General features: G+C 62.1%; 152 protein-coding genes and 6 pseudogenes (1 of these 158 only partly in view). 89 read left to right on the forward strand and 69 right to left on the reverse strand.

Annotated features, from left to right (window positions below; translation table 11 throughout):
* From BLU35_RS08905 to BLU35_RS08915, 3 genes are all read left to right on the forward strand, one after another.
* Window positions 1-912: the 3' portion of a hypothetical protein gene (locus tag BLU35_RS08905; protein WP_093232825.1), read on the forward strand. 366 nt of this gene lie to the left of the window's left edge; 912 of the gene's 1278 nt are visible here — the last part of the coding sequence; the start codon falls outside the window, past its left edge; its stop codon occupies window positions 910-912.
* A gap of 71 nt (window positions 913-983) precedes the next feature.
* Window positions 984-2570 (forward strand): Re/Si-specific NAD(P)(+) transhydrogenase subunit alpha, encoded by a 1587-nt coding sequence (locus BLU35_RS08910; protein WP_093232826.1) that lies wholly within the window; start codon window positions 984-986, stop codon window positions 2568-2570.
* Between the two features lie 19 nt (window positions 2571-2589).
* On the forward strand, window positions 2590-4023 hold the full coding sequence (locus BLU35_RS08915; RefSeq protein WP_093232827.1) for an NAD(P)(+) transhydrogenase (Re/Si-specific) subunit beta: 1434 nt from the start codon (window positions 2590-2592) through the stop codon (window positions 4021-4023).
* A gap of 577 nt (window positions 4024-4600) precedes the next feature.
* On the opposite strand, the gene BLU35_RS08920 is transcribed toward BLU35_RS08915, so the two are convergent.
* Window positions 4601-5488, reverse strand: coding sequence for a LysR family transcriptional regulator (locus BLU35_RS08920; protein WP_093232828.1), 888 nt, complete (start codon window positions 5486-5488; stop codon window positions 4601-4603).
* An 87-nt stretch (window positions 5489-5575) separates the two neighbouring features.
* Here BLU35_RS08920 and BLU35_RS08925 point away from each other — a divergent pair, with 87 nt between their 5' ends.
* Window positions 5576-6151 (forward strand): NAD(P)H-dependent oxidoreductase, encoded by a 576-nt coding sequence (locus tag BLU35_RS08925; RefSeq protein ID WP_353615023.1) that lies wholly within the window; start codon window positions 5576-5578, stop codon window positions 6149-6151.
* A 3-nt stretch (window positions 6152-6154) separates the two neighbouring features.
* A complete protein-coding gene (locus tag BLU35_RS08930) occupies window positions 6155-6568 on the forward strand; it encodes a DUF6220 domain-containing protein (protein ID WP_093232830.1) in 414 nt (137 codons plus the stop codon).
* A gap of 300 nt (window positions 6569-6868) precedes the next feature.
* Here the strand turns inward: BLU35_RS08930 and ocd (BLU35_RS08940) are convergent, their stop codons facing one another.
* Both ocd (BLU35_RS08940) and rocF read right to left on the reverse strand, forming a co-directional pair.
* Complete coding sequence (ocd, locus tag BLU35_RS08940) at window positions 6869-7930, reverse strand: ornithine cyclodeaminase (protein ID WP_093232832.1); 1062 nt, start codon at window positions 7928-7930, stop codon at window positions 6869-6871.
* Between the two features lie 28 nt (window positions 7931-7958).
* On the reverse strand, window positions 7959-8879 hold the full coding sequence (gene rocF, locus BLU35_RS08945; RefSeq protein WP_093232833.1) for an arginase: 921 nt from the start codon (window positions 8877-8879) through the stop codon (window positions 7959-7961).
* Between the two features lie 118 nt (window positions 8880-8997).
* Between rocF and BLU35_RS08950 the strand changes: the two genes are divergently transcribed.
* Window positions 8998-9435 (forward strand): Lrp/AsnC family transcriptional regulator, encoded by a 438-nt coding sequence (locus tag BLU35_RS08950; RefSeq protein ID WP_093232834.1) that lies wholly within the window; start codon window positions 8998-9000, stop codon window positions 9433-9435.
* Between the two features lie 16 nt (window positions 9436-9451).
* Here the strand turns inward: BLU35_RS08950 and BLU35_RS08955 are convergent, their stop codons facing one another.
* From BLU35_RS08955 to BLU35_RS08965, 3 genes and pseudogenes are all read right to left on the reverse strand, one after another.
* A complete protein-coding gene (locus tag BLU35_RS08955) occupies window positions 9452-9655 on the reverse strand; it encodes a hypothetical protein (RefSeq protein WP_093232835.1) in 204 nt (67 codons plus the stop codon).
* A gap of 150 nt (window positions 9656-9805) precedes the next feature.
* Window positions 9806-10565: pseudogene (locus tag BLU35_RS08960) on the reverse strand (amino acid ABC transporter ATP-binding protein).
* Window positions 10566-10785: 220 nt separating this feature from the next.
* Window positions 10786-11049 (reverse strand): hypothetical protein, encoded by a 264-nt coding sequence (locus tag BLU35_RS08965; RefSeq protein WP_093232836.1) that lies wholly within the window; start codon window positions 11047-11049, stop codon window positions 10786-10788.
* Window positions 11050-11410: 361 nt separating this feature from the next.
* On the opposite strand from BLU35_RS08965, the gene BLU35_RS08970 reads away from it, so the two are divergent.
* Window positions 11411-12337, forward strand: coding sequence for a LysR family transcriptional regulator (locus BLU35_RS08970; RefSeq protein ID WP_058325989.1), 927 nt, complete (start codon window positions 11411-11413; stop codon window positions 12335-12337).
* 3 nt (window positions 12338-12340) lie between these two features.
* Here the strand turns inward: BLU35_RS08970 and BLU35_RS08975 are convergent, their stop codons facing one another.
* Window positions 12341-13255: a LysR family transcriptional regulator gene (locus BLU35_RS08975; protein WP_057249217.1), complete on the reverse strand. Its 915-nt coding sequence runs from the start codon at window positions 13253-13255 to the stop codon at window positions 12341-12343.
* 147 nt (window positions 13256-13402) lie between these two features.
* Here BLU35_RS08975 and BLU35_RS08980 point away from each other — a divergent pair, with 147 nt between their 5' ends.
* Both BLU35_RS08980 and guaD read left to right on the forward strand, forming a co-directional pair.
* On the forward strand, window positions 13403-14641 hold the full coding sequence (locus BLU35_RS08980; RefSeq protein ID WP_093232837.1) for a urate hydroxylase PuuD: 1239 nt from the start codon (window positions 13403-13405) through the stop codon (window positions 14639-14641).
* Window positions 14638-15990, forward strand: coding sequence for a guanine deaminase (gene guaD, locus BLU35_RS08985; RefSeq protein ID WP_093232838.1), 1353 nt, complete (start codon window positions 14638-14640; stop codon window positions 15988-15990). The genes BLU35_RS08980 and guaD overlap by 4 nt, the downstream gene beginning before the upstream one ends.
* A 114-nt stretch (window positions 15991-16104) precedes the next feature.
* On the opposite strand, the gene BLU35_RS08990 is transcribed toward guaD, so the two are convergent.
* The gene (locus tag BLU35_RS08990; protein ID WP_093232839.1) at window positions 16105-16926 is read right to left on the reverse strand and encodes an IclR family transcriptional regulator; all 822 of its coding nucleotides are present in this window, start codon (window positions 16924-16926) and stop codon (window positions 16105-16107) included.
* 170 nt (window positions 16927-17096) lie between these two features.
* Between BLU35_RS08990 and gcl the strand changes: the two genes are divergently transcribed.
* The 4 genes from gcl to BLU35_RS09010 all read left to right on the forward strand — a co-directional run bounded on the left by gcl (window position 17097) and on the right by BLU35_RS09010 (window position 22153).
* Complete coding sequence (gene gcl / locus BLU35_RS08995) at window positions 17097-18884, forward strand: glyoxylate carboligase (protein WP_093232840.1); 1788 nt, start codon at window positions 17097-17099, stop codon at window positions 18882-18884.
* Window positions 18885-18949: 65 nt separating this feature from the next.
* Window positions 18950-19765, forward strand: coding sequence for a hydroxypyruvate isomerase (gene hyi, locus BLU35_RS09000; RefSeq protein ID WP_058325994.1), 816 nt, complete (start codon window positions 18950-18952; stop codon window positions 19763-19765).
* Between the two features lie 5 nt (window positions 19766-19770).
* Entirely contained in the window at window positions 19771-20655 is an 885-nt protein-coding gene (locus BLU35_RS09005; RefSeq protein WP_093232841.1) for a 2-hydroxy-3-oxopropionate reductase, read from the forward strand.
* A 229-nt stretch (window positions 20656-20884) separates the two neighbouring features.
* Window positions 20885-22153, forward strand: a complete 1269-nt coding sequence (locus tag BLU35_RS09010) for a glycerate kinase type-2 family protein (protein WP_093232842.1) — start codon at window positions 20885-20887, stop codon at window positions 22151-22153.
* A gap of 32 nt (window positions 22154-22185) precedes the next feature.
* Here BLU35_RS09010 and hpaH read toward each other — a convergent pair whose 3' ends face one another.
* The 7 genes from hpaH to BLU35_RS09045 all read right to left on the reverse strand — a co-directional run bounded on the left by hpaH (window position 22186) and on the right by BLU35_RS09045 (window position 34170).
* The gene (hpaH, locus tag BLU35_RS09015; RefSeq protein ID WP_057249209.1) at window positions 22186-22989 is read right to left on the reverse strand and encodes a 2-oxo-hept-4-ene-1,7-dioate hydratase; all 804 of its coding nucleotides are present in this window, start codon (window positions 22987-22989) and stop codon (window positions 22186-22188) included.
* A gap of 75 nt (window positions 22990-23064) precedes the next feature.
* Complete coding sequence (locus BLU35_RS09020; protein ID WP_286161480.1) at window positions 23065-23202, reverse strand: hypothetical protein; 138 nt, start codon at window positions 23200-23202, stop codon at window positions 23065-23067.
* 53 nt (window positions 23203-23255) lie between these two features.
* Window positions 23256-25337, reverse strand: a complete 2082-nt coding sequence (gene pbpC / locus BLU35_RS09025; protein ID WP_093232843.1) for a penicillin-binding protein 1C — start codon at window positions 25335-25337, stop codon at window positions 23256-23258.
* An 8-nt stretch (window positions 25338-25345) separates the two neighbouring features.
* Window positions 25346-30802, reverse strand: coding sequence for an alpha-2-macroglobulin family protein (locus BLU35_RS09030; RefSeq protein ID WP_502688146.1), 5457 nt, complete (start codon window positions 30800-30802; stop codon window positions 25346-25348).
* Window positions 30803-31013: 211 nt separating this feature from the next.
* The gene (locus BLU35_RS09035) at window positions 31014-31679 is read right to left on the reverse strand and encodes a GntR family transcriptional regulator (protein ID WP_093232844.1); all 666 of its coding nucleotides are present in this window, start codon (window positions 31677-31679) and stop codon (window positions 31014-31016) included.
* A gap of 824 nt (window positions 31680-32503) precedes the next feature.
* Window positions 32504-33808, reverse strand: coding sequence for a type II toxin-antitoxin system HipA family toxin (locus BLU35_RS09040; RefSeq protein ID WP_093232845.1), 1305 nt, complete (start codon window positions 33806-33808; stop codon window positions 32504-32506).
* Window positions 33805-34170 (reverse strand): helix-turn-helix domain-containing protein, encoded by a 366-nt coding sequence (locus BLU35_RS09045; protein ID WP_093232846.1) that lies wholly within the window; start codon window positions 34168-34170, stop codon window positions 33805-33807. Before BLU35_RS09045 ends, BLU35_RS09040 begins: the two co-directional genes overlap by 4 nt.
* A 135-nt stretch (window positions 34171-34305) precedes the next feature.
* Here BLU35_RS09045 and BLU35_RS34910 point away from each other — a divergent pair, with 135 nt between their 5' ends.
* Both BLU35_RS34910 and BLU35_RS09065 read left to right on the forward strand, forming a co-directional pair.
* Entirely contained in the window at window positions 34306-34944 is a 639-nt protein-coding gene (locus BLU35_RS34910) for a hypothetical protein (RefSeq protein ID WP_143032910.1), read from the forward strand.
* Between the two features lie 691 nt (window positions 34945-35635).
* Window positions 35636-36667 (forward strand): trans-3-hydroxy-L-proline dehydratase, encoded by a 1032-nt coding sequence (locus BLU35_RS09065; protein WP_093232849.1) that lies wholly within the window; start codon window positions 35636-35638, stop codon window positions 36665-36667.
* Window positions 36668-36723: 56 nt separating this feature from the next.
* On the opposite strand, the gene BLU35_RS09070 is transcribed toward BLU35_RS09065, so the two are convergent.
* Window positions 36724-37344 carry a helix-turn-helix domain-containing protein gene (locus BLU35_RS09070; protein ID WP_093232850.1) on the reverse strand — a complete coding sequence of 207 codons (621 nt, stop codon included), beginning with the start codon at window positions 37342-37344 and terminating at the stop codon, window positions 36724-36726.
* 226 nt (window positions 37345-37570) lie between these two features.
* On the opposite strand from BLU35_RS09070, the gene BLU35_RS09075 reads away from it, so the two are divergent.
* The 15 genes and pseudogenes from BLU35_RS09075 (at window position 37571) to BLU35_RS09145 (ending at window position 55617) form a co-directional block, all read left to right on the forward strand.
* Entirely contained in the window at window positions 37571-39145 is a 1575-nt protein-coding gene (locus BLU35_RS09075) for an ABC transporter substrate-binding protein (RefSeq protein WP_093232851.1), read from the forward strand.
* A gap of 63 nt (window positions 39146-39208) precedes the next feature.
* A complete protein-coding gene (locus tag BLU35_RS09080; RefSeq protein WP_093232852.1) occupies window positions 39209-40150 on the forward strand; it encodes an ABC transporter permease in 942 nt (313 codons plus the stop codon).
* Window positions 40147-41016, forward strand: coding sequence for an ABC transporter permease (locus BLU35_RS09085; protein ID WP_093232853.1), 870 nt, complete (start codon window positions 40147-40149; stop codon window positions 41014-41016). The genes BLU35_RS09080 and BLU35_RS09085 overlap by 4 nt, the downstream gene beginning before the upstream one ends.
* 1 nt (window position 41017) lies before the next feature.
* Window positions 41018-42031 (forward strand): ABC transporter ATP-binding protein, encoded by a 1014-nt coding sequence (locus BLU35_RS09090; RefSeq protein WP_058326373.1) that lies wholly within the window; start codon window positions 41018-41020, stop codon window positions 42029-42031.
* Window positions 42028-43044 carry an ABC transporter ATP-binding protein gene (locus BLU35_RS09095; RefSeq protein ID WP_093232854.1) on the forward strand — a complete coding sequence of 339 codons (1017 nt, stop codon included), beginning with the start codon at window positions 42028-42030 and terminating at the stop codon, window positions 43042-43044. The genes BLU35_RS09090 and BLU35_RS09095 overlap by 4 nt, the downstream gene beginning before the upstream one ends.
* Before the next feature lie 25 nt (window positions 43045-43069).
* Window positions 43070-44872, forward strand: coding sequence for an aminopeptidase P family protein (locus tag BLU35_RS09100; RefSeq protein ID WP_093232855.1), 1803 nt, complete (start codon window positions 43070-43072; stop codon window positions 44870-44872).
* A 233-nt stretch (window positions 44873-45105) separates the two neighbouring features.
* Entirely contained in the window at window positions 45106-45837 is a 732-nt protein-coding gene (locus BLU35_RS09105) for a DeoR family transcriptional regulator (RefSeq protein ID WP_058325026.1), read from the forward strand.
* A 178-nt stretch (window positions 45838-46015) separates the two neighbouring features.
* Complete coding sequence (gene deoC, locus BLU35_RS09110; protein WP_093232856.1) at window positions 46016-47029, forward strand: deoxyribose-phosphate aldolase; 1014 nt, start codon at window positions 46016-46018, stop codon at window positions 47027-47029.
* 5 nt (window positions 47030-47034) lie between these two features.
* A complete protein-coding gene (locus tag BLU35_RS09115; protein ID WP_093232857.1) occupies window positions 47035-49419 on the forward strand; it encodes an aldehyde dehydrogenase family protein in 2385 nt (794 codons plus the stop codon).
* A gap of 133 nt (window positions 49420-49552) precedes the next feature.
* Window positions 49553-50005, forward strand: a complete 453-nt coding sequence (locus BLU35_RS09120; RefSeq protein ID WP_093232858.1) for an RbsD/FucU family protein — start codon at window positions 49553-49555, stop codon at window positions 50003-50005.
* 105 nt (window positions 50006-50110) lie between these two features.
* Window positions 50111-51047 (forward strand): annotated as a pseudogene (gene rbsK / locus BLU35_RS09125) (ribokinase).
* Window positions 51044-51919 (forward strand): carbohydrate ABC transporter permease, encoded by an 876-nt coding sequence (locus BLU35_RS09130; RefSeq protein WP_093232859.1) that lies wholly within the window; start codon window positions 51044-51046, stop codon window positions 51917-51919. Before rbsK ends, BLU35_RS09130 begins: the two are co-directional and overlap by 4 nt.
* On the forward strand, window positions 51916-52944 hold the full coding sequence (locus tag BLU35_RS09135) for a carbohydrate ABC transporter permease (protein WP_093232860.1): 1029 nt from the start codon (window positions 51916-51918) through the stop codon (window positions 52942-52944). Before BLU35_RS09130 ends, BLU35_RS09135 begins: the two co-directional genes overlap by 4 nt.
* Window positions 52945-52985: 41 nt before the next feature.
* The gene (locus tag BLU35_RS09140; protein ID WP_093232861.1) at window positions 52986-54440 is read left to right on the forward strand and encodes an extracellular solute-binding protein; all 1455 of its coding nucleotides are present in this window, start codon (window positions 52986-52988) and stop codon (window positions 54438-54440) included.
* Between the two features lie 85 nt (window positions 54441-54525).
* Entirely contained in the window at window positions 54526-55617 is a 1092-nt protein-coding gene (locus BLU35_RS09145) for an ABC transporter ATP-binding protein (protein ID WP_176907188.1), read from the forward strand.
* Window positions 55618-55661: 44 nt separating this feature from the next.
* Here the strand turns inward: BLU35_RS09145 and BLU35_RS09150 are convergent, their stop codons facing one another.
* The 5 genes from BLU35_RS09150 to BLU35_RS09170 form a co-directional block, all read right to left on the reverse strand.
* Window positions 55662-56168: a GAF domain-containing protein gene (locus tag BLU35_RS09150; RefSeq protein WP_058325017.1), complete on the reverse strand. Its 507-nt coding sequence runs from the start codon at window positions 56166-56168 to the stop codon at window positions 55662-55664.
* 75 nt (window positions 56169-56243) lie between these two features.
* Window positions 56244-56984: an ABC transporter ATP-binding protein gene (locus BLU35_RS09155; RefSeq protein WP_058326410.1), complete on the reverse strand. Its 741-nt coding sequence runs from the start codon at window positions 56982-56984 to the stop codon at window positions 56244-56246.
* Window positions 56981-57814 carry an ABC transporter ATP-binding protein gene (locus tag BLU35_RS09160; protein WP_176907191.1) on the reverse strand — a complete coding sequence of 278 codons (834 nt, stop codon included), beginning with the start codon at window positions 57812-57814 and terminating at the stop codon, window positions 56981-56983. The genes BLU35_RS09155 and BLU35_RS09160 overlap by 4 nt, the downstream gene beginning before the upstream one ends.
* Window positions 57814-58719, reverse strand: a complete 906-nt coding sequence (locus BLU35_RS09165) for an ABC transporter permease (RefSeq protein ID WP_058325015.1) — start codon at window positions 58717-58719, stop codon at window positions 57814-57816. Before BLU35_RS09165 ends, BLU35_RS09160 begins: the two co-directional genes overlap by 1 nt.
* Window positions 58720-58731: 12 nt before the next feature.
* A complete protein-coding gene (locus BLU35_RS09170; protein ID WP_093232863.1) occupies window positions 58732-59724 on the reverse strand; it encodes an ABC transporter permease in 993 nt (330 codons plus the stop codon).
* A gap of 196 nt (window positions 59725-59920) precedes the next feature.
* On the opposite strand from BLU35_RS09170, the gene BLU35_RS09175 reads away from it, so the two are divergent.
* The 3 genes from BLU35_RS09175 to BLU35_RS09185 all read left to right on the forward strand — a co-directional run bounded on the left by BLU35_RS09175 (window position 59921) and on the right by BLU35_RS09185 (window position 62758).
* A complete protein-coding gene (locus tag BLU35_RS09175) occupies window positions 59921-60601 on the forward strand; it encodes a helix-turn-helix domain-containing protein (protein WP_058325013.1) in 681 nt (226 codons plus the stop codon).
* A 10-nt stretch (window positions 60602-60611) separates the two neighbouring features.
* A complete protein-coding gene (locus BLU35_RS09180) occupies window positions 60612-62201 on the forward strand; it encodes an ABC transporter substrate-binding protein (RefSeq protein WP_093232940.1) in 1590 nt (529 codons plus the stop codon).
* A gap of 128 nt (window positions 62202-62329) precedes the next feature.
* A complete protein-coding gene (locus tag BLU35_RS09185; RefSeq protein WP_093232864.1) occupies window positions 62330-62758 on the forward strand; it encodes an OsmC family protein in 429 nt (142 codons plus the stop codon).
* Between the two features lie 75 nt (window positions 62759-62833).
* On the opposite strand, the gene BLU35_RS09190 is transcribed toward BLU35_RS09185, so the two are convergent.
* The 5 genes from BLU35_RS09190 to BLU35_RS09210 all read right to left on the reverse strand — a co-directional run bounded on the left by BLU35_RS09190 (window position 62834) and on the right by BLU35_RS09210 (window position 66288).
* Window positions 62834-64129, reverse strand: a complete 1296-nt coding sequence (locus BLU35_RS09190; protein ID WP_058325011.1) for an MFS transporter — start codon at window positions 64127-64129, stop codon at window positions 62834-62836.
* A 123-nt stretch (window positions 64130-64252) separates the two neighbouring features.
* The gene (locus BLU35_RS09195; protein WP_093232865.1) at window positions 64253-64648 is read right to left on the reverse strand and encodes a MarR family winged helix-turn-helix transcriptional regulator; all 396 of its coding nucleotides are present in this window, start codon (window positions 64646-64648) and stop codon (window positions 64253-64255) included.
* Between the two features lie 59 nt (window positions 64649-64707).
* Window positions 64708-65175 (reverse strand): GNAT family N-acetyltransferase, encoded by a 468-nt coding sequence (locus BLU35_RS09200; RefSeq protein WP_353615027.1) that lies wholly within the window; start codon window positions 65173-65175, stop codon window positions 64708-64710.
* A 111-nt stretch (window positions 65176-65286) separates the two neighbouring features.
* On the reverse strand, window positions 65287-65808 hold the full coding sequence (locus tag BLU35_RS09205) for a carboxymuconolactone decarboxylase family protein (protein WP_093232866.1): 522 nt from the start codon (window positions 65806-65808) through the stop codon (window positions 65287-65289).
* A 54-nt stretch (window positions 65809-65862) separates the two neighbouring features.
* Window positions 65863-66288: an Lrp/AsnC family transcriptional regulator gene (locus BLU35_RS09210; protein ID WP_057249183.1), complete on the reverse strand. Its 426-nt coding sequence runs from the start codon at window positions 66286-66288 to the stop codon at window positions 65863-65865.
* 92 nt (window positions 66289-66380) lie between these two features.
* On the opposite strand from BLU35_RS09210, the gene ocd (BLU35_RS09215) reads away from it, so the two are divergent.
* The 8 genes from ocd (BLU35_RS09215) (at window position 66381) to BLU35_RS09250 (ending at window position 73639) form a co-directional block, all read left to right on the forward strand.
* On the forward strand, window positions 66381-67463 hold the full coding sequence (gene ocd / locus BLU35_RS09215; protein WP_210185125.1) for an ornithine cyclodeaminase: 1083 nt from the start codon (window positions 66381-66383) through the stop codon (window positions 67461-67463).
* A gap of 1 nt (window position 67464) precedes the next feature.
* Complete coding sequence (ctlX, locus tag BLU35_RS09220) at window positions 67465-68436, forward strand: citrulline utilization hydrolase CtlX (RefSeq protein ID WP_093232868.1); 972 nt, start codon at window positions 67465-67467, stop codon at window positions 68434-68436.
* Window positions 68437-68467: 31 nt separating this feature from the next.
* Complete coding sequence (locus tag BLU35_RS09225; RefSeq protein WP_093232869.1) at window positions 68468-69271, forward strand: dimethylarginine dimethylaminohydrolase family protein; 804 nt, start codon at window positions 68468-68470, stop codon at window positions 69269-69271.
* 29 nt (window positions 69272-69300) lie between these two features.
* Window positions 69301-70101, forward strand: a complete 801-nt coding sequence (locus BLU35_RS09230; RefSeq protein WP_093232870.1) for a transporter substrate-binding domain-containing protein — start codon at window positions 69301-69303, stop codon at window positions 70099-70101.
* 159 nt (window positions 70102-70260) lie between these two features.
* Entirely contained in the window at window positions 70261-70974 is a 714-nt protein-coding gene (locus BLU35_RS09235; RefSeq protein WP_093232871.1) for an ABC transporter permease, read from the forward strand.
* Window positions 70974-71675 (forward strand): ABC transporter permease, encoded by a 702-nt coding sequence (locus BLU35_RS09240; RefSeq protein ID WP_093232872.1) that lies wholly within the window; start codon window positions 70974-70976, stop codon window positions 71673-71675. The genes BLU35_RS09235 and BLU35_RS09240 overlap by 1 nt, the downstream gene beginning before the upstream one ends.
* A gap of 37 nt (window positions 71676-71712) precedes the next feature.
* Window positions 71713-72477 carry an ABC transporter ATP-binding protein gene (locus tag BLU35_RS09245; protein ID WP_057249176.1) on the forward strand — a complete coding sequence of 255 codons (765 nt, stop codon included), beginning with the start codon at window positions 71713-71715 and terminating at the stop codon, window positions 72475-72477.
* A 10-nt stretch (window positions 72478-72487) separates the two neighbouring features.
* Entirely contained in the window at window positions 72488-73639 is a 1152-nt protein-coding gene (locus tag BLU35_RS09250; RefSeq protein WP_093232873.1) for a M20 aminoacylase family protein, read from the forward strand.
* A gap of 26 nt (window positions 73640-73665) precedes the next feature.
* Here BLU35_RS09250 and BLU35_RS09255 read toward each other — a convergent pair whose 3' ends face one another.
* Window positions 73666-75042 carry an FAD-containing oxidoreductase gene (locus BLU35_RS09255; protein ID WP_093232874.1) on the reverse strand — a complete coding sequence of 459 codons (1377 nt, stop codon included), beginning with the start codon at window positions 75040-75042 and terminating at the stop codon, window positions 73666-73668.
* Window positions 75039-75506 carry a DUF4126 domain-containing protein gene (locus BLU35_RS09260; RefSeq protein ID WP_093232875.1) on the reverse strand — a complete coding sequence of 156 codons (468 nt, stop codon included), beginning with the start codon at window positions 75504-75506 and terminating at the stop codon, window positions 75039-75041. The genes BLU35_RS09255 and BLU35_RS09260 overlap by 4 nt, the downstream gene beginning before the upstream one ends.
* Before the next feature lie 338 nt (window positions 75507-75844).
* On the opposite strand from BLU35_RS09260, the gene osmF reads away from it, so the two are divergent.
* The 10 genes from osmF (at window position 75845) to BLU35_RS09310 (ending at window position 86233) form a co-directional block, all read left to right on the forward strand.
* Complete coding sequence (gene osmF / locus BLU35_RS09265; RefSeq protein ID WP_058326355.1) at window positions 75845-76756, forward strand: glycine betaine ABC transporter substrate-binding protein OsmF; 912 nt, start codon at window positions 75845-75847, stop codon at window positions 76754-76756.
* Between the two features lie 98 nt (window positions 76757-76854).
* On the forward strand, window positions 76855-78024 hold the full coding sequence (locus BLU35_RS09270) for an ABC transporter permease (protein ID WP_093232876.1): 1170 nt from the start codon (window positions 76855-76857) through the stop codon (window positions 78022-78024).
* On the forward strand, window positions 78021-78959 hold the full coding sequence (locus tag BLU35_RS09275; protein WP_093232877.1) for an ABC transporter ATP-binding protein: 939 nt from the start codon (window positions 78021-78023) through the stop codon (window positions 78957-78959). Before BLU35_RS09270 ends, BLU35_RS09275 begins: the two co-directional genes overlap by 4 nt.
* Window positions 78959-79696, forward strand: a complete 738-nt coding sequence (locus BLU35_RS09280) for an ABC transporter permease (RefSeq protein WP_058324997.1) — start codon at window positions 78959-78961, stop codon at window positions 79694-79696. Before BLU35_RS09275 ends, BLU35_RS09280 begins: the two co-directional genes overlap by 1 nt.
* Before the next feature lie 77 nt (window positions 79697-79773).
* Window positions 79774-80586: a pirin family protein gene (locus tag BLU35_RS09285; protein ID WP_093232878.1), complete on the forward strand. Its 813-nt coding sequence runs from the start codon at window positions 79774-79776 to the stop codon at window positions 80584-80586.
* A gap of 241 nt (window positions 80587-80827) precedes the next feature.
* Window positions 80828-81985, forward strand: a complete 1158-nt coding sequence (locus tag BLU35_RS09290) for a Gfo/Idh/MocA family protein (protein WP_093232879.1) — start codon at window positions 80828-80830, stop codon at window positions 81983-81985.
* A gap of 13 nt (window positions 81986-81998) precedes the next feature.
* On the forward strand, window positions 81999-82883 hold the full coding sequence (locus tag BLU35_RS09295; protein WP_058324994.1) for a carbohydrate ABC transporter permease: 885 nt from the start codon (window positions 81999-82001) through the stop codon (window positions 82881-82883).
* Window positions 82880-83737, forward strand: a complete 858-nt coding sequence (locus tag BLU35_RS09300) for a carbohydrate ABC transporter permease (RefSeq protein ID WP_057249166.1) — start codon at window positions 82880-82882, stop codon at window positions 83735-83737. Before BLU35_RS09295 ends, BLU35_RS09300 begins: the two co-directional genes overlap by 4 nt.
* A 37-nt stretch (window positions 83738-83774) precedes the next feature.
* Window positions 83775-85004: an ABC transporter substrate-binding protein gene (locus BLU35_RS09305; protein WP_093232880.1), complete on the forward strand. Its 1230-nt coding sequence runs from the start codon at window positions 83775-83777 to the stop codon at window positions 85002-85004.
* A gap of 95 nt (window positions 85005-85099) precedes the next feature.
* Entirely contained in the window at window positions 85100-86233 is a 1134-nt protein-coding gene (locus tag BLU35_RS09310) for an ABC transporter ATP-binding protein (RefSeq protein ID WP_058326351.1), read from the forward strand.
* A 108-nt stretch (window positions 86234-86341) separates the two neighbouring features.
* On the opposite strand, the gene BLU35_RS09315 is transcribed toward BLU35_RS09310, so the two are convergent.
* Window positions 86342-87823 carry a M81 family metallopeptidase gene (locus BLU35_RS09315; protein WP_176907195.1) on the reverse strand — a complete coding sequence of 494 codons (1482 nt, stop codon included), beginning with the start codon at window positions 87821-87823 and terminating at the stop codon, window positions 86342-86344.
* Between the two features lie 26 nt (window positions 87824-87849).
* Window positions 87850-88341 (reverse strand): hypothetical protein, encoded by a 492-nt coding sequence (locus BLU35_RS09320; RefSeq protein ID WP_058325078.1) that lies wholly within the window; start codon window positions 88339-88341, stop codon window positions 87850-87852.
* A 113-nt stretch (window positions 88342-88454) separates the two neighbouring features.
* On the opposite strand from BLU35_RS09320, the gene BLU35_RS09325 reads away from it, so the two are divergent.
* The 6 genes from BLU35_RS09325 (at window position 88455) to BLU35_RS09350 (ending at window position 95336) form a co-directional block, all read left to right on the forward strand.
* Complete coding sequence (locus BLU35_RS09325; protein ID WP_058324990.1) at window positions 88455-88844, forward strand: RidA family protein; 390 nt, start codon at window positions 88455-88457, stop codon at window positions 88842-88844.
* A gap of 25 nt (window positions 88845-88869) precedes the next feature.
* Complete coding sequence (locus BLU35_RS09330; protein ID WP_057249162.1) at window positions 88870-89733, forward strand: MurR/RpiR family transcriptional regulator; 864 nt, start codon at window positions 88870-88872, stop codon at window positions 89731-89733.
* A gap of 21 nt (window positions 89734-89754) precedes the next feature.
* Window positions 89755-90531, forward strand: a complete 777-nt coding sequence (locus tag BLU35_RS09335; RefSeq protein ID WP_093232882.1) for an SDR family oxidoreductase — start codon at window positions 89755-89757, stop codon at window positions 90529-90531.
* Between the two features lie 21 nt (window positions 90532-90552).
* The gene (locus BLU35_RS09340) at window positions 90553-92472 is read left to right on the forward strand and encodes a beta-N-acetylhexosaminidase (RefSeq protein WP_093232883.1); all 1920 of its coding nucleotides are present in this window, start codon (window positions 90553-90555) and stop codon (window positions 92470-92472) included.
* A gap of 11 nt (window positions 92473-92483) precedes the next feature.
* Window positions 92484-93926 (forward strand): M81 family metallopeptidase, encoded by a 1443-nt coding sequence (locus tag BLU35_RS09345; RefSeq protein WP_093232884.1) that lies wholly within the window; start codon window positions 92484-92486, stop codon window positions 93924-93926.
* Between the two features lie 183 nt (window positions 93927-94109).
* Window positions 94110-95336, forward strand: coding sequence for an MFS transporter (locus tag BLU35_RS09350; protein ID WP_093232885.1), 1227 nt, complete (start codon window positions 94110-94112; stop codon window positions 95334-95336).
* Here BLU35_RS09350 and BLU35_RS09355 read toward each other — a convergent pair.
* From BLU35_RS09355 to BLU35_RS09415, 13 genes are all read right to left on the reverse strand, one after another.
* Entirely contained in the window at window positions 95333-96013 is a 681-nt protein-coding gene (locus tag BLU35_RS09355; protein ID WP_093232886.1) for a hypothetical protein, read from the reverse strand. The genes BLU35_RS09350 and BLU35_RS09355 overlap by 4 nt on opposite strands.
* A 227-nt stretch (window positions 96014-96240) precedes the next feature.
* Window positions 96241-97914: a urocanate hydratase gene (gene hutU / locus BLU35_RS09360; protein ID WP_058325077.1), complete on the reverse strand. Its 1674-nt coding sequence runs from the start codon at window positions 97912-97914 to the stop codon at window positions 96241-96243.
* A gap of 2 nt (window positions 97915-97916) precedes the next feature.
* Window positions 97917-98735 (reverse strand): N-formylglutamate deformylase, encoded by an 819-nt coding sequence (gene hutG / locus BLU35_RS09365; RefSeq protein ID WP_093232888.1) that lies wholly within the window; start codon window positions 98733-98735, stop codon window positions 97917-97919.
* A gap of 1 nt (window position 98736) precedes the next feature.
* Window positions 98737-100272, reverse strand: coding sequence for a histidine ammonia-lyase (gene hutH, locus BLU35_RS09370; RefSeq protein WP_093232889.1), 1536 nt, complete (start codon window positions 100270-100272; stop codon window positions 98737-98739).
* Entirely contained in the window at window positions 100269-101513 is a 1245-nt protein-coding gene (hutI, locus tag BLU35_RS09375) for an imidazolonepropionase (protein WP_093232890.1), read from the reverse strand. The genes hutH and hutI overlap by 4 nt, the downstream gene beginning before the upstream one ends.
* A 323-nt stretch (window positions 101514-101836) precedes the next feature.
* A complete protein-coding gene (gene phnN / locus BLU35_RS09380; RefSeq protein WP_093232891.1) occupies window positions 101837-102424 on the reverse strand; it encodes a phosphonate metabolism protein/1,5-bisphosphokinase (PRPP-forming) PhnN in 588 nt (195 codons plus the stop codon).
* Entirely contained in the window at window positions 102421-103560 is a 1140-nt protein-coding gene (locus tag BLU35_RS09385) for an alpha-D-ribose 1-methylphosphonate 5-triphosphate diphosphatase (RefSeq protein ID WP_093232892.1), read from the reverse strand. Before BLU35_RS09385 ends, phnN begins: the two co-directional genes overlap by 4 nt.
* A 1-nt stretch (window position 103561) precedes the next feature.
* Window positions 103562-104269 carry a DUF1045 domain-containing protein gene (locus BLU35_RS09390; protein WP_093232893.1) on the reverse strand — a complete coding sequence of 236 codons (708 nt, stop codon included), beginning with the start codon at window positions 104267-104269 and terminating at the stop codon, window positions 103562-103564.
* Window positions 104270-104396: 127 nt separating this feature from the next.
* Entirely contained in the window at window positions 104397-105914 is a 1518-nt protein-coding gene (gene phnE / locus BLU35_RS09395; protein WP_093232894.1) for a phosphonate ABC transporter, permease protein PhnE, read from the reverse strand.
* A gap of 9 nt (window positions 105915-105923) precedes the next feature.
* Window positions 105924-106886 carry a phosphonate ABC transporter, permease protein PhnE gene (phnE, locus tag BLU35_RS09400; protein ID WP_093232895.1) on the reverse strand — a complete coding sequence of 321 codons (963 nt, stop codon included), beginning with the start codon at window positions 106884-106886 and terminating at the stop codon, window positions 105924-105926.
* A gap of 178 nt (window positions 106887-107064) precedes the next feature.
* The gene (gene phnD / locus BLU35_RS09405) at window positions 107065-107970 is read right to left on the reverse strand and encodes a phosphonate ABC transporter substrate-binding protein (RefSeq protein ID WP_093232896.1); all 906 of its coding nucleotides are present in this window, start codon (window positions 107968-107970) and stop codon (window positions 107065-107067) included.
* 86 nt (window positions 107971-108056) lie between these two features.
* Window positions 108057-108899 carry a phosphonate ABC transporter ATP-binding protein gene (gene phnC / locus BLU35_RS09410; protein WP_057249148.1) on the reverse strand — a complete coding sequence of 281 codons (843 nt, stop codon included), beginning with the start codon at window positions 108897-108899 and terminating at the stop codon, window positions 108057-108059.
* Window positions 108900-109161: 262 nt separating this feature from the next.
* The gene (locus BLU35_RS09415; protein ID WP_093232897.1) at window positions 109162-109539 is read right to left on the reverse strand and encodes a YciI family protein; all 378 of its coding nucleotides are present in this window, start codon (window positions 109537-109539) and stop codon (window positions 109162-109164) included.
* Window positions 109540-109959: 420 nt separating this feature from the next.
* Here BLU35_RS09415 and BLU35_RS09420 point away from each other — a divergent pair, with 420 nt between their 5' ends.
* From BLU35_RS09420 to BLU35_RS09430, 3 genes are all read left to right on the forward strand, one after another.
* A complete protein-coding gene (locus BLU35_RS09420) occupies window positions 109960-110787 on the forward strand; it encodes a transporter substrate-binding domain-containing protein (protein WP_093232898.1) in 828 nt (275 codons plus the stop codon).
* Between the two features lie 73 nt (window positions 110788-110860).
* Window positions 110861-112141 carry an NAD(P)/FAD-dependent oxidoreductase gene (locus BLU35_RS09425; protein WP_093232899.1) on the forward strand — a complete coding sequence of 427 codons (1281 nt, stop codon included), beginning with the start codon at window positions 110861-110863 and terminating at the stop codon, window positions 112139-112141.
* 17 nt (window positions 112142-112158) lie between these two features.
* On the forward strand, window positions 112159-113130 hold the full coding sequence (locus BLU35_RS09430; RefSeq protein WP_093232941.1) for an amino acid ABC transporter permease: 972 nt from the start codon (window positions 112159-112161) through the stop codon (window positions 113128-113130).
* A 101-nt stretch (window positions 113131-113231) separates the two neighbouring features.
* Here the strand turns inward: BLU35_RS09430 and BLU35_RS09435 are convergent, their stop codons facing one another.
* On the reverse strand, window positions 113232-114044 hold the full coding sequence (locus tag BLU35_RS09435) for a PfkB family carbohydrate kinase (protein WP_093232900.1): 813 nt from the start codon (window positions 114042-114044) through the stop codon (window positions 113232-113234).
* Window positions 114045-114128: 84 nt separating this feature from the next.
* Window positions 114129-115142: an SIS domain-containing protein gene (locus BLU35_RS09440; RefSeq protein ID WP_093232901.1), complete on the reverse strand. Its 1014-nt coding sequence runs from the start codon at window positions 115140-115142 to the stop codon at window positions 114129-114131.
* A 239-nt stretch (window positions 115143-115381) separates the two neighbouring features.
* Here BLU35_RS09440 and BLU35_RS09445 point away from each other — a divergent pair, with 239 nt between their 5' ends.
* Window positions 115382-116113: a GntR family transcriptional regulator gene (locus BLU35_RS09445; RefSeq protein WP_057249142.1), complete on the forward strand. Its 732-nt coding sequence runs from the start codon at window positions 115382-115384 to the stop codon at window positions 116111-116113.
* 68 nt (window positions 116114-116181) lie between these two features.
* Here BLU35_RS09445 and BLU35_RS09450 read toward each other — a convergent pair whose 3' ends face one another.
* Both BLU35_RS09450 and BLU35_RS09455 read right to left on the reverse strand, forming a co-directional pair.
* Entirely contained in the window at window positions 116182-117309 is a 1128-nt protein-coding gene (locus tag BLU35_RS09450) for an NAD(P)/FAD-dependent oxidoreductase (protein WP_093232942.1), read from the reverse strand.
* A gap of 95 nt (window positions 117310-117404) precedes the next feature.
* On the reverse strand, window positions 117405-118355 hold the full coding sequence (locus tag BLU35_RS09455; RefSeq protein WP_093232902.1) for a LysR family transcriptional regulator: 951 nt from the start codon (window positions 118353-118355) through the stop codon (window positions 117405-117407).
* Between the two features lie 237 nt (window positions 118356-118592).
* Between BLU35_RS09455 and BLU35_RS09460 the strand changes: the two genes are divergently transcribed.
* Window positions 118593-119780 carry an acyl-CoA dehydrogenase gene (locus tag BLU35_RS09460; protein WP_058324966.1) on the forward strand — a complete coding sequence of 396 codons (1188 nt, stop codon included), beginning with the start codon at window positions 118593-118595 and terminating at the stop codon, window positions 119778-119780.
* A gap of 11 nt (window positions 119781-119791) precedes the next feature.
* Window positions 119792-120976, forward strand: coding sequence for a CaiB/BaiF CoA transferase family protein (locus BLU35_RS09465; protein ID WP_093232903.1), 1185 nt, complete (start codon window positions 119792-119794; stop codon window positions 120974-120976).
* Between the two features lie 93 nt (window positions 120977-121069).
* On the opposite strand, the gene htpG is transcribed toward BLU35_RS09465, so the two are convergent.
* Window positions 121070-122959: a molecular chaperone HtpG gene (gene htpG / locus BLU35_RS09470; RefSeq protein ID WP_093232904.1), complete on the reverse strand. Its 1890-nt coding sequence runs from the start codon at window positions 122957-122959 to the stop codon at window positions 121070-121072.
* A 362-nt stretch (window positions 122960-123321) separates the two neighbouring features.
* On the opposite strand from htpG, the gene BLU35_RS09475 reads away from it, so the two are divergent.
* Genes BLU35_RS09475 through fabI form a run of 4 tightly spaced genes read left to right on the forward strand, consistent with a single transcriptional unit; the run spans window position 123322 to window position 128503 of the window.
* The gene (locus BLU35_RS09475) at window positions 123322-125538 is read left to right on the forward strand and encodes a DUF3141 domain-containing protein (RefSeq protein WP_093232905.1); all 2217 of its coding nucleotides are present in this window, start codon (window positions 123322-123324) and stop codon (window positions 125536-125538) included.
* Window positions 125539-125556: 18 nt separating this feature from the next.
* Window positions 125557-126513, forward strand: a complete 957-nt coding sequence (locus tag BLU35_RS09480; RefSeq protein ID WP_093232906.1) for a phosphate acetyltransferase — start codon at window positions 125557-125559, stop codon at window positions 126511-126513.
* 2 nt (window positions 126514-126515) lie between these two features.
* Window positions 126516-127700, forward strand: a complete 1185-nt coding sequence (locus BLU35_RS09485; protein WP_093232907.1) for an acetate/propionate family kinase — start codon at window positions 126516-126518, stop codon at window positions 127698-127700.
* 17 nt (window positions 127701-127717) lie between these two features.
* Entirely contained in the window at window positions 127718-128503 is a 786-nt protein-coding gene (gene fabI, locus BLU35_RS09490; RefSeq protein WP_093232908.1) for an enoyl-ACP reductase FabI, read from the forward strand.
* Window positions 128504-128534: 31 nt separating this feature from the next.
* On the opposite strand, the gene BLU35_RS09495 is transcribed toward fabI, so the two are convergent.
* Together BLU35_RS09495 and BLU35_RS09500 are read right to left on the reverse strand one after the other, a co-directional pair.
* Window positions 128535-130010 (reverse strand): NAD-dependent succinate-semialdehyde dehydrogenase, encoded by a 1476-nt coding sequence (locus tag BLU35_RS09495; RefSeq protein ID WP_093232909.1) that lies wholly within the window; start codon window positions 130008-130010, stop codon window positions 128535-128537.
* 221 nt (window positions 130011-130231) lie between these two features.
* Window positions 130232-131500: a 4-aminobutyrate--2-oxoglutarate transaminase gene (locus BLU35_RS09500; protein ID WP_093232910.1), complete on the reverse strand. Its 1269-nt coding sequence runs from the start codon at window positions 131498-131500 to the stop codon at window positions 130232-130234.
* 227 nt (window positions 131501-131727) lie between these two features.
* Here BLU35_RS09500 and BLU35_RS09505 point away from each other — a divergent pair, with 227 nt between their 5' ends.
* From BLU35_RS09505 to BLU35_RS09525, 5 genes are all read left to right on the forward strand, one after another.
* Window positions 131728-132537, forward strand: coding sequence for a MerR family transcriptional regulator (locus tag BLU35_RS09505; protein WP_057248536.1), 810 nt, complete (start codon window positions 131728-131730; stop codon window positions 132535-132537).
* 327 nt (window positions 132538-132864) lie between these two features.
* Window positions 132865-134061 carry an acyltransferase family protein gene (locus BLU35_RS09510; RefSeq protein ID WP_093232911.1) on the forward strand — a complete coding sequence of 399 codons (1197 nt, stop codon included), beginning with the start codon at window positions 132865-132867 and terminating at the stop codon, window positions 134059-134061.
* Between the two features lie 15 nt (window positions 134062-134076).
* Window positions 134077-135180: a glycosyltransferase family 2 protein gene (locus BLU35_RS09515; protein ID WP_093232912.1), complete on the forward strand. Its 1104-nt coding sequence runs from the start codon at window positions 134077-134079 to the stop codon at window positions 135178-135180.
* A gap of 46 nt (window positions 135181-135226) precedes the next feature.
* The gene (locus BLU35_RS09520) at window positions 135227-136210 is read left to right on the forward strand and encodes a glycosyltransferase family 2 protein (protein WP_093232943.1); all 984 of its coding nucleotides are present in this window, start codon (window positions 135227-135229) and stop codon (window positions 136208-136210) included.
* Window positions 136211-136221: 11 nt separating this feature from the next.
* Window positions 136222-138018, forward strand: a complete 1797-nt coding sequence (locus BLU35_RS09525; RefSeq protein ID WP_093232913.1) for an ABC transporter ATP-binding protein — start codon at window positions 136222-136224, stop codon at window positions 138016-138018.
* A gap of 179 nt (window positions 138019-138197) precedes the next feature.
* Here the strand turns inward: BLU35_RS09525 and fba are convergent, their stop codons facing one another.
* Window positions 138198-139241, reverse strand: coding sequence for a class II fructose-bisphosphate aldolase (gene fba / locus BLU35_RS09530; protein ID WP_057248781.1), 1044 nt, complete (start codon window positions 139239-139241; stop codon window positions 138198-138200).
* A gap of 768 nt (window positions 139242-140009) precedes the next feature.
* Here fba and BLU35_RS09535 point away from each other — a divergent pair.
* Genes BLU35_RS09535 through BLU35_RS09550 form a run of 4 tightly spaced genes read left to right on the forward strand, consistent with a single transcriptional unit; the run spans window position 140010 to window position 145311 of the window.
* Entirely contained in the window at window positions 140010-141608 is a 1599-nt protein-coding gene (locus BLU35_RS09535) for a peptide ABC transporter substrate-binding protein (RefSeq protein ID WP_057248532.1), read from the forward strand.
* Window positions 141609-141661: 53 nt separating this feature from the next.
* Window positions 141662-142585, forward strand: coding sequence for an oligopeptide ABC transporter permease OppB (oppB, locus tag BLU35_RS09540; RefSeq protein ID WP_057248531.1), 924 nt, complete (start codon window positions 141662-141664; stop codon window positions 142583-142585).
* Window positions 142578-143708, forward strand: coding sequence for an ABC transporter permease (locus tag BLU35_RS09545; RefSeq protein ID WP_057248530.1), 1131 nt, complete (start codon window positions 142578-142580; stop codon window positions 143706-143708). Before oppB ends, BLU35_RS09545 begins: the two co-directional genes overlap by 8 nt.
* A gap of 1 nt (window position 143709) precedes the next feature.
* Entirely contained in the window at window positions 143710-145311 is a 1602-nt protein-coding gene (locus BLU35_RS09550; RefSeq protein WP_093232914.1) for an ABC transporter ATP-binding protein, read from the forward strand.
* A gap of 87 nt (window positions 145312-145398) precedes the next feature.
* Here BLU35_RS09550 and BLU35_RS09555 read toward each other — a convergent pair whose 3' ends face one another.
* Together BLU35_RS09555 and BLU35_RS09560 are read right to left on the reverse strand one after the other, a co-directional pair.
* Complete coding sequence (locus tag BLU35_RS09555; protein WP_093232915.1) at window positions 145399-146757, reverse strand: sigma-54-dependent transcriptional regulator; 1359 nt, start codon at window positions 146755-146757, stop codon at window positions 145399-145401.
* Window positions 146754-148580 carry a sensor histidine kinase gene (locus BLU35_RS09560; protein ID WP_093232916.1) on the reverse strand — a complete coding sequence of 609 codons (1827 nt, stop codon included), beginning with the start codon at window positions 148578-148580 and terminating at the stop codon, window positions 146754-146756. Before BLU35_RS09560 ends, BLU35_RS09555 begins: the two co-directional genes overlap by 4 nt.
* 238 nt (window positions 148581-148818) lie before the next feature.
* On the opposite strand from BLU35_RS09560, the gene BLU35_RS09565 reads away from it, so the two are divergent.
* Window positions 148819-149751, forward strand: a complete 933-nt coding sequence (locus tag BLU35_RS09565) for a VOC family protein (RefSeq protein WP_058324951.1) — start codon at window positions 148819-148821, stop codon at window positions 149749-149751.
* Between the two features lie 163 nt (window positions 149752-149914).
* Window positions 149915-150517 (forward strand): alpha/beta hydrolase, encoded by a 603-nt coding sequence (locus BLU35_RS09570; protein WP_093232917.1) that lies wholly within the window; start codon window positions 149915-149917, stop codon window positions 150515-150517.
* A 226-nt stretch (window positions 150518-150743) separates the two neighbouring features.
* Here the strand turns inward: BLU35_RS09570 and BLU35_RS09580 are convergent, their stop codons facing one another.
* A complete protein-coding gene (locus BLU35_RS09580) occupies window positions 150744-152027 on the reverse strand; it encodes an ATP-binding protein (protein WP_093232944.1) in 1284 nt (427 codons plus the stop codon).
* A 385-nt stretch (window positions 152028-152412) separates the two neighbouring features.
* A pseudogene (locus tag BLU35_RS09585) lies at window positions 152413-152598 on the reverse strand (IS110 family transposase); the annotation flags it as partial.
* Here BLU35_RS09585 and BLU35_RS09590 point away from each other — a divergent pair.
* A pseudogene (locus BLU35_RS09590) lies at window positions 152599-153328 on the forward strand (IS110 family RNA-guided transposase); the annotation flags it as partial.
* 430 nt (window positions 153329-153758) lie between these two features.
* Here the strand turns inward: BLU35_RS09590 and BLU35_RS09595 are convergent.
* From BLU35_RS09595 to BLU35_RS09625, 7 genes are all read right to left on the reverse strand, one after another.
* Window positions 153759-154871, reverse strand: a complete 1113-nt coding sequence (locus tag BLU35_RS09595) for an ABC transporter permease (RefSeq protein ID WP_093232918.1) — start codon at window positions 154869-154871, stop codon at window positions 153759-153761.
* A gap of 1 nt (window position 154872) precedes the next feature.
* Window positions 154873-156021, reverse strand: coding sequence for an ABC transporter permease (locus BLU35_RS09600; protein ID WP_093232919.1), 1149 nt, complete (start codon window positions 156019-156021; stop codon window positions 154873-154875).
* Window positions 156018-157748: an ATP-binding cassette domain-containing protein gene (locus tag BLU35_RS09605; RefSeq protein WP_093232920.1), complete on the reverse strand. Its 1731-nt coding sequence runs from the start codon at window positions 157746-157748 to the stop codon at window positions 156018-156020. The genes BLU35_RS09600 and BLU35_RS09605 overlap by 4 nt, the downstream gene beginning before the upstream one ends.
* Window positions 157745-158752: a secretion protein HlyD gene (gene hlyD / locus BLU35_RS09610; protein ID WP_093232921.1), complete on the reverse strand. Its 1008-nt coding sequence runs from the start codon at window positions 158750-158752 to the stop codon at window positions 157745-157747. The genes BLU35_RS09605 and hlyD overlap by 4 nt, the downstream gene beginning before the upstream one ends.
* The gene (locus BLU35_RS09615) at window positions 158749-159453 is read right to left on the reverse strand and encodes a CerR family C-terminal domain-containing protein (protein ID WP_057248520.1); all 705 of its coding nucleotides are present in this window, start codon (window positions 159451-159453) and stop codon (window positions 158749-158751) included. The genes hlyD and BLU35_RS09615 overlap by 4 nt, the downstream gene beginning before the upstream one ends.
* A gap of 242 nt (window positions 159454-159695) precedes the next feature.
* Entirely contained in the window at window positions 159696-161048 is a 1353-nt protein-coding gene (locus tag BLU35_RS09620; RefSeq protein WP_093232922.1) for a sensor histidine kinase, read from the reverse strand.
* Entirely contained in the window at window positions 161045-161719 is a 675-nt protein-coding gene (locus BLU35_RS09625; RefSeq protein WP_057248518.1) for a response regulator transcription factor, read from the reverse strand. The genes BLU35_RS09620 and BLU35_RS09625 overlap by 4 nt, the downstream gene beginning before the upstream one ends.
* Before the next feature lie 271 nt (window positions 161720-161990).
* Between BLU35_RS09625 and BLU35_RS09630 the strand changes: the two genes are divergently transcribed.
* From BLU35_RS09630 to BLU35_RS09645, 4 genes are all read left to right on the forward strand, one after another.
* Window positions 161991-163703: a phosphoethanolamine transferase gene (locus tag BLU35_RS09630; RefSeq protein WP_162765030.1), complete on the forward strand. Its 1713-nt coding sequence runs from the start codon at window positions 161991-161993 to the stop codon at window positions 163701-163703.
* Window positions 163704-163868: 165 nt separating this feature from the next.
* The gene (locus tag BLU35_RS09635) at window positions 163869-164240 is read left to right on the forward strand and encodes a hypothetical protein (protein ID WP_093232924.1); all 372 of its coding nucleotides are present in this window, start codon (window positions 163869-163871) and stop codon (window positions 164238-164240) included.
* Window positions 164241-164504: 264 nt separating this feature from the next.
* On the forward strand, window positions 164505-165173 hold the full coding sequence (locus BLU35_RS09640) for a metallophosphoesterase family protein (RefSeq protein WP_093232925.1): 669 nt from the start codon (window positions 164505-164507) through the stop codon (window positions 165171-165173).
* 80 nt (window positions 165174-165253) lie between these two features.
* The gene (locus tag BLU35_RS09645; protein ID WP_093232926.1) at window positions 165254-165967 is read left to right on the forward strand and encodes an HAD family hydrolase; all 714 of its coding nucleotides are present in this window, start codon (window positions 165254-165256) and stop codon (window positions 165965-165967) included.
* 41 nt (window positions 165968-166008) lie between these two features.
* On the opposite strand, the gene BLU35_RS09650 is transcribed toward BLU35_RS09645, so the two are convergent.
* Both BLU35_RS09650 and BLU35_RS09655 read right to left on the reverse strand, forming a co-directional pair.
* Window positions 166009-167598 (reverse strand): ABC transporter substrate-binding protein, encoded by a 1590-nt coding sequence (locus BLU35_RS09650; RefSeq protein WP_058324941.1) that lies wholly within the window; start codon window positions 167596-167598, stop codon window positions 166009-166011.
* 167 nt (window positions 167599-167765) lie between these two features.
* Window positions 167766-168452 (reverse strand): GntR family transcriptional regulator, encoded by a 687-nt coding sequence (locus BLU35_RS09655; RefSeq protein ID WP_286161481.1) that lies wholly within the window; start codon window positions 168450-168452, stop codon window positions 167766-167768.
* Between the two features lie 240 nt (window positions 168453-168692).
* Between BLU35_RS09655 and BLU35_RS09660 the strand changes: the two genes are divergently transcribed.
* From BLU35_RS09660 to BLU35_RS09675, 4 genes are all read left to right on the forward strand, one after another.
* Entirely contained in the window at window positions 168693-169724 is a 1032-nt protein-coding gene (locus BLU35_RS09660; protein ID WP_093232927.1) for an amino acid ABC transporter substrate-binding protein, read from the forward strand.
* Window positions 169725-169849: 125 nt separating this feature from the next.
* Window positions 169850-170998 carry an amino acid ABC transporter permease gene (locus tag BLU35_RS09665; RefSeq protein WP_093232928.1) on the forward strand — a complete coding sequence of 383 codons (1149 nt, stop codon included), beginning with the start codon at window positions 169850-169852 and terminating at the stop codon, window positions 170996-170998.
* Between the two features lie 3 nt (window positions 170999-171001).
* On the forward strand, window positions 171002-172108 hold the full coding sequence (locus BLU35_RS09670; protein WP_093232929.1) for an amino acid ABC transporter permease: 1107 nt from the start codon (window positions 171002-171004) through the stop codon (window positions 172106-172108).
* Entirely contained in the window at window positions 172101-173555 is a 1455-nt protein-coding gene (locus BLU35_RS09675; RefSeq protein ID WP_093232930.1) for an amidohydrolase family protein, read from the forward strand. The genes BLU35_RS09670 and BLU35_RS09675 overlap by 8 nt, the downstream gene beginning before the upstream one ends.
* Before the next feature lie 45 nt (window positions 173556-173600).
* Here BLU35_RS09675 and BLU35_RS09680 read toward each other — a convergent pair.
* Both BLU35_RS09680 and BLU35_RS09685 read right to left on the reverse strand, forming a co-directional pair.
* A pseudogene (locus tag BLU35_RS09680) lies at window positions 173601-174071 on the reverse strand (YqaA family protein); the annotation flags it as partial.
* A gap of 181 nt (window positions 174072-174252) precedes the next feature.
* A complete protein-coding gene (locus tag BLU35_RS09685; protein WP_093232931.1) occupies window positions 174253-175155 on the reverse strand; it encodes an AraC family transcriptional regulator in 903 nt (300 codons plus the stop codon).
* Between the two features lie 99 nt (window positions 175156-175254).
* Between BLU35_RS09685 and BLU35_RS09690 the strand changes: the two genes are divergently transcribed.
* A complete protein-coding gene (locus BLU35_RS09690; protein ID WP_093232932.1) occupies window positions 175255-175998 on the forward strand; it encodes an SDR family oxidoreductase in 744 nt (247 codons plus the stop codon).
* Between the two features lie 239 nt (window positions 175999-176237).
* Here the strand turns inward: BLU35_RS09690 and BLU35_RS36080 are convergent.
* The 3 genes and pseudogenes from BLU35_RS36080 to BLU35_RS36090 form a co-directional block, all read right to left on the reverse strand.
* A pseudogene (locus tag BLU35_RS36080) lies at window positions 176238-176780 on the reverse strand (methyl-accepting chemotaxis protein); the annotation flags it as partial.
* A 22-nt stretch (window positions 176781-176802) separates the two neighbouring features.
* On the reverse strand, window positions 176803-177351 hold the full coding sequence (locus BLU35_RS36650; RefSeq protein ID WP_353615024.1) for a HAMP domain-containing protein: 549 nt from the start codon (window positions 177349-177351) through the stop codon (window positions 176803-176805).
* Window positions 177294-177974, reverse strand: coding sequence for a cache domain-containing protein (locus tag BLU35_RS36090; RefSeq protein WP_286161482.1), 681 nt, complete (start codon window positions 177972-177974; stop codon window positions 177294-177296). The genes BLU35_RS36650 and BLU35_RS36090 overlap by 58 nt, the downstream gene beginning before the upstream one ends.
* 21 nt (window positions 177975-177995) lie before the next feature.
* On the opposite strand from BLU35_RS36090, the gene BLU35_RS09700 reads away from it, so the two are divergent.
* The coding region (locus BLU35_RS09700) for a MerR family DNA-binding transcriptional regulator (RefSeq protein ID WP_143032911.1) at window positions 177996-178287 on the forward strand (292 nt) is incomplete at its 3' end.

A 178287-nucleotide genomic window follows, 5' to 3' on the forward strand; every position in this document is an offset into this window, starting at 1 on the left:
GCCGGACGTCTGCTCTGGGGCGACGCGGCGACTGCCGAATATGAAACTTACACGAACGAGGAAAGGTCGTTCAATCAGCGGTACACCGAGGCATTGGCACGTCAAACGGCTTATGAAAAGAAGCTTGTCGAAGCCGGCGCGGCTCGCGCCAAAGGGGGCGGCGTCGAGATCATCCCGCCGCCTGCCGCCCTGCCTAAGCCGAGCCTCAAGCTCGTAACGAAGCCGTCTCGCGCCTATCGGCTTTCACTTGCCGCCGGCCGATATGAGATGGCGCTCTATGTGAACGATGTGCTCGTCACAGGAACAGCCCGCGATCTGGACGTGGTCGAGGCCGCCGGCCGAGGCGTTGCGGTCGCCGACGTTGTTCCCGAGGAGCGCTGGACACGCCCGATCCCGAGCAATCAGGAGGACACGCGGATCTTCGTTCGCTCTGGATCGACTTTCTATCTGACGCTCTCCGCCGCCGACCGCTTCAAGGAAGCGGAGTACGTTCCCGTCGTTTCGCCGCAGGTCGATGCCGTGCCCGGCCGAGACATCTGGGTGCGACGCAAACCCGCCTCAGTAGACAGCATCGATATCCGCTTCGGAGAGGTGAAACAGTCGGCCACGTTGGCGCGTCTGAAGGTCGAGCAGGTCGATGGTTCCGGCTTTGGCTACCGCGTCCGTCCCGCCGGCAAGGATGAGAAGGAAGATTTGACCGCCTTCGCGGTCACCGCTCCCTCATCCGGTGCGGCTTTTTCGGGAGAGGTTTCGGCAAAAACAGAAGATGGAGCCGGTTTCACTCGCGAGGTCGTGATAGTGCCGCCGCGACATGGTGGCCTCGCGCTCGCACTCGCCTTTTTGCCCCTCGTCGGCTGGATCGGTATCAGGCTCCGCGCGGTCGGTGCCGCGAAGAACAGGCCGGTCGAGTGACATTATTCCATTCATACCCATTCCAAAGAGTCATGGCCCGGCGAACGCCGCGGTGAGAGAGAGGTTGTAAAATGAAGATCGGAGCGCCTTTGGAGCGCGCGGCAAATGAGGCGCGCGTGGCGCTGACACCTGACAGCGCGGTGCAACTTGCGAAACTTGGCTATAGCAGCATCATCGAAACGGGTGCTGGCGTTGCGGCTGGCTTTTCCGATGATGCCTATCGCGCTGCGGGCGTCGAGGTGGCCCCGTCGGCAGAGGCGCTGTGGGATTCGGCCGATGTGGTCGTCAAGGTACGGCCGCCCGAGCCGAGTGAAGTCGCGCACCTGTCTGCGGACAAGACGCTGATCTCGTTCTTCTATCCCGGCCAGAATGCCGAACTGCTGGAGCTTGCGAAGGCAAAGGGCGCCAACGTCATCGCCATGGACATGGTGCCGCGCATCAGCCGCGCCCAGAAGATGGATGCGCTGTCGTCGATGGCCAATATCGCCGGTTACCGCGCGGTGATCGAGGCCGGCAACAATTTCGGTCGCTTCTTCACCGGCCAGGTGACGGCCGCCGGCAAGGTGCCGCCGGCGAAGGTCCTGGTGATCGGTGCTGGCGTTGCCGGTCTTGCCGCGATCGGTGTCGCCACCTCGCTCGGTGCTCAGACCTATGCCTTCGACGTGCGTCCCGAGGTGGCCGAGCAGATCGAGAGCATGGGGGCCGAGTTCGTCTATCTCGATTTCGCCGATGGTGATGGGGGCGGTCAGCAGGACGGCGCTGCCACCGGCGGCTATGCCGCCCCGTCTTCGCCGGAGTTCCGCGAGAAGCAGCTTACCAAGTTCCGAGAGCTTGCGCCGCAGATCGACATCGTCATCACCACGGCGCTGATCCCCGGCCGCGACGCACCGAAACTCTGGCTTGCCGACATGGTGGCCGCGATGAAGCCGGGATCGGTGGTGGTCGACCTTGCGGCCGAGCGCGGCGGCAACTGCGACCTGACGGTTGCCGATCAGCGGATCGTCTCCGACAACGGTGTCGTCGTCATCGGCTATACCGATTTCCCGAGCCGTATGGCGGCGCAAGCGTCGACACTCTACGCCACCAATATCCGCCATATGCTGACCGACCTGACGCCGGGCAAGGATGGCAAGCTCGTCCACAATATGGAGGACGACGTCATCCGTGGCGCGACCGTCACCTTCGAGGGGGCGATCACCTATCCGCCGCCGCCGCCGAAGATTGCCGCGATCGCGGCGCAGAAGCCGAAGGAGAAAGTGAAGGAGCCGACGCCGGAGGAAAAGCGCGCCATCGAGACCGCAGCCTTCAAGGCCCAGACGAAGAGCCAGCTGGCGCTTCTCGCCGCCGGCACGGCGCTGCTGCTTTTGGTCGGCGCCTTTGCGCCACCGGCCTTCATGAGCCACTTCGTCGTCTTCGTGCTCGCCTGCTTCGTCGGCTTCCAGGTCATCTGGAACGTCTCGCATTCGCTGCACACCCCGCTGATGGCCGTCACCAACGCGGTATCGGGCATCGTCATTCTCGGCGCGCTGCTGCAGATCGGATCGGGCAACTGGCTGGTGGTGTTGCTTGCGGCGCTCTCGGTGCTGATCGCCACGATCAACATCGTCGGCGGCTTCCTCGTCACACGGCGCATGCTCGCCATGTTCCAGAAATCCTGATCGGGCAGGGGTAAACATTATGATGATCGGTATCGTATCGGCCGCCTACATTGCGGCAGCCGTTCTCTTCATCCTCTCGCTCGGCGGGCTTTCGGGCCAGGAAAGCGCCAAGCGCGCCGTCTGGTACGGCATGACCGGCATGGCACTCGCCATTGTCGCCACGGTCTTCGGACCCGATGTCGGCAACTGGTTCATCATCGTCCTGATGATTGCCGGCGGCGCCGTGCTCGGCCACTTCGTCGCCTCGCGCGTCCAGATGACCGAGATGCCCCAGCTTGTTGCCGCCCTCCATTCCTTCGTCGGTCTTGCCGCAGTCTTTATCGGCTTCAACGCCCATATCGAGGCGGCGGATGTCGCCGGCCTCGACGCGGCGGCCCGCTCTGCGCTGACCGGTTTTGCCGCGATCCTTGCTCACAAGGAACCGGTCGAATTGTCGATCATGAAGGTCGAGGTCTTCCTCGGCGTCTTCATCGGCGCCGTCACCTTCACCGGCTCCGTCATTGCCTTCGGCAAACTTGCCGGCAAGGTTGACGGCAAGGCGAAGAAGCTGCCGGGCGGTCATCTGCTCAACGCGGGTGCTGCCCTTCTCTCGCTCGTGCTACTGGTGCTCTACGTCAATGGTGCCGGCACCTGGACGCTGCTTGTCATGACACTTGCCGCCTTCTTCATCGGGTATCACCTGATCATGGGCATCGGCGGCGCCGACATGCCGGTTGTGGTGTCGATGCTGAACAGCTATTCCGGCTGGGCGGCCGCTGCCATCGGCTTCACCCTCGGCAACGATCTTCTGATCGTCACCGGCGCCCTGGTCGGCTCGTCGGGCGCAATCCTCTCCTACATCATGTGCAAGGCGATGAACCGCTCGTTCGTCTCGGTCATCCTCGGCGGTTTCGGGGCAGCCACGGGTCCGGCCATGGAAATCACCGGCGAGCAGATCGCCATTGATGCCGATGGCGTGGCCGCTGCCCTGAACGACGCCGACAGCGTCATCATCGTGCCGGGCTACGGCATGGCGGTGGCGCAGGCGCAGCAGTCGGTCTCCGAGCTCACCCGCAAGCTGCGGGCGGCCGGCAAGAACGTGCGCTTCGCCATCCATCCGGTCGCCGGTCGTCTGCCGGGCCACATGAACGTACTCTTGGCCGAGGCGAAGGTGCCCTACGACATCGTGCTGGAGATGGACGAGATCAACGAGGACTTCCACGAAACGGATGTCGTCATCGTCATCGGCTCCAACGACATCGTCAATCCGGCCGCCCAGGAAGACCCGAACTCGCCGATCGCCGGCATGCCGGTGCTCGAAGTCTGGAAGGCCAAGCAGGTGTTCGTCTCCAAGCGCGGCCAAGGTACCGGTTACTCCGGCATCGAGAACCCGCTGTTCTACAAGGACAACACCCGCATGTTTTACGGCGACGCCAAGAAAAGCATCGACCAGTTGCTGCCGGCGCTGGCGTAACCGTAACTTAAGTCGAGAACCCATCGCCCGCCTTATCCGGGGCGGTGAGTTCTTGCGGGAGGGAAACGCTGTGGCCCACGCCGGTCTTGAGACGACGGCCGTGTCGTTAAGCTACGCTGACGCCCCGGGGGATTGCATACGGCGACTGCAAGAAGCCGCTTTAAAGCGGCGCCGACGGCGATTTTGGATGCACAATAACATCTGAGATAAATATACTCTCCTGGAGCCCTTGTAGCAAAAAGGATGAATGTGTTCGCCACGGAGTGGGTCTGATCTTTGTACAGGTCGGCCGCGGTTTCAGCGGCTCATCATGTGCTGAGGGCTTCGCGGCGAGGGGTCGATCATGAGAAGTGCAACGATTTCGTCGGTGCCGTGTTGTCCCCGAGCGACAAGAGATGAATGGAAGTCTTGCCTAAGCGGACTGTTTCTCAACGCGGACGGGTCAATAAGGGGTTGTCTCCTTACGATATAGTCGTGGCCTCATTACCGAGGTTAACCATGAATTCCTATGCTGTACTGACCACTCGAGGGGTAGGCGAAAGGTCGCGGGCAAGCCTTGCTGGGGCAGGCCTCCTTTTCAACGCAGCAATTCGCAGAGGATGGTCGCGACGTGCTGAAGTGCGGTGTCTTTGGCGCGCCGACGGTGCCAGGCGAGGTGTAAGGGAAAGCCACGTATGGGGAGCGGCGGCTGGAACGAGACGCACCCCGCAAGTTCGGCAAGGACGCGTGAAGGCAAAAGCGCGATCATGTCCGAACCAATGAGCAACTCGGGCACCATCTGGAAATTTGGCACCACCAGGCCGATGCGCCGAGACAGGCCTTGACGCGCTAGTTCGTCGTCGGTGGGCGTCCGTGTATCGCCACGGCCGGACACGAGAATATGCTTATAAGCAATCCAGGACTCCAAACTGAAATTCTCTGCCGCCGGATGTCCGGGGCGCATGGCGACGAGATAGTGCTCGAAGAAGAGTTCCTCACGGTGCAGGTCGTCCTCGGCGGACGGCAGTACGGAGAGAGCGATGTCCGTACTGCCATCCAAGAGTGCGAGACGGGCCATCTCGGCGCCGTGCCAAGGCTGGATGATCAGGTCGATCCCCGGCGCGGAGCGCTGCAATTCCTGCTGTAGTGGGCGCAGTATGAACAGCGCCGGATAGTCGGCGGTCGTAATGCGCACCATTTGACGAATGTGCACCAGCGGCACCTGCAGTGGATCAATCAGATCAGTCACGCTGGCCAGTAGCGAATTAAGCGGTGCTCGCAGGGCCGCGGCCTTCGCTGTCAAGCGCATGGTGCCCCGGCCGCGTTCAAGAAGGTCGTCGCGGAACAGGTACCGGCAGCGTCGCAGCGCTGCCGAAGTGGCGGGCTGCGAAAGGCCCAGCCGTTCGGCCGCCCGGCTGACATGCGCCTCATCCAGAAGGGCGTCAAGGATGACGAGCAAATTGAGATCAAGGGAGCGTAAATTCATAGAACAGATAATAGAGTAGATAAATAAACGATTGGAATAATCTTTGGTGCCACCGCAATCATGGCCTCATTGAAACAGGAGGCAGCCGTGACCAAGACCCTCATCCTTCTCTTCCACCACGACCTGGCGGCTTCAAAGGCCAACATCGCGCTCGCAACGGCAGCTGCCAAATTGCCGGATGTCGAAATAGTGGACATGCAGGCGCTCTATCCAGATGGAGTGAGTATAGACCGGGATGGCGAGCACGAGGCTGCCCGGCTATTGTCTGCCGACCGGATTGTGTTCCAGTTTCCCATTCAATGGTATTCCACGCCGGCGCTCATGAAAGGCTGGCAGGACGCGGTGCTGACACGAATGTTCTACATCGCCTACGAGCAGGAAGGCCGCGCGCTCGAAGGTACGCCGCTGATGATCGCGGCCACTGCCGGCAACGTATCGGACGCCTATCGCACCGGCGGACGCAATATGTTTTCGATGGTTGACCTGTTCGCGCCGCTGCGGGCTACCGCGCATCGCTGTGGTCTTGCCTGGACAGATCCATTTGTTGTCTATGAGGCGGACAAACTCTCCCCGGAAGCTCTCGAAGCCGCCGCCGCTGGTTATGCCGCGATCCTCGAGCGCTGGATCGTGGCAACGACTGCGGCTTGCCAAGAGGCGGCCTGAGACATGGACGAGATCCACGACACGTTGGCTGATCTCGACGCTGGAACGCCTGTATGGTTCACATTCGCGGCGTGCCTCCTACCCGTCGGAATTCTCGGCCAATTTCTGAGCGCTGGCCTGGCGCTTTTCAGCGATATTAGTTTATGGGAGCTGCACGCGATCTTGGGCGGCGGTTTGTCGCTTCCGGTGATCACCCTTCTCATAGGTTCGTTAATCGTTGCGCGATTGCGCGGTTTCGGATGGTGGGCCGGTTTGATGTTCGGTCTGTATGTGGGGCAGGTGATGTTGGCGGCCGGTTCGACGCCACCTTTGCTCTGGCTACATCCATTCAATGGGACGCTCCTCTTCGGAGCAGCTTCGATCTTGCTGTTCAAAGTTGCACGACGTGTTGCGGCTGGAAGAGTCCGAACCCACTAGAGTGTGGAACCTCGAATTGCCGATAGATAAATGCCAGCTGGAGGAGGAATGCGTCACAAGTGCTTTGCGACGCGTTCATTCTTCTTAGAGGCGTTAGATATCCAGAACCACCTTTTTACTTTCTTGAAGCAACTGCTGCACACCACATCGCCGCAGCAGACCTTGGCAACAAACAGCATGGGTGTCTGGAATCTAATCTCGAGTTGGGAAACCACCCGACTGAGCGCTGAAGCCGACGTTCTATACAACGCCGCCCGTTTACCTCTTGGGTAAACGGGCGGTGGATTTTCATTCCCGGCGTCAGGCGGCGTTGAGCTTCTTCTCGCAGCGAAGCAGCATGCCGTAGAGGTCGCGCGGCTCGTCGGGGTCGGCGAGGAGGTCGAGTTCTGTGAACATGCCGTGTTCGGCAATCTGCTCCCGGACATAGCGGAGGGCGGAGAAGTCCTCGACGGCGAACCCGACGCTGTCGAAGAGCGTGATCTGAGCCGGGCTCTTACGGCCTTCCGTCTCACCGGTCATGACTTGCCACAGTTCGATGACGGGATGCTCGGCCGGCAGCTGCTGGATTTCGCCTTCGATGCGCGTCTGCGGTGGGTATTCGACGAAGATGTCCGAGCGCAGCAGAATGTCCCTGCTGAGTTCGGTCTTGCCGGGGCAGTCGCCGCCCACCGCGTTGATGTGGACGCCGGGGCCGACGTGGTTGTCGGAAAGGATTGTTGCGTACTGCTTGTCGGCGGTGACCGTGGTGATGATGTCCGCGCCCTCGACCGCCTCTTCGACCGACGTGCATTCCTCAATGGTGAAGCCGAGGCCTGCAAGGTTGCGCGCGCATTTCCGGGTGGCGGAGGCGTCGAGATCGTAGAGGCGAAGCTTGTCAATGCCGAGCAGCGACTTGAAGGCGCGGGCCTGGAATTCGCTCTGTGCGCCGTTACCAATGATGGCCATAGTGCGGGCGTTCGGCCGAGCCAGATATTTCGCCGCGACCGCCGAGGTCGCGGCGGTGCGTAGCGCGGTGAGGATCGTCATCTCGGTGAGTAGCATCGGATAGCCGTTGCCGACATCCGAGAGCACACCAAAAGCCGTCACGGTCTGGCGGCCGTCGCGCGTGTTCTTCGGATGACCGTTGACATATTTGAAGCCGTAGAGCGTTCCGTCGCTGGTCGGCATCAACTCGATAACGCCTTCCTGCGAATGGGATGCAACGCGCGGGGTCTTGTCGAAGACCGGCCAGCGGCGGAAGTCCTCCTCGATCGTGGCCGCCAGTTCTGTCAGGAACCGGTCGATGCCGACCTTCAGAACCAGTTTCATCATGTGGTCGACGCTTACGAACGGAACCACGTTCAGTTTCGGATCAGTATTCATTTTTCCTCCAACCAAAGAACAATCGAAATCAGCCAGTAACAGTGGGGCGATCCATCACACGCTTGCCCATCAGGCTGGCGACGAGATCGACGAGCAGCCGTGCGGTCTTGCCGCGCTCGTCGAGGAACGGATTGAGCTCGACGATGTCGAGGCTGGTCACCAGGCCGCTGTCATGCAGCATCTCCATGATCAGGTGCGCCTCGCGAAAGGTTGCTCCTCCCGGTACCGTGGTGCCAACGGCCGGCGCGATGTCCGGCTCGAGGAAGTCGACATCGAAGCTGACATGCAGGAGGCCGTTTGCGGCCCGGACTCGCTCGATGAAACTGCGGACGAGGACGGCCACGCCATGCTCATCTATGACGCGCATGTCGTGTACCGTGATGCCGGTCGTGCGAATGGCGGCCTTTTCGGCGGTGTCAACGCTGCGTATACCGATCATGCAGACGTTTTCTGCGGCAACGGGATGGGCCAGCGCAGGGAAAAAGCCATCGAAACCGGTCTGGCCGGTATAGTACGCGACCGGCGTGCCGTGCAGGTTGCCGCTCACCGTCGTTTCGAGAGTATGGAAGTCGGTATGGGCGTCCAGCCAGAGCACGAACAGCGGCCGCCCGAGTTCGGCGGCTCGGCGTGCGAGACCCGGAACAGTGCCCGCGGAGATCGCGTGGTCGCCGCCGAGAAAGATAGGCATGCCTGCCTTGCTGTGTTCGTAGGCAGCAGCCGACAGCGCTTCGACCCAGGCGACCGTTTCGCCGAGGTGATGAACGGCCTTGTTCGGATGCGGCATCTCATCGAACGCACGTGGGCTGAGATTGCCATTGTCCTTGACCGTATGGCCCAGTTCTTCCAGTGCCGTGCGAAGGCCAGCGATGCGCAGGGCGCTCGGCCCCATCTCGCAGCCAAGCTGCCCTGCCCCGATTTGCAGGGGCGCGCCGATGAGCGTGCAGTCCATAGTGTACTCCCGTTTGTTTTTATGACTTTAGAAGCCCTCGATGGCGGATTGAACATTGAATTTTGGCATATCGAGATGCTAGCTTGACCAGATTGATAAGAGCGGATTCCAAATTGGTATGGACACTCTCGACCAGAAGATCGTGATGCTGTTGCGCGGCAATGGGCGTCGAAGCGTCTCGGATCTCGCGCTGGAAACCGGTGCGTCGCGTGCGACCGTGCGCGCGCGCATCGAAAGGATGGAGCAGGACGGTACCATCCTCGGCTACACGGTGATGCTTCGCGCTGATGCCCTTGAAGATGTCGTTCGTGGGGTGATGATGATTGAGATCGAAGGCCATGTGACCGACCGGGTGATCCGCACGCTCGGCGGTTTTCCTGAAATCTCGCAGATTCACACGACGAATGGCCGGTGGGATCTGCTGGTGGAACTTAGCGCATCGAGCCTTGCCAACTTCGATGCCGTGCTGCGCAAGATCCGCCTCGTGCCCGGCATTATGGGTAGCGAAACGAGCCTTCTTTTGTCCACGCCGCGGTCGACGAGGGCGAAGCTCTAACTGAGCTAGCGTCGAGTTAGGAGGCACTCACTTCGACAGGGTGTCGGCGAGGCTGGCGACGGCATGCTTCGAGATCTCTGCTGATCAACGGGCCGCCGATGGCGAGCGGCTTCGGGTCGGGATACGTTTCCTGCTTCCTGAATTCCGTGCCGACGACACGGACCGCATCGCTCGCCGTCAATTCATCGAGTAGCGATTGCATGTTGAGATTGCCGGTCATGATAAAGGCATGGCCGGTCCCTCAAGACAACGCGCCCGTTGGCGCCGGGCCTCGGCCGACAAATGATCGGCCGTGGCAACGATGACATCGCGTGGGATTTCGACATGGGCCGGGCACGGGCCGCGGAAAGACGCGATGGGTGAGTTTCGTTCAGTGCAGGATCTGGCTGAGGAAGAGCTTGGTGCGCTCGTGCTGCGGATTGTCGAAGAATTCGGCCGGCGAGTTCTGCTCTACGATCTGGCCCTGGTCCATGAAGATCACCCGGTTGGCGACCTGGCGGGCGAAGCCCATTTCGTGCGTCACGCAGAGCATGGTCATGCCTTCTTCGGCAAGCGACACCATGGTGTCGAGCACTTCCTTGACCATTTCCGGATCGAGCGCCGAGGTCGGCTCATCGAACAGCAGGATCTTCGGCTTCATGCACAGCGAGCGGGCAATCGCCACGCGCTGCTGCTGGCCGCCGGAAAGCTGGCCCGGATACTTGTTCGCCTGTTCCGGGATCTTAGCGGGCGTGAGGAAGTGCATCGCGACTTCTTCGGCCTGCTTCTTCGGCATCTTGCGCACCCAGGTCGGCGCAAGCGTGCAGTTTTCGAGGATCGTCAGGTGCGGGAACAGGTTGAAGTGCTGGAACACCATGCCGACTTCGCGGCGCACGTCCGATCTTCTTGAGATCGTTGGTGAGCTCGATGCCGTCGACGACGATCTTGCCCTTCTGATGCTCTTCCAGCCGGTTGATGCAGCGGATCATCGTCGACTTGCCGGAGCCCGACGGGCCGGCGATGACGATGCGCTCGCCCTGCTGAACATCAAGATCGATGTCCTTCAAGACATGGAAAGCTCCGTACCACTTGTTCATACCGGCAATTTTGACTGCTGATTTCGACATTGTCTCTCCTCCATAGGTGTGCATTGGCTGCGCCGCGCGGAAAATGCTCTCCGCTTGCGGTTCTCACGAACTGCCGATTTTGGTGCGTTATCGGCCTGGGATGGCGAACCTTGTTTCGAGCCCCTTGAAAGCACGCCCGAAGGCGGCGCCTATCAGTAGAAAGATGACACCCGCCATCAGGAACGTCTCGAATGGTCCAAGCCGTGTGGTTCTGTTCCATCCCGCAACAGCGTTCACTCCGGTTTTAGGAGCTGCTGAATTCTCCTGACATCGCGGCTTGCTTAGCGCCTGCGGACTTGCCGAACGGCAGACCTCCAAGAAGAGAGGCCTCGGCCAGCGGAACGTCGAGGTAGCGCCGGTGGCTTGGAAGATCGACATTGATTACGTTTCCGAGTCCGCCTTGACCTTTTCGAGAGCGCGCGTGGGCAAACGCTTTCCAACTGTTGGCGACGGCTGGGAGCATGCTCATCCGGATGATGCGATTCAGCTCGCCCACCAGCCACGGCATCGACGGCACTCCCCAGGTCGACTGAACCAAGTTTGGCGGCGATGTGTCGACGGCGATAACTGTTAGCTCTGATCACTTAAAGCCCAACTCGGCATGCACGGCGCGGCAGGCGTAGGGCGTCCTTCCGAAGCGGCCAAGTGGCTGGTAATCCACGGCGAGCAATGGCACTGATTTGCTGGAGAATAGGATGGGGCCATTTCTGGCTGCGTTTGTGGCCATACTCCTTGCCGTCGGCCAAACATCGGTGCTTTGGACAACTTTCATCATGGTCGGCAATCCTTCAGTCGTGAACTGAGACTTTAGGTAGACCGCTGTTTGTTCATGCGGTAGATATTCAATATGGATATGATTATGCCGAAAAATGGATAAATCGGATGTGACGCTGGAACGCATGCGGAGCTTCGTACGGGTCGCCGAGCGCGGCAGCCTGTCGGCCGTCGCGCGCGAACTCGGCATCGGCCAGTCGAGCGTTACGCGGCATCTGCGGGAGCTGGAGGAAGCCGTCGGCGTGCCGCTGCTCAGCCGCACCACCCGGCGCGTCACGTTGACCGACGAAGGCAGTCGTTACTATGCCAACAGCATCCAGATCCTACGCCTGGTCGACCAGGCAGGCGACGAGGCGCGCAGCACCCGCGGCGCCTCGGCCGGGATCATCCGGGTGTCCTGCACCGCCGCCTTCGGTGTCCTGCACGCAACCCGCCTGATCTTCGCCTTTCAGGATCGTTATCCTGATATCGAGGTCGATCTCAGCCTGACCGATGAGCGCATCGACCTGGTGCGGGAAGGGGTCGATCTCGCGCTGCGTCTCGGGCCGCTCACTGACAGCTCGATGAAGCTCCGGGTGCTTGGCGAAAGCCGTCGGTTGTTCGTCGCTGCCCCCTCCTACCTGGAGGTGCGTGGGCGCCCAAACACCCCACGCGACCTCACAGCCCATGAGGGAATCCGCATGTCGAACGTCGCAGGCAGTGACTTGATCTCGCTGGAAGGAGCAGACGGCCGCAGCCACGCGGTACCCTTTGGCGGGCGTTTCCTCGTCGACCACGGGCTTGCCGCCCGCGAGGCGCTTGTCGCCGGGCGCGGCATCGCACCGACACACCAATGGCTCGTCGACGATCTTCTGGCGAGTGGTCGGCTCGTGCCGATCCTGCCGGGCTACAGGTTGTCTTCGGTTCCGCTCAGCCTGCTGATCGTGCCCGAGCGCGCAGGCATCGCCCGGGTCCGCCTGCTGGTCGACTTTCTCGTCGAGCAGGTCAGCGGTATTGCCGGTATTGAGAAGACGAGAGGCTAGACGCTACTCCAGCGCCTTGCCGATCAAGCGCTGACAACGCTCGGCCATGTAGTCGATCATCAGCCTGACTTTCGGATCCTGGAAGCGCTTGTGTGGATAGATCGCCGCCAGCTGCACGCTGAGCGGCGGCGTGTCGACCAGAATCGGCACGAGCGCGCCGGAATTGATGTGGCTTTTCACCTCGAAGAGCGGCTTGTTGATGATGCCGCGGCCGTCGAGCGCCCATTGGGTGAGCACGTCGCCGTCGTCCGAATCGTAAGGGCCGGTCACCTCGAGTTTGCGCATGCCTTCCATGGTCTGGAGCGTCCAGAAATACTCCTTCGAACCGGGGTAGCGCAGCAGCAGACAGTCGTGTTTGTCGGCGATCAACGCGTCAGGGGTTTGGGGCACGCCGCGCTTCTCGAAATAGTCGGGCGACCCGCAGACCACGCGCTCGCAGTTCATGATGCCACGCATGCGCAGGTTCGAATCTTCAAGGATGCCGAGCTTGAAGGCGACGTCGACACCTTCGGAGAGGATGTCGACATTGTGGTCCGACAGACGAAGCCGCACCTCGATGTCGGGATACTTGTCATGGAATTCGGGAATGCCCGACGCAATCAGGCGCCGACCTATCCCCAAGGGAGCGGTAATCTTCAGCGCGCCCTTCGGATTTCGCGATAGATCGGCGATCGCATTTTCGGCCTCGTTGACCGCTTCGAGGATCTTCACCGCGCCGTCGTAAAAGACGCGACCGTGCTCCGTCGGGGTCAGCTTGCGCGTCGTCCGATTGAACAGGCGAACGCCCATATGGCGTTCCAACTCTTTGATTCTATTGCTGGCAACTGCCGGCGTCACGCGCTGGTCGCGACCGGCCGCCGACAGGGTTCCAAGCTCTACGACGCGCACGAAGACGCGCACATTGTCCAGATAAGACATGCCTCCGTCCCACTCCTCCGGCTTCTCTCTAGCCTATCCATTGCGTCGCTATTTTATAGATTTTTTTGAAAGTGTTGGTGAAGCAGCGACGTTCCCGCGACCTCCAGCAATGACACATAATGGCCCGAGGAGAAATGGGAGAATTGCATGTACGAGTATGCCATAGCCTGGGATTGGCTCACCTTTGCCATGAGATGGCTGCACGTCATCACGGGTATCGCGTGGATCGGTTCGTCATTTTATTTCGTTGCGCTTGACCTTGGCCTGAAGAAGCGACCGGACCTTCCGGTCGGTGCCTATGGCGAAGAGTGGCAGGTGCACGGTGGCGGCTTTTACCACATTCAGAAGTATCTGGTGGCGCCGGCCAACATGCCGGAGCACCTGATCTGGTTCAAATGGGAATCCTACGTCACCTGGCTTTCCGGTTTCGGCATGCTGTGCATGGTCTACTATGCCGGTGCCGACCTCTACCTGATCGATCCGAATGTGCTCGACGTTTCGAAGCCGGTGGCGATCGCCATCTCGCTGGGCTCGATCGCCTTCGGCTGGCTCGCCTATGACACGATCTGCAAGTCGCCCTTCGGCCGCGACAACACCAGGCTGATGGTGCTTCTGTACTTCATCCTTGTCGGCATGGCCTGGGGTTACACGCAGCTCTTCACCGGCCGCGCCGCCTTCCTGCATCTCGGCGCCTTCACCGCGACGATCATGTCGGCCAACGTGTTCTTCATCATCATTCCGAACCAGAAGGTTGTCGTCGGCGATCTGATCGCCGGTCGCACGCCGGATCCGAAGTACGGCGTGATCGCCAAGCAGCGCTCGACCCACAACAACTACCTGACGCTGCCGGTTCTGTTCCTGATGCTGTCGAACCACTACCCGCTGGCGTTCGGCACCCAGTTCAACTGGATCATCGCCTCGCTGGTCTTCCTGATGGGCGTGACCATTCGGCACTATTTCAACACCCGCCACGCCGACAAGGGCAACCCGACCTGGACCTGGCTCATCACCGCGCTGCTCTTCGTCGCGATCATGTGGCTGTCGACCGTGCCGAAGATCCTTGCCGGCGGCGAGGAGGAAAAGATCTCCGCCGCGCAGCAGCCCTTCGTGACGGCGGAAGCCTTTCCGAAGGTGCGCGACACGGTGCTTGGCCGCTGTTCCATGTGCCATGCCAAGGAGCCGGGCTGGGAAGGCTTGGTCGTGCCGCCGAAGGGCGTGACGCTCGAGACCGACACCGACATCGCCAATCACGCGCGTGAAATCTACCTGCAGGCCGGCCGTTCGCATGCAATGCCGCCCGCCAACGTCACCGGCGTATCGGACGAGGAGCGGCAACTGCTCGTCGCCTGGTACGAATCCGTGGTGAATGGAGGAAAGACCCAATGACCGATTTGCTGATCCGCGGCCGCGTCCTGACCTTTGTCGACCAGCCCAAGGGCATCGACGATACCGCCTCCTATCGCTATTTCGAAGACGGCGCCGTGCTGGTGCGGGGCGGCAAGGTTGCGGATATCGGCGATCATGCCGAAGTCGCCCGCCGCGCCGGCGCCGGCGTCAAGGTCGCGGACCACCGCCCCAATCTGGTGCTGCCAGGCCTAATCGACACGCACCTGCACTTCCCGCAGACGCAGGCGATCGCCTCCTATGGTGCTCAGCTTCTTGAATGGCTGAACACCTACATCTTTGTCGAGGAACAGAAGTTCCGGAAGCCTGAGCATGCCGGCTACATCGCCGGCCGGTTCATGGACGAACTCCTGTCCAACGGCACGACGACGGCCGTCGCCTATTGCTCGGTGCATCCCGAAAGCGTCGACGCCTATTTCAGCGCGGCGGAAGCCCGTGGCATGCTGATGATCGGCGGCAAGGTGATGATGGACCGCAATGCGCCCGACGCGCTGCGCGACACGCCGCAACTGGGTTATGACGAGACCAAGGCGCTGATTGCCAAGTGGCACGGCCGCGGCCGGGTGCATTACGCCATCAGCCCGCGCTTTGCCATCACCTCGACGCCGGAGCAGATGGAGGCGAGCCGCACGCTCGTCGCCGAGCACCCTGAGTGCTACGTCCAGACGCATCTTTCCGAGAACAAGGATGAGATCGCTTTCGCGACCTCGCTCTATCCGGAGGCCAAGGACTACACCGATATCTACGCGCGCTACGACCTTCTGACACGCAAGACCTTGCTCGGCCACTGCATTTATTTGAGCGATCGCGAGATCTCGGTTCTCGCCGAGACAGGCGCGGTCGGCACCTTCTGCCCGACCTCGAACCTGTTCCTCGGCTCCGGTCTCTTTGACAGGGATCGCTTCGACAAGCTCGGCGCGCGCTGGTCGGTCGCGACCGACGTCGGTGCTGGTACCAGCTTCTCGATGCTGGAGACGATGGACGAGGCCTATAAGGTGTTGCACCTGCAGGGCCAGCGGCTGACGCCGTTCAACTCCTTCTACCGCATGACGCTCGGCAACGCCCGGGCGCTGGACCTCGACGACCGCATCGGCTCGCTGCATGTCGGCGCCGATGCCGATATCGTGGTGCTGGACAGTCGCGCAAAGCCGTCGATGGAGCTGCGCATGCGGGTCGCCGGTTCGCTGGCGGAAGAGCTCTTCATCCTGCAGACAATGGGCGACGACCGGTCGGTGGCCGAAACCTATGTCGGCGGCAAGCCGATGAAGGGTGTTGCGACCGCGGCCAAGGATACCGCGAACGCGGTGACTAGAAACTTCGAGACCGCATAGGGGCTTACGCCGACTGCGCCTCATTCGCCGTCGGCCGGACACCGATTGGTGCTCAAAGCAGAATCTCCCAGCGCCGCGCGTCTTGATCGATGCGCGGCGCTTTCGTCTGGGCCGTTACAGGTCTTCCGGTCGCTTGCCACCCATTGCCCTCGTCAGGGCGTCGGCGCGTTCGCGCACGATGGGGCCGAAGGTCGAAAGCTTCTGATCGCTGACGCGGACGGACGGGCCGGAGATCGAAATGCCGGCGATGGTTTCGCCATATTCGTTGAAGATTGGTGCTGCGACACAGCGCATGCCGAGCGTGTGCTCCTCGTCGTCGACGGACCAGCCGCGGTGGCGGATTTCCTGGATGTCCTTCAAGAGCGCCGGCAGCGTGTCGCGGGTCTTGTCGGTGAAATGCGCGAGTTCGCGGCCACCGAGCAGCTGGGCGATCTCCTTGTCCGACCAGGTCGAAAGGATCGCCTTGCCGATGCCGGAGGCATGAACCGGACCGCGGCGGCCGGGGCGGAAGAAGGCGCGCATCGGCGCGTGGCTTTCGACCTGCGAGATGAAGACGACGTCGCCGCCTTCCTCGATGCCGATATTCGCCGTCTCGCCGCTTTCCTCCATGAGGCCCTTGAGGAAGGGGCGGCTGATCGTTCCGAGCTTGCGGAAGCGCAGATAGGCGTTGCCGATCTCGAATGCCTTGAGGCCGACGGTCCAGGCGCCGGTGTCCGGGTCGTTCATCACCATGCCGTGGCCGGCCAGCGTCGTCAGCAGACGATGCACTGTGGATGGCGCCATGCCGGTCTGGTCGGCAAGCTGGGTCAAGGTCGAGCCGTCCTCCTCGGCGACGACCGTCAGAAGAGCAAGGCTGCGATCGAGCACCTGTACGGATGACGGTGCTGCATTCTCGCCCGCCTTGCGTCCGCGTTTTCCCCTGCCGTTGCCGTCCATCGAAGCCTCTCTGCAAATCACGTCTCTCGCCATCATCCTCTATCAGGCCACGGAGGGATTTTCTCCGAATTGTTGAAAATCTTTATTTCCACATGATGGAAATGATTTCCATTTATATGTTGCGTATCGAAAATTATGGATTATGTTTTCAGGAAATAGGAGGAGTTCCCATGGCTAAGATGCGTGCCGTTGACGCGGCTGTTTATGTTCTGGAGAAGGAAGGCATCGACTGTGCCTTCGGCGTACCTGGCGCCGCCATCAACCCGTTCTATTCGGCTCTGAAGGCTCGCGGTTCCGTCCGCCACATTCTCGCCCGCCACGTCGAGGGTGCCTCGCATATGGCCGAAGGTTATACCCGCGCCAAGCACGGCAATATCGGCGTCTGCATCGGCACGTCGGGCCCGGCTGGCACCGACATGATCACCGGCCTCTATTCGGCTTCGGCGGATTCGATCCCGATCCTCTGCATCACCGGCCAGGCGCCGCGCGCCCGTCTCGACAAGGAAGACTTCCAGGCGGTCGATATTGCCAAGATCGCCGCACCAGTCACCAAGTGGGCGGTTACCGTCATGGAGCCGGCGCTGGTTCCCTTCGTCTTCCAGAAGGCTTTCCACATCATGCGCTCCGGCCGTCCCGGCCCGGTGCTGATCGACCTGCCGGTCGACGTCCAGCTCGCCGAGATCGAGTTCGATCCGGACACCTATCAGCCGCTTGAGCCCTATAAGCCGAAGGCGACGCGTGCCCAGGCCGAGAAGGCCCTGGCCATGCTGAACGAGGCGGAGCGTCCGCTGATCGTCGCCGGCGGCGGCATCATCAACGCCGATGCTTCGGACCTCTTGACCGAATTCGCCGAGATCACCGGCATTCCTGTCATCCCGACGCTGATGGGCTGGGGCACCATCCCCGACGACCATCCGCTGATGGCCGGCATGTGCGGCCTGCAGACCTCGCACCGCTACGGCAACGCCAACATGCTCGCTTCCGACTTCGTGCTCGGTGTCGGCAACCGTTGGGCCAATCGCCACACCGGCAACGTTCCGACCTATACGGAAGGCCGCAAGTTCGTTCACGTCGATATCGAGCCGACCCAGATCGGTCGTGTCTTCGCCCCTGATTTCGGTATCGTCTCGGATGCCGGCGCTGCGCTGAAACTCTTCCTCGACGTCGCGACGGAGTGGAAGACGGCCGGCAAGCTGCGCGATTGGTCCGCCTGGGCGGAAGAGTGCCGCGAGCGCAAGCGCACCATGCTGCGCAAGACGCACTTCGACCAGACGCCGCTCAAGCCCCAGCGCGTTTACGAGGAGATGAACAAGGCCTTCGGCCGCGACACCTGCTACGTCTCGACCATCGGTCTCAGCCAGATCGCCGGCGCGCAGTTCCTGCACGTCTACAAGCCGCGCAACTGGATCAACTGCGGCCAGGCTGGCCCGCTCGGCTGGACTTTGCCAGCGGCTCTCGGCGTTCGCGCCGCTGATCCGGACCGGCCGATCGTTGCGCTTTCCGGCGACTACGACTTCCAGTTCCTGATCGAGGAACTGGCCGTCGGCGCCCAGCACAAGCTGCCCTATTTGCATGTCGTCGTGAACAATTCCTACCTCGGCCTCATCCGCCAGGCCCAGCGCGGCTTCAACATGGACTTCGAGGTCAGCCTAGCCTTCGACAACATCAATGCCTCGGGCGATGCGGAGAAGGGGTACGGCGTCGACCACGTCGCGGTTGCCGAGGGCCTCGGCTGCAAGGCGATCCGGGTGCGCAGCCCGAACGAGTTCCAGGAGGCCTTTGATCGGGCACGGGCGCTGATGGACGAGCACCAGGTTCCCGTCGTCATCGAGTTCATCCTCGAGCGCGTCACCAACATTTCCATGGGCGCAGACATCAATGCCGTCGTCGAGTTCGAGGAATTGGCGATCCGCGGCGAAGACGTGCCGACCGCGATCACGGCAGCCCTGCTCGACTGAGCAAAATGCGGGCGGTTTTCCGCCCGCATCCCGCTCCAAAGACAAACACAAGGAGGAGACATCGCATGGCGAAGTTCGCTGCGAACCTGACAATGCTGTTCAACGAGGTGCCGTTCCTCGATCGTTTCGCCCTTGCTGCCAAGGCCGGCTTCGAAGGCGTGGAATATCTGTTTCCCTACGAATTCGAGAAGGTGAGCCTGCGCGCCGAGCTTCAGCGCCACGGCCTGACCCAGGTTCTGCACAACCTGCCGGCTGGCGATTGGGCCCGCGGCGAACGCGGCATCGCCATCCTGCCCGACCGGGTTGACGAATTCCGCAAGGGTGTCGCAAGCGCCATCGACTACGCGACGGCGCTCGACTGCAAGCAGGTCAACTGCCTGGTCGGTATCGCACCGGATGGCGTGTCCGATAGCATCCTGCGCACGACGCTGGTTGCGAACCTGAAGCTCGCCGCGGCTGAACTCGGTAAGCATGGCATTCGCCTGCTGATCGAGCCGATCAACCGCTTCGACATTCCGGGCTTCTACCTGAACACGGTGGGGCAGGCCGCTTCGATCATCGAGGAAGTCGGCAGCGACAACCTCTTCATCCAGTACGACCTCTACCACCAGCAGCGCACAGAGGGTGAACTGGTCGGTACCTACAAGCGCTTTGCCAACCGCATCGCCCACGTTCAGCTTGCCGATAATCCCGGCCGCAACGAGCCGGGCACCGGCGAGATCAACTATCCCTTCGTTTTCGACGCGCTGGAAGAGGCCGGCTACGACGGCTGGATCGGTTGCGAATACAAGCCGCGCACCACCACGGCCGATGGCCTTGGCTGGCTCGGCACCGAGCGCCAGCGCACCCAATCCGCAGACATCATCAAGATCAGGAGCTAAGCATCATGGCAACAATCGGTTTCATTGGACTGGGTATCATGGGCACGCCGATGGCGCGCCACTTGCAGGATGCCGGCCACACCATCGTCACCTCGAAGTTCGTCATTCCGCCGCGCCAGGAACTGCTCGACAACGGCCTCAAGTTCGTCGATACGCCGAAGGCGCTCGCCGAGACTGTCGACACGATCATCCTGATGCTGCCGGACACGCCTGAGGTCAAGGACGTCCTCTTCGGCGAAAACGGCGTTGCTTACGGCCTTTCCAAGGGCAAGCTCGTCATCGACATGAGCTCGATCTCGCCGATCGAGACGAAGGAATTTGCCAAGAAGGTTCGCGAAACCGGCGCCGAATATATCGACGCTCCGGTCTCCGGCGGTGAAGTCGGCGCCAAGAACGCCTCGCTCTCGATCATGGCCGGCGGCGCCCAGGAAAGCTTCGACCGCGCCCTGCCGCTCCTGCAGCTGATGGGCAAGAACATCACTCTCGTTGGTGACTGCGGCGACGGCCAGGTCACCAAGGTTGCCAACCAGATCATCGTCGCGCTGACCATCGAAGCGGTTTCGGAAGCGCTCGTCTTCGCGTCCAAGGCCGGTGCCGACCCGGCACGTGTTCGCGAGGCGCTGATGGGCGGCTTTGCTTCCTCGCGCATTCTCGAGGTACACGGCGAGCGCATGATCAAGCGCACCTTCGACCCGGGCTTCCGCATCTCGCTGCACCAGAAGGACCTGAACCTGGCTCTCCAGGGCGCAAAGTCGCTCGGCATCTCGTTGCCCAACACGGCAGCAACGCAGGAGCTCTTCAACAACTGCGCCGCCAACGGCGACGCCGGTCTTGATCACTCGGGTCTCGTGCGCGCGCTGGAGCGCATGGCGAACCACCAGGTCGCCTAGCGCAATTCCCGGAAAAGTGTGAAGCGGTTTTCCGTTCGGAATTGCGCCGCTTCAAAAGCGCAAGGCGTGAAATGCACATGATCCGTCTGGCGTCCCATTGTGCCGGGCCGGTCATGTGTCCGGGCGGCGGTTGGAGGAACCGCCGCCCGAGACATCATCAAGCAATTCCAGGAAAAGTGTGAAGCGGTTTTCCGCCCGGAAATTGCGTAAGTGCTCTAAGGGGAGACAAATGCCAGCCATCACCGACCCACGCCGCTTCCTGGAAACCTTGTTCACCTCGGCCGTTGCCGCGGCTGACCCGGAAAAGGTGATTGCGGCCAATCTGCCGGAGCGGCCGAAGGGGCGCACGGTGGTCGTCGGCGCCGGCAAGGGCGCGGCGCAGATGGCGGCCGCCTTCGAGCGCCATTGGGATAGCCCGCTTTCTGGCGTGGTCGTCACCCGCTATGGCTACGCTGCCCCTTGCGAGAAGATCGAGGTGCTTGAAGCATCACATCCACTCCCCGATGAGAACGGTTTACTTGCCTCGAAGCGTTTGCTCACCGAAGTCAGCGGGCTGACGGAGGACGACCTCGTCGTGGCGCTCGTCTGCGGCGGTGGCTCGGCGCTTCTGCCTTCGCCTCCGCCCGGCCTGGCGCTGGAAGACGAGATTGCCGTCAACCGGGCACTGCTTGCCTCCGGTGCGCCGATCAGCGCCATGAACGCCGTGCGCAAGCACGTCTCTATGATCAAGGGCGGTAGGCTTGCCGCCGCCGCCTATCCGGCAAAGGTCGTCTCGCTGATCGTCTCCGATATTCCAGGCGACGATCCGGCGCTGGTCGCTTCCGGCCCCACGCTTGCCGATGCGAGCACTCGCGAGGATGCGCTGACGCTGATCGAGCGCTACAGCCTTGATTTGCCCGCCAATGTCATGGCTTGGATAAAAAGCCCGAATAGCGCCGCGCCGTCGCCTGACGATCTGCGCTTTGCCCGAAACGAAGTCCGGCTCATCGCGTCCGCGTCGGTCTCGCTCGAGGCTGCGGCTACCGAGGCGCGTGCCGCGGGCATTGAAGCGATCATTCTTTCCGATGCGATCGAGGGCGAGGCGCGCGATGTTGGCGGCGTGCACGCGGCGATCGCCCGTGAGGTTGCCGGTCGCGGCCGGCCGTTTACCAAGCCTGTCGTCGTTCTCTCGGGTGGAGAGACGACGGTGACGATCCGCGGGAAGGGCAAGGGTGGCCGCAACAGCGAGTTTCTGCTGGCGCTGGCGCTCGGCATCGATGGCGCCAACGGTGTCTCGGCGCTTGCCGCCGATACCGACGGCATTGACGGCTCTGAGGACAATGCCGGCGCCTTTGCCGATGATACGACCATCGCCCGGCTCGTCGCCCAACGGCTCGATGCGGCAGCGCTGCTGCAGAAGAACGACAGCTGGACGGCGTTTAATGCGCTCGGCGATCTCTTCAAGCCGGGGCCGACCGGCACCAATGTGAATGATTTCCGCGCCATCCTGGTGCAGTGAAACGGGCGTGTGCGTAGCCAGCCACGTTCGGGCTACGCGAAGTGGCAGCTCACCGAGCCATAGGCACCGAAATCGGCGACGATCGTGTCGCCGCTCTTGGCCTCGAGCGTGCGGATGAAAGAGCCTGAGAGGACGATCTGACCGGGCTCGATTGCATCGCCGCATTGCGCAAGCCGGTTGGCAAGCCAGGCGATGCCGCGGGCCGGATGGTTGAGGACGCCGGCCGCAAGCCCCGTCTCCTCGATCACCGCATTGCGCGAGACGATAGCGCCCATCCAGCGCATGTCGACCCTATCCGGACGTACGGCGCGACCGCCGAGGATGAGGCCGCCATTGGCGGCATTGTCAGAGATCGCATCGACGAGGGTTCGCGCCTTCTTGCTTTTCGGATCCGTGCGGACGATGCGGCTGTCGAGGATTTCCAGCGCCGGCATCACATAGTCCGTGGCGTTCAGCACCTGGACGATATTGACGCGCGGACCCTTCAGCCCGGCCTTCATCACGAAGGCGATCTCGGCTTCGACCCGTGGTTGAATGAAGCGGTCGGCCGGAATGCTTGCGCCATCATCGAACAGCATGTTGTCGAAGAGTACGCCGGAATCCGGCGTGTCGATGCCGAGTGCCTGCTGCATGGCGTTGGACGTCAGGCCGATTTTCCAGCCGATGATGCGGTGGCCGTCGTCGCGCTTGCGCCTGACCAAGGCCGCCTGGATCGCATAGGCGTCGTCGACAGTCATGTCGGGATGTTTGAGCGACAGAAGCCCGATCTGTTTTCGATCCTGCTCTGCCTGATGCAGGCTTTCGGCAGCCTTGGCGATCTCGGTTGCATTCAGCATGGTCCGGCCCCTCCACTTCAGCGTGTCTCACGATACACCAAGGTAGCCACGCGGGCACCGGTCGTCTTGTGATAGTCAGATCAGCTGGCTCGCCAGCATCAGGCCAAGGCCGATGAGGATCGAGCCGCAAGCGCGGGGCACCAGGTGGCCGGCGCCACCAGCCAGCCGCCCGAGCGTGAAGGAAGCGAGGAACACGGCGGCGACATCGGCCACCGCGGCAGTACTGGCTGCAAATCCCGAGGATGGCGTGCGTGAACGGAGCGCCGCTACTCGATAAAGACGCGCACGCTGGAGGCGCGGCCGACCGCGTCGATGACGGTGAGTGTCGAATAGCCGACCCCATCCGGCTGCCATTGTGTCACGCGGCGGCGGGTCAGCTCAGGGAGAGCCCGGCCATTGGCGAGCCAGCGGAATGGCGCCCGTCCGCCTTGCAGCTTGAGCGTCAGCGGCGAAATTGCCTGATGATCCATCCCAAGTTCGACGCGCGCGCCTTCGGGCGGGAAGACGATCTGCGGCGCCGGTTCGCGCGCTGAAGCGTTGACGAGGCCGCTAGCGGTCAGCGAGAAGCGGCGCTGGCTGATCGGCAGTTCCGCTTGCGAAATGCGGATCGCGCCGGCAGGAGCATCCGGTAGCGGCGTTATGCCGAAGCCTGACTTGGCGAAGCCTTCGAAGAGAATGGGGGCGGCACTGTCATAGCCGGTGAGGCCCGGTACGGCACCGTTGTCGGGACGGCCGACCCAGACACCGAGCACGTGGCGGCCGTCATAGCCGACCGACCAGGCGTCGCGGTAGCCGTAGCTGGTGCCGGTCTTGTAGGCGATGCCGCGCTGGCGGCTGCCCGTCGGCGGCAACACGCCCGAGAGCGCATCGGAGACGTTCCAGACGGCGACCGGCGAAAGCAGCGGCTCTGCCTCGATCAGGCCGGCCTTGCCATCGATGCCGTCGCCAAGCCGAAGGGGGAAGCCGCGATTGGCAAGTGCGGCATAAAGCTGGACGAGATCGCGCAGCGAAAGACCGACGCCGCCAAGGCCAATGGCAAGTCCGGGCGCTTCGCCTGCCGGCAGCCCCGGTTTCACCTCGGCGCGGCGGAAGCGCATCATCAGCTCAGCCGGGCCGACCGCATCGAGAAGGCGGATCGCCGGCACGTTCAAGGAGAGTTGCAGCGCCTCGCGCACGCTGACATCGCCCTGATAGCTCATGTCGAAGTTGCGCGGCCGATAGCCGAAGAAGTCCGCCGGCCGATCCTCGATGATCGTTTCCTGGCTGACGAGCCCCTCTTCGAAGGCGATGCCGTAGATGAACGGCTTGAGGGTGGAACCCGGCGAGCGCGTGATACGGGTCATGTCGATCCAACCGGAGCGGCTCGCATCAAAATAGTCGGCAGATCCGACCGAAGCGACGATCTCGCCGGTTTTGGCATCGGCCATCATCATGGCGACCGAAACCTTCGGCCCCAGCTTGGCAGCGCCCTCCTTTGCCACGGCCTCGAGGTTACGCTGGACGGCGAGGCGCAAGGTCGTCTGATGCCGGGTCGCGTGCGCGTCCTTGCGCAACGCGCGCTCGGCGAGATGGGCGGCATAGGACGGCAGCTGTAGGCGGCGCGAGGGGACAGATGTCGCGATTGCGCGCTCGGCTTCGCCGTCCCCGATGACGTCAGCGACGGCGAGACGGGTCAGCACCCGCTCCCGGGCAGCGACTGCCGCGGCATGATTGCGATCCGGCCGGCGCTTTTCCGGCAATTGCGGCAGGGCGACGAGCAGCGCTGCCTCACCGGCCGTCAGCCGCTTCGGCTCCTTGCCGAGCCAGGCGAGACTTGCGGCGCGCACACCCTCGATGTTTCCGCCATAGGGCGCGTGGGTGAGGTAGAGGTTGAGGATCTGGTCCTTCGATAGGCGCCTTTCGATCTGGATAGCGCGGGCGATCTGCAGGAGCTTGGCGGTGACGGAGCGCTGCGCGCGCGGCTCGATCAGGCGTGCGACTTGCATCGAGAGTGTTGAGGCGCCTGAGACGATCCGGCCGTTGCTGACGAATTGCAGAGCAGCGCGGCCGAGCGCGAGGAAATCGACGCCCGAATGCTCCTGGAAGCGCTGGTCCTCATAGGCGATCAGCATCTTGAGGAACTGCGGATCAACATCGTCGACCGTCGTCTTCAACCGCCAGAGACCTTCCGGTGTTGCGAAGGCGCGCAACAATTGACCGCTGGCGTCGTCCACCTCACGTGAGACGACGGCAGCCTCCGCAAGTGGGGGCGGGAAGGCCTCGTCGGCCTTCTCGATCGCAAAGCCCGTCAGCCCCGTCAGCAGCAGGCAGACGGGCAAGGCGATCAGCAGTTTGCGCCCAATCGACATGGTCGTGCCTATTGTGCCGCCTGAACCTCCATGCGCCCGGTGGCAGTGCGGGCCGAAAGCTGCGGCCGGTACATATCCTCGACGGAGGCAGCCGGATGGTCGTAAACGCCCGGGGTCACGGCACGCACCACATAGGCGAGCGTGACTTCGCGCCCGGCCCCGATGCTGCGGTCCAGCGCCGCGACGAAGCGGTCGTTGCGGAACTCCGTATGCGTCGCAGTGATCTCGCCGAGCCACTCGAAGTTGCCGAGCTGGGCGCTGTCGACGAGGCTCGGATTGTCGATCTGGAAGCCGGCCGGCAACAGGTCGGTGACGAGCACGCGCGACGGCCAGTCGTTGGCTTCCGTCACTTTCAGTACGACGACATAGCGCTCGTTCTGTCGCGCTTCCATGACGTTCGCCTCGGCGCCGTCGAGCGTGTAGTAGGTGCGCTCGATGGTGAAACCGTCGCCGCCGGCCGAAAGCGGTTGGGCGGGTGCGGCAACCGTGGTGACGACGGCCGAGACCGGATCGGCGCCCTGGTTGCGGATCACGATCGGATGGGTCGTAAGCGCGTCGCCGGTCATCTGGGCGGCGTAGCTGCCGGTCTTCGATGCGCCATTGACCTCCAGTGCCATGTCCTCATCGCCGTTCTGGATGGCGCGGGCGGCAAGCAGCATCCAGGCCTGTTCCTGGGTGCTGGTGTAAGTCTTCTGCTCCCATTCGCGCGCGACGATCTTCGACAACTCGGGAACGATCGGCGGAACCGGGCGGCTTTCGGCGGCGAGCGCCAGCACCGCCGCGTTGTCACGCAGCGACGAGCCGTAATCGGAGCGCGACAGGCTGACATTGATGAGGCCGGTCGACATGTTCGCCGCCTTGGCAAAGGTATCCTGCGACCCCTGGGCGTCGCCATAGAGTGCCAGCGCCGCGGCGATATGCGCCTTGGCGAGCGGCGTGGGGAAGTCGTTGATCAGCGTGTTGGCGTAGTAGCGCAGGTCGTTGATCGCCGCCTTGCGATTGCGGGCGAGCACGTAGAGCGCATAGGCGATCTCGTTGCCGCGGTCCTTGGCATTGGTGTCGTAGCTGACGCCGTTCTGCAGGTTTTCGAGCGCCTGGACCATCGCGGCCTCCGGCACGTCGTATTTCTGTTCGCGGGCGCGGGTCAGGAAGTCGGTGACATAAGCATCGAGCCAGAGGTCGCCATAACCCGGCCCCCAGAGGCCGAAGCTGCCCGACGACGATTGATAGGAAAGGACGCGATAGATCGCCTCCTGCACCCGTTTCGTCACGCCTTCGTCGTCGGTGAGACCGGACTGCTTGGCGAGCTCGCTGAGATAGAGCAGCGGCAGTGCGCGGCTCGTCGTCTGCTCGGCGCAGCCATAGGGGTAGCGATCGAGCGTCATCAGCAGCGCCGGCATATCGAAGGCGGCCGAACGCGTGACGCTGAGGTTGACCGAGGCGCCCTGCAGAATGCTGTCGGCGAGCAACTGCCCGTCGACCGTCAGGCTGCTTCCGGGCGCGATCGCAACGACCTGCCGCTGGGTCACCGGCAGGGTTGCCGGACGCACAAGCAGATCGAGCGATTGTTCCAGTGAAAGTCCGTTGGCACCGGTCAGCGCCACCGTAACGACGCCGTTGCCGGGGTATTGCCCGACCACCGGCAAGGTGATGGAGGAACGGCCGCCCTGTTCCAGGGTCACCGTGTTGCCGGTGCCCGGTTGTTCGACAGTGGCAGGACCGCTGGTCGTGACATGGATCTGGTAGTCGCCGGCCGGTGCATCGGTGTTAGCGATGTCGAGCCTCAGTTCCGACCGGTCTCCCGGCGCCAGGAACCGCGGCAGGCTGGCGGTGACGACGACCGGATCGCGGATCACCACGTCGCGCCTGGCGTGGCCCACGCCGGATTTCGTCCAGGCAACGGCCATCAGCCGCGCTGTGCCGTTAAACTGCGGGATGTCGAAGCTGACGGTCGCCTTGCCGTCGCTGTCGAGCTGTACCGGCCCTTCGAAGAAGGCGACCAGCTTTTCCGTGGGCGGGCTGCCCTGAAGAGCGACCTGTCCGCCGTCACCGCCGGTGCGCAACCGCCCGGTGGCGCCAAGCGAGCCGTCGATCAGGCGGCCGTAGAGGTCGCGGATCTCGAGGCCGAGCTGCCGCTGACCGAAGTACCAGGCTTCCGGATCTGGCGCCTCGTAACGCGTGAGATTGAGGATGCCGACGTCGACCGCGGCGATCGTCACATAGGCTTCCTCGTTGGCACCGGCACCGGCAACCTGAAGGCTGATGTCGAGTGCCTTGCGCGGTTCCATCTTTTCCGGTGCATCGAGTGTGACCGCGAGCTTGCGCTCGGCCGGATCGACCGCGAGCCATTTGATGCCGATCGAGCGCATCGGCATGCGGCTTTCCTGCGCATCGCCCGGCCGGTAGAGCGTCGCCGTCACATAGGCGCCGGCGCCCCAGGCTTCGGTAACCGGCAGCTCGACTTCGCCGCCTTCCGCGGCAATCGATGCGGTCTGGGTGGTGATCAGGTTCTCCGTGCCGACAGTGACCAGCAGTTCACCGGCAAAGCGCGGCGAGACCTTGAGCTTGGCCGTGTCTCCGACCGCGTATTTCTCCTTGTCGAGCGCGATCTCCAGGCCGTCGGGCGTTTCGGTCGAGGTGGCAGCGACATACCAGCCGGCGTCGAACTCGACGCTCGACGTCGGACCGTCGATCGAGGCTGTCTCGACCTCCAGGCGATAGCGCCCCCAACCAACCGGCACGGCGATTTCGCCGCCGTCTTCCGTCAGGTCGACGCTGCCGTTTGCCACCTGCTTGGTGGTGACGACAGGCTCGTATTTCCAGGCGCTGCCGTCACGGTACCAGTGATAATTGCGCTCGACGCTTATGAGTTTCCACAAGGCCCCGGGCATGGCGATCTTGCTGCCGCTCGGATCGACGGCGATGACACGGAACTTGCCGACGGAATTTTCGGCGAGTTCGCCTTCGAATTCCGGCTTGACCCCGAGCATCGGGCCCTCGGCGCGCACGGGCAGTTTCAGCGAACGTTCGACGGCGCGGCCGCCGGCCTCGCGCATGCGGACGGTGACGGTCGCGTCGAGCAGTTGCGTGGTCGAGGGGACTTCATCGATGAGGACGTCGAAGCTGGATTTGCCTTCCTCGTCGAGCGGTGAAAGCTCCTCAAGCGGCAGGCGGGTATCTTCGCTCGCCTCCTCGTCGGCGAGGCCGAAGGAATAGCCCTTGAAGGCGGCACTTTCGCGCGTCGGCTTGATCGTCACTTCGCCTTCGAGCTCGAGGCCGGCCGCGGGCGCGCCGTAGAGATAGCGCCCGTCGACAGCGACGCTTGTCGTCTCGCCGACAGCGATTTCCTTGGCGTCGCTCGTTAGGTCGAATTCGGTACGATCGGGCACGAAGTCGTCGACCAGGAATTGCTTTTCGCCGATCGCGGGGGATTTCGGATCGGTGAAGATCTGCATCGTCCAGGTGCCGCGCATGGTGTTGGCCTGGGTGTCGAGATCGAGCGTATGGCCGCCGAGCTTACCGCCGGGGCTGGTCATGCGGCGATACTCGACGCCGTCCGGGCGCAGGAAGACGAAGGTCAGCGGCAGGTTCTCGATCGCCATGCCGTCGACGTCGCGGGCAAGCGCCGCAGCATGCACGGTTTCGCCGGCACGATAGATGCCGCGCTCGGTCCAGGCAAGTATGTCGATGGCGCCGGGCGCGGCGCGGCCGGTGACACCGCGGTCGGAGAGGTCGAAGCCGGCGCGGCTCATGTCGAGGAAGACGTAATCGTCTTCGCCCTTCTTGGCGGTGATGACAGCAGGGGTCAGTCCGGCCGTGCCGCGGATCAGACCGGCCGTGAAGGTAACGCGGCCATCGCCATCGCTGGTCGCCGTGCCCAGAATCTCGTTGTTCTTGGCGACGAGCTGCAGTTCAACGCCTTCGATCGGTTCCGCCGAGTCGAGCGAGCGCACGAAGACGTTCAGCCCGTCGGTGCCGGCATAGGTGGAAACGCCGATATCGGAAACGACGAACCATTGCGTCGCCCGCGCATCCCATTCCTGGCTGACGCCGGTGGTCGGGGCTGCGGTTAGAACGTAGACGCCGGGCTTGCGCTCAGGCAGCGCCTCGTCGACCGGGAAGCTGGTGACAACCTCCTTGTTGACGTCACGCGCGATGTCGATCGTGCCCTGCCATACGAGTTCGCCGCTTTCGTCCTCAATGCGCTGGGCGCTGTAGCCGTCGAGCTGTGTCAGGAACTGCGAGCTCTGCAGCACCTGGGCGATGTTGCGGTCGCCGACGCGGTAGAGCTTGAGTTTGGCGCTGTCGGTATTGACTGATACGAGGGGGATGCCGCGGCGTGCGGTCGAGGGCAGCACGAAGCTGTCGCCGGTGAAGCGCACCATCTGGGCGCGGTCAGCGACATAGATGTCGAGGGTGATGGGCGCTTCCAGCACCTCGTCGACCGTGGATGGCAGGCCGGTCCTGAGCGTCAGTTTGTAACGCTCGCCATGCGAAAGTCCCTCGACACAGATCTGGTCGCCCTTGGCTTCAAGCGCTTTTGGCGCCGCACCGTTGACGGTGACGAAGGAGGCATAGTCGGCGCCGCTCTTCAGAAGCTGTTCGGAGAACTGCACGCAGGCGCGGGGCGTTGCTGCGTCCGAGTCGATCGTATGCTCGACCACGCGGAAGCCCTTGCGCTGCTTGAGATCGAGATAGGCCGCCTCGACGGATTTCGCCTTCACCAGCTCCAGGCTCGCTTTGTAGGCGTCCAGTGCGGCGCGGAAGTTTTCAGCGCCTTCGAGCGATTTCGCCATGACGGCGAGCGCATGGGCGCGGCTCTCGGTCGTGCGCGTGAGTTCGTAACCGTTGATTGCGGCGATCGCCGCTTGCATCGACACGGCCGAATTGTTGGTGATGCGGTTGGCCGTGCGGGCTGTCTCAAGCCAAAGCTCGGCGTCGTCGGGCGTGATAGCCAGCGCACCCTGGAACGCCTTCAGGGCGTTCTCGATATTGCCCATGCCGGCCTGGCCGCGCGCCATGTCGAGGAGCGTATTGACGCCCATCCCCTGCTGGTCGTCGGCAAGGGCGAGGTTGGCCTTGGTGTTGCGGGCGTCCTGCAGGATCTGATCCGACAGGAATTTCAGCCGCGGCGGCGCTCCGATATCGGCTTCGGCGGCCTGCGGCTGCACGACCTTGCCGGCGATCGCGCCCGGGAAGGAATTCAGCTGATTGTAATCGGACTTGAGGAAGCACCACTTCACCTTGGGATTGTAGGTGAAGGCGCGGCAGGACTGATCGGCGATACAGGTCTGCTGGCACTCGTCGAGCGAGACGTTTTGCTCGGTCCTGAGATCGAAACCGAAATAGTCGCCATCCTGCGTTATCTCGACTTGGCGACCGGTCTCCTGCGCAGCGGCGGGACTTCCGATGGTCAAAAGAGACAAAAGTAGGGTGGAAAGGCCGAAAAACGCGCGCACAGACATCAAGTCCTCCCAACGCTGCCGGTCTCGATAGGGGCTTCACTTTTCAGGCTTCCGGGTCGCTTGTCAACCGAGGAGAGATCAACGTGCGTCGCAATTTCAGCGGGAGTCCTGGTGTGAAGAGTCAAGAATCGATCCGGAATGAAACAAGATAAAACGATATGTAAATCAAACTATTATGACGGGTGGTCAAAGCGGCGGGAAAGCCGCGCCGCTAGCCTCTTTGTTCTCTGAGGAAGATGGTCAACGAGCGACCGGCATCAAGGATATGCTCGCGCGTCAACGCACAAGCCCGCTCGGCATCGCGTGCGATACAGGCATCCAGGATCGCCTTGTGCTCGCGACGCGCCCGGGCAACGCCTGACGTGAGCGTCAACTGCGCCCGAAGGTAGCGATCGATACGGTCGAGCGAGGCGCGGACGATCTGGAGGTAATAGGGCCGCCGCGCCGCCTCGTAGAGACTGTAGTGGAAGTTGCGGTTGATCTCGCCCCAGCGATCCGCATTCTCCTCGCGCTCGAACTCTTCGCAATGCTGGCGTGCAAGCTCGAGCGTGCGGCGGTCGAGATTGGGCACGGCCAGACGAATGACTTCGGCCTCGATGAGCGCGCGGAACTCGAAAATCTCTTCGATTTCTTCGATCGAAAGCCCGGCGACGACCGCGCCCTTGTAGCGCTCCGTGGTGATCAGGCCATGCTGCTCAAGACGTGAAAGCGCCTCGCGCACCGGAATGCGGCTGGTGTTGAACATCTGGGCGATGTGGTCCTGGCGCAGGTTCTCGCCCTCGGCGAGGTCACCTTCGATGATCGCCTTGCGCAAGGCTTCATAGACGATATCGGCGGCTGAGGCGGCTTGCCTGACATCGACGGCATCGAGTTTCATTTGTTCAAACCCTGCTGGCCAAGCCTTCCGGCTCGGCGAATTCGGAAGCTTTTTAGCGTTGTCGGCCCATGGTCATAGGTCCAATCCGGATGCCGGGCAACAGAGCCTTTGCTGAAAGCAACTAAGTCTGCCTCACAGCGTTTTTTGGCCATTGATTTCATTGGGAAAATAGGGGCTGAACCTCAAAGCGGCAACGCCAATGCCCAAAATGAACCCTCGATTGGCCCATTTTACGCACACAAAAAAGACCCGGCAAATGCCAGGTCATTTTCGCTTTTCTGAACAGCTTAGATTTGGTCGATCCGGTAGAAATTTGTTCCGACGCTGTCACTCGAAATTGCGGGCTTCAAACCGAGTTTTTTCATTTTCGCCTCGAAATCGTTCCTGAAGGTCTTTGAATGCCGCTAAGAGAAGAAATAGGGGATGTATTGTCCCGAATTTTGGCCGCTTCCATGGCCAGTTTAGAGGATTCGGGCATCTCCAGTTACAGGGCATCGAATACGAGGTCTGCCCAAATTCGGTCTCGAATGGGTCATGTAGATTACCTGACAGCGCTCAGATAGTCGCTCTTCGACGAAGCGGAGCAAGTCCTTCTACGCGCATACCGACCAACGCCGCGCATATCTTCAGTATCCTACGCCGCGAACGACAGCCCCCGACGAGCGCCTCTCTGACGCCGGCCTTGTGACGCCGCTTAGGGGAAGATTCAATCTTGTACGTCGCTTTTGGTGGCGTGGCCTTGAGCTTGCATCAGTATGTGCAGTCACAGACATGATAAAAGCATTGCCAATTATATAACACAATAGATATTTAAGAAAAAATATCTATTGTGTTATATATTTCTGTGTCGATCCCAGCTCTCTGGTCGGCCTTTCAGTGAGGGTAAAATCGCAATTGAACTCTTGTGTAAGAGCTAGTCCGGATACGCGCTCAATCAGATACTGTTGATATTTTTCCGGCATGGGGAGATTGGGAAGTAGGTCGGGCCAGACGTCCGCCGCCTCCTCTACCGTACGCTTAACTTCCTTTTTCACGCGCGCCTCAGCCATTCCCGCATAGCGAGCGGCTTTAGCAAACCGCTCCGACCCGATAATTCGCGAGTTCTTTGTGCCATAAAACGAGAGTGCCATCATGTCCGAACGATCGTAAACTGAGTAGGCAACGATGTCATACGCAGGGCTCAATTGACCAACCGACGGTTCCGGATACCAGAGAGACCAGTTCTTGAGATGTGCGTCGGTGTTACCCATCAACAGGTTCACGACCACACGGCGAACCGCCTGCAAGAACGGCTTCGCAGCATTTCCTCCGAATTTGGCGGCGATCTTGACTACCGAAGCCTCGTTTGCCTTTGAGTACTTCTCTACATCATACCCACCAAGAATCTGGTTGAAGTCTTCAATGTGTATTCGCCTGCCAGGAGCCGGACGATCAAAGCGGTCTACGGCAAGGGCAGTCGGGCCGGCCTTTAGAAGTTCGCCCGGAATTCCATCGATGTCGTCGACAGATACCAGTTGAAAGTTCGGGACCTCAACGCCTACAGACTGCGCGAGCCTCATAGACGTGAACTCGACCTCTGGAAGGTGAGGTATTTTCTGGCTCGGCAGTTTGGCGATAATGTTGCCATTCGTGCCGAAGGCAGGAAGAGTTAAACTCTCGTCCATCTTTAACATGGACAGCTTCATTTGAACCCCGGCGAGCGAAAACCGTATACCCCCAAGTGTCTCAGGGGGGAGATCGAGCACTTGAGCTTGCCGAGCGCCTTGTTCGCGCCGCACGACAACTGCGCCTGGCAGGTCCTCACCCACCCACTCCAAAATATCCAGACCTGTGTGATGCCCGGGGGGCATGCCGGACAAAATCAATTCTCGAAGAGCGCCTTGGGGAAGAAGATTGTCGAAAAACGGCGGAAGCTGTCGGCCGCCGATCAGATCGGGTGAGTTCCGCATCCTCAGGATAGTCTCGTCTTCGCCCGCAAATGCTTGAAATGAGGAGCTGAGAATGGGACGTTGCGGCCCGAGAGCAATGTAGTCTTCGTCGAAAACGAATCTGATCATCCTCTCATTGGACATGAGGAGAGTGCCTACGCGAACAGATGATGCCCCGGTTTCCAGAAACACGCCCATCATGGCTTTGGCCCTCGGTAGGCTTCTTCCCGACGTCGATCTTCCTGGGCGAATTCTTCCCCATCGTCTCCGGCGAATACATCATCGAACGCCGACAGGTGACGCCCGTCTTGGAAACGCTCGGCTGGGTGCTCGAAAGCGCGGATTAACGCCAAGACCTGTGGGGTAAGTGGCTTTGGGATAAACACCACATCCATGCCCAAAGCGTCGGCTAGGGCCTCGATAGTATCAGCTTGCGGATTTGCTGCGCCGCTTTCAATTGTCGACACGGCCGCCTGGGTCGTCCCGACTATTTCGGCGAGTTCGCTTTGTGTCATCTTATTTGCGCGGCGATATTCTCGAACGGACCGTAAGAATTTTTTCATAGTGCGCCTCCGTTGAGAATATACAAGAAATCATATAAAAATGTCAAAATATATGTTCTGCTATATAAAATTGACGATGATCGGCGCTGGCGTTAGCGATGCAGCATCATCGAAAAAGAGTCGATGCGTGTATGATTGAGTACCCACTCTATTTTTGTTTTACCCGACGGTGGTTGGCTTGTTACTCCGCGTGTCTTGGCGAGGACCGCTTCGATCGCCCGGACCGTCATCGCCGTGCCTGACGGCCATCGCGTCGCCGACGTCGAAGAAGTCGCGCCGGAGAATGGTGACGATCTTGATCCGGATCGCCAGGCCATTGCTTCTGAGCGCCTCCAATTTTGGACTGAATTCCTGCAACATCTTAGAATCGACGATCCGGAGCAGCCGATGCCAAACGCAAGCCGAACGGGCTACATCGCCGTTATGATGCCCGCGCCGAATGGGAGTTCGTGGCTAACAGCATATCGTGATAAAGCCAGAAATTCCCTCGGAGTCTTTCTCTCCGCGAGCCGGAATAGTGCAGGTGAGTTTGCTATGCAGACGATCGTAGAGGCTTGGGACGACATCAGAAGCGACCTGGGCGGTACGGCAACCATTATTGACCGAAGCGGGCGGAAGACGATTGCAGACAGCAGGGTCTTCCCGGCTTTAAATACTTCGCAAGGTAAGGGCGAAGCATTCGCTTGGTTGGCCGAACGCGTGAACACCTTTGTAAATGTCGTACGGCCCCGCGTAAGGTCGGCCGCTGTCGACTACGAAGGAAGAGGTCGCTGATCCAGCCGAGCATCAACTCGTCCGATACCGCGTCAGGTCTTGAGGTCAAAGCTGCCGGCTCGGCTTCGGCGTGTCTGGATGGCAACGCGTTACATACACAAACAACCAACAGGTGGTGTTTGATCGTCTGGACTAAGCACGTTTCATTTCAGACTCCACCCACTCAGCGTACTCCTTGAGAAGGGTCAATATCGACTGCGCGTCTGCGAGAGACATCAGGCGTCCACCATACTGAGCAAGATCTTTCTGCCCGAGTATCCGTGAGAGCTTTGATTCTTGTGTTTTTGGAAGGCGGTTGCCCAACGCACCACGTAGCGTTTTGACCGCAGCCGAATGGTCCTGCTGATTGACCTTATTTGCGAATGTAGCAGTCAGGGCGTCGGTATACGCTATTGCGGCATTTACAACAGTCGACGCAACCCAAAAGTGGTGCCATTTTCGGCGATCACCATTTGATCCTCGGCGGCTTTCAAGAAGCTGCGCGCGATGGCCAGGCGATTTGCGCCTTCTTGTGGCCCAGGAGGCGATTTCGAATATTTCAGATTGTATATTGGATCCAATATTTCTATGAGTCTTTTCGCCGGGCTCAGCGCTGTCGCGTATCATCCCGGCAAAATGCGGGAGCACGGCCGATGCGAAGGGCATCGGTCGCCCAGGTGGCGCCCGTCCACCGCTTGGAAGGAGAAGAGGCATGCGCAGCAACAAGGTCGTCCATATCGTATCCTGCCACGCGGAGGGTGAAGTCGGCGACGTCATCGTCGGCGGCGTCTCACCCCCGCCCGGAAACACGCTTTGGGAGCAGCGCCGCTTCATCGCTGAAGACCAGACTCTGCGCAATTTCGTGCTCAACGAGCCCCGCGGCGGCGTCTTCCGCCACATCAACCTTCTCGTGCCGCCGAAGGATCCGCGCGCGACGATGGGCTTCATCATCATGGAGCCCGAGGATACGCCGCCGATGTCCGGCTCCAACTCCATCTGCGTTTCCACCGTGCTGCTCGACAGCGGCATCGTGCCGATGCAGGAGCCGGAAACCCGCATGGTGCTGGAAGCGCCGGGCGGACTGGTGAACGTCGTGGCCCAGTGCCGCAACGGCAAGGCCGAACGCATCACCGTCACCAACGTTCCATCTTTTGCCGACAAGCTCGATGCGAAGCTCGAGGTCGAGGGCCTGGGCACACTGACCGTCGACACCGCCTATGGCGGCGACAGCTTCGTCATCACTGACGCCCGCGCGCTCGGGTTTTCGGTCACGCCGGACGAGGCGCGTGAACTCGCCGAAACCGGCATCAAGATCACCCGCGCGGCCAACGAACAGCTCGGCTTCACCCATCCGGAGAACCCGGAATGGGCACACATCTCCTTCTGCCAGCTCACGCTGCCGGTCGAGGAAAAGGACGGTGTCCTGCACGGCCGAAACACCGTGGTGATCCAGCCGGCCAAGCTCGACCGTTCGCCGACCGGCACCGGTTGTTCGGCGCGCATGGCGGTATTGCATGCCCGCGGCAAAATGAAGGTCGGCCAGCGGTTCAGCGGGCATTCCATTATCGATTCGACGTTCGATTGCCGCATCGCCGGCGAAACCACGGTCGGAGGACGCCCGGCGATCGTGCCGGAAATCTCCGGCCGCGCCTGGATCACCGGCACGCACCAGGTGATGCTCGACCCGGCCGATCCGTGGCCGGCCGGCTATCGGCTTGCCGATACCTGGCCGCGCAAGCAGTAAGCGATATCGGAGCGGGCCGCGTTATGCGGCCCGCCTTTCGGTTTGGCGTTGCCGCCCTAGTCGTCCTTGATGATCCGGGTGGTGCCGACCCAGAGTTCCCGGGCCGGCCCGGCGCCGACATTGCGGGCGCGATGGGGCAACGAGGCTGGGAAGTGCAGTGTGTCGCCGGACTTCAACAGATATTCCTTGCCGTCGATCTCGTAGAGCATCTCGCCCTCGATCAGGTAGAGGAAGTCCTCGCCTTCGTGGCTCGTCAATTCGGAGGCATAGCCCTCAGGCATGTGAGTGATACAGCCATTGAGGGCAGCGCCCGGGAAGCCGCGTTCGATCAGCTCGTAGACGCGCTCCTTGGTCTCGACATTGTAGCCGGGCCGTTCGCCGGCATGCGACACCATGGAATGGCCATGTTGCGGCGGTTGCGACAAGAAGGTGTCGACGCTGGTGCCAAGCGCATTGGCGACATTGTAGAGCGAGATCAGCGACGGGGTGGAGATGCCGCGCTCGATCTGGCTGATAAAGCCCTCCGTCAGACCGGCCTCGCGTGCCACGTCCTTCATGGTCTTGCCGATTTCCTTGCGGCGGGCGCGCAGCATCTGGCCGAGCGACGTGGGCGCCGAGGTTGCGGGGAGGGAGGCGCCACTGGCTGCTTCTGGCGCCTCTTCGATCTTCAGGGGCATGATTTTCTTTCCGCTTGACTCACGTCTATCGATGTACTTTAGTCCAGCTAAAGTTGGTTCGGCAAGCGATCAGATCGCATGCCGGCCTTCTTGAAAAGGGGAACTACAAGAACGTCTTCGCGGCAATCCGTCGGCGTCTAAAAACATTAAGAAAAATTGGATCCAATATCCAATTGAACGTGTTGAGCGCGCGAACGATGCTGGCTGCAGTCAAAGGAGGAGTGAGATGAAACGTATATTGCCTATGCTCGGTGCGACGCTCGGGCTGCTTTCGGCCACCTCGGCATTTGCCATCGAACGCGGTGGCGCGATGACATTCGCACGCTATGACGACTCGACCGTCATCGATCCTGTTTATGCGGACCGCAATCCCGACCTCTGGATGGTGAACGGTCTCTATGAGACGCTGCTGCGCAACGGCGCCAACGGTTCGATCGTGCCGGGGCTTGCCGAAACCCATGAGGTCTCCGCCGACGGCAAGACCATCACACTGGCGCTCCGAACTGGCCTGAAATTCTCCGACGGCTCTGATCTGACCGGCGCCGACGTCGTCTTCTCGCTCGACAGGGCCCGCAATGCCGAATTCGGTCCATGGGCCGGGCTGCTCGGTGCCGTCGACAAGGTCGCAGCTGACGGCAACAAGATCACCGTGTCGCTGAAAAATCCCGACCCGACGATCATTTCGATCCTCGCAACCTTCAACACCGGCATCATGCCGAAGGCGGCCTTCGAGAAGGCGGCCGGTGCAACGGACCAGGAAAAGGCGCGCGCCTTCTTTGCGGCCGGACCGGTGACGTCAGGCCCCTTTGTCATGAAGAGCCACGTGCAGGGCTCGAGCATGAGCTTCGAGCGCAACCCGAACTACTGGCGCCAGGGTGAAGACGGCAAGCCGCTGCCCTATCTCGACCGGGTCGAATTCCTCGTCATTCCCGATGACGCCACCCGCATTCTCAAGCTTCAGGCCGGCGAAGTCGATGCGGCCGAGTTCATTCCCTTCGCCCGCGTCGGCGAACTCGGCGCCGATCCGAACCTGAAGATGGAGCTCTTCCCGTCGACCCGTATCGTCTACGCGCCGATCAACACGCGCGAGGCGAAGAAGGACGGCTCGAAGAACCCGCTTGCCGATATCAAGGTGCGTCAGGCGCTGAACTATGCGACCGACAAGAACGTGCTGATCAAGCTCGTGACTTTCGACACCGGCAAGCCGATGACCTCGCTGATGTCGGCGGCAACGCAGCTTCACTATGGCCCCGAGCCGCTCTACCCGTATGACCCGGAAAAGGCCAAGCAGCTGCTTGCCGATGCCGGCCTCAGTGGCGGTTTCGAAGTGAAGCTCACGACGCTTGCCGGCAGCGCCGACGACGCGACGCTGTTTACCGCCCTTCAGCAGATGTGGGCGCCGCTCGGCGTCAACCTCAAGGTGGAGCAGGTCGACAACCCGACACGCGGCGAGAAGAACCGCTCCGGCGACTTCGACATCCACACTTACGGTTGGGCGAACGACGTCAACGACCCAGCGCAGGTGACCGGCTGGCTCGGCTACTACAAGCAGCGCCAGGCGGTCGGCACGGGCTGGAACAACCAGGAATTCAACACGCTGTTCGAAGCCTCCAACTTCGAAACCGATCCGGCCAAGCGCAAGGATGAATACAAGCGCATGCAGGAGATCTATGCGGCGGAAGCGCCACTGCTCTTCCTGTTCGAAACGCCGTTTGCCGTCGCGGTCTCCAAGTCGATCGAAGGCTACGTGCAGACGCCGCTCGGCGCCAATGACTTCTCCGAAGCCTGGCGCGCCGACTGATTGCGGAACGATCTGCGAAGGCCGGGTGGAAATCCGCCCGGTCTTCCGTTGAAGGTTGGAACCATGCCCTCACTTTCCTATCTCGTGGCGCGGCTGCTGCAGATCATCCCGACGTTTCTGTTGGTGATGATCTTCATTTTCTTGCTCGTGCGCCTCTTGCCGGGCGACCCGGCGATCGCCATGGCCGAAGCCAAGGCGACCGATGCCCAACTTGAGCAGATCCGGCACAATCTCGGTCTCGACCAGCCGCTGCCGGTGCAGTTCCTCGTCTTCGTCAAGAACACGCTGACGGGTGACCTCGGCCGCTCGATCATGCTGAAGGCGCCGGTGATGGAGATCATTCTTAGTCGCCTGCCGACAACGATCTTCCTGGCGCTCTATTCGGTCGTGCTTGCCATCTTCCTCGCCGGTCCGCTCGCCTTCCTTGCGGCGTCGCGGGTCAACAGTTCCGTCGACGTCGCGATCCGCAGCGTCTTTCAGGTCGGCCTTTCCATGCCCGTCTTCTATATCGGGCTTCTGCTTTTGACGGTGCTGGCCGCGCAGTTGCGCTGGTTCCCGGTCGGCGGCTACGGCAAGACCTTTCTCGCCAATCTCTACCACCTGATCCTGCCGGCGCTGAGCGTCGCGCTCTATACGTCGGCGATCATCCTGCGCAATCTCAGGGCCTCGCTGATCGAGGTGCTCGACGCCGATTACGTGCAGTTCGCCCGCGCCAAGGGGCTTTCGCCGCGCATCATCATGACCCGGCACGTGCTCAGAAACGCGCTCGTCTCCACCGTGACGCTGCTGGGCCTGTCTATCGGCAACCTGATGAGCGGCACGCTGGTGACCGAGACGGTCTTTGCCATTCCGGGCGTCGGCCGGCTGATGCTGGAGGCGATCTTTGCCCGCGACTACCCGTTGATCCAGGGCCTGACACTGACCTTCGCCGTGCTTGTCTCCGTCGTCTTCCTTTTGACGGATGTCGTGCAATCCTGGCTCGATCCGAGGCTTCGCCAATCATGACGGCTCTCACGCAATCCCATTCGCGGACGCGGGGACGGCTCGCCGCCTTTCTGGCGCGCGCCTTCGCCCGCCCGTCCTTCGTGATCGGCATCGCCATCCTCGGTCTGTCGCTTGCGCTTGCTCTGTTCCCTCAGATCTTTGCACCCTACGATCCGCTTGCCTTCGATCTCCAGGCGATCCAGCAGGGACCGAGCCTTGCTCATCCTTTCGGCACCGACAATTTCGGCCGCGATGTGCTCTCGCGCGTCATCTGGGCCTATCGTGTCGACATGCAGATGGCTTTCTTTGCGACGATCTTCGCGCTTTTGATCGGCCTCACGGTCGGGGCATTCGTCGGCTACTACGGCGGCATTGCCGACGTGATCTTCGGTCGCTCCGTCGATGCCATCATCACCTTTCCCTTCCTGGTTCTGGTGATCGCGATCGTCGCTGTGCTCGGCCCTGGCCTCGTCAACATGTATGTGGCGATCACCGCGGTGAACTGGGTCTATTACGCCCGGCTGACGCGCGCCGAAATCATGGCGCAGAAGGCCAACGACTATGCTGCCGCCGGTCGGGTGCTCGGCTATTCCGACCGGCGCATCATCTTCCGGCATCTGTTGCCGAATGCGATTTCGCCGATCCTCGTCTACTGGATGACCGACATGGCGCTCGCGATTCTGCTCGGGTCGTCGCTCGGTTATCTCGGCCTCGGCGCCCAGCCGCCGGCTGCCGAATGGGGCGTATTGATCGCCGAGGGGCGCAACTTCCTGATGACGGCCTGGTGGATGAGCCTGATGCCGGGCATTGCCATCGTGTTGACCGGCCTCGGCTTCAGCCTCGTCGGCGACGCACTTGCCGATCTGCTCCGGCCGAAGGGACGCTGAGATGGGAACACAAGAAGGAACGGTGGTGCTCGACGTCAAGCATCTGCGCACCGAGTTCGGCACGCATGAACGGCCGCTGGTCGCTGTCGATGACGTTTCGTTCCAGGTAGGGCAGGGTGAAATCCTCGGCCTCGTCGGCGAATCCGGCTCGGGCAAAAGCATCACGCTGCGTTCGATCCTCGGCATTGTCCGCCCACGCGGACGTGTCGCTGGCGAGATCCTGTGGAACGGTCAGGATCTGGTCGCGCTTGACGAGGCTCGGCTCCGGCGTATCCGCGGCCGCGAGATCGCAATGATCTTTCAGGAGCCGATGTCGTCACTCAACCCGCTGCTGACGGTCGGCCTGCAGATTTCGGAGAACCTCGTCGCCCATACTGACCTCGACGCCAGGCAGAGAAGAGCGCGGGCGATCGAACTCCTCGATCTCGTCGGCATCCCCGCCGCGCGCAATCGTCTCGACGACTTCCCGCACGAGTTCTCCGGTGGCATGCGCCAGCGGGTGATGATCGCCATCGCTCTTGCCTCAAACCCGAAGCTGCTGTTGGCCGACGAGCCGACGACAGCGCTAGATGTCACGATCCAGGACCAGATCCTCAGGCTGATCCAGTCGCTGAGCCGCGACCTCGGCATGGCAGTGATCCTTGTGACCCATGACATGGGCGTCGTTGCCGAAACCTGCGACCGCGTCGCCGTCATGTATGGCGGCAGGCTTTGCGAGATAGGGACGACGACGGACGTGATTGCCGATGCGCGTCATCCCTATTCGCTGGGGCTGTTGCGCTCGATCCCGCGGGATGTGGCGCCGCGATCGCCACTCTATTCCATCCCCGGCGCACCGCCCGCTCTGAACGCGCTGCCGCCAGGCTGCGCCTTCAGCGCCCGCTGTCCGGTCGCCGGTCGCGAATGCCCAGACCTTCGGCCCAAACTCGAAGTGATCGGCGCGTCGCGGCTGGTCGCCTGTCATCACCTTGCAGACGCACAAACGCATTTCGGACCGCGGGAGGCGGCGCAATGACGACCATTCCGACTTCGGTAGGCACGACGCCCTTGCTTTCGCTTCGCGCGCTGTCGATCCAGTTCGAGAAGCGACGCTCGCTTTCCGACACGCTTGCCCGACGTCCGCAACAGGTCGTCTCGGCGGTCAATGGCATCGATCTCGACGTGATGCCGGGTGAGACGCTGGGCATCGTCGGGGAATCCGGTTGTGGCAAGTCCACGCTCGCGCGCCTGATCGCCGGACTGCACCGCCCAACCGCCGGCGATATCCTGTTTGAGGGCGAAAGCGTCGTCGGCCTCAAGGGGGCGCGGCGGCGGGCCTATAACAGGCGCGTCCAGATGATGTTTCAGGATCCTTATACCTCGCTCAATCCGCGCATGACCGTGCGTGATACACTGCGGGAAGCGATATCCGTGCATCGCATGCGTGAAGGGGCTGCGATCGACCAGCGCGTCGACGAGCTGCTGGACCTTGTCCGGCTGCCCGAAGGGGCCGCCGACAAATATCCGCATGAATTCTCGGGCGGCCAGCGCCAGCGCATCGGAATCGCTCGCGCGCTCTCGCTGGAGCCTATCTGCCTTGTGGCCGATGAACTGGTTTCGGCGCTCGACGTTTCGGTGCAGGCGCAGGTCGTCAATCTGTTGATCGAGCTTCAGGACGAGCTGGGCTTGACGGTGCTGTTCGTGGCGCATGATCTCCGGCTCGTGCGCCACGTCTCGCACCGCGTCGCCGTCATCTATCTTGGCGCGATCGTCGAGATCGGCCCGTCGGAGGCGCTGTTTTCGAAGCCGATGCATCCCTATTCCAAGGGGTTGCTTGCTGCCGCGCCTTCGCTCGATCCCGACGCAAGACGTCGCGCCCCCGCGCTATCAGGCGAGTTGCCGAGCCCGCTCGCGATCCCGCCTGGTTGTCCGTTCCACGTGCGCTGTCCGCACGCGACCGAGCTCTGCCGTCGCGAAAAGCCGGTGCTGCGTCCGGTCGGTGCCGGCATGACCGCCTGCCATTTCGCCGAGACGATCGGCGACGCCTGAAACTCAATTCGATAAGGAAGACATCATGGATACGAGAGCAAGGCCGGATATCTCCGGCCGGATCGGCGCCCTGCGGCGCAAGCTTGCGGAAACCGGGCTCGACGGCTACGTCGTGCCGCGCTTTGATGAGCATCAGGGCGAATATTGCGCGCCGCACGACAATCGCCTGGCTTTCGTCACCGGGTTCACCGGTTCCGCCGGCGTGGCGATCGTCATGCGCGACCGCGCCGCCATCTTCGTCGATGGCCGCTACCAGGTGCAGGTGCGCGACGAAGTGGATCTCGACACCTTTGCGATCGAGCACTTTTACGATGCGCCGCTCAAGGAGTGGCTGAGGAACAACCTGCGCAAGGGCGAGCGCGTGGGCTTCAATGCCATGCTGCTGCCGTCGACCTGGGACGTGGATTGCGGCCGGTCGGTGAAGGCTGCGGGCGGCTTTTGGACGCCCGTCGACGAGGATCTTGTCGACGCGATCTGGGCCGATCAGCCGGAAAAGCCGCTCGGCAAGATCATGGCCTTTCCGGTTGCCTATTCCGGCGAAAGCGTCGCCGAGAAGAAGCGCCGCATCGCCGCCATGCTGGCGGAGCAGGGGGCGGACCTGCTGATCGAGGCGCAGCCGGACAATATCGCCTGGTTCCTCAACGTTCGCGGTCGTGACGTTGCCTTCAACCCGATGCCGCAATCCTTCCTGATCTTCGATCGCGCCGGGCAAACCGAATGGCTTGTCGATCATCGCAAGCTGCCGAACGACCTCTCGGATTTCGAGCTTGACGATGTCGCGATTGCCGAACCCGGGAAACTGCTTGAGCGCGTCAAGGCGATGGCGGCCGAGCGCACGGCGTTGATCGACCCGGGTTTTGCCCCGTCTGCGGCGGCGCATGCGACGCGGACCGCTGGCGGAACCGTGCAACTGGTGCGAAGCCCAATCACGCTTGCCAAGATGCACAAGAACGCGACCGAGCTTGCCGGCTTTCGCGATTGCCACCGTCTCGATGGCGCGGCCTGGATCCGCTTTTTCGCCTGGCTTGAACAAAATGCCGCCGATCGGGATGCGAGCGGCCGGCCGGTGAGCGAACTCGAGGCGGAGGAGCGCATCCTCGGTTACCGGCAGATGGAGGAAAGCTTCGTCGAGCCAAGCTTCCGGTCGATCTCGGCGGCCGACGGCCACGCGGCAATGTGCCATTACGCGGCGACGCATGAGACCAGCGCGCCGATCAAGAGGGGCGGGGTCTACCTGCTCGACAGTGGCGGTCAGTATCTGACGGGCACCACCGACGCGACCCGCACGACCGCGATAGGTCCGGTCAGCGACGAGATCAGGCGTGCCTACACCGCCGTGCTCAAGGGGCTGATCTCCATGGTAACGCTGAAGTTTCCCAAGGGAACCTACGGCCACCAGCTCGACGCCTTCGCCCGTCGTCCCCTGTGGGATCTCGGGCTCGACTATGACCACGGGACTGGTCACGGCGTTGGCCACTTCCTTTCGGTCCATGAACAGCCCCAGCGCTTCGATCGCCGCGTCAACGAGATCGAGTTGAAGCCCGGCATGGTGACGACGATAGAGCCCGGCTACTACAAGGCCGGCGCCTACGGCATCCGCATCGAGAACCAGGTGGAGGTGGTGGACGATGGTGACGGTTTCCTGAGCTTCCGCAGCCTGACGCTGGTGCCGATCGACCTGCGGCTCGCCGACATGGATTTGCTGACCGCAGCCGAGCGGACGTGGATCGATGCCTATCATGGCCGGGTCGTACAGGAATTGGACGGGCTGCTCGATCAGGAGACGGTCGGCTGGCTGGCCGAACGGACAGCGCCGGTCGGCGCGTGATCGCTTTTTGGCCGTCTTTCCCTTCGCGGCCTTGCGTGACGGACAGTATTGTGGCGGCGGGCCGATTGGTCCGCCGCTATTCTCTTTCTGATGGGCGGTCGCTCGGCGGTCGTGTGCGGTGCCTTTCATTCAAATGTGACTCCTCTTGCTCGCACGGCACCGTTTGTGATATTTGTCACAAAGATTGTTCGGGCCGCGCAAGGCTGCAGGACTTTTCTGACACGGAAGAAATCATGGTCAGCCGCAAGACAGCCCGCATCATCCAGCTCGCCGACGCGCTTTCGGGGCGGAGAGTTCTGCATCTGCGCGATGCTGCGGCCCTGCTTGGCGTCTCGGAAATGACGATCCGCCGCGACGTTGCCGACAATCCCGGCCAGTTCGCCTTTCTCGGAGGGCATATCGTGCCGGCGGGAGAGATTGAGCCCGATGCGCCCTATGAGCTTGCGCGCGAAGCCGACAGCCATGCGGCCGCCAAGCGCGAGGCCTGTGTCCACGCCGCCCGCCATATCCGGCCGGACGAGACGATCTTCATCGATTGCGGCACCACCTTGGAATACCTCGTCGATCTCATTCCGGAGGATTATTCAATAACGGCAGTGTGTTATTCGCTCAATGTGGCGGAGAAGCTGACGCACAAGCCCAATGTCCGCATCGTCATGCTGGGCGGCGTCTATCACCCGTCATCGGCATCCTTCTCCGGCAATTCCGGGCTGGAAACGCTCGATTCGCTCGGCATCAACGTTGCCTTCCTTTCAGCGGCGGGCGTTGATCCGGGCCGAGGGGCGACCTGCGTGCATTTCCACGAGGTGTCGGTAAAGCAGAAGGTCATTTCGCTTGCCCGCGAGAACCATCTCGTCATCGATCTCAGCAAGATCGGCAAGCTGAAGCCGGCGTTTTTCGCGCCTCTTCACGTCTTTCGATCTGTCATTACCGAAGAGGGCGAAACCCTGGTCCCGGGGCAGTAATCGCGGCTGGATCAAAAATATTACGAATTCGTCAAAATCCGGACGCTTCGCTTGACACCCTCAGTATTTGATGGAATAGTCACAAAAAATCGGTAGAAAAATAACAAAATTGACGATCTCCACGGCTGCGCCCCGGGTGTAGAGTTGTGCCGTGACAGGGAGTTCAAGGAGCCATCGCTTGGAAGACCTAGCTGTGAAGTCAGGCGCGACGAAAGCCGCGCAATCGCCGGCGGCGGGCCATAACTGGCTGCGCAACAACGGCATGGATCTCGACCTCGGCTGGGTGCTGGACCAGCGCGTCAACCTGTCTGCCGCCGAGCGCCGCGTTGCGACGCTGCCCGGCCGTCGGACGGTCAAGAAGGACGCCCAGGCCGCCTGGCTGCTGAAGGCCGTCACCTGCATCGACCTCACGACCCTCAACGGCGACGATACAACCGAGCGCGTCAAGCGTCTCTGCGCCAAGGCGCGGCAGCCCGTGCGCCAGGATCTGCTCGACGCGCTTGGCATGGGCGGTCGCGGTATCACGACCGGTGCTGTCTGCGTCTATCATCGTTTCGTTTCGACCGCCGTCGAGGCGCTAGACGGTTCGGGCATTCCCGTCGCCGCGGTTTCCACCGGCTTTCCGGCCGGTCTTATCCCGCACGATGTGAAGCTGCGCGAGATCGAGGCCTCGGTTGCCGATGGCGCCAGGGAAATCGACATCGTCATTACCCGCGAGCATGTTCTCACTGGCAACTGGCAGGCGCTCTATGACGAGATGCGTGACTTCCGCGCCGCCTGCGGCGACGCCCATGTGAAGGCGATCCTCGCCACCGGCGACCTGAAGACGCTGCGCAACGTCGCGCGCGCTTCGCTCGTCTGCATGATGGCCGGTGCCGATTTCATCAAGACCTCGACCGGCAAGGAAGGTGTCAACGCCACCCTGTTGGTGACGCTTGTCATGCTGCGCATGATCCGTGCCTATCAGGAACAGACCGGCCTCAAGGTCGGCTACAAGCCCGCCGGCGGCATTTCCGCGGCCAAGGACATCCTGAACTACCAGTTCCTGATGAAGGACGAACTCGGCCGTGAATGGCTCGAGCCGGATCTCTTCCGCATCGGCGCATCGAGCCTGCTTGCCGATATTGAGCGTCAGCTCGAGCACCACGTGACCGGCGCCTATTCGGCCCTCAACCGACACCCGATTGGATGATCCCGATGACTGTCGCAAGGTATTTTGACGAAATGTCCTACGGCCCCGCGCTCGAAGCCGACACCGAAGCCCGCCAGTGGCTGGCGCGCCACAAGGGCGAGTTCGGCCACTTCATCAATGGCGCTTTTGTCGCGTCTGCTTCCGGCAAGTCTTTCGACACGAACGAGCCGGCCACGGGAAAGCTCCTGGCGAAAATTGCGCTCGGCGGCTCCAAGGACGTCGACGATGCGGTTGCCGCCGCCCGCAAGGCGCAAGGACCCTGGGCGAAGCTTCCGGGTCATGCCCGGGCGCGGCATCTCTATGCACTCGCCCGCATGATCCAGCGCCATGCGCGTCTGATCGCCGTCGTCGAGGCGATCGACAATGGCAAGCCGATCCGCGAAACCCGCGACATCGATATCCCGCTTGCCGCCCGCCACTTTTATCATCACGCCGGCTGGGCGCAGCTGCAGGAAACCTTGTTCGCCGATCAGGTGCCGGTCGGCGTCGTCGGCCAGGTCATCCCCTGGAACTTCCCGTTCCTGATGCTCGCCTGGAAGGTCGCGCCGGCTCTGGCGCTCGGCAATACCGTCATCCTGAAGCCGGCGGAATTCACGCCGCTAACGGCGTTGCTCTTCGCTGAACTTGCTGCCGCTGCCGGTCTGCCGGCCGGTGTGCTGAACATCGTGACCGGCGAGGGCGAAACCGGCGCGCTGATCGTCGAGCATTCGGATATCGACAAGATCGCCTTTACAGGCTCGACGGAGGTCGGCCGGCTCATTCGCGAACGTACCGCCGGCACCGGCAAGTCGCTGACGCTGGAACTCGGCGGCAAATCGCCTTTCATCGTCTTTGACGATGCCGACATCGACGGCGCCGTTGAGGGTGTGGTGGACGCCATCTGGTTCAACCAGGGCCAGGTTTGCTGCGCCGGTTCGCGCATCCTCGTGCAGGAAGGCGTGGCGCCGCTCTTCTACGAGCGTTTGAAGCGCCGCATGCAGACGCTGCGTATCGGCCACCCGCTCGACAAGGCAATCGACATGGCGGCGATCGTCGCGCCGGTGCAGTTGCAGCGGATCGAAAGCCTGGTTGCCAAGGGCGTCGCCGAAGGGGCCGCTCTGCATCAGCCGTCGATCGAACTGCCGAAGGGCGGCAGCTTCTATCCGCCGACCTTGCTGACCGGCGTGCAGCCAACCTCGATCGTCGCGACCGAAGAGATCTTCGGGCCGGTCGCCGTCTCGATGACCTTCCGCACCCCGGAAGAGGCGATCCAGCTTGCCAACCACACGCGCTACGGCCTTGCCGCCAGCGTCTGGAGCGAGACCATCGGCCTGGCGCTGCACGTCGCGGCAAAGCTCGCCGCCGGCGTCGTCTGGGTCAACGCCACCAATCTCTTCGACGCGTCCGCCGGTTTCGGCGGCAAGCGCGAGTCCGGCTTCGGCCGCGAGGGCGGTCGCGAGGGCTGCTATGAATATCTGAAGCCGAAGGCATGGCTTGGCCGCAAGCTCAGGGCGGCGGTTGCCGAACCGGCGCTGAAACCGGTCGCTGGTGATTTCGCCCTGCCGACCGTCGACCGCACCGCCAAGCTCTATATCGGCGGCAAGCAGGCGCGGCCGGACGGCAATTACAATCGCAACGTTCTATCGCCCAAGGGCAAGGTGCTCGGCGAGGTTGGCGAGGGCAATCGCAAGGATATCCGCAACGCCGTCGTCGCGGCGCAAGCGGCATCCGCCTGGTCCTCCGCAACGACGCACAACCGCGCCCAGATCCTCTACTACATTGCCGAAAACCTCAGCGGCCGTGCCGAGGAATTCGCCGATCGTATTGCCGACATGACCGGTGCTTCGGCCGCCAATGCCAAGGCGGAGGTCGAAGCCTCGATCGCGCGCCTGTTTACCTACGGCGCTTGGGCCGACAAGTACGAAGGTGCGGTGCACCAGCCGCCGCTTCGCGGTGTCGCACTTGCCATGCCCGAGGCGATCGGCGTCGTCGGCGTGATCTGCCCGCCGGAAGCACCGCTTCTCGGTATGATCAGCCTCGTAGCGCCGTTGATCGCCACCGGCAACCGGGTCGTCGTCGTGCCGAGCGAGCCGCATCCGCTGGCGGCGACCGATTTCTACACCGTTCTGGAAACGTCCGACGTTCCGGCCGGCGTCGTCAACATCGTCACCGGGTCGGCGATCGAGCTGGCAAAGACGCTTGCAAGCCACAACGACGTCGACGCCCTCTGGGCTTTCGGCACGCCTGAACTTTCGACGCTGGTCGAGAAACTCTCGTCCGGCAACCTGAAGCGGACCTTCGTGGATTACGGCAAGGTGACGAACTGGCTCGACCGTGACGCCGCGGAAGGCCCGGCCTATCTGCGCCGCGCGACCGACGTCAAGAACATCTGGATCCCCTACGGCGAGTAGGGGGGCGCCACGCGCGGGGCGGAGGGAGCCGGCTCGCGCGATGGAAAAGTGAACAGCTGGGGAGACGCGTTTGTCCTGAACGGGAAACGCATATGGTGCGGCCGCGACGGCATGGCGCCTGGAGGAGGACTGTATGCTCAAGAATATCGACCCGGCCCTTAATGCCGACGTGTTGCACGCGTTGAGATCCATGGGGCACGGCGACACGGTCGTCATTTCCGACACCAATTTCCCGTCCGACGCCATTGCCCGCAAGACGACGCTCGGCACGCTGCTGCGCATCGACAATGTCTCGGCGGCGCGTGCGGTCGAAGCGGTGCTTTCCGTGCTGCCCCTCGACACGCCGCTGCAGCCTTCGGCCGGCCGTATGGAGGTGATGGGAGCGCCAGATGAAGTCCTGCCGGTGCAGCAGGAAGTCCAGTCGGCGATCGATCGCGCTGAAGGCAAGTCGGCGCCGATGTACGGCATCGAACGTTTCGCCTTCTACGAGGAAGCCAAGAAGGCCTATTGCGTCATCAGCACGGGCGAGACGCGGTTCTATGGCTGCTTTCTCTTCACCAAGGGCGTGATCCCGCCCAAGACCTGACGGACCGCCTGCGCGGTCTCCGCGCGGTGCTAGACGACTTATGAAATCGCGAGAGATTGCCTGGGCACACCGTTTTCTGCGGTGCGGCCGCAGGGGGAGGCTTGAATGAAGGTTGGTGTTTCGATCCTTGGTATCTTCGTGGCCGATACGGCCTATCTGGCGCGGCGCATGCCGGTTGTCGGTGAAACGATTACCGGCAGCGGCTTTTCCGTCGGACCAGGCGGCAAGGGTTCGAACCAGGCGGTAGCTGCAGCGCGGGCCGGCAGTCCGGTGTCCTTCATCTCCAAGCTCGGTCGCGACACCTTCGGCGAGATGGCGCTGCGCACCTATGTCGAAGCCGGCGTGACGCCGAAGATCGTGCAGATGGACGATCTGCCGACGGGTGCCGCCTTCATCTACGTCAACGACCAGAACGGCGAGAACGCCATCATCGTCTATCCGGGTGCTGCCAGCCGGCTCGATCAGTATCGATGATGTCGAGGCTTCCCGCGAGACGATCGAGGGATCGCGCGTCTTCGTCACTCAGCTGGAGCAACCGGTTGCCGCAGCGCAACGCGCACTCGAGATCGCCCATGCCGCCGGCGTCACCACTGTCTTCAACCCGGCGCCCGCCGAACCTTTCCCGGATGCGATCTACCCGCTCTGCGACTATTTGGTGCCGAACGAGACCGAGGCCGCGGCCATCGTCGGCTTTGCGCTGTCCACTGAGGATGACATCAGGCGCGCTGGCGACGTGCTGTTGAAGAAAGGCGCCAGAACGGCGCTGATCACCCTCGGCGAACGCGGCGTGCTCTATCACAACCACGACCAGTCGGTGCTCGTACCAGCGGTTGCCGGTGGACCGGTAATCGATACGACCGGGGCAGGGGATGCCTTCGTCGGCGGCTTTTCGGCAGCGCTGGCGCGTGGGCTCGCGCCGGTCGAGGCGGTGCGCTTCGGTTGCGCCACGGCCGGCATTGCCGTCACCCGTCGTGGCACGGCGCCGGCCATGCCGACGCTTGCCGAGATCGAGGCGCTGCTGGCGAGAGGGGCGGCCGCATGACGCGCAACGACCCAATCAAGCATTTCTTCATCTGGCCCGCCCTCATCATCGTCCTGCTGATCTCGATCTTCCCGCTGGTCTATTCGCTGACGACCAGCTTCATGAGCATGCGGCTCGTGCCGCCGACGCCGGCTCGTTTCGTCGGCTTCGGCAACTATCTGGACCTGCTGCAAAACCCACGCTTCTGGCATGTGGCAGGCACGACGACGCTGATCGCCTTCATCTCCGTCGGGCTGCAATATGTGATTGGCCTTTCGGTGGCGCTGGCGCTGAATTCGCGGGTTCCGGGCGAGGGGATCTTCCGCGTGAGTTTCCTGTTGCCAATGCTGGTGGCACCAGTTGCCGTCGCGCTGATTGCCCGCCAGGTGCTCAATCCGACCATGGGCCCGCTCAACGAGCTGATGTCCGCGCTCGGATTTCCCAATCTGCCTTTCCTCACCCAGACGAGCTGGGCGCTCGGATCGATCATCGCCGTCGAGGTGTGGCAATGGACGCCCTTCGTCATCCTCATGCTGCTTGCGGGGCTTCAGACCCTGCCGGATGATGTCTACGAGGCAGCCGCGCTCGAAAACGCCACGCCGTGGCAGCAGTTTCGCGATATCACCTTTCCGATGCTGTTGCCGATCTCGGTCGCCGTCGTCTTCATCCGCCTGATCGAGAGCTACAAGATCATCGATACGGTCTTCGTCATGACCGGCGGCGGGCCGGGGATTTCGACCGAGACGCTGACGCTGTTTGCCTATCAGGAAGGCTTCAAGAAGTTCAATCTTGGCTACACCTCGGCGCTCTCCTTCCTGTTCCTGATCGTCATCACCGTGATCGGCCTCGTCTATCTCGCTATTCTCAAACCCTACCTGGAGAAGCACAAATGAGCGTGCGCACTCTCAAGGGGAAGCGTCGCTGGCTGGCGCTCGGCGGCTGCCTGATTTGGCTCGCCATCACCTTCTTTCCGCTCTACTGGGTGTTGATCACCTCGTTCAAGACGCCGATCGCCGTCGTTGGCGGGCCGACCTATCTGCCCTTCGTCGATTTCGAGCCGAGCCTGACGGCCTGGAGCGAGCTTCTGTCTGGCCAGCGAGGCCAGTTCTTCAACACGTTCCTCGCTTCGACGATCATCGGTCTTTCGGCATCGATCGCGGCGACCTTCATCGGCGCCATGGCGGCCTATGCGCTGGTTCGTTTCACTTTCCGCTTCCGTCTGCTTTCTGCCCTCATCTTTGTGGTGATCGCCTTCGGCGGGTTCCTTCTCGGCCGCCATGTGCTTGGCTACGGCCAGGGCATCTCGCTTATCTATGCCTTTGTCGCGGCGCTTGCGCTGGCGATCATTTCCAGCAGGTTCCGTCTGCCCGGGCCGGAGCTTGGCAACAACGACATCGTCTTCTGGTTCGTCAGCCAGCGCATGTTCCCGCCGATCGTCGCGGCCTTCGCTCTCTACCTGATGTATACGGAGATGGGCAAACTCGGCTTCAAGCTGGTCGACAGCTACATCGGCCTGACCTTCGCCTACATTGCCTTCTCTCTCCCGATCGTCATCTGGTTGATGCGCGACTTCTTCGAGGCGCTGCCGGTCGAGGTCGAGGAAGCCGCGATGGTCGACAACGTGCCGTCCTGGCGGATCTTTTTCGGCATCGTGCTGCCGATGTCGAAGCCGGGGCTGATCGCCACCTTCATGATCACGCTTGCCTTCGTCTGGAACGAGTTTCTGTTTGCGCTGTTCCTGACCAATTCCAAATGGCAGACGCTGCCCATCCTCGTCGCCGGCCAGAACAGCCAGCGCGGCGATGAATGGTGGGCGATTTCCGCTGCCGCTCTCGTTGCCATCATCCCGATGATGGTCATGGCCGGACTTTTGAGCCGGCTCATGCGCTCCGGCCTGCTTCTTGGAGCGATCAAATAAGCAACCGACTTTGGCATGTATTCATTCACAGGGAGGATAGAATGAGGAAATTTCTACTGGCATCTGCATCTCTCGCCGCACTCGCGTTGGGGAACGCGGGAACGGCGCTTGCCTGCGATCCGGATTACACCGGCGTCGAATTGACGGCGACCACACAGACCGGCCCATACATCGCCTCGGCGCTGCAGCTTGCAGCCAAGGGCTGGGAAGAAAAGACCTGCGGCAAGGTGAAGGTCGTCGAGTTTCCGTGGTCGGAACTCTATCCGAAGATCGTGACCTCGCTGACATCGGGCGAAGACGCCTTCGATGTGATCGCCTTCGCGCCTGCCTGGGCACCTGATTTCACCGACTTCCTCTCGGAAATGCCGGCCGACATGCGCAAGGGCGCCGATTGGGAGGATATCGCGCCTGTCTATCGCGAACAGTTGATGGTGTGGAACGGCAAGGTGCTGTCGCAGACCATGGACGGCGACGCCCATACCTATAGCTACCGGATCGATCTCTTCGAGAACGCCGACAACCAGAAGGCCTTCAAGGCGAAGTACGGCTACGACCTGGCGCCGCCGAAGACCTGGAAGCAGTATCTCGACATCGCCGAATACTTCAACCAGCCGACCAACAACCTCTGGGGCACGGCGGAAGCCTTCCGCCGCGGCGGCCAGCAGTTCTGGTTCCTGTTCAGCCACGTTGCCGGCTATACCAGCCACCCGGACAATCCCGGCGCCATGTTTTTCAATCCGGAGACGATGGACGCCCAGGTCAACAATCCCGGCTGGGTTCGTGGCCTCGAGGAGTACATACGCGCCTCGAAACTCGCGCCGCCGAACGCGCTGAACTTCTCCTTCGGTGAAGTGAACGCCGCCTTCGCCGGCGGGCAAGTGGCGGAATCGATCGGCTGGGGCGATACCGGCGTCATCGGCGCCGACCCGAAGCAGTCTAAGGTCGCCGGTAATGTCGGCTCGGCACCGCTGCCGGGATCGGACGAGATCTGGAACTACAAGACCAAGAAGTGGGACAAGTTCGACCATGTCGTCCAGACCTCCTTCATGGCCTTCGGCGGCTGGCAGGCGGCGGTTCCCGCAACCTCGACCAAGCAGGAGGCGGCCTGGAACTATATCCAGTACCTGACGAGCCCGGCCGTTTCCGGCCAGGCGGCAATCACCGGCGGTACAGGTGTCAATCCCTATCGCATCTCCCACACGACGAACCTCGATCTCTGGTCGAAGATCTTCTCCGAGCGCGAAGCGAAGGAGTATCTCGGCGCGCAGAAGGACGCGGTGACCGCCAAGAACATCGCGCTCGACATGCGCCTGCCCGGCTACTTCTCCTACACCGAGGTGCTGGAGATCGAGCTTTCCAAGGCGCTTGCCGGCGAAGTGACGCCGCAACAGGCGCTCGATAGCGTCGCCGAGCAGTGGAACAAGCTGACCGACGAGTTCGGCCGCGACAAGCAGCTCGCCGCCTATCGCGCCTCGATGGGCCTGCCTCAGGAATAACGAGACTGCGCCCGCCCCGAGACGATCGGGGCGGGCCTCAAGCGCCCGGGCAAGACCGGGTATCGACAGCAGCAAAGGTTTCCGCATGTCACAGGTCCGACTGGAGCAGATCACCAAGTCCTTCGGGAACGTCACCGTCATTCCGCCGCTCGATCTTCAGATTGCGGATCGCGAGTTCGTCGTGCTCGTCGGGCCGTCCGGCTGCGGCAAGACAACGACCCTTCGGATGATCGCAGGTCTTGAAACCGCGACCTCGGGTTCGATCCGAATTGGCGAACGCGACGTAACGGATCTGCGCCCTGGCTTGCGCAATTGCTCGATGGTATTTCAGAACTACGCGCTCTATCCACATATGACCGTTGCAGAAAACATCGGCTACGGCATGAAGGTGCGCGGCACGCCCAAGGCCGAGATCGACAAGGCGGTGACGGACGCCGCCCGTATTCTCAACCTCGGCGCCTATCTCAATCGCAAGCCGAGCGCGCTTTCCGGCGGCCAGCGCCAGCGCGTGGCGATCGGTCGGGCGATCGTGCGCCAGCCCGATGTCTTTCTTTTCGACGAGCCGTTGTCCAACCTCGACGCCAAGCTGCGCATCGAAATGCGCACCGAAATCAAACTGTTGCATCGGCGTCTTCAGACGACCGCCGTCTACGTCACCCACGACCAGGTGGAAGCCATGACCATGGCGGACCGCGTCGTCGTCATGAACCAGGGCCGCATCGAACAGGCAGCCGACCCGATCACGCTTTACGAGGCGCCCGCCAATCTCTTCGTCGCCGCCTTCATCGGCGCGCCCAGCATGAATTTCATCGAAGGGCGGCTTGAAGGCGGTGATGGCGGTTTGCAGTTCAAGGGTGATGGTGATGTGGCCATCAAGGTTCCGGAGCACCGCGCCGGAAAGCTCGGCGCTTTTGCGGGCAAGGACGTCGTCCTCGGCATCCGCCCGGAACATACGATTGCCGCGGACGCTGGAGCGCCGACCGTGAAGCTGACGGTGCGCGACGTCGAGCCGCTTGGGCCTCACACGCTGGCGCTCGGCAAGGTGGGCCAAGCCGCCTTCACGGCGCAGGTTCACGCTGCGTCACGCATCGGCCCAGATGACCAGATCGAGGTGCCGATCGAGGCGGCGAAGATACACTTCTTTGTGAAGGAAACTGGCAAAGCGATCGGCCGCTGACCGGAAAGGGGGGCCGAAGGCGGTGACGCCCCCGGCCTGCCGTATTACTTCTGCTCGGCGCGCGCGGCGGCGAGGAAGGCGAGTTTCGCCGGCATTTCCAGATGCTTGGAGAGCGCGACGCGCTCAGGCGTGTAGTGATGCTCGACGTCGAGGCAGTTGACCGTGCCGAGCAGTTCGCCGCCGACAACAACCGGGATGTTCGCAACCGAACCGCAGCCGAGCGACCAGATGGTTTCGTGGTCGCCGAAGACCTTGGAGATGTCGACGATGGTGTTGGCGACGAAGGTCTGGTGTGCCTTGTGCACGATGTCGAACCAGCTGTCGTAGCGGATCGGCTTGGTGCCGGAGGTCGGGTATTCCTCAGGGTGCGAGGTATAGGCGCGGCGGGCGACTTCATTGACCATGTCGACCGTCATGATGGTGAAAAGCTTGGCGCCGATCACCTGGCGGCAAAGCGTCTGCAGCGCGGTCCATACCGCATCGGCATCGGTTGTCTTGGCAATCGCCGCGTCGAATTCCGCCAGCGCGGCAGCGATCTGTTCACTGTTCATGCTATGTCCTTGGGGTTACTCGATATTTTAGAGCGGAATGCGGGCGAAGACCGCCCGCGCTTTCAGTTTCCCGCTCTAGTTGGCATGCGCGGCGCTGATCTGCATCAGCTCACGCGAATAGGGATCCTTGAGGTCGCCGCGCTTGAGATCGGAGACATCGGCCACCTCGACGATACGGCCCTGCCGCATGACGGCGAGCCGATCGCAAAGGAACGAGACGACGGCCAGATTGTGGGTGACCATCAGGAAGGTGAGGTTCTGCTCGCGCCTGAGGCGCTTCAGCAGATTGAGAATTTCGGCCTGGACCGAGACGTCGAGCGCCGAGGTCGGCTCGTCGAGCAGCAGCACCTTCGGCTTCAGCATGAGTGCCCGGGCGATCGCCACGCGCTGGCGCTGGCCGCCCGAGAGCTGGTGCGGGAAGCGGAAGCGGAACTTGCGATCGAGCCCGACGGAGGCCATGACTTCCTCGATCCGCGCATTGCGGTCGCCGATGCCATGGATGGTCAAGGCTTCTCCGAGCGTCGCATCGACGGTCTTGCGCGGGTGCAGCGAGCCATAGGGGTCCTGGAATACCATCTGGCACTGGCGCGAAAAGGCGCGGTCGATGCCATGGCCGCGGGGTGAGCCGAGCACGGTGATTTCGCCCGTCCACTCCGGCGCGAGGCCGGCTATCGCCTTCAATACGGTCGATTTGCCCGAGCCGCTTTCGCCGACGAGGGCAAAGCTCTCGCCGTCGGCGATGTCGAGATTGACGTCGTGGGTGATCTGCACGTCGCCATAGGAGATGTCGAGGTTCTTGAGAGAAAGCGCGGTCATGCCTTGGCCCATGCGCTGCGGTCGAGTACCGGCAGCTCGTCCCGTGTTTCGTCGAGGCGCGGAATGGAGGCGATCAGCCCGCGCGTATAGGGATGTTTCGCCTCCTTCAGTTCGCCGGCCTTGCACTCCTCGACCACCTCGCCGGTGTTCATCACGAGGATGCGGTCGCAATAGCTGGAGACGAGGTTCAGGTCGTGGCTGATAAAGATCAGCCCCATGCCCTTGCGTTTGACTAGTTCGTCGATGATGTCGAGCACCTGCGCCTGCACGGAAACGTCGAGCGCCGAGGTCGGCTCGTCGGCGATCAGCAGGTCCGGCTCGGGGATCAGCATCATCGCGATCATCACGCGTTGCCCCATGCCGCCCGAGACTTCATGCGGATAGAGCCGGGCGACGCGTTCCGGATCGGCGATGCGCACCGATTCCAGCATCGCGAGCATGCGGTTGTTGACCTCACGGCGCGGCAGCTTCTGGTGCGTCAGCAGTGCTTCGGCAATCTGCTCGCCGATGGTCATGACAGGGTTCAGCGAGAACTTCGGGTCCTGCATCACCATGGAGATGCGGGCGCCGCGAATGGCGCGCATCTGCCGTTCGGACTGTTTCAAGAGGTCGATGCCGTCGAAGACGAGCTTGTCGGCGGTGACGCGACCCGGCGCCCGGATCAGCTGCAGGATCGAGCGGCCGGTCATTGATTTTCCCGAGCCGCTTTCGCCGACGATGCCCAAGCGCTCGCGGCTGAGTGTGAAGGAGATGCCGCGTACCACTTCGAGGTCGCCACGGGGCGTCGGAAACGTGACGCGCAGCTTTTCGATTTCGAGAAGATTGCTCATCAGCGCTGCTCCCCGCTCTTCGGGTCCAGCACGTCGCGCAGACCATCGCCCAGGAAGCAGAAGCCGAGGCTGACGAGAATGATGGCAAAGCCCGGCATGGTTGCGACCCACCACTGGTCGAGAATGAACGAACGGCCACGCGAGATCATCGCGCCCCATTCGGGAAGCGGCGGCTGGGCGCCAAGACCGATGAAGCCGAGGCCGGCGGCCGTCAGGATGATGCCGGCCATGTCGAGCGTGACGCGGACAATCATCGACGAGGTGCAGAGCGGCAGCACGTGGCCGAGATTGACGCGCAGGCTCGAAGCGCCGAGTAGCCGCACCGCCGAAATGAACTCGGAGTTCTTGAAGGTCAGCGTCTCTGCACGGGCGACACGGGCGTAGCCCGGCCAGGAGGTGATGGCGATGGCGATGATCGCATTTTCGATGCCGGGGCCAAGAGCGGCGACGAAGGCCAGTGCCAGGATCAGCTTCGGCAGCGACAGGAAGATGTCGGTGATGCCCATGAGGATGCGATCGACCCAGCCGCCGAAATAGCCGGCGGCAACGCCGATCACCAGGCCGGCGGGGGCTGCGAGCACGGCAACGAGCGTGACGATCGCAAGCGTGATGCGCGCGCCGTAGACGACGCGGGACCAGATGTCGCGGCCGAGTTCGTCGGTTCCCATCCAGTGGGCGCCACTCGGCGGCAGCAGGCGTTCGCCGAGCGACTGGCGCAGCGGATCATGGGTGGCGAGCCAAGGCGCGAACAGAGCCGTCAACACCAGGGCCAGGATGATGATAGCGCCGACGACGGCAAGCGGATTGCGCATCAGCGCGCCGAAGATGCGGTAGAAACGTCCGAGGCGCGCCTGCATCGGCGAGGCAGGGCTGTCGTCGATCAGCCAGTCGCGAAGTGTGGTCATGTCAGACTCCTCTTAGCGTGCACGCGGATCGAGCACGCGATAGAGCACGTCCGAAATCTTGTTGATGCCGATGAAGACCGCGCCGATGACGAGGGTCGAGCCGAGCACCGCCGACATGTCGGCGTTGAGCAGGGCGACGGTCAGGTAGTTGCCGATGCCCGGCCAGGAGAAGATCGTCTCGATCATGACGGAGCCTTCGAGCAGGCCGGCATAGGAAAGACCGATGACGGTGATCAGCGGCACGCGAATCGGTCGGAAGGCGTGGCGCCAGATGACGAGGCGCTCCGGCACGCCCTTGACCCGCGCGGTGGTGACATATTCCTGGCTCAACTGGTCGAGCATGAAGGAGCGGGTCATGCGGGCGATATAGGCGAGCGAAAAGAAGCCGAGGCAGGAGGCCGGAAGGATCAGGTGCCAGACGGCGTTGCGGAAGATCTCCCATTCGCCTGCGATGATGCTGTCGACAAGGATGAGCCCGGTGATCGGCGTCACCATGCCGTCATAGAAGATGTCGACCCGCCCCGGGCCGCCGACCCATTTCAGCCGCGCATAAAAGACGGCAAGGCCGACAAGGCCGAGCCAGAAGGCGGGCACCGAATAGCCGAGCAGGCCGATGACGCGGATGCCCTGATCGATCCACGAGCCGCGGCGGGCGGCTGCAAAAACGCCGAGTGGGACGCCGATCAGCACGCCGAGGATGATGCCGAGTGTCGCCATCTCGAGCGTCGCCGGGAAGACGCGGGCAAGGTCTTCGATAACCGGCTTGCCGGTGGAAACCGAGGTGCCAAAATTGCCGGTGGCGACATCGCCGACATAGCTGACGAACTGGGTGATCAGCGGCTGGTCGAGCCCCATTTCCTGGCGGACGCGCTCATAGACCGCAACGGGCGCGCGGTCGCCGACGACAGCGAGAACCGGGTCGATCGGCACGATGCGGCCGATGAAGAAGGTGATCGCGAGCAGGCCAAGGAAGGTTATCGCGAGCGTAACCAGGAAGCCCACCAATGAGCTAAGGCGTTGCCGGCTCCGGCTAGGTCTGGAGGCGCGGCGTACCGGCGTTGCTGCTGTGGTGCTGTCATTTGCCACGTGGCGATTCCATCCCTCTTCGCTTGCGGTCTGTCTTGTCGATAGCGCAAAAATTCGCTTGGAGTATATAAATAAGTTTGCTTAAATCAAAAAAATTTTACTGGGGGAGGAGAGCGTGAGCGTTCCGTCGGATGACGAAGCCACGTCCGGGAAAAGCACCGGGGCAGGGCAGCCGAAGGTAGGCGCGCTGGTGCGCGCGCGTCGGCGGCAGATGCATATGACGCTGCAGGCGCTGAGCGATGCGGCGGGCGTTTCCGTCGGTTATCTCAGCCAGATCGAGCGCGATCTCGCCATGCCCTCGCTTGGCACCTTGGCCCAGATTGCCCAGGGGCTCGGCGCCGAGCTCAACCACTTCATCCTCGCCCCGGCGATCGATACCGGCCTCTCGCGCGCCGAGGGGCGCATGGTGTTTTCGGTCGGCGGCTCGCCGGTTTCCTATGAGCGGATCGGCGCCGATTTTGCCGGCAACCAGCTTTCGAGCTTCGTCATCACCATTCCGCCGGGACACCGTTCCGAGGTCTTCAGTCATGAGGGCGAGGAGCTCGTCTACATGCTCGAAGGGGAGATCCTGTTCGGGCTCGACGGCGACGAGACCACGCTGTCCCCCGGCGACGGCCTGCATTTCCGCGGCATCCAGCCCCACTACTGGTGGAACAAGACGGACACGCCCGTGCGGCTGATCTGGACCGGCACGCTGCCGCTCTTCCGGTTGCGCGCATCCCAATCCAACGAGACCGGTACGCCGAAATCGGCGCTGAAGCCGGCGATGACAAAAACCAAGCCTCATCGAAAATAGGAGAATGATGATGAGAATGTTCAAGGCCGCGGTGTTCGCGGCGTCCCTGATGATGAGCGTAGCGCCGGCCGCACTCGCCGAAACGCCGGCGGAAGTGCTGGTCGTGGCGCAGAACATCGACGACATCGTCAGCATCGACCCGGCCGAAGCCTACGAGTTTTCTTCGGGCGAATACGTCACCCAGACCTATGACCGCCTGGTGCAGTACGATGCGCCCGACGTGAAGAAGTTGGCGCCGGGCCTCGCCTCCGAATGGACGGCCGACGATGCCGCCAAGACGATCACCTTCACGCTGCGCGATGGTGTCACCTTCACCTCCGGCAACCCGCTGCGCGGCGAAGACGTCGTCTATTCCTTCAAGCGCGTCGTCGTTCTCAACAAGGCGCCTGCCTTCATCCTGACGCAGCTTGGCTGGACGCCTGAAAACATCGACAAGATGGTGACCGCCGTCGGCAACAAGGTCACGATCAAGTATGAAGGCGACTTCTCGTCGGCTTTCGTTCTCAACGTTCTCGCCGCCCGTCCGGCATCGGTCGTCGACGCGGAAACCGTCAAGGCGAATGAAGCCGGTGGCGACTTCGGCAATGCGTGGCTCAAGGCCAATTCGGCCGGCACCGGTCCCTTCGTGCTCAAGGCCTTCCGCGCCGGCGAACTGCTGAACCTCCAGAGCAACCCGAACTATTTCGGCGGCGCTCCTGTTATCAAGGGCGTCATCATCCGTCACGTGGCTGAAGCCGCGACCCAGCAGCTGATGCTGCAGACCGGCGACGTCGACATGGCCAAGAACCTGACGCCGGACCAGGTTTCGGGTCTCGAAGGCAAGGACGGCGTGAAGGTCGAATCCTACCCGCAGGCCGCCGTGCACTTCCTGTCGTTCAACCAGAAGAACACGGCACTACAGCCGGAAGCCGTCTGGGAAGCCGCCCGCTACCTCGTGGACTACAAGGGCATGACCGACAGCTTCCTGAAGGGTCAGATGGAAGTTCACCAGGCCTTCTGGCCGAAGGGCTTCCCGGGCTCGCTCGATGAAACGCCCTACAGCTACGACGTCGAAAAGGCGAAGAAGATCCTCGCCGACGCCGGTATCAAGACGCCGATCAAGGTAACCCTCGACGTCATCAACTCGACGCCGTTTACCGACATGGCACAGTCGCTGCAGGCATCGTTCGCGGAAGCCGGCATCAACTTCGAGATCATCCCGGGCACCGGCAGCCAGGTGATCACCAAGTACCGTGCGCGCACCCACGAAGCCATGCTGCTCTATTGGGGCCCGGACTTCATGGACCCGCATTCGAACGCCAAGGCCTTCGCCTATAACGAAGACAATGCCGACGACAAGTATCAGTCGACGACCACGTGGCGTAACGGCTGGGCCGTGCCGGCGGAACTCAACGAAGCGACCAAGGCAGCGCTCAAGGAAGCCGATCCGGCCAAGCGCGACGGGCTCTATGTCGACCTGCAGCGCAAGGTGCAGGAAAAGTCGCCGATCGTGATCATGTTCCAGGCAGCGACGCAGGTTGCGATGAAGGACAAGGTCGAGGGCTACGTCAACGGCGCGACGTCGGACTTCGTGTTCTACCGCCTGGTGAAGAAGAACTGATCGAGCATCGCTCTTGCGCCGTTCTTCAAAGGCGCACATATCAACGCCCTGGGCCTTGCGGCCCGGGGCGACGTGTTTCTGCCGACAACGATAGTGTCGGTTCCGAGAATTCTGGGAAGGTTTGCGAGATGGCGGATGTGAAAGTGAGAACGCGTGAAACCGGTGCGACGGCCGTGGTCGGCAGAACCGGCTTTCCGCATGTGACTTCGGTAACCGGCGGCGAACTCGATATCGTTACCGGCCCGTCGCAGGCGGGTTACGGCCCGCTCGATCTGCTTTACGCCTCGCTCGCAAGCTGCCTGGTCTTGAGCGCCCGCATTGCAGCCAGCCGCTACGGCGTGCTCGACCGACTGACGGAGGTAAGTGCCAAGGTGACCGGCGAGAAGGCCCATGACGAACCCTCCCGCGTTGCCAAGTTCAACATCGTCTTCGACATCAAAGGCGATTTCGACGACACCGTCCGTCATGCGATCGCGGAAGCCGCCGAAAACGAGATCTGCACCGTCAGCAACACCATTCGCGGCAATCCGGAATTCGTGACTGAGTTCAGTCACTGACGGTCCAAGGTCTAAACATCAAGGGCGGGTGCCACCGGCAGCCCGCCCTTTTTGCGCACAACTATGGGGAAGAACTCAGGCCGGCTGCGGCACCAGCGCTTCCGGCTGGCGCCGGCCGATCGTCAGGACTAGCAGGGCGGCGACGATGCAGAGCATTCCGGCGGCGATCAGCGCCGGCGCGTAGGTTTCGAGCGACGTCCGGCTTGCGCCAGCGAGGAAGGTCGCACTGGCGGCGCCGAGCTGATGGCCGGTAAAAACCCAGCCGAAGACGAGACCGGCCCGTTCCGGGCCGAAGCGTTCGGCCGAGAGCTTCACGGTCGGCGGAACCGTCGCGACCCAGTCCAGGCCGTAGAAGATCGCGAAGATCGATAGCGTGTAGATGTTGAAGCCGCTGAACGGCAGGAACATCAGCGAGAGACCACGCAGGCCATAGAACCAGAAGAGCAGCCAGCGGTTGTCGTAGCGATCCGAAAGCCAGCCGGAGCCGACGGTCCCGATGAGATCGAACACGCCGATCAGCGCCAGGAGGCTGGCCGCGGCGACGGCGGCAATACCCACATCACCGCAGATCGAAACCCAATGGGTCTGGATCAGGCCGTTGGTGCTGAAACCGCAGACGAAGAAGGTGGCGAACAACACCCAGAAGGTGTTGGTCTTCGCGGCGTCGGAAAGCGCCCTGATCGGTGCCATCAGCAGAGCCCCGAAGCTCTTTGCCTTCGGCGCCGCCGGCACCATCTGTTTCGAGCCGAAGGGCGCGAGGCCGAGATCACCAGGGCGATCCTGCATCAGCAACAGGACCAGTGTGAGGGCTGCCATGAGGATGACGATGATCAGCGTCAGTGCCGAGCGCCAGCCGATCGTTTCCGTGAGAGACGCGAGTAGCGGCAGGAACACCAGCTGCCCCGTGGCGTTGCTGGCAGTCATCAGTCCCACGACGAGCCCGCGTCGCTTGTCGAACCAGCGTGTCGCGACCGTCGCGCCGAGAACCAGCGCCGTCATGCCGGTGCCGACGCCCAACACCACGCCCCAGATCGCGACCAGGTGCCAGAGCTCCGTCATGTAGAAGGAGGCGGCGATGCCGGCGATGATCAGGACCAGCGCCGCGGAAACGACCGGGCGTACCCCGAAGTGGTTCATGAACGATGCTGCGAACGGTCCGAGCAGACCGAACAGGCAAAGGCGGATCGCCAGCGCCAGCGAGATCTGGGCATTCGACCAGCCGAACTCGGTTTCAAGCGGCTTGATCAGCACGCCGGCCGAGCCCATCGCTCCCGCAGTCGACAGCATGACCAGGAAGGTGACGGCGGCCACAGCCCAGCCGTAATGGATATTGCGTTTGGCTAGATAACGCGCAAGCGCCGGACCGAGCATAGTCGACTTCCTTTCGTCCGTGTTTTCGGGTGTGCGAGAGCGCTGCGCGGGCTTTCGGAGCGCAGGTCGCAGGTTGAATTGTTGTTTGGCAGTTTGCTGACGGTTCCTGGCAGGCCAGGTTGTCTAGAGCGCCAGAAGCAGGTCCTCTAGATGGGCGGCCGCGTCGGTCCCCAGTCGCGCCTCGATCTTGTCCTGTGCGGCCTGCCAGAGCGGTGCGCCGTCAATGAGAATCCGATGGCCGTTTTCCGTAAGTTCGACAACGGCCTCCCTCTGATCTTTCCCGCTTCCGGTTGCCGCCAACCCCATTCCTTCCAGCACCTTGACGTTGCGGCTGACCGTCGAGCGTTCGAGTTCGATCTTGCGGCCAAGTTCGGTCATCGAGATCGGCTCATCGCGCGCGATGTGCCGAAGCAAGCTGAACTGGGCGAGGTTGAGACCGATCGGCTGCAGCGCGTCGTCGTAGACCGACGTCACTCTCCGGGTGGCTTTGCGTAAAAGGGCACAGTAGCAACGAGACATGATGTGTGTATATACACGCAAATGCGCGACGTCAAGTCCGCGATCGCGGAAGCACCGTTTTAAGCGTTGTCAGCGACGGACCGATTTAGGCGAAAATGTAGGATGTTGTTCGGGTAGGCCCGGTCGCCTATCCTAAAGTGGGTCTCCCCGACCTTCTCGAAGCCGCTCGCGATGTAAAAGGCCGTGGCCTTTTCATTTTCGGCGTTCACCGCCAGCCAGGTGCTCGCCCTGCCAATGTCCGAGCAGTATTGAAGCCCCGTTTTCAGAAGCTTCCTGCCGATGCCGCTGCCGTGGTGACGGGGCTGCACATAGAGCGTCGCGATTTCAAGGTCCGAAACGATATCGACCGGCGCCCGTGAATTCGACGACATCCGCAGAAAGCCGTCGATGCCGACGGCATTCTGCGAAACCCAGATGGCCTCATCCTCCTGGGCCAGGATCTCTTCAAAGCGCGAGGCGGTAAATTGGGCCAGCGTATAATCGGCAAAGAACGCGTTGACCCATCGCGGATATAGGTGTTGAGCCAGACCTCCAGGCTAATGGCCGCCAGGCTGGACGCATCCTTGATCGTGGCCGGTCTGATCATCGCCTTTCCTTTTGAAGCGGCAGCAATCTGAAGCATTTGGTTCGTCGACGCCTCAGTCGACGAACGGTTCCAGTTCCTTGTCGAATTCGACCTCGACGACGTTGTTGAAAAGCGCAGTCGCCACCATGATGCCTGAGAAGGCGACGAGATCGACCAGTGCCTTGGCGTCGTAGCGTGCCTTCAGGCCCTCCCAGATCTCGTCCGGGATAGCATTGCTGTCGGCGACGATCGCCCGTCCGAAGGCGATCAGCCGCTGTTCGTCGTCGGTCGGCACGACCGTGTGGAAGTCGATGCCCGAGTTGGCGAAGGCGCGGCGGAAGAAGCCCATGGCGATCGGCGAGCGCATGGCTTCAGAGATCGCGTGCGAGAGAAACCAGATCTCCCGATCGTTTAGCGCCGGGCGCAGTTCTTCGCGTAGCGTGAACCATTCCGCGTAGATGCGATGGGCGACCGGCGAATGCAAAAGCGTGCGCTTCATGTTGGTCATGCGTCCGCGCACGCGCACTTCCTCGTCATGGGCGGCGCGGATTTCGTCGGAAGCGGTGTCGTAGTCGATCTGGGGAATATGGCTCATGGGTCTTACCGGTCTTGAATGGCGCGCGGGCGGTGCGCTTGTGATGGTGGGGGATCAGACGGTGCTGAGCAGAATGCTCGTTTCGCTGTTCGATACGCCATCGACGTCGCGTACTTCGCGCAGGATGCGGTCGAAATCGCTGAGGCTGTTGGCGCGAATTTCTGCGACCAGATCCCAGCCGCCGTTGGTCGTATGCAGCGCATAAAGCTCGGGCAGGCCGCGCAGATATTTGATGACCTTGGTGGTGTTGCGGCCGCTGACCTCGATCATCATGATCGCACGGATGGCGCGATCATCGTAATCCTGCCGCACGCGCAGCGTGAAGCCGAGCACGGCACCGCTTTCGAGCAGCCGGTCGATGCGCGTTTGAACCGTGGCCCGGGAAATGCCGAGCACGGTGGCTATCTTTGAGTAGGGCGCGCGGCCGTCTTCTCGCAATAGCGAGATGAGCTGGTGATCGAGGTCGTCGAAGATATGCATGAAAATTGTATAATACGACTGCGCAAAATGCTCAATAGGGTTTTGCATCTTAGGCAGGTTTAAAATTTCAACTCACTTCTTGCAAGCCTAGGCTGACTTCATCGAATTTCTCCGATGGAGTTTTAAACGTGGTTCAGTATGTCGGTGTCGGCAACGTAATCGAGCTGGTCAAATCGATCGGTATTGAGACGTTCCTTGTGGGTCTTGCGGAATACATCGAGGATGATTTCCGCCGGTGGGACGCATTCGAGAAAACGCCGCGGCTCGCGAGCCACTCGAAGACCGGCGTCATCGAGCTGATGCCGACCTCTGATGGTGAGCATTACGGCTTCAAATATGTCAACGGCCACCCGAAGAACCCCAATGTCGGCCTGCAGACGGTGACAGCCTTCGGTGTTCTCTCCGATGTCAGCACCGGCTATCCCTGCCTCGTCTCCGAAATGACGATCATGACCGGTCTGCGCACGGCGGCCACTTCGGCGCTTGCCGCAAAGTACCTCGCTCGCGCTGACGCCCGTTCGATGGCAATCATCGGCCTCGGCGCGCAGTCTGAATTCCAGGCGCTTGCCTTCCGTGCCCTGCTCGGCGTCAAGCGGCTGCAGGTCTTCGACATCGATCCCGAAGCGGCCGAGAAGTTCTGCAACAACCTCTCGGACATGGATTTCGACATCGTCGTTGCTGCGACGGCGGAAGAGGCCGTTGCCGGTGCCGACATTATTACGACGGTTACGGCCGACAAGCGCAACGCCACGATCCTCTCCGACAACATGGTCGGCGCCGGCGTGCATATCAATGCGGTCGGCGGCGACTGCCCCGGCAAGACGGAACTGCAGGGCGACATCCTGCGCCGCGCCGACGTCTTCGTCGAATATCCGGAGCAGACCCGCATCGAAGGCGAAATCCAGCAGATGGCGCCGGATTTCCCGGTCACCGAACTCTGGCAGGTCATCGCCGGCGAGGCCGAAGGCCGCCGCAGCAACGCGCAGATCACCATCTTCGATTCCGTCGGTTTCGCCACTGAGGACTTCTCGGCACTGCGCTTCCTGCGCGACAAGATCCAGGGCACGGCGTTCTACACCGAACTCGACCTGACGACGCAGCCGGACCACCCGCGCGATCTCTACGGCCTGTTCCGGCAGCAGCCGGCCGCCTTTGCCGAGCGGAGCGTTGCATAACATGAAGAGACTGTCCGTGCAGGCGCCGAAGGGCGTCGTGATGATCCGTCCGCACCATTTCGGCCCGAATCCGATGACCGCTGAGGACAACGCCTTCCAGGCGACCGACGCGGCACGCCAGCCGTCGGCGATCGCCAAGGCCGCTTATGATGAAGTCAGCCGTATGGCTGATGGCCTCACCGACGCCGGTGTCGCGGTGCATCTCTTCGAGGACGAAACGACGACGCGTCCGGACTCGGTCTTCCCGAACAACTGGTTCTCGACCCATTCCGGCGGCCATGTGGCGATCTATCCGATGTATTCGGAAAGCCGCCAGAGCGAACGCCGCTCCGACATCATCGAGATGCTGAAGAACGAGTATCGCGTCCAGGACGTGATCGACTATTCCGGTCTCGAAAAGGACGGCGTCTATCTCGAAGGCACCGGCGCCATGGTGCTCGACCATATTGGTCGCGTCGCCTATGCCGCGCGCTCCAACCGCACCAATGAAGTGGCGCTGGAGCGTTTCTGCACCCACTTCAACTTCGAGCCGATGATCTTTGGCGCCGTCGACCGCCTGGGCAACTCGATCTATCACACCAACGTTTTGATGTGCATCGGCACCGAATTCGCCCTCATTGGTGCGAGCATGATCCCGGATACGGCGCGTCGTCATGAAATCTGCGCACGCCTGGAGGAAACCGGACGCCAGGTGATCGACCTGACGCTTGAGCAGATCGAAAACTTCGCCGGCAACGCCATCGAGCTCGACGGTGCGGACGGTCGCGTGGTCGTCATGTCGGCCCGCGCGCTCGCCTCGCTCCGCCCCGATCAGATCAAGGCGCTCGAAGTCTCCGCCCGCGTGCTCGCCTTCGACGTGCCGACGATCGAGCTTGCCGGCGGTTCCGTGCGCTGCATGCTCGCCGGCGTTCATTTGTCACGAAGAGAACCGGCCGGTACGCAAAAGCTTTACGCCGCCACGTCCGATCGATAGAAGCACCTCATACAAGCCAAAGGTCCCACAAATGTCGCAGTCACGCCCCGTCTACCAGTTCAACAACATCATCGTCCGCACGCCGTCGAAGTCGGTCGTCAACGGCCTGCGCGCCGACGATCGCGGCAACCCCACCTTCGAAGGTGTGAAGGCCGAACACGACGCCTATATCGCGGCGATGAAGGACGCAGGCGTGAAGGTGACGGTGCTGCCGGCGCTCGAAGCCTTCCCGGATTCGATCTTCGTCGAGGACCCGGCAATCGTCTTCACCGAAGGTGCGATCCTCTTGCGTCCGGGTGCGGAGACGCGCGTCAAGGAAACGCCGGAGATCGAGCCGACGCTCCGCGCCATGTTCGAGACCGTGCTTGACCTGCCGGGCAGCGGCTTTGCCGATGGCGGCGACGTGCTGACGACGCGCGAAAGCGTGATGATCGGCCTTTCGGCCCGCACCAACAAGGTCGGCGCCGAAGCGCTGCAGGCCTGCCTTGCCAAGCTCGGCCGCAAGAGCGAGATCGTCGCGACCCCGGAAGGCGTGCTGCACTTCAAGACCGATTGCTCGCTGCTCGACGACGAGACCGTGCTTTCGACCGCGCGTCTTGCCAAATCCGGCGCCTTCGAGCGCTTCAAGCAGGTGATCATTCCCGAAGGCGAAGAGCCGGCGGCCAATGCGCTGCGTGTCAATGACGTCGTGATGGTCGGCTCCGACTTCCCGCGTACGATCGAGATGCTCGACAAGCTCGGCTACAAGGTCGTGCCCATGAAGACGACGGAGATCGGCAAGATCGACGCGGGCCTGTCCTGCATGTCGCTGCGCTGGTTCAGCAACACGCTCTGATCCGTCGCAATCCCCGAGGAGGAAACAAAATGAAGACGTTGAAGACCGCCCTGTTCGCAGGGATCGCCCTTTCCATGGCTGTTGGCAGCGCATTGGCCGAGGACACGCTGCGCCTCGGAATGACGCCGGAGCCCTACATGCCCTTCACCCAGGTGAACGCCGGCGGCGAATGGGAGGGTCTCGAAGCCGATCTCTCCCGCGCGCTCTGCGAGAAGATGGCGGTGAAGTGCGACATCAACCAGATGGCCTGGGACGGACTGATCCCGTCGATGAAGGAAAACAAGGTCGATTTCATCATCGGCGCCTTCTCGATCACGGATGAGCGTCGCCAGGTCGTTGATTTCTCGACGCCCTATTACACCGAAGGCACCTCCTTCGTCGGCGCCAAAGCTGACACGAGCGAGATCAAGACCGTCGACGCGGCTGACGGTTCCGGCAAGATCATCGATCCGGCAAGCGTCGAGGGCAAGATCATCGGCGTCCAGACCTCAAGCGTACAATCGGCCTATGTCGCCAAGTACCTGACCGGCGCCGAAGCCAAGAGCTACGACACCGCAGACAACTCGGTCGCCGATCTTATCGCCGGCCGCGTCGACTACGTGCTGATCCCCGACCTCTACATCCAGACCTTCCTGAAGTCGCCCGAGGGCGCCGACTACGAGGTCAAGGTCGAGGTTCCGAAGAACGTCGTTCTCGGTGAGGGTGTCGCCTATGCCGTTCGCAAGGGCGACGCGGCGACGCTTGAAAAGGTCAATGCCGGCCTTGCCGCTCTGGAGAAGGACGGCACGACCCAGAAGCTCGTCGACAAGTGGATCTTCGGCAAGAAGTAAATCGCTCTTCAGGGCGGCGTGTGGCCTATGTTTCGCGCCGCCCTCGATCGCCAAACCGGCCGCAGCGCCGGGGCATCTTCGCAGCGACCGCTACAGCGACCCAGCCCGACAGAGGGCGGCGTGAGCGCTGAAAAGACAATCGGGAACAGGTAACGACGGATGGACTATTACTGGCAATTGCTTGCCTGGGGCGGCGAGGGCTGGGGCGACGATTTCGCCTGGGGCCTGGTGATGACCTTGCAGGTGTCCGTGGTCGCCTATGCGGTTGCGGTTCTCTTCGGCTTCCTCGGGGCGGCCGGCAAACTGTCGAAGCACCGCGTCCCGCGCTTCCTTGCCGACATCTATACGACCGTCGTCCGCTCGCTTCCCGAACTGCTCGTCATCCTGCTCCTCTATTTCTCGGTCGCGAGCGGTGCTGAACGGCTGTTGAAGCACTTTGGCCTTGTGGCAGAGACCTTCCAGTTCAGCTCGTTCTGGGCCGCTATCGTCGCACTCGCTTTCGTCTCCGGCGCCTTCATGACTGAAGTGCTGCGCTCCGCCTTCCTTTCCGTGCCCCCCGGCCAGATCGAAGCGGCGGTCTCGATCGGCATGCCCAGGCGCAAGGTCTTCACCCGCATTATTTTCCCGCAAATGATGCGCCATGCCGTGCCCGGCATGGGCAATCTCTGGCTGTCGATCACCAAGGAAAGCGCCATCATCAGCGTGCTCGGCTCGTTCAGTGAACTGCTCTACACCGGCTACCGCGCTGCGGCAGGCACCAAACAGTACATTTTCTTCTACGGGCTGACGGCCATCCTGTTTCTGGCGATCACGCTCGTTTCCGTCCTGGTGATTGCTCAGATCGAGCGCCGCCTCAACCGGGGGCACCACTGATGGAAACGCTCTCCAACGTCATCGGCTTCCTGCCGGCGCTGATCAAGGCCACCCCCCTGACGCTGCTTTTGACGGCGGTGGCGGGCGTCTTCGGTCTGGTCATAGGCACCCTCGTGGCGCTCGCCCGGCTTTCCGGCCGTCGCGTGCTCTCGGTCCCGGCCTATGTCTTTACCTTTGCGTTCCGCGGCACGCCGCTGCTGGTACAGATCTACCTGATCTACTATGGCCTCGGGCAAATCCTGCCCGGCACCTGGGTGCGACACAGCTTCCTCTGGCCCTATCTACGTGATGGCCTCTGGTACGCGATCTTTGCGCTCAGCCTCAACCAGGCATCCTACAATGCCGAGGTCATCCGCGGCGCGATCAAGGCGATCCCGCGAGGCCAGATCGAAGCGGCAAAGTCGATCGGCATGCGCTCGTCGATGATCCTTCGCCGCATCACCCTGCCGCAGGCGTTCCGCTCCTGCCTACCGGTTTTGACGGGTGACCTGATAATCCTTTTGAAGACGACGTCGCTCGCCTCGACGATCACGATCCTGGAGGTCATGGGCACCGCCCGCATGCTGCAGCGCCAGTCGCTGCTGATCTTCGAACCGCTGATTGCCGCCGGCATCATCTATTTCACCGTCGTCTTCATCCTGACGCGCGTCATGGGCGTCGTCGAGAAGCGGCTCACCCGCTACCGCACGGCGAAGGCATAACGAGGAGGCGCGCCTGGGCGCGACGAGAGGAACGAACATGGTCGCAACAGCGCTATCGGTGAAGAACATTCACAAGAGCTTCGGGTCCGTCGAGGTGCTGAAAGGCGTCTCCTTCGAGGCGAAGTCCGGCGACGTCATCTCGCTGATCGGCAGCAGTGGTTCGGGCAAGAGCACTTTGCTGCGCTGCATCAACTATCTGGAGACGCCCGATGAAGGCGAGATCGCGGTCTCGGGCGAGGTGATCCGCACCGTCAAGGGCAAGGACGGCAAGTTCCATGCCACCGACAAGCGGCAGCTCGAACATATCCGTACGCGCCTTGGCATGGTGTTCCAGAGCTTCAATCTGTGGTCCCACAAGACCATCCTCGAAAACATCATCGAGGGCCCGATCCATGTGCTCGGCATGACGCGCAAGGATGCGATCGGCGAGGCCGAATTGCTGATGGAAAAGGTCGGCATCACCCCGAAGCGCGACCACTATCCCAACCAGCTTTCGGGCGGCCAGCAGCAGCGCGCGGCGATCGCGCGCGCTCTCGCGATGAAGCCGGAAGTCATGCTCTTCGACGAGCCTACGTCGGCGCTCGACCCGGAACTCGTCAACGAAGTCCTGCTCGTCATCAAGAAGCTCGCCGAAGAAGGGCGCACCATGGTCATGGTCACGCACGAAATGTCACTCGCCCGTGATATCTCCAGCGAGGTGATCTTCCTGCACAAGGGACTGGTGGAAGAACGCGGCGCGCCGTCGCAGGTGATGCGCGACCCGCAATCGGCGCGGCTGCGCCAGTTCTTGCAGATGGCTTGAGGAGGCCCTAATGCGCGACGCCAATTTTTCTGAGTTCCTGCCCGAACTCGTCGAGATCCGTCACAAGCTGCACGAGATGCCCGAGATCGGCCTATCCGAGGTGAAGACCTCCGAATTCGTCGCCGGATTGCTGCAATCCTGGGGCTTCGAAGTGACGCGCGGTCTGGCGACGACAGGCATCGTTGCGACGCTGAAGCGCGGCAACAGCAACCGCGCCGTCGGCTTTCGTGCCGATATGGACGCGCTGCCGATGCAGGAGGAAACCGGTCTTGCCTATCAGAGCAAACATCCGGGCGCGATGCATGCCTGCGGCCACGACGGTCACACCAGCATGCTGCTCGGCGCTGCCTGGGCTCTGTCGAAGGACGAGAGCTTCAACGGCACCGTGCACCTGATCTTCCAGCCGGCCGAAGAAAATTTCGGCGGCGGCAAGCTGATGATCGAGGACGGCCTGTTCGAACGCTTCCCCTGTGAGCGGGTCTATGCGCTCCACAACTGGCCGGGCCTGCCGGTCGGCCAGTTCTCCAGCCGCGCCGGCGCGATGGCTGCATCGATCGACGTACTGACGCTAACGATCAGGGGCAAGGGCGGTCACGGCGCCCAGCCGGAATTGACGGTTGACCCGGTCGTCGTCGGTTCCAGCGTGGTGATGGCGCTGCAGACGCTGGTCTCGCGCAATGTATCGCCGCACCAGCCGTCGGTGCTGACCGTCGGTTCGTTCCGGTCCGGCTCCGCCTCCAACATCATCCCGGATACGGCAGTGCTGGAAATCAGCATGCGTGCGATGGATCCGGCCGTGCGCAAGCAACTCCAGGAACGTGTCGAGCAGATTGCCCGCTTGCAGGCGGAAAGCTACAACGCTGAGGCGACTTTCGACTGGCAGGTCGGTTATCCCGCGACGATCAACGATGCCGATGCCGTCGAAGATGCGCGTGCGGTGATCGCGGAGACTTTTGGCACCGACGCCTATGTCGAATTGCCCGAGCCGCTGATGGGCAGTGAAGACTTCTCCTTCCTGCTGGAGAAGGTGCCGGGCGCCTATGTGCTGATCGGCAACGGCGACAGCAGCGGGCTGCACACCACCCGCTACGATTTCAACGACGACATCCTCGAACGCGGCGCTACGTATTTTTACCATCTCGCGCGGGCAGCGCTCGTCTAACCGGGCGGTCGCTAACGTCCGGTCGCTCAGGTGGCCGGGTGCAGGTCACCAAACACCGTCGGGATAAGCTCCGACACCGTCGGGTGAATATGCACCGCGTGGGTGATCGTCGTGTAGGGTTTGCCGGCATACATGACGTCGAGGATGCTCTGCACCGCTTCGTCGCCGCCCGTGCCGAGGATCGAGGCGCCGAGGATTTCCTTGCTGTCGGCGTCCACGATCACTTTCATGAAGCCCTCGGTCTCGCCCTTCTCGACGGCGCGGCCGACGCGGGTCATCGGTCGCGTGCCGATGAGCAACTTGCGTCCTGATTTTCGCGCTTCGGTTTCCGTCATCCCGGCGCGGCCAAGCGGCGGATCGATGAAGAGGCCGTAAGTCGCAATCCGGTCGCTGACCTTTCGTGCCTCGCCATCGATGAGATTCGCGGCGATGATCTCGAAGTCGTTATAGGCAGTGTGGGTGAAGGCGCCGCGGCCGTTGCAGTCGCCCATGGCGAAAATGTGCGGGACATTGGTCCTGAGCGTTTCGTCGACTTCGACATAGCCGCGCGCGTCGGTCTTCACGCCGGCTCGATCGAGGTCGAGATCATCCGTATTCGGCCGTCGCCCGGTGGCAAGCAACAGGTGGGAGCCGACGATCTCGGGTGCGCCGGCGGTGCAGTCGACGCCGGCGACGACTTCGTCGCCGGGCTTGGCGAAGCGGATGCATTCGGCGTTCAAGCGGAAGTTTATGCCCTCTTTCTCCAGAATCGCGAGAATGGCGTCGGAAACGTCCGCATCCTCGCGACCGATCAGGCGTGGGCCCTTCTCGATCACCGTGACCTCGGAGCCGAAGCGGCGGAACATCTGTGCGAACTCAAGCCCGATATAGCTGCCGCCGATGACGATCAGGTGGCGGGGCAGGGTGTCGAGATCCATGATCGAGACGTTGGTCAGATAAGGCACGTCCTCGACGCCAGGGAAGTCCGGCGTCGCCGCACGTCCGCCAACGTTCAGGAAGATCTGGTCGGCCGACAGCAACTCACCGCCGACGCGCACTTCGTGCGGGCCTTCGAAGCGCGCATGGCCTTCGAAGACGGTGATGTTCGGCATGCCCTTCAGCCAGCCTTCGACCCCCTTGCGCGAATTGAACCGCACCGTGTCCTTGCGCGCCATGACGCGGGCGAAGTCGATGGTGATCGGCCCGGTCGTGACGCCGTAATCAGCCCCTCGGCGCGCCAGATGCGCGGCATAGGCGCTGGCGACCATTGCCTTCGTCGGCATGCAGCCGGTGTTGACGCAGGTGCCGCCGAAGTGCTTGCGCTCGACGAAGGCGACGGTCTTTTCCGCTGATGTCAGCCGGCTGGCCAGCGAAGGGCCGGCTTGGCCGGCGCCGATGATGATTGCGTCGAAATGTTTCGTCATGACACCGAGGACACCACCCAGAGTGCGAGGAGAACGGCAACGACATCCTCAAGAAGCGCGATCGGCAGATCCTTGCCGCCGATGGCCGCAACGAGGCGCTTTCGGGCTTCGTAGCCGCCGAGCGTACCGATGACGGCACCGATCACGCCGGCGACCAGCCCGGCCAGCATAGCACCTGCGGCCGTTCCGAGCACCGCGCCGCAGAAGCCGCCCGAGACGATGCGCACGCCGAACTGCTGCGGAACCTTGCGGCTCGGCGTGCTCGGCAACTGATCGGTGACGAATTCCACCAGCGCCAGCAGGCCAAAGATATAGGGCGTGAAGCGAAAACCCATAAAGGCCGCCCATGTACCGCCGAGCGGCAACCAGCCCGCAGCGGCGCCGATGCTGACGGCGGCAGGTGCGGTCATGGTGCGCAGACCGGCAACCACGCCGATAAGCAGCGTGAAGAGATAGATCGACATGAATTCCCCGAACGTTCGCCGGGCGAACCCAATCCACCAGCCCCCAAGCGGTTCGGGTCGAGCGGCATCGCAACCAAGAGTAAAAGCGGTGTTTCTGGCGGGCCTCTGTCAGAGTGGCCGACATCGCCCCTGATTGCAACGGCCAATCGCACGCGATCGGACGTAGAAATCTACGCTTTCGATAGTGTCTGTTGATGTCGGAATTTTTCGTCCGCCACAGTCTCTGCGTGCAACCCTATTTTTTGCCGGGGACTGACATATATGGAATGCCTTGCCCCGACGCGGCGAACTTTCCGTGATCAAACTTGCGGAGCGAATTTCGAGGGAGAAACAAACTCATGCGCCTGACTAGATTGCTTATCGGAACTGCCTTTGCCTTCACTTTGACTGCTGCCACGGCCAGCGCCGATGTCGTCGTCTCCTCGAAGATCGACACCGAAGGCGGTGTTCTCGGCAACATCATCCTTGCCGTGCTCAATGCCAACAACATCAAGACCGTCGATCGCGTCCAGCTCGGCGCGACGCCGGTCGTGCGCAAGGCGATTACCGCCGGCGAGATCGACATCTACCCGGAGTATACCGGTAACGCCGCCTTCTTCTTCGAAAAGGCTGACGATCCGGTCTGGAAGGACGCGGGCAAGGGTTACGAGACCGCCAAGAAGCTCGACTACGACGCCAACAAGATCGTCTGGCTGACGCCGTCGCCGGCAAACAACACCTGGGCGATCGGTCTTCGCAAGGAAGTTGCGGATGAGAACAAGCTGAAGACGCTCAGCGACTTCGGCAAATATGTCGCCGGTGGCGGCAAGGTCGTGCTGGCCGCTTCGTCTGAGTTCGTGAATTCGGCCGCCGCTCTCCCGGCCTTCCAGACGACCTATGGTTTCACCTTGAAGCAGGATCAGCTGATCACGCTTTCCGGCGGTGACACCGCGGCGACCATTGCGGCTGCTGCCAACCAGACGAACGGCGCCAATGCGGCGATGGTTTATGGCACCGATGGCGGCATCGCACCTTCTGGCCTCGTCGTGCTCGAAGATGACAAGGCGGTCCAGCCAGTCTACCAGCCGACCCCGATTATTCGCGAGGCTGTGCTCAAGGAAAACCCGCAAATCGAGGAACTGTTGAAGCCGGTGTTCGAGAAGCTCGATCTCGTAACGCTTCAGGACCTGAACGGCCGCGTGCAGGTCGGCGGCGAACCGGCCAAGGCGGTTGCCGAGGATTTTCTGAAGAAGAACGGCTTCCTGAAGTAGGTTGACGGATAACCGGAACGCTGGTCCGATGACTGGCGTTCCGGGGTGTGCCTGCAGGTGCCGAAGTCGCGCCGGCACAGGCGGGGAGGGAATGTGGTTTGAGAGAACTCCGCTTTGACAAGCTCGGAGCGATCATCGCGGCCTTGGCTCTTGGCGGCGCCTTCATCGCGCCTTTTGCAACGTTTCGTGCCAATCGCATCGTCGCCGGCGAGGCAAAGTCGATCGTCGAGGCCTTGCCGCAGCCCTGGAGCGCGGCAGTGCTGCTGGTGATCTTTGCCGGCGTGCTCGTGGCGGCCATGCGCTCGACGGCCACTCTGCGCCTTGTCGCAGCTTTCGCAGCGCTGGCCGTGCTGGCGCTCGGCATCGGCGTCGCGGCCGGCCACCTGACGCCTGAGGGCGACACCTATGCTCGCGTGTCGCCTGCTTCCGGTTTCTGGGTCATGCTCTTTGCTTTCGGGCTGCTTGCAGCCGATGCACTGACGCGATTGCGCCCGGCCCCCATCGTGCGCATCGTGGTGCTCGTCGCCGTGCTCGCCTTTGTCGGGATGCTTTTGCTTTCCGGTACCTGGGATGGTCTCTCGATCCTTAGGGAATATGCGAGCCGGGTGGACACCTTCTGGGCGGAAGCCCGCAAGCATGTGACCTTGGCGCTCGGCTCGCTTGTGACCGCGACCATCGTCGGCATTCCGCTCGGTATACTGTGTCACCGCGTCGCCCGATTGCGCGATGGTTTGCTGGGCGTTCTGAACGCGATCCAGACGATACCGTCGATCGCGCTGTTCGGCATTCTCATTGCACCGCTTGGCTGGATCGCCGCGAACGTTCCGGGCGCTGCCACGATCGGCATCCGTGGCATCGGTGTCGCACCCGCCTTTGTCGCGCTGTTCCTCTATTCGCTGCTGCCGGTGGTTGCCAATACCGTCGTCGGTCTAGCCGGCGTTCCGAGGGATGCGAATGACGCAGCCCGCGGCATCGGCATGACCGATTGGCAACGGCTGGTCGGCATCGAATTTCCACTGGCCTTTCCGGTGATCCTCACCGGCATCCGCATCGTGCTCGTGCAGAACATCGGCCTGGCGACCATTGCCGCCCTCATCGGCGGCGGCGGCTTCGGCGTCTTCGTCTTTCAGGGCGTTGGCCAGACCGCGATGGATCTCGTGCTGCTCGGCGCCGTCCCGACCGTGGTGCTCGCCTTTGCGGCGGCGATCGTGCTCGACGCGATGATCGAAATGGCCACACCCAACACCAGGCAGGCAGAGGCCGCATGATCGAAATCGAAAACATCACCAAGCGCTATGGCGAGACGGCGGTCGTCGACGACGTCAGCCTGACGATCGCACCGCGTACCGTCACCGTCATCGTCGGTACCTCCGGCTCTGGCAAGACGACGCTATTGCGGATGCTCAATCGGCTGGTGGAGCCGACTTCGGGGACGATCCGCCTCGACGGTGAGGACAACCGTGCGCTGCCAGGCTATGAACTGCGCCGCCGCATCGGATATGCGATCCAGGGCCATGGCCTGTTTCCGCACCGTACCGTCGCGCAGAACATCGCCACGGTACCGACGCTGCTCGGTTGGGAGCGCGCGCGTATCGACGCCAAGGTGGACGAACTTCTCCAACTGTTCCAGCTCGATCCGGCCGCCTTCGGTCCACGCTTTCCGCATGAGCTTTCCGGCGGTCAGCAACAGCGTGTCGGCGTCGCCCGGGCGTTGGCTGCCGAACCGAAAGTCCTGCTGATGGACGAGCCCTTCGGCGCACTCGACCCGATCATTCGCGCCAAGGCTCAGGATGATCTGCTCGCCATTCAGAAGCACTTCGAGACGACGGTCATTCTCGTCACCCATGACATGGAGGAGGCCTTCCAGCTCGCGGACCGCATCGCCGTCATGGACAAAGGCAAGGTGGTGCAATATGCGACGCCCGCCGAAATGCTGATCAAGCCCGCGACCCCGTTCGTCGAGAGCCTGATCGGGGTCAGCGAACGGCCTTATCGGTTGCTCGCGATCGAGCCGGTCTTGAGCGCCGTCGAACCAGGGTCAGCAGACGGCACAGCCATATCGAGCACGCTCAGCCAAAGGGAGGCGCTTGCCGAACTGCTTTGGTCCGGGCGGAGCGCGCTGCCGGTGGCTGATGCCGCGGGGGCTATCATCGGCAAGGTCAGTCTCGAAGGGCTGGCGAAACGGGCAGCCGGGCCAGTCTGATGCCGAAACTATCGACGCTTTTTCGCTTGGGAGTGTTCCTGGTTTTGCTCGCCTTCCTGCTGCAGCCGCAATGGTTCGAACCGTTGCTGCGGCCCCTGGTTCAAGCGAATGCGCCGGTGATCTACAATCAGGGCAGCCTGTTGCAGCTTACTCTATTGCACCTGCGCACCGTCGCCATCGCAGTGTCTGCTGCGGCATTGGTTGCGCTTGCTTTGGCAATATTGGTGACGCGCGAATCCGGGGCCGAATTCCTGCCGCTGTCGCGCAGCCTGGTCAACATCGGCCAAACCTTTCCGCCGGTGGCCGTTCTGGCGCTCGCCGTTCCCATCTTCGGTTTCGGTGAGAAGCCGACATTGATCGCGCTTTTTCTCTATGGCCTGCTACCGATCTTCGAGAACGCGCTGACAGGGCTGACGACATTGCCGCCATCTGTCATGGAGGCGGCGCGCGGTGCCGGCATGACAGGCGGTCAGCGGCTCCTGAAGGTGGAGTTGCCGCTGGCGATGCCGGTTATCCTTGCAGGCATCCGACTTTCGGTGGTCGTCAGCCTGGCAACGGCCACGATCGGATCAACGGTCGCGGCGAAAACCCTCGGCGAAGTGATCATTGCCGGTCTGCAATCGAACAATCTGGCTTTCGTCGTTCAGGGTGGCCTGATCGTCGCGACGCTTGCGGTGCTGCTGCACGACGGATTGCAGGCGGCCGAAAGAAAACTCGCTACCCGAATGGGACGGTGAGGTGCCGTCGGAATGCAGGAAGCCCGGAAAGTGTTCACGGCCGTGCCAAATGCCGATGGCGCGTGATAGAGTGACCCATGCTCTTCCGCGGCGCCAAAAGTCCTCTTGTCAGGGATATGGGCGGGTTCAAGGCCAGGCTCAACATGCCCGGTTGGCTGCTGCCACGGCCGCGTGATCACGGCTACGGCCCTCTGGCAATGGTTGTTGAGTCGATCCTGGAGCCGGGCAGGCTGATCGCCATGCACGAGCACCAGAACGATGAAATCCTTTCATGGGTGCCGGAGGGTGTCATGCGCCACGATGACCGCGCTACCGGGAGACTGGTCACGGACAGCGGGCACCTTATGGTGATGAACGCGGGAAAGAGCTTCTGGCATTCGGAGGAGACCCTGCCGAGCGATCCACCGTTGCGGATGCTCCAGATCCTTGTGCGCCCTCACGTTTTAGATCTCCCACCGGCCATCCAGCACGGCCCCATTGCAGTGGCACCTGTCAATCAATGGAGGCATCTTGTCGGGCCGGAAGGTGGCACAGCACCGTTTTTCGTGCGCAACAGCGTCGACTTTTTCGATCTCCGGCTCGAGGCTGAGACAAAGACTGCGTTTCCGCGGGCGGAGGGACGACACCTTTACTTTTATCTCTTTTCGGGCTCGATAAAGGTCGGAGATATCGCCTTCGGTGAGGGGGATCAGGGGATATTCCTGTCGGACGACGCCCTGGAGCTATACGCCACTCGCAGCTCGCTGATCGTTGCGTTCCTGATCGAGCCGAGCGCGCGCGCCGCACGGCAGGGGACGGTTGGCGACCATCCCAAGATACCGCGACCTTATCTGGCTCGACCTTTGCTGCGGCTGTTGCACTGGCGAAACCGCCTGGTCGGAAGCGTCTGAACTGATCAGAAGTCAACCACGCAACGTGCAGTGGTCTGGACCGCTTTCTTCCTGCCGTAGAGTTGCGGGATACGCACCCTTTTTAGTTGTCCATGAAATGCCTGCTTTCTCGGCATTTGCCTGTCGTATGAAAATGAATTTCACAATTTTACAAAATATGCGGATTTGAGTTGACGGCCTGAAAAAACTGTCCCAGTCTGCGAAAATAAATTACGCCAAAAGGCAGGGGAACAGGACGAGCATGAAAGTCGGCATCATCGGACTCGGATTCCGTTTGGGTTATCTGGGCTATGTCTTCAAAGCCATGGACGAGAACTTCGAGATCGCCGGCTACGTCGATCCGAACCCGGCTGGTCTGACCACGCTCACCGAAAAAGGCATCTCGGCCGGCAAGGCTTACGCGACCTCGGAAGAGCTGATCGCCAACGAGAAGCTCGATCTCTTGATGATCGGCTCGCCGAACCACATGCACCTCGATCATATCCGGATTGGTCTCGAGGCCGGTCTCAAGGTGTTCAGCGAGAAGCCGATCGTCACGACGGTCCAGGAGAGCCTCGAACTCGCGGGGCTGATGGCGAAGTTCGGCCATGAGCGCCTGATGGTCGGTCTGGTGTTGCGTTACGCGCCCATGTATCGCGACCTGCGCGCAGCGCTTGCCGAAGGCAAACTCGGCCAGGTCGTCTCGATTGAGGCGTCCGAGCATATCGAACCCTATCACGGCGCCTTCTTCATGCGCGACTGGCGCCGCTACGAGCGCTATTCCGGCAGTTTCATGCTGGAAAAATGCTGCCATGACCTTGATCTCTACAATGGTGTCGTCGGCGCGCGGCCGGAACGGGTCGCGAGCTTCGGCGGCCGCAAGAGCTTCATTCCCGCCAACGATCCCGCACGCGAAGGTATCAACGACCTAGAACTCTTCCATCGCAAACCGAGCGGCTGGATGGGCTCCGACAAGGTCTTCGACAGCGACGGCGACATCATCGACTACCAGGTGGCGATCGTCGAATACGCCAACGGCGTCGGCATGAACTTCCACACCAATCTCAACGTGCCGGACCAATTCCGCCGCTTCTGCATCATGGGCTCGCGTGGCATGGCCGAGGGCGATTTCATCCGTGGCTATTTCGACGTTCACGAGATGCTGACCGGCAAGAAGGTCATCGAAAACAAATACGCCGCTACGGAACTGTCGCAGCACTACGGTGCCGACGAGCAGATGGCGACCGATATCATCGGCCATGTTCGTGACGGCCGGCCGCTACCGGTTTCGACGCTCGATGCGCTTGAAGCGGGTATCCTGGCGCTTTCGATGGACGAGGCGCGACGCAAGAAGAGCGTCATAGATCTCCGGCCCATCTGGGACCGTTTCGACGAAGCCCTGCATTCGCGCGCAGCGTAAGGGGAGGCGAGAGATGAGTGTTCAACGCAGCACGGTCATCTTCGCCTGGATCCTGCTTCTTCCCGCTGTCCTCTACGTCACGGTGATCGTCGCCTATCCGCTGGTCGACACCTTCATCCTGTCGTTCACGGACGCGTCGCTGAAGAAGACGACCAACTGGGTCGGCTGGGCCAACTACGATAAGATCTTCAACGAGACTTTCGCCGAAGTCATCTTCCGGACCTTCATCTGGACCTTCTTCTCGGTCTCGATCAAGATGATCATTGGCGTGTTCGGCGCAACGATGCTGAACGCCGCCGTGCCCGGCCGTGCGCTCTTCCGCCTGCTCACCATGCCGCCATGGATCGTGCCGATGGCGATCGGCATCTTCATGTGGGGGTGGATGTACAATGGCCAGTTCGGCATGATCTCGGGCGTGCTGCAGAACCTGGGGCTGTCCAACGGGCCCATCGCCTTCCTCGCCCACGGTTCCACCGCCTTCTGGGCGACGATCATCACTGACGTATGGATCGGCGTGCCGCTGGTGACCCTCTATATGCTGGCGGCGATGCAGGCGATCCCGCAGGATCTCTATGAAGCCGCCTGGACGGACGGAGCAGGGCGCCTCTATCGCTTCCGCCGCATCACGCTGCCGCTTTTGGTTCCGTCGCTGATCACGATGTCGATGCTGTCGCTGATTGCGACCTTCAACTCCTTCGACATCATCTGGATCCTCACCCAGGGCGGCCCCAACGGTGAGACCACTACGATGATCATCGATACCTACCGTACCGCCATCGGGTCGAAGAAATACGGCGAAGGCGCCGCGCGTGCTGTACTGATCTGCATCTTCCTGTCGATCTTCTGCTTTGCCTATTTCCGGGTCACCAGCCGTCTTGCCGCGGGGGAACAGAAATGAGCCAGCCTGCCATGATCAACCGCTATCGCTGGTACGAGCTCCTTGGCATCTACGCCGGTATCTTCGTCTTCCTGTGCTTCATTCTGGCGCCCTTCGTCGAAGGGTTCCTGGTGTCGTTGAAGCCGCTCGGACTGCTTTTTTCCTCGCCCTATCGCTTCTGGCCGCAAAACGGCTCGTTTGCCGCCTACTCGACCATGTGGGTCAGCGTGCCCGGCTTTGCCCGCTACATCTTCAACTCCTTCTTCATCTCCACCATCGTGACCGCCATCGTGCTGATACTGGTGATCCCCGCGGCCTATGCCTTTGCCCGCTTCAATTTTCGCGGCGCCGGGCTGCTGCTTGGTGCCTTCCTCGCCGTCAACATGTTCTCGGGCGCAGTGCTGCTCATCCCGCTGTTCCGTCTGATGCGCACTTTCGGCGTGCTCAACACCTATCTCGCGATGATCGTGCCGGGCGTTGCCTTCCTGATCCCTTCGGCAATCTGGCTCTTGCGCACCTACATGATGCGCATTCCGCGTGAACTGGACGAGGCCGCTTTCGTCGACGGCGCCAGCCACTTCTATACGCTGCGCCGGGTGATCCTGCCGATCGCCATGCCGGGCATCACCGTGGTGGCGATCACCACCTTCATCGGCGCCTATGCCCAACAGTTCATCTATGCCCTGACCTTCAACTCCAAGAGCGAGTACATGCCGCTGCCGGTCGGGCTGTTTGCCTATTTCGGTCGCCAGGAGGTGGTCTGGAACGAGCTCATGGCCGCGAGTTTCGTCGGCATCGCGCCGGCTGTCGTCGTGATCTTCCTCCTACAACGGTATCTCGTCAGCGGCCTGACCGCGGGCGCGGTGAAACAATAAGACTTAAGTCAACCACCAGAGAACGGGAGCATAAAACGTGTCTATTCAATTCAAGACAGGGGTACTCGCCCTGGCGCTGCTCGGTTCGACAGCGCTCGGCGCCGTCACCGCGAAGGCTGCCGACCAGGAGATCAGCTGGATCTACTGCGGCGACACAATGGACGCGGTACACGCGAAATACATCAAGCAATGGGAAGAGAAGAACCCGGGCTGGAAGGTGACCCCTGAAGTTGTGGGCTGGGCTCAGTGCCAGGACAAGGCGACGACGCTTGCAGCCGCCGGTACGCCGGTCGCCATGGCCTATGTCGGCTCGCGCACGCTGAAGGAGTTCGCGCAGAACGAGCTCATCGTTCCCGTGCCGATGACGGAAGACGAGAAGAAGACCTACTACCCCAACATCGTCGACACCGTGACCTTCGACAACAACCAGTGGGGCGTTCCGATCGCGTTCTCGACCAAGGCGCTTTACTGGAACAAGGACCTGTTCAAGCAGGCCGGTCTCGATCCGGAGAAGCCGCCGAAGACCTGGGCTGAAGAAATCGAGTTTGCGAAGGCGATCAAAGAGAAGACTGGTATTGCGGGCTACGGCCTTCCGGCCAAGACCTTCGACAACACGATGCACCAGTTCATGCACTGGGTGTACACCAACAACGGCAAGGTGATCGACGGCGACAAGGTCGTCATCGATAGCCCGCAGGTGCTGGCAGCACTTCAGGCTTACAAGGACATCACGCCCTATTCCGTTGAAGGCGCCACCGCCTACGAGCAGAACGAGGTTCGCGCCATCTTCCTCGATGGCAAGGTCGGCATGATCCAGGCGGGCTCAGGTGCTGCAACGCGCCTGAAGGAAACCAAGGTCAACTGGGGCGTCGCGCCGCTGCCGCTCGGTCCTGAGGCCAAGGGCGAGGGCACGCTGCTCATCACCGACAGCCTGGCGATCTTCAAGGGCTCGGGCGTCGAGGAGAAGGCGATCGAATTCGCCAAGTTCATCACCTCGCCCGGTCCGCAAGGGGAATATGAGCTTCAGGGTGGCGCCGGCCTGACGCCGCTGCGTCCGTCGCCGATGGTCGACGAGTTCGTCAAGAAGGATCCCTACTGGAAGCCGTTCATCGACGGCATCACCTATGGTGGTCCGGAACCGCTCTTTACCGACTACAAGGGCTTCCAGAACGTCATCATCGAGATGGTCCAGTCGGTCGTGACCGGCAAGGCCGAGCCGGCCGACGCCTTGAAGAAGGCGGCTGCGGACCTCGAAGAGTACAAGTAAGGCCACCGGGGTCGCGCGCCGATGGGATCGGTTCGCGGCCCCACCTAACTCTGCTATAAATGAGCCGCTTCTCGCCGGTGGCCGGAGACAGTTTCTTGGGACAGCTCAATCTCAATCGGATTCAGAAATTCTACGGGACTTTCGAGGTGCTGAAAGGCATCGATCTCGAAGTCAGGAACGGTGAGTTCGTCGTTTTCGTCGGACCCTCCGGTTGCGGCAAGTCGACCTTGCTCAGGATGATAGCCGGTCTCGATGAGGCCAGCTCGGGGGACATCCTGATCGAGGGCAAACGCGTCAACGACCTGCCGCCGGTCAAGCGTGGTATCGCCATGGTCTTCCAGTCCTACGCGCTCTATCCGCACATGACCGTCTTCGAGAACATCGCCTTTCCGCTTCGCGTGGAAAAAATGGCCGAGGAGAAGTTGAAGGCGAAGGTGGAGCATGCAGCGCGCATCCTGCACCTTGATCAGCGCCTGCAGCAGAAGCCCGGGATGCTTTCCGGAGGCCAGCGTCAGCGTGTCGCGATCGGGCGAGCGATCGTGCGCGAGCCGAAGATCTTCCTCTTCGACGAGCCGCTTTCGAACCTCGACGCGGCGCTTCGGGCGGACATGCGCATCGAACTGGCGAAACTGCACCGGCAATTGCAGGCAACGATGATCTACGTCACGCACGACCAAGTCGAGGCGATGACGATGGCGGACCGGATCGTCGTCCTCAATGCCGGGCAGATCGCCCAGACGGGCGCCCCGCTCGAGCTCTATCATAAGCCAGCCAATACCTTCGTTGCCGGCTTCATCGGCAATCCGAAGATGAACTTCCTGCCGGTCACCTGCAAAGGCGTCAGCGACGCCGGCGTCGAGGTCGACTACAAGGGGCAGACGGTGGTCATTCCCGTCAACCCGCAGAGCGGCCTTGCCGGGCGGACACTGACGCTTGGTGTGCGGCCGGAGCATATCACGCTGGGAACCGGAGACCTGACCCTCAAAGTCACGCCAACGGTCATCGAACGCCTCGGCGCCCATACGGTCGCCTATGCGGCGATCGGCGGCGAGGGCGAAAACTTCTGCGCCATGTTGCCGGGAACGGCCGCAATCCGGCCGGAGGAGACGATCCAGACCGGTATCAAGGTTGCGGATTGCCACCTGTTCGACGAGGCGGGCCTCGCGCTCGAACGACGCGTCGAACTGACCGACATCGACTTGGGCGTGCTCGATCCGGCAGCTGCCTGATCATTCAGGACCAAGGAAAAAGACCGTTGTCTTGCGAAAGACAGCGGTCTTTTTTGTCTGTGCACTAAGCCCATCGTACCGGTGTCGGCGAGACGCGATGGCCGCACTCTAGGCGCGGCTCAGGCCGTTCCCTTCTGCGTGCGGATCGGCGACCTTCGGCCAGATGTCCTTCGGTGCCCGCTTGTAGCCGGTCTTCGCCGGGTTGTTCGGATAGGGAGTGCCGGCCGAGCAATAGAGGATTTCGGACGCGATCTTCGAGAACGAGGCATAGAAGTGATTGGTCGACTTGATGACCAGAATTTTCTTGGCCTTCGGGTCGATGCCCATCACCGAGAAGAGGCTCGGATCGAAGCTCTGTGCGCGCGTCGAATTGAGGATGATGTCGATGCCGTTGAAGACGATATGGGCGGCATCGCCGAACGGGGCAAAACTCTCGCCGAAGCGCATCTCTGCGTCGCGCACCAGCTTGACCACCTTGACCGTGCCATCGATCGGATGACCGGTTCCGGGAGCCGACTTGGCGCCGAAGCGCAGCGGGATCTCGGCGCCTTCGCCGGCGGCCATGCAGATCTGCACTGCCATCGGATCCCAGATCGTGCCGACCGCAACGTCGGTTGCGCCGCGCGCCAGAAGCTCTTCGAGAAGCACCGTTGCGTCGCCGGCGGTGCCGCCGCCTGGATTGTCCCAGACATCGGCGATCACGACAGGACCCTTCGATGCAGCGAGTGCCTCGGAAACGGCCTGCTTCTCGTCGATCTGCGGCATGATAAAGGTTCCGCGATGAGAGAAGAGTTCGAGACCCAGTTCCCGCGCGAGGCTCGCGCCCTTCTCCCGCTTGCCGTTGGTGACGGCAAGCAGCTTGGTGCCCATTTCCGGAACGTCGCCGGCCATGAAGCCGTGGATCACGGAGAGCGAAAGAACATCTGCGTCTTCTCTTTCAATCCGCATCAGCTTGTCGACGAAGGAGCGCATCGGATCGCGTGAGGTCGGGTATACGTCGATCATCCGGCAGTCGAAGATCGACATGACGGGCGTGACACGCCCTTCGAGTGTGTCGACGACGATGCGCCAGAGATCTTCGGCACGGTCGACGAAGTCGGTGTGCGGAAACTCCTTGAAGTAGACGAAGAAGTGCGAGGCGGCTGCGCGCTTGGCCGTCAGGTGGCTATGGGGGTCGAGTTCGGCGCAGACGAGGATGTCGGGGCCAACGATCTCCCGGACGCGCGTCAGCAGGTCGCCCTCGGGGTCTTCGTAGCCGTCAGCAACCATGGCGCCATGCAGGCCGAGCACCACCGCGTCGATGGGCATGGCAGCGCGTAGCTGGTCGAGGATTTCGTCACGCAGGCCTTCATAGGTCTCGCGGTTGACGAGGCCGGCTGGATCCGCCCAGGTGGCGGTGCCCTCGATCAGTTGCCAGCCCTTCTCCGCGGCGACGCGGCGGCCGACCGTGATCGGCGCGGTGCAAAGCGTCGGTGTTTCCGGGTGTTCTCCCGGCGGCGCGTAGAGCGAGGCTTCAAAGGCCCGGCGGTCGATGCAGATCGGGGAGAAGGTGTTGGTTTCGGTCGCAAGCGCCGCTGTGAAGATCCGCAATGCCTTTGCCTTTTCTATCGCGTCTTTCAGGCCGGCCCCATCGGGTTCGGCAGGTAGCCGGTGAAGCCGGCAATCTTCCAGCGTCCCTCGTGCAGGCGGCAATAATAGACGGTCTGCCATTTCAGGATGTCGACGCTGCCGTCCGACTTCTTGAGGCTGCCATCGAATTTCTTGCGCGCCAGCGCCTGGTCGCCGTTGATCTCGATGTCTTCGAGAGTCGTCGTCGTGAAGATCGCATTGCGCGGATCTTCGGCGAAGCTCTGCGTCGCAAAGTCGTTAGCCTGGCGCAGCCACTCTTCGCGATAGGCCGCAAGCGACGGGAAGGTCAGCCGCCAATTGTCGGGATTGGTTTCGCGTCGGCCGTCGATGCCGATGAAGCCGTTCTCGACGAAATCACCTGCGACCATCGACCAGTCTGCGGCCAGGAAGGCGGTAATGTCGCGCGAGACGAGCATCTCCCAGATCGAGTGGCGTGCCGTGTCGGAGGAGGGGAATGGATTGAGGAAAGGATCCCGCATATTCGCGCCCTGGATTGAAATTCTTTTCATGAATGGTGTTTTTCGCTAGTCAAATTCAGCTTTCTATGGTCACTTGTCAACGATCAAAGAAAATAATTTGCACGAAGGCTGACATGACCATCAAAAGATATGGTGCGGAACAGGTTGGTGCTGGCGGTAAGCCCTTGCCGTTCGCACGTGCGGTCGAAGCGGACGGTTGGCTCTATGTTTCCGGCCAGGTTGCCATGGAAAACGGCGAGATCATCGAGGGTGGGATTATCCCGCAAACCCACAAGACAATCGCCAACGTGCTGGCCATCCTGACCGAAGCCGGCTACGGTCCGCAGCATGTGGTTCGTTGTGGTGTCTGGCTCGACGATCCGCGTGATTTCTGGACATTCAACAAGATCTACCAGGAGTATTTCGGTGCTCATCCGCCGGCGCGGGCCTGCGTCCAGTCGTCGATGATGGTCGATTGCAAGGTCGAGATCGACTGCGTCGCCTATAAGCCGAAGGAAGGCTGATCAATAAGCAAGGCGCAAGCGGGCGATGGACATCTTCGCGACACTACAGGAAGAAAAAGGGCGGCTCTCCCAATCGGAAAACCGCATTGCCGACATTCTCCTGAATGATTTCGAGTTTGCGGTGAACGCCTCCATCATCGAATTGGCGAGCAAGGCGGACGTGTCGCCACCCACCGTCACCCGCTTCTGTCGAAGGCTCGGCTGCGACAGCTTTTCCGATTTCAAGGTGCAACTTGCCCGCACCGCCTATATCGGCATGCGCTACCTGAAGCCGGAACCGAAGAGCCGCGAGACCGGCGATGTCGCCCAGGATATCATCACCAAGTCGCAGAACGCGCTGTTTCTGCTGCATCGCTCGCTTGACCTGGCGGCGATCGAGCAGGCGGTCGAACGGATCGCCGCAGCGGAAATGATCTACGCCTTCGGTTCCGGTGGTAATTCCTCGATGATTGCCGGCGAGTTGCAGAATCGGCTGTTCCGCTATGGTCTTCGCATCACCTCCAGCTCCGATCACAGCATGCAGCTGATGATGACGGCGGCGGCGCGGCCGACCGACGTGCTCATCGGCTCGTCCTTCTCCGGCCGCAACGCCGAGCTCGTGCGCGCTTTTACGCTCGCCCGCGAACTGAAGGTGCCGACCATCGCGCTGACACAGAGCGGCAGTCCGGTGGCGGCCGCCGCCAGCATCACCGTGCCGGTCGATCTGCCCGAGGGCAACAACATCTACCGCCCCACTTCCACCCGCATCGCCTATCTGGCGCTGCTCGATATCCTCTCCAGCCTCGTCGCCTACCGGGTGCAGCCCCAGGCGACGACCACACTTCGGCGCATCAAGCAGCAGCTGGTCACGCACCGCGACGGTGACGATCGCCAGCTTCTCGGAGACTGACGTGCCGCGAAAGGTCAGCGCATGACGCAATCCCTCGCTATCGTAACCGGTGCAGCCGGCGATATCGGCCGCGCTATCGCGCGCAAGCTTTCCGACGATCACGATGTGATCCTACTCGTCGACATCAACGCGGACGCCGCTGAACGGGCGGCGCGCACCCTCGGCGATGACAACCGCTTCGTGGCCGTTGCCTGCGACGTGACCGACGCGACAAGCGTTGCAGCGATGGCCGCAACGGCGGCAAGTCGGGGGACGGTGCGCACGCTCGTCAACAATGCCGGTGCGGCCCGTGCCGTCAGCCTGCACGATACGACACCGGAGATCTGGCGCATGGACAATGCGCTGAATCTGGAAGCGGCCTTCCTGTGCTTCCGCGCCGTCGAGGATATGCTGAAAGAGACCCGCGGATCGGTGATCAATATTGCCTCGGTCAACGGCATGAACGTCTTCGGCCACCCGGCCTATAGCGCCGCAAAAGCGGGCCTCCTGCATCTGACGCGGCTCATCGCAGTGGAATACGGCAAGTTCGGCATTCGCTCGAATGCCGTTGCACCCGGCACAGTGCGCACCCAGGCCTGGGAGGCGAGGGCGGCGTCAAACCCGGATGTCTTCGAGGAGGCACGTCGCTGGTATCCGCTGCAGCGGATCGTCAACCCTGATGATGTCGCCAATGCGGTGCATTTCCTGGCGGGACCGCTCGCTGCGGCCATTTCGGGCGTCTGCCTGCCTGTCGATTGCGGGCTCACTGCCGGCCAGGCGGAACTGGCCCGCACGTTTTCACAATCAAGCCACTACTGACACTGCATTTGGAGGAAGAGTATGCAGCCGGTTTCCTATCGTCTCGAGGCGTCTTGGCAGCCGGATGGCGGGCCCTTTGGTCGGTTCACCTTCACGCTGTTCAATTTCTCTGGCGCGCCGCTTTCCGGTTTCAGGATCGTCTATACGTCGCTGACGCGGGTCATTGATCCCAAGGCATGCGAGAATGCGGTGTTCCTGCGTCGCAACGCCAACTTTCATGAGTTTGCGCCGCCCGAGGGTCTGACGATCGAGAACGGCGGAAGCTGGACCTTCACCGTCAGCGGCCTGCATCGCAATGCACGCCATTGCACCGACGGAGCCAAGTCCGCCTATCTGACGCTTGCCGATGGCCGCCACGTCCCGGTCGCCGTCTCGGATTTGCTTCTTGAGAACGCCGTCAGCGAGCCGCCGCCGGTGCGGCTGCCGGAAGGTGAACTCGACCAGCCCTATGCGCTGCAGCCTTGGCCGGCGATGCTCGAGCTTCGAGCTGGAACTGGTTTCCCGGTCGTTCTCTATCCGGCCGCTGGGGCCGGGCAAGACGAGATTGCGGCGGTTGCTACCGTGCTGTCGATGTTCCATCGATTGTTCCCTGCGGCGCATGCGCCCTTCAGCCTTGCGACGTCGAAGCAGGGGCGGCCGGTCGTCTTCACGGCGGATGCCGGGTTGGCGGCAGAAGCCTATCGCCTTGAATTCTCCGAAACCGAAATTCGCCTGGGCTACGGCGGCAGCGCCGGCCGGCAATATGGCTTGACCAGCCTTGCCCAGCTTCTGGACGGAGCGCGCAATCATCCCGGCAAATTCCGCTTCCCGACGAGCGGTACAATCTCGGACAAGCCTCGCTACGGCTGGCGCGGCTGCCATCTCGATGTCTCCCGCCAGTTTTATCCGGCCACCGATGTGGCGCGGCTGATCGATATCCTCGCCTGGTTCAAGCTCAACATCTTCCACTGGCACCTGACGGACGACGAGGCATGGCGCCTGGAGATCAAGGCGTTTCCGGAGTTGACGACGCTTGGTGTGCTGCGCGGCCCTGACGAGCCGCTCTTGCCGCAGCTCGGCAATGGCGCAGAGCCCGTAGGCGGGTTCTACAGCCAGGCGGACGTCAAGGCGATCGTCGCGCAGGCATCGGCTCTTCATGTCGATGTCGTGCCGGAGATCGACATTCCCGGACACAGTGCGGCGACGCTCGTCGCTCTGCCGGATCTCAAGGATGGCCAGGAAGCCCCGGAGAGCTATCATTCGGTGCAAGGTTATCCCAACAATGCGCTCAACCCGGCCGTCGCCTTCACCTATGAGTTCCTGGAGAAGGTGTTCGATGAGATGGTCGAGCTCTTCCCAAGCAAGTACCTCCACATCGGCGGCGACGAAGTGGCGAACGGCTCGTGGCTCGCTTCTCCGCTTGCCAAGACGCTGATGGAGCAGGAGGGGATTTCCGGCACCTTCGCGCTGCAGTCCTATTTCCTGAAGCGGGTGAAACAAATGCTGACGGCGCGCGGCCGCAAGCTCGCCGGCTGGAACGAGGTGGCGCATGGCGGCGGTGTCTCGACCGACGATACGCTGCTGATGGCCTGGGAGCGGCCGGAGGTCGGCATTGACCTCGCGCGCGAAGGCTATGACGTGGTGATGACCCCCGGACAGGCCTATTATCTCGACATGGCGCAGGCCGATGCATGGCAGGAGCCCGGCGCCAGCTGGGCCGGTACCGCGACGCCAGCGCATACCTACAGCTATGAGGCGGAGGGTGAGTTCCCCGAGGATCTGAAGCCGCGCCTTAAGGGCGTCCAGGCCTGCATCTGGTCTGAGCATTACCTCTCCCGCAGCTATTTCAACCGCCTTGTCTTCCCGCGGCTTCCGGCGATTGCCGAGGCGGCCTGGACGCCGAAGGCGGCAAAGGACTGGCTGCGCTTCGCGGCCATCGCTCCGCTCAGCCCCAATCTCTAAGAGGAAAGCCCATGCGCATCGCCGTTGGTGGCATCCACACTGAATGCAGCACCTATTCGCCCGTCCTGATGACGGAGGAGGACTTTCGCGTGCTACGCGGGCAGGCGTTGCTGGAGGCCGAATACTTCAGCTTCATGAAAGCCGAGGACGTCGAGCATCTGCCGCTACTGCACGCACGCGCCGTACCCGGCGGTCCCGTATCGCGAGGGGTCTACGACGCATTCAAGGCAGAGTTTCTCGAGGGACTCCGTGCGGCCCTGCCGATCGACGGGCTCTATCTCGCCATGCACGGCGCCATCAAGGTCGACGGCATGGACGACGCCGAGGGCGACTGGATCTCAGCGGCCCGTGCCGTCGTCGGCCCAGATTGCCCGATTGCCGCAAGCTACGACCTGCACGGCAATGTCAGCCAGAGGATCATCGATCAGCTCGACATCTTTGCAGCCTATCGGACTGCGCCGCATATCGACACGCCGGAAACCATGACCCGCGCCTGGTCGATGCTCGTCTCGGCGCTCAGAGACGGAACGCGTCCGGGTATTGCCTGGGCGCCGGTTCCGGTGCTGCTGCCCGGCGAATGCACCTCGACTGAAGACGAGCCGGCGAAGTCGCTCTACGCTCAATTGCCAGAGATCGATAAGCGGCCGGGCATTCTCGACGCCAACCTGATGGTCGGCTACGTCTGGGCCGACGAGCCTCGGGCGACCGCCTGCGCGGTCGTGACCGCCACCGATAAGCCTGCCGCCAAGCGGGCGGCAGAAGAGATTGCCGCGGGCTACTGGGCCGCGCGCCGCAACTTCCGCTTTGGTCCGGTGACCGGACCACTCAACGAGATGCTGGATATCGCCGAACAGGCGACGACGACGCCGATCATCCTCGCCGACTCCGGCGACAATCCGACCGGCGGCGGGGTCGGCGACCGGGCCGATGTGCTGAAGGCACTGCTGGCACGCGGCTGGCGCGGCGCCCTGATCGCCGGCATTACGGATCGGCCGGCGGTGGAAGCCTGCTTTGCTGCCGGTGCCGGCGAAACGCTGATGCTCAAGATCGGTGGTAGCCTCGACCCGGCAAGCCCCTGCGCCGAAATGTTGGTGGAGATCGTCAGGCTCGACAATTCCGGTTTGGAGCGTGAGCGGCAGGCGGTGGTGCGCGTCGGCGCCATCGATATCGTCATTGCCGCGCGCCGCAGGCCCTATCACAATATCGAGGATTTCCGTCGGCTCGGTCTCGATCCTGAAGCCGTGCGGCTGCTCGTCGTCAAGTCGGGTTACCTCTCGCCTGAACTCGCGCCGATCGCCAATCCCAATCTGATGGCTTTGACCGAAGGCGTCGTCAATCAAGGCATCGCCGGCCTTGCGAGCTTGCGCCGTCAGCGGCCTGCTTATCCGTTCGACCAGGACTTCGCCTTCGAGCCTGTCGCCCGCTTCTCGTCCCGTTGGTCGAGCGGCGACTGAGGCTTTACTATCTGCATTTTTCCTACCCGAATTTCGGGTGGGCTCTCCTCTGCAGCGCCGCACGTCGTTCAAGACGCGTCAGGTCGCGGTAACGCTTTAAGTTGCTGCATATTTGTCCTTAAATCGATCCCGATTAAAGGAACCATGCAGTGCCCTTCACCCGCTTCGCGGACACGTTCTAGCATGACTTCCACTATACTCAGCGCCATGCGCAACCCGGCCATGCGGATCAGCATGCTGGCGATCTTCCTGTTCGGCTTTGCGGGCGCTGCCACCTCGCCCTATCAGTCGGTTGTCGGCATCAACGAACTGGGTCTCAGCGACGCCATCTATTCGCTGCTGATCCTTCTTGCTTCGACCGTGAATGTCATCGTCAGCGTCTCGATCGGCATCCTGGCGGACCGCGTCGGCAATTATCGCGTGCTGATGTCGACGGCGATCCTGTTCGGCGTTGTGGGCTACGGCATCGTTTATATGCTGCCCTACCAGGCGAGCTTCGTCGTCAGCGTCCTCTTGCTGCTGCCGATTTATGGCGCGCTCTACACGCTGCTCTTTGCGAATGTGCGCAGCATCGCCCGGCGGATGAGCCGGCATGACGCCTCGTCGCTGACGACCGGCGCGCGCGCGGCCATATCGGTGTCCTGGGTTCTGGTGCCCGGGCTGGTCGGCTTCGCGCTGGCAGGCGGCGAAAGCATGCTGCCGGCCTATCTGCTGGCCTGCCTTGGTTGTCTCGCCAACCTGCTGATCGTCTATTTTTCGTTGCCCAATGAAGGCGGCGCCGATCCGTCGCTCGGCAAGCGGCTGTCCTACTGGACGTCGTTCCGAGAGATCCTGACGCCGCGCATCTTCCTGCGGGTGATCGCCGTTGCGACGATCACGTCGAGCCTGCACGTCAATGCCGCCGTGCTGCCGCTGATCATGACGGATGAGATCGGCGGTAGCGTCACCGATATCGGCATCATCGTCGGCATCGTCGCCTTCCTGGAAGTCGTCTTCATTTTCGTCTGGGCGCGCATCCAGTTGAGCCTGGTGCCGTTCAAGGCGCTGGCGCTGGGGACGGCCATCTACATCGGCTATATGCTGCTGCTCGGCTTTTCCACGGCCACGTGGCAGATCTACGCGCTCACGCTCGTCAGCGCCTTCGGTGCAGCGGCGCTGATCACCATCCCGATCGGCTACCTTCAGGACCTGATTGCCGATCGGCCGGGCTTGGGAAGCTCACTGATTGCCGTGAACCTTTTCCTGAGCGGCGGGCTTTGCGCCGGGCTTTTTGCGCTCGGCACCCGGATCAGCAACTATTCCGGAACGGCGCTGCTCGGTGGTGTTGGAGGATTTGCCGGGTTGTTGCTGCTGCTGGCGCTCGATGGCGATAGAAAAGGAAAGAGGACGGTCAGCCGCGAACCGGGCTAGTCCCAGGGCTCATCGACAAATTTGCAGGTCAGTGTGGTTTGGTTGTCTTGGAGACATCTCTTCTTTTGATCGACGAGGATCATAATTCTCGCGAAGAAGCGCGAGAAGTCGGCCTTGCTGGAGTTAAAGGTGGCTATCCCCAGCGCATGCGCCTGGGCCTGAGCCACGCAGGTCGCCAATTCCTGGTCGGGGACATCGCTGTTTGCAACGACAACGGCGCGGTCAAACCGCCCTTCCGCAGAATAGTTCACGGCGGAGGCGCAGTTTCCTGCGCCGCTTCCTGCGGTGTCATTGAGCAATTTGCTGTAGTAGGGGTCGAAGCCGAAATCTTCAATTTTGCGAACGTCCACCCGGCCATTCTGGACGACATCTTTTCTAAATATCACGCCGATGGTGTTTCTTCCGAGGCCCGGTTGGGCTCGCACTTCAATTCCGGCAGTGATGGCGAGCATTTGAATTGTTGAGAAGACCACGTCCCTCTTCTTGGTCTCCCCTTGGCTCATTCCGACGCCGATATACTCCGGGAAGGCGGTAAAATGTCGCTCTCCGTTGCGAACAGGGCCGAAGAAACTCACGTTCTGGGCGACCGATGACGAAGCAATAAAGACGCTCGTAAGAAGCCCCACGGCAAACATAGGAAGTCTAATGGTTCTTCTCTTGTTTCTGCCCTTACACATGAAGCCTTCTCATAAACAATCAGCGCTCGCTTGAGCGAAAAGAGATCTTCTGCAACGCGTCGTCAGCAATGCGATGGCATGATTATTTTTCTAGCATTGCTATCAACTGTTGCAAGGCGCCGAAGCAAGCTAGACGCAGTCCCGGTACTTGTCTCATCAAAAAGTGATAGGGGCGCCTTGCGGCGCCCCTACCAGGATTTCCGTTGAGTATGTCAGTCGAAAGCGTATCAGTTGCCGAGGATACCCGGCAGACGCAGGCCCTTGTCCTTGGCGCAATCAAGAGCGATATCGTAGCCCGCATCGGCATGGCGCATGACGCCGGTTGCCGGGTCGTTCCAGAGCACGCGCTCAAGTCGCTTGGCCGCATCATCCGTGCCATCGGCGCAGATGACGACGCCCGAATGCTGGGAGAAGCCCATGCCGACGCCGCCGCCGTGGTGCAGCGATACCCAGGTCGCACCCGAGGCGGTGTTGAGTAGCGCGTTCAGCAGCGGCCAGTCGGAAACTGCGTCCGAGCCGTCCTTCATCGCTTCGGTCTCGCGGTTCGGCGAGGCGACCGAGCCGGAGTCGAGGTGGTCGCGGCCGATGACGACCGGGGCCTTGAGTTCGCCATTCTTGACCATCTCGTTGAAGGCGAGGCCGAGGCGATGGCGGTCGCCGAGACCCACCCAGCAAATGCGTGCCGGTAGACCCTGGAACGAGATGCGCTCGCGCGCCATGTCCAGCCAGTTGTGCAGGTGCTTGTTGTCGGGCAGCAGTTCCTTGACCTTGGCGTCGGTCTTGTAGATGTCTTCCGGATCGCCGGAGAGAGCCGCCCAGCGGAACGGTCCGATGCCGCGGCAAAAGAGCGGGCGGATATAGGCCGGAACGAAGCCTGGGAAGGCGAAGGCGTTTTCAAGGCCCTCTTCCTTGGCGACCTGGCGGATGTTGTTGCCGTAGTCGAAGGTCGGGATGCCCATGTCCTGAAAGGCGATCATCGCCTCGACATGCTCGCGCATCGAGGCGCGTGCGGCCTTTTCGACAGCCTTCGGGTCGCTCTCACGCTTGGCCTTCCACTCGGCCATGGTCCAGCCCTTCGGCAGGTAGCCGTTGACCGGGTCGTGTGCCGAGGTCTGGTCGGTGACCATGTCGGGGCGGATGCCGCGGCGAACCATTTCCGGCAGGATTTCAGCGGTGTTGCCGAGCAGGCCGACGGACTTCGCTTCGCCGTTTTTCGTCCAGCGCGCGATGATCTCCATCGCCTCGTCCAGCGTCTCAGCCTTCTCGTCGAGGTAGCGGGTGCGCAGGCGGAAATCGATCGAATCGGGGTTGCATTCGACTGCAAGGCACGAGGCGCCGGCCATGACCGCTGCGAGCGGCTGGGCGCCGCCCATGCCGCCGAGACCGCCGGTCAGCACCCATTTGCCCTTGAGGTTGCCGCCATAGTGCTGGCGGCCGGCCTCGACGAAGGTTTCGTAGGTGCCCTGAACAATCCCTTGAGTGCCGATGTAGATCCACGAGCCGGCGGTCATCTGGCCGTACATGGCGAGACCCTTCTTATCCAGCTCGTTGAAATGATCCCAGGTCGCCCAATGCGGCACGAGGTTGGAGTTGGCGATGAGAACGCGCGGCGCATCCTTATGGGTGCGGAAGACGCCGACCGGCTTGCCGGACTGCACCATCAGCGTTTCGTCGTCGTTGAGGTCCTTGAGCGTCTCGACGATCTTGTCGAAATCGGCCCAGGTGCGCGCCGCGCGGCCGATGCCGCCATAGACGACCAGTTCGTGCGGGTTTTCCGCCACGTTCGGATCGAGGTTGTTCATCAGCATGCGCAGCGGCGCTTCGGTCAGCCAGCTCTTGGCGTTGAGCGTCGTGCCCTGAGGGGCGCGCACGTCGCGAATGTTGTGGCGCGGATTGTTCATGGTCATGCCTCGCTCCCTGTCTGTCTCTTGAGGTCAAATGCGATGGTTTCGATGCGGTTCAAAATGGCTTTCAGCGGTTCACACAGCAGTGCTGAACGGGCGGCGTCGAGCGCGAAGGGTGGTTCTTCCGCTGCCAGATGGGTCGATTGCGCGAGTTCCATCTGGATCGCGTGCACGCCAGTCTCGGGGCGCCCATAGTGGCGGGTCGTCCATCCACCCTTGAAGCGACCATTGAGAATACTGCTGTAACCTTTTGCTGCAGCAGCTATTTCTGCCGTTTCTTTCTCGATTTCCGGTGCGCAGGTCTTGCCCATGTCGGTGCCGATGTTCAGATCCGGTAGCTTTCCTTCGAAGAGGAACGGGATGTGCGAGCGGATCGAATGGCAGTCATAGAGCACGACGACGCCATGGATCGCCTTGACGCGCTCGATCTCGGCGGCAAGCGCCGCATGATAGGGCGCGTGGAACGTCCGGAGGCGTTCGGCGATATCGGCTTCGGTTGGCGCCTCTCCATCCTTCCAGATCGGCTTGCCGTCGAAATCCGTTTCCGGGATCAGGCCGGTCGTGTTCTGGCCGGGGTAGAGGCTGACGCCCGCGGGATCGCGGTTGGCGTCGATCACGTAGCGGTGGAAGGTGGCGCGAACGACGGTCACCTCCGGCAGCAGGCCGTCATAAAGCTGGTGGATATGCCAATCGGTATCGGCCAATATCCGGCCGTTGTCGTTGAGCCGATCCCAGATCGCAGCCGGCACGTCAGTGCCGGTATGCGGAAATCCGAGAATGACCGGGGAGTTCCCCCTTTTGACTTCGAAGACCGCCATCTCAGCTCTCCAGGCCAGGCAGGATGCCGGCGGAGATGGCGGCGTTCAGGCGGCCCGAGGCGACGAGATCGCCGGCAGCCTTGAGGTCGTTGGCCATGTAGCGATCCTCCTCGATCGTCAGAGAGACGGCGCGAAGTGCCGCGGCTGCCTTCTGCAACTCGGGGCTCGTCTTCAGCGGCGCGCGGAACTCGACGCCCTGGACCGCGGTCAGGGCTTCGATGCCGACGATCGAGAACAGGTTTTCGGTCATCTGCAGCAGGCGGCGGGCGCCGTGGCAGGCCATGGAAACATGGTCTTCCTGGTTGGCCGATGTCGGGGTCGAGTCGACCGAAGCGGGGTGCGAGAGCTGCTTGTTCTCCGACATCAGCGCGGCGGAGGTCACCTCGGCGATCATCAGGCCGGAGTTGAGACCCGGCTTCTTGGCGAGGAAGGCCGGCAGGCCGTAGGAGAGTGCCGGATCGACGAGCAGCGCGATGCGGCGCTGCGAGATCGCACCGATCTCGCAGACGGCGAGCGCGATCTGGTCGGCGGCAAACGCAACCGGTTCGGCGTGGAAGTTGCCGCCGGAGACGACGGAATTGTCCGAAAGGACCAGCGGGTTATCGGTGACGGCGTTCGCTTCGATCTCGAGCACGCGCGCGACCGAGCGCAGGAGATCGAGGCAGGCGCCATCGACCTGCGGCTGGCAGCGGATGCAATAGGGGTCCTGTACGCGCTCGTCGCCTTCGATATGGCTTTCGCGGATCGCGGAGCCGGCAAGCAAAGTGCGCAATGTGGCGGCCGTATCGATCTGGCCGCGATGACCACGCAGCGTGTGGATGTCGGGATGGAAGGGGGCGGACGAACCCATGGCGGCGTCGGTCGACATAGCGCCGGTGATCAGTGCTGCCTGCGCGGCGCGGTGGGCGCGGAAGAGACCGGCAAGCGCCAGCGCCGTCGAGGTCTGGGTGCCGTTGATCAGCGCCAAGCCTTCCTTGGCGGCCAGCACGACGGGCGTCAGGCCAGCGGCGGAAAGCGCCTCGGCGCCGGACATGCGGCGCCCTTCGAAGAAGGCTTCGCCATGGCCCATCATCACGGCTGCCATATGGGCGAGCGGGGCGAGGTCGCCGGAAGCACCAACCGAGCCCTTCTCGGGAATGACCGGGACTACGCCCTTTTCGAGCATGGCTTCAATCAGACGCACGAGTTCGAGACGGACGCCGGAGGCGCCGCGACCGAGCGAAACGAGCTTCAGCGACAGGATCAGACGCACGACGTTTTCGGCAAGCGGCTCGCCCACGCCGCAGCAATGCGACAGGATCAGATTGCGCTGAAGCGTCGCGACATCGGCGCTGTCGATCTTGATCGAGGCGAGTTTGCCGAAGCCGGTGTTGATGCCGTAGACCGGGGCATTGCCGGCGACGATTTCGGCGATGCGGCCGGCCGCCTTCTTGATTCCGGCGTCAAAGGACGGGTCGAGACGAGCCGGCTCTCCGGTCCAGTAGATGGTTTCGAGGTCGCGAAGGGGCACGGAGCCCGGATGTAGAATGATGGTCATTGACCGATCCTTTGCCCTCTGAAGATGCGTTCATGAAGTGGGTTGAAGCCGATGCGGTAGACGAGCTCGGCGGGATCCTCGATGTTCCAGAGCGCGAGATCGGCCGACTTGCCGACCTCGATGGTTCCGGTCTCCGCGAGCAGGCCGAGGGCGCGCGCGGCTTCGCGCGTTGTGCCGGCCAGGCATTCGGCTACCGTCAGCCGGAAGAACGTCGCCGACATGTTCATGGTGAGAAGCAGCGAGGTCAGCGGCGAAGTGCCGGGGTTGCAATCGGTGGCGATCGCGATCCGTGCGCCGGCGTCGCGCAGCGCCTGAACCGGCGGCAGGCGCTCTTCGCGGAGTGCATAGAACGCACCGGGGAGCAGCACGGCAACCGTGCCTGATTTGGCAAGGGCTGCTGCGCCTTCGGCGTCGAGATATTCGAGATGGTCGGCCGAGAGCGCACCATAGGATGCCGCGAGCTTCGCACCGCCGAGATTGGAAAGCTGTTCTGCGTGCAGCTTGACCGGCAGGCCTAGTGCCTTGGCGCGGTCGAAGACACGGGCGATCTCGGCGGTCGAGAAGGCAATGCCCTCGCAGAAACCGTCGACCGCATCGACCAGCCCTTCGGCGTGCGCCGCATCGAGGCCGGGCAGCACGACGTCGGTGATGTAGTCGCCGTTGCGGCCCTTGTAGTCTGCCGGCGTCGCATGCGCGGCGAGGTAGCTGGTGACGACACGGGCCGGCCGCAGCGTTTCGAGCTTGCGGGCGGCGCGCAGCATGTTGAGCTCAGCCGTCACATTGAGCCCGTAACCGGACTTGATTTCGACCGTCGAGACACCTTCGGAAAGAAGCGTGTCGAGCCGTGGCAGAGCGCTTTCCACGAGTTGGTTGACGCTCAGCGCATTGGTCGCCTTCACCGAGGAAACGATGCCACCGCCGGCCCGTGCGATCTCTTCATAGGTGGCGCCTTCGAGCCGCATCTGGAACTCGCGGGCGCGGTTGCCACCGTGCACGAGATGCGTATGGCAATCGATCAGAGCCGGCGTCATCACGCGGCCTTCGCAGTCAACCGTTTCGAGGCGGCCTGCGAGGTTGGCCGGCAGATCGCGATCGGGACCCGCAAAAGCGATCCGCTCATCGACGACAGCAACGGCCGCATTCTCGATAAGCCCAAGTCCTTCGGCGCCTTCGCTCAGCGTCACAAGGCGCGTGTTGCGCCAAACGCCGGATGACTGCTTGCGGGTCGAGATATCGTTCATGAGGTCGCCTCCACTGGATATAATGTATATACATATTAATTCGCTCCACAAGAGGAAAATCGTGTGGCGGGAGGAAAAGGACAGGGCGGAAAGGCTAAGAAAAGAGGCGCGGCGCTGTTCAAAAACATGAGCAAGCGGCTTCAACAAATTGATTCTGTGAGCAACTTCTGTGCGATGTTTTTCCGAAGCGCGCGAACGCAAAAAAAAGCCCCGAAACCGGAATTTCGGGGCTCGTGTCAATCGATCGATCGAAAAAAAATATCCGGCCGAAAGCCCTGCCATGTCGATTCGAGAGGCGAAGCCGGCGGTACCGCTCGCCCCCGTCAGGCGGCGTGGTCCGCCTTGATGCGCAATCGTTCCACCAGGTCGACGAAGCGGGTGCCGGCGATGTCGAGCCTGCCGCTATTGTCGATGACGCTCACGCCAGGCCCCGACGTGACATCGGGGGCCTGGCGGCTCAGCCGTCGCAGGACTTCTTCCTCGCTCTCGCGGCCGCGTTCTGCAAGCCGCTTGGCCAGAACCGGTGCCTCGGCGGTGATGACGACGACGGCGATGTCGCCAAACGCTTCCCGGAACGCCGGCAGGGCGCCGCGGCTGCCGTTGACGATAGCGGTCATGCCGTTTCGCACATTCTGTAGCACCACGGAGGGGATGCCGTATTTGAGGCCATGCGCGTCCCAGAAGACGGCGAAGGCGCCGTCCTTCTGCATGTCGACGAAATCGTCTTCGGACACGCTTTCATGCACCTCGCCGCCGGCATCCGACGGACGGGTGATGACACGCCGGACGAAATGCACGTCGTGACAGTCGGCAAAATGCCGGGCGGCAAAGCCCATGACGCTGTCCTTGCCGGCACCGCTCGGTCCGACGACGACGACGAGTGCGCCTGCACCCTGTTCGCTCGCGCTCATGCGACACGCCGTCCTTCGCGCCAGACGGAGCGCACGACCGGAATGCCTTGCCTGCGGTGGACGCGGGCGATGTCGGCGCGCAGGCCGACTGCGACGCGGCCGCGGTCGTCAAGGCCGACGGTACGGGCCGGTGTCGAGGTCACCATCGCGATCGCCTTCGGCAGGTCGATGGCTTCGACTTCGTCGGAAAGAACGAAGGGCGCGTGGATCAGGCTGAAGGGCACATAGTCCGACGACAGCACGTCGAGAACGCCACGCTCCGCCAGGTCTCGGGCGGCGATGTTGCCGGAGTGCGACTTGCCGCGCACGATGTTCGGCGCACCCATGAGAACGCTCAAACCCGCGCGGTGTGAGGCTTCCGCCGCTTCGAAGCTCGTCGGGAATTCGGCAAGCTTGATGCCGAAGCCGACCGATTCTTCGACGTGGTCGACGGTCGCGTCGTCATGGCTGGCAATCGTGATGCCGCGGGCGGCGCAGGCCTCAGCCAGCGCAGTGCGATGCGGGCCGGCATATTTCGCCGAAAGCGCCTGCTGACGCTCGACGAAGCGGGCGAACTCCGCGTCGGAAAGGCCGCGCTTGGATTTGTAGTAGAGCGTGTACTGGTCCATCGTCTGGAACTGACGCTGGCCGGGCGCGTGGTCCATCAGCGAGACGAGCTTGACCTGTGGGTCGTTCCGGAAGTCCTCGTAGTGATCGAGCACGTCGGAGGTCGAGACCTCGCAGCGCAGGTGGATCAAGTGGTCGGCGCGCAGCCGACCTTCTTCCTTGGCCTGCGCCAGGGCGTCGGCCATGCTGCGCATCTCACCCTTCTGGAAACCGCCATCTTCGTCGGAGCCGAGCCGAAGGCAGTCGAAGACAGTGGTGATACCCGAGGTGACGACCTGCGCGTCATGCGCCTGGATCGCCGCGATCTTCAGCCAGCGCACGCCCGGGCGCGGCGAATAGTGGGCCTCGAGGTGATCGGTGTGCAGTTCGATGAGGCCGGGAATAAGGTAGTCGCCTTCGAAGTCCTCGCCGCTGGCGACCGTCCCCCCGGAGATATCGGCAATCTTGCCGTCGCGGATCTGCACCGAGCCGTCGAGGATACTGTCCTCGAGGACGATGCGGGCGTTGGTCAAAACCTGTTCTTTGCTCATCTCATGCAATCTTTCGTTGGGTGTCGCTGCCGAGCGGCAGCAGGGAGCGGACAGTAAAGGGGGCGCCGCGCTCCGGTTCGACGAAGAGCGCGACTGACGTCACGTGAAGCGGTTTGCCGATATGTTCGGCAAAGGTGGATTCGAGCGCCGATCGCATGACGCCGCTGGTTTCGGTGGGCACCGGACCGGTCAAAGTCAGATGGAACTGAAATTCTTCGAATACATAGGGATAGCCCCATTCCCTCAGGTAGCGCCTCTGGCGTTCCGGGAGGCTCTCCGGCTTGCGCCGGGCGAAGTCCGCCTCCGACAGCGGCGCGCGGAACGGGTCGAAGCGGTGAACGGCATCTTCGGCCAGATCCTGCAGTTCGGCAGAGAGAGCGGACGGTACCAGGGCGAAGAACGGACCGAGCTGGTGCAGGACAATTTCAGGGATTTCGAAGGGATCGAGGTCAGCGGCGAAGCATTCGAAGATGCTGAGGAGTTCGTCTTCGTCGCGGCCCTCGGCAAGCTCGAAGGGAGCCTTCAGCGTTCCGTGAAAACCGTAGCGTCGCGGGTCTGCTGTCAGTGTGCGTTGCGTCGCTTCGTCGATCCCGGCGATCGTCGGAAGAGCAAGATCTTGGCCGGTAAAGGCGTCACGGCCAAGCCAACGGGACGCGGTCTGCGACAGCCGGTCGTCCGCCGGCGGCGCGAAGTAGATTGCATAACGCACGGTCTTCACTTTCTTGTAGCGACCGGCCCGCCGGGGAGGCGGGTCGATTGTTTGCGGGATGCGATGCGCAGCTAGCCGATTTCCATGACAACATCATGATGGTGGAGGCGCAAATGCTTGGCTGTCGTCAATGTGCCCTGCGACCCATCAGGCGTGAACGGCACGCGTTCGAGATGCTGTCGAAAATAAAGACAACCAGCAAGATCAGAAGCACCATATAGGCGACATTTTCCCAATCGGAATTGGTGCGCATTGCTTCCCAGAGCTTGAGACCGATACCGCCCGCGCCGACAGCACCGATGATCGTCGCCGATCGGGTGTTCGATTCCCAGAAGTAAAGCGCCTGGCTGGCAAAGACCGGCAACACCTGCGGCAGCACGCCGAAGCGCTGTACGGCAAGCGGCGCAGCACCCACCGACTTGACGCCTTCGCGCTGCTTGTCGTCGATGTTTTCCAGCGCCTCTGAATAGAGCTTCCCGAGCGTGCCGGTGTCGGTGAAGAAGATCGCCGAGATACCGGCAAGCGGTCCGGGGCCGAAGGCGCGGGTAAAAAACAGCGCCCAGATGAACATATCGACCGACCGCAGGAAGTCGAAGAAGCGCTTGACCAACTGATTGGTCATGAAGCTTGGTGTGATGTTGCGGGCCGCGAGGAAGCAGAGCGGGAAGGCGATCAGCGATGCAAAGAGTGTGCCGACGAAGGCCATGACGACGGTCTGCAGCAGCTTCGTCCAGACATCCAGATGCTGCCACTCGGCGTTATAGAGGATGTTGTTCCAGGCAAGCGAGAGGTTCGAGCGGGATGGATCGATGCGCTCGCCGGATATGATGAGCGAGGCGACCTCGCCATAGCTCTTGCCGAAGAAGGGCGAGTTGGTGTCGAAGAGGAAGTTCGCCCAGCCGAAGAAGCGGTTGCGGACGGAGACCTCGTCGCCTTCGACTTCCGCCCAGCCGGTGGCGCCGAATGCAAGCACGATCTTCTCGCCTGGACGCTTCTGCGTCGCCCAGGTGGGCAGCGTGCCCTGCGGCATCACCCTGTCGGCGCCATCGACGGCCATCACCAGGGTCTCGCCGCCATGCGTCGCCTTGACCAGGCTGTCGTCGATCTCGATCCTGGTTGAGCGGTCATAGGTCACGACGACTCGTGTCAGGACTTCTTCCGTGCGGGTTTCGACGCGGTTCTGAGCTTCGGCCGTGGTGGTGCCGCCGAGTGCTGAACCGGGCGTCATGAAGCTGAAGGACGAGCTTGCCTTCGGCTTTGCCGCCTGCGTCGTCGACGCCGGAATTTCCACGCGGCGCGTCACCGTCTCCTTGTCGAGTTCCACCCAATCCGGATCGGGATTGGGCCCGAGCGGCGAATTGCGCTGATAGTTGAGGCTCATTGTCCGGTCGGAGGCGATATGGATCTCGGGCCTCACCTCGTAGGAGACCCAGTCGGCGAGATAAGTGCCGGCGATACCCCAGTTGGCGTTGCCAAGCACCTGACCGATCGAGAAGAACCACCAGCTGAAGATGAGATAGACGACAATGCCGCCGGCGATCGTTGCCGTGCGTACACGCTTGAAGGTCGAGGATTTCAGGAGCTCGGGATGGCGGGCCGCGATCGCGTCCATCTCCATCGGGCTCAGTCGTGTGGTCGTGGTCATAGCGCGCACCTACTGGGCAAGCTGGAAGGCCTGTTCGCCAACGAGGCGACGGCGAAGCCAGGCGGAAAACTGGTCGACGGCGAAAATGGTCGCAAACAGCAGGATGACGATCGCAAGCGTTTTCGCCTGGTGGCCCTGGCCGATCGAAAGGCGCAGCAGCTCGCCGATGCCACCGCCACCAACGGCGCCGATGATGGTCGAGGCGCGCACGTTGATTTCGAGGCGCAGCAGGAAGTAGCTGGTGAAGTTGGGCAGCACCTGCGGCACCATGCCGAACCAGACGCGCTCGATCCAGTTGCCGCCCGCGGCACGCAGGCCCTCATCCGGTTTCATGTCGGCGTTTTCGACCACTTCGTAGAAGAGCTTGCCGAGCGCACCGACCGTGTGGATCGAGACCGCGGCGATCGCGGGAATGGGGCCGAGCGAGAGGATGGCAAGGAAGAAGCCGGCAATCACCACTTCCGGAAAGGCGCGCAGGATCTCCATGATCCGGCGAACGGTACCGCGGATCCACGGATTGGGCATCAGGTTGCGCGCGGCGAAGAAGCAGAGCACGAAACCGAGTGCCGTGCCGATGATCGTCGAGAAGATCGCGATGTTCACGGTCTCCAGCATCTTGTGCACGTATTCGGGGATATAGAAGCTGTCGGTCAGGTACAGCCGGCCGTCCGGGTAGTTGTATTTGAAGCTGCCGTCGTCATAGGGCGAGGGCAGGTCGAACATGGCACGGAAGATTTCCAGCCCGTCACGCGGTGCGAGATCGCCGACGAAGTCGAAGAAATGCGGCAGGCGATCGAAGAACTTGCCGGCGTTGGAATCGTTGGCGAACCAGAGCGAGCCTGAGAGCGCCAGGAAGAGGATGCCGAAGCCGAGCCAGGAGTAAAGCCGGCGGCGGGAACTCAGTTCCTGCCAATGGCGCTCGATGACGGCGCCGTTGTCGCTCAGAATCCGCGGGAGCAGGGAAGTTGCCATGACCGTTCCGGCTTGCGCCGGCCTCTATGGCATTTCAAGGAAAAGCACGGAGCGGCTTTCCGTAGGAAATGCGTGAAAACAAAGCGGTAGGGTATGGTTGAAGGGCTGGTGTCGAGCACCCCTTCAAAGTGAAACGCTGGCCGTTTGGGCGGCCAGCGTTCTCGGAAGATGCGGTCTATCAGCCGCCGATCGTTGCCTTGCGGGCGTCGATGATCGGCTTGTAGAAATCGGAGTTGACTTCGGTGTAGCCGGTGAAATCACCGCCCTGGATGGCGGAGAAGCAGGCAGCGTCGGTCTTCGGCAGGTCGACCATGAACTGCTTGAACTTCGCCTTCATGTCGTCGTTCATCGAGGTGCGCACGACGATCGGGCCGTTCGGGATCAGCGGCGACTTCCAGAGCTCTACGAGATCGTTCATGTCGAGGATGCCCTTGTCGACCATCTTCTTCAGGTTGCCCGAGGTGTAGCCGTCCTTGAATTCGCCGACGCCCGAGCCGAAGGTCGTGCCGGCATCGAAGGTGCCCTTGACAACTTCGAGAACGAGGTTTTCGTGACCGCCGCCGAAGCCGGTTTCACCGAAGAATTCCTTGACCGGCGCGCCGATCGCTTCCGGCAGGGTGACGAGCGGGACGAGGTAGCCCGAGGTCGAGTCCGGATCGGCGAAGCCGAGCTTCTTGCCCTTCAGGTCTTCGAGCTTGGTGATGCCGGAATCCTTGCGGGCAACCATGATCGAGTGGTAGCCGGTCGAACCGTCGGTCTGAACGGTCGTCAGGATCGGCTCGACGGCGTCAGCCTTGGCGAGGTAGATCTTGGCATAGCCGGAAGCGCCGAGCTCGGCGTAGTCGAGCGTGCCACCGAGCAGGCCCTGGATAACGCCGTCATAGTCGGCGGCCGGGAACAGCGAGACCTTCTCGACGCCGATGGCAGCCGGCAGCTTGTCGACGAGGCACTGGAAGTTGCGCAGGCGGTCGGCTTCGTTTTCGCCGCCGAGAATGCCGATGCGGAATTCCTTGAGGTCTTTAGCCTGAGCGTGGCCGACGAGGGCGAGGAGCGCGACGGCGCCCAGAAGAGCTTTCTTGAGCATAAGGTTCTCCCGTGTGTCCGGCTTGGCCGGATCCTATTCGGTTTCAAAGAGGTGCCCTTGACGCGGGCTTTCGATCCTGGCGGGCGTCAGATGCCGGCCAGTGCCAGCGGCTTGAGGCCGGCAGATGCCGTTTCTTCCTGCGGTTCGGCCGCCGGAATGTTGATGCTGGTGGAGGTCATCGATTCCTCGATGCCCGTGTCGGCGCCGTAGATCTCGGCAACCGCTGCCGCCGTCAGATCCTTGGGCTGGCCGTCGAAGACGACGCGGCCATGCGCCATGCCGATGATGCGTTCGCAATAGTTGCGCGCGGTATCGAGGGTGTGGAGATTGGTGATGACCGTGATGCCGTCGCGTTCGTTGATGTCGCGCAGTGCGTCCATGACGATTTTGGCGTTCAGCGGGTCGAGCGAGGCGATCGGCTCGTCGGCGAGCAGAACCTTCGGCTGCTGCATCAGCGCGCGGGCGATCGCCACGCGCTGCTGCTGGCCGCCGGAGAGAGTGCCTGCCGGCTGAAGTGCGGTCTGTTCGATGCCGAGGCGCTCAAGCGCGCCGATCGCCATGATCCGTTCTTCGCGGGTGAACATGTTGAGGATGCTGAGCACCGTCGAGCGGTGATTGAGGCGACCGAGCAGAACGTTGGTGAGCACGTCGAGGCGCGGTACCAGGTTGAACTGCTGAAAGATCATGGCGCAGTCGCGCTGCCAGTTGCGCAGTGCAGCACCGCGAAGCGACGAAACCTCCGCGCCGTCATAGACGATCGAGCCTGAAGACAGGTCGACGAGGCGATTGATCATGCGCAAGAGCGTCGACTTGCCGGCGCCCGAGCGGCCAATCACGCCGACCATCTGACCCTGCGGGATGTCGAAGGTAACCGAACTTACGGCTGTCTTCTTGCCGAACTGGCGGGTTACACTCTTCAACTGAAACATTTCTAGCAGGTCCTCTTTCGGGGAGACCGGTCATCGGTATGACACCTGCCATATCGGCGCTTCATGAAAGCGAAATGTCAGTTTGTTGTAAGTTCTGTTACAGTTCACACCCGCGCGGGCTGGGTTAATCAAAAGTGAACGACATCGCCCCGGCGGGTGCCCGATTGGCCACCTCCCGCAAGATTGCAGCTTGAGATTCGGCTGGATCGAGGGCGGTCGCCTGATCGCGTCCTAGCACAGTAACGCCGGGCGATTCCTGGCTCTACGGTCCAGGCTCCAAGGTTGCCCCCGGAACATAGAGCGCGATCGGTCGGATCTCGTAGATCGCCGTTGGATTGCTGCGTCGCAGGTCGCGTGCCGCTGCGATGGCCGCCTCGATCGTCGGGAAGTCCACGACATAGAGGCCGAGAAGCTGTTCCTTGGTTTCCGCGAAAGGGCCGTCTGTGACGATGCCTTCGCCCTTGCCCCTCAGTGTCACCGCACCTTCGACGGGGCCGAGCCGTGCGGCCGGTCCGAATGATTTCTGCTGAACGAAGCGATCATGAACCTGGAGCAGCTCGGACATCAAGGCCGCATCCTCCTCCTCACTCCAGGATTCTACCACGCCTGCCGTGTGATAAGCCAAGATCGCATAATACATGAACCGTCCTCCCGGAGGTATTCCTGTCAGGTTTCGCCGATGGCTTCAATCGGTGTGGCGAGGTTCATGGGTTCAACGCTACTCTCTAAATCAGCCTCAGGATGCTGCGACCCACGATAGGCCCGGGGTCGATCCGGGAACTGCGCTTTTGAGTTCGCGCGCCGAATTGCCGCTTTGTCCTGTACTTGTCCGAAGTCGGAGACGGGATACCCTGCTGCCTCTTGCCGGTATGACGGCGCCTCTGTGCCGGAGCGCGCTTCGTTGGCTCATTCATCACGAAGACACATGGTCCCATCACTTCGTTTCATGGAGCGGATGCGCTTCCGCCCTTGACTCGTCTTTATCGATCTTTTCTAACTTATGTTGTCAGACATCTTACATAACGGGAACCCATTGCTGACGTTCAAACAGGAGGAATGCGTGAGGAAACTGGTTCTACAGCTCGCCGTCGGCGCTGCCGCGCTGGCGCTTGCCACCGCCGCGCAGGCAGGCGAGACGCTCGACCGTGTCATGAGCAAGAAGGCCATGGTGGTCGCCACCAATAGCGGGTGGCCGCCGCAGAGCTATCTCGACGACAGCAACCAACTGGTCGGCTTTGACATCGATGTCTCCCGCGAGATCGGCAAGCGCCTTGGCGTCGAGGTCAGCTTCGAGACGCCGGACTGGGCGACCTTGACCGGCGGCCGCTGGCAAGGACGTTATGACGTCGGCGTCGGCTCCGTCACCCCCACCAAGGCGCGCGCCCAGGTCATCGACTTCGCCGGCATCTATTACTACAGCCCCTATGTCTATGTGCTGCACAAGGATAGCGAGGCGAAGTCTGTCACCGACCTGAACGGCAAGGTCGTCGGCGTTGAAACGGCCACGACATCGGAAGATTTCATTCGCCGGCAGTTGGAAATCGACGCGCCGGGGCTTCCGCCGATCGAATACAAGCTGGACCCGGGCGAGATCCGCACCTTCGCCGATTCCATGCTCCCCTTCGACGACCTGCGCCTCGGCAATGGCGTGCGCCTTGATGCGGTCATCGCGCCGGAACAGACAGCGCTCAACGCCATCAAGAACGGTTATCCGCTCAAGGTCCTTGACGGCGAGTACGCGTTCAAGGAGCCGCTCGTCGTTATCGCAGAAAAGACCGACCCCGAGTGGACGAAGAAGATCGGCGACCTCATCGCGGAGATGAAGAAGGACGGCACGCTCGCGAGCTTTACCACCAAATGGTACGGCAAGGACTATAGCGCCGAGTGAATTGGACAAGTCTGCGCGGCGGCAGTTCGTGCCGCCCCGCAACCCTTAATCGCTGTCCGCAGAGCGAGAGAACATGTCCTATCCCGACACCTACTACAAAAATACGATGGTCGACCGGAAGGTCAGACCAGTGCTTTCGGAAACCATCGAATGTGACACGGTCGTTGTCGGCGGTGGGCTTGCTGGTCTGACAACGGCGCTTCAGCTTGCACGCGCCGGGCAGTCGGTGGTCGTGCTCGAGGCCGAGAGTATCGGCTTCGGGGCTTCCGGTCGAAATGGAGGCTTCGTCAGCCCCGGTTTTGCGACCGGTGGCGAGAATATTGCCCGAATGGCCGGTGCCGAAGGGGCGCGGCAGATCCACCGCCTGTCGATCGAAGGCGTGGATTTTGTTCGCGATACGATCGCGGCGCTGAAGATCGAGAGCGCGCATGCGCAGCCCGGCATCACCAGCGTGCTGCGCTATGACGACGACGGCAGCATGAAGGCACATGCCGACGCGATGCGTCAAAACTACGGATACGAATTGGAATACTTCGACACCGAGCATATTCGCGCGGTGTTGAAGTCGAAGCGCTATTTCCAGGGGCTGCGCGACCCCAAGGCCTTCCACATGCACCCGCTCAACTACCTTCGTGCGGTGGCAGAAGAGATCGAACGGCTGGGTGGGCGGATCTACGAAGGCTCGGCGGCAACGGCGAGCACACTCGACGGGGCCGAAAAGACGGTGTCGACCGCCCGCGGTCGCGTCAAGGCCCGCCGGGTCGTCTTGACGACCGGTGGCTACACCGGCGCGCTCAACGGTCGGCTGCGGCGTGCGTTCCTGCCGATCGCCACCTATGTGATGCTGAGCGAAGAGGCGCCAGACCTGATCCGTTCTGCCATCGTCACCCGCGACGCGATCGGCGACAACCGCCGCGCCGGGGACTATTACCGGCTGGTGGATGGAGGCAAACGTCTGCTTTGGGGTGGGCGGATCACCACGCGTGCAGCTTCGCCGGCGGCCCTTGCTACCGAATTGCGCCGCGAGATGACGGGCACCTATCCGCAACTCAAGGAACTGAAGACCGAACTCGCCTGGTCTGGGCTGATGTCCTATGCACGCCACCTGATGCCCCAGATCGGTGAGATGCGGCCGGGTGTCTGGCATTGCACCGCCTTTGGCGGCCACGGGCTCAACACCACGGCGATCGGCGGCAAGCTGGTGGCCGAAGGCATTCTTGGACAATCCGACCGCTACAAGCTCTTCCGGCCATTCGGTCTGGTCTGGGCCGGCGGCTATGCCGGGCTGGCGGTTGCTCAACTCACCTACTGGAAACTGCAGGCACAGGACTGGTGGCGCGAGCGCGCGGCCTGAACGCCGGAGATTTTGAGATGATTGGTCGTCTGATACTGACTTATCCGGATGTCGCGCGACGGTCCGGCATGTTTCTCATGCTGGCGCTAGTCACGCTGGCGATCTACGGGCTCGGCATCAGCCCCGCCTGGATCGGGCATCTGCTGCCGACTTCGGCAGGGTGGCTGGAAGCCAATCCAGCGCTCGGCCGGTTGGTCAGCGCCTCGATGGTCGCGCTGATCGCGGTAGCGAACTGGAAGGCTTTGCGGCAGTTGCCGCGTAGCGGACAGGTGATCGGCGTCTGGGTCGAACTGTTCGTCCTGCTGATGCTGTTTTTCTACTCGTTCGATCTGTCCTTCGCCTTCATCGCCAAGAAGATCGGCTACCTGGTCTCTCAGGGCGTCGTCACGACGCTCTATATCTCGGTGATCTCGATCGCGATCGCCACCCTCATCGCGCTGGTCGGGGCAATTGCGAAGCTGTCGAAGAACGGCGTGATCTACGGTCTCGCGACCTTCTACACCTCGCTCTTCCGCGGTCTGCCCTTGTTGATGCAGATCTACATCATCTATCTCGGCCTGCCGCAGGTCGGCTACGTCATCGGTGCGGTGCCGGCGGGCATCCTGGCGCTGTCGCTCTGCTATGGAGCCTATATGACCGAGATCTTCCGGGCCGGCATCGAGAGCATTCCCCGCGGCCAGACGGAAGGCGCGACCGCACTCGGCCTCAGCCCGAGCCAGACGATGGCGCTGGTGATCATGCCGCAGGCGATGCGCGTCATCGTCCCGCCGACCGGCAACCAGTTCATCGCCATGCTGAAGGACTCTTCGCTCGTCTCCGTCGTCGGGGTCTGGGAGATCATGTATCTCGCCCGCACTCAAGGGCAAACCGAGTTCCGGCACATCGAGATGCTGATCACCGCCTCGATGATCTACTGGATCCTGTCGATCGGTCTTGAGTTCCTGCAGTCTCGTGTCGAGGCCCGCTTCGGGCGCTTCGATGTCCGCTGAGTACGGTGCGCACCCAAATTCCTTGGGGTGGAAAGCCTGAAGGCGCCCGCCATTTACCCGGCCCGTTGTTGAACTGGGTCGGGTGAGGCGGGCTCGTCTTGTTACAGAGTGTGCGGCTGTTGCGGAAACCCGCCGACATGGGTGCAGGTGCGCGCAGCGAGGTCGCGCCCGGCCTCCAGTCGCTCGATCAGCGGGCGGCCTTCGAGATGAGCCAGAATGAACCCGGCGATAAAGCTGTCGCCCGCGCCGGTGGTGTCGACGACATCCACAGGATGGCTGCCGGTCGATACCAGTTCGGTTCCGTCGCTTGCGAGCGAGCCGAGGGCGCCTCGCGTGACGACGGCCAGCTTAGCTCCGCGAGAGAGGAAGCCATCAGCCAATCGCTCTGCGTCCTGATCGCCGTCGCCGCCGGACCCGAATGCGATGTTGAGGCCCTCCACGCCGAGGTCGGAGGGGGCGGCGTTGACGGAGACATCCTGCGAGACGCTGACACCCGCGGCTGCAAGTGCCCGGCGCAGCGCGCCGCCGTCGTCGAGCCAGCCGATATGCACGTGATCCATGGTCTTCAGGAGAGCGAGGTTGTCCGCGTCGGGTCGGTAACCGGCACAGGCGCCGAAATCCTCATAGAGGAAGACACGGTCGCCATCCGGCGTGATGCCGATGTCGGTATAGGCGGTGTTGACGTCGCGCTCCTTGAGGCCGTCAAGCCGCACGCCGTTCTGCTCGAGAAGCTGCCGCACCTGTGCGCCGTCGCGGTCACGACCGACGGCGCCGAAGTAGAAAGATTGGTGTCCGAGAAGCGCCAACTGCACCGCAACATTGATCGCGTTACCACCGACATAGGTTTCCCCGATCGGCGCCTGGAAACGGTCGATGCAATTGTCGCCGACGGCAGCAAGGCGGAAAGTGGTCATAGCGTCTCCTGGCGGCCGCATGGAAAGGCCGCGAACGCGTTTTCGCATCCGCGACCGTGGGGCGAACGATTACGTCTCGAATGCTCAGTAGGCAACGCGCTTGTAGTAGCGCCGCGTCGTCAGCGGGTGATTGCGCATCACCTCCAGGTGGGCACTGATGCGCTCGAGCACTGTTGCAAGCACGATCGGCGAGACGAGACCGCGCACGTCGGGAGAAAGGCCGGGGAGGGTAAACTCCGCCGTGTCGAGCACGGTGAGCTTGCTTGTGTAGCTAGGCACGAAGTTCTGAACGCGCTCAGCGAGCGGACGCATCGCATCTTCGCCCTTGAACAGGATGACGCTGACGTCCTGTTCCACCAGTTCGAGCGTTCCATGGAAGAAGTCGGAGGCATGCACCGGACGGGTGCGGATCCACTGCATCTCCTCCAGAATGCACATGCCATAGTAGAAGGCTTCCGGCCACACATTCCCGGCGCCGGTGATAATATGATAGTTGGAGCCGGCAAGAACCTTCGCGAAATCCTCTGCCCGGGGTTCGAAGCTTCGCTTCACCTCCAACAGCGCCTGCGGTAGGGTTTCGAGCTCGCCCACAATCCGCTCGTAATTTTCGAGTTCCCCGCGGTGGCGCATGATCGAAAGCGCGGTGAACAGCGATTGCAGATAGAAGGACTCGCAGGAAGTGTCGTCCTCGGCGAAATTAACGAAGACATGGTCGCCGCCTTGGCCGAGTGGCGTGTCCCGATGCCCGACTAGCGTCAATACCGTCGCGCCAACCGCTTTTGCCTTCTCGAGCAGCGCCACGCTTTCCTTCGTGGTGCCGGAGAGGGAGGGAATGACCACGATGGACCTAGAATTCAGGTTTGCCGATCCGGAAAGGACGAGCTCTGCCGGCAGGTCGATAAAGGTGGGAAAGCGGGACTGGCGCTGAAGAAGCTGGGCTGCCGGCTGCATCAGTATGGCGGCGCCTCCCGTTCCCGTGAAAAAGATGTTCTCCGCGCCGGCGGCGAGACAAGCCGCGATGGTGGTGTCCAGTTGCTGGCGCAGTGCGCCAGCGCCCAACTGGATGCGAAGAAATCTCTGTTCGTCGAAGTTCAGCATGGCACGCTTTCCCGGTGATTGCCTCGGTCGGCGGTCATGGCGTCCGCCGTTCTCCTTAATGTTGTAAGACAACTGACAACAATGCGAAGCGGTGTCAAGAGAGATATCTCGCCAGCACCGCTGCACCTCGCGATGCACGCCGAGTAGCAGCGAAAATCCGGTCGGCCGGAGGCGCACTTGACCTTCCAGAATTTGTCAGACAAGAACATCCTTGTGATTGTTCAACGGAGTGAGAGGAATTGGACGAACCCCTTCGTGATACGCGCACACTGGTCATTCAGCTCCGCGACCGCATCGCAGATCTGATTCGCGACGAAGGGCTCAATCCCGGCGACAAACTGCCGACCGAGGCGCAGTTGACGCAGCGCTTCAAGATCTCGCGTCCGGCGCTGCGCGAAGCGCTGAAACTGCTTGAGCAGGACAGCATCATCTATGTCGAGCACGGCCGGGGGCGGTTCGTCTCGGCGATGTCCGCCGTGCAGGTCGATCGGCCGATCACCGTCTTCGAAAGCGTCACGGACATGGCCCGGCACTATGGCTACGCCACGGCCAACAAGGTTCTTTCGGTGGCGGAGGAAGCACCCGACGCCACCACGGCTGAGCAGTTGCGGCTCCAGCCGGGCGAGCGGGTGATCCGTCTCGAACGGCTGCGGCTGCACAAGGACGAGCCGATCCTCTATTGCGTCGACTTCATCCCGCGCAGCATCATCCCGTTGCGCCTTTATGATGTCGATTGGACAGGTTCACTGCTCGATCTGCTGGATCAGCACAGGAGCAGGCCCAGGATGTCGGCCGCGATCGTCTCCGCCGTCATGCTTCCAGATGATGTGGTGGAGCGCAACGACCTGCGCGATTTCGGGCCGGCACTGCTGATCCGCGAGACCTGTTTCAATGCGGCCGGCTTGCCGGTGGTCTACGCGCTCGACTATCACCGCGGCAGCCATTTTTCCTTCAGCCTAGCGCGTAAGTGATCCGGCCGACGGTCGAGGTCGGCCAGCAATCGACTTTGAACGACGTGACGCGGCGAGGAACGGCCTCGTTATTGCTCCAGACGCGCCGGGCTGAACTTCGATGGGTCGAGACCGACCGCGTCAAAGCCTTCCGGGGGCGAGGTGCCGACGACGAGGTTCGCGGCGAGTGCGCCGAGCGCCGGTGAGGTCAGGATGCCGTAGCCGCCCTGGCCGGCGAGCCAGAAGAAATCCGGTCGGTCGCGGGCAAAGCCGATGACCGGCAACTTGTCGGACGAGAAGCTGCGCATGCCGGCCCAGCTCTTGAAGATGCGGCGAACCGGTACGGTCGTTGCCTCTTCGATGTAGTGCGCCGCCCAGGCGACGTCGATTTCTTCGGGCTGGACGTCGGCCGGCTCGCAAGGGGTAGCGTCGGCCGGCGAGGCGAGCAGCCGCCCACCCTCGGGCTTCATGTAGAAGTCTTCATCGATCTCGTTGATCTCCGGCAAGGTGAGCGCATCGATGCCTTCGGGAAGATCAACGGTGATCGCCGTGCGGCGATGCGGCACGATACCGACGGGGGCGACGCCGAACAGGTCCGCAACCGGATCGGCCCAACCGCCGGCGGCGTTGACGATCGTCTTTGCGCTGACATCGCCGGCACTTGTCGTGAGCACCCAGCGATCGCCGTCTCGACGCGGCGCCAGCACGTCCGAGCGTTCGACGATCGCGGCGCCATGCCGGCGGGCGCCTCTGACGTACCCCTGCATGAGGTTCTCGACTTCGATGTCCCAGAAATGCGGATCGTGATAGGCCGCGGCAACGTAATCCCCCCGGAGAACAGGCACCCGTGCGATAACTTCGTCGATGGTCAGCCTTTGGATCTCGGCATTGGCGCGACTTTCCTCGGCGAAGACCTCTTCGAAGCGATCAGTCTTCTCGGCGTTGGCGATCATGACGCCGCCGCGCTGCTTGAGCAGCGCCACTTCGGAAAACCCCTCAGGCGGTTTGTCGAAGAAGGACTTGGAGATCGCCGCGAGCGCACAGACTTCCGGCGTGTTGTAGCGCAGCACGAATTCTGCAGCCGAGCGGCCGGTGCTGTGATAGCCGAGCCCTTCCTCCCGCTCGATCACCACGACGGAGCGATGTGGTGCCAGGAAATAGGCGAGTGACAGGCCGGCGATCCCGCCGCCAATGATTGCCACATCGTAGTCTCGCATGTCCCGCCTCCATTGGTTGTTGGCGGGACCATAGGCAAGCTGCCAACCGCGTTCAAATTTATAACCGGAAAGGTGGCTATCAATTCTGATGATGGTCATATCTCGTCGAGACAGTGGTCGAGGGGCTCGGTATCGGCGACATGGGAAAGAAAAGCAGCCTCCGCCGGATTGAGGATCGCGTTCGGGTTGGAAATGCGAAAGACATCAGTCGTCGGCAGGTCGGTGTAGGGCGGCAACTGCCAGAGCTGGCCCTCTGCAACGGCTGGCGCCGCCAGGTGGTCGGGCAGCATGCCGATGCCGACATTGGAGGCGATCAGCCGCATGACCTCTTCGACATTGCAGGAGACGGCGCGGACCTGCTGGCCGAAGGATCCGACGGCACGCACCGCCGTCACCGAGTTCATATGCTGCCCGCCAAGCACGTCGGCGATGAAGGCGATATAGGGATTGCCCCTGAGATCGTTGAAGTCGACGCCTTGAACGCCGAACAGCGGATGATCGCGGCCGCAGTAGAGCGCGTAACGTTCGCGTACATGGAAGCGTTTGTTGAGCCAGTCGGGTATGTTGCCGTCGCTAAGGCCGATGGTCGCGACGTTGCGCTCGACGGCGCTTAGAACGTCGACCGTCGTCGCGACAGTGACCGATAGCGTCACCTTGGGGTGCAGACGGAAGAAACTTTCGAGCTTGCGGTCCCAGGCAGGGTTGTGGGCGTGGCTGACGGAGTGGATGTTGAGGTGGCCGGTGACTTCCTCGCCGGCGATCTCCAGAACGTTCGGCAGCCGGATGACGGCCGCGAAGATATCGCGGCATTGGGCATGCAGGCGGGCGCCGGCATCCGTCAGGTTGAAGCGCCCGGGACGCCTGTCGATGAGCTTCTGGCCGACCGTTTGTTCCAGCCGTTTCAGCGCCATGCTGACAGCCGGCTGCTGCAGGAGCAGGCGGTTTGCAGCGGCCGTGATGCTGCCTTCCTCGACCAGCACGACGAAAGTGCGCAGCAGATTCCAGTCGAGATTGTGGGCGAAGCGTTCGAGGCGGTCGTTGGCCATGGTCGTGGCTTGCTTTTGATCTCTGGCGTTGCACTGGCCATTCGCTCCACGGTGGGGACTGGTGGCCCGAAGGACTTGAGTTCTTGTCGTCATATTTCAGCGATTTTGCAACACGGGGTGCCCCGGCGTCGCACGCAGGGCCATTCCCTGAACGCATGAGGCGGTGCCTCAATTTCGTTTGAAACGGCATGCACCCCTTGCGATAACATGAGCCGAATAATCCGATGGGAGAGAAACATGGCCGGCAAGACGCAATTTCAATGGGATGATCCGTTCCTCCTCGAAGATCAGTTGACCGAGGACGAACGTATGATCCGCGACACAGCGCGGGCCTATGCGCAAGACCGGCTGCAGCCACGCGTCATCGACGCCTATCGCGAAGAATCGACCGATCCGGAGATCTTCCGCGAGATGGGCGAGCTCGGCCTGCTCGGTGTGACCGTCTCCGATACCTATGGCGGCGTCGGCGCTTCTTACGTCGCCTACGGCCTTGTCGCGCGCGAAGTCGAGCGCGTCGACAGCGGCTACCGCTCGATGATGAGCGTGCAGTCTTCGCTGGTGATCTATCCTATCTATGCCTACGGCTCTGAAGAGCAGAAGCAGAAGTATCTCCCGAAGCTCATCAGCGGCGAGTGGATCGGCTGCTTCGGCCTGACCGAGCCGGACGCCGGCTCCGATCCGGCCGGTATGAAGACCCGCGCAATCAAGACCGAGAGCGGCTACCGCCTCGTCGGCTCGAAGATGTGGATTTCCAACGCGCCGCTCGCCGATGTCTTCGTCGTCTGGGCGAAGTCGGAAGCTCATGGCGGCGCTATCCGCGGCTTCGTGCTCGAAAAGGGCATGAAGGGCCTTTCCGCTCCGAAGATCGCCGGCAAGCTGTCGCTGCGCGCCTCGATTACCGGCGAAATCGTCATGGACAATGTCGAGGTCGGCGAAGAGGCGCTGCTGCCGAATGTGGAAGGCCTCAAGGGTCCGTTTGGCTGCCTCAACCGCGCCCGCTACGGCATTTCCTGGGGTGCGCTCGGTGCCGCTGAATTCTGCTGGCATGCCGCGCGCCAGTATGGCCTCGACCGCAAGCAGTTCAACCGTCCGCTCGCACAGACGCAGCTCTTCCAGAAGAAGCTTGCCGACATGCAGACGGAGATCACGCTCGGCCTGCAGGGCTCGCTGCGTGTCGGCCGCCTGATGGACGAGGGCCGCATGGCCCCGGAAATGATCTCCATCGTCAAGCGCAACAATTGCGGCAAGGCGCTCGATATCGCCCGCATGGCCCGCGACATGCACGGCGGCAACGGCATCTCCGAGGAGTACCAGGTCATGCGCCACATGGTGAACCTCGAGACCGTCAACACCTACGAGGGCACGCATGACGTCCATGCGCTGATCCTCGGCCGCGCCCAGACCGGCCTCCAGGCCTTCTTCTGAGCGGCACGATCATGGAAGCGCCGCTGAAGGGCATTCGTGTCCTGGAACTGGCCCGCATTCTCGCGGGCCCCTGGATCGGCCAGACGCTGGCCGATCTTGGTGCCGACGTCATTAAGGTGGAAAGCCCGGCCGGCGACGACACCCGCACCTGGGGCCCGCCCTTCGTCGCGGGCGAAGATGGCGAGAAGCTCGATGCCGCCTACTTCCACGCCTGCAACCGCGGCAAGCGCTCCGTGGTGCTCGATTTCACCACGGAGGAGGGGCAGGAGGCCGTGCGCCGCCTTGCCGCCCAGTCGGACGTCCTGCTCGAAAACTTCAAGGTCGGCGGGCTCGTCAAATATGGTCTCGACTACGAGAGCCTGAAGAAGATCAATCCGCGGCTGATCTATTGCTCGGTCACGGGCTTCGGCCAGGACGGTCCCTATGCCCATCGCGCCGGCTACGATTATATCGTCCAGGGCATGAGTGGCATCATGGACCTGACCGGTGAGCCCGATCGCGAGCCGCAGAAGATCGGCGTTGCCTTCGCCGATATCTTCACCGGTCTCTACGGTGTAATTGCCGTCCAGGCGGCGCTTGCCCAGCGCGAGCGCACCGGCGAGGGACAGCAGATCGACATGGCGCTGCTCGACTGCATGACTGGCGTTCTCGCCAACCAGGCGCTGAACTTCCTGGTCTCCGGCAAAGCGCCGCGCCGGCTCGGCAATGCCCACCCGAACATAGCGCCCTATCAGGTCTTCCCGACCTCCGACGGCCACCTGATCGTTGCGGTCGGCAATGACCGGCAGTTCGTGAAGTTCTGCACGTTGCTCGACCGCGCCGATCTCGCGACCGACGAACGTTATCTGACCAACGCGCTGCGCGTGCAGAACCGCGATACGCTGACGCCCGAACTGGCAGCCGAAACCGTGAAGATCGAGCGCGACACTCTGTTGACGTTGCTGGAAGATGCCGGCGTGCCCGGCGGGCCGATCAACACCGTCGCCGACGTCTTTGCCGATCCGCAGATCGAGCATCGGAAGATGCGGGTGAATACGCCGCATTCGGGCGCTGCCGCCGGTACCTCGCCGGGTGTGCGGACGCCGATCCGCTTTTCAGCTGCCGAGCTTGCGCTGGACCGCGGCGTACCGCGGCTTGGAGAGCACACCGACGAGGTACTCGCCGAGATCGGGATGCAGGTCCCGAAGGCAGGCTAACGCAAGGTGAGGCCCCGAAGGCACTTGTTAAGACACCACCTGAGAAAATAGCAAAAAGCCCCGGAAATCCTGGAGATTTCCGGGGCTTTTCCGTTAGGCCTTGAGTGCGCGGTTGAAGACGCGCGACAGCCGTTCGGCAAAGGCGCGCGGATCCTGCGGCTTGTCGCCATCGAGCACGCGCGCCTGGTCGAGCAGCAGCTGAACGGCATCCGTTCGGAACGCTGTATCGCCGGCGGGGCTGGCGGCCATCGCGGCGATCAGTGCGTGGTTCGGATTAACTTCGAGGATCGGCTTGGCCGCATCGTCGAGACGGCCGGCGCCTTGCAGCATCTTTTCAAGCTGTCGATCCGGACCGTGCTCCGGCGCGACCAGGCAGACGGCGCTTTCCGTCAGGCGGTCGGAAGTGCGGACATCGGAGACCGCTGAGCCCAGCGTCTCTTTGGCGAAGGCAACGAAATCGATGACCAACTGGCTGGCCTGCGGCGCCTCTTCCTTGTCGCCCTCGGGCTTGGCGATATTGCTGAGATCGGCAGCCCCTTGGGTGATCGACTTCAGCGGCTTGCCGTCGAAGTCCGGAGCGGACGTTACCCAGAAGCTATCGACCGGATCGGTCAAAAGCAGAACTTCGATACCGCGGGCGCGGAAACCTTCGAGCTGCGGCGAGGCCTTGAGCTGGCCGAGATTGTCGCCCGTCAGATAATAGATCGCCGACTGGCCTTCCTTCATGTCCTTGACGTAGTCGGCCAGGCTGCGCTGGCCCTCGTCCGAGGTGGTGGTACGGAAGCGTGACAGAGCAATCAGCTGTTCGCGGCGCTCGTAGTCCTCGTAGATGCCCTCCTTCAGCACGCTGCCGAAGTTCTCCCAGACCTTGGCGAAGCTCTCCGGTTCGTTTTCCGCCAGCTTCTCGATCGCCGTCAGCACGCGGTTGGTCACGCCCTTGCGGATGCTTGCCAGCAGCGGGCTTTCCTGGATCATCTCACGCGAGACGTTCAAGGGCAGGTCGGACGTATCGACGAGGCCGCGCACGAAGCGCAGATAGCGCGGCAGCAATTCCGCCTCGTCGGTGATGAAGACGCGTTTGACGTAGAGCTTCATCCGGCCCTTGCGGTCCGGGTCGAAGAGGTCGAAGGGCTTCGAGCCGGGCACGAAGGCAAGTGCGGTATATTCGTGACGGCCTTCGGCGCGGAAATGCACGGTCAGGGCCGGATCGTCATACTGCCCTGCGACGCCACGATAGAAGTCGGCGTAATCTTCCTTGCTGATCTCGCTCTTCTGCTTGGTCCAGAGGGCCGTGCCGTCGCCGACGGAAACCGGCTCGGCCCCGGGCTTCTCGACGACCGAGATCGGCACCGGCACATGGCCGGACTGATCCTTGACGATGCGCTCGACCGTCCAGCGCGACGTGTAGGTCTTAGCATCCTCCATCAGATGGAGCGTGATGCGCGTACCGCGCGCCGGAGCGTCCGCAAGTTCGGCGGCAGCAACGGTGTAGCTGCCCTTGCCGTCGGAGGACCACAGCCAGGCGTGTTCGGAGCCTGCGCGGCGCGATACGACGTCGACCTTGTTGGCGACCATGAAGGCGGAGTAGAAGCCGACGCCGAACTGACCGATAAGCTGTGCGCCTTCTTTGCCCTGGGCGGCCTCGATGCGCTCCATGAAGGCACGCGTGCCCGAGCGGGCGATCGTGCCGAGCGCTTCGACCAGTTCATCACGGCTCATGCCGATGCCGTTGTCGTCGACGACGAGACGGCTGTTTTCTTCATCGAGCGTCAGCGTGATGCGTGGGGTCGGGTCTCCGGCAAGAAGCTCAGGCGAGACGATCGCTTCATAGCGCAGCTTCTCGCAGGCGTCCGCGGCGTTCGAAATCAGTTCGCGGAGGAAGACGTTCTTGTCGGAGTAGACCGAATGCACCATCAAATGGAGCAGTCGCGCCACATCGGCTTCGAAGACATGTTTCTCTACGGACATTTCGGTTTCGCTCATCGCTTTGGCAACTCCTTGTTCTTTGCGCCCCAATTGGCAAGCTGCGTCCAGAATTTCAAGGGTCGTCTTGCGTGGCACCCATTTCTGTATGATGCTGCACTGCGAAGGAACGCTGAAAACTGGCCAACGTATGCTCCTTCCACGGGGTCCAAGGCGACGGTTCGCTATGCCGACAAATCGCCATAACACTCCACTGTTATGCTCCTGCGACCTGAGCAGACGTTCTTGGGTCACCTATGTCGAGTTCATACCGCAGCTCTGCCACCCGTATCTTTGACTAAAGTCAATGCGAGACGAATTGTATTGTTCTATTGGCTTCAAGCAGCGGGGCCGGCCTTCAATCGCACCGAGGAGTGGACACTATGCCCAAGCATTCCACCATCCCGACAATACCGACATTCGCCGATGCCTATTCCTATTCGCTCGATGCCTGGCAGCGCTCGGTCCTTTTTCTTGACGTGATGCGGCAGCGCGGTGCGCAATATGAGGAGCACCGGACGCAGACCGCTCCGAACGTGCTGGAGTTCGAGGCTCGGCTTGTCCGCGACGGACGCACGCTCGCTCGACCGGTGAACTATGCGCTGGTGAGCATCGTTCCTCCCGAAGGTGTCGTGGCCGTCCCGTCGAAGCGCCCCTTCGTCGTTGTCGATCCCCGTGCGGGTCACGGGCCCGGCATCGGTGGTTTCAAGGCAGACAGCGAGATCGGCGTGGCGATGAAGGCCGGCCATCCCTGCTATTTCATCGGCTTCCTTCCTGATCCGGTTCCCGGGCAGACGATTGAGGATATTGCTCTTGCAGAAGCCGTATTCCTCGAAACCGTCATCGCTCGCCATCCGGATGCTGACGGCAAGCCCTGCGTGATCGGCAATTGCCAGGCGGGCTGGGCCGTGATGATCGTTGCTGCACTCAGGCCGGAACTCTTTGGCCCCATCATCATTGCCGGCGCGCCGCTTTCCTACTGGGCCGGCGTCAAAGGGCAAAACCCGATGCGCTATTCCGGCGGGCTCCTCGGCGGTAGCTGGCTGGCGGCGCTGACCGGCGATCTCGGCGCCGGCGTCTTCGACGGCGCCTGGCTGGTTCAGAATTTCGAGAACCAGAACCCGGCCAACACGCTTTGGACCAAACAATACAATCTCTATTCGAAGATCGACACGGAGGCCGCCCGCTACCTCGGCTTCGAACGCTGGTGGGGCGGGCATGTGACGCTGAATGCCGAGGAAATGCAGTTCATCGTCGATGAGCTGTTCGTTGGCAACAAGCTTGCGGCTGGCGAAATCCGGACGTCCGATGGCACGGCGATCGATCTGCGCAACATCCGTTCGCCGATCGTTGTCTTCTGCTCGAAAGGGGATAACATCACCCCGCCGCAGCAGGCGCTCGACTGGATCCTCGATCTTTACGACAGCGTCGACGAGATCCGCGCCTACGGCCAGACGATCGTCTACACCGTCCACGAGACCGTCGGACATCTCGGCATCTTCGTGTCCGCCGGGGTCGCGCGGAAGGAGCATGACGAATTCGCGTCCAACATCGACCTGATCGACGTGTTGCCGCCCGGCCTGTATGAGGCCGTGCTGACGCCGGCAGCCGATGTGAACGAGGGACGCGAACTTCTCTCTGGTGAATGGCTGATGCGTTGCGAGGCGCGGACGCTGGAGGACATCCGTGCGCTTGGCGGCAACGATATCGAGGATGAGCGTCGTTTCGCAGCCGCGGCAAAACTGTCGGAAGTCAATCTGGCGCTCTATCGCACCTATCTGCAGCCGCTGGTCAAGGCGGCGGCAACGCCGCCCGTGGCGGAGGCGATGCGGAACATGCATCCGCTGCGGCTGCAATATGCACTGTTCGGGCAGGACAACCCCTTCATGCCCTGGATGTCGGCGCTTGCGGACCATGTGCGCGAGAACCGCGAGCCTGCGGATGCAAGCAACCCGTTCATCGCCTGGCAGGAGGCCCTGTCGCAGCAGATCGTGGACGGCCTCGACACCTGGCGGCGGACGGCCGAGTATCTATCGGAACAGAGCTTTCACGCCATCTACGGCGCTCCGACACTCCAGGCCGCACTCGGCATCGACACGAATTCGAACCAGCCGCCGCGCAAGGCTGAGAAGAGCCTGCTTCATCAAGCGCTCGTCGAGGCGCGGATTGCCGAGCTCAGGACGAGATTTGCAGAAGGCGCTACGTGTGAAGGCCTTGCGCGGGCGTTGATTTTCGTCGGCATGGCGCGTGGCGGCGCCGACGAGCGCGGGCTCGAGGCAGTTCGCAGGCTTCGGCGTGCCCATCCCTCGGCGAAGCAACTGACACTAGCCGATTTCAAGGCGGTGATGCGCGAGCAGTACTTCATGTTGCTGATCGACGAGGATGCTGCCCTTGCGGCGCTTCCCAAGCTGCTGCCGGAAGCGATCGAGGAGCGTCGCGCCGCCTTCGCCGCTCTTCGCGAGGTCCTAGATGCCTCCGGCGCGCTGACAGGTCTTGCGGCCGAGCGGCTGCAACGGGTGGCGACGCTGTTCCGGCTGGACAGCGAGCCTCCGGTGGCGATCAACGCTGGCAAGGTCGTCCGCAATCGTGCCGCATCCTGATCGAGAAGGAGCTTCGACATGTCCGAGGAAACCGCACTGCCGCTTGAGCAGTCCAAATACGATCTCCTGATTGCCACCGCGCGAGACGAAACGCCGGCGGTCACCATCGTCGCGCACCCTTGCGACGAAACCTCGCTGCGTGGCGCACTTGAGGCGGCCGAGACGGGACTGATCAAGCCCGTGCTCGTCGGCCCGGAAGCGAAGATCCGCAGTGTCGCTGCCGAACACCGGCTCGACCTCGGTAGCTACGAGATCGTCGACGTGCCGCACAGCCATGCGGCGGCGGCAAAAGCGGTGGCCATGATCCGCGAGGGGCGCGGCGAACTGCTGATGAAGGGAAGTCTGCATACGGACGAACTGATGCGGGAAGTCGCAGCCTCCGCAACGGGTCTTCGGACCGATCGAAGGATCAGCCACGTCTTCATCATGGATGTGCCGGGGCATGCCGAGACGCTGTTCATAACCGATGCCGCCATCAACATCTTCCCGGACCTCGAGGCCAAGCGCGACATCGTGCAGAACGCCATCGACCTCTGGGTTACAATCGGTCTTGGCGAGCCGCGCGTCGCCATTCTTTCGGCTGTCGAGACCGTGACGACGAAGATACCGTCAACGATCGAGGCGGCGGCGCTGTGTAAAATGGCGGAGCGTGGCCAGATCACCGGCGGCCTGCTCGAGGGCCCACTTGCCTTCGACAATGCGATCGACCCGGAGGCAGCACATATCAAGGGCATCAAGTCCCCGGTTGCTGGCCGGGCGCAGATCCTGGTGGTGCCCGATCTTGAGGCCGGCAATATGCTGGCGAAGAATCTCACCTTCCTGTCCCATGCCGACGCCGCCGGCATCGTCCTTGGCGCCCGCGTGCCGATCGTGCTGACCTCGCGGGCGGACTCCGTGCGCACGCGCCTTGCTTCCTGTGCCGTGGCTTCGCTCTATGCGGCAAGGCGACGCGCCGCCCAAGTTGCGGCGGTGTAGCCATGGATGCGCTTCTCGTCGTCAATGCAGGATCGTCCAGCCTGAAGTTTCAGGTTTTCGGGATCACGGAAGCCGGTCTCGAGCGCCGGGTGAAGGGGCAGATCGGCGGCATCGGAACGCGGCCGCGCCTGCAGGCGAAGGCGGCCGACGGGACCGTGCTCGTCGATCGAAACTATGAACCCGACGTCGTCGGCGACCTGCCGGCGGCGATCGCCGCGGCGCGGGACTGGCTGTTGAGCCTTCAGGGCTTCACCTTGCGTGCGGTCGGTCACCGGGTGGTACATGGCGGGCCCGACTATGCCGAGCCGGTGCTCATCGACGCGACTGTGCTGGATCGTCTGGCGAGCTACCAGGATCTCGCGCCGTTGCACCAGCCCAACAACCTCGCGCCGATCCGGCAGGCCATGGCGATCAATCCGGACGTGCCGCAGGTCGCCTGTTTCGATACCGCCTTCCATCACGGCCACCCGGAAGAGGTAAACTGCTACGCCATGCCGCGCAGCTTCTATGACGAAGGCGTTCGACGCTACGGCTTTCACGGCCTCTCCTACGAATACATCTCGGAGCGCCTGCGGGAGGTGGCGCCGGAGGTGGCGCTTGGCCGTGTCATCGTTGCGCATCTTGGCAGTGGCGCCTCGATGTGTGCCCTCTACAACGGCCACAGTATCGAGAGCACCATGGGTTTCACCGCGCTCGACGGCTTGCCTATGGGAACGCGGCCAGGCCAGCTCGATCCGGGCGTCGTGCTCTATCTGATCCTCCAGCGCGGCATGAGCGCGCAAGCCGTTTCGGATCTGCTCTATCATGAAGCGGGACTCAAGGGGCTCTCCGGCGTGTCGAACGACATGCGTGATCTTCTTGCAAGCGAGGATCCACATGCCAAACTCGCTATCGATCATTTCCTCTATCGCTGCGGGCTCAACGCCGGGATGCTTGCAGCCGCGCTCGGCGGTATCGACGCTTTCGTCTTCACGGCGGGCGTCGGCGAGAACTCCGCTCAAATCCGCGCCCGGATCGCGGAGAACCTCGCCTGGCTCGGCGCCGAACTCGATCCGGCCGCGAACGCGGCGGGTGCCACGCTGATTTCCACGCCTTCAAGCCGCGTCGCGCTCTACGTCATTCCAACCGACGAGGAACTGATGATCGCGCGCCACACGCTGGCGCTCCTTCGAACTCGTGCAGCCTGATCCATCGGAGACAATCCATGTCCATTCCTGTCGCCAAGGCCAAACTTCTGGATGGCCGTAAAGGCCTCATCGTCGGCATTGCCAACGATCGGTCGATCGCCTGGGGCTGCGCCCGCGCCTTTCGCGCCTTCGGGGCGGAAGTCGCAGTCACCTATCTGAACGACAAGGCAAGGCCCCATGTGGAGCCGTTGGCGCGTGAAATCGAAGCGCCGCTGTTCCTGCCGCTCGACGTGGCCGTTCCGGGCCAGATGGAAGCCGTGTTCGAGGAGATCGAAACTACCTGGGGGGAGCTCGATTTCCTCGTGCACTCGATCGCCTTTTCGCCGAAGGATACGCTCGGCGGCCGCGTGGTTGACGTGCCCCGCGAAGGGTTCCTCAAGACCATGGACATTTCCTGCTGGTCCTTCATCCGCATGGCGCATCTCGCCGAGCCGCTGATGAAGAATGGCGGCACGCTTTTCACCATGACCTATCACGGCTCACAGGTGGTGGTGGAAAACTATAACATCATGGGTGTTGCCAAGGCGGCGCTTGAAAGTGCGGTCCGCTATCTGGCAGCCGAACTCGGCCCCAAGGGCATCCGCGTCCACGCGATCTCGCCGGGAGCGCTTGCGACGCGCGCCGCTTCCGGTATCCCGGAATTCGACGCGCTGCTCGAAAAGACGAAGGTCAAGTCGCCGTCGCGCGAACTCGTCGATATCGACGATGTCGGCGTTGCGACGGCCTTTCTGGCGCATGACGCCGCCCGGCTGATAACGGGGCAGGTGCTCTATGTCGACGGTGGCTACCACATCATCGACTAGCTGCTGGCTGGCCGGCCGGTGCCTGCACGGGTCAGATGTTGCCCATGCAGAGATATTTCATCTCGAGATAGTCTTCGAGCCCATGGCGGGAGCCTTCGCGGCCGATGCCCGATTGCTTGATGCCGCCGAAGGGCGCGGCTTCCGAGGACATGCGGCCGGTGTTGATGCCGACCATGCCGTATTCCAGAGCCTCGGCCACATGCCAGACCCGCTTCAGGTTCTCGGCGTAGAAATATGCGGCAAGCCCATAGATCGTGTCGTTGGCTTCGGCGATCACCTGCTCGGCGGTCTCGAAGCGGATGATGGGCGCGATCGGGCCGAAGGTTTCTTCCTGAGCGACCCGCATGTCGGTCGAGATGCCGGTCAGGACGGTCGGCTGGAAGAAGGTGCCTGACGCGCCGATCCGGTGGCCACCGGCGCGCACCTTGGCACCCTTGGAGACCGCGTCGGCAACATGGGCCTCGATCTTCTCGATCGCGTGCTTGTCGATCATCGGACCGATGGTGATGCCCGGGGTGAAGCCGTCGCCGACGGTGAGCTCGGCAACTCGGCTGACGAATTTCTCGGCAAAGGCGTCATGCACGCCGGACTGCACATAGATGCGGTTGGCCGAGACGCAGGTCTGGCCGGCATTGCGGAATTTCGCCTGGATGGCGCCGTCCACAGCCTCGTCGATGTCCGCGTCGTCGAAGACGATGAAAGGGGCGTTGCCGCCAAGCTCCAGGCTGACCTTCTTGATCTGGTCGGAGCATTGCCGCATCAAAAGCCGCCCGACTTCGGTCGAGCCTGTGAAGCTGATCTTGCGCACCTTCGGGTTGCTGCAAAGCTCGCGGCCGATCGCGGCACCCTCCGAGGCATAGAGCAGGTTGACGACGCCCGTGGGGAAACCGGCCTTTTCGGCGAGCACGAACATGGCGCCGGCAACGAGCGGGGTCTGCTCGGCGGGCTTCAAGACGATGGTGCATCCGGCGGCAAGGGCCGGCGAGATCTTGCGGGCGACCATCGATGCCGGGAAGTTCCACGGCGTGATGGTGCCGACGACGCCAACCGGTTGCTTGATGACAAGCATGCGGCGGTCGTTTGCCGGTGCCGGGAAGGTCTCGCCATAGATGCGCTTCGCCTCTTCCGCGTACCATTCGATGTAAGCCGCGGCGTGCAGCACTTCGCCTTTCGATTCCGCGATCGGCTTGCCCATTTCGGCGGTCAGGATCGCCGCGAGATCGTCGGCATGTTGCACGATCAGGTCATGCCAGCGCCGCAGCACCGCGCTTCTGTCCTTGGCGGGTTTTGCCGCCCAGAGAACCTGCGCCTTTGCAGCGGCTTCGATCGCCCCATGCGCCTCTTCGATCCCCATGTCCGGAAGGGCCGCCAGCAACTCACCGGTCGAGGGGTTGAAGACGTCGAAGGTTGCGCCGGTCCAGCCTGCGGCGGCATGTGCAATGGTGTGTAGCGGCGCGAACAGCTCGGCGGCGCGCAGGTGCTTGGTCAAGGCGGGGGTCAAGGTCATTGGCGGGCATCCTCCGGCGATGGTCCGCCGGGGGGCGGCAGACCCGCTTTTGCTTGTTTTTGCGGGTGCCGAACGACGTCGGCACCCGAGCTTCACGCGTTTGAATCGACGCGCTAAGTCGCTGTAGCACTTTGAATTGCTGCATAATTTTGTCCTCAAGTCGATCCCGATTTGAGGAATTATGCACCGGGCAACCGCGTTAGCGGTCGCCTGGTCGGGCGTCAACCACGCGCCGCGAGGATCGACGCTTCGAGAATGTCGAGCGCTTCGGCGAAGACTTCGTCCTGGATGGTGATCGGCGCAAGGAAGCGAATGACGTTGCCATGCACGCCGCAGGTCAAGAGGATCAGTCCCTTTTCCAGCGCGATCAGGCGAACATTGTTGGCGAAGTCGGCGCTCGGCAGGTTGGTCTTCACGTCGTTGAACTCGACGGCATTCATGAAGCCGGGGCCGCGGATGTCGGCGATCTCGGGTGCCTGTTCGCGGATGGCGGCAAGGCGCTGCTTGAGCCGGCCGCCGAGCTGCTCGGCGCGTTCGCACAGCTTCTCTTCGGCGATGACATCGAGCACCGCATGGGCGGCGGCGATGCCGAGCGGGTTGCCGCCATAGGTGCCGCCAAGGCCGCCGGGGGCCGGCGCATCCATGACTTCGGCGCGGCCGGTGACGGCGGCGAGCGGGAAGCCGCCGGCAAGGCTCTTGGCCATGGTGATGAGGTCAGGCGCAACGTCGTGATGGTCCATGGCGAACATCTTGCCGGTGCGGGCAAAGCCGGTCTGGACCTCGTCGGCGATCAGAAGGATGCCATGCTGGTCGCAGATTTCGCGCAGCGCCTTCATGAAAGCGGCGGGCGCGGGGTAGAAACCACCTTCGCCCTGCACCGGCTCCAGGATGATCGCGGCGACACGGCCCGGATCGACATCGGCGGCAAAGAGCTTCTTGAGTGCTGCGAGCGACTGTTCGGTAGTAATGCCGTGCAGTTCGATCGGGAAGGGGGCGTGGAAGACGTCGCCCGGCATCGCGCCGAAGCCGACCTTATAGGGAACGACCTTGCCGGTCAGTGCCATGCCCATGAAGGTGCGGCCATGGAAGCCGCCGGAAAAGGCGATGACCGCCTGGCGGCCGGTCGAGGCACGCGCGATCTTGACGGCGTTTTCGACAGCTTCGGCGCCGGTGGTGACGAAGATCGTCTTCTTGGCAAAGTCCCCGGGCGTCAGCGCGTTCAGGCGCTCGGCGAGGTGCACGTAGGATTCGTAAGGCACGACCTGATGGCAGGTATGGGTGAAGCGATCGATCTGCGCCTTGACCGCCTCAATGACCTTGGGGTGACGATGGCCCGTGTTGACGACCGCAATGCCGGAGGCGAAGTCGATGTAGCGATTGCCTTCCTTGTCCCAGATCTCCGAGTTTTCCGCGCGATCGGCGTAGATCTGGGTGGTCATGCCGACGCCGCGGGAGATGGCGGCGTTCTTGCGGTCGGTGAGGCTGGTCATGGCGCGTTCCTGTCACGTCTGGAGTTAATATATTGCATTTTTTCTGCAAGTTTATTCTGGAAGTGGTACACCTTTCACAGTCGATTGCAAATCAAATTTGGTGATCGAGACAACACGGGCGCTGATGCGGCGTCCTTGTCAGATCTCAATCGTGACGGGTAAGGTTGCGGACACGTCGGAACTGCACGGATTCGTGCAGTGCCGGCGGGCGGTAAAGGGAAATTGGAATGGGCGCTGTGCGCTACAAGGTTGCCGAGGCGGCGCGTCTGGCGGGGGTCTCCGCTTCGACTCTGAGGTTATGGGAGACGCAAGGGTTGGTCGTGCCCGAGCGCTCGCCGACGGGACATCGGCAATATACGGAGGGCGATCTTGCCCGGCTGAAGCGCATCGCCTGGTTCCGCGTCGAACGCGGGCTGAACCCGGCCGCGATCCGCGAGGCGCTGGAAGCGGAAGGTGCCGGGGACGACGCTGTTTCGAGCGCGGGCGAGGGCGGCGATAACCAGGTAGGGCGCAAACTCAGGAGCCTCCGGCACGCGGCAGGAAAGACGCTCGAGCAGGTTGCCGGCGACATTGGCATCGCCGCATCGGTGCTCTCGACGCTGGAACGCACCTCGCAGGGTGTCTCGGTGGCCGTCCTGCACAACATCGCGGAATACTTCGGAACCACCGTTTCCAGCCTCTCCGGCGAGGAGGAAGCGGATGCGCGGGCCGTGGTGCGAGCCGGCGAATGGCGGACCTGGCCGCGCACGACGCCCGGCGTCACCGTGCAGTTGCTGGCCGACGGCCGCAACCAGATGGATTGCCACCGCTTCGTGCTGGAACCGGGGGCTTCCAGCGAGGGCGCCTACCGGCATGAGGGCGAGGAGTTCGTCTATGTTCTCTCGGGCCGGGTCGAGTTCATCCTCGACAGCGACCAGTTCTACGACCTCGGCGTCGGCGACTCGCTCTATTTCGAGAGCAAGAGGCGCCACGCCTGGACGAACCGGCACGACGGTGAAACCGTCCTTCTTTGGGTCAATACGCCACCGACATTCTAAGCCCCCGGCCGACTTGATGCGCTTTCGTTTCTGAAACAATACAAGAGCTTGCGGCCTCGGCCGGGCGGCGGTGGCCGGCGCCTTGGTCGTCACGGTCGACCGCCCGCAGGCGAACTCGGCGCGCTGCCACCATCCCAGCGGTCAAAGTTTGGCCCTATTCGACCCTAGAGTTTTAGGGGCCGCCTTCAATGCGTCGTGCGACCGATCAGACCTTTCACGCTTCTCTTGAAGCAAATGGCAACCTCGCGGCAAAAATCGTAGCTGACCAGAGAGTTGGCTCCACAAGGAACAGGGCCCGCAAGGGTCGGAACTCCGAGGGGATGTTCAATGTTGAATACGCGCGACCGTCAGTTGGACGGGTTGCGGGCCGCTGCCGTTTCCATGGTTTTGTACGCGCATTTTTTTGCCGCGGACGATTCCCATTGGGGACACATCGGTGTGCGGCTGTTCTTCATTCTCAGCGGCTTTCTGATCACGCGGCTATTGCTTGACGCCCGTTCCGCCGCTCAGTTCGAACCGGCGACGGCTCTCAGATCCTTCTACGCGCGCCGTGCCTTGCGTATCTTCCCACCCTATTTCGGCATGCTGGGCGTCCTGTGGCTGTTCAACCTGGAAGGCGCCAGGGAAGGCTGGGTCTGGCACGCGCTTTACCTCTCGAACTTCTGGTACGCGGTCAAGGACGCGTGGACACCGTGGGTGCTCTGCCACACCTGGAGTCTCAGCATAGAAGAGCAGTTCTATATCGTCTGGCCGCTTCTCGTTCTGCTGACGCCGCGCCGTCTGCTCGGGCGGCTTTGTGTCGGTGTGATTGCCTGTTCGCTGGCCTACCGCTTCTATTGGCCGCTGACAGGCGACCCCTCGCTCGCGCGCGACCTGCTGCCGCCGGCCTCGATGGATGCGCTGGCGGCGGGTGCCCTCCTGGCCGTCCACCGATCGCATGTCACAGCCTGGCCGCGATGGATGGCGGCCAGCTGGCTGCCGCTTTCCATCCTGTCGCTCGTCCTCCTTTGGGCGCGCTCGACTGCAATGGGGCCGGTACCCGATTGGCTGGTGTGGATCGGCCTTGAAGTTTCGCCCCTCGTTCCGCTTGCAATGTTGGTGGGCAGCGCCTCCGCGGGGTTCCGCAACGATTTCGGCAGGTTGCTCGAACTGCCACCGCTGACGGCGCTCGGGCGCGTCAGTTATGGCGTCTACCTGTTTCATCCGGTCGTACTGGCGCTGGTCGTCAAGGCGCAGGCGTGGATACCGGTCAATGTTTCCGAACAGGGCTTCGGGCGTTTGCTCGTTGCCGGTTTCGCCACTTTGGTCGTCGCGGCCGTCTCCTGGCTCGCCTTCGAGAAACCGCTGAACGCCTTGAAACGGCACTTCCCCTACCTCCGCGCAGGCGGACGGCGAAGTAAATCCCAAAATGCCGGAAGCTCTGTCGACTGGCTGAAGGGAAAAAAGGGTGAGCGGCCGCAGCCGACCTATCGCGCGGACACCGCTGGCCGGGAAAACGCGCTCCATGCTTCAGATCTGCAATAACGTTCGAGAATGCCCATGACCGTTCCGTTGGTTTCCGTCCTGCTGCCCGTCTACAACGCCGAGCCCTATCTGGCTGCGGCGCTTGAGAGCATTCTGAAGCAGGACTATCGACGGCTGGAGATCATCGCTATCGACGACGGTTCGCGCGATCGTTCGCTGGAAATCATGCGACGCTATCAGCAGGCGGACGACCGCATCACCATCGTCTCGCGCGAAAATCGCGGTCTGATCGCGACCTTAAACGAAGGCCTCACGCTGGCGAAGGGCGACCTCATTGCCAGAATGGACGCGGACGATATTTCCTATCCCTCGCGACTGTCACGCCAGGTGTCGCTGTTCCAGCGGCAGCCGGAGCTTGCTCTGTGCGGCTCGGGTATCGACACGCTACTTGGCGACCGTATCATCCGCGGCACGCCCAACCCGATCTATCAGCCGGCGAGCCTGCGGGCGCTGTCGAAGTTCTTCACGATCTTCATCCACTCGACCGTCGTCTTCAACAGGCGCGTCATCCCGCAGGATATGCTGACCTATGATGCGCATTACGTGCATGCGGAGGATTTCGATCTCTTCCGAAGGGTTGCCGAGCGTTTTCCGGCCGTGATGATCGACGAGGCGCTGATCGCTTACCGCATTCACGGCAACAGCGTTACGAACACGCACAAGCGCCAGATGCGCCGCACGCATTTGCGAATCGTCGCCGAAAATCTCGAACGCGAAGAGCTTTGCGACGGTCCCTCTGCCTTGAATGATATCGGCCTCGCAGTGACGTCCGAAACGATAGGGCGAGCCGCTGCGTGTATTCTCTCGCTTGAGGCCGGGGTCTCGGCGCTTCCTGCGGAAACCCGCGCCGGATACGAGGAGGGCGCGCTGAATTTCTTCTATTTTCTCTATCAGCTCGTCAGCGACGAGCGGCGGCCGGAACTCACCCACGAGTTTTTGACGCAGACGAGAAAATGGGGGCTCATCCGTCGCCGGGAACGATATGGCCTAATCGCCGGCGCTCGAGTGCCATGGTGCAGCCGCATGACGTTGGCTGCTTCAAGCCGGCTGGATGCCGTGTCGCGGTATCTGCAATCCGTGCCTGCGACGAGCGTCCTTCCGCAGCAGGGGATGCGCTAGCATGACCGTCGAGGGCCTGAGGTGGACAGCGGCGGAACGCAGCGACATGGTGGAGACGCAACGGCCGTCGTCGCCCCCCGCACGCAACGTGCTTTTCGCAAGCTTTATCGTCTGCACGCGCAATCGTGCGGCGGCGCTCGAGACCTGCATCCGATCGATCGAGACAGTTTGTGGCACCTATGCTGCCGGCCGGTGCGAGTTGATCGTTGTTGACAACGGTTCGACCGATGACACGCCTGAGCGCATTGCCCGGATGATTTCCGCTTCCCCGCTGACAATCACGCACCTCATCGATACCCGACCGGGCCTCGCTGCCGCGCGCAACACGGCCATGACACGCGCCCGTGGCGGCATTCTGGTTTTCATCGACGACGATTGTGAAATCGACACGAACTATCTGGCTGATCTGGAGCGCCACTACGCAAGCGGCGAAAGCGGAACCATTCGCGGCGGCCGCGTGGAACTCGGAGATGCCAGAGACCTGCCCTTCACGATCAAACGATCGAACGCGCGTGAGCGGTTGACGTGTGACATTCATCCGGGTGGCTTCGTCTTGGGCTGCAACATGACGATGCATCGCGAGGTCGCGCTGCGTGTCGGGGCCTTCGACGAACGCTTCGGCGCCGGCACCTCCCTGCAGTCGGCCGAAGACACCGACTATCTGCTGCGCGCCTACAGGCTCGGTATCCCGATCGAATATGTCCCCGACATGCTCGTATTCCACCACCACGGCCGACGTACCCGCCTGGCAATCGAGAGGCTTCACCGCAACTACAGTTTCGGCAACGGCGCGCTTTGCATGAAGCATATCCGCACGACACCGTGGTTGCTGCGGCATTTCTGTTGGACCGTCCGGTCGGCGATCAGGGAAGTCTTCGGCGGCCCCCGGTTCGACCCCGTCCTGCACCTGTCGCATTGGCCAATCGTTTTCATGAACCTGCTCGGCGCTCTCAAGTTCATGAGCCTGTCCGTCGCCGAGCGGACAACGGGCCCGGTCGAACAACGGGCCCGAGAGCAACTCCAGCGCTGAGGACGGCCGCGATGTTCAGAATTCTCTTGCCGAGCCTGCAGCTGTTGAGCAATGCACTGGATAGCCAGATGCGTCTGCTTCCGCTCGTGGTGGTCCTCGGCCTCTGCAGCGCGGCACTGGAGGGCGTCGGTATCGGCCTCATCATTCCCATGCTGGGCATCATTGCGGGCGACCAGGATCCGGCGGCACTGAGCGGCGTCTCCTCTCTTTTCCAGCAGGTCGGATCGGGACTGGACGATCGCCAAAGGCTGATCGTCATCGCCGCTGCTGCCTTTGGGCTGATCTGTCTCAAGAATGTCCTGGCTTTTGCCAACACGGTGCTTGCAACCTTCATCTACGGCAAGGCTGGCCACGCGATCCGAAGCGCACTGTCGGGTCAGCTGCTGCGCATCGGCTACCCGTTCTTCATGAAGGAGAGCCCCGGGCGGTTGCTCAACATCATTTCGAACGAGTCCTGGCGAGCATCCGACGCGATACAAACCGTACTTGCGGCCCTTGTAAATGGCGCGGCCGCCGTCATCCTGCTCGCGTTCCTCCTGCTTTTGTCCTGGCAGATGACGTTGTTCGTGGCGCTCGGCCTCGTTCTCGTGCAGCTCGTACACTACGTCCTGTCCGCAACCCTCACGGGGCCGAGCCGCGATGTCACCTCCTTCAACGGCGAGCTGGCGGCACGCATGCTCCACCTGGTCCACGCCAGCCGCCTGATCCGGATATTCGGGCAGGAGGCGCGGGAGAAGGCCGCGTTCGATGGGGCGTCGGATTCGGTCAGGCGCGCCGCCTTCGCACTACAGGCCCGCCAGGGCATGCTGCCACCGCTGACCGAGACGCTCCACTCCGCTCTCTTCCTTGGAGTGGTCGTCAGTGCCTGGTCTGCCGGCATCAGTTTTCCTGTGATCGTTGCCTTCGTGGTTCTGCTCTATCGTTTGCAGCCGCATGTGCGTGCCTTGCAATTGTCCTGGAGCCAGATCCAGGGCTGGAGCGGCTCGCTGGAGGAGGTGCATTGGTTGTTGGACTCGTCCGGCAAGCCGCGGCCGCCGGAGGGGAGGGGGCCTTTCAGCGGGTTGCGGCAGCGGCTGAGATTTGATGACGTCACTTACCGCTATCCGAGCTCGGATTCCCGAGACGTCGTGCTGCAGTCGGCGGCGTTCGAAATCCGAGGCGGCCGTTCGACGGCGCTTATTGGCCGGTCCGGCGCCGGCAAGACGACGATCGTCAATCTGCTATGCCGTTTCGTCGAGCCGGATGAGGGAAACATTCTCGTCGACGATGTCCCGCTGAACCGGATCGACCCGGTGCAATGGCGAAGCCGGATCGCGCTCGCGAGCCAGGACCTGGAACTGGTTGATGGAACGATCCTGGAGAACATCACCTATGGCCGGGACGCGACCACAGCAGCCGAAGTGGAGCATGCGGCCAGGATGGCCGAAGCGCATGGCTTCATCGAAGGCTTGCCGCAGGGCTATCAAACCGTCGTCGGGTATCGAGGTGCCAGCCTTTCGGCCGGGCAGCGGCAGCGGGTCGCGCTCGCCAGGGCCCTGGTGCGTGATCCCGATATCCTGATCCTGGACGAAGCCACCAACGCGGTCGACGGGCTATCGGAAGCGGCCATCGTCGAGACGCTGAAATCGAGAGCGGGACGCCGCACGACCATCGTCATCAGCCACCACCGCAGCACGATTTCGTTCTGCGACGAGGTCGTCATTCTCGGCGGCGGCCAAGTGAAAGGTCAGACAGCTTTTGCCGACGTGGCCGCCTTGAGCATGGATCAGCTTTACGAGCACGAAACCGTGGAAAAGCGTCGGGCTTGAGAGGGGCCTTGTCCGCGTTGTCTCCGGCTCGCTTGGCCTCTCAGCCTTCGATGATCGAAACGAAATCGGCGCGCGGCCGTATGATCACGGGCCGCGCGCCGGTTTGTATCTCATAGGAATAGGCCGTCCGCTTCCCGTGGTCGCAATGATGTATGCGGAAAGCGGACGGGTTCTCGGAATCAGGCTGCCGCGTAGCGCTTTGCCATTTCCGGCAGGCGCAGCGTGCGGATCTTCGATGCCTTGCCGGCCGTGCGGAAGGCTTCGAAGCGCTCCTTGCAGACCTCGGTCATCAGCGCGGTTGCTGGCTTCAGGTAGTTGCGCGGGTCGAAATTCTCCGGGTTCTCGGCGAAGTTCTTGCGGATCGTGCCGGTCATGGCGAGACGCAGGTCGGTGTCGATGTTGACCTTGCGCACGCCGAGCGGGATCGCCTTCTGGATTTCCGAGACCGGAACGCCCCAGGTCGGCTTCATCTTGCCGCCATAGGTGTTGAAGAGATCCTGAAGATCCTTCGGCACCGACGACGAGCCATGCATGACCAGATGCGTGTTCGGCAGCTTCTTGTTGATCTTGGCGATCGTCTCGATCGACAGGATGTCGCCATCGGGCTCGCGGGTGAACTTGTAGGCGCCATGGCTGGTGCCGATGGCGACGGCCAGTGCATCGACGCCGGTCTTGGTGACGAAATCGAGCGCCTGGTCCGGATCGGTCAGCAGTTCCTCGCGCGACAGCTTGCCTTCGAAGCCGTGGCCGTCTTCCTTGTCGCCGGCGCCGGTCTCGAGGTTGCCGAGGCAGCCGAGTTCGCCTTCGACCGAAACGCCGGCCGCATGCGCGATCTTCACGACCTCTGCGGTGACGGCGACATTGTATTCATAGCTGGCGACGGTCTTGCCGTCCTTCTCCAGCGAGCCGTCCATCATGACGGAGGTGAAGCCGTTGGTGATGGCCGAGATGCAGGTCGACGGCTGGTCGCCGTGGTCGAGGTGCAGACAGACGGGGATATGCGGGTATTCCTCGGCAGCACCCAGGATCAGGTGGCGCAGGAACGCATCACCCGCATAGGAACGGGCGCCGCGGCTTGCCTGAAGGATCACCGGACTGTCGGTGGCATCGGCGGCGCGCATAACGGCCTGAATGTATTCGAGATTGTTCACATTGAACGCCGGCAGCGCGTAATCGTTCTCCGCCGCATGGTCGAGCAGTTGCCGCAATGTGATCAATGCCATTCGGTATTCTCCCTTGGTGCTCGGCGCAGCCTTCCCGGTGCGCCACAAAAACAATCCGGCTTGAAGCGCCGCATGAACATCATCGCAGGCAAGCGATGGCCGGAATTTCCGTGCGGCGTGACAGCGCGCGCGAATTGGTCGCGCCCACCGAAGTCAGGCGCACAATAGTTCATCGAAGTGGTTTGACAACCGGGCAAAAGGCAGGTTGCCAGAGGTCGAAACGCGCTTCAATCGATTTTACTGTGGACTGGATGCAACACCTTTCCGGTGAACTGGTTTCACTTTCTGGTGGTGCCTTTGAGGGGAGGAGGGCAAGAGTCGCATTTGCGACCTGTGCGTGTCTATTTCGTACTGCACACCATGCCGGTCGAGTGCGCGGTGGAAACAGTCTGTCTACATGAAGTGAGGGGTTCGCAAGAAGATTGCGGCGAACGGCGCCATTCTTTGCGCACATTACGTAAACTGCCGGCAAAATTCACAAAGTTTGCACGGTCGATGATTCGACGGTGGCTGCGGCCGTGTTTTGTCGACAAAAATTGCCGACCTAAAACGTTGCAGGAGATTTCCCGAAATTGCCCTGCTTCCGTCACACGTCCGTCGCAAAGGCGACGAAAAGAATCGCAAACGAAATACAACCTATAGGATAGAAGGAATTCTGTCCTATAGATAAAGATGCAGACAGCCGCAGAATCCGCCTTGCGTTTGAGGACGATTTGCACTTCTCTCCTGCGATCACAAACCCAAAACAAGGGGAAGGAGAGAAACAAAATGGCATCACTGAAACTCAACCTTAGCGCTGCCGCGCTGATCGGTTCGCTGCTCATCGGAGCAAGCCCGGCGCTCGCCGAAGCTGTCCTGCATCGCGGCAATGCGGGTGAGCCGCAAACCCTGGATCAGGCCCATACCTCGATCAACATCGAAGCGTTCATCCTCAAGGACCTCTACGAGGGCCTGACGATCTATGACGCCGCTGCCAAGATCGTCCCAGGTGTCGCTGAAACGTGGGAGCTCTCGGACGACGGTACGGTCTACACCTTCAAGCTGCGCGCCGATGCAAAGTGGTCGGACGGTTCGCCGGTAACGGCAGAAGACTTTGTCTTCTCCATCCGCCGCGTCGAAGATCCGAAGACCGCGGCCGGCTATGCCAACATTCTCTTCCCGATCAAGAACGCCGAAAAGGTCAACAAGGGTGAACTGCCTACCGACCAGCTCGGCGTGAAGGCTGTCGACGAAAAGACGCTCGAAATCACGCTTGAGCGCCCGACCCCGTTCTTCCTGGAACTGCTGGCGCACCAGACCGCGCTTCCGGTCAGCAAGGCAAGCGTCGAAAAGAACGGCGCTGACTTCGTCAAGCCGGGTGTCATGGTTTCGAACGGCGCGTTCACGCTCGCCGCCCACGTTCCGAACGACAGCCTGACCGTCGTCAAGAACGCCAACTATTGGGATGCGGCCAACGTCAAGCTCGACAAGGTCATCTTCTACCCGATCGACGACCAGGCCGCTTCGGTTCGCCGTTTCGAAGCCAAGGAAATGGATCTCGTCTACAACTTCTCGGCTGATCAGATCGGGCGTCTGCGCACGTCCTACGGCGATCAGGTCCATGTTTCGCCGTCGCTCGCGACGTATTATTACGCCTTCGACACCCGTCAGGAGCCCTATAGCGACGTGCGCGTCCGCCAGGCTCTGTCCATGGCCGTCGACCGCGACTTCCTCGCCAAGGAAATCTATGCCGGTTCGCAGCTCCCCGCCTATTCGATGGTCCCCCCGGGCATCGAAAGCTACGGTGAGCCGTCCAAGGCCGAGTTCGGCACGCTGTCGCAGCTCGACCGTGAAGACAAGGCCGTCGCCCTGATGAAGGAAGCCGGCTACGGCGAAGGTGGCAAGCCGCTCGATATCGAGTTGCGCTATAACACCAACCCGAACCACGAGCGTGTTGCGACCGCTGTCGCCGACATGTGGAAGAACACCTTCGGCGCCAAGGTGTCGCTGGTGAACCTCGACGTGTCCTCGCACTACGCCTACCTGCAGGAAGGCGGCAAGTTCAACGTTGCCCGTGCCGGCTGGCAGGCGGACTACGCGGACGCAGAGAACTTCCTGGCACTCAGCGTCGGCTCCAACAAGACCTTCAACTACGGCCACTTCGAAAACGCTGAATTCGACGGCCTGATGAAGAAGTCCTACGACGAGCAGGATCCGGCAGCCCGCTCGAAGCTGATGCATGAAGCAGAAGCGCTGCTGATGAAGGAACAGCCGATCGCTCCGCTTCTGACCCAGGCCGACCTGTGGCTGGTTGCCAGCCGCGTCAAGGGCTGGGCGGACAATGCTCCGAACGAGCACCTCAGCAAGTTCCTGAGCATCGCCGAATAACGAAGAGAGACGACGCGCGGTAACAGGCCGCGCGTCGCCTCCGGAGCACGTCCATGATTTCCTTCATCCTTCGCCGATTGGCGAGTGCGGTGCCGACCTTGTTTATCGTCGTCACCATATCCTTCTTCCTGATGCGGTTCGCCCCTGGTGGCCCCTTCAACCTCGAGCGTCCTCTTCCGCCACAAACGATGGCGAACCTGATGAAGACGTATCAGCTCGACCAGCCCCTTTGGCGCCAATACACGCACTATCTCAGCAATGCTGTGACCGGCGACTTCGGCCCGAGCTATGTCTATAAAGACAACAATGTCGCTGAATTGATCAGCAAGGGTCTGCCCTATTCGATGGAGCTCGGCTTCTACGCGCTGTTGCTTGCTCTCATCGGCGGCGTGACTGCCGGCACGATCGCCGCGCTCAGGCAGAACAGCATTCTCGATTTTGCGATCATGTCGGTCTCGACGATCGGCGTCACCGTGCCGAACTTCGTTGTCGGTCCGGTGCTCGTGTTGATATTCGCGGTCGGCCTTTCGTGGGTTCCCTCCGGCGGTTGGGGTGATGGATCGTTCCGCTCCCTGATCCTGCCGATGATTGCGCTGGCACTGCCGCAGGTTGCGGTTTTCGCGCGCCTGACACGCGGATCGATGATCGAGGCGCTTCACACCGACCACATCCGAACCGCCAGGGCCTACGGCCTACCTGCGCGAACGGTTGTTGTGACCCACGCGATGCGCGGCGCGATGCTGCCGGTCGTGTCCTATCTCGCACCCTGTGCCGCGGCGCTGCTGACCGGCTCGGCTGTCGTCGAGACGATCTTCACCATTCCGGGTGTCGGCCGTTACTTCGTCCTCGGCGCGATCAACCGCGACTACACGCTGGTGATGGGCACGGTCATTCTCGTTGCAATCTTCGTCATCGTTTTCAATCTCCTGGTCGACATTCTCTACGGCCTGCTCGATCCGAGGGTTCGCCATGACTGATATCGTCCAGACCCCGGTGGTGACACCGGAAACCAAGGGGCGCAGCCTCTTCCAGCTCGCCGCCATGCGCTTCAAGCGCAACCGTGCCGCCATGGCCGGTTGCGTGATGCTGGCACTGATCGCGCTGTTCTCGTTCTTAGGTCCGCTGTTTGTGCCGCATACCTATGACCAGGTGTTTCCGTCATACGTCACGAAAGCCCCCAGCCTCGAGCCGCGGCCCGACGTTTCGACGTTGCAGGGGGTGATGGAAGGCATCGCGACCCGCGCCCGCGTCACGCTCAAGGAGTTCAATCTCGAGGGTGAGACCTTCACCGCGACGATCACTTCGGAACAGCCGATCGATGCGCGCGCAACGCGCTATTTCGATCGCGCCAACGAGTTCCGCGACACCCAGGTGGTGGCAACGGAAGATGACGGCCGCACGCTGAAAGTGACCGGTCAGGTCGACCGGGAATACTTCCCCTTCGGCACCGATTCCAACGGTCGCGATCTTCTGGTCCGCGTCATGCTCGGTGGCCAGATCTCGATAGCCGTCGGCCTGCTGGCGAGCCTCGTTTCGCTCGGCATCGGCGTCGTCTACGGCGCGACATCGGGCTATATCGGCGGCCGCGTCGACAACGTCATGATGCGACTGGTGGAGATCATGTATTCTCTGCCCTTCGTCTTCCTCGTCGTCGTTCTCGTCGTGTTCTTCGGTCGCTCGTTCATCCTGATCTTCCTGGTGATCGGGGCGGTGGAATGGCTCGACATGGCCCGTATCGTGCGCGGCCAGACGCTTGCGCTCAAGCGGCGCGAGTTCGTCGGCGCCGCGCAGGCACTCGGCCTGACCGATTGGCAGATCATCCGCCGGCACATCATCCCCAATACGATCGGTCCGGTCATCGTTTTCGTGACCGTCGTCGTGCCCAAGGTGATTCTGCTCGAGAGCTTCCTCTCCTTCCTCGGCCTTGGTGTTCAGGCGCCGCTGACGAGCTGGGGAGCGCTGATCTCGGAAGGCGCAAACAACATCCAGTCGGCGCCGTGGCTGCTCATCTTCCCGGCCATCTTCTTTGTCCTGACGCTGTTCTCGCTGAATTTCGTTGGCGACGGCCTGCGCGACGCGCTCGACCCGAAGGATCGCTGACATGGCAGATACCAAGGAAACCATCCTGGCCGTTCGCGGCCTCAAGGTGAACTTCTCGACGCCTGATGGCACGGTGGAAGCGGTCAAGGGCATCGATCTCGACGTCCGTACCGGCGAAACGCTTGCGGTCGTCGGCGAGTCCGGCTCCGGCAAGAGCCAGACGATGATGGGCATCATGGGCCTGCTCGCCAAGAACGGTGAGGTCACCGGCTCCGCGCGTTACCGCGGCCAGGAGCTTGTGGGCCTGCCGCCCAAGGCGTTGAACCAGGTGCGCGGTGCGAAGGTCACCATGATCTTCCAGGAGCCGATGACCTCGCTCGATCCGCTCTATCCCGTCGGCCGCCAGATCGCCGAGCCGATCGTTCATCATCGCGGCGGCTCGTTCAAGCAGGCTCGGGCACGTGTGCTCGAACTGCTCGAGCTTGTCGGCATCCCGGAACCTGGGCGCCGCATCGACAGCTATCCGCACGAGCTTTCGGGCGGCCAGCGCCAGCGCGTGATGATCGCTATGGCGCTCGCCAACGAGCCGGATCTCCTGATTGCGGATGAACCGACGACGGCACTCGACGTGACGATCCAGGCGCAGATCCTTGATCTGCTGAAGTCGCTGCAGAAGCGCTTCGGCATGGCGATCGTGCTGATCACGCACGACCTCGGCATCGTCAAGCACTTCGCGGACCGCGTTGCGGTGATGCGCCGCGGCGAAGTGGTGGAAAAGGGCACGACGACTGACATCTTCGAGCGGCCGCAGGCCGACTACACGAAGATGCTGCTCGCGGCCGAGCCGAGCGGCCGCAAGGCGTCGCCGGCCGACAGCGCACCGATCATTCTCGAAGGGCGTGACGTCTGTGTCGACTACCAGATCGGCGGCGGTCTATTCCGTGGCGGCAAATCTGTCTTCCGTGCGGTGGACAACGTCAATCTGCGCCTGCAAGAGGGACAGACGATCGGTGTCGTCGGCGAGTCTGGCTCGGGCAAGTCGACGCTCGGACGCGCGCTCCTAAGGCTCCTGCCGAGCAGTGGTCACTACCGCTTCGGGACAAAGGATATTTCCAACTTCGATCGTGGGCAGATGCGGCCGCTGCGCCGGGCGTTGCAGCTTGTCTTCCAGGATCCCTACGGCTCGCTTTCACCTCGGCGCACCGTCGGCGAGATCATCACCGAAGGTCTCCACGTGCATGAGCCCGAGCTCAGCCGCGCCGATCGAGACCGCCGTGCGTCCGAGGCGCTGAAGGAAGTGGGGCTCGATCCCGCGTCCCGCAACCGCTACCCGCACGAGTTCTCGGGCGGCCAGCGGCAGCGCATCGCGATCGCCCGCGCAATGATCCTGAAGCCCAAGGTCGTCATTCTCGACGAACCGACCTCGGCGCTCGACCGCTCGGTGCAGGGTCAGGTGATCGAACTCCTGCGTGACCTGCAGCGCTCGCATGGGCTTTCCTACATCTTCATCAGCCACGACCTTTCGGTTGTGAAGGCGATGTCGGACTATGTGATCGTCATGAAGAACGGCAAGATCGTCGAGGAAGGCGAGACGGACGCGATCTTCGAAGCGCCGAAGCAGCCCTATACCAAGACCCTGATTGGCGCAGCCTTCAACGTCTGAGCCGGTACCAAACACCATTGACGGGGACGCGAGCGATCGCGTCCCCGTTTCTGTTTGCGGTCATTCCGGCTTTGATGCCCGCTCTGTCTAGAGCTCGCCATCGGCCGGAAAATCTGCAGCGACAAGCTTTTTGTCGAGCCCGAACTTCTGCATTTTCTCGTAGAGCGTCTTGCGTGAAATGCCGAGAGACTCGTAGACCGGCTTCAGGGCGCCCCCATGCGCGGCAATGGCGCTGGCGATGAGACCCTTTTCATAGGCTGCCACCTTGTCGGCAAGCCGGCCGCTATCTTCCTTCGCGGCATCGAGCGGTGCTGAATCAAGCCCGAGCACCAGCCGCTCGGCGGCGTTGCGCAGTTCGCGCACATTGCCCGGCCAGTCGCGCTCCGCCATTTCCGCCAGCATGGCTTGCGAGACCTCGACTTCATCGCGGCCATAGCGTGCCGCAGATTCCCTGACCAGTTGCAGGAAGAGCAGCGGGATATCGGCGCGGCGCTGGGCCAGCGAGGGGACCCGAAGCGTTGCGACGTTGAGGCGGTAGAGCAGATCGGCGCGGAAGCGCCCCGCGGCAACTTCCCTTTCGAGATCGACCTTGCTGGTGGCGATGAAGCGCACGTCGAGCGGCACGACTTCGTTCGATCCGAGCCTGGTGATGACGCGTTCCTGGAGGACGCGCAGGAATTTTGCCTGAAGGTCGAACGGCATCGAGCCGATCTCGTCGAGCAGGATGGTGCCGCCGCGACCATGCTCGAATTTGCCGTAGCGCGGACGAATGGCGCCGGGAAAGGCGCCGGGCTCGTGGCCAAAGAGCTCGCTCTCGATCAGGTTCTCCGGCAGGGCTGCGCAGTTGATGGCGATGAACGGGCTGTTGGCGCGAGCGCTGAGATCATGCAGCGTGCGGGCCAGCACCTCCTTGCCGACGCCGGTATCGCCGATGATCAGCGTGTCCGCGTCGGCTGCGCCGATGGCGCGAATACGATAGCGCAGATCGACCATGACTTGGCTGCGGCCGGGGAGCCGCTGCTCGATGTCGTCGCGTTTGCCGGCGACGGCTTTCAGCCGGCGATTTTCCAGAACGAGCGCGCGCCAGTCCAATGCCCGGCGAATGGTGCCGGCGAGCATCTGTGCTGCGAACGGCTTCTCGACGAAATCATAGGCGCCTTCGCGCATCGCGCGCACGGCAAGCTGAACGTCGCCATGGCCGGTGACGAGGATGACCGGCACCTCGGCATCGATCTCTCGGATGCGTTGTAGCAGCGTCATGCCGTCCATGCCGGGCATGCGGATGTCGCTGATGACGACACCGGCGAAGCTGTAGCTGATGAATTCCAGCGCACGTTCGGCTGCGGCGAAGGCATCGACGCGGAAACCCGCCAGTTCCAGCGCCTGCGCGCTCGAATGGCGCACCTCCTCTTCGTCGTCGACGAGCAGGATACGGCTCTCGATCATTCGGCAGCCTCCCGGGCATTGCTGTTTTCTGCGGCGAGTTCGATCCGGAACTCGGCACCGCCTTCCGCTAGGTTGGTTGCGATTAGACTGCCGCCGAAATCCTTGATAATGTTATAGGAAATAGAAAGGCCAAGGCCCAGCCCCTTACCGACGCCCTTTGTGGAAAAGAACGGATCGAAGATGCGCTCGGCAATCGCCGGCGCGATGCCAGGCCCCCGATCGCTGACCGTCAGCACCACCTTGTGGTCTTCCTTTCGAGCGCGAAGGCGAATGGTCCGGTCATCAAGCCCTTCGACCGCATCGGCCGCATTGGAGATGATGTTGACGAGCACCTGCTGCAGGCGCACGGAACCGGCACGCACGACGAGCGGTTTATCGCCGAGATCGATGTCGATGGTTGCCGCTGCGGCCTTCAGCCGAACCGATACGATCTCCATCGTATCGCGCACCACCTCTTCGACGGGAACCGGCCCAAGCTTTTCATTCGGCTTGCGGGCGAAATTTCGCAGATGCTTGCTGATCGCCGCCATGCGGTCGACGAGCCCGGAGATCCGGCGGATATTGTCGGTCGCCTCGTCGGAGCGACCACGTTCGATCAGCAGGGCCGCGCTGTCGGCATAGGTCTTGGCGGCGGCAAGTGGCTGGTTGAATTCGTGCGAAAGCGCCGCGGACATTTGGCCGAGACCTGCCAGTTTGCCGGCCTGGATCAGGTCGGCCTGTGTGCGGCGCAACTGCTGTTCCGTCAGGCGACGTTCGGCGATCTCCTCCTCGATCTGGGTATTGACGCGCGCGAGGTCGGCGGTGCGTTCGTCGACACGGCGTTCGAGTTCGACCTGCGCTTCTGCCTGCATAGAGATGCGTTCGTTGAGCCGAGCACGCCGTTGCAGAATAATGGCCACGCCAAGGCCCGCAAGACAGATCAACAGCAGCGCGGCGGCGACGGTGGTCAGCGCTTGCGTATAGGCAGAGGCCGTATCCACGAGGACATTCACGGTCCAGTCGGCATCCGGCATATATTGGGAGAGCACGAGGTATTCGCGGCTCGAACCGCCGGAGGAAACGGTCATGAAGCGGTGGTCGGACGCGCTGCTCTCTGCCATGGGCAGCGGACGCAGGGTGGCGTCGGCGTACCGCCTCGAGGCTTCGGTGCGTGCGAGGCGGTCTGAGGTCAGCGGCAGGATGGAGGAATAGAGCCAGTCCGGGTCGCCGGACATGAAGATGATGCCTTCGGGATCGGAAACGAAGATCCTGTATTCCCCGCCCTGCCAGGAGGCTTCGATGCTTTCGACATCGACCTTGAAGACGATCACGCCGCGGATTTCGTCGCCGATCTGGATTGGTGAGCCAAAATAGTAGCCGCGCTTCAGTGATGTGGTGCCAAGCGCATAGAACCGCGACTGCTGTCCACGAAGCGCTTCCTGGAAATAGGGCCGGTAACTGAAGTTCTGGCCGACGAAGCTCGTCGGCCCGTCATAGTTGCTGGCAGCGATCGTATCGCCGTCCGGCGTGATGACATAGATATCGGAGGAGTGGAGCAGCGCGTTGATGTCTTTCAGATAGGTGTTCACCGCCTCCCTCAGTCGCCGATCACGCGGGCGGGTGACCAGTTCCTGAACGTCCTCGTGATCGGCGATCAGTGCTGGCAGCGCCTGATAGCGGTTGAGGTGACCATCGAGCGCCGTGACGGCGAGCCGGAGAGCGGTGGTGGCTTGAGCGGTCGCCTCGCGCAGATAGCTGTCTGTCGTGACCGCATAGCCTTTCCACGCCAGCATGGTCGCGAGCAGCGGCAACAGCAGGAATCCAAGAGCCAAGCGAAATTTCACAGGTGTCCGCGCGCCTCCTCGCGTGCTTACGGCAACATGCCGCGAGCCGATCTTATGCATCGGCGCAACCGGTCACAAGCGCAGTGCTGCAGTCATATGATTGTTGACGAGTCTCTGGAACCGTCAATGAAATGTTGACAATGCGTTTGGCCGCCGCCGTCTTTCGCCGACGGCCGGATGAGCGCATCTATGACCCCAACGGAGCGCCCGGTGGCGCCGGAGAGAAAGGATCACGGCAATGCTCAATCAGATCAAGGGTCTGCATCACGTCACTTCGATGGCCGACGATGCGCGCGAAAACAACCTGTTCTTCACCAAGTCGCTTGGCCTGCGCCGCGTCAAGAAGACGGTCAACTTCGACTCGCCGGATGTCTACCACCTCTATTACGGCGACGAAGCCGGCACGCCCGGCACGGTCATGACCTATTTCCCGTTCCCGAACATGCCGCGCGGCCGTGCCGGTACCGGTGAAGTCGGGACCACCGTCTTCTCCGTGCCCGAAGGCTCGCTCGGCTTCTGGCGGGATCGCCTGACGGCATCGGGGGTCTCCGGTCTCAAGGACGAAGAAACCTTCGGCGAGAAGCGCCTGAACTTTGCCGGCCCTGACGGCGACGGCTTCGCGCTCGTCGAGGTCAAGGACGATCAGCGCACGCCCTGGACGGAAGGCGGTATCTCGGCGGATCATGCGATCCGCGGCTTCCACTCCGCCGCACTCCGCCTTCGCGACGAAGGCGCGACGGCCGAATTGCTGAAGTTCATGGGCTATGAGGAGCTTGACCGCAAGGACGGCGTCACGCGTTTGATCGTGCCTGGCGGCAACGATGCGCGCGTCATCGACCTCGAGACGATGCCGAATATCGGTCGCGCTTCTCAGGGCGCCGGTTCGGTTCACCATATCGCCTTTGCCGTCGAAAACCGCGAAAAGCAGCTCGAAGTGCGCAAGGCGTTGATGGACACTGGCTACCAGGTCACCCCGGTTATCGACCGCGATTACTTCTGGGCGATCTACTTCCGCACGCCGGGCGGCGTGCTGTTCGAGATCGCCACCAACGAGCCGGGCTTCGACCGGGACGAGGATCTCGCTCACCTCGGTGAGGCGCTGAAGCTGCCGCAGCAGCACAAGCACCTGCGTCCGATCCTGGAAAGCCACCTGCAGAAGATCGACGACTAACACGTCGATGCAGAGAAGGCACGCCGTTATGGCGAGCCTTCGGCACCGGATTGTACGGAAGAACGGTTCACAGTTTCGTCGAAACCGTGAATCTAACGCTTTGAAAACAGGCAATCTCGGACGGGTGTCTACCCTTTTCCGGAAATTGCTCCAGGAGACAAAAATGGTCGATCATGGCTACGTTCACAAACTGAAGGCCGGCAAGCCCGGCCAGCCGATCTTCTTCGTCTTTCACGGGACAGGCGGAGATGAAAACCAGTTCTTCACCTTCGCGTCCGAGCTTCTGCCCGATGCGACGATCGTCTCGCCGCGTGGCGACGTGGCGGAATATGGGGCTGCGCGCTTCTTCAAGCGCACGGGCGAGGGCGTCTACGACATGGCGGATCTTGCACGCGCCACCGAGAAGATGGCCGGTTTCGTCAAGGCATTGGCCGCGGAGCATCAGGCTTCGGAGGTGATCGGCCTTGGCTATTCCAACGGCGCGAACATTCTTGCCAATGTACTGATCGAGGACGGTGTCTTCGACAAGTCGGTGCTCATGCATCCTCTGATCCCGTTCCGACCGAAGGACAACGCGGGCCTGAAAGGGCGCCGGGTGTTGATCACGGCCGGCGAACGCGATCCCATCTGCCCGGCGCCGCTGACGCAGGCCCTGGCAGACTATTTCCAGGGGCAGGGCGCCGTAACGGAAACCGAGTGGCATTCTGGCGGACATGATATCCGCCAGAACGAGATCACCGCGGTCGCACGGTTTTTGAAGGAGTAGAGCGTTTCGGAGGAAAGAAGCCGTTTTATGCAACTCCGGCGGCAAAAGCGCCGCAGGGAACGAGCTTGACGGGATCGAACCCAACCTCGCAGGTCGCTTCTCAGGCCTGCTCGAACGGAAGGAGCAGCAGGGCTGGTTCGCTCGTCAGGCGCTCCCCATAATCGTCGTAGACTGTGGGAGGTCGCAAGATAAGCGTCTGAGGATTGGATCAGGCCGCTTACTCAGACTATCTTTCTCTAAATGACCAAAATATTGATAGAGGGAGCGCGAACATGTTTTCGCCAAAGCTGAGTACGCGCTCTCCCATATAGACGACGATGCCGACGAAGGAACGGTTCTTACCTGGGCCTTTATCTCGAAACCATCGCAGATGCTGAAAGTCCTTTGCTTCAACCGCAGTCGATGTCTTCATCTCGAAGCCTATTATCGTTCTGTCTGATTCAGCAATGATGTCTATCTCACGTCCTCGTTGATGCCTCCAATGATAAAGTCGCCACCGACGCATCTGATAGGGGAGCGATTTCCACAATTCATTGTGAACGAAATTTTCGAACAGCCCGCCAAGCGCTGTGGGATTCGCGCCAATATTGAAGCTTTGGGCGTTCATACGCCTCAACGCGGCGACGATCCCGGTATCCACTAGATGGATTTTTGGTTGGCGGATGTCGCGCCCGGACTCTCCAGATGTCCACGCAGGCAATCGCCGCAAAAGAGAAAGCTTGGTCAGAATGTCGAGGTAGGTCTCGGTGGTATTCCTTTGTAAGCTGATGTTCGAACAGAGTTCGTCTGTATTCAGCTCATTTCCCACGCGCGTAGCTAGTTGGTCGATCATTCGCCTCATGGCGTCTGATTTTCTTATTTTTAAGATGTACGCAACGTCGCGTTCCACGACACTGTCAACGTAGTCTGCGTATCGATTTTGCCTCCAACGCTCTTCAAGATTTCGTATTTCGGGAAAACCGCCTGCGATTATCAAGTCGATGTATTGTGCTCGGGACAACGTTTCTGCTTTGGGCAGGTCTAGCGGATTGGGACGGTCATCCATCGACGCCCAGTCGAGAATCTTTGCAGCTCCCATGCGCTTTGTTTCAGCGACGCTCATAGGAAGCATCGTCATTGTATGGACTCTACCTGCCAAGGAGTCCGCCACGTGCGCGGAAATGAAAACATTGGAAGAACCTGTCAGGACGAACTGACCCATTGCTCGGTTTTCGTCCACAATCCTCTTCAACGCCAAGGCCAATTTCGTCGATCGCTGGGCCTCGTCGATAATGAGCGGGCCTACTTCCGTCTCAGCCAGTAGAGCGTCCAGCTGTCCTTTTGGATCGGCCTCAATAGCTGCAAGCACGCCCTCGTCATCCAGTGTAATGAATTTACCGACGCTCAATAGATCGCGGACAAGCGTCGTCTTCCCGACCTGTCGTGGCCCAATAATGTTAACTACTCGCGCTGATGCAAGAGCTGCCTTCAGTTGGGATTGCATATGACGCGGCAGGAGACTGTCGTCCATGATGGTCACTTCATCTTCTCAGCAAGGCGATGCGGGGAAAGTTGTAATAGGAAATCGGTGAAAACGTCAATATAAAATAGGGCAAACTTTCAATAGAAAATCGGTGAAACCGTTAGTAACGTTTCGGTGAAAGTCTCAATACGGCAGCGTCAACCTTGTGGCATTTGCCTATATGAGGAGGGTCAACACAAAACTTTCGTCCAGGGTGGCATCTGGCACTCCGTGATTCATTGCGGCATCCATGGTCTGAGCCCGTTGCGCGACGCGGCTCGTTGCCAAACACGAGCGGCCTATTTTTGAGCCAAGCAAATGCTAGGTCGTCCACCTGGATCCGCCAGGACTGATCGGGTCCTGGAAGATTGCAGAATTCAGTTTGGGTAACCGATCAGGCGGTTTTCATGACCGCTCCCTCGATAACGACGCCGGCATTGACGTATTTCCACAGCGCGACGAGCAGCTTGCGGGCGAGTGCGACAATCGTCGTCTTCTTGAGACGGCCGCCGTTCTGCTTGACTCGATCTCTAAACCACAATGTGAGCACCGCGTGCGGTTGATGACGCACCCACAGCCAGCGGGTGAGCTGACGGCGGTCTGGGTGCCGGACCGCGGGCATGAGGCTGCGCGATCTCGTGCGGGCCCGTGAAGCAGCACAGGAGGCTCAAAAGCGGGCGCGTCAGCAGCTTCAGTCGTTCCTCCTTCGACATGGCCGCATCTATTCGGGCCGCGCATCCTGGTCGCTGGCGCATATGCGGTGGATATCGACTTTGAAGTTCGAGCATCCGGCGCACTTCATCGTGCTCAAGGAGTACTGCCAGGCGATCGAGGATGCCGAGGTGCGCTTAAAGCGTCTGACCGATCTGATTTCGGAGACTGTCAAATCCTGGACGATGGCTCCTGTTGTCGAAGCCTATCAGGCGTTGCGAGGCGTATCGTTGATTGCCGCCGTCGTCTTTGTTGCCGAAATTGGCGACATCCGCCGCTTTGAAAACCCCCGCCAGCTGATGGCCTTTCTTGGCCTCGTTCCGTCAGAGAGCTCGACTGGTGAACATGTCAAACGCGGCGGGATCACTAAGGCCGGGAACTGTCGGGCCCGTCGCATGCTGGTCGAAGGCGCATGGGCTTACCGCTTCCCTGCGCGGGTAAGTCCAACCAAGCAAGCGCAGTTGGAAGGCCTACCGAGAACCGTTCGCGAAATAGCGTGGAAAGGTCAGCTCCGCCTCTGCTCTCGCTACCGAAAAATGATCCTCGCGGGGAAGCACAAGGCCATCGCGATCACAGAAACAAGATCGATCACCTGCTGATGCTCAATGTTGGAGGCAGGGTCCCGGTCGGGGAATCTTCGATGGAACTGAGTGGCCGACGACGTCGATGCCCGTGCTCAGAGAGAAGCAGCCCCAGGCGTACACACGGAAATGCGGTATCCAACCCGCGTATAAGAGTTTGCAAACCGTCGTCTTGAGACCCTGTCTCCTACATTGCGCATTAGCTACAACATGCAGGACCAGCCCACTATTGGCGGGACAAAAAGGCGTGGCCACGCCGCTTGCAATTGAACATAAGAGATCAGTCCGGATAGCGGCCGGCCCTTGGGATTGGTGAGCTACAACAGGTATGTTTGCCTCCAAGGTAGGGTGTTTGTGGTTAAGCAACCTCACCCTGCCACAGAGCCGGTCACTATCCACACTCCTCATAGGATCTACTGATTCCGCACTTTCTCTGGAATTACTCTGGCTATTCCAGCCGGCGGCGGAAGAGCCATGAGGCGGCCGAGAGGGTGACGATGGCGATCAGAAACAGTGGGATCGTCTGTCGCGCCACCTCGACCGCCGGTATGTCCTTGAGGAATACGCCTTTCACGATGACGAGGAAGTAGCGCAGCGGGTTGATATAGGTGATCGGCTGCAGCCAGGTGGGCATGTTCTCGATCGGCGTCGCGAAGCCGGAGAGCAGCATAGCCGGCACCATGAAAAGGAAGGCGCCGAGGATCGCCTGCTGCTGTGTCATCGACAGCGCCGAGATGAACAGGCCGAGGCCCACGACGGATGCGAGGTAGAAGACCGCGCTGCCGTAGAGCAGGAACAGCGAACCGCGCAGCGGCACCCCGAAAATGAAGACCGCGGCCAGAATGTAGATCGTGATGTGGAACAGGCCAATCATCATCGGCGGGATCAACTTGCCGATCAGGATTTCGTGGGTTCGGAGCGGCGAGACCATGAGCTGGTCGAATGTACCGAGCTCGCGCTCGCGCGCGATCGACAGCGCAGTCACGATCAGGCCGATCAAAAGCGCGATGCTGGCAACGAGGTTCGGCACCATGAACCATTGATAGGTGAGGTTCGGATTGAACCAGTTGCGCGCAACGACCGTGACGGCGTCGGACACCCTGCGCTTGCCGGCCGGCGTCTCGGCGGCAAGCGTTCCGACAATGCGCCCGAGATAGCCGGAAACAATCTGCGATGCGTTGGAGCGACGCCCGTCGAGAATGACCTGGACCTCGGCTGGCCGGCTCGCTTCGATGTCGCGCGAGAAGGTCGGGCCGATTTCGATTGCGGCAATGACCTTTTGCGTGTCGATCGCCACGCGCACCTCGCCAGGGCTGTTGGTGAAGCGGATGCTGCGGAAGGTCGGCGATCCCTGGATCTCCTGAACGAGATCCTGGCTCCAATGGCCGTTGTCTCGGTTCAGCACCAGGACGTCGACATTCGTCACTTCGAGCGTCGCGGCATAGGAAAACACCAGCAACTGCATGATCGGCGGCACGATCAGCACGGTGCGTCCCTTGGGATCACGCAGCACTGCCAGCAACTCCTTGACGATCAGCGCTTTGAGCCTTGTCCACCACATCTCAGCCAATCCTCTTGCGGGTGCTGCGGGCGGCGAGCGCAAAGAAGACGCAGCCGATCAGGAGCATGACGGCGATGGCGCGCGTGAACATCGGCCAGATGTCGCCGGCAAGGAACACGGTCTGCAGGCTTGGAATCAGATAACGCGCCGGCACGATGAGAGTGATCCATTGAATAACCGTCGGCATCGAATTGATTTCGAAGAGAAAGCCGGAGAGCAGGAACGCCGGCAGAAAGGCTGAGATCAGCGCGAGCTGCGAGGCGAGGAACTGGTTCTTCGTGGCCGCCGAGATCAGCAGGCCCTGGCCGAGCGCCGGCATCAGGAAGGTTGCCGAGAGCGCATAGAGTGCTGCGACCGAGCCGCGAAAGGGGACGCCGAACAGGAAGACGGCAAGCAGTACGCAGAGCGTCATCGAGGTGAGGCCGAGGATAAAATAGGGCAGCAGCTTTCCGGCCAGAAGTTCGGCGGCCGAGACGGGTGTCGCCATCATCGCCTCCATCGTGCCCCGTTCCCATTCACGCGCAACGACGAGCGAGGTGAGCAGGGTCCCGACCAGCGTCATGACGATGGCGATTGACCCGGGCACAAGGAAATTCCGGCTGGTCAGCTCCGGATTGAACCAGAATCGCTGCTCGGCCGAAATTGCCGGCGGCCGGCCGGCGCCGTCGCTCAAGCGCTGGCGCTCCCAGTTGGCAAGTGTCGCCTGGGCGTAGTTCTGCACGAAGTTTGCTGTGTTGGGATCCGAGCCGTCGACGAGCACCTGCACCGCCGGATGGCGTCCGGCGGAATAGTCCGCCGTGAAACCGGCCGGGATCACGACGATGCCGCGGACGCGGCCGAGCACCAGATCCTCTTCGAATTCGCGCCGGTCGCGGCCGACCGTCACCTTGAAATAGCGTGACGCCTGGAATCCGGCGGCGAGGTCGCGGGTCAGCGGCGCCTCCTCCTCGATGACGAGCCCGACGCGGGTCTGCGTCGTATCGAGCGAGACGCCGTAGCCAAAGAGAAACAGCAGGACCATGGGCAGCACGAAGGCGATCAGGATGCTGCTCGGATCGCGAACGATTTGATAGCTTTCCTTGCGCACGAGTGCGGCAAAGCGACGGGCTCGGGCGGCCCGGCTTTCGAGGTTGGCGGATTGCGCGCTCATGCCGCCTCCTTTTCCTCCGACCCCTGGACCAGGGCGATGAAAGCATCCTCCATCGTCGGATCCGGAAGCTTGTCGCTGGCGACCTGTGCCTTCAGTTCGTCCGGCGAGCCGAGCGCGATCGACCGGCCGCGATAGATGAGCGAGATACGGTCGCAATACTCAGCCTCGTCCATGAAGTGGGTGGTGACGAGCACGGTCACGCCCTTTTCGACCAGCCCGTTGATATGGGTCCAGAACTCGCGCCGGGTGATGGGGTCGACGCCGGAGGTCGGTTCATCGAGAAACAGTGCTTCCGGCTCATGCAGTACGGCGCAGGCAAGGGCCAGCCGCTGCTTGAGCCCAAGCGGCAGATCCTTGGCCGACATGTCGAGCAGCCGACCGAAGGCGAAGATATCGGTCATCAGCTGGATGCGTTCGCGCTTGCGCGTGCCGGAAAGGCCGTAGACGCCGGCGAAGAAACTGAGGTTCTGCGCGACGCTTAGGTCGCCATAGAGCGAGAACTTCTGCGCCATGTAGCCAAGCCGGTTGCGCGCCTCCGCCGCGTCGCGACGCAAGTCGAAACCGGCGACGCGGCCTTCGCCGGCCGTAGGCTTCAACAGCCCACACAGCATCTTGAACGTCGTTGACTTGCCGGCGCCGTTCGGGCCGAGAAGTCCGAAGATCTGGCCGCGCGGAATGTCGAAGGTGATGTCGTCGGCGGCGGTGAAGTCGCCGAAACGTTTTGTCAGGCCGTGGGCCTCGATGACCAGCTTGCTGTCCTCCATCGTGAAAGGTGTCTGTGTTTCCGCCAGTTTCGAGCGGCCGCCGGGGCCGCCGCCGAGCATGTCGATGAAAGCATCCTCGAAGCGGGGCGGGGTGGTCGTCACGTCAGGCGCAGACGAGCCGTCGTCCGGTGTCGGCGGTTTTGTGTCCGGCTTCATCACCAGTCGGATCGCTTCACCCTGGATGACACCGTCGACGACATCGTCGTCATCGAGCAAGCGAGCGAGCTTCTGGCGGCGTCCATGCGCGATACCTGAAACCTTGAAGACGCGGTCGGCGACCCGAGCGGTCAGATCGGCGGGACTGCCGGCAAAAAGCAACTTGCCCTCGTTCAGCAGGAGAACGCTGTCGCAGGCCTCGGCTTCGTCGAGATAGGCCGTCGACCAGACGACGCCAATGCCCTCGGCCGTCAGGTTCTCGACCATCTTCCAAAGGTCGCGGCGCGAGATCGGATCGACGCCGACGCCCGGTTCGTCCAAGAGGAGCAAGCGGGGCTTGCGCAGGAGCGCACAGGCGAGACCGAGCTTCTGCTTCATGCCGCCGGAGAGTTTGCCGGCAAGCCGTTCGGTAAAGCGCTTGAGATCGGTGAATTCCAGCAGTTCATCGAAGGTCGCGGCTCGTTCGGCAAGAGGCAGGCCGCGCAAGTCGGCATAGAGGTTGAGGTTCTCCTGTACGGAAAGATCTTCATAAAGGCCGAAGCGCTGCGGCATGTAGCCGATCGCCGCCTGGATGGCGGCGGCGTTGGTCACCGTGTCGAAACCGAGAACCTCGACCTTTCCCTCGTCCGGCACCATCAGCCCGGTCATCAGCCGGATCAGCGTGGTTTTTCCCGCGCCATCAGGGCCGACAAGCCCGGTGATCCGTCCGCCGAGGATTTCGCCATCGATGTGGTCGAGCGCCGGCGGGGCATCGCCGAAGCGCTTGACCACATCCAGGATCCGGACGAACGGTGCGTCGTCGTTCATCGTGTTGCCTCTGCGGATGCGGGCAAGTGCACTGTCACCGGCATGCCCTGCCTGAGATCGGGACCCGGCTTGTCGACCACGATGCGCAGGCGATAGACGAGATCGGTCCTGAGCTCTGGCGTTTCCACCGACTTCGGTGTGAACTCGGCGACGGGCGAGATGAAACCTACCGTCGCGTTGTAGGGGCGATCCGGCGCACTGTCCGACGTGATCTCGACGTTCATGCCCGGATGCACCCGGCCAAGATCCGGTTCTGCGACATAGGCCCGGACCCAGACGGGTTCGTCGAGCGAGACGACATAGACTATGTCGGACGGCGCGACGATGGCGCCGACTTCGCGCACCCGGGACAGCACCGTGCCCGCGCTTGGCGCGAGCAGGCGGGTATCGGCTAGCGACGTGCGGGCACTTTCGAGCTTGGCTTCGGCTGCGAGCACCTGTGCCTGACCCGCCTCGATGTCCTCAATCCGGCTTCCCTCCACGATGAGCGCCAGCGCCTCGCGGGCGGAGGTGGCGCGTGCAGCGGCGGCAGCCCTGTTGGCGCTTGCCTCATCCAGATTGGCTTGCGAGATGGTGCCGTTCGGACGCAATTGCCGCGCGCGTTCATAGGCAAGGTTGGCATTTTCCAGATCGGCGAGGCGTTCTTCATGGGTGGCCCGCGCCTGGGCGATTTCGGTCGGGCGGGCGCCCGCCTTCAGTTTTGCAAGATTGGCCCTGAGCGCGCCGAGTTCGGCTTCGGCCGCGGCCACCGCCTGTTCGAACGGAACGGCGTCAAGGGTCGCAAGGGCATCGCCGGGCTTCACCGCGTCGCCTTCGTCGACGCCGAGGCTCGCAATACGGCCATTGACACGGAAGCCGAGAGAGACTTGGCGGATGTCGACATTGCCGTAAAGCACCGAGGTTCGCTCCGTGCCGGTCCAGCCGAGCCGCTGGGGGACGTCGAACCACCAGGCACCGGCAGCAGTGCCAGCGAGCAACAGAAGGGCGATTGCCGGCTTGTTCATGGCTGCCCCTCCTTCTCGCCGCCAAGCGCCGCGACAAGCTCGGCGACGTGCCGACGCAGAATGTCGAGTTCGTCGGGGCCAACGGCCTGCCAGTTCATCTGCCGGAGCATGGCCGCATGGGCCATACGGAAGACGAGGATGCTGCCGACGAAGGAGAGAGTCTTCAGCCGGACATGTTCGGATTGCGGCGGTTCGTCGAGAATGGTCGCGACCAGTCTCCCGGCCATGCCGATGATCGGTCCCATGACGTTGGTGTAGACCCGTTCGAAGGCTTCGGTCGGTTCCATCTGTTCGCGGATGATGAAACGCGCCCAGCTTTCGGACTGCCGGCTGACGAAGATCGCGACCATGTGTTGCGCCGTCTGGGTCAGGAGTTCCCGGGCTTCCTCAGCCGACATCGCCTTGCCTTCGTTGTCGAGGCGGGCAAGGCGCTCGAGGATCACGTTTCTGAGATCGCCGACATGTCCAACGATAATCGATGCAAGGTGTTCTGCGGCGGCGATGTAAAGGCCTTCCTTGCCACCGAAATAATAGGGGATCGCCTGCAGGTTTACGCCGGCAGTCTCCGCGAGCCTCCGCGTGCTGGCGCCATCGAAACCGTAGCGGCCGAAGACATCGATGGAACTCGTCAAAAGCTTTTCACGCGTGACATCGCCGCGGTCCTGCTTGGGTGCTTGGGTCGAGGTTTTGTTTTTCATCATGTCCTGAAATTACATCATTCCATTGATTAAGTCAATCGAATGAATTTATCATGCGCGGTTGTGCGGCTCCGGTCCGGGCCATGGGCGGATCAGCGAAACGTTCGCGGCTCACGGCAGAGCGAGGTAAAGGTTGGCTGTGATATTGCCATATGGCGTAGATGGTTGCGCATGGCGCCTAATGACGGCGCTCGACCACAAGGGGATGGGGAGCATTTTCTGCCGGATTGGGGAATTGGCGGAGCCTAGACCGCGGCAGAGAAATCTATCGAAATCTTGGTGCCGCGCTCCGGGGCCGTATCGACCACGATGGTCGCCTGGTGGAGCTCGCTGATGCGCCGGACAATCTTCAGGCCGAGCCCGAGCTGACCGGAACTCTTCACGTAGCCGAGATCCTCGTGGTGTTCGGGCAAGTCGACGAGCCCCTTGCCATTGTCCTCGACGGAGACGACCGGGCCGGGACCGCAGGCGAGAACGATCCGCGTGCCCGGCGGATTGTGCTTCACCGCATTCTCGATCAGGTTTCGCAGCATGTTCTCGACGAGCGCCGGGATCGCGGTCACCGGCGGCGTGCCTTCGTCGACGAATTCGAGCGACTTGTCGTGGTCGAAGACGAACGGCGCGATCGCTTCCGCAACAGCGGCCCCGATTTGCGACAGGCTGGTGCGCTGGTAGGCGGAGGGATCGACTGCATCGGCCCGCGCCAGAGAGGTGAGCTGCTCCAGGATATGGGTCAGAGCGTCGAGGTCCCTTTCGGCATTGCGGGCCCTTGGGTCATCGATGCGGCTCAGTTCCATCTTGGCGATCGAGACCGGCGTCCGGATCTCGTGGGCGATCGAGGAGGAGAACAGCTTTTGCGACTGAATGAGATCGGCAACGCGCGTGAGCATGCGATTGACCGCGGAAACCAGGCGGGCGATCTCCTGCGGCATCCGCGTCAGTGGCAGGCGTGCATTGCTGTCGCGCGGATCCAGCGCATCGGCAGCCTGGGCCGCCATGGCGACGGGTTTCAGAGCGCTGCGAATGGACCAGATCGTCGCACCGATGACGAGGCAGAACATCAGCGTCATCGGTACGATCATCGAATCGAACATCTCATGCAGCAGGGCGCCGTACATGAAGCCGTTCGGATCGTTGAGGATCGCAAGTTCGATGAGCAAGGTGGTCCCGCTCCGTTCGAAAGACTGGCCGCCGGCAACGCTGAAGGGCTTTCCGGGAGCGATCAGCCGTTTCCAGAACTGCGGTGCATCCATGCTGACGGGCAGGAAATGCTGGGCGCATTCGCTCGTGCAGTTCGAATAGGCGATCACGCCTGAGGCTGTGCGGATGCGCAGGAAGATCGAGCCGTCGTCGTCATGGCGGTCCTGATAGCGCTCGCGCATCTCGTGATTGGGTTCGTAGCTCACGACGCCATCGTGGACCTGGACATAGCCGACCAGGTTTTCGGTTTCCTGCTGGAGCATGAGCACGCTCAGCTTGTCGTCGTCGAACCAGTAGTCGGCAAAGACGACGCCGATCTGGATTGCCATGGCGATCAACGAAAAGGCGACGATGCGGCGGGCGACGATGCCGATCAGCGACGGGTTGCGGGGTTTCATGAGGCGCGCCTGAGCAGATAACCGATACCGCGCACGGTCTCGATCTGTACGCCGGTGTCAAGCGGCTGCAGGCGCTTGCGCACGCGTGATACCGCGAGCTCAAGCGCATTGGGCGTCATTTCCTGGCCATATTCGGAAAGCGCCGTTTCAAGTTTGCGCTTCGGCACGACGCGGCCGACTTCTCGCATCAGGATTTCCATCAGCGAACGTTCGCGCGGCGGCAACGGTACCACGATGCCGTCACAGGTAAGGTCTGCGGTCGCCGGGTCGTAGCGCAAGGCGCCAGCCTCCAGCACCGGCTGGACCGCTTGCGGGTTGCGTCTCAGCATCGCACGGCAACGGGAGAGAAGCTCCCGATGATGGAATGGCTTGACGAGATAGTCGTCGGCACCGGCATCGAGTCCGGCAATTCGCTCGTCGACGGATCCCTTGGCGGTGATGATCAACACGGGCAGCCCCGGATAGTCGTGCCGGAGGCGACGAAGCAGGGACAAGCCGTCGCCGTCGGGCAATCCGAGATCGAGCAATACGAGATCGTGCTCCTGCCCCGCGATTGCCGTTTCGGCGTCCGCAACGGTTGAAACGGAATCGAGGCGCCAGCCAGCGTCCCGCATGGTTTCTCCGACCAGTTCGACCAGTCGCGGGCTGTCTTCAACCAGGAGCAAGCGCATTGAATCGTCTCGATATTATAGGGGCTGCTGTCGACCATATGGGCTTTCGCTTGGGCTGCCAACTCCCGGTCGCAATACCCACCATCGCGTGCATGGAGCGGTCAATGAGCAATCTTGACGGGGTTTCGACAGCTTGCACGTCGTATCTCGACCGGTGAGGGGGAGGCTGCAACTAACAGGTGGCCGTATTGCGGTCTCCGCTTCGACTGAATGCCTGCGCCTGTATTGACCATCTCAGATGATCGTGCAGTCGCCGCTGGAGACGACCGCTTTGATTTTTTCGAGAATTCGCCGACCAGAGATCGGTAGCATCGCTCTGAGCGCGATCATCAGCGCCTATCTGCTTGTCGCCACCAACAATTCCTTCTGGACGCACACGTTTGCCTATTTCAACGATTCCGTCGTGGCGCTTGTGTCCTTCAGCGCGGCACTCTGCCTCCTGACCTTTGCTGGGCTTACGACCGCTTCCGTCAAATATGTGATGAAGCCGGTGTTGATCTTCTTCATCATGGTGTCGGCGTCGGCCTCCTATTTCATCGACACCTTTGGCGTCATCATCGACAAGGACATGATCGGCAACGCGGCCGTGACGACGCAAGCGGAAGCCGGCCACCTGCTGACCGGCAGCCTGGCGATGCACCTGCTGCTCTATGGCTTGCTTCCCTCGCTTCTCGTCATCTGGGTCAAGGTTCGCCGTCGCCCCTTCGTCGCGAATGCCGCGATCAACCTTGCGGTGATCATCCCCTGCATCGTCGTCAGCAGCGGGCTGGTTTATGCCAATTTCGCGAACGTCGCCTACGTGATCCGCGAGCACAAGGACCTGATGAAGCGGTTCAATCCGACGGGGCCGGTCTCGGCCGCGATGCGGTATGCCGCTTCGACTTTCAAAGAGCGCAACATCGTCGTGCAGCCGCTCGGCACCGACGCTCGCCAGGGTCCGCGGATTGCGGCGGCCGGCAAGCCGGTGGTCGTTGTCGTGGTTGCCGGCGAGACCGCGCGCGCAATGAACTTCTCTTTGAACGGCTACGCACGCGAGACCAATCCGGAACTGAAGGCGCTCGGCGTCGTAAACTATACGGACACCACGAGCTGCGGCACGGCGACGGCGATTTCGCTTCCCTGCATGTTCTCCGTCTATCCGCGCAATGAATACAGCGACTGGAAGGCCCGTTCGACGGAAAATCTGATGAACGTGTTGACGCGTGCCGGCGTCTCGACCACGTGGTGGGATAACAACACCGGCAGCAAGGGCATTGCCGATCTCATCAGCTTCGCCAGCATGACCAACCAGAAGAACAGCCCCCTGTGCAAGAACGGCGAATGCCTGGATGAAATCTTCCTCGGCGAACTCGACAAGAAGCTCCAGGCGACAACATCGAACAGTGTTATCGTCCTGCACCAGCTCGGCAGCCACGGGCCGTCCTACTATCTGCGCTACCCTGAGAAGTTCCGCCGGTTCACGCCGGATTGCCGCACGCCGGAACTGATGAAGTGCTCGGTCGCCGAGATCACCAACGCCTACGACAATTCGATCCTTTACACCGACTACGTGCTGGCAAGTGTTGCCCGTCTCCTCGAAAAGCACCAGGACCGCGTGGCGGGCGCGATGATCTACATGTCTGATCACGGAGAGTCGCTCGGCGAAGACGGTATCTATCTTCACGGTGCGCCCTACGCAATTGCCCCGCGGGAGCAGACGCAGGTGCCGTTCGTCGCCTGGTTTTCGAAGCCCTATCAGGCGGCCATGCGGGTCGATACCGCATGTCTCGCCAAGGACACGGCACAGCCGAAGTCGCACGATAATCTTTTCCATACCGTTCTCGGCATGATGAACGTCGAGACGAAGGTCTACAAACGTGACCTCGACGCTTTCGCAAATTGCACGCGGAAGCCGGCCGGTGGCCCGATATTCCAGTCGGCAGATACCGCCAACGATCTGCCGGCCAATACAACGCGCGCCGTCGCATTGCCGGGCGCACTCTGAGCGCAACCGCCACCGGTTGCGGCGATTTTTCCAGGGTCTCGGAACAAAAGCGCGTTTCGACGCTTCCTTGCTTACATGTCCTCGACTCCGCGCGGACGGTCGGCGACCCTTTTTGCCATATCAGTCCGGTGGACAGAGGCGCCAATCCGTACGCAGGAGGGTTAGATGCGCGTCGTCGGTATACAGGTTTCCCCAGAAAGAGGCGGTCGAGCCGGATTTAGCGTCGAGTTCGTCGGCGATGGCGGGGAAGTGGTGACCGTGATGTGCCCGCAGGATGATGCCGGCTCCTTGAACCGGCTCAACGCCATCGCAAAAGCAAAGGATATGCTCAGAACGGCGCTCGACGCAGACGAAGCGCTTCAGGCTGCGGGCGGTGCGAAGGGGGCCTTTCGCGGACCGCTGCCGAATGCACGTCGGGCGCATGATCGGGACGCGATGGAAGAGCAGCTCGAAGAGGGGCTTGAAGATACATTTCCGGCGAGCGACCCGGTATCGATCGCCACTTCGACGATCGCAAAGGGCCATTCCCGCCGCTGAGGGCTCAGCGACGATGCCGCCTGTTCCGAGTGACGGCGAATACGGCTTTCGCGATTTCGCTCGAAGGCGTACCTCCGCCCAGTTTCGGCCATCTCGGCGGACTACCGGAAAAATTGTCGGGCAGTTTGACGTGAGTCGGTTCTTTCAATCGATATCGCGCGCATACGTTTCGACGAAAGACTTGTTATAGTGTTTTGATTTATTGATATTTTCCCTCGGATCCGCCCGGTTCGAGGGTTTGGAGTATGTGTGGAGAGTAGACGCATGGCCGGCCGGCAACTCACCTTCGCTATCGGCGACATTCATGGTTGCCTCGACCAGTTGCGTGTGCTTTTGCGCGAGATTGAAACCTATGCACCGGCGGGCAGGGTCATTTTTCTCGGCGACTTGATCGACCGGGGGCCGGACAGCCGCGGTGTCGTCGAGTTGGTCATGGCCGGCCCGTCAAAACCCGGTTGGACCTGGCTGACACTCAAGGGCAACCATGAAGAGATGTTATGGGGCGCCAGCAGCGGCGAGAGCGACGTTGATTGGTGGCTCATGAACGGTGGCCAGGAGACGCTGGTCTCCTACAATGGCGTCGTTCCCGGTCGGCATTTGAAGTGGATCAAGGAGCTTCCCACGATCCTTGTCGAACGGCATCGCATTTTCGTGCATGCGGGTATCGATGAGACCTTGCCGCTCGAACAGCAAGGCGATGAGATCTTCCTCTGGATCCGGCGACCAGAGGACTATTCGGGCGAGTACTTTGGAAGACATCTCTGCCATGGGCATACACCCAGCATGGCCAATCCGCGCACGATCGGAAACCGGACTAATGTCGATTCCGGCGCCGTCTTCAGTGGCGTGCTGTCCTGTGCCGTCTTCGATGACGATCAGCCCGGTGGCCCGATCGATTTCCTCATGACGACGCAAATCCAGGCCGCAAGCTGAGCGACATCGCTGGCGGTTGCGGCGCAAATGTCATTGTGCGTCCGGCCGTCCGGTAGTAGGTGTGCCTTCTCCATAGGGCGATGTTGCTGCCGCCCGTTTCACCACCTCAGGGGATTGCCTTGGACGCCGCGCCTTCATCCGTGTTCACGAAGAATTTTGCTGCCCTGCTGTTCGATATGGATGGCACTCTGCTGAACTCCATGGCCGTCGTCGAGCGCGTCTGGGGCGCCTGGGCGGTGCGCAACGGGATCGATCCGATCGAGTTCATAAAGACCGTTCACGGCGTCCGTGCTGTTGATACGATCCGCAACCTCGAACTGCCCGATGTCGATCCGGAAAGGGAAGCCTTTGATCTGGCGCTCGCAGAGATCGCCGACGTCGAGGGCATCGTCGAAATTCCCGGTGCCGTTGCCTTCCTGAATTCACTACCGCCGGAAAAATGGGCGATCGTCACGTCCGCGCCGCTGGACTTGGCAGTGCGCCGCCTTGCTGCCGCCGGCATCCCAACGCCGCAGTTGATGATTACGGGCGAAGATGTTTCCGTCGGCAAACCCGATCCGCAGGGCTACCGGATGGCTGCCGAGCGCCTGGGTGTGCGTCCGGAGGATTGCCTGGTCTTCGAAGACGCACCCGCTGGCATTCTTGCCGGTCTCGCTGCCGGCGCCGACGTCGTCGTCGTTACCGGCGCACACGCGGCTGCGGAAGGTACTCCGCACCTGACGCTTGATCGCTATCACGAGATCGAGGTGGAACTCGCAAGCGACGGCATGCTGTCGCTGCGTCAAACATTCTGAAAGCCGAAGGTCGGTGATGACCTTCGGCCTCCCATTCGAACTCAGGCGTTGAGCCAGCATTTCGTCAGCGCGTGGCCGCCCATCAGTTCGCCGTTCGGATCGTCGACCCAGCCGCCGACCTTGTCGCTCGTTGCGTCGATGTAGTTGTTGAACATCGGCACGATGACCCCGCCCTCGTCACGCAAAATCATCGCCGACTGGCGATAGAGCGCCTTGCGCTTGGCTGTGTCGAGTTCTCCGCGCGCAGTGAAGATCAGCTTGTCGAAATCCTCGCGGAAGAAGCGCGTGTCGTTCCACTCTGCCTTCGATAGGTAGGCGATGGAATAGACCTGATCCTGCGTCGGCCGCCCGGTCCAGTAGGACATGCTGAAGGGCTGCTTGTTCCAGACATCCGACCAGTAGCCGTCGCCCGGTTCGCGCTTCAGGTCGATGGTGATCCCGCATTTGGCGGCACTCATCTGGAAAAGCTGCGCCGCGTCGACGGCGCCTGGGAAGGCGACGTCCGAAGTTCTCAGCAGAACCGAACCGCTGTGGCCGGACTTCTTGTAGTGGAACTTTGCCTTGTCCGGATCGAATGCCCGCTGTTCGATGTCGTTGTCGAAGAGCGGATAGCCCTTGATCATCGGCGTGTCGTTGCCGACGGTGCCGTAGCCGGCGAGCACCTTGGCGACCATCTCTTCGCGGTCGACGGCGTACTTCAGCGCCAGGCGCAGGTCGTTGTTGTCGAAGGGTGTCGTGTTGCAGTGGGCGATGAAGACGTAGTGACCCTTGCCCGGCACGTTGCGGATGACGACGCCCGGCAGACGCTGGATCAGGGCCACAACCTTGGGCTCGATGCGGTTGATCATATGGATCTGGCCGCTCTGCAGGGCGGCGGTGCGTGCCGTCGAATCGTTGATGACGGCGATCTCGATCTGGTCGGCATGGCCGCGCTCGGCGGACCCCCAATAGCCTTCGTGGCGTTCGGCGATGTGTTTCACGCCCGGCTCATTGGAGACCACCTTGTAAGGCCCGGTGCCGATGCCCGCCGTCGGATCGTCCTTGCCACCATTTGGCTGGATCATCAGGTGATAATCGCTGACGACATAGGGCAGGTCGGCGTTCGGTTGGCGAAGCGTGATGACGACGCTGTCGCCATCTGCCTTGATCGTCTCGAATTCCTGGACGAAGGGCAAGGCCGCCGACTTGGAATCTGCATCGCCGTGACGCTCGAGTGTCGCCACCACGTCCGCCGGGGTCAGTTCCTTGCCGTTGTGAAAGGTGACGTCCTTGCGGATCTTGAAGCGCCAGGTCTTGGCGTCGGGTGTTGCCTCATAGGATTCGGCGAGCCGATATTCGATCTCGCCGGCCGGAGATACCTCGAGCAACTGTTCTCCCCAGCAGCGCCCAAGTGTGTAGGGGACCTGGCTTGCCCATGTCGCGGGGTCGAGGCTGTTCGTCGACTCCCCGCCGACGAGGCCGGCCTTCAGTGTTCCCCCTTTTACAGGCCCGGCCGCTCGGGCTGCCTGGCCGAGCAGCAGGTTCGCCGACGCGACCGTAACGCCGAGCGCTGCGGCGCGCCCAAGAAACTCCCGTCGCGACAGCCGCCCTGCGGCCACCTGTTGGCTCATGAATTCCAGTTCTCTTGGCATGGCTCACTCCCTCTCTTGCAAGACCCGCCCGGCGCACCGGTATCGTTGCAGGATATTGGAGGCAGATATCGCGTCTGGATTCTTGCCGCGCGACAGTTGGTGCCGCAGATCGACTTGAGAACGTCGTATCCTCGACCGTCGGCACTACCCGACGGCGACAGGCAGCGTCAGCCTTTGCGGGCGTAACGTTGCAGAACGGCGGAGATATCCGGCTCGGTCTTGTCGATATCGAGTTCGGCGCGCAGTTCGACGGCGTGGAGATGCTCGAGCATGATCCGCTCTGCCGTGGCGGTGTCGCGCGACTGCAGCGCGCGGATGATCTGCACATGTTCGTCGACTGCGCATTCCGGAGAATGCAGCCGGGCGAAACGCGCTAGGATCAGCGAGCAGCGCGAGACGATCTCGCGGACAAAGCGCGCCAGGGCCTGCGAGCCCGTGAGTTCGGCGAGCAGGATGTGGAATTCGCCTGCGAGGCGGATCGAAAGCGGGCCGTGATCGGAAAGGGCTGCTTCTTCCTCCTTCACGTGCTGCTCCAGCCGCTTGACCTCGGCGCTGCCGAGATCGGCCACCAGCCGGCGGATCACTTCGGCTTCCAGCATGCGCCTTAGCGCGAAGATATCGCGGGCTTCTTCCAGCGTCGGCTCCGCCACGCAGGCGCCCTTGTTGGCTCTGAGATCGACGATGCCCTCGGCGTTCAGCCGTACCAGGGCCGCGCGAACGCTGGTACGGCTGACCTTGAAATGATCGGCGATCGTGTCTTCGGCAAGCTTCGTTCCCGGCCTTAATGCCTGCTCCAGGATGGCCTGGCGCAGGAGCCTGTAGACGACGTCGCTGCGGCTCGATTTCTCAGACAAGGTTGCCTCCCCCGACGGGCCGATCGAGGATCGGCCAAACATGTCCTGCATTTCGATAACGTCCGAATATTTCGTCGTCAATATTGTATACAATCATGTTGATGTTTGTATCCGTCTATCGTATGCAATTGATGGCGCTGACAATTACGGGTTGGTGTCGATCGGTTCGGGAGGAGGCGTGCGATGAGGACCGCATGACCAGGACCGATCAGGACAAGGAAAACCAAAGGGAGGGAATTCATGAAAAACAGAATCCTACAGCTTGGCGCGACCGTTGCGGGCATCGCGGTCGGGCTTGTGGCCGCAACGTCTGCGAACGCGGCGACGACGCTTGAAACGGTCAAGGCGCGCGGCAAGCTGATCTGTGGCGTCTCGATGAGCACGCCGGGCTTTGCCACCGCGGATGCCAAGGGTCACATGGGGGGCTTCGACGTCGACGTCTGCCGTGCCGTGGCCGCCGCCGTTTTCGGCGATCCGGAAAAGGTCGATTTCGTCCTGACGAACATCAATACGCGCTTCCAGGCGCTCCAGTCCGGCGAGATCGACATGCTGTCGCGCCAGACGACCCTTACCTTCTCGCGCGAAGTCTCGCTTGGCCTCGATTTCGGGCCGACAGTCTTCTACGACGGCCAGGGGCTGATGGTGCCGAAATCGCTCGGCGTCAACAGCGCCAAGGAACTGACGGATGCCGCGATCTGCACGCTGCCGGGCACCACGACCGCGCAGAACCTCAGCGACTTCTTCCGTTCTATCGGCGGCAAGTTCGAACTGGTCGTCTTTGAAAACCCGGACGAAAACCGCAACGCCTTCTTCTCAGGCCGTTGCGAAGCGATCTCGTCCGACCGTTCGGACCTCGCTTCGATCCGCGCCGTTGCCAACAACCCGGATGATTACGTCGTTCTGCCGGAAACCATCTCCAAGGAGCCGCTGGCGCCTGCTGTTCGCCAGAACGATTCCAACTGGCGTGACATCGTATCCTGGTCCGCCTGGATGCTGATGGCGGCCGAGGAGCGCGGCATCACCCAGGCCAATGTCGACGAGATGGCCAAGAGCGAGGATCCGGAGATCCAGCGCATGCTCGGCGTCAATGAAGAACTCGGCAAGATGCTGAACCTCGACAACAAGTGGGGCTACAACATCATCAAGGGTGTGGGAAACTATGGTGAAGTGTTCGAGCGCAACCTCGGCACCAAGACCGCTCTCGGCCTGACACGCGGCCCGAACACGCGCTGGAGCGAGGGTGGCCTGCTCTACGCACCGCCGTTCCGTTGAGGATTGACAGGCCCGCGCTCAAGCGCGGGCCTACCTTTCTGCTGCAGAAATTCAAAGTGCCAAAGCGACCTCTGCGCCCGGCAAGACCCGCGGCGCTGTAGATCCTGCCCAAGGGACGGGTGCCGATGCCCCTGTTTTATGATGCGCGCATTCGCGCCTATCTCTATCAAGTGATCGCCGTCGGCGTCGTGCTGCTCATCGCCTGGGTGATGTTCAGCACCGCAAGCGCCAATCTTGCCAAGCAGGATATCGCGACCGGTTTCGGCTTCCTGGCGCGCCAGGCCGGTTTCGTCATCACGGAAACCGCGATCACCTACGAGCCGACCGATCCGATCGGCCGTGCGATCCTCGTCGGCATTGCCAATACGGTCAAAGTCTCGCTGCTCGCGGCACTGCTGGGCACTATTCTCGGTCTGCTGGTCGGCATCGGGCGGCTGTCGCACAATCCCATGCTGTCACGGCTGATGCTTGCCTATGTGGAAGCGCTCCGCAACGTGCCGCTGCTGCTCTACCTGCTGCTCTGGTATTCGCTGATCATCTCCACCTTTCCGCCGGTCAAGCAGGCGATCCAGATGCTTCCGGGTGTGTTCCTGTCGAACAGCGGCCTGGTCATGCCCGCCCTGCACTGGGAGAGCGGATTTTCGGCAATGGTCACGGCTCTCGTTGTCGGCATCGTTGCGGCCGCTTCCGTTGCACGGATTCTCGGCCGCAGGCGCGTCGTCACCGGCAAGGACAGACCGATTGCCTTGATCGCGACGATCGCGCTTCTTCTGCCGCTCCTGGCAGCATTGCTGCTCGCCAACATTTCCGTCACCTGGGATGTGCCTGAGCTCGGCCGGTTCCGCTTGAGCGGCGGCTATCATCTGCGCCCGGAGTTCGTGGCGCTTCTCCTCGGGCTGACGCTCAGCGTGTCGGCCAACGTTGCGGAGATCGTCCGGGCCGGCATCCAGGCGGTCAGCAAGGGACAGTGGGAGGCCGCGACGGCGCTTGGTCTGTCACGCGCGCGCACCCTGAAGCTGGTGATCCTGCCGCAGGCGCTGAGGATCATCATCCCGCCTCTAACCAACACCTATCTGACCGTCTTCAAGAACAGCTCGCTCGCGATCGCCATCGGCTACCCGGACCTGGTGATGGTTTCGAACACGATCATGAACCAGACCGGGCAGGCGATTGAATCCATTGCCATTTTCATGGGCGTCTATCTCGGGCTGTCGATCCTAATCTCGCTGGTGATGAACTGGTACAATGCCAAGGTCGCGCTAAGGGAGCGCTGAGCAATGACACAGATCGATACCCTCATCGGCGACGCATCGCTTACGTCCCATCGCGAAGCGCCACCGGCATCGAAAGGTCGCTGGCTCAGCGCCTATTTCGGAACGCCGGGCAACGCGCTGATCACCATCCTGTGCCTCGGCACGATTTTCGCTGTTGCGAAACTGGCGATCGGCTGGCTGTTCATCGACGCCACCTTTGTCGGCACGCCGGCGGAATGCAAGGTGACGAATGGCGCTTGTTGGCCGTTCCTGTCGGCGAAGATGCGCTACATCTTCTTCGGCTTCTATCCGTTCGAGGAGCAATGGCGGCCGCTGACGGCGATGCTCTTGTTTCTCGGCGCCTGTGTCGTCTCGATGGTCCCGAAGGTCTGGGGGCGGGCGCTGTTGATCGCCTGGATGGCCGTCGTCCTGCCGATGCTCTATGTGCTGATGGCGGGCGGGTTCTTTGGTCTGACGGTCGTGCCGACGACGCAATGGGGCGGACTGCCGCTCTCCTTCATGCTTTCCTTCATCGGCCTTGCCTGCGCGCTGCCGCTTGGGATTGCGCTTGCACTCGCCCGCGCCTCCAGCCTTCCGGCCATCCGCATCCTGGGAGTGAGCTTCATCGAGATCGTGCGCGGCGTGCCATTGATTAGCATCTTGTTCATGGCAACGGTCATGCTGCCGCTGTTCATGCCCGATGGTATCACCATCGATAAGCTCATCCGCGCACAGGTGGCGATCATCCTCTTTGCCGCCGCCTATATCGCCGAGATCGTCCGTGGCGGCTTGCAGGCGGTGCCCAACGGGCAGGTGGAGGCCGGACACTCGCTCGGTCTGCACTACTGGCAGATCATGCGCCAGATCGTGCTGCCGCAGGCGTTGAAGAAGGTCATCCCGCCGCTCGTCAGCCTCTTCATCGGCTTCTTCCAGGACACGACGCTGGTGACCATCGTCGGCTTGCTCGACTTCCTCGATACCGTGCGCACCGCCATGCGCGATCCGGAATGGCAGGGCATCGCGGTTCTGGAAGGCTATGTCTTCGCGGCCGTCGTCTATTTCATTTTTAGTGCTCTCATGGGAGCTTACAGCCGTTTCCTCGAACAATACTTCAGGACCTCGCATGACTAAAGAGATCCATGTCATCCGCAATGTGCACACGCTCGTCGCCTTTGACAGCGAGCGCGATGGCCACGTCTATCTGCACAACGCCGACATCGCCTATGACGACAAGGGCTTCGTCCATGTCGGCGGTCACCACGAAGGTCCGTTCGACAGCGAGAGTTCCGGCCGTGACCGGATGATCATGCCGGGCTTCGTCAATGTCCATTGCCACTCCGGCGAAGAGCCGATCTCCAAGGGCATCTTCGAGGACATGGGCACGGCAGCCCTTTGGGGCAATGCGCTCTACGAATACTCCAGTCTTCTGGAGATCGACGACGACGCGATCGAGGCGTCGCTGACCGTCATGGTCGGCGACCTGATGCGCAGCGGCGTCACCACGCTGCTCGATATTGCCGGCCCGCATGAAAGCTGGCTGCCGACGCTCGCGCGAAGCGGCGCACGCGCCTTCGTCGCGCCGGGCTTCCGCGAGGCGCAGTGGCATGTCGAAGACAGCCACCGTCTCGATTTCCGCTGGGACAAGGCGCGTGGGCGCGACGCTTTCGCGCGGGCTCTGGAGGTCGTCGATGCCGCGACAGCGCACCCCTCCGGTCGGCTTGGCGGCGTCGTCGCGCCATCACAGATCGAGACCTGCTCGCCGGAACTGCTACAGGATGCGGTGGCGGCGGCGCGCAAGCGCGGCGTTCCGGTCACCATTCACGCCGCCCAGACCATGGCCGAGCACGAGGAACTGTTGCGCCGGCACGGACTGACGGCCGTGCAATATCTCGAAAGACTGGGCTTGCTTGGCAAGGACCTGATCCTCGGACATTGCATCTTCGTCGACAGCCATTCGTGGACGCGCCAGCGCACGGAGATCGACCTACGTCTTCTGGCCGATCGCCAGACGACCGTCGCGCACTGCCCGGTCACCTTCTCGCGCAGCGGCATGGCGCTGGAATCGGTCGGCCGCTACCGTCGGGCCGGCGTCAACGTCGCGCTCGGAACCGACAGCTATCCCTTCAATATGCTGGAAGAAATGCGCCAGGCGATGATCTGTGCACGACTGTCCGGCAAGTCCGTCTTCGATGTCGCGACCGGTGATATCCTGGAGGCTGCGACCATCGCCGGCGCCAGGGCGCTCGGCCGTGATGACATCGGCCGCATCGCCGTCGGCTCCAAGGCGGATTTTCTCGTGGTCGATCTTCGCCACCACGCGATGCAGCCGGTCTACGATCCGCTGCGCAATCTCCTGCATTGTGCAGCCGAGCGGGCGATCGAGCGGGTCTATGTCGACGGAACCTGCGTCGTCAGCGGCGGACGGCCAACCCTGATCGACTACGATGGAGCGCTTACGAAGCTGCAGGAGGCACAGGACTACGCCTGCCGGAAGGCGCCCGCAAACGACCCAAAGGGCCGCGGAATGCAGACGCTCGCGCCGCTGTCCTTGCCCATGGCCGGTCCGGGAAGGGCGTAACCTCCCCACAATGCCGGCCGCCAGAAGAGGCGGGCGGTACAAATATCAGTAGAAAAGGCGGTGGGCGGCAAAGAGGCAGATCAGGATCGCCGCCGCCCCACCGGCCAACGCGCTCAGCCGCCGCTCAAGAAAATCACGGATCTCCTCGCCGAAGCGGCGCAGCAGCCAGGCAAGCAGAAAGAAGCGCGCGCCACGTGCAACGATCGCCGACACGATGAAGAAGCCGAGGTTGATATTGGCCGCGCCCGAAAGGATGGTCACGACCTTGATCGGCGGCAGATGCGCCAGGCCTGAGGTCACGAGCAGCAATGCCAGCATTTCAGAGTCGACCGACGCCTTCAGATGCTCGAACGTGTCGAGCTTGTCGTAGAACTCCAGCAGCGGCCTTGCCAGCGTATCGAAGGCATAATGGCCGAGATACCAGCCGGCGACACCCCCGAGCACCGACGCGATGGTGGCCACAAGCGCGTAGCGCCACGCCCGCTCCGGGCGCGCCAGCGCCATCGGGATAAGGAGCAGATCTCAGACAATGGCGGTTTCTCGTGTCGCGAGCGACATCGTCCAATCATAGAGGCGTCGGAGCATGAGTTACGGTTCGCTGTTGGTGGGAGGCCTCTATAGGCGAGCGAGCAGGGTGTAAATGTGGCCGCCTTCGGCATTTGAGCGATTTCTTACGAAGTGCGAGGCATGGCCGCCGCTAAGCATCAGCCATGCGTGCATAACGGCTTGGCGGCTGTCCAACATGACGGCTGAAGGCTGTGCTGAAGGTACTGGCTGAACTGTAGCCGACACGTGCGGCGACGGAGGCGAGATCGACGTCGCGTTGCCGCAGCAGATCCTTGGCGAGCGCCATGCGCCAGACGAGCAGATATTCCATCGGCGGCACGCCAAAAGCGCGGGTAAAGCGCTCGAAGAACACGGAGCGGGAGAGTGCCGCCTCGCTCGCGAGTTCCGCCACCGTCCAGGCATGGGCCGGATCGGCGTGGATCTGCCGAATGGCCGCCGCCAGCCGCGCGTCTCCGAGGCCACGCAAAAGGCCGGGTGTAGCGCTTTCTCCCTGGATGGACCGAAGGGCCTCGATCAGCATGATTTCCACAAGCCGCGCCAGCACCAGGTCCCGGCCTGGCCGTTCGTCACGCGCCTCTTCGCCAACCAGACACGCGAGTGTCGAAAGTCGGTCGATCCCGCGCAGATGCATCAATGCCGGCAGCAGCGACACCAGCAGTGCGGCATCGGGTGAGTCGAGGACGAAATAGCCGCCGAGCAGGCGCACGTCCGGTTCACCATGTTGCCTGCCGTGGCGAACCTCGCCGGTCGGCGCCGGCATCCCCTTGGGGTCGATGAAGGTCGGCTGAACCGGATCGAACCCCGAAAGGGTGAAACCCGGTGTTGCCGGCAGCAGCACGAAATCTCCGGCCTCCAATGTGACCGGTAACTCGCCGTCGACAGCCAGCCGGCAAGCCCCCTCGATGACGGTGCAGAAGCTCGGCTGCCCGAAATCGGCATAACGCACGGCCCAGCGGCCGGCGCCGCTGATACCCTTGGTGAAGACCGTGCGCGGACGAAGAAGCTGAATGAGTTGCGAGAGTGGATCGACCATGTCAGGACGATAGCAAATGAAATCAGGACTTCAAGCCGTAGAGCGTCCAGAGCGGAGACGATATCTCTTTTCCATCGAAACAACTGACAGGAAATCGCGATGAAGACAGTACTGATTACCGGCTGCTCCTCCGGCTACGGGCTGGAGACGGCGCGGCGCTTTCATACCGAGGGCTGGAACGTGATCGCCACGATGCGCCGACCGCGGCGAGACATTCTGCCGAACTCCGACCGGTTGCGTGTCCTGGCTCTTGATGTCACCGATCGCGACAGCATCGCGGCTGCGATTGAGGAAGCCGGCCCGATCGATGTGCTTGTTAACAACGCCGGCATCGGCGTGGTGGGCGCCTTCGAGGCGACCCCGATGTCCCATATCCGCAAGGTTTTCGACACCAATACCTTCGGTGTGATGGCGATGACCCAGGCGGTGATACCGCAGTTTCGCGCCCGCCGATCGGGCGTCGTGGTCAACGTCACTTCCACCGTGACGCTTGCTTCCATGCCGCTCGCCGCAGCCTATACCGCCAGCAAGACGGCGATCGCCGGCTTCACCGGCTCGCTCGCCCACGAACTGGAAGCTTTCAACGTCAGGGTCAAACTGGTCGAGCCCGGCTACGCGCCGACCACCCGCTTCGCCCACAACACCACTATGCGCGTCGAGGATCTGATCCCGGCGGCCTATGCGGATTTCGCCGCACCCATCTTCGCGCAGTTTGCCGCCCCGCCCTTGGTCACGACCGAGACCGATGTGGCAGAGGCTGTTTGGCAGGCGGCGAACGATCTGTCCGGCCAGCTCCATTTCCCGGCTGGCGCCGACGCCGTGGCGCTTGCCAAGGCGAGCTGATCTCGCCTTCCGATACGGACCGCGACAGCGCGCGGCCCCGTGCGCGTGTCGGTCTCCGTCTGGTTGCGTACGCCGGATGTCGTGCGGAAGCGCTCGACGAGATCGAAGAGGCCGGATGCCTGGCTTGAGAGCCGATGGGTCATGGCCGTGCTGTCTTCAACCATCGCATTGTTCTGCTGCGTCACCGCGTCGAGCGACAGCATGGTCTGGTTGATGTGCTGCAGGTCGTTCGCCTGGTCGCGCGCGTCGCCGGCAATCTGCTGTGTCTGCTCGTTGATGGCATGGATCTGGCCGGAGATCTCGTCGAGCGCATCGCCTGCCACCCGAACCAGCGAAACGCCCTTCGTCACTTCCTCTGCGGACGCGGTGATGATCGCCTTGATTTCCCTGGCGGCGAGAGCGGATTTCTGTGCGAGCTCCCGCACTTCATGCGCGACGACCGCAAAGCCCTTGCCCGCTTCGCCGGCACGGGCCGCTTCGACCCCCGCATTCAGGGCCAGCAGGTTGGTCTGAAACGCGATGTCGTTGATGGTGCCTATGATCTGGGAAATGGCGACCGATCCCTTCTCGATCTGGGCCATGGCGCCGACGGCGTTCATCACCACCTGACCGGAGCGGTCGGAGCTCGCTTTAGCCGCAGCGGCGATCGTCGTGGCCGATGAGGCGTGTTCGGCAGTGCGCCCGATGGCGGCGGTAATTGCGCTCAGGGCCGCAGTTGCTTCCTCCAACGTCGCCGCCTGATGCTCGGTGCGCTTGGCGAGTTGGCCGATGGCGTCGCGCATCTCGCCGGTCTCGCCGTCGATCTCAGCGCTTCTCGCCTTCACGTCGCCAAGCGTGACGGCAAGGCTTTCCAGCGACAGATTGAAGTCCGAGCGCAGACGGTCGAAACCGGCGCCGAAGGGTCGGTCGATGCGTGCGGTCAGGTCGCCTTGCGACAACCGTTCGAGGCCCGACGCCAGCATCTCTACGGCCTCGTTGATCTGGCGCGACACCTCGGACTGGGTCATATCGCGCCGCCTCGGTTTCAAGGCGGGCGCGATCGAGAAGCGCGTCGCGGAAGACGAGGACGGAACGGGCCATGTCACCGATCTCGTCCTTGCGGTTCCGGCCGACGCCGCCGATCGTCGTGTCGCCGTCGGCGAGTTGGCTCATGTCCTGAACGAGGCCGGTGATCGGGCGCGTCAGCCGGCGTGAATACCAGATGGAAATTGCCAGCGCTGCCGCGAGGACGGCCAGAGCCGTCGCGAGCGTCCAGTTGCGCAAGGCGGTGACGGCGGCAAAGGCTTCCCGTGACGTCATGACCGCGGCCATGGTCCAGCGAGTGCCGAAAGCATCGAGGCTTGTGGCAGCCATCTGCGCTTCCTCGCCGCGGAAATCGGCGAGCCTACTGCTGACGATGACATCTTCCGCCGGTGGTCCGGCGAGACCCGGGTCTTAAGGATATCGTTGTCGGGTGTGGTGGCGCTGTCAGTGAGGAAAAATCCGTGGCCGTCGAGAAGGATCGTTTCGCCAGTCTCGCCAAGGCCCGTGCGGTTGCCGACGATCTCTCCGATGCGTGCGTCCGGCATCTCCAGGATCAAGGTACCGATCTTGCCAGCGATCGATTTCAGCGGGATGGCGATGAACGTCGCGGGGCTGCCGACGAGCGGTGCATAGGCCTCGTAGGACGCAAAGGCCAGTTTGCCCTTGTCTGTTCCCTCGGCGGTTTCGCGGAAGATGCGGCCGAGCCCCGTGTCCTTCCAGGAGCCGTCCTTGAGGCTGACGGCAAAATCGCCCTTCTTGTTGAGGGAGTAGACAACGTCACCGCTGAGATTGGCGAGCAGCACGTCGCGATAACCGTGGGCTTCCGAGAAGCGGCGGAAAAACGGGTGATAGCGCGCATGCAGCGTGTCGTAGTCGTCGACGCCAGCGGTACTGTAGAGTGCGCGCTTGTCTTCGGGATTGGGGCTGAAACAGTTCGCTTGAGATCTCTCCATACCTGAATCATACTTTCCAAAATGGAGAGGTTGGTCAGCATAGGCGAAGCGGCTCAGGCGCTGGGGGTGTCAATCACGACGCTGCGGCGCTGGGAGGCAGAAGGCCGGTTGTTGGCGCAGCATACGGCGGGTGGGCATCGTCGGTATGACCTGGCGAAGCTCCTGCCGGAACGCTTTCGGGCGGCACAGCCGTCGCGCCGCAAGACCGTCGCCTATGCCCGTGTGTCCAGCCATGAGCAGAAGGACGACCTCGCGCGCCAGACGCAGGTTCTGGAACTGTATTGCGCCCGGCAAGGCTGGACGTTCGAGGTTA

The sequence above is a fragment of the Sinorhizobium sp. NFACC03 genome, from assembly GCF_900103435.1.
Lineage (GTDB): Bacteria > Pseudomonadota > Alphaproteobacteria > Rhizobiales > Rhizobiaceae > Ensifer.

Coding starts and splice junctions, on each gene's coding strand:
- BLU35_RS09455 (WP_093232902.1), bottom strand. CDS start 118,355: ATGGCCAACGACCGCCTCGAACGCTTCGCCCACAATCTCGACTGGAAT.
- BLU35_RS09030 (WP_502688146.1), bottom strand. CDS start 30,802: ATGTCTGTGCGCGCGTTTTTCGGCCTTTCCACCCTACTTTTGTCTCTT.
- BLU35_RS09040 (WP_093232845.1), bottom strand. CDS start 33,808: ATGATGGGCGTGTTTCTGGAAACCGGGGCATCATCTGTTCGCGTAGGC.
- BLU35_RS09645 (WP_093232926.1), top strand. CDS start 165,254: ATGTTGCTGCCGCCCGTTTCACCACCTCAGGGGATTGCCTTGGACGCC.
- BLU35_RS09495 (WP_093232909.1), bottom strand. CDS start 130,010: ATGACCTTGACCCCCGCCTTGACCAAGCACCTGCGCGCCGCCGAGCTG.
- BLU35_RS09665 (WP_093232928.1), top strand. CDS start 169,850: ATGCCCCTGTTTTATGATGCGCGCATTCGCGCCTATCTCTATCAAGTG.
- BLU35_RS09295 (WP_058324994.1), top strand. CDS start 81,999: ATGAGTGTTCAACGCAGCACGGTCATCTTCGCCTGGATCCTGCTTCTT.
- BLU35_RS09440 (WP_093232901.1), bottom strand. CDS start 115,142: ATGCTGAACTTCGACGAACAGAGATTTCTTCGCATCCAGTTGGGCGCT.
- BLU35_RS09620 (WP_093232922.1), bottom strand. CDS start 161,048: ATGAAACCCCGCAACCCGTCGCTGATCGGCATCGTCGCCCGCCGCATC.
- BLU35_RS09165 (WP_058325015.1), bottom strand. CDS start 58,719: ATGACCACACTTCGCGACTGGCTGATCGACGACAGCCCTGCCTCGCCG.
- BLU35_RS08990 (WP_093232839.1), bottom strand. CDS start 16,926: ATGGACGGCAACGGCAGGGGAAAACGCGGACGCAAGGCGGGCGAGAAT.
- BLU35_RS09675 (WP_093232930.1), top strand. CDS start 172,101: ATGACTAAAGAGATCCATGTCATCCGCAATGTGCACACGCTCGTCGCC.
- BLU35_RS09635 (WP_093232924.1), top strand. CDS start 163,869: ATGCGCGTCGTCGGTATACAGGTTTCCCCAGAAAGAGGCGGTCGAGCC.
- BLU35_RS09515 (WP_093232912.1), top strand. CDS start 134,077: ATGACCGTTCCGTTGGTTTCCGTCCTGCTGCCCGTCTACAACGCCGAG.
- BLU35_RS08965 (WP_093232836.1), bottom strand. CDS start 11,049: ATGCCGTGGCTGGTGGGCGAGCTGAATCGCATCATCCGGATGAGCATG.
- BLU35_RS09240 (WP_093232872.1), top strand. CDS start 70,974: ATGGAAACGCTCTCCAACGTCATCGGCTTCCTGCCGGCGCTGATCAAG.
- BLU35_RS09190 (WP_058325011.1), bottom strand. CDS start 64,129: ATGCTCGGTCCGGCGCTTGCGCGTTATCTAGCCAAACGCAATATCCAT.
- BLU35_RS09160 (WP_176907191.1), bottom strand. CDS start 57,814: ATGAGCAATCTTCTCGAAATCGAAAAGCTGCGCGTCACGTTTCCGACG.
- BLU35_RS09135 (WP_093232860.1), top strand. CDS start 51,916: ATGAGCGTGCGCACTCTCAAGGGGAAGCGTCGCTGGCTGGCGCTCGGC.
- fabI (WP_093232908.1), top strand. CDS start 127,718: ATGTCCATTCCTGTCGCCAAGGCCAAACTTCTGGATGGCCGTAAAGGC.
- BLU35_RS09345 (WP_093232884.1), top strand. CDS start 92,484: ATGCGCATCGCCGTTGGTGGCATCCACACTGAATGCAGCACCTATTCG.
- BLU35_RS09130 (WP_093232859.1), top strand. CDS start 51,044: ATGACGCGCAACGACCCAATCAAGCATTTCTTCATCTGGCCCGCCCTC.
- BLU35_RS09010 (WP_093232842.1), top strand. CDS start 20,885: ATGCCAGCCATCACCGACCCACGCCGCTTCCTGGAAACCTTGTTCACC.
- BLU35_RS09250 (WP_093232873.1), top strand. CDS start 72,488: ATGCGCGACGCCAATTTTTCTGAGTTCCTGCCCGAACTCGTCGAGATC.
- BLU35_RS08970 (WP_058325989.1), top strand. CDS start 11,411: ATGGATAAATCGGATGTGACGCTGGAACGCATGCGGAGCTTCGTACGG.
- BLU35_RS09230 (WP_093232870.1), top strand. CDS start 69,301: ATGAAGACGTTGAAGACCGCCCTGTTCGCAGGGATCGCCCTTTCCATG.
- BLU35_RS09075 (WP_093232851.1), top strand. CDS start 37,571: ATGAAACGTATATTGCCTATGCTCGGTGCGACGCTCGGGCTGCTTTCG.
- BLU35_RS09555 (WP_093232915.1), bottom strand. CDS start 146,757: ATGATCGAGAGCCGTATCCTGCTCGTCGACGACGAAGAGGAGGTGCGC.
- BLU35_RS09080 (WP_093232852.1), top strand. CDS start 39,209: ATGCCCTCACTTTCCTATCTCGTGGCGCGGCTGCTGCAGATCATCCCG.
- BLU35_RS09640 (WP_093232925.1), top strand. CDS start 164,505: ATGGCCGGCCGGCAACTCACCTTCGCTATCGGCGACATTCATGGTTGC.
- BLU35_RS09340 (WP_093232883.1), top strand. CDS start 90,553: ATGCAGCCGGTTTCCTATCGTCTCGAGGCGTCTTGGCAGCCGGATGGC.
- BLU35_RS09385 (WP_093232892.1), bottom strand. CDS start 103,560: ATGAGCAAAGAACAGGTTTTGACCAACGCCCGCATCGTCCTCGAGGAC.
- BLU35_RS09435 (WP_093232900.1), bottom strand. CDS start 114,044: ATGACCACTTTCCGCCTTGCTGCCGTCGGCGACAATTGCATCGACCGT.
- BLU35_RS09140 (WP_093232861.1), top strand. CDS start 52,986: ATGAGGAAATTTCTACTGGCATCTGCATCTCTCGCCGCACTCGCGTTG.
- phnN (WP_093232891.1), bottom strand. CDS start 102,424: ATGAGCGCGAGCGAACAGGGTGCAGGCGCACTCGTCGTCGTCGTCGGA.
- BLU35_RS09605 (WP_093232920.1), bottom strand. CDS start 157,748: ATGAACGACGACGCACCGTTCGTCCGGATCCTGGATGTGGTCAAGCGC.
- ctlX (WP_093232868.1), top strand. CDS start 67,465: ATGAAGAGACTGTCCGTGCAGGCGCCGAAGGGCGTCGTGATGATCCGT.
- BLU35_RS09520 (WP_093232943.1), top strand. CDS start 135,227: ATGGTGGAGACGCAACGGCCGTCGTCGCCCCCCGCACGCAACGTGCTT.
- BLU35_RS09600 (WP_093232919.1), bottom strand. CDS start 156,021: ATGAGCGCGCAATCCGCCAACCTCGAAAGCCGGGCCGCCCGAGCCCGT.
- BLU35_RS09525 (WP_093232913.1), top strand. CDS start 136,222: ATGTTCAGAATTCTCTTGCCGAGCCTGCAGCTGTTGAGCAATGCACTG.
- BLU35_RS09425 (WP_093232899.1), top strand. CDS start 110,861: ATGTCCTATCCCGACACCTACTACAAAAATACGATGGTCGACCGGAAG.
- BLU35_RS08930 (WP_093232830.1), top strand. CDS start 6,155: ATGGACGAGATCCACGACACGTTGGCTGATCTCGACGCTGGAACGCCT.
- pbpC (WP_093232843.1), bottom strand. CDS start 25,337: ATGTCGATTGGGCGCAAACTGCTGATCGCCTTGCCCGTCTGCCTGCTG.
- BLU35_RS09085 (WP_093232853.1), top strand. CDS start 40,147: ATGACGGCTCTCACGCAATCCCATTCGCGGACGCGGGGACGGCTCGCC.
- BLU35_RS09280 (WP_058324997.1), top strand. CDS start 78,959: ATGCCGAAACTATCGACGCTTTTTCGCTTGGGAGTGTTCCTGGTTTTG.
- BLU35_RS09255 (WP_093232874.1), bottom strand. CDS start 75,042: ATGACGAAACATTTCGACGCAATCATCATCGGCGCCGGCCAAGCCGGC.
- hutI (WP_093232890.1), bottom strand. CDS start 101,513: ATGAACGATATCTCGACCCGCAAGCAGTCATCCGGCGTTTGGCGCAAC.
- hutH (WP_093232889.1), bottom strand. CDS start 100,272: ATGACCATCATTCTACATCCGGGCTCCGTGCCCCTTCGCGACCTCGAA.
- BLU35_RS09330 (WP_057249162.1), top strand. CDS start 88,870: ATGGACATCTTCGCGACACTACAGGAAGAAAAAGGGCGGCTCTCCCAA.
- BLU35_RS09100 (WP_093232855.1), top strand. CDS start 43,070: ATGGATACGAGAGCAAGGCCGGATATCTCCGGCCGGATCGGCGCCCTG.
- BLU35_RS09115 (WP_093232857.1), top strand. CDS start 47,035: ATGACTGTCGCAAGGTATTTTGACGAAATGTCCTACGGCCCCGCGCTC.
- BLU35_RS08980 (WP_093232837.1), top strand. CDS start 13,403: ATGTACGAGTATGCCATAGCCTGGGATTGGCTCACCTTTGCCATGAGA.
- BLU35_RS09565 (WP_058324951.1), top strand. CDS start 148,819: ATGCTCAATCAGATCAAGGGTCTGCATCACGTCACTTCGATGGCCGAC.
- BLU35_RS09120 (WP_093232858.1), top strand. CDS start 49,553: ATGCTCAAGAATATCGACCCGGCCCTTAATGCCGACGTGTTGCACGCG.
- BLU35_RS09205 (WP_093232866.1), bottom strand. CDS start 65,808: ATGAGCCATATTCCCCAGATCGACTACGACACCGCTTCCGACGAAATC.
- BLU35_RS09090 (WP_058326373.1), top strand. CDS start 41,018: ATGGGAACACAAGAAGGAACGGTGGTGCTCGACGTCAAGCATCTGCGC.
- BLU35_RS09450 (WP_093232942.1), bottom strand. CDS start 117,309: ATGCGAGACTACGATGTGGCAATCATTGGCGGCGGGATCGCCGGCCTG.
- BLU35_RS08955 (WP_093232835.1), bottom strand. CDS start 9,655: ATGACCGGCAATCTCAACATGCAATCGCTACTCGATGAATTGACGGCG.
- BLU35_RS09260 (WP_093232875.1), bottom strand. CDS start 75,506: ATGTCGATCTATCTCTTCACGCTGCTTATCGGCGTGGTTGCCGGTCTG.
- BLU35_RS09065 (WP_093232849.1), top strand. CDS start 35,636: ATGCGCAGCAACAAGGTCGTCCATATCGTATCCTGCCACGCGGAGGGT.
- BLU35_RS09510 (WP_093232911.1), top strand. CDS start 132,865: ATGTTGAATACGCGCGACCGTCAGTTGGACGGGTTGCGGGCCGCTGCC.
- phnE (WP_093232895.1), bottom strand. CDS start 106,886: ATGGCAACTTCCCTGCTCCCGCGGATTCTGAGCGACAACGGCGCCGTC.
- BLU35_RS09535 (WP_057248532.1), top strand. CDS start 140,010: ATGGCATCACTGAAACTCAACCTTAGCGCTGCCGCGCTGATCGGTTCG.
- BLU35_RS09650 (WP_058324941.1), bottom strand. CDS start 167,598: ATGCCAAGAGAACTGGAATTCATGAGCCAACAGGTGGCCGCAGGGCGG.
- phnE (WP_093232894.1), bottom strand. CDS start 105,914: ATGACCACGACCACACGACTGAGCCCGATGGAGATGGACGCGATCGCG.
- hutU (WP_058325077.1), bottom strand. CDS start 97,914: ATGAACAATCCGCGCCACAACATTCGCGACGTGCGCGCCCCTCAGGGC.
- gcl (WP_093232840.1), top strand. CDS start 17,097: ATGGCTAAGATGCGTGCCGTTGACGCGGCTGTTTATGTTCTGGAGAAG.
- BLU35_RS09500 (WP_093232910.1), bottom strand. CDS start 131,500: ATGACCAGCCTCACCGACCGCAAGAACGCCGCCATCTCCCGCGGCGTC.
- BLU35_RS09690 (WP_093232932.1), top strand. CDS start 175,255: ATGAAGACAGTACTGATTACCGGCTGCTCCTCCGGCTACGGGCTGGAG.
- BLU35_RS08950 (WP_093232834.1), top strand. CDS start 8,998: ATGGACACTCTCGACCAGAAGATCGTGATGCTGTTGCGCGGCAATGGG.
- BLU35_RS09545 (WP_057248530.1), top strand. CDS start 142,578: ATGACTGATATCGTCCAGACCCCGGTGGTGACACCGGAAACCAAGGGG.
- BLU35_RS09580 (WP_093232944.1), bottom strand. CDS start 152,027: ATGGACGACAGTCTCCTGCCGCGTCATATGCAATCCCAACTGAAGGCA.
- BLU35_RS09355 (WP_093232886.1), bottom strand. CDS start 96,013: ATGTGTAAGGGCAGAAACAAGAGAAGAACCATTAGACTTCCTATGTTT.
- BLU35_RS09550 (WP_093232914.1), top strand. CDS start 143,710: ATGGCAGATACCAAGGAAACCATCCTGGCCGTTCGCGGCCTCAAGGTG.
- BLU35_RS09570 (WP_093232917.1), top strand. CDS start 149,915: ATGGTCGATCATGGCTACGTTCACAAACTGAAGGCCGGCAAGCCCGGC.
- BLU35_RS09670 (WP_093232929.1), top strand. CDS start 171,002: ATGACACAGATCGATACCCTCATCGGCGACGCATCGCTTACGTCCCAT.
- ocd (WP_093232832.1), bottom strand. CDS start 7,930: ATGAATACTGATCCGAAACTGAACGTGGTTCCGTTCGTAAGCGTCGAC.
- BLU35_RS09035 (WP_093232844.1), bottom strand. CDS start 31,679: ATGAAACTCGATGCCGTCGATGTCAGGCAAGCCGCCTCAGCCGCCGAT.
- BLU35_RS09095 (WP_093232854.1), top strand. CDS start 42,028: ATGACGACCATTCCGACTTCGGTAGGCACGACGCCCTTGCTTTCGCTT.
- BLU35_RS09045 (WP_093232846.1), bottom strand. CDS start 34,170: ATGAAAAAATTCTTACGGTCCGTTCGAGAATATCGCCGCGCAAATAAG.
- hyi (WP_058325994.1), top strand. CDS start 18,950: ATGGCGAAGTTCGCTGCGAACCTGACAATGCTGTTCAACGAGGTGCCG.
- BLU35_RS36090 (WP_286161482.1), bottom strand. CDS start 177,974: ATGGAGAGATCTCAAGCGAACTGTTTCAGCCCCAATCCCGAAGACAAG.
- phnC (WP_057249148.1), bottom strand. CDS start 108,899: ATGTTTCAGTTGAAGAGTGTAACCCGCCAGTTCGGCAAGAAGACAGCC.
- BLU35_RS09475 (WP_093232905.1), top strand. CDS start 123,322: ATGCCCAAGCATTCCACCATCCCGACAATACCGACATTCGCCGATGCC.
- BLU35_RS09595 (WP_093232918.1), bottom strand. CDS start 154,871: ATGTGGTGGACAAGGCTCAAAGCGCTGATCGTCAAGGAGTTGCTGGCA.
- BLU35_RS09335 (WP_093232882.1), top strand. CDS start 89,755: ATGACGCAATCCCTCGCTATCGTAACCGGTGCAGCCGGCGATATCGGC.
- osmF (WP_058326355.1), top strand. CDS start 75,845: ATGCGCCTGACTAGATTGCTTATCGGAACTGCCTTTGCCTTCACTTTG.
- guaD (WP_093232838.1), top strand. CDS start 14,638: ATGACCGATTTGCTGATCCGCGGCCGCGTCCTGACCTTTGTCGACCAG.
- BLU35_RS09210 (WP_057249183.1), bottom strand. CDS start 66,288: ATGCATATCTTCGACGACCTCGATCACCAGCTCATCTCGCTATTGCGA.
- BLU35_RS09430 (WP_093232941.1), top strand. CDS start 112,159: ATGATTGGTCGTCTGATACTGACTTATCCGGATGTCGCGCGACGGTCC.
- BLU35_RS09290 (WP_093232879.1), top strand. CDS start 80,828: ATGAAAGTCGGCATCATCGGACTCGGATTCCGTTTGGGTTATCTGGGC.
- fba (WP_057248781.1), bottom strand. CDS start 139,241: ATGGCATTGATCACATTGCGGCAACTGCTCGACCATGCGGCGGAGAAC.
- hpaH (WP_057249209.1), bottom strand. CDS start 22,989: ATGCTGAATGCAACCGAGATCGCCAAGGCTGCCGAAAGCCTGCATCAG.
- BLU35_RS09275 (WP_093232877.1), top strand. CDS start 78,021: ATGATCGAAATCGAAAACATCACCAAGCGCTATGGCGAGACGGCGGTC.
- BLU35_RS09460 (WP_058324966.1), top strand. CDS start 118,593: ATGGCCGGCAAGACGCAATTTCAATGGGATGATCCGTTCCTCCTCGAA.
- hutG (WP_093232888.1), bottom strand. CDS start 98,735: ATGGCGGTCTTCGAAGTCAAAAGGGGGAACTCCCCGGTCATTCTCGGA.
- BLU35_RS09185 (WP_093232864.1), top strand. CDS start 62,330: ATGGCGGATGTGAAAGTGAGAACGCGTGAAACCGGTGCGACGGCCGTG.
- hlyD (WP_093232921.1), bottom strand. CDS start 158,752: ATGAACAAGCCGGCAATCGCCCTTCTGTTGCTCGCTGGCACTGCTGCC.
- BLU35_RS09300 (WP_057249166.1), top strand. CDS start 82,880: ATGAGCCAGCCTGCCATGATCAACCGCTATCGCTGGTACGAGCTCCTT.
- BLU35_RS08915 (WP_093232827.1), top strand. CDS start 2,590: ATGATGATCGGTATCGTATCGGCCGCCTACATTGCGGCAGCCGTTCTC.
- BLU35_RS09155 (WP_058326410.1), bottom strand. CDS start 56,984: ATGACCGCGCTTTCTCTCAAGAACCTCGACATCTCCTATGGCGACGTG.
- BLU35_RS36650 (WP_353615024.1), bottom strand. CDS start 177,351: ATGGCTGCCACAAGCCTCGATGCTTTCGGCACTCGCTGGACCATGGCC.
- BLU35_RS09180 (WP_093232940.1), top strand. CDS start 60,612: ATGAGAATGTTCAAGGCCGCGGTGTTCGCGGCGTCCCTGATGATGAGC.
- rocF (WP_093232833.1), bottom strand. CDS start 8,879: ATGGACTGCACGCTCATCGGCGCGCCCCTGCAAATCGGGGCAGGGCAG.
- BLU35_RS09505 (WP_057248536.1), top strand. CDS start 131,728: ATGGGCGCTGTGCGCTACAAGGTTGCCGAGGCGGCGCGTCTGGCGGGG.
- BLU35_RS09225 (WP_093232869.1), top strand. CDS start 68,468: ATGTCGCAGTCACGCCCCGTCTACCAGTTCAACAACATCATCGTCCGC.
- BLU35_RS09195 (WP_093232865.1), bottom strand. CDS start 64,648: ATGTCTCGTTGCTACTGTGCCCTTTTACGCAAAGCCACCCGGAGAGTG.
- BLU35_RS09660 (WP_093232927.1), top strand. CDS start 168,693: ATGAAAAACAGAATCCTACAGCTTGGCGCGACCGTTGCGGGCATCGCG.
- BLU35_RS09350 (WP_093232885.1), top strand. CDS start 94,110: ATGACTTCCACTATACTCAGCGCCATGCGCAACCCGGCCATGCGGATC.
- oppB (WP_057248531.1), top strand. CDS start 141,662: ATGATTTCCTTCATCCTTCGCCGATTGGCGAGTGCGGTGCCGACCTTG.
- BLU35_RS09325 (WP_058324990.1), top strand. CDS start 88,455: ATGACCATCAAAAGATATGGTGCGGAACAGGTTGGTGCTGGCGGTAAG.
- BLU35_RS09615 (WP_057248520.1), bottom strand. CDS start 159,453: ATGATGAAAAACAAAACCTCGACCCAAGCACCCAAGCAGGACCGCGGC.
- BLU35_RS09235 (WP_093232871.1), top strand. CDS start 70,261: ATGGACTATTACTGGCAATTGCTTGCCTGGGGCGGCGAGGGCTGGGGC.
- BLU35_RS09105 (WP_058325026.1), top strand. CDS start 45,106: ATGGTCAGCCGCAAGACAGCCCGCATCATCCAGCTCGCCGACGCGCTT.
- BLU35_RS09245 (WP_057249176.1), top strand. CDS start 71,713: ATGGTCGCAACAGCGCTATCGGTGAAGAACATTCACAAGAGCTTCGGG.
- htpG (WP_093232904.1), bottom strand. CDS start 122,959: ATGAGCGAAACCGAAATGTCCGTAGAGAAACATGTCTTCGAAGCCGAT.
- BLU35_RS09320 (WP_058325078.1), bottom strand. CDS start 88,341: ATGCGGGATCCTTTCCTCAATCCATTCCCCTCCTCCGACACGGCACGC.
- phnD (WP_093232896.1), bottom strand. CDS start 107,970: ATGCTCAAGAAAGCTCTTCTGGGCGCCGTCGCGCTCCTCGCCCTCGTC.
- BLU35_RS09415 (WP_093232897.1), bottom strand. CDS start 109,539: ATGTATTATGCGATCTTGGCTTATCACACGGCAGGCGTGGTAGAATCC.
- BLU35_RS09625 (WP_057248518.1), bottom strand. CDS start 161,719: ATGCGCTTGCTCCTGGTTGAAGACAGCCCGCGACTGGTCGAACTGGTC.
- BLU35_RS09480 (WP_093232906.1), top strand. CDS start 125,557: ATGTCCGAGGAAACCGCACTGCCGCTTGAGCAGTCCAAATACGATCTC.
- BLU35_RS08920 (WP_093232828.1), bottom strand. CDS start 5,488: ATGAATTTACGCTCCCTTGATCTCAATTTGCTCGTCATCCTTGACGCC.
- BLU35_RS09150 (WP_058325017.1), bottom strand. CDS start 56,168: ATGAACAGTGAACAGATCGCTGCCGCGCTGGCGGAATTCGACGCGGCG.
- BLU35_RS09005 (WP_093232841.1), top strand. CDS start 19,771: ATGGCAACAATCGGTTTCATTGGACTGGGTATCATGGGCACGCCGATG.
- BLU35_RS09465 (WP_093232903.1), top strand. CDS start 119,792: ATGGAAGCGCCGCTGAAGGGCATTCGTGTCCTGGAACTGGCCCGCATT.
- BLU35_RS09685 (WP_093232931.1), bottom strand. CDS start 175,155: ATGGTCGATCCACTCTCGCAACTCATTCAGCTTCTTCGTCCGCGCACG.
- BLU35_RS09285 (WP_093232878.1), top strand. CDS start 79,774: ATGCTCTTCCGCGGCGCCAAAAGTCCTCTTGTCAGGGATATGGGCGGG.
- BLU35_RS08975 (WP_057249217.1), bottom strand. CDS start 13,255: ATGTCTTATCTGGACAATGTGCGCGTCTTCGTGCGCGTCGTAGAGCTT.
- BLU35_RS09070 (WP_093232850.1), bottom strand. CDS start 37,344: ATGCCCCTGAAGATCGAAGAGGCGCCAGAAGCAGCCAGTGGCGCCTCC.
- BLU35_RS09485 (WP_093232907.1), top strand. CDS start 126,516: ATGGATGCGCTTCTCGTCGTCAATGCAGGATCGTCCAGCCTGAAGTTT.
- BLU35_RS08910 (WP_093232826.1), top strand. CDS start 984: ATGAAGATCGGAGCGCCTTTGGAGCGCGCGGCAAATGAGGCGCGCGTG.
- BLU35_RS09145 (WP_176907188.1), top strand. CDS start 54,526: ATGTCACAGGTCCGACTGGAGCAGATCACCAAGTCCTTCGGGAACGTC.